The sequence below is a fragment of the Koromonas humicola genome, assembly GCF_059726255.1.
Window position 1 is genome coordinate 2,075,205 of the sequence record NZ_AP040873.1, and the last position, 230,686, is coordinate 2,305,890.

The 230,686-nt window shown below is 54.7% G+C and carries 193 protein-coding genes, 3 tRNA genes, 1 other RNA gene, 3 pseudogenes and 1 riboswitch (1 of these 201 running past the window's edge); of the genes and pseudogenes, 84 read left to right on the top strand and 116 right to left on the bottom strand.

The window, feature by feature from the left end:
* Together lnt and AC6IZD_RS08985 are read right to left on the bottom strand one after the other, a co-directional pair.
* Window positions 1–114 carry the 5' portion of an apolipoprotein N-acyltransferase gene (gene lnt, locus AC6IZD_RS08980; protein ID WP_497787353.1) on the bottom strand. Its footprint begins 1,515 nt before the window's first position, so only the first 114 of its 1,629 coding nucleotides appear in the window; the start codon lies at window positions 112–114; the stop codon falls past the left edge of the window.
* Window positions 111–1,043 carry a RibD family protein gene (locus tag AC6IZD_RS08985; RefSeq protein ID WP_497787354.1) on the bottom strand — a complete coding sequence of 311 codons (933 nt, stop codon included), beginning with the start codon at window positions 1,041–1,043 and terminating at the stop codon, window positions 111–113. The genes lnt and AC6IZD_RS08985 overlap by 4 nt, the downstream gene beginning before the upstream one ends.
* A gap of 72 nt (window positions 1,044–1,115) precedes the next feature.
* Here AC6IZD_RS08985 and AC6IZD_RS08990 point away from each other — a divergent pair, with 72 nt between their 5' ends.
* Entirely contained in the window at window positions 1,116–2,024 is a 909-nt protein-coding gene (locus AC6IZD_RS08990; RefSeq protein ID WP_497787355.1) for a halocarboxylic acid dehydrogenase DehI family protein, read from the top strand.
* 45 nt (window positions 2,025–2,069) lie between these two features.
* Here the strand turns inward: AC6IZD_RS08990 and lpxD are convergent, their stop codons facing one another.
* The gene (gene lpxD, locus AC6IZD_RS08995; protein ID WP_497787356.1) at window positions 2,070–3,062 is read right to left on the bottom strand and encodes a UDP-3-O-(3-hydroxymyristoyl)glucosamine N-acyltransferase; all 993 of its coding nucleotides are present in this window, start codon (window positions 3,060–3,062) and stop codon (window positions 2,070–2,072) included.
* Between the two features lie 77 nt (window positions 3,063–3,139).
* On the opposite strand from lpxD, the gene ligD reads away from it, so the two are divergent.
* Both ligD and AC6IZD_RS09005 read left to right on the top strand, forming a co-directional pair.
* Window positions 3,140–4,162, top strand: a complete 1,023-nt coding sequence (gene ligD, locus AC6IZD_RS09000) for a non-homologous end-joining DNA ligase (RefSeq protein WP_497787357.1) — start codon at window positions 3,140–3,142, stop codon at window positions 4,160–4,162.
* Between the two features lie 135 nt (window positions 4,163–4,297).
* Window positions 4,298–4,588, top strand: coding sequence for a hypothetical protein (locus AC6IZD_RS09005; protein WP_497787358.1), 291 nt, complete (start codon window positions 4,298–4,300; stop codon window positions 4,586–4,588).
* 58 nt (window positions 4,589–4,646) lie between these two features.
* Here AC6IZD_RS09005 and AC6IZD_RS09010 read toward each other — a convergent pair whose 3' ends face one another.
* Both AC6IZD_RS09010 and AC6IZD_RS09015 read right to left on the bottom strand, forming a co-directional pair.
* Window positions 4,647–5,303, bottom strand: a complete 657-nt coding sequence (locus AC6IZD_RS09010) for a hypothetical protein (RefSeq protein ID WP_497787359.1) — start codon at window positions 5,301–5,303, stop codon at window positions 4,647–4,649.
* Window positions 5,300–7,471: a DUF3857 domain-containing protein gene (locus AC6IZD_RS09015; protein ID WP_497787360.1), complete on the bottom strand. Its 2,172-nt coding sequence runs from the start codon at window positions 7,469–7,471 to the stop codon at window positions 5,300–5,302. The genes AC6IZD_RS09010 and AC6IZD_RS09015 overlap by 4 nt, the downstream gene beginning before the upstream one ends.
* Window positions 7,472–8,050: 579 nt before the next feature.
* On the opposite strand from AC6IZD_RS09015, the gene AC6IZD_RS09020 reads away from it, so the two are divergent.
* The 8 genes from AC6IZD_RS09020 to AC6IZD_RS09055 all read left to right on the top strand — a co-directional run bounded on the left by AC6IZD_RS09020 (window position 8,051) and on the right by AC6IZD_RS09055 (window position 17,490).
* Window positions 8,051–8,722, top strand: a complete 672-nt coding sequence (locus tag AC6IZD_RS09020; RefSeq protein WP_497787361.1) for a LuxR C-terminal-related transcriptional regulator — start codon at window positions 8,051–8,053, stop codon at window positions 8,720–8,722.
* A 194-nt stretch (window positions 8,723–8,916) separates the two neighbouring features.
* Complete coding sequence (locus AC6IZD_RS09025; RefSeq protein ID WP_497787362.1) at window positions 8,917–9,606, top strand: lipid-binding SYLF domain-containing protein; 690 nt, start codon at window positions 8,917–8,919, stop codon at window positions 9,604–9,606.
* 128 nt (window positions 9,607–9,734) lie between these two features.
* Window positions 9,735–10,634 carry a lysophospholipid acyltransferase family protein gene (locus AC6IZD_RS09030; RefSeq protein ID WP_497787363.1) on the top strand — a complete coding sequence of 300 codons (900 nt, stop codon included), beginning with the start codon at window positions 9,735–9,737 and terminating at the stop codon, window positions 10,632–10,634.
* Window positions 10,635–10,820: 186 nt separating this feature from the next.
* Complete coding sequence (locus tag AC6IZD_RS09035) at window positions 10,821–11,612, top strand: nucleotidyltransferase (protein WP_497787364.1); 792 nt, start codon at window positions 10,821–10,823, stop codon at window positions 11,610–11,612.
* A 19-nt stretch (window positions 11,613–11,631) separates the two neighbouring features.
* Window positions 11,632–12,339, top strand: coding sequence for a metallophosphoesterase family protein (locus AC6IZD_RS09040; RefSeq protein WP_497787365.1), 708 nt, complete (start codon window positions 11,632–11,634; stop codon window positions 12,337–12,339).
* A gap of 90 nt (window positions 12,340–12,429) precedes the next feature.
* Window positions 12,430–13,947: a M16 family metallopeptidase gene (locus AC6IZD_RS09045; RefSeq protein ID WP_497787366.1), complete on the top strand. Its 1,518-nt coding sequence runs from the start codon at window positions 12,430–12,432 to the stop codon at window positions 13,945–13,947.
* A complete protein-coding gene (locus tag AC6IZD_RS09050) occupies window positions 13,944–16,130 on the top strand; it encodes an insulinase family protein (protein WP_497787367.1) in 2,187 nt (728 codons plus the stop codon). Before AC6IZD_RS09045 ends, AC6IZD_RS09050 begins: the two co-directional genes overlap by 4 nt.
* A gap of 178 nt (window positions 16,131–16,308) precedes the next feature.
* Window positions 16,309–17,490 carry an alpha/beta fold hydrolase gene (locus AC6IZD_RS09055; protein WP_497787368.1) on the top strand — a complete coding sequence of 394 codons (1,182 nt, stop codon included), beginning with the start codon at window positions 16,309–16,311 and terminating at the stop codon, window positions 17,488–17,490.
* A 67-nt stretch (window positions 17,491–17,557) separates the two neighbouring features.
* Here AC6IZD_RS09055 and AC6IZD_RS09060 read toward each other — a convergent pair whose 3' ends face one another.
* The 7 genes from AC6IZD_RS09060 to AC6IZD_RS09090 form a co-directional block, all read right to left on the bottom strand.
* Entirely contained in the window at window positions 17,558–18,802 is a 1,245-nt protein-coding gene (locus AC6IZD_RS09060) for a radical SAM protein (protein WP_497787369.1), read from the bottom strand.
* Window positions 18,803–18,969: 167 nt separating this feature from the next.
* The gene (locus AC6IZD_RS09065; RefSeq protein ID WP_497787370.1) at window positions 18,970–20,502 is read right to left on the bottom strand and encodes a NapC/NirT family cytochrome c; all 1,533 of its coding nucleotides are present in this window, start codon (window positions 20,500–20,502) and stop codon (window positions 18,970–18,972) included.
* Window positions 20,503–20,606: 104 nt separating this feature from the next.
* On the bottom strand, window positions 20,607–22,565 hold the full coding sequence (locus tag AC6IZD_RS09070; protein WP_497787371.1) for a cytochrome b/b6 domain-containing protein: 1,959 nt from the start codon (window positions 22,563–22,565) through the stop codon (window positions 20,607–20,609).
* Window positions 22,566–22,664: 99 nt separating this feature from the next.
* A complete protein-coding gene (locus tag AC6IZD_RS09075) occupies window positions 22,665–22,952 on the bottom strand; it encodes a c-type cytochrome (protein WP_497787372.1) in 288 nt (95 codons plus the stop codon).
* Window positions 22,953–23,363: 411 nt separating this feature from the next.
* Window positions 23,364–23,858 carry a Crp/Fnr family transcriptional regulator gene (locus AC6IZD_RS09080; RefSeq protein ID WP_497787373.1) on the bottom strand — a complete coding sequence of 165 codons (495 nt, stop codon included), beginning with the start codon at window positions 23,856–23,858 and terminating at the stop codon, window positions 23,364–23,366.
* A gap of 202 nt (window positions 23,859–24,060) precedes the next feature.
* Window positions 24,061–24,780: a Crp/Fnr family transcriptional regulator gene (locus AC6IZD_RS09085; RefSeq protein WP_497787374.1), complete on the bottom strand. Its 720-nt coding sequence runs from the start codon at window positions 24,778–24,780 to the stop codon at window positions 24,061–24,063.
* Between the two features lie 317 nt (window positions 24,781–25,097).
* On the bottom strand, window positions 25,098–25,859 hold the full coding sequence (locus AC6IZD_RS09090; protein WP_497787375.1) for a hypothetical protein: 762 nt from the start codon (window positions 25,857–25,859) through the stop codon (window positions 25,098–25,100).
* 85 nt (window positions 25,860–25,944) lie between these two features.
* Between AC6IZD_RS09090 and AC6IZD_RS09095 the strand changes: the two genes are divergently transcribed.
* Entirely contained in the window at window positions 25,945–27,228 is a 1,284-nt protein-coding gene (locus tag AC6IZD_RS09095) for an MFS transporter (RefSeq protein WP_497787376.1), read from the top strand.
* 63 nt (window positions 27,229–27,291) lie between these two features.
* On the opposite strand, the gene AC6IZD_RS09100 is transcribed toward AC6IZD_RS09095, so the two are convergent.
* Genes AC6IZD_RS09100 through AC6IZD_RS09120 form a run of 5 tightly spaced genes read right to left on the bottom strand, consistent with a single transcriptional unit; the run spans window position 27,292 to window position 32,932 of the window.
* Window positions 27,292–27,831, bottom strand: coding sequence for a hydrogenase maturation protease (locus tag AC6IZD_RS09100; protein WP_497787377.1), 540 nt, complete (start codon window positions 27,829–27,831; stop codon window positions 27,292–27,294).
* 4 nt (window positions 27,832–27,835) lie between these two features.
* Complete coding sequence (locus AC6IZD_RS09105) at window positions 27,836–29,536, bottom strand: nickel-dependent hydrogenase large subunit (protein WP_497787378.1); 1,701 nt, start codon at window positions 29,534–29,536, stop codon at window positions 27,836–27,838.
* Window positions 29,537–29,565: 29 nt separating this feature from the next.
* Window positions 29,566–30,831, bottom strand: a complete 1,266-nt coding sequence (gene nrfD / locus AC6IZD_RS09110) for an NrfD/PsrC family molybdoenzyme membrane anchor subunit (RefSeq protein WP_497787379.1) — start codon at window positions 30,829–30,831, stop codon at window positions 29,566–29,568.
* Window positions 30,828–31,760, bottom strand: a complete 933-nt coding sequence (gene hybA / locus AC6IZD_RS09115) for a hydrogenase 2 operon protein HybA (RefSeq protein ID WP_497787380.1) — start codon at window positions 31,758–31,760, stop codon at window positions 30,828–30,830. Before hybA ends, nrfD begins: the two co-directional genes overlap by 4 nt.
* A 2-nt stretch (window positions 31,761–31,762) precedes the next feature.
* A complete protein-coding gene (locus AC6IZD_RS09120; protein ID WP_497787381.1) occupies window positions 31,763–32,932 on the bottom strand; it encodes a hydrogenase small subunit in 1,170 nt (389 codons plus the stop codon).
* A 468-nt stretch (window positions 32,933–33,400) separates the two neighbouring features.
* Between AC6IZD_RS09120 and AC6IZD_RS09125 the strand changes: the two genes are divergently transcribed.
* The 3 genes from AC6IZD_RS09125 (at window position 33,401) to AC6IZD_RS09135 (ending at window position 34,785) form a co-directional block, all read left to right on the top strand.
* On the top strand, window positions 33,401–33,964 hold the full coding sequence (locus AC6IZD_RS09125) for a L,D-transpeptidase (protein WP_497787382.1): 564 nt from the start codon (window positions 33,401–33,403) through the stop codon (window positions 33,962–33,964).
* Between the two features lie 13 nt (window positions 33,965–33,977).
* On the top strand, window positions 33,978–34,163 hold the full coding sequence (locus tag AC6IZD_RS09130; RefSeq protein ID WP_497787383.1) for a hypothetical protein: 186 nt from the start codon (window positions 33,978–33,980) through the stop codon (window positions 34,161–34,163).
* A 130-nt stretch (window positions 34,164–34,293) separates the two neighbouring features.
* Window positions 34,294–34,785 carry an SET domain-containing protein gene (locus AC6IZD_RS09135; RefSeq protein ID WP_497787384.1) on the top strand — a complete coding sequence of 164 codons (492 nt, stop codon included), beginning with the start codon at window positions 34,294–34,296 and terminating at the stop codon, window positions 34,783–34,785.
* A 62-nt stretch (window positions 34,786–34,847) separates the two neighbouring features.
* Here AC6IZD_RS09135 and AC6IZD_RS09140 read toward each other — a convergent pair whose 3' ends face one another.
* Window positions 34,848–35,117 (bottom strand): hypothetical protein, encoded by a 270-nt coding sequence (locus AC6IZD_RS09140; protein WP_497787385.1) that lies wholly within the window; start codon window positions 35,115–35,117, stop codon window positions 34,848–34,850.
* A 97-nt stretch (window positions 35,118–35,214) separates the two neighbouring features.
* A complete protein-coding gene (locus AC6IZD_RS09145) occupies window positions 35,215–35,754 on the bottom strand; it encodes an NUDIX domain-containing protein (protein WP_497787386.1) in 540 nt (179 codons plus the stop codon).
* Between the two features lie 74 nt (window positions 35,755–35,828).
* Here AC6IZD_RS09145 and dnaX point away from each other — a divergent pair, with 74 nt between their 5' ends.
* From dnaX to recR, 3 genes are all read left to right on the top strand, one after another.
* Complete coding sequence (gene dnaX / locus AC6IZD_RS09150; RefSeq protein WP_497787387.1) at window positions 35,829–37,832, top strand: DNA polymerase III subunit gamma/tau; 2,004 nt, start codon at window positions 35,829–35,831, stop codon at window positions 37,830–37,832.
* Window positions 37,833–37,836: 4 nt separating this feature from the next.
* Window positions 37,837–38,142, top strand: a complete 306-nt coding sequence (locus AC6IZD_RS09155; RefSeq protein WP_497787388.1) for a YbaB/EbfC family nucleoid-associated protein — start codon at window positions 37,837–37,839, stop codon at window positions 38,140–38,142.
* 108 nt (window positions 38,143–38,250) lie between these two features.
* The gene (gene recR / locus AC6IZD_RS09160) at window positions 38,251–38,850 is read left to right on the top strand and encodes a recombination mediator RecR (protein WP_497787389.1); all 600 of its coding nucleotides are present in this window, start codon (window positions 38,251–38,253) and stop codon (window positions 38,848–38,850) included.
* A gap of 57 nt (window positions 38,851–38,907) precedes the next feature.
* Here recR and AC6IZD_RS09165 read toward each other — a convergent pair whose 3' ends face one another.
* On the bottom strand, window positions 38,908–39,279 hold the full coding sequence (locus AC6IZD_RS09165) for a response regulator (protein ID WP_497787390.1): 372 nt from the start codon (window positions 39,277–39,279) through the stop codon (window positions 38,908–38,910).
* Window positions 39,280–39,485: 206 nt separating this feature from the next.
* Between AC6IZD_RS09165 and AC6IZD_RS09170 the strand changes: the two genes are divergently transcribed.
* Complete coding sequence (locus tag AC6IZD_RS09170) at window positions 39,486–40,469, top strand: glycoside hydrolase family 71/99 protein (protein ID WP_497787391.1); 984 nt, start codon at window positions 39,486–39,488, stop codon at window positions 40,467–40,469.
* Window positions 40,470–40,501: 32 nt separating this feature from the next.
* On the top strand, window positions 40,502–40,831 hold the full coding sequence (cyaY, locus tag AC6IZD_RS09175) for an iron donor protein CyaY (protein WP_497787392.1): 330 nt from the start codon (window positions 40,502–40,504) through the stop codon (window positions 40,829–40,831).
* 9 nt (window positions 40,832–40,840) lie between these two features.
* On the opposite strand, the gene AC6IZD_RS09180 is transcribed toward cyaY, so the two are convergent.
* The 3 genes from AC6IZD_RS09180 to AC6IZD_RS09190 form a co-directional block, all read right to left on the bottom strand.
* Complete coding sequence (locus tag AC6IZD_RS09180; protein WP_497787393.1) at window positions 40,841–41,911, bottom strand: YpdA family putative bacillithiol disulfide reductase; 1,071 nt, start codon at window positions 41,909–41,911, stop codon at window positions 40,841–40,843.
* A gap of 118 nt (window positions 41,912–42,029) precedes the next feature.
* Window positions 42,030–44,219 (bottom strand): hybrid sensor histidine kinase/response regulator, encoded by a 2,190-nt coding sequence (locus AC6IZD_RS09185; RefSeq protein WP_497787394.1) that lies wholly within the window; start codon window positions 44,217–44,219, stop codon window positions 42,030–42,032.
* The gene (locus tag AC6IZD_RS09190; RefSeq protein ID WP_497787395.1) at window positions 44,212–45,393 is read right to left on the bottom strand and encodes an FIST N-terminal domain-containing protein; all 1,182 of its coding nucleotides are present in this window, start codon (window positions 45,391–45,393) and stop codon (window positions 44,212–44,214) included. Before AC6IZD_RS09190 ends, AC6IZD_RS09185 begins: the two co-directional genes overlap by 8 nt.
* Before the next feature lie 207 nt (window positions 45,394–45,600).
* Here AC6IZD_RS09190 and AC6IZD_RS09195 point away from each other — a divergent pair, with 207 nt between their 5' ends.
* From AC6IZD_RS09195 to AC6IZD_RS09220, 6 genes are all read left to right on the top strand, one after another.
* Window positions 45,601–46,002 (top strand): GntR family transcriptional regulator, encoded by a 402-nt coding sequence (locus AC6IZD_RS09195; RefSeq protein ID WP_497787396.1) that lies wholly within the window; start codon window positions 45,601–45,603, stop codon window positions 46,000–46,002.
* The gene (locus tag AC6IZD_RS09200) at window positions 45,983–46,888 is read left to right on the top strand and encodes an ABC transporter ATP-binding protein (protein ID WP_497787397.1); all 906 of its coding nucleotides are present in this window, start codon (window positions 45,983–45,985) and stop codon (window positions 46,886–46,888) included. Before AC6IZD_RS09195 ends, AC6IZD_RS09200 begins: the two co-directional genes overlap by 20 nt.
* The gene (locus tag AC6IZD_RS09205) at window positions 46,863–47,612 is read left to right on the top strand and encodes a hypothetical protein (RefSeq protein WP_497787398.1); all 750 of its coding nucleotides are present in this window, start codon (window positions 46,863–46,865) and stop codon (window positions 47,610–47,612) included. The genes AC6IZD_RS09200 and AC6IZD_RS09205 overlap by 26 nt, the downstream gene beginning before the upstream one ends.
* A 57-nt stretch (window positions 47,613–47,669) precedes the next feature.
* Window positions 47,670–48,347, top strand: coding sequence for an HAD hydrolase-like protein (locus AC6IZD_RS09210; RefSeq protein WP_497787399.1), 678 nt, complete (start codon window positions 47,670–47,672; stop codon window positions 48,345–48,347).
* Window positions 48,348–48,567: 220 nt separating this feature from the next.
* Window positions 48,568–48,798 (top strand): hypothetical protein, encoded by a 231-nt coding sequence (locus AC6IZD_RS09215; RefSeq protein WP_497787400.1) that lies wholly within the window; start codon window positions 48,568–48,570, stop codon window positions 48,796–48,798.
* A 133-nt stretch (window positions 48,799–48,931) separates the two neighbouring features.
* A complete protein-coding gene (locus AC6IZD_RS09220) occupies window positions 48,932–49,372 on the top strand; it encodes a zinc ribbon domain-containing protein (protein WP_497787401.1) in 441 nt (146 codons plus the stop codon).
* 67 nt (window positions 49,373–49,439) lie between these two features.
* Here the strand turns inward: AC6IZD_RS09220 and AC6IZD_RS09225 are convergent, their stop codons facing one another.
* Window positions 49,440–49,793: a PAS domain-containing protein gene (locus AC6IZD_RS09225; RefSeq protein ID WP_497787402.1), complete on the bottom strand. Its 354-nt coding sequence runs from the start codon at window positions 49,791–49,793 to the stop codon at window positions 49,440–49,442.
* 203 nt (window positions 49,794–49,996) lie between these two features.
* Between AC6IZD_RS09225 and AC6IZD_RS09230 the strand changes: the two genes are divergently transcribed.
* Window positions 49,997–50,072, top strand: a tRNA-Lys gene (locus tag AC6IZD_RS09230).
* A 160-nt stretch (window positions 50,073–50,232) separates the two neighbouring features.
* A complete protein-coding gene (locus AC6IZD_RS09235; RefSeq protein WP_497787403.1) occupies window positions 50,233–50,703 on the top strand; it encodes a tetratricopeptide repeat protein in 471 nt (156 codons plus the stop codon).
* Between the two features lie 15 nt (window positions 50,704–50,718).
* Here the strand turns inward: AC6IZD_RS09235 and AC6IZD_RS09240 are convergent, their stop codons facing one another.
* Complete coding sequence (locus AC6IZD_RS09240; RefSeq protein WP_497787404.1) at window positions 50,719–51,714, bottom strand: glycosyltransferase family protein; 996 nt, start codon at window positions 51,712–51,714, stop codon at window positions 50,719–50,721.
* 116 nt (window positions 51,715–51,830) lie between these two features.
* Here AC6IZD_RS09240 and AC6IZD_RS09245 point away from each other — a divergent pair, with 116 nt between their 5' ends.
* Window positions 51,831–52,694 (top strand): hypothetical protein, encoded by an 864-nt coding sequence (locus AC6IZD_RS09245; RefSeq protein ID WP_497787405.1) that lies wholly within the window; start codon window positions 51,831–51,833, stop codon window positions 52,692–52,694.
* Here the strand turns inward: AC6IZD_RS09245 and AC6IZD_RS09250 are convergent.
* The 7 genes and pseudogenes from AC6IZD_RS09250 to AC6IZD_RS09280 form a co-directional block, all read right to left on the bottom strand.
* On the bottom strand, window positions 52,673–53,641 hold the full coding sequence (locus AC6IZD_RS09250; protein WP_497787406.1) for a phosphotransferase: 969 nt from the start codon (window positions 53,639–53,641) through the stop codon (window positions 52,673–52,675). The two genes, AC6IZD_RS09245 and AC6IZD_RS09250, sit on opposite strands and share 22 nt — an antisense overlap.
* 193 nt (window positions 53,642–53,834) lie before the next feature.
* Window positions 53,835–54,152 carry a hypothetical protein gene (locus AC6IZD_RS09255; protein ID WP_497787407.1) on the bottom strand — a complete coding sequence of 106 codons (318 nt, stop codon included), beginning with the start codon at window positions 54,150–54,152 and terminating at the stop codon, window positions 53,835–53,837.
* Entirely contained in the window at window positions 54,149–54,688 is a 540-nt protein-coding gene (locus AC6IZD_RS09260; RefSeq protein ID WP_497787408.1) for a QcrA and Rieske domain-containing protein, read from the bottom strand. Before AC6IZD_RS09260 ends, AC6IZD_RS09255 begins: the two co-directional genes overlap by 4 nt.
* Window positions 54,676–55,194, bottom strand: coding sequence for a 4Fe-4S dicluster domain-containing protein (locus AC6IZD_RS09265; protein WP_497787570.1), 519 nt, complete (start codon window positions 55,192–55,194; stop codon window positions 54,676–54,678). Before AC6IZD_RS09265 ends, AC6IZD_RS09260 begins: the two co-directional genes overlap by 13 nt.
* A gap of 30 nt (window positions 55,195–55,224) precedes the next feature.
* Window positions 55,225–55,293: pseudogene (locus AC6IZD_RS09270) on the bottom strand (4Fe-4S binding protein); the annotation flags it as partial.
* Window positions 55,294–55,311: 18 nt separating this feature from the next.
* Window positions 55,312–57,609 carry a molybdopterin oxidoreductase family protein gene (locus tag AC6IZD_RS09275; protein WP_497787409.1) on the bottom strand — a complete coding sequence of 766 codons (2,298 nt, stop codon included), beginning with the start codon at window positions 57,607–57,609 and terminating at the stop codon, window positions 55,312–55,314.
* A 3-nt stretch (window positions 57,610–57,612) separates the two neighbouring features.
* Window positions 57,613–58,761, bottom strand: coding sequence for a hypothetical protein (locus tag AC6IZD_RS09280; protein ID WP_497787410.1), 1,149 nt, complete (start codon window positions 58,759–58,761; stop codon window positions 57,613–57,615).
* Between the two features lie 13 nt (window positions 58,762–58,774).
* Here AC6IZD_RS09280 and AC6IZD_RS09285 point away from each other — a divergent pair, with 13 nt between their 5' ends.
* From AC6IZD_RS09285 to AC6IZD_RS09295, 3 genes are all read left to right on the top strand, one after another.
* Complete coding sequence (locus AC6IZD_RS09285) at window positions 58,775–59,947, top strand: MFS transporter (protein WP_497787411.1); 1,173 nt, start codon at window positions 58,775–58,777, stop codon at window positions 59,945–59,947.
* 62 nt (window positions 59,948–60,009) lie between these two features.
* Window positions 60,010–63,387, top strand: a complete 3,378-nt coding sequence (locus AC6IZD_RS09290) for a PAS domain S-box protein (protein ID WP_497787412.1) — start codon at window positions 60,010–60,012, stop codon at window positions 63,385–63,387.
* 402 nt (window positions 63,388–63,789) lie between these two features.
* The gene (locus tag AC6IZD_RS09295; RefSeq protein WP_497787413.1) at window positions 63,790–65,244 is read left to right on the top strand and encodes an NAD-dependent malic enzyme; all 1,455 of its coding nucleotides are present in this window, start codon (window positions 63,790–63,792) and stop codon (window positions 65,242–65,244) included.
* Between the two features lie 67 nt (window positions 65,245–65,311).
* Here the strand turns inward: AC6IZD_RS09295 and AC6IZD_RS09300 are convergent, their stop codons facing one another.
* The 7 genes from AC6IZD_RS09300 to AC6IZD_RS09330 form a co-directional block, all read right to left on the bottom strand.
* The gene (locus AC6IZD_RS09300) at window positions 65,312–66,295 is read right to left on the bottom strand and encodes a quinone oxidoreductase family protein (protein WP_497787414.1); all 984 of its coding nucleotides are present in this window, start codon (window positions 66,293–66,295) and stop codon (window positions 65,312–65,314) included.
* 199 nt (window positions 66,296–66,494) lie between these two features.
* Window positions 66,495–67,928, bottom strand: coding sequence for a short-chain fatty acid transporter (locus AC6IZD_RS09305; RefSeq protein ID WP_497787415.1), 1,434 nt, complete (start codon window positions 67,926–67,928; stop codon window positions 66,495–66,497).
* A gap of 137 nt (window positions 67,929–68,065) precedes the next feature.
* Entirely contained in the window at window positions 68,066–69,247 is a 1,182-nt protein-coding gene (locus AC6IZD_RS09310) for an acetyl-CoA C-acetyltransferase (RefSeq protein ID WP_497787416.1), read from the bottom strand.
* Window positions 69,248–69,305: 58 nt separating this feature from the next.
* Window positions 69,306–69,986 carry a 3-oxoacid CoA-transferase subunit B gene (locus AC6IZD_RS09315; protein WP_497787417.1) on the bottom strand — a complete coding sequence of 227 codons (681 nt, stop codon included), beginning with the start codon at window positions 69,984–69,986 and terminating at the stop codon, window positions 69,306–69,308.
* Window position 69,987: 1 nt separating this feature from the next.
* The gene (locus AC6IZD_RS09320) at window positions 69,988–70,641 is read right to left on the bottom strand and encodes a CoA transferase subunit A (RefSeq protein WP_497787418.1); all 654 of its coding nucleotides are present in this window, start codon (window positions 70,639–70,641) and stop codon (window positions 69,988–69,990) included.
* Between the two features lie 412 nt (window positions 70,642–71,053).
* Entirely contained in the window at window positions 71,054–71,827 is a 774-nt protein-coding gene (locus AC6IZD_RS09325) for a lipase family alpha/beta hydrolase (RefSeq protein WP_497787419.1), read from the bottom strand.
* 226 nt (window positions 71,828–72,053) lie between these two features.
* Window positions 72,054–73,004, bottom strand: coding sequence for a hypothetical protein (locus AC6IZD_RS09330; RefSeq protein WP_497787420.1), 951 nt, complete (start codon window positions 73,002–73,004; stop codon window positions 72,054–72,056).
* Between the two features lie 107 nt (window positions 73,005–73,111).
* Between AC6IZD_RS09330 and AC6IZD_RS09335 the strand changes: the two genes are divergently transcribed.
* Complete coding sequence (locus AC6IZD_RS09335) at window positions 73,112–73,642, top strand: polyhydroxyalkanoate synthesis regulator DNA-binding domain-containing protein (protein ID WP_497787421.1); 531 nt, start codon at window positions 73,112–73,114, stop codon at window positions 73,640–73,642.
* On the opposite strand, the gene AC6IZD_RS09340 is transcribed toward AC6IZD_RS09335, so the two are convergent.
* From AC6IZD_RS09340 to AC6IZD_RS09350, 3 genes are read right to left on the bottom strand one after another with little or no spacing between them, the layout of a single operon-like run.
* On the bottom strand, window positions 73,639–74,406 hold the full coding sequence (locus AC6IZD_RS09340; protein WP_497787422.1) for an esterase/lipase family protein: 768 nt from the start codon (window positions 74,404–74,406) through the stop codon (window positions 73,639–73,641). The genes AC6IZD_RS09335 and AC6IZD_RS09340 overlap by 4 nt on opposite strands.
* A 20-nt stretch (window positions 74,407–74,426) precedes the next feature.
* Window positions 74,427–76,166, bottom strand: coding sequence for a wax ester/triacylglycerol synthase domain-containing protein (locus AC6IZD_RS09345; protein ID WP_497787423.1), 1,740 nt, complete (start codon window positions 76,164–76,166; stop codon window positions 74,427–74,429).
* 17 nt (window positions 76,167–76,183) lie between these two features.
* On the bottom strand, window positions 76,184–77,374 hold the full coding sequence (locus AC6IZD_RS09350; RefSeq protein ID WP_497787424.1) for a hydroxymethylglutaryl-CoA reductase: 1,191 nt from the start codon (window positions 77,372–77,374) through the stop codon (window positions 76,184–76,186).
* 410 nt (window positions 77,375–77,784) lie between these two features.
* Here AC6IZD_RS09350 and AC6IZD_RS09355 point away from each other — a divergent pair, with 410 nt between their 5' ends.
* Window positions 77,785–78,240, top strand: a complete 456-nt coding sequence (locus AC6IZD_RS09355; RefSeq protein WP_497787425.1) for a hypothetical protein — start codon at window positions 77,785–77,787, stop codon at window positions 78,238–78,240.
* A 1-nt stretch (window position 78,241) separates the two neighbouring features.
* On the opposite strand, the gene AC6IZD_RS09360 is transcribed toward AC6IZD_RS09355, so the two are convergent.
* The 6 genes from AC6IZD_RS09360 to AC6IZD_RS09385 form a co-directional block, all read right to left on the bottom strand.
* Complete coding sequence (locus AC6IZD_RS09360) at window positions 78,242–79,276, bottom strand: alpha/beta hydrolase (RefSeq protein ID WP_497787426.1); 1,035 nt, start codon at window positions 79,274–79,276, stop codon at window positions 78,242–78,244.
* Between the two features lie 4 nt (window positions 79,277–79,280).
* The gene (locus AC6IZD_RS09365; protein WP_497787427.1) at window positions 79,281–80,873 is read right to left on the bottom strand and encodes a class I adenylate-forming enzyme family protein; all 1,593 of its coding nucleotides are present in this window, start codon (window positions 80,871–80,873) and stop codon (window positions 79,281–79,283) included.
* A gap of 189 nt (window positions 80,874–81,062) precedes the next feature.
* Complete coding sequence (locus AC6IZD_RS09370) at window positions 81,063–82,730, bottom strand: energy transducer TonB (RefSeq protein WP_497787428.1); 1,668 nt, start codon at window positions 82,728–82,730, stop codon at window positions 81,063–81,065.
* Between the two features lie 106 nt (window positions 82,731–82,836).
* Entirely contained in the window at window positions 82,837–84,570 is a 1,734-nt protein-coding gene (locus AC6IZD_RS09375; RefSeq protein WP_497787429.1) for a pilus assembly protein TadG-related protein, read from the bottom strand.
* A 14-nt stretch (window positions 84,571–84,584) separates the two neighbouring features.
* On the bottom strand, window positions 84,585–85,046 hold the full coding sequence (locus AC6IZD_RS09380; protein WP_497787430.1) for a TadE/TadG family type IV pilus assembly protein: 462 nt from the start codon (window positions 85,044–85,046) through the stop codon (window positions 84,585–84,587).
* 9 nt (window positions 85,047–85,055) lie between these two features.
* Window positions 85,056–85,718 carry a TadE/TadG family type IV pilus assembly protein gene (locus tag AC6IZD_RS09385; protein WP_497787431.1) on the bottom strand — a complete coding sequence of 221 codons (663 nt, stop codon included), beginning with the start codon at window positions 85,716–85,718 and terminating at the stop codon, window positions 85,056–85,058.
* A 767-nt stretch (window positions 85,719–86,485) separates the two neighbouring features.
* On the opposite strand from AC6IZD_RS09385, the gene AC6IZD_RS09390 reads away from it, so the two are divergent.
* The gene (locus tag AC6IZD_RS09390) at window positions 86,486–87,802 is read left to right on the top strand and encodes a zinc ribbon domain-containing protein (protein WP_497787432.1); all 1,317 of its coding nucleotides are present in this window, start codon (window positions 86,486–86,488) and stop codon (window positions 87,800–87,802) included.
* A 15-nt stretch (window positions 87,803–87,817) separates the two neighbouring features.
* Here AC6IZD_RS09390 and AC6IZD_RS09395 read toward each other — a convergent pair whose 3' ends face one another.
* From AC6IZD_RS09395 to AC6IZD_RS09450, 12 genes are all read right to left on the bottom strand, one after another.
* Entirely contained in the window at window positions 87,818–88,240 is a 423-nt protein-coding gene (locus AC6IZD_RS09395; RefSeq protein ID WP_497787433.1) for a DUF192 domain-containing protein, read from the bottom strand.
* Between the two features lie 122 nt (window positions 88,241–88,362).
* Window positions 88,363–89,271: a type II secretion system F family protein gene (locus AC6IZD_RS09400; protein ID WP_497787434.1), complete on the bottom strand. Its 909-nt coding sequence runs from the start codon at window positions 89,269–89,271 to the stop codon at window positions 88,363–88,365.
* A 3-nt stretch (window positions 89,272–89,274) separates the two neighbouring features.
* Window positions 89,275–90,234: a type II secretion system F family protein gene (locus tag AC6IZD_RS09405; protein ID WP_497787435.1), complete on the bottom strand. Its 960-nt coding sequence runs from the start codon at window positions 90,232–90,234 to the stop codon at window positions 89,275–89,277.
* 22 nt (window positions 90,235–90,256) lie between these two features.
* Window positions 90,257–91,600 carry a TadA family conjugal transfer-associated ATPase gene (locus AC6IZD_RS09410; protein WP_497787436.1) on the bottom strand — a complete coding sequence of 448 codons (1,344 nt, stop codon included), beginning with the start codon at window positions 91,598–91,600 and terminating at the stop codon, window positions 90,257–90,259.
* Between the two features lie 27 nt (window positions 91,601–91,627).
* Window positions 91,628–92,845, bottom strand: a complete 1,218-nt coding sequence (locus AC6IZD_RS09415; RefSeq protein ID WP_497787437.1) for a CpaE/TadZ family protein — start codon at window positions 92,843–92,845, stop codon at window positions 91,628–91,630.
* Window positions 92,846–92,862: 17 nt separating this feature from the next.
* Entirely contained in the window at window positions 92,863–94,341 is a 1,479-nt protein-coding gene (locus AC6IZD_RS09420; protein WP_497787438.1) for a type II and III secretion system protein family protein, read from the bottom strand.
* 29 nt (window positions 94,342–94,370) lie between these two features.
* Window positions 94,371–95,204 (bottom strand): Flp pilus assembly protein CpaB, encoded by an 834-nt coding sequence (cpaB, locus tag AC6IZD_RS09425; RefSeq protein WP_497787439.1) that lies wholly within the window; start codon window positions 95,202–95,204, stop codon window positions 94,371–94,373.
* Entirely contained in the window at window positions 95,201–95,740 is a 540-nt protein-coding gene (locus tag AC6IZD_RS09430) for an A24 family peptidase (RefSeq protein ID WP_497787440.1), read from the bottom strand. The genes cpaB and AC6IZD_RS09430 overlap by 4 nt, the downstream gene beginning before the upstream one ends.
* A 191-nt stretch (window positions 95,741–95,931) precedes the next feature.
* Entirely contained in the window at window positions 95,932–96,120 is a 189-nt protein-coding gene (locus AC6IZD_RS09435; RefSeq protein ID WP_497787441.1) for a Flp family type IVb pilin, read from the bottom strand.
* A 94-nt stretch (window positions 96,121–96,214) separates the two neighbouring features.
* On the bottom strand, window positions 96,215–96,403 hold the full coding sequence (locus AC6IZD_RS09440) for a Flp family type IVb pilin (RefSeq protein WP_497787442.1): 189 nt from the start codon (window positions 96,401–96,403) through the stop codon (window positions 96,215–96,217).
* 480 nt (window positions 96,404–96,883) lie between these two features.
* Window positions 96,884–98,419, bottom strand: coding sequence for a hypothetical protein (locus AC6IZD_RS09445; RefSeq protein ID WP_497787443.1), 1,536 nt, complete (start codon window positions 98,417–98,419; stop codon window positions 96,884–96,886).
* A gap of 161 nt (window positions 98,420–98,580) precedes the next feature.
* Window positions 98,581–99,795 carry a glycosyltransferase family 87 protein gene (locus AC6IZD_RS09450; protein ID WP_497787444.1) on the bottom strand — a complete coding sequence of 405 codons (1,215 nt, stop codon included), beginning with the start codon at window positions 99,793–99,795 and terminating at the stop codon, window positions 98,581–98,583.
* A 64-nt stretch (window positions 99,796–99,859) separates the two neighbouring features.
* Between AC6IZD_RS09450 and AC6IZD_RS09455 the strand changes: the two genes are divergently transcribed.
* Window positions 99,860–101,551, top strand: coding sequence for a hypothetical protein (locus AC6IZD_RS09455; RefSeq protein WP_497787445.1), 1,692 nt, complete (start codon window positions 99,860–99,862; stop codon window positions 101,549–101,551).
* On the opposite strand, the gene AC6IZD_RS09460 is transcribed toward AC6IZD_RS09455, so the two are convergent.
* The 3 genes from AC6IZD_RS09460 to AC6IZD_RS09470 all read right to left on the bottom strand — a co-directional run bounded on the left by AC6IZD_RS09460 (window position 101,548) and on the right by AC6IZD_RS09470 (window position 104,943).
* Window positions 101,548–102,540 carry a glycosyltransferase family 2 protein gene (locus AC6IZD_RS09460; protein ID WP_497787446.1) on the bottom strand — a complete coding sequence of 331 codons (993 nt, stop codon included), beginning with the start codon at window positions 102,538–102,540 and terminating at the stop codon, window positions 101,548–101,550. The two genes, AC6IZD_RS09455 and AC6IZD_RS09460, sit on opposite strands and share 4 nt — an antisense overlap.
* A gap of 139 nt (window positions 102,541–102,679) precedes the next feature.
* Window positions 102,680–104,209, bottom strand: a complete 1,530-nt coding sequence (locus AC6IZD_RS09465; protein WP_497787447.1) for a hypothetical protein — start codon at window positions 104,207–104,209, stop codon at window positions 102,680–102,682.
* A 41-nt stretch (window positions 104,210–104,250) separates the two neighbouring features.
* The gene (locus AC6IZD_RS09470; RefSeq protein WP_497787448.1) at window positions 104,251–104,943 is read right to left on the bottom strand and encodes a FadR/GntR family transcriptional regulator; all 693 of its coding nucleotides are present in this window, start codon (window positions 104,941–104,943) and stop codon (window positions 104,251–104,253) included.
* 218 nt (window positions 104,944–105,161) lie between these two features.
* On the opposite strand from AC6IZD_RS09470, the gene AC6IZD_RS09475 reads away from it, so the two are divergent.
* The 5 genes from AC6IZD_RS09475 (at window position 105,162) to AC6IZD_RS09495 (ending at window position 112,661) form a co-directional block, all read left to right on the top strand.
* Window positions 105,162–107,012, top strand: coding sequence for an L-lactate permease (locus AC6IZD_RS09475; RefSeq protein ID WP_497787449.1), 1,851 nt, complete (start codon window positions 105,162–105,164; stop codon window positions 107,010–107,012).
* Window positions 107,013–107,113: 101 nt separating this feature from the next.
* Window positions 107,114–107,692, top strand: coding sequence for a LutC/YkgG family protein (locus AC6IZD_RS09480; RefSeq protein WP_497787450.1), 579 nt, complete (start codon window positions 107,114–107,116; stop codon window positions 107,690–107,692).
* Entirely contained in the window at window positions 107,689–109,821 is a 2,133-nt protein-coding gene (gene ldhH / locus AC6IZD_RS09485) for an L-lactate dehydrogenase (quinone) large subunit LdhH (protein WP_497787451.1), read from the top strand. Before AC6IZD_RS09480 ends, ldhH begins: the two co-directional genes overlap by 4 nt.
* Window positions 109,822–109,924: 103 nt before the next feature.
* A complete protein-coding gene (locus AC6IZD_RS09490; RefSeq protein ID WP_497787452.1) occupies window positions 109,925–111,340 on the top strand; it encodes an FAD-binding oxidoreductase in 1,416 nt (471 codons plus the stop codon).
* Window positions 111,327–112,661: a (Fe-S)-binding protein gene (locus AC6IZD_RS09495; RefSeq protein WP_497787453.1), complete on the top strand. Its 1,335-nt coding sequence runs from the start codon at window positions 111,327–111,329 to the stop codon at window positions 112,659–112,661. The genes AC6IZD_RS09490 and AC6IZD_RS09495 overlap by 14 nt, the downstream gene beginning before the upstream one ends.
* Before the next feature lie 44 nt (window positions 112,662–112,705).
* Here AC6IZD_RS09495 and AC6IZD_RS09500 read toward each other — a convergent pair whose 3' ends face one another.
* On the bottom strand, window positions 112,706–113,524 hold the full coding sequence (locus tag AC6IZD_RS09500) for a chitinase (protein ID WP_497787454.1): 819 nt from the start codon (window positions 113,522–113,524) through the stop codon (window positions 112,706–112,708).
* A gap of 179 nt (window positions 113,525–113,703) precedes the next feature.
* Entirely contained in the window at window positions 113,704–114,519 is an 816-nt protein-coding gene (gene fdhD, locus AC6IZD_RS09505; RefSeq protein ID WP_497787455.1) for a formate dehydrogenase accessory sulfurtransferase FdhD, read from the bottom strand.
* A gap of 185 nt (window positions 114,520–114,704) precedes the next feature.
* On the opposite strand from fdhD, the gene AC6IZD_RS09510 reads away from it, so the two are divergent.
* Window positions 114,705–115,355, top strand: a complete 651-nt coding sequence (locus AC6IZD_RS09510; protein ID WP_497787456.1) for a phosphoribosyltransferase — start codon at window positions 114,705–114,707, stop codon at window positions 115,353–115,355.
* A 194-nt stretch (window positions 115,356–115,549) separates the two neighbouring features.
* On the opposite strand, the pseudogene AC6IZD_RS09515 reads toward AC6IZD_RS09510, so the two are convergent.
* Window positions 115,550–116,589 (bottom strand): annotated as a pseudogene (locus tag AC6IZD_RS09515) (aldo/keto reductase).
* Window positions 116,590–116,640: 51 nt separating this feature from the next.
* Here AC6IZD_RS09515 and AC6IZD_RS09520 point away from each other — a divergent pair.
* Complete coding sequence (locus AC6IZD_RS09520) at window positions 116,641–117,519, top strand: Mut7-C RNAse domain-containing protein (RefSeq protein ID WP_497787457.1); 879 nt, start codon at window positions 116,641–116,643, stop codon at window positions 117,517–117,519.
* Between the two features lie 36 nt (window positions 117,520–117,555).
* Here AC6IZD_RS09520 and AC6IZD_RS09525 read toward each other — a convergent pair.
* The 9 genes from AC6IZD_RS09525 to AC6IZD_RS09565 form a co-directional block, all read right to left on the bottom strand.
* Window positions 117,556–117,630, bottom strand: a tRNA-Asn gene (locus tag AC6IZD_RS09525).
* A 128-nt stretch (window positions 117,631–117,758) separates the two neighbouring features.
* Window positions 117,759–118,562 carry a 6-phosphogluconolactonase gene (pgl, locus tag AC6IZD_RS09530; RefSeq protein WP_497787458.1) on the bottom strand — a complete coding sequence of 268 codons (804 nt, stop codon included), beginning with the start codon at window positions 118,560–118,562 and terminating at the stop codon, window positions 117,759–117,761.
* A complete protein-coding gene (gene zwf / locus AC6IZD_RS09535; RefSeq protein WP_497787459.1) occupies window positions 118,552–120,123 on the bottom strand; it encodes a glucose-6-phosphate dehydrogenase in 1,572 nt (523 codons plus the stop codon). The genes pgl and zwf overlap by 11 nt, the downstream gene beginning before the upstream one ends.
* Entirely contained in the window at window positions 120,120–121,574 is a 1,455-nt protein-coding gene (gene gnd, locus AC6IZD_RS09540) for an NADP-dependent phosphogluconate dehydrogenase (RefSeq protein WP_497787460.1), read from the bottom strand. Before gnd ends, zwf begins: the two co-directional genes overlap by 4 nt.
* Window positions 121,575–121,713: 139 nt before the next feature.
* The gene (locus AC6IZD_RS09545) at window positions 121,714–126,381 is read right to left on the bottom strand and encodes a DNA glycosylase AlkZ-like family protein (protein ID WP_497787461.1); all 4,668 of its coding nucleotides are present in this window, start codon (window positions 126,379–126,381) and stop codon (window positions 121,714–121,716) included.
* Between the two features lie 57 nt (window positions 126,382–126,438).
* Entirely contained in the window at window positions 126,439–129,018 is a 2,580-nt protein-coding gene (gene glnD / locus AC6IZD_RS09550) for a [protein-PII] uridylyltransferase (protein ID WP_497787462.1), read from the bottom strand.
* 342 nt (window positions 129,019–129,360) lie between these two features.
* Window positions 129,361–130,644 carry a glucose/galactose MFS transporter gene (gene gluP / locus AC6IZD_RS09555; protein ID WP_497787463.1) on the bottom strand — a complete coding sequence of 428 codons (1,284 nt, stop codon included), beginning with the start codon at window positions 130,642–130,644 and terminating at the stop codon, window positions 129,361–129,363.
* Between the two features lie 290 nt (window positions 130,645–130,934).
* Window positions 130,935–133,688, bottom strand: coding sequence for a hybrid sensor histidine kinase/response regulator (locus tag AC6IZD_RS09560; protein WP_497787464.1), 2,754 nt, complete (start codon window positions 133,686–133,688; stop codon window positions 130,935–130,937).
* A 286-nt stretch (window positions 133,689–133,974) separates the two neighbouring features.
* Window positions 133,975–134,052 (bottom strand) — tRNA-Glu (locus tag AC6IZD_RS09565).
* A gap of 245 nt (window positions 134,053–134,297) precedes the next feature.
* On the opposite strand from AC6IZD_RS09565, the gene AC6IZD_RS09570 reads away from it, so the two are divergent.
* Window positions 134,298–134,891 carry a hypothetical protein gene (locus AC6IZD_RS09570; protein ID WP_497787465.1) on the top strand — a complete coding sequence of 198 codons (594 nt, stop codon included), beginning with the start codon at window positions 134,298–134,300 and terminating at the stop codon, window positions 134,889–134,891.
* A 203-nt stretch (window positions 134,892–135,094) separates the two neighbouring features.
* On the opposite strand, the gene AC6IZD_RS09575 is transcribed toward AC6IZD_RS09570, so the two are convergent.
* On the bottom strand, window positions 135,095–135,808 hold the full coding sequence (locus tag AC6IZD_RS09575) for an MBL fold metallo-hydrolase (protein WP_497787466.1): 714 nt from the start codon (window positions 135,806–135,808) through the stop codon (window positions 135,095–135,097).
* 111 nt (window positions 135,809–135,919) lie between these two features.
* On the opposite strand from AC6IZD_RS09575, the gene AC6IZD_RS09580 reads away from it, so the two are divergent.
* Window positions 135,920–136,135 (top strand): hypothetical protein, encoded by a 216-nt coding sequence (locus AC6IZD_RS09580; protein ID WP_497787467.1) that lies wholly within the window; start codon window positions 135,920–135,922, stop codon window positions 136,133–136,135.
* 36 nt (window positions 136,136–136,171) lie between these two features.
* Here the strand turns inward: AC6IZD_RS09580 and AC6IZD_RS09585 are convergent, their stop codons facing one another.
* Window positions 136,172–137,341 (bottom strand): acyltransferase family protein, encoded by a 1,170-nt coding sequence (locus tag AC6IZD_RS09585; RefSeq protein ID WP_497787468.1) that lies wholly within the window; start codon window positions 137,339–137,341, stop codon window positions 136,172–136,174.
* A 315-nt stretch (window positions 137,342–137,656) separates the two neighbouring features.
* Window positions 137,657–138,181, bottom strand: a complete 525-nt coding sequence (locus tag AC6IZD_RS09590; RefSeq protein ID WP_497787469.1) for a hypothetical protein — start codon at window positions 138,179–138,181, stop codon at window positions 137,657–137,659.
* 7 nt (window positions 138,182–138,188) lie between these two features.
* Here AC6IZD_RS09590 and AC6IZD_RS09595 point away from each other — a divergent pair, with 7 nt between their 5' ends.
* Window positions 138,189–138,734 carry a hypothetical protein gene (locus AC6IZD_RS09595; protein ID WP_497787470.1) on the top strand — a complete coding sequence of 182 codons (546 nt, stop codon included), beginning with the start codon at window positions 138,189–138,191 and terminating at the stop codon, window positions 138,732–138,734.
* 278 nt (window positions 138,735–139,012) lie between these two features.
* Entirely contained in the window at window positions 139,013–139,306 is a 294-nt protein-coding gene (locus AC6IZD_RS09600) for a hypothetical protein (RefSeq protein ID WP_497787471.1), read from the top strand.
* Between the two features lie 107 nt (window positions 139,307–139,413).
* Here AC6IZD_RS09600 and ppdK read toward each other — a convergent pair whose 3' ends face one another.
* From ppdK to AC6IZD_RS09615, 3 genes are all read right to left on the bottom strand, one after another.
* Window positions 139,414–142,113 (bottom strand): pyruvate, phosphate dikinase, encoded by a 2,700-nt coding sequence (gene ppdK / locus AC6IZD_RS09605; RefSeq protein WP_497787472.1) that lies wholly within the window; start codon window positions 142,111–142,113, stop codon window positions 139,414–139,416.
* A 121-nt stretch (window positions 142,114–142,234) separates the two neighbouring features.
* Complete coding sequence (gene glyS, locus AC6IZD_RS09610; protein WP_497787473.1) at window positions 142,235–144,418, bottom strand: glycine--tRNA ligase subunit beta; 2,184 nt, start codon at window positions 144,416–144,418, stop codon at window positions 142,235–142,237.
* Between the two features lie 162 nt (window positions 144,419–144,580).
* Window positions 144,581–145,591 carry a glycine--tRNA ligase subunit alpha gene (locus AC6IZD_RS09615; protein ID WP_497787474.1) on the bottom strand — a complete coding sequence of 337 codons (1,011 nt, stop codon included), beginning with the start codon at window positions 145,589–145,591 and terminating at the stop codon, window positions 144,581–144,583.
* A 171-nt stretch (window positions 145,592–145,762) separates the two neighbouring features.
* On the opposite strand from AC6IZD_RS09615, the gene ypfJ reads away from it, so the two are divergent.
* The 5 genes from ypfJ to AC6IZD_RS09640 are packed head-to-tail and all read left to right on the top strand — an operon-like array spanning window position 145,763 to window position 148,260.
* A complete protein-coding gene (gene ypfJ, locus AC6IZD_RS09620) occupies window positions 145,763–146,638 on the top strand; it encodes a KPN_02809 family neutral zinc metallopeptidase (RefSeq protein WP_497787475.1) in 876 nt (291 codons plus the stop codon).
* A 19-nt stretch (window positions 146,639–146,657) separates the two neighbouring features.
* Window positions 146,658–147,068 (top strand): hypothetical protein, encoded by a 411-nt coding sequence (locus AC6IZD_RS09625; protein WP_497787476.1) that lies wholly within the window; start codon window positions 146,658–146,660, stop codon window positions 147,066–147,068.
* Between the two features lie 45 nt (window positions 147,069–147,113).
* Window positions 147,114–147,551, top strand: coding sequence for a hypothetical protein (locus tag AC6IZD_RS09630; protein ID WP_497787477.1), 438 nt, complete (start codon window positions 147,114–147,116; stop codon window positions 147,549–147,551).
* A gap of 10 nt (window positions 147,552–147,561) precedes the next feature.
* Window positions 147,562–147,942 carry a DUF1622 domain-containing protein gene (locus AC6IZD_RS09635; protein ID WP_497787478.1) on the top strand — a complete coding sequence of 127 codons (381 nt, stop codon included), beginning with the start codon at window positions 147,562–147,564 and terminating at the stop codon, window positions 147,940–147,942.
* 12 nt (window positions 147,943–147,954) lie between these two features.
* Window positions 147,955–148,260: a hypothetical protein gene (locus tag AC6IZD_RS09640; RefSeq protein WP_497787479.1), complete on the top strand. Its 306-nt coding sequence runs from the start codon at window positions 147,955–147,957 to the stop codon at window positions 148,258–148,260.
* A gap of 9 nt (window positions 148,261–148,269) precedes the next feature.
* On the opposite strand, the gene recO is transcribed toward AC6IZD_RS09640, so the two are convergent.
* The 3 genes from recO to dprA all read right to left on the bottom strand — a co-directional run bounded on the left by recO (window position 148,270) and on the right by dprA (window position 153,235).
* Window positions 148,270–149,010, bottom strand: a complete 741-nt coding sequence (gene recO, locus AC6IZD_RS09645; protein WP_497787480.1) for a DNA repair protein RecO — start codon at window positions 149,008–149,010, stop codon at window positions 148,270–148,272.
* Between the two features lie 315 nt (window positions 149,011–149,325).
* Window positions 149,326–151,896: a type I DNA topoisomerase gene (gene topA, locus AC6IZD_RS09650; RefSeq protein ID WP_497787481.1), complete on the bottom strand. Its 2,571-nt coding sequence runs from the start codon at window positions 151,894–151,896 to the stop codon at window positions 149,326–149,328.
* A gap of 169 nt (window positions 151,897–152,065) precedes the next feature.
* Window positions 152,066–153,235, bottom strand: coding sequence for a DNA-processing protein DprA (gene dprA / locus AC6IZD_RS09655; protein ID WP_497787482.1), 1,170 nt, complete (start codon window positions 153,233–153,235; stop codon window positions 152,066–152,068).
* A 149-nt stretch (window positions 153,236–153,384) separates the two neighbouring features.
* Between dprA and AC6IZD_RS09660 the strand changes: the two genes are divergently transcribed.
* From AC6IZD_RS09660 to AC6IZD_RS09670, 3 genes are all read left to right on the top strand, one after another.
* On the top strand, window positions 153,385–154,239 hold the full coding sequence (locus AC6IZD_RS09660; RefSeq protein ID WP_497787483.1) for a menaquinone biosynthetic enzyme MqnA/MqnD family protein: 855 nt from the start codon (window positions 153,385–153,387) through the stop codon (window positions 154,237–154,239).
* Window positions 154,240–154,527: 288 nt separating this feature from the next.
* Window positions 154,528–154,895, top strand: a transfer-messenger RNA (tmRNA) gene (ssrA, locus tag AC6IZD_RS09665).
* 104 nt (window positions 154,896–154,999) lie between these two features.
* The gene (locus tag AC6IZD_RS09670; protein ID WP_497787484.1) at window positions 155,000–155,533 is read left to right on the top strand and encodes a lipocalin family protein; all 534 of its coding nucleotides are present in this window, start codon (window positions 155,000–155,002) and stop codon (window positions 155,531–155,533) included.
* Between the two features lie 82 nt (window positions 155,534–155,615).
* Here AC6IZD_RS09670 and AC6IZD_RS09675 read toward each other — a convergent pair whose 3' ends face one another.
* On the bottom strand, window positions 155,616–156,200 hold the full coding sequence (locus AC6IZD_RS09675) for a hypothetical protein (protein ID WP_497787485.1): 585 nt from the start codon (window positions 156,198–156,200) through the stop codon (window positions 155,616–155,618).
* A gap of 462 nt (window positions 156,201–156,662) precedes the next feature.
* On the opposite strand from AC6IZD_RS09675, the gene AC6IZD_RS09680 reads away from it, so the two are divergent.
* Together AC6IZD_RS09680 and AC6IZD_RS09685 are read left to right on the top strand one after the other, a co-directional pair.
* On the top strand, window positions 156,663–157,196 hold the full coding sequence (locus AC6IZD_RS09680) for a hypothetical protein (protein ID WP_497787486.1): 534 nt from the start codon (window positions 156,663–156,665) through the stop codon (window positions 157,194–157,196).
* 79 nt (window positions 157,197–157,275) lie between these two features.
* A complete protein-coding gene (locus AC6IZD_RS09685) occupies window positions 157,276–157,509 on the top strand; it encodes a hypothetical protein (RefSeq protein WP_497787488.1) in 234 nt (77 codons plus the stop codon).
* A gap of 86 nt (window positions 157,510–157,595) precedes the next feature.
* On the opposite strand, the gene AC6IZD_RS09690 is transcribed toward AC6IZD_RS09685, so the two are convergent.
* Complete coding sequence (locus AC6IZD_RS09690; RefSeq protein ID WP_497787489.1) at window positions 157,596–157,892, bottom strand: hypothetical protein; 297 nt, start codon at window positions 157,890–157,892, stop codon at window positions 157,596–157,598.
* Window positions 157,893–158,010: 118 nt separating this feature from the next.
* Window positions 158,011–160,236: a CHASE domain-containing protein gene (locus AC6IZD_RS09695; RefSeq protein ID WP_497787490.1), complete on the bottom strand. Its 2,226-nt coding sequence runs from the start codon at window positions 160,234–160,236 to the stop codon at window positions 158,011–158,013.
* Window positions 160,237–160,498: 262 nt separating this feature from the next.
* Between AC6IZD_RS09695 and AC6IZD_RS09700 the strand changes: the two genes are divergently transcribed.
* Window positions 160,499–161,863, top strand: a complete 1,365-nt coding sequence (locus AC6IZD_RS09700; RefSeq protein ID WP_497787491.1) for a bifunctional DedA family/phosphatase PAP2 family protein — start codon at window positions 160,499–160,501, stop codon at window positions 161,861–161,863.
* 63 nt (window positions 161,864–161,926) lie between these two features.
* On the opposite strand, the gene AC6IZD_RS09705 is transcribed toward AC6IZD_RS09700, so the two are convergent.
* Window positions 161,927–162,346, bottom strand: a complete 420-nt coding sequence (locus tag AC6IZD_RS09705; RefSeq protein WP_497787492.1) for a GlcG/HbpS family heme-binding protein — start codon at window positions 162,344–162,346, stop codon at window positions 161,927–161,929.
* A gap of 544 nt (window positions 162,347–162,890) precedes the next feature.
* Between AC6IZD_RS09705 and dhaL the strand changes: the two genes are divergently transcribed.
* The 5 genes from dhaL to AC6IZD_RS09730 all read left to right on the top strand — a co-directional run bounded on the left by dhaL (window position 162,891) and on the right by AC6IZD_RS09730 (window position 167,206).
* A complete protein-coding gene (gene dhaL, locus AC6IZD_RS09710; RefSeq protein WP_497787493.1) occupies window positions 162,891–163,562 on the top strand; it encodes a dihydroxyacetone kinase subunit DhaL in 672 nt (223 codons plus the stop codon).
* A 51-nt stretch (window positions 163,563–163,613) separates the two neighbouring features.
* Window positions 163,614–164,654 carry a dihydroxyacetone kinase subunit DhaK gene (locus AC6IZD_RS09715; protein ID WP_497787494.1) on the top strand — a complete coding sequence of 347 codons (1,041 nt, stop codon included), beginning with the start codon at window positions 163,614–163,616 and terminating at the stop codon, window positions 164,652–164,654.
* 80 nt (window positions 164,655–164,734) lie between these two features.
* A complete protein-coding gene (locus tag AC6IZD_RS09720; protein WP_497787495.1) occupies window positions 164,735–165,604 on the top strand; it encodes a class II fructose-bisphosphate aldolase in 870 nt (289 codons plus the stop codon).
* A gap of 14 nt (window positions 165,605–165,618) precedes the next feature.
* On the top strand, window positions 165,619–166,413 hold the full coding sequence (locus tag AC6IZD_RS09725) for an HAD-IA family hydrolase (RefSeq protein WP_497787496.1): 795 nt from the start codon (window positions 165,619–165,621) through the stop codon (window positions 166,411–166,413).
* A gap of 196 nt (window positions 166,414–166,609) precedes the next feature.
* On the top strand, window positions 166,610–167,206 hold the full coding sequence (locus AC6IZD_RS09730) for a glycerol-3-phosphate responsive antiterminator (RefSeq protein ID WP_497787497.1): 597 nt from the start codon (window positions 166,610–166,612) through the stop codon (window positions 167,204–167,206).
* Window positions 167,207–167,215: 9 nt separating this feature from the next.
* On the opposite strand, the gene AC6IZD_RS09735 is transcribed toward AC6IZD_RS09730, so the two are convergent.
* The 3 genes from AC6IZD_RS09735 to AC6IZD_RS09745 form a co-directional block, all read right to left on the bottom strand.
* Window positions 167,216–168,676 (bottom strand): transaldolase family protein, encoded by a 1,461-nt coding sequence (locus AC6IZD_RS09735; RefSeq protein WP_497787498.1) that lies wholly within the window; start codon window positions 168,674–168,676, stop codon window positions 167,216–167,218.
* A 474-nt stretch (window positions 168,677–169,150) separates the two neighbouring features.
* Complete coding sequence (locus AC6IZD_RS09740; protein WP_497787499.1) at window positions 169,151–169,561, bottom strand: response regulator; 411 nt, start codon at window positions 169,559–169,561, stop codon at window positions 169,151–169,153.
* A 58-nt stretch (window positions 169,562–169,619) separates the two neighbouring features.
* Entirely contained in the window at window positions 169,620–170,198 is a 579-nt protein-coding gene (locus AC6IZD_RS09745) for an RNA methyltransferase (protein ID WP_497787500.1), read from the bottom strand.
* Between the two features lie 92 nt (window positions 170,199–170,290).
* Between AC6IZD_RS09745 and AC6IZD_RS09750 the strand changes: the two genes are divergently transcribed.
* Window positions 170,291–170,740, top strand: coding sequence for a thioredoxin family protein (locus tag AC6IZD_RS09750; protein WP_497787501.1), 450 nt, complete (start codon window positions 170,291–170,293; stop codon window positions 170,738–170,740).
* A 12-nt stretch (window positions 170,741–170,752) separates the two neighbouring features.
* Here AC6IZD_RS09750 and AC6IZD_RS09755 read toward each other — a convergent pair whose 3' ends face one another.
* From AC6IZD_RS09755 to AC6IZD_RS09780, 6 genes are all read right to left on the bottom strand, one after another.
* A complete protein-coding gene (locus AC6IZD_RS09755) occupies window positions 170,753–172,576 on the bottom strand; it encodes a methyl-accepting chemotaxis protein (protein ID WP_497787502.1) in 1,824 nt (607 codons plus the stop codon).
* 128 nt (window positions 172,577–172,704) lie between these two features.
* Window positions 172,705–173,805 (bottom strand): protein-glutamate methylesterase/protein-glutamine glutaminase, encoded by a 1,101-nt coding sequence (locus AC6IZD_RS09760; RefSeq protein WP_497787503.1) that lies wholly within the window; start codon window positions 173,803–173,805, stop codon window positions 172,705–172,707.
* A gap of 4 nt (window positions 173,806–173,809) precedes the next feature.
* The gene (locus tag AC6IZD_RS09765; protein WP_497787504.1) at window positions 173,810–174,700 is read right to left on the bottom strand and encodes a CheR family methyltransferase; all 891 of its coding nucleotides are present in this window, start codon (window positions 174,698–174,700) and stop codon (window positions 173,810–173,812) included.
* Window positions 174,675–175,166 (bottom strand): chemotaxis protein CheW, encoded by a 492-nt coding sequence (locus AC6IZD_RS09770; RefSeq protein WP_497787505.1) that lies wholly within the window; start codon window positions 175,164–175,166, stop codon window positions 174,675–174,677. Before AC6IZD_RS09770 ends, AC6IZD_RS09765 begins: the two co-directional genes overlap by 26 nt.
* A 17-nt stretch (window positions 175,167–175,183) precedes the next feature.
* Complete coding sequence (locus AC6IZD_RS09775) at window positions 175,184–178,171, bottom strand: methyl-accepting chemotaxis protein (protein WP_497787506.1); 2,988 nt, start codon at window positions 178,169–178,171, stop codon at window positions 175,184–175,186.
* 65 nt (window positions 178,172–178,236) lie between these two features.
* Window positions 178,237–180,276 carry a chemotaxis protein CheA gene (locus tag AC6IZD_RS09780; protein WP_497787507.1) on the bottom strand — a complete coding sequence of 680 codons (2,040 nt, stop codon included), beginning with the start codon at window positions 180,274–180,276 and terminating at the stop codon, window positions 178,237–178,239.
* A 359-nt stretch (window positions 180,277–180,635) separates the two neighbouring features.
* On the opposite strand from AC6IZD_RS09780, the gene AC6IZD_RS09785 reads away from it, so the two are divergent.
* The 3 genes from AC6IZD_RS09785 to glf all read left to right on the top strand — a co-directional run bounded on the left by AC6IZD_RS09785 (window position 180,636) and on the right by glf (window position 184,436).
* Window positions 180,636–181,562 carry a hypothetical protein gene (locus AC6IZD_RS09785; RefSeq protein ID WP_497787508.1) on the top strand — a complete coding sequence of 309 codons (927 nt, stop codon included), beginning with the start codon at window positions 180,636–180,638 and terminating at the stop codon, window positions 181,560–181,562.
* A 609-nt stretch (window positions 181,563–182,171) separates the two neighbouring features.
* Complete coding sequence (locus AC6IZD_RS09790) at window positions 182,172–183,176, top strand: glycosyltransferase (RefSeq protein ID WP_497787509.1); 1,005 nt, start codon at window positions 182,172–182,174, stop codon at window positions 183,174–183,176.
* Window positions 183,177–183,212: 36 nt separating this feature from the next.
* A complete protein-coding gene (gene glf / locus AC6IZD_RS09795; protein ID WP_497787510.1) occupies window positions 183,213–184,436 on the top strand; it encodes a UDP-galactopyranose mutase in 1,224 nt (407 codons plus the stop codon).
* A 37-nt stretch (window positions 184,437–184,473) separates the two neighbouring features.
* Here the strand turns inward: glf and AC6IZD_RS09800 are convergent, their stop codons facing one another.
* The 4 genes from AC6IZD_RS09800 to AC6IZD_RS09815 form a co-directional block, all read right to left on the bottom strand.
* Window positions 184,474–186,687, bottom strand: a complete 2,214-nt coding sequence (locus AC6IZD_RS09800) for a family 1 glycosylhydrolase (RefSeq protein WP_497787511.1) — start codon at window positions 186,685–186,687, stop codon at window positions 184,474–184,476.
* Complete coding sequence (locus AC6IZD_RS09805) at window positions 186,684–187,724, bottom strand: UDP-glucose--hexose-1-phosphate uridylyltransferase (protein ID WP_497787512.1); 1,041 nt, start codon at window positions 187,722–187,724, stop codon at window positions 186,684–186,686. The genes AC6IZD_RS09800 and AC6IZD_RS09805 overlap by 4 nt, the downstream gene beginning before the upstream one ends.
* Before the next feature lie 67 nt (window positions 187,725–187,791).
* Complete coding sequence (locus tag AC6IZD_RS09810) at window positions 187,792–188,958, bottom strand: galactokinase (protein ID WP_497787513.1); 1,167 nt, start codon at window positions 188,956–188,958, stop codon at window positions 187,792–187,794.
* Window positions 188,959–188,961: 3 nt separating this feature from the next.
* On the bottom strand, window positions 188,962–191,781 hold the full coding sequence (locus AC6IZD_RS09815) for a glycoside hydrolase family 2 protein (protein WP_497787514.1): 2,820 nt from the start codon (window positions 191,779–191,781) through the stop codon (window positions 188,962–188,964).
* 171 nt (window positions 191,782–191,952) lie between these two features.
* Here AC6IZD_RS09815 and AC6IZD_RS09820 point away from each other — a divergent pair, with 171 nt between their 5' ends.
* The 8 genes and pseudogenes from AC6IZD_RS09820 (at window position 191,953) to AC6IZD_RS09855 (ending at window position 200,869) form a co-directional block, all read left to right on the top strand.
* On the top strand, window positions 191,953–192,987 hold the full coding sequence (locus tag AC6IZD_RS09820) for an SDR family oxidoreductase (protein WP_497787515.1): 1,035 nt from the start codon (window positions 191,953–191,955) through the stop codon (window positions 192,985–192,987).
* A 268-nt stretch (window positions 192,988–193,255) separates the two neighbouring features.
* Window positions 193,256–195,541, top strand: coding sequence for a chemotaxis protein CheA (locus tag AC6IZD_RS09825; protein WP_497787516.1), 2,286 nt, complete (start codon window positions 193,256–193,258; stop codon window positions 195,539–195,541).
* Window positions 195,538–195,987 (top strand): chemotaxis protein CheW, encoded by a 450-nt coding sequence (locus AC6IZD_RS09830; RefSeq protein WP_497787517.1) that lies wholly within the window; start codon window positions 195,538–195,540, stop codon window positions 195,985–195,987. Before AC6IZD_RS09825 ends, AC6IZD_RS09830 begins: the two co-directional genes overlap by 4 nt.
* An 18-nt stretch (window positions 195,988–196,005) precedes the next feature.
* A complete protein-coding gene (locus AC6IZD_RS09835; protein ID WP_497787518.1) occupies window positions 196,006–198,525 on the top strand; it encodes a methyl-accepting chemotaxis protein in 2,520 nt (839 codons plus the stop codon).
* 54 nt (window positions 198,526–198,579) lie between these two features.
* Window positions 198,580–198,942, top strand: coding sequence for a response regulator (locus tag AC6IZD_RS09840; protein ID WP_497787519.1), 363 nt, complete (start codon window positions 198,580–198,582; stop codon window positions 198,940–198,942).
* A complete protein-coding gene (locus AC6IZD_RS09845; protein ID WP_497787520.1) occupies window positions 198,943–200,037 on the top strand; it encodes a protein-glutamate methylesterase/protein-glutamine glutaminase in 1,095 nt (364 codons plus the stop codon). It abuts the gene before it with no gap.
* A pseudogene (locus AC6IZD_RS09850) lies at window positions 199,925–200,248 on the top strand (hypothetical protein); the annotation flags it as partial. The gene AC6IZD_RS09845 and the pseudogene AC6IZD_RS09850, both read left to right, overlap by 113 nt.
* Before the next feature lie 6 nt (window positions 200,249–200,254).
* On the top strand, window positions 200,255–200,869 hold the full coding sequence (locus AC6IZD_RS09855) for a CheR family methyltransferase (protein ID WP_497787571.1): 615 nt from the start codon (window positions 200,255–200,257) through the stop codon (window positions 200,867–200,869).
* Between the two features lie 25 nt (window positions 200,870–200,894).
* Here AC6IZD_RS09855 and AC6IZD_RS09860 read toward each other — a convergent pair whose 3' ends face one another.
* From AC6IZD_RS09860 to AC6IZD_RS09890, 7 genes are all read right to left on the bottom strand, one after another.
* The gene (locus AC6IZD_RS09860; RefSeq protein ID WP_497787521.1) at window positions 200,895–201,629 is read right to left on the bottom strand and encodes an HAD family hydrolase; all 735 of its coding nucleotides are present in this window, start codon (window positions 201,627–201,629) and stop codon (window positions 200,895–200,897) included.
* 64 nt (window positions 201,630–201,693) lie between these two features.
* The gene (locus AC6IZD_RS09865; RefSeq protein ID WP_497787522.1) at window positions 201,694–202,470 is read right to left on the bottom strand and encodes an ABC transporter ATP-binding protein; all 777 of its coding nucleotides are present in this window, start codon (window positions 202,468–202,470) and stop codon (window positions 201,694–201,696) included.
* A gap of 26 nt (window positions 202,471–202,496) precedes the next feature.
* A complete protein-coding gene (locus AC6IZD_RS09870; RefSeq protein ID WP_497787523.1) occupies window positions 202,497–203,930 on the bottom strand; it encodes an ABC transporter substrate-binding protein in 1,434 nt (477 codons plus the stop codon).
* A 176-nt stretch (window positions 203,931–204,106) separates the two neighbouring features.
* A complete protein-coding gene (locus AC6IZD_RS09875) occupies window positions 204,107–204,913 on the bottom strand; it encodes an ABC transporter permease (protein WP_497787524.1) in 807 nt (268 codons plus the stop codon).
* A complete protein-coding gene (locus tag AC6IZD_RS09880) occupies window positions 204,910–205,734 on the bottom strand; it encodes an ABC transporter permease (protein WP_497787525.1) in 825 nt (274 codons plus the stop codon). Before AC6IZD_RS09880 ends, AC6IZD_RS09875 begins: the two co-directional genes overlap by 4 nt.
* Window positions 205,735–205,781: 47 nt before the next feature.
* Window positions 205,782–208,217 (bottom strand): HD domain-containing phosphohydrolase, encoded by a 2,436-nt coding sequence (locus AC6IZD_RS09885; RefSeq protein ID WP_497787526.1) that lies wholly within the window; start codon window positions 208,215–208,217, stop codon window positions 205,782–205,784.
* A gap of 213 nt (window positions 208,218–208,430) precedes the next feature.
* Window positions 208,431–210,248 carry a S8 family peptidase gene (locus AC6IZD_RS09890; protein WP_497787527.1) on the bottom strand — a complete coding sequence of 606 codons (1,818 nt, stop codon included), beginning with the start codon at window positions 210,246–210,248 and terminating at the stop codon, window positions 208,431–208,433.
* Between the two features lie 298 nt (window positions 210,249–210,546).
* Window positions 210,547–210,712: riboswitch (cobalamin riboswitch) on the top strand.
* Between the two features lie 155 nt (window positions 210,713–210,867).
* Between AC6IZD_RS09890 and AC6IZD_RS09895 the strand changes: the two genes are divergently transcribed.
* The 4 genes from AC6IZD_RS09895 to AC6IZD_RS09910 all read left to right on the top strand — a co-directional run bounded on the left by AC6IZD_RS09895 (window position 210,868) and on the right by AC6IZD_RS09910 (window position 214,552).
* Window positions 210,868–211,749 carry an ABC transporter substrate-binding protein gene (locus AC6IZD_RS09895; RefSeq protein ID WP_497787528.1) on the top strand — a complete coding sequence of 294 codons (882 nt, stop codon included), beginning with the start codon at window positions 210,868–210,870 and terminating at the stop codon, window positions 211,747–211,749.
* A gap of 92 nt (window positions 211,750–211,841) precedes the next feature.
* A complete protein-coding gene (locus AC6IZD_RS09900) occupies window positions 211,842–212,837 on the top strand; it encodes a FecCD family ABC transporter permease (RefSeq protein ID WP_497787572.1) in 996 nt (331 codons plus the stop codon).
* Entirely contained in the window at window positions 212,834–213,745 is a 912-nt protein-coding gene (locus tag AC6IZD_RS09905; protein ID WP_497787529.1) for an ABC transporter ATP-binding protein, read from the top strand. The genes AC6IZD_RS09900 and AC6IZD_RS09905 overlap by 4 nt, the downstream gene beginning before the upstream one ends.
* A gap of 141 nt (window positions 213,746–213,886) precedes the next feature.
* Complete coding sequence (locus AC6IZD_RS09910) at window positions 213,887–214,552, top strand: dienelactone hydrolase family protein (protein WP_497787530.1); 666 nt, start codon at window positions 213,887–213,889, stop codon at window positions 214,550–214,552.
* Between the two features lie 50 nt (window positions 214,553–214,602).
* On the opposite strand, the gene AC6IZD_RS09915 is transcribed toward AC6IZD_RS09910, so the two are convergent.
* The 4 genes from AC6IZD_RS09915 to AC6IZD_RS09930 form a co-directional block, all read right to left on the bottom strand.
* Complete coding sequence (locus tag AC6IZD_RS09915) at window positions 214,603–215,442, bottom strand: alpha/beta fold hydrolase (RefSeq protein ID WP_497787531.1); 840 nt, start codon at window positions 215,440–215,442, stop codon at window positions 214,603–214,605.
* 397 nt (window positions 215,443–215,839) lie between these two features.
* A complete protein-coding gene (locus AC6IZD_RS09920; protein ID WP_497787532.1) occupies window positions 215,840–216,508 on the bottom strand; it encodes a nucleotidyltransferase family protein in 669 nt (222 codons plus the stop codon).
* Between the two features lie 129 nt (window positions 216,509–216,637).
* Window positions 216,638–217,498 (bottom strand): hypothetical protein, encoded by an 861-nt coding sequence (locus AC6IZD_RS09925; protein WP_497787533.1) that lies wholly within the window; start codon window positions 217,496–217,498, stop codon window positions 216,638–216,640.
* Window positions 217,499–217,727: 229 nt separating this feature from the next.
* Window positions 217,728–217,946 carry a hypothetical protein gene (locus AC6IZD_RS09930; protein ID WP_497787534.1) on the bottom strand — a complete coding sequence of 73 codons (219 nt, stop codon included), beginning with the start codon at window positions 217,944–217,946 and terminating at the stop codon, window positions 217,728–217,730.
* Between the two features lie 77 nt (window positions 217,947–218,023).
* Here AC6IZD_RS09930 and uraA point away from each other — a divergent pair, with 77 nt between their 5' ends.
* Window positions 218,024–219,421: a uracil permease gene (gene uraA / locus AC6IZD_RS09935; protein WP_497787535.1), complete on the top strand. Its 1,398-nt coding sequence runs from the start codon at window positions 218,024–218,026 to the stop codon at window positions 219,419–219,421.
* Between the two features lie 71 nt (window positions 219,422–219,492).
* Window positions 219,493–220,854: an L-serine ammonia-lyase gene (locus AC6IZD_RS09940; protein WP_497787536.1), complete on the top strand. Its 1,362-nt coding sequence runs from the start codon at window positions 219,493–219,495 to the stop codon at window positions 220,852–220,854.
* 3 nt (window positions 220,855–220,857) lie between these two features.
* On the opposite strand, the gene AC6IZD_RS09945 is transcribed toward AC6IZD_RS09940, so the two are convergent.
* Window positions 220,858–222,699, bottom strand: a complete 1,842-nt coding sequence (locus AC6IZD_RS09945) for a glycoside hydrolase family 3 protein (RefSeq protein ID WP_497787537.1) — start codon at window positions 222,697–222,699, stop codon at window positions 220,858–220,860.
* Between the two features lie 153 nt (window positions 222,700–222,852).
* On the opposite strand from AC6IZD_RS09945, the gene AC6IZD_RS09950 reads away from it, so the two are divergent.
* Both AC6IZD_RS09950 and AC6IZD_RS09955 read left to right on the top strand, forming a co-directional pair.
* The gene (locus tag AC6IZD_RS09950) at window positions 222,853–225,252 is read left to right on the top strand and encodes an exo-beta-N-acetylmuramidase NamZ domain-containing protein (protein ID WP_497787538.1); all 2,400 of its coding nucleotides are present in this window, start codon (window positions 222,853–222,855) and stop codon (window positions 225,250–225,252) included.
* Window positions 225,253–225,329: 77 nt separating this feature from the next.
* A complete protein-coding gene (locus tag AC6IZD_RS09955; protein WP_497787539.1) occupies window positions 225,330–226,565 on the top strand; it encodes an MFS transporter in 1,236 nt (411 codons plus the stop codon).
* 1 nt (window position 226,566) lies between these two features.
* Here AC6IZD_RS09955 and AC6IZD_RS09960 read toward each other — a convergent pair whose 3' ends face one another.
* The 3 genes from AC6IZD_RS09960 to rlmN all read right to left on the bottom strand — a co-directional run bounded on the left by AC6IZD_RS09960 (window position 226,567) and on the right by rlmN (window position 228,995).
* Window positions 226,567–227,094 carry a GNAT family N-acetyltransferase gene (locus tag AC6IZD_RS09960; protein ID WP_497787540.1) on the bottom strand — a complete coding sequence of 176 codons (528 nt, stop codon included), beginning with the start codon at window positions 227,092–227,094 and terminating at the stop codon, window positions 226,567–226,569.
* 101 nt (window positions 227,095–227,195) lie between these two features.
* Complete coding sequence (locus AC6IZD_RS09965) at window positions 227,196–227,765, bottom strand: type 1 glutamine amidotransferase domain-containing protein (protein WP_497787541.1); 570 nt, start codon at window positions 227,763–227,765, stop codon at window positions 227,196–227,198.
* A 102-nt stretch (window positions 227,766–227,867) separates the two neighbouring features.
* A complete protein-coding gene (gene rlmN, locus AC6IZD_RS09970) occupies window positions 227,868–228,995 on the bottom strand; it encodes a dual-specificity RNA methyltransferase RlmN (protein ID WP_497787542.1) in 1,128 nt (375 codons plus the stop codon).
* A 156-nt stretch (window positions 228,996–229,151) separates the two neighbouring features.
* Between rlmN and AC6IZD_RS09975 the strand changes: the two genes are divergently transcribed.
* On the top strand, window positions 229,152–230,447 hold the full coding sequence (locus AC6IZD_RS09975; protein WP_497787543.1) for a M16 family metallopeptidase: 1,296 nt from the start codon (window positions 229,152–229,154) through the stop codon (window positions 230,445–230,447).
* Window positions 230,448–230,686 lie beyond the last annotated feature (239 nt).

Sequence of the window (230,686 nt, forward strand, 5' to 3'; positions counted from 1 at the left end):
CGGTGCTAGTGCGATCCAGCACAACCAATACAAATTCGGTCGAGGAAAGATGAGGATTTGTAGCACCCCGGAACCGACTGCCAGCCCCCAGGCGCTTTTATGTATGCCCTTCACAGTTCAGAGTCTAACAAATGCTTTCTGCGAAACCTGTGGAACTGGTAATCGCCCACTCTCCTGCAACTCAGCCATTCCCATCTCACCGCATCTCGCTTCGTGAATCCGATATTCGGTAGCACTGTCGGCCTGGTCCCGTACTCGCAAGCCTGCCCCACTTCGATGGGTGAAACCGTGACGAACTTCTCATCAATCAGTCCTGCTTCCAGCATTCCTGAGTAGAGCGCTGGCCCGCCTTCGCAAAGCAGATATCTGATCCCATAGCGTTCCTTCAGCGCCGTTACTGCTTTGCGCAAATTCACTCCAGTCCCCGCTGGTCCTTCCGCGCTATCTACGGCCAGCACGTCCACCTTCGGATGCTCTTTCAACTGTGGCTCAAGTATTCGAGCTCCCTCGTGAGTGGTAAGCAAGGTCACATCCAGCAACTCGCCATCGAAGATTGCATAATCACTCATCCGAAAATCAGCCCTTGCGGTTACCAGAACGTTCCTTTCTCGACCTCTCTGCAAGTTAGCCCTGAATTGCTTCAAACCGGGATTCATAATTCGGAATACTGGGCCGCGTGGCCTCGGTCTTCCCAGCCTTTGCTCTTCCCTTAACGTTCCCATTCCCACCATCACGGCGTCCGCATGTGCCCGCAGCAGATCCATAAGCCAGCGGTCCTCTGCCGACTCCGAGATATCTGATCCGCCCGCCTCATCTCCTAAAAGCGAAACGATGCCGTCCATGGTTTGAACAAAGTTTGCATAGATCCACGGCTTCTTTCCGGGATGAGGGAAGCCCAGCTTGCCATATACGGCCATTTCCGGATCCAGTAGTTCCGAGCGTTCGCCGTGATCAAAGAGAACTTGGAAGTCGTGCATAAGTTCGTAATAATGCCATGACTCACACTTCGGGCCCAACTCATTCGGCTCGCCAAGTCTTTCCACTTCAGGACGTCGGGCACTCTGTGTTGCTAATTTGTGAATCTGAGCAGCTGGGATTTATCATCTGAATGACCTATGAGCTGGAAAAAAGGACAGGCAGTTCGTTTACTTCCGCTCTCCCAGGCGACGGGCCGCGTTCTGGAAATCTACCGCGACGTTCAAAGCGTCTTCGGCGTTCCCCACATCAGCAGCTTCTTCCAATTCCTGGGCACCCAGCCGCGTTTTCTGGAGAGCTTTTGGACAATCGTTCGCCCCATCGCACAGTCGCAAGCATTCTTTGACTGCGCCCACCGCCTCCGCGCCCAGAGTTATTCGCGCGTGCATTCAACTTTTGAAGTCCCAGACCTCAAAACCGAGATTACCCATCAGGAGTTCAGCCTCGGCGCTCGCGAGGAATTGAAAAACTGCATCAATTTCTTCTGCTACTCCGTTCCGGTCAGCCTTTTGCTTTCGTCCCTGCTTAGCGAGTCTTTTGCCGGAACAGTCGGAAGCACCGATATACCCCTTACCCCTGCAGCGCACCCCAAGACTCATGGACGCATTGTTCTAGTTGATGAGGACTCCGCCGGACCTGCTGTGAAGAGCATCTTCGCTGACATCCGCACCGCGACCAATGCCGATGTTGTACACACCGTTTACAGAGCTTTCGCCCGCTGGCCTGATTTTCTGCAACTCTATTGGGCTGCCGTGAAGCCGCTTACCGTCTCTGACCAGTTCCAACAAAGTGAGAGCGCAGTCCTTCAAGACGCGAGGCAAGTCGTAAAAGAGCTCCCCGGCCCGGTTCAGTTCACCTCCGCCGACCTGGAAAATCTTGGATACAACGAGTCCGAAGCAACGTCGTTAATTCGCATCGCGGACATGTTCTTCCATAGCCTCTCGGCGGCCCTGCTCAATGTGAGCGTTGCCCGTATCGCCATGGAAGGTGGCAGCATCCGCATGAAGAGCACGGCGGAAGCTCCAGTTACTTCCACACAGCCTTCATAACCAGTTCAGGGGCACGCATCAGTTCCGCGGGCCCCTTCTGACCTCTTATTTCTTCTTCCTGGTTAGCTTTGAGAGTGTAGCTAGTTCCTTCAAGTACTCCGTGATCGGTCGCGCCGGAGTTCCCCAGAACACTACGCCCTTTCCTCTGACGACCTTCTTGCTGGGAATCCCGCTCTGCGCTCCGAGGATCACTCCTTGCTCGATGCGAACGTGATCCGCAATACCTACTTGGCCGCCGACAATCACGCCATCCTCAATTACCGAACTTCCACTGATGCCCGTCTGTGAAGCAACGACAACGTTCTTTCCAATGCGGACGTTGTGCCCCACCTGGACGAGGTTGTCGAGCTTCACTCCATCCGCGATCACCGTGGCATCCAGCGCGCCGCGATCAATCGTCGTGTTGCATCCGATCTCCACGTCGTTCCCAATTTCCAAACGCCCAATCTGCGGAAATTTGTGATACTTCGCCGTCGAAGGATCTGGCACAAACCCAAATCCATCACCGCCCAGCACGGCCCCGGCCTGCACAATAACCCGGTCGCCCATCGTCGTGCCGGAATACACAGTCACTCGTGCAACCAGGTCGCAGTCTTGGCCGATCACCACTCCTCCACCGATTACCGAACCTGCACCGATATGGCTTCCGGCTCCGATCATCGCTCCGGCACCCACGACCACCAGTTCGTCAACGCATGCTGTCGGATGTATCTGCGCGGAAGGATCTACCACGGCTGACGCGTCAACGCCTCCCTCGCACCTGCCTGACCGCCTCAGTTCCTCGGCAGCCAGCGCAAATGCCAGTCGCGGATGCTTCGCTCGAAGCACTGCCTTCCCGTGCTCGTCTGCAATCTCTGCATCCGCCGCCACAATAACGGCTCCGGCTGCCGACGCCAGAGCTGGCTCCAGGAAACGCGATTGCTCCACGAAAACCACGCTCTGCGCCGTAGCCGCCCCAAAGCTTGCAACCTGAATCAGTTCAATGTCGGCGCCTTCGCACTCCGCGCCTATCCGTTTTGCCAACTCGATTGATTTCATGCGTCCGTTGTACCACTTCCTAACATTCTCTACCGAGACTTTCTTGCATCACGCTTTCTGCTGCATCTAACCCGACCATGCCGCGCCGTGAATCCATTGTCGCCATCGAGGGTCGACGCCTTTCTCTCAGTAACTTGGACAAGGTCCTGTACCCCGAGGCTGGTTTCACGAAGGGGCAGGTCATCGACTATTACGTCCGGGTTGCGCCCTTCATGCTTCCCCATCTGGCAGGACGTCCACTTACGCTAAAACGTTATCCAAACGGCGTGCCTGGAATGTTTTTCTATGAGAAGAACTGCCCTCGCCACCGTCCCGAGTGGGTTCCAACTGCCCCCATCTGGAGCGAAGGCAACCACCGCTGGATGGATTATTGCGTTGCCGAGAACCTGCCAACCCTCGTCTGGGCAGCGAATCTTGCGTCCCTCGAGTTGCATACCTCGCTCTCCCTTGCATCGGCCATGCCCCACCCATCGTTTATTGTCTTCGACCTCGACCCCGGCGAGCCCGCCACCATCGTGCAGTGCTGCCAAGTTGGGCTCTGGGTACGCGATGCCTTTTCACGGCTCGGCCTTCGTAGCTTTGCCAAGACCTCCGGTTCAAAGGGCCTGCAGATCTACGTTCCCCTCAACTCCGGCGCAACCTACAATGAAACCAAGCCCTTCGCCCACGAACTCGCGCGCAAACTTGAGCGTAAGCACCCTGACCTCGTCGTCAGCGACATGAAGAAGTCGCTTCGTCCTGGCAAAGTCCTCGTCGATTGGAGCCAGAACGATGAGCACAAAACCACGGTTTGCGTATATTCACTCCGTGCGCGCTCGCACCCGACCGCCTCCACCCCGGTGACTTGGGCCGAGGTCAGTCGTTGCTTGGAATCCGAAAACCCCGATAGTCTGCGGTTCACCTCTGATCAGGTTCTGGAGCGCGTGGATCGGCATGGCGATCTCTTTGACCGCGTACTGACGATGCACCAGCAATTGCCTGAACTGGAAGCCTTGGAGCGTGGCGCCGCTGCGACCGTCTCGGAGTCGACAGCTTCGGTCCGAAAACCCGTTGCGACCAGCGCCAAGCGTGCAACCGCCCGTTCCCGCCGAAGTGCTTGAAGTGCATAATGTTTTCGGAACGATTTTGCTGCCCATCCCGCAGGCAGCGCGGCAAGCAACAGCCGTCAGGCTTTAGCAGTCTAAGTTCGGGAATCTTGTTCTGATGAGCCGGCTTTTTCCCCGGCGGAGGAGATTATGCAGAATTGGAAGAAAGTCGTGGTTTGCAGTGCCGTTGGTGCCGGAGCCCTGCTCGCCTTAACAGGACGTCGAAATGTCGGCATTGCATCCATCGCCGGGGGGCTCGCCCTGCTCGCCAGTGAGTACCCAGAGCATTTCGAATCCATATGGGAGAACGCTCCCGATTACGTGAATCGGGCCACCCAGATTTTCTCGACTCTCAGCCGCCTCAGCGAACGCTTCGCCGAAGACGCCGAGCGCCGGAGCGTTGCTGCTTACCAGCAGTTCCGCCACGAATACAGCGACTAATTTTGGGACCCACCTCTGCTCCCTCGCAGAGGTGGGTCTCTGCCAAGCGCCGGGAATCCTACTCTCCCGCTGTGCTCTGTCCCACAGCGGCCATCATATCTTCCATCGTCGGCGCTGCCTGCAAGTATGGAGTGTTGTTCTTCCTCTTTGAGCCTGAGTTCGGCGGAAGAATCGCGACACGGAATGGCGCGGCTTGTGCCGTGAATTTCACCATCACCATGTGGTATCCGCTCTCGACGTGAATCTTTCCCCTGACGGCTCCATTTGCGCTCCGCCCGCGCGCCACCACGCGTCGGCCATCCACAAACACAACCGAGTCAGCATTGCTTTCGAGATACACGTTCCACTCGCCACCGCTCGTCAGGTACGTGCTTGAAACCGCATAGAACACGCCACCCTGCGCTGACACTTCGATCGGCAGCGTGAACGTACCCTCCGGAAAGACTAGCTCGTATCGTTGGCGCTCAAATGTTCTGCGTGCGCCTTTCTGAGCCTGCTTTGCGGCTTCCTTCTCAGGAGCAAATTGCCTTGAAAACTCCGTCCCCTTATGTCCAAAATGCCCGCACACGTGCCAGTCCGTCAGAAGCCCCGCTTCGCGCGACTTCTCCAGCTGCACGCCTTCATTCATGCGGTCGTCAGCCGTCTGCGCGCTTGCGCCAATAACGGAACTCACGGCGAGCAGCGCCACTGCGAAGATCCACAATTTCATCTTCATGGCAGCTTGATCCTTACTTCCCGCTGCAACGCCTCATCCGCCGCTCTGCAGAACTCCCGGAAATCCGCGTAATCCTTTGTCTTCACCGTCAGCGGAACCAGTTCTGTGTAGGTTTCAATCCGAAGCTTGCTTCCGTCGAGGAAATAGCTCACTTCGACCTTGCCGAATGGTGTATGCAGTTTCGTATTCGTCGGCAGCACGGCGTCGGCGCCTTCCGGCAGATCGTAGTCAAACACTTCGTGCTCACTCGGTGTCACCGGTACCAGCACGGGATTTAGCCTGATCCGTTCCGGCGCATACTTCTTCATCAGTCCGGCGGTGTTGAGCGAACTGCGCAGGGTCACCTCGCGCTCGCCCTGAGCTGCATCGATTGAACCTTCAATTTTCAGATCCACCGCATGCGAGGCTCGCGCCGTACCCTCTGCTACTGCGTGAGCAATCTTTACCGTGGGATAGAACTGAGCGAGTGTCGCGCGATAACTGCCTGCAAGGTCGTTCGACTCGGAATTGCGCCTCTGTTCGGCGGCAAAGTATCCCTCGAATTTCGTCTGAGACTCGAACTCGACGTGTCCTGCCTTATCCAGTCGTGCCCGAACCTCGCGGCTGATGCGGTTTGACTCCGCGGGCGAGAAAGGCACCACCCTGCGTGTGGCCTTTCCCTGCTCATCAACCGTAATTGCCAGCGCCCCCTGGTCATCCCCGGGAAGTTCGCCCAGTGCGGCCCATTCAGCCGTTCCATCCAAAAAGAGCCCCAACGAAGGCACATAAGCTACAGCGTGATTGAACAATTGCACCGAGTACGCATTCGGCGCCACGTCGCCCGCCGAGCGCGTGCGCACCATGGCAAACTCCGCCGAGACGCCCACAGCACGCAGCAACGCGACAATCATCGCGGCCTTGTCCTTACAGTCGCCAAAGCCACGCCGCTCTACAGTCGAAACCGGATAAGGCTGGTAACTATGCACTCCAAACTCAAATGCGATGTACTTCGTGCTCCGCTGCACCGTCTCATATACGGCCTGAACCTTGCCTTGCAGGCTCAGATCGCGGTCTCGAATGTCTTCCGCGGCCGCCAGCATTTTTCCATCCAGCTTTAGACTGGGCTCGAGCAATGCGCTGTACCAAACTCCGAAGTCATTCATCGAGCCAATCGTGGACAGATGTAAGTACGGTGCCGATGCAGTACCGCCGGGCGAGAGAACCTCAAAAGGCTGCGCAGGAATTTCCGTCATCTCCCACACTCGAGTGGTTTCTTCCCCACTCTGCCTAACGGCTGGCGCGTGCACCCCACGCTCAACGGCATACAGCTTCATACTGCTCGGAGCGACTACCACCCTCCGACGCAACCGCGCGGGGAACGAGTCTCTAAAAATATCGAGCCGCGCATAATATCCCGCCCACGGATTCACGTCTGTCGCCGGTTGGAGGCGATACTCAAGTTCCACCACATCGCCCGGCTCTAGTTGGGAGAAGTGCAGATCGCGCGAGCGTGAATCGAAATACATCGATGTTCCGCGCTCGACTACCGGCTGATCGGCCGAGATGGATGCAGCGATTTCCCGCCCATCACGCTTCAGCACGCGTGCCCGCACCACATCCAGAATCTCGCTCATCGACGCATACATGATCGAACGCGGCGAGAAGCTCCGTGCGCCTTGGGCTGTGTTAATTCGCCAAACCTGCTGTACGTGAGCTGAGGTCAGACCGTCGCGTCCCAAGGTGTCTTTGCGAAGACGATCGACGCGAATATCAGCCAGTGTCTCAACGTCCCCATTTGCGTGCTTCGCCTTCGTGGCGACCTGTCGCGCATTCACCATGAATGCCGCGTCGTCCTGCGAATTGATTCCGGCCTGCTGTGCCTTTGCTGGATTCAACGAACCTATGCGCAACAGCGCGTCAGCTTCGTCGGCCGTGTTGGCCGCGGGCAGCATGGCCGAGATGGCAGTGTTTAGTGCCTTAGCGTCTTCGCCGCCGAAGCACTTCCCTTCTGCCGAAAGCTGCTTCAGTTCGTTGATCAGAGCTTTGCGTTGTGCTGGGTCTTTTGTAGATAGGAATTGCAGCTCGATGGCCTGGACTTCTCGCGAATGCCCTTGCGCCTGCGCAGTCATTTGCGCTGTGGGCAAGACTGCTAGTGACAGAATTCCAGCGAGTAAGTGGCGGACCCTCATGCTCCCCTGCAGAACCGAATGAATGCTGAACGTCCGCAGTGAACAACAGAGTCTGGCAGACTACTGCCTCCCGCTTTGGGTTCCGAACCCCCCACCCTCCCCGAGGCTTTCACTTCCTGTACGGTTCAGAGCTTCAGTTCGAATGCTTTCGTTCAGGTATGCATCGATTCTGCCCCATGAAGGACAGAGCGGGAATGCACAGGAGCACTTAGTAACCTAGTAGGAATTTCCTTAGGTCCGAAAGTACGAATTTGGTGCAGTTTTCACCTTTTGCTTTTGTTTTGTGAGAGATGGACAGAATGTCGCTTTTACACGACGCTCTGCAACCGCTACACACCTTAATTTCCATGCCTAGGGTGCGCCGATGCCGCTTCCCCACAAAGCGGTCCTTAGGTCCTACATCCTTGTCCGCCAAATACCTACCTGCGACTCTCTTTTGGGACGTGTCCCTGCGTACAATGTCGAAGGTTCATTTTGTGTGTTTTTTTCTGAAAAGCTGAGTATGCTTACTCCATGGTGCATGCTTCGGGAACAAAGAATGCCTCGGCCACAGCTCCGGCAAAGAAGAGAGGTGCGGAAATGACCGAATCTGACAAGTCCAGCGCATCGACCCCGACCAATAAAATTAAGATCGCGGTAGTCGAGAGCGATCCGCTGCGTTTCATCGGATTCCGAGCTCTCTTTGATACCGAACCGGACATGGAACTCGTCTCTGCCTCGGCCACTGACATTGCTAACAACACTGACGCCGATCTCATTCTGCTCGGCAGCCGCGGTAATCAGAACTTGTTCGATGTAATGGCAGGGCTAAAAGCACAGCGTCCCGATCTGCGCATCATTGTGACCGGTGCGGGCGCAGACGACGAAATGATCCTGAAAGCTCTTGCTGCCGGTGCCAAGGGCTACGTCGATGAAGCTGCGAGCCCCAATGAATTCGCAATGGCCATTCGCATCGTCCACCAAGGATCTGTATGGGCTCCGCGTCGTGTCCTCTCAACCTTTATCGAACGCGTGACGTCATCTCCCGGACGCATCTTCCCTGCTGGCCGCGTGACTTTCACCGACCGTGAAAAGGAAGTTCTCGAGCTTCTCGTTGCTGGTCGCTCCAACAAGGAAATCGGCGCTGCCCTTGGCATCGAAGAGCGCACGGTCAAGGCTCACGTTGCCAAACTGATGCGCAAAGTAGGCGTACAAAACCGCATCGCGCTTTCCGTGCACGCCATCACCCATTCCCTTGTATCGAACAGATAGACATATATCAATTTTCTCGCGCTAACCCACATCGTTGATGTGGGTTTTCCTTTTTTGAACTCCGAAACTTGGAGACGCAAGACTTCGCCGAACTGACATCAGCCATTGTCTGTTCGATTTCCACCGAAACTTTTGCCCTCCTACTCGCGTTATGATCTTTCAGGGACTCACTTCATGAGCGGAAGGAAACTGCATTGAACAAGATTCTGATTGCAATCGTTGTGCTTCTCTCAACCACTGCGGCAGTGGCAGGAGATCGCGCCGACGATGTTGAGCGCCTGCAGAGCGGTGCCAATGTCATCAAGGAAATCATGGCGGCTCCCGACAAAGGTGTGCCAGAGGAAGTCTTCTCCAGCGCAAAGTGCGTCGCCGTGATTCCCAGCATGTTGAAAGCCGCCTTTGGTGTTGGCGGAGCGTACGGCAAGGGAGTTGCAAGTTGCCGAACTGAGAAGGGCTGGAGTGCTCCCGCATTCTTCTCCGTACGCGGCGGAAGCTTCGGATTCCAGATTGGCGGTCAGGCTGCAGACATCATCATGCTCATCATGAATGATCAGGGCATGAACAACCTGTTGCAAAGTAAGTTCAAACTCGGTGCTGACGCCAGCGTTGCCGCCGGGCCCGTAGGTCGCCACGCCGATGCATCCACCGACTGGAAAATGCGCGCCGAGGTTCTTACCTACTCACGCACTCGCGGTGTCTTTGCAGGAATTTCGCTGAATGGTGCCGTCATCACCCAGCACCGAGATGATACGCGGGACTTCTATGGTCGCATGGTTCCGTTCAAAACCATCCTTACCGGCAACATCGAATCGCCAAAGGAATCTGCCCCGTGGAAGGACATACTCGTGAAGTACGCTGGTCCTGGAACTGAAGCGAAGAAGTAATCGCAACAATCCTCACGAGCCCCATTCGAGTTTCTTGCACGCGAATGGGGCTTTTGCTTTGTGCTCCGCAGACCACGCGCTTACCATTGACCTTGCAACTCGCAATTTGATACGTTCAGCTTCTACTCATGCGAATTTGGCTGGAGTTCCTTCCTGTATGGCTCATCGCACAAACCTTGCGATGGTCGCCGCGCCCCATGGCGCGTGCTCTCGCTCATGCGATTGCCATGCTGGTGTATTGGGCTCATCCTCGCCTGCGGCGGGTAGGAATGCGGAACCTCGAACTCGCCTTACCTGAGAAATCAGTCCCCGAGCGCGAGCAGATTCTGCGTGGAGTCTATCGCTCATTGGGTCGCCTCTTATCTGAGGTCCCGAAGTTTCCCGACTACAAACTAGGCACAGTGGACCAAATCGCCATCTACGATGGCCTTGAGAACTACATCGCTGCGCGTGATCGCGGCAAGGGCGTGCTCTTTATGACCGCGCACATCGGAGGCTGGGAAATCGGCTCCTTTGTCCATTCCATGCACGGGCATTGGCTGAACATCGTCGTCCGCAATCTCGACAATCCATTGCTCGACCGTTGGGTTCGTCGCCTGCGCACTCTGCATGGCAACAAGACTCACGATAAAGATGAGTACGCCCGCGGACTTCTTGTCGCAATGAAGAAAGGCGAAACCGTTGGTGCCTTGATGGACACCAACATGACCCCACCACAGGGAGTCTTCGTAAACTACTTTGGCGTGCCTGCCTGCACCGCGGGAGGCATCGCCCGAGTTGCCATGCGTACAGGCGCGGCCGTTCTCCCCGCATTTACCATCTGGGATGAGTCAATCCGAAAGTACCGCATTCACTTTGAACCAGCTATTCCCACTGTCTGCACCGGCGATGACGAAGCCGACGCCATTGCGAACACTCAGAACTACACCGCCGCGATTGAGAAGATCGTACGAGCATATCCTGACCAGTGGCTCTGGGTGCATCGACGTTGGAAGACGCGTCCTTCCGGTCAACCTTCCCTGTATTAACTAGCTCTCTAATATCCTTGGTCGGCAACACTCAAGCTTCTTCTGTTGCTTGTTTGAGCAATTCGGTTCCCCGCCGCCGAAACCATATACTATAAAGGAACCCTGCGGCTTGAAATGTATTGTCTCCTGAGTTAATCGTCTCCTCTATTTTCCGAACCGCAACATTGTCAGCGAGTTCGACATCCAATGGCTATGGCTGAGGGCGAAAAGGCACTCCCGGTGAGCAGCTCTACACCTCCAGAGTTCGCGCCAGAGCAGCGTGAGATGTTTGTTGAGGTGCTCACCCTCTTCACACAACGTAAGATCCCTTTTGCAGTGAGTGGCGCATTTGCCCTTCATGAGCACACCGGTATATGGCGCGACACCAAAGACCTTGATCTCTTTATCGCACACGAGGACGTTCCTCGTGCTCTCGACATCCTCGCTGCCGAGGGGCTTGAAACGGAGATATGTGATCCGGTTTGGCTCTGTAAGGCGCGTCGTGGTGACTATTTCGTTGACCTGATTACCGGCATGAGCAATGCCGTGATCGTAGTGAAGCACGATTGGATCGAGCGTGCGACGATAGCCGACGTGCTCGGTCTCCCAGTAAAAGTCCTTGCTGCCGAGGAACTGATCGCCTCCAAACTCTTTGTCACCAGGCGCGAGAGATTTGACGGAGCTGATATCGTGCACGTCATTCACGGCACTGCGGGAAACCTCGACTGGGGTCGTATTCTGCACTTAGCTGGCGAACACTGGATGGTGCTGCTCTGGGCTTTGGTTCTCTATGAGTACATCTACCCGGCACATTCCACCTACGTTCCGCGAGCACTCTGGAACGATCTCCTCACGCGTCTGAGGAAAGAATTGGATCACCCAAACGCGAGCGCTCCCTTCCGAGGCAGCCTGATTGACGACAAGATGTTCGCGATCGACGTGAAGGAATGGGGCATGGTGAATCTGAACGATCGCTTGCGCGAGGAGCGCGACCAATAACGCACATCGAGGGAAATGAATGAGGATTGCGGCAGTTGCTGATCTTCACTACAGTCCACAAAACTACGACAAGATTCGCGAGCAGATGTTGCGCGTGCGCGATGACGCGGACGTGCTAGTTATAGCGGGCGACCTCACAAATTATGGCAAGCCAGCAGAGATGGATTCGCTGCTCACAATGCTGGTCCGCCTTCGCCTTCCCATCGTTGCTGTCCTGGGTAATCACGATTACGAGAGTGGTCAGCACGAAGAGCTGATGAAAATGATGTCCGCCGAAGGAATCAAGATTCTTGACGGGAGCGGCTATGAGCGCGATGGAGTAGGGTTCGCTGGAACAAAGGGATTTCTCGGCGGATTTGGGCGCGGCATCCTCACTGCCTTTGGTGAACCAGAAGTGAAAGCGTTCGTGCAATCCTCCATCGACGAAGCACTAAAGCTCGAACGCGCAATGTCACAGTTACGGACAGAGAGGCGCGTTGTCGTTCTTCATTACGCTCCGATCGGCGATACCGTAAAAGGAGAGCCGCTTGAGATCTATCCTTACCTCGGAAACTCGCGCCTGTCGGAAGTCGTCGATCGCCATGGCGCAAACTTGGTCGTACATGGACATGCGCATCATGGGGCCCCTGATGGCAAGACCACAGGCGGCACGCCGGTGCACAACGTTGCCCTTCCCATCCTGCAATCGACCGGACTCACTACGCCGTACCGTGTCTTCAATGTCTAGAAAAGCCGCTGTGGCAGCGTACGTTCGACAGGCTCTATAACCCGGCTGTAAACTCGTGCTTCGGAAGCACAACGCTTCCACGGAGGCACGATGATACGGCTGAAGGCCTACCTTCCCTTGCTCGTCCTGTTCTGCGCCTTGCAGACAGCTCTCGCACAGGATCTCTCGTCGTTTGAGAAAAGAGTTCAGGTCAGGACTCTTCCCAATGGTTTGACAGTGCTGCTGTTGCAGCGGCCCGAAGCGCCTGTATTTTCCTTTTTCACCATCGTTGATGCTGGCGATGCGCAGGACCCGATGGGCAAGACCGGGTTGGCGCACATGATGGAGCACATGGCCTTCAAGGGCACCAACAATATCGGCACAACGAACTTCGCTTCGGAATCAGCGGCTCTGGAGAAGGTTGAGAAAGCCTACGCCGATTATGATCGCGAACGAAACCGTGTCGTAAACCACGACGAAAAGAAAGTAGCCGAACTGAAGGCCGCATGGGAAAAGGCACGCCAGGAAGCGGACCAGTACGTGGTCAAGAACGAATTCGGCGAGATCATTGAGCGCAATGGTGGTGTCGGGCTGAATGCTTCAACGGGTCTCGACAGCACGCAGTATTTTTATTCGCTCCCCGCAAATCGCCTCGAACTGTGGGCGTATCTTGAATCAGAGCGCTTCCTGCATCCTGTGATGCGCGAGTTCTACAAAGAACGTGACGTCGTGATGGAAGAACGCAGGATGCGCACCGATTCTTCTCCGACGGGAAGGCTTGTGGAGCAGTTTCTCTCTGCGGCGTACGACGGCAGCCCATACCACCGCCCCGGTATTGGATACATGAGTGACCTCTTGCACTTCTCTGCCACAGATGCGTCCAATTTCTTCAAAACGTACTACGTTCCAAGCAATATGATCGTCGCGGTTGTCGGCGACCTCGATGCAGAAAAGACCTTCGCCATCGTGGAACGCTACTTCGGCCGTATTCCTTCTGGCCCGAAGCCTGAAGAATACGTAACCGCGCAGACAAAGCAGAACTCGGAACGCACAGTACTGCTGCACGATCCTTCGCAACCCTTCTACGTCGAGGGTTATCAGCGCCCGAACTTCCGCGACAAGGATGATCCCGTGTATTCGGTCATCAGCAGTGTCATGAGCGAAGGTCGCACATCGCGGCTCTATCGCTCACTTGTACGCGACAAGAAACTCGCTGTCGCAGCCGCGGGATTTAGCGGATTCCCTGGAGACAAATACCGCAACCTGTACGCGTTCTATGCAGTGCCGTCGCAGGACCACACCGCCACAGAGATGGCCAGCGCGATTCACGAAGAAATCGATAAGCTCAAGCGCGAGGGTGTCACGCCAGATGAACTGAAGATGGTGAAGACACGATCGAAGGCAGCCCTGCTCCGCAGTCTCGCAAATAATCAGGGGCTAGCAATAAACCTTGCTGAGAATCAATTGAAGTACGGTGATTGGCGTGAGTTGTTCCGGCGCATCGACAAGATTGACGCAGTGACAAACGAAGACGTGAAACGCATAGCTAATGAGGTTTTCGTGGACACGAATCGCACGGTTGGAATTCTTGAGACCCAGAAGAGCGCAGCAAAGGGAGGCATGCAATGAACACAAAATCCCTAATCGTAATGCTGAGCGCTGCACTGCTAGTCGGTTCTATGTACGGCCAAGAACCGACGAAGAATGACGCCACCAAACAGGAAACCGCGCCGAAACCAGCCCCAACGTCAACTCCAGGGGTGGCGACAAACTGGAAGCAGATTGCGATTCCAGCACTCCCTCCGTTTAAACCTAAGGAGCCGCGCCGAGTCGCCCTACCAAACGGAATGGTCATCTTCTTGACCGAGAACCATGAGCTACCCCTAATTTCCGGCTCCGCACTGGTTCGCGGCGGGAGCGCTTCTGAACCTGCGGAAAAGACTGGGCTAGTTGAGATTTACGGTTCGACTTGGAGAACCGGTGGCACCACCAAGCTTTCCGGAGACCAACTCGATGACTTCCTCGAAGCGCGTGCGGCCAAGGTTGAAACCGGTGGGGCGGAAGAAAACACCTCAATCAGCTTCAACTGCCTGAAAGCTGATTTCAACGACGTGCTCGGACTGTTTATCGACCTGCTGCGCAATCCTGCTTTCCGCGAAGACAAGCTTGCGCTGGCAAAGAAGCAGATGAACAGCGCGATTTCGCGCCGCAATGATGAGACTGAAGATATTGCCTCAATGCAGCAGGATCTTCTTGGCTACGGCAAGCAGAGTGCCTACGCGCGCATCCCCGAATACGTAACTGTCGCGGCAATCACTCGCGAAGACCTATTGCAGTGGCACAAGCGACACACGACTCCCAGCAATATCATCTTTGGCGTGGTTGGCGACTTCGATTCAAAGGAAATGGAAGCTACCCTGCGCAAGGCTTTTAGCGATTGGCCCAAAGGCGAACGAGTACCTGATCCGAAGGTCACGATTGCCCCCGCGAAGCCCGGTATCTACGTCGTCGACAAGAGCGATGTGAACCAAACCGAAATTCGAATGATCAGCCTGGGAATCGAGCGTAAGAACCCTGACTACTACGCTGTTCAGGTAATGAACGAAATCTTTGGAGGCGGCTTCTCCTCACGCTTGTTCAGCAATCTCCGTACTAAGGCCGGCTTGGCATACTCGGTCAGCGGAGGAGTGGGCAGTTCGTGGGATCATCCTGGCTTGACGGTCCTGGAGATCGGAACAAAAACGGAGACCACCACCGAGGCGATCAAAGGATTGTGGGAGCAGGTCGATCAACTCAAAAAGGAACCTCCGAGTGACCTGGAACTGAAGCGTGCGAAGGACGCGATTCTGAATTCCTTCATCTTCAACTTCGATACCCCGGCCAAGGTACTGCGCGAGCAGGAAACGTATGAGTTCTACGGCTATCCTCGCGACTTTCTGGAACAGTACCGAATTGGAGTCGAGAAGGTTACGGATTCTGACGTGCTCCGCGTTGCGAATAAGTACGTTCACAAGGAAGATTTGAAGGTGCTTGTCGTTGGGAACAGCGGCGAGTTTGATAAGCAACTTGCAGCACTCGGTCCCGTGACACCGGTGGACATTACCATTCCCTCGCCGGAAGTGAAGACCGGAACAACCAAGGCTCCGGGCAACACTGCAGAAGGAAAAGCGGCTGTTTCAAAGCTTGTCGAGGCCTTGGGTGGCGCAAACAGGGTAAATGCCATCAAGACTCTGCATCAGGCAATGTCGCTGACGCAGCAAGGCATGGAAGTGAAGGTCGATCAGAGTATTGTGTATCCCGACAAGCAGGCGCAGAAAATGACCCTGCCACAGGGTGAACTGCTGCGAATCGTCACTCCCGAGGCGGCTTTTATGGCCATGGGAGCACAGGTTCGGGACCTGCCACCCAGCCAACGCAGCTCGGAAAGTGCCGCTCTGAAACGCGACTTTCTGAACGTGCTCCAGCACGCAAACGACCCTAAATATAGCTTCAGCGTCACTGGCAAAGAGAAGCTCGGCGATGCGGAAGCGACCGTGGTCGATGTGAATGCGGACGGCACTAGGTCGCAGTGGTGGATCGGCCCGGATGGGAAACTCCTACAGGAGCAGTTCTCCGAAGTAGGACAGTCCGGACCGACAACGCTTACCATGAAGTACTCAGACTGGAAGAACTTCGATGGCCTGCAGTATCCGACTCGCTATGAGGTCGATAACGGTGGTCAGCCGGTGGCGAAAATGAGCTTGAACTCGATGGAAATCAATCCTTCGATCGATCCAAAGCTGTTCCAAAAACCATCACAACCGGCGCAGTAGAGCTGAACCAGGCGGGTGCGCTCTCAAAGGGCACACCCGCTTCCCTCTTTGAATAACTATCCTGCTCATCAGCCATCCTTTCCGCAGAGACTCTCTTCCTACATCTTGGCGCAGTGTCTCGACTCTGACAGCTGCCCTTCGTCAGCTCTAGAGTGAGAAGCGCCACATGGAGGCTCGAATGAACCATCGTTTAGGAATTCGTGTGCCTGTTCTGATCTGCCTGCTATTCGTTGCCGTCGCAAGCACAAGTGCGCAGCAGGTACTGAATGGAACCGCCGAAGATGGGTCGCTCTATCAGTTTGTGAAACCTGCAAACTGGAATCATCAACTTGTGTTGTATGCACATGGCATTGTCGATCCCCAGGAACCGATCGCGTTACCGAGTGACAAGGGGTTCACCGAGTTGCGCGATGGCCTCGTGGCGCAAGGCTTCGCAGTTGGCTACTCCAGCTACGCCGCGAACGGATTTGCGATCAAGGAAGGCGTGCTCGACACCGATCATCTGCTAGGCACCTTCACGAATTTGTATGGCAAGCCTGCGAAGACGTTCCTTGTCGGCGCATCGTTGGGCGGTGCGGTGGTTCTGGACCTTGCTGAGCGCTTCCCAAAGAAATACGCCGGTGCGCTGCCAATGTGCGGACTACTGGGCGGTAGCCCTCTGGAAGTTGAGTATGTCGGAAACGCTCGTGTCCTGTTCGACTACTTCTTCCCCGGAGTCATACCCGGAACCTTGCTACACACTGCCACCCAGACTTATGATCCGTTCACGCCGGGAAACGTCGGATTCAACGTTGCTGTCGCACTGCTGAATGGGTTCACCCCAACAGCCGCAAATCCGATTCCTCCGACTGTGCAACTAGCAACCACGGTGGGGCTGGAGGCTGCCTCCCCTCAAGAAGTTCTGACGGGACTTATCGAGGTCCTTGGATTCGACGTCCGCTATGTGAACGATGTGCTGTATCGAACCCATCTTGCCAGCCCATACGACAATCGATTCATCTGGTACGCTGGGTCGCTCAATGACAAGGCTTTGAATGCCGGAGTGGAGCGAGTGGCTGGGACGGTCGAAGGATTTGAGTACCTGTTCCGCTACTACCAACCTACCGGCAAGGTCAGCATTCCTACAGTTACCCTGCATACCCAGCGCGATCCTCTGGTGCCTTTCTGGCATGAGCAGGTTTACCATCTGCTGGCGGAGCACCAGCATCACGATGCCCTTCTAGTGCAGCAGTCGGTCAACCGCTTTGGGCATTGCGAATTCGAGGCGGCAGAAGTGGCAAACGCATTTACCGGACTCGTCAAATGGGTGAACTACGGACAGAAGCCAGCAGGCGGGGACGTGACGGTCAGCCCGAATTAAGTTCGCGCTTCCAAAGGAAATGGCGCGGATTCGTCCGCGCCATTCTTTCTGCAATGTTTGAATGCAGTTACTTGGTGGCCATAGCCTTCGGCTGATACACACAGAAGGGTTCGGACGCCATATAGTTTCCGGTCGCGGCATAGGCCCGCGCGCGGCATCCCATGCAGACGTTGCGGAATTCACAGCAGCCGCACTTCCCTTCCAGTTTATCTGTATCGCGAAGATCCGCGAATACAGCCGAGTTGTTCCAGACCTCCGCAAAAGGCTGCTTGCGCAAATCGCCAGCGACTGCGGGCAGGTAGCCGCACGGGAAAACTTCGCCCTCGAATGAAATGAAGCAGACTCCAGTTCCAGCGAGGCAGCCTTTGGTCATCGCATTCATAGCATTCGGGTCGCCGCCTGGGTGTCCATGTGGGTGAGGCATTCCGTCGTGACGGATTCCGCTCTTGCCGAACTTCTCATAGTCCGTTTTGAACGCGATCCCAGTGGATCCCGGCATCGTCATCTCAGTTGCGCCGATCGCAGGAGCGGTCGTTGCGGCCGGAGCAGCACCGTAGCCTTCCTGCTTACGCTCAGCCGTGCGGCGCTGACGTACCACGCGGAAGTAGTGCGGGGCGCAGGTTGCCTTCAGTTCGATATCGCCCACGGCGGCCTGATCATAGAACCAGTTCAGGATTTTCTCGTATTCTTCCGGGGAGACCATCTGCGAGTCAGCAATATCAACACCGCAGCCTACCGGAACCAGCAAGAACGTGTGAAGGGCATCGGCACCGAGTCCGCGCACCATGTTCAACACGGCAGGAAGTTCAACGGCATTATGTTTGGCGATCGTCATGTTGATCTGCACCGGCATGCCCAGCGATTTCAGGTTCTTGAAGCCGTAGACCGCAGCATCAAAAGCTCCCGGAATCTTGCGGAAACTGTCATGTGTCTCGGCGTTGGCACCGTCGAGCGAAATGGATACACGCTTCACGCCAGCATCAACGATCTTCTGCGCTATTTCCTTGGTGACCAGCGTTCCATTGGTAGCCAAGGCGACGCGTAGCCCCTTGTCCGTTGCGTACTTTGCGAGTTGGAAGATGTCGGGGCGATAGAGCGGCTCACCACCCGAGAGCACCAGAATCGGATTCGCGAATTCTGCGATTTGATCGATGATGTTCAGTGCTTTGTCGGTGGGAAGGTCGGATGGAGACGCAAGCTCTGTGGCGGTAGCGCGGCAGTGCACGCAACGAAGGTTACAGCCTTTTGTGACTTCCCAAAAAATAAGGCGCGGCAGATGTTTTCCGGCGCCGACATGAGGGCTCGCGTTCATGAAATCTCCTGACAGCAATCTTCTTCTGATCGCAACTTAACGATACGAGGCCGGATAACCAAGGAGCCATGACTCTAGTCACAGAACGATTGTGATGCACGTCACTCGCAAGGTCGCCCACAAAAAACCGGCAGCCTTGGCTGCCGGGAGTGAGTTGCTCTTTTTAACTACGGTCCGACGCCTCCGTTGTGGCAGTCAGAACAATTCACAGCACTTAGATCACCGAGATCCACTGGATGCTTAAAAGTCATCGCAGTGTTAGCGACAGAAGCTGGAAGAATTCCCTCCTCCTGATTTAACACCGTGTGGCAAGAGTTGCAGTCCTTCGTAATTACCTTGCCATCCTTGCTGGTGTGATTGCCGTCATGGCAACGGAAACACCCGTTGAAATAGTAGTGGCCCACGTTATCCGGGTGCGTACGCCAATCAACCTTCATCTCGGGGAAGATATTGTTCCGGAAGATGCGCTGGAGTTCCAGAACCATGTTCTGGATGTCCCCTGAATGGGCACTGGCGATCTGCGGATACTTCTCCTTGTAAAACGCTGGAATCTGCTGTGCGATCGCGGTCATTGCTTCCGACGTGCTCTTGTACTGCGCCGTTAGCACTTGGACGGCCTGCTGCTTGGCAAATGGAAGGGTAGCATTGATTCGCTGCGAAGCAAGTGACTGATCAACCGCTCTATCCGGGGGATTGTACACATGAGTCGGACGATTGTGGCAGTCAACGCAATCCATGCGGCGTTGCTCCAGTTTGCTGACGGCCGCTGGATCTGCTCCAGACGCGGTGTACTCGGTAACTCTGCCACTGGCATCCGTGAGACGAACCCAAGAGATTGTCTGGCGCTTCGGATCACTGCGGTAGTCAATCTTATTCGCGATATTCATGTGCCAGTGGATACCAGCAGCTTCGCCTGCGCTTGGCTCTCCGCCGCCGGTCTTGATCAGCAACCGGAGCTGGCGAGGTGTGTTCGTTTCGTCCGAACTGAAGTGATTGAACACCTTCAATTGCGCACCCCAGAAACGGCGAGGCCAATGGCACTGCTCACAGGTTTGGGATGCGGGGCGCAGATTTGCAACAGGCGTCTCGATCGGCCGTGGATAGGTATTGAGAGCAGTCTTAAACACCTGTCGCAACCCAGACATTTTCGACTTCACGTACCAGCTCGCGCCGGACCCGACGTGACACTCCACGCATGTCACACGCGCGTGCGCAGAATGAGAGTGCGCAGTGTGCTCCGGATGCATGACCGTGTGGCAAAGCTCCCCACAAAATGTCGTTGAGTCAGTGAATTCGTACGCCCGATAACTACCGACTGCACTGAGCATGACGAACACAACCACGAAGGCGACGAACGTGATCAGACGACTACGCTCTCCTGGTTGGTTGAGGTCAATGCTTGGAAGGGGGGCTGTACCGTGAACGGCCTGCAAACGGCGCTTGCGTTCGCGCCAAATGCCGAGAGCGACAATGAGAAGGCCCAGAATCAGAAAGCCCGGAAGCACCATGTAAGCCAGGATTCCGATGTAAGGCGCAGCCTGTGAAGAAGTGATGTCAATGAGAAACAGAACGATGATGTTGGCTAAAGCAATCCCAGACAGGGCGATTCCGGAAAGGCTTATGTAGTTTCGCGCCAAGGACCTGTAAGAGAAACCCTCGCGCGGGGGCTCGTTGGGCGTGGACGGCCCAGGGTCGGTCATTCGAATCTCCTGCAACGGTAGTGCGGCATTACGCTGTCCTATCTTGCAGACTCGGCGCTAACGATGCGGCAGCAGGGGTTAACCTGCTGCCGCACACTGCCGTACTACTTGGTGACTACGTGATGGGTTTTGGCCTTGTCTCCAGCTTCACCCGCATACTGCGCGAGAGTTGCGGAATCAAGTCCATGTTCTTCCTGATAATGCTCGACTGACATCTTCCCATCGAGGAACGCGTAGTTCACCGGGTAGGTGTCAGGATCGAGTATGACCTGGTAGAAGTGCCATACGATGATAGCCAAGGTAGCGAGAATTGCTTCATAGAAGTGGACAGTGATGGCCACGTCAATCCACCAGCGCGGTACGAAGCTGGCGAACATCACCTTGAACCAGGCAGCTAAGCCGGTAAGAGCCATCACGAACGTGCCCCAAACAAGCGCCCAGTACTCCATCTTCTCCGCATAGTTAAAGCGCTTGAACTGCGGCTTCTTGTCAGAGAATCCAAGGTAGTAAGCAAACACATCCACCATATCCGTTGCATCCTTCAGTTCCGGCAACATGTCGATAAACATGCGACGGCCGTCTTTGGTGCAGGCCAGATAGAACACGTGATAGATGCTGACAACGATCATCAGGACGCCCGCAAAGCGGTGAACGTAGCTGCGTCCGATTTCATTAACAAAGATGAAACGGTTCGCCGCATCCGGCCACTTCAATGCGAAGCCCGAAAGCACCAGAGTGAAGAACGATACGAACAGCAGGAAGTGCTGAATCCGCTGATTCTTCGTCATACGGACAACGACACGAGGACCATTCGCATGGTGTGCAGCATGCTTCTTGCGGTCTGCCAGCTTCCGAACGAAGATCATCAGGTTGTGCGCGAGCATGAAGCCAATAACGGCGATGATCAGCAGGATGTAGGCATTGCGTACCCAAGTGTTGACCTTGACGCCGAAGTCAGCTTTTGCGGCGGCCGCGGGATCAAGGTGAACCTGACCTTTGGCAAAGTTGGCATTCGCACCGGGGTGGCACTGTCCGCAAGTCTTAACCAGGTTAGCCGAGTTGGTGGCTGACGCAGGATCACTCGAGGGAAGAATGTTGTGAGCTCCATGGCAAGAAGAGCAGCTCGCCGTGCTTTTGGAACCCATTGCGTTCGCCATACCATGGTAGCTGGCGTTGTAGCTGTCCGTACGGCCACCCGGAATGCCGAACTCTTGCGTCATGCGCACGTTGTTGTGGCACTGCGCACAAGCGAGATCACCCTGGTTCCTTGCCGATACAGACGACAGCTTGTCGTTAGCAGCCTTGATCGTATGAACGCCATGGCAATCAATGCAGACCGGAGCATGTACGTTGCCGGAGGCAAGAGACTTGCCGTGAATGCTGTTTGCAAACTGCGCCTGCTCGTTGCTATGGCACTTTGCGCAAGTTTTGGGAACGTTGGCACGGAAGATCGGCGAGGTGAAGTCACCAGCGCGGCGAATGTCGTGCGCATCGTGACAATCAGAACAGACCGCAGCCTTTTCGTTTCCGGAGGCTACCAGCTTACCGTGAACGGACTCCTGATAAGCGACGGCAGGCTTGCCGGGCATTCCAGGCATCGCCTGACCGTGGCACTGGCCGCACATCTTCGGGACGTTGACCTTGGCGGTACGGGACTTGGGATCGCTGGCCGGTAGGATCTCATGAATATTGCCGTGGCAGCTTTCGCAATTTGGCGACTTAGCATTGCCGGCAGCCAACGCCTTTCCGTGCACACCATTGTCGAACATCTTCTGCTGATCGGCATGGCAGGTGGTGCAGGTCGGTTTCGCAAGACCCGCGTCGTGCGGAAGGGCCTTGATATCGGTGTGACAATCAACGCAGGAGAACATGGAACCGTGAATGGAACCTTTGAAAGCATCCCCGTGCACAGCCTTGCCGTTCACCATCGATGCATCGCTATGACAAGCTAGACAATCATCGTTGGTCGGCTTCGGCTGGGCCGCAGCTTTGGTTCCTGCGTATGCAAACCCGGCGCAGACAAACACCAGGCACATAATCCAGACAAGTCTAAGTTTATTCACAAGCCCTTCACCTTCAAGGTACGGCGATAAAGCAACTCAAGTAGCTGCCCGGACCCAATGGCCCGGGCGGCCCAGTACGACAATCCTTCAAGTACTTCTCTACTTCAGAGACTTCACATAAGCTGCAACCGCCTTTGCTTCGTCCGGAGTCACGTTCTGGGCCTTCATCTTTCCCTTCCCTTTCGTGACAACTTCGGCTAGCTGCGCTTCAGACTTCCCCTTCACTTCAGGGGTGTTCAGCGGTTTAACACCCATTGCAGGAATCGACTTTGAACCATCGGCGCCATGACAACCTGAGCACCTTGCCTTGTAGACGGCGGCACCATCGGCGGCAAAGAGAGGCATAGCCATCGTGGCAACGATCGCAATCGCAAAGAATCTTTTCATTGATTCTCCCCATGTATTGCTAGGCACATCCTGAAAACGTCAAGACGGTTCGGGTACACTGCTATCCGCTTTTTCAGGACTCTATTGGTTTTCGCATCTGCACCGCACCGGGGGCAGTGAGTGTACTCACGACATTCCGTGACTTCTGTCACACGGATACCTCGGGTGGCGGCAGGCTTCGGGCAGCGTTCATCGGGGGAGGACGGGCGGGTCGCGCCGACAGCAACCGCGGCAATGACATTCAGAGATACCTCTGAAGCTTTTGAAAGTATTACCCCAAAAACTTTGCCTAGCATGATGGTTCCTGCTCCGGAGAATTGCAAGTGCTCAGAACATCAGACAGATAAATCGTCTAGCAATAGGAAAGGCCGCGGTGAAGCGGCCCGTTATGGAATAAGAATGCGATTTGATTTACGAAGCTATTGGCCTTGGCCGTTGAACACGACTTCTGCGCGCACGCGTAAGTCCTATGGAACGAACCCGCTCGTACGCGCCATGAAGATCGTCGCTGAGGCGGCGAACCACCTCCATGCAGACGGTTGGATTTTCGCGAAGAAACTTCATGAGGTCCTTGCGCTTGATAAATGACACCTTGGCAGAATCCAGCAGCTCGGCCGAGACCTCGTAAGAATCGCCACTAAGCGTGGCGCCAAGTCCGAGGACTTCACCTGGCCCGGCGACGCGAAGCATCAGGCGCTTGCCGCTCTCCGAACAAATGGAGAGTTTGGCGCGGCCGTCACAAAGAACATATACACCACGTGAGGGACGACCTTCCGAAAACAGTAATGCGCCCTTTCCGAGTTGCGACTGTTCTTTGATTCCATCGAAGCTGCTGATTGCATCCGCCGACATGTCGCAGAAGGGGCGATCGGTGCGGAATGCGCATTGTGTGCAGCTGGACTGCATATCACTCTCCATGACAGGGTTGTATCTTTTGTGCAAATTGGACGCTGTGATTCGAGTCACCCCCCATCGTGAGTCCCGCCACAGGACGCTCAAGCACACGACCCCGATTCAGCAATCACGAAAACACACCCGAATACACCTGCACAGAAAAGAACGGTCCGGCGCGGGGCCGGACCGACGTATTTACAAATTAGAGCCGAACTTATGCGGTAGATAATGCCTTGAGGGCAGTTTTGTTTCGAATTACCAAAGTGGAACCCTTGGACTGCACAATTTGTCGCTTCTTCATTTCCGCGAACAGTCTAGTGACTGTTTCGCGCGAGGTGCCGATCATTTGTGCGATCTCTTCGTGGGTCAACGCCAACTTAATGCGAGGTTCCTGTTTCGCACCCTCTCCGTTCTTGGCGGCCCAATCTAGAAGAAGCTTGGCCAGCTTTTCTGCGGCAGAGTGGGAAAGACCGAGTGAGCGAATTTCGCGGCAGGCGGCGTTGTACTTCTCACTGAGTTGCTCGGCAACCCGCAGGCAAGCATCTGCGTGCTCCTTGAGCAAGCGCAGGAAATCTTCACGCTTAACAAAATTGATTTGGCAAGGGTCGATGGTTTCAGCCGTCAATTCGTATGGCTTACCACTGACGGATGCGCTGAGGCCGAGCACTTCACCGGCTTCCGCGATTTTGAGAATGAGGGTCTTGCCATCCGTTGAGCAGATGGAAAGCTTCACTCGCCCTTTGCAGAGTACGAAAATGCCTCGTGGCGCCTGGCCTTCGACAAATAGAATCGCACCCTTCGGATATGCGGTCGCGTATTTGATCTGTTCGAAGGATTGGAGGGCGGCGTCGGGCAAATCGCAGAAAATCTGATCTGCCCTCATCTTGCAGGTGAGGCAGCTCTCGATTATGTCCAGACCGTACGGTGTAAGCACTGGTTCCCCCTCGGTAACTTTTCGAGCTCGACACGGGCCCGAATGGGGCGGCTTTGATTGGCCGCACTTTTACATCTGCACGATGAACCCGTTTTACGTTGCAAGCACCATGGCAACCCAACCCGGACACACACATGCCTCGCATAAGCTTGTACGGTTTACATAGCACCTAAAGGAAGTGCGTCCATCACATACAATTGTGACGCCATCACATTTCAGTGACCTATCGCACACATTAAAGTTCGGACGATTGGAGCTTATTAAGTACTTTTAGACTTCCCCGTATCGAGCTACAAACGAAGCACTTGCTTCGCCGTTCAGTCGCGAACGCCCTCGGCCAGCTCGGCAAGATATAGCTGGTACTGGGTACCGTCGTAGAATCGCCGGAACTCGGGGAAGCGCTCAAACTCCTGCTGTTCAAACGGAGCGTTATAGAGGACCAGAATCTCCCGTGGCGCACGTCGGGCCGAATCAATCAAGTTCTCCAGGACCCGTCTCAACACGTAATCCGGGAAAGGATTGAACAGGTACAGAACGATATTGGTCAAAGGAAATTCGTATTCGCGAGCGTCAGTACACACGCACTGAAGGTTGTGGCACTGCTGGCCGGAATCATGAAATCGTACAATGTTCTCACGAGCGATGGCGTCCAACTCCGGCTGTACTTCGACTCCGACAATACGCGAAAAGGGATACATGGAGGCCATCAAGAGCACTCTTCCCTTGCCCGACCCTAGATCTATGAACGTATACGACTGCAAGTCGACCCGTGCCAAATGAAGCATGATGGCCTCGAACTCCTGCTCAACGGTCGGCTGATAGAGTCGCTCGCTAAATACCTCCCGCAGCCTGACCGAGAGAGGCAGGCGGGCCCACGTCGTATCCACCGCGTGATCGCAGTCGTAATCGATGTCGCCGAACCGACTGCGGCGACGTTCCGGTAGCGAGTCTCTGAAGCATTCGACAAACTGCGTCGCGAGATACTTCATCGAGCCAACGAAGCCACGCGCTCGGATGGAATCGCGCTGCCAGCGCAGAACCGCAGATGCTAACGAGGGCGGCTTAGGGGACTGAGGCATAAGTTCATTATGGCATTGCAGCCATAGTTTGGGACGGTGCCAGATTCGCCGACCTCGGGTTCACTGTGGCAAAGTAGAGAAAGTCATGACAGCAGTGGACGTCGAACATCGAGCGGCAGGTGCCGCCTTTCGCTATCCCAATTTCAGATACTTTCAGGCAGCGCGCTTCCTCGTGGTTGCCGGACTTGAGATGCAATCCGTAGCCGTAGGCTGGCAGGTTTACGAGATTACTCGCCGACCGCTGGACCTCGGCTTCGTTGGATTGGCGCAGTTTCTCCCCGGATTGCTGCTCTTCCTCGCAGGCGGGCATGTAGCAGACCGCTTCGATCGGCGGAAGGTGCTTCTCGCATGCTATGCGAGCTTTGCTCTGTGCTCGTTGGCCCTGCTTACGCTCACGGTGCAAGGCATTCACCGCGTCACTTCCGTATACCTGGTGCTGGTCGCAATGGGTTTCGTAAGGGTGTTCAACGGCCCGGCAGGACAGGCATTCTCGCCCCTGCTCGTCCCACCCGAGGTCTTTCCTAACGCAGCGGCCTGGGGCTCCTCCATTTTTAATGCCGCAACCATTCTGGGGCCAGTCATCGGCGGAGTTCTCTATGCACTTCGTGGGAGCCCTGTCGCGGTCTATGCATCCGCAGCGCTCGCACTCACAGGCGCAGTCCTGTTGATGCTGGCCATCGAGATCAGAGGTGTGCAACAGATAAGCCAGTCACGCGACTGGAAGGCGGTGCTTGCTGGGTTCGAATACGTACTGCGCAACAAACTTATTCTGGGCGCCACGACGCTAGATTTATTCGCGGTGCTTCTCGGTGGAGCTGTCGCGCTGTTGCCAATTTTTGCGCGCGAGATCCTGAATGCCGGCCCGCGTGGACTTGGGCTTCTGCGCGCATCACCCGGAATTGGCGCAGCCATTATGGCGATCACGCTCGCTTATCGCCCTATGCGCCGCAGGGCTGGCGCGAAAATGTTGTGCTGCGTCGCCGCTTTCGGAGCTGCCACCGTGCTATTCGGGCTTTCGCACAACATCTACCTATCGATGTTCGCCCTTTTTATGGTGGGATCGGCAGACATGGTATCTGTGATCGTTCGCTCGACTGTCGTACAACTTGCCACTCCTGACGAGATGCGCGGTCGAGTCAGCGCAGTCAACATGCTGTTCATCGGGGCATCGAACGAATTCGGACAGTTTGAAAGCGGCATTACCGCACAGTGGATGGGCGCCGTGCCCGCGGTAGTTGCCGGAGGGATTGGGACTTTGGTCGTTGTGAGTCTGTGGAGTCGGTTCTTCCCTGCACTGCGCCAAGTCGATCGCTTGACTCCCGAGTCGCTAGCCGTCATCGCGGAGCAGAATCTCACAGACACTCGATAGTAAAAAAGTGGCCGAACCATTTAGGTATCGGCCACTCAGGAACATACAAGTTCCAGCAGAACTTTACGCTGTTGCGCTCACTCTCGAATCTTCCCACCAAATCTGCATATCGGTGGCGGTTTCACGCTTCTTGAAGGTGCCGCCGTGGAGCGTTACGCGCTCCAGCGCCTTCTCCACAACCTTGGGAATGGCGTTGCTTACCGATTCGCTAAGAGACGCTCCGACCTCAAGCTGCTCGCCAGTCACCCCGATGAGATACACATCTTCGGGAGCGTCGCCAGCGAGTTCGGCAACGAAGATCGATTCGGTAATAGCAGGTGAATGAGGGTCGAGCCGAATTGCAGGCCGCTGGCTAGTAATTGTCTCCTTGTCGTAGACAGTCACGGTGCCAGCCGGAGCGCTGTTATCCACTGAGTCGATCAGGATCAGCACATCGATTCCAGTCATGTACGCGATCAAGTCGAGGCCGGGGGTGCCGAGGTCTTCGACCTCGACACCTTTACCGAATTCGTAATTGGCCGCGATCCAACGAGCCGTATAGGGTCCCACCGCATCATCGCCAAGCAGGACACTGCCGACGCCGCAGATCTTGATCTTCTTCATGTAGTTACAGCACCTTTACTGTTGTGATTGCCTTGCCTTCGGGATCGAAGGTGTGGCAAGCGCAAGCCATGCAAGGATCGAACGAGTGAATGGTACGGATTGCTTCCAGCGGACGAACCGGATCAGCGATCGGGTTCTTGAGCAGCGAGGCCTCATACGGACCATGCTGTCCTTTTGCGTCGCGAGGAGAGCTATTCCAAGTCGAGGGCACGACAGCCTGATAGTTGGTCAGCTTGCCACCCTTGATTACCGACCAGTGCGAGAGCAAGCCGCGCGGAGCTTCATGAACGCCAACGCCTTCGATCTCGCCCGAGGGGAAGTCCGGGTTGTTGTGGATGGCAACGTCGCCCTTCGCAATGTTGTCGACCAACAACTGCCAGTGCTTCTCGCCGAGTTCGGCCAGCATGGAGGCGCGGATGGCGCGGGCAACATGGCGGCCCATCGTCGACTGCAACTGAGCTACGCCGATGCGGCGGCCAGCAACGGTCGAAATGAGATCCAGAGCCTTGTCCGTGTGCTTGCGGGTGAGCGGGTCGCCTGCAGCATAGCCAACAAGAATTTGCGCCAGTGGACCAACCTGCATCGGACGTCCATTGAAACGAGGCGCCTTGACCCAAGAGTACTTGCCGTCTGCCTGCCAATCCGTGTACTCGGGATCGGTCTCGCCCTTCCACGGATGGAGAGGCTCTTCGCCCTTGTACCATGCGTGCTTCGTCTCTTCCGTAACTCCGTCAACAAATGCCTTGTCGTTGAAGCCGTTGAAACGGTGAACGCTGGAAAGGTTGCCGTCCATGATGTAACCGCCGACGAGGTCGAACTTCGTGCTCTTTCCATCGAGCGGCAGATCTGGAGCAGCCAAGTAATTCGTTACACCCGCGCCGTAGTTGAACCAGTCGGCATACATGCCGGCGATAGCACAGACGTCAGGCAGGTAAACCTGCTCGACGAACGGCTTCACTTCGTCCATCAACTTCTTGATCATTACCAGACGATCCATGTTCAGGGTCGCGAGGCTATCAAGGTTGATGGCGTTGGACACGCCGCCCACCGTGAGGTTCTGGATATGCGGGCTCTTGGAGCCAAGGATTGCGACAGCCTGAACGGCCTTGCGCTGATATTCGAGGGCCTGCACGTAGTGTGCGAACGCGAGCAGGTTGACCTCGGGGCTCAGCTTCATGGCCGGGTGTCCCCAATAGCCGTTGGTGAAGATACCAAGCTGACCGCTGGCCGCAACAGCCTTGACCTTGTCCTGCGCAGCTGCCATCGCCTTCTTGGAGTTTCCACCCCAAGCGGTGAGGCTCTCGGCCAAAGCACTGGTCTTCGCCGGGTCGGCCGCAGGGATCTTCAGGATGTCAACGAAGTCCAGAGCGGATAGGTGATAGAAGTGCACGATGTGATCGTGCAACGCATGGTTAATGAGAATCAGGTTGCGGATGTACTGAGCGTTCAGAGGAATCTCGAGGTTCAGTGCGTTTTCAACTGAACGAACGCTAGCCATTGCATGCACGGTGGTGCACACGCCGCAGAAGCGCTGGGTAAACAGCCAGGCTTCACGAGGATCGCGGCCCTTGAGGATGTTCTCAATGCCGCGCCACATTGTGCAGGAGGACCAGGAATTAGAAACCGATCCATTCTCCACTTCCACGTCGACGCGGAGGTGTCCTTCAATCCTGCTGATGGGGTCAATCGTTATACGTTTCGCCATTTTTGAAACCTTCTAGTCGGTGTCGTGGATTAGTGTTCCACTGGTGCGTAGCCAGTCAACTGGATTCCGGGTTTAACCTGCTCCTCGTATTCAGCCATCTTAAGCCAATCGGCATTGGAGCCGGGCAGAATCGCCAGCTTCTTTACCGCGACCAAATAGGCTAGTGCGGCGATGGCAATGAAGCCAACGCAGACGAGGAACTCGATGGCAGACGGGAAATAGAACGCGCCGCTCTTGGCCGAGAAGGCCAGGGTCGTCGGGCTGAAGCGGTAAATCATGCCCCCCAGAGCGCAAACCGCGTGCGCCAGGAACATGGTCCGCAGATCCTTCCCCTTTTCCGAGTTCAGGACGTAAGCGGAACCGAGAATCAGCGCCGTTTCAACCCAGAACAGGACAGAGAAGATGCCGTCGATGAATAGATACTTGAATGCGCCGCGAACCAGGATGTCGAGGAAGCGGAAAGCAGTCCAAGCATAGACGATCCAGACGGTCAGCTTGTTCAGCTCGGCCATCACCTCCATGTCGAGAGCACGTTTCCACGTGATCTTGGCAAGAAGGAGGCAGAGGACAACGCAGTTATATCCCAAATACGCCGCTGCCCAAACGTAGATCAGGGGCAGGAAAGGCGTCTGCCAGAGCGGGTGAACGCGATCGCCACCCAGCAGCATCAGAGCGCCCAGTGAAGACTGGTGCATGATCGGCAGGATGTAGGCGAGGCCGATGATGAAGGGATAAACCTTCGACATGGCTTTTTCGCAGAACTCCGCGATGCTGCGCCACTTCGGGAATTCATAAATGATGTACTCGAAGAGCGGCGGCAGGTTTTCCAGGAACAAGGGCACGGATGCATAGAGAGACATGCAAACCGCGATTTCCAGCAGAGGAGACTTCAGGTTCCAGTGCCAGGGCATCACTACCCAGTAGAAGTTCCAGGGACGGCCCACGTCAACGCCAAGCATGCACAGACCGGTGGAGTAGGCGAGGAAGCTCGTAAGGAGCGCCACGCGCATCACGGAGTGCAACTTGGTCCGGTTGAAGATCCAGGCGGCGATGCCCACAGCGAAACCGCCGGAGCCAAGACCGGTGAGGACCATTACGTTAAACGTTTTCCAGAGACCCCACGCATAGGGGTCTGACATGCCCGACATCGTCAGGCCGGATCCGGTACCAATGCCGACGACTTCACGGATTGCAGTGAAAACCAATCCGATCGCAACGACGACCAGCAGGCCCCAGAATCCGCGGTTGAGCACGGGCACACCGTAAACAGGAACACTTCTCTCCCAGCGTGTCATAGTTGTGGCCTCAATCCGGTCTTTTTCTGCTCTTCGGCCAAGTGATGGGCGTGATGCTTAAAGTTCTTACCGGCAAACGCGACCATACCGGCATAAAGAGCTACAGGCAGAGCCAGCCACTTGTAGATTTTGTGCTGGAACTTCAACCGCTCCGGCACAGATTCTTCGCCAAGCTCAGGCAATCCCAGCTTGTCAAAGCCCACTCGCGAGAGGTACAGAACCTGCGTGCCACCACCCTCGGTCTCGCCATACACTTTGTTTTCAAAGTAGCGGCCGGGATTGGCTGCGATACGGCGCTTGGCTTCCTTCAGCAGGTCTTCACGCTTTCCGTAAATGACCGCCTGAGTCGGACAAACACTAGTACATCCAGGTTCTTTGCCTTCAGCAATGCGGTGACGGCAAAGTTCGCACTTAACGATTTTCGGATTGAACCCATCCCACTGGAACGTCGGGATGTGGAAGGGGCAAGCGACTTCGCAGTATCGGCAACCAACGCACTTGGAGCCTAACCACCAGACGATGCCATTATTCTCATCCTTGCGGAGGCCACCGAACATGCAAGCCGTAATGCAGGCCGGATCGGCGCAGTGCATGCACTGCTGCTTGAAATACGAGTGATCCGAACCGTCGGCAGTACGGTACAGCTTGATGATGTTCTTGGTGAAGTAGTTGAGCTCGGGAGGAGCCTGATGGATTCCATCGATTCGAGTGTCGGGCTTCAGATCATTCGCCTGAGAACACGCCACCATACACGATTTACATCCAACACACCGGGTCGCATCGTAAAGCAGACCTAGTGCTCCTTTCGGCATCGGTGCTTCTTCAGCGTGGGCAACCTCTGGAAGGGCGGTGGACACGCAACCTGCCGCAAGAATCGGCAGACTGCCCTTGGCGAGATTTTTTACAGCCTCGCGGCGTGTCATTGCCATGGCTACTTCCCTCCGACAGTCGTCGTCTTCCGGTCCTGTTCGGCGATCGCCTCTTCGCTGCTCTGAAGCTTCTGCGAAGCAGCCCAGGTCGCGCCACCTAGAGCGCCTGCAGCCAGACCGACAAGTCCGGCAGCGGCGGCACCAACTTTGCCGATCGTACCGGAAATGGGAGCGTAAGTGTCAGGTGGGGTAGCGAGGTGAACATCGACGGTGGAGAACGCAGGAATGCGGAAGCCTACCGACTTTTCAGTGCAACCAAAGCAGGGAGCGCCGATACCAATCGGCCACGCATCAACTACTTCGTTAAAGTGGCGGGTAGAGCAGCCAGCGTGAGTGACTGGGCCTTTGCATCCCAACTTGAAGAGGCAATAACCTTCGCGGTGACCCTTGTCGCCAAACTGTCCAGCGAAACGGCCTGCATCGAAGTGTCCGCGGCGCGGGCAATGATCGTGGATCAAACGATCATAGGCAAACTTTGGACGTTTCAAGTCGTCGAGATCGGGCAACTTGGCCATGACAGCGTATTCGAGCACCACGCCAAGAAGAGTGTACGGATTCGGCGGGCAGCCAGGAATATTGACAACCGGCTTGTTGGTGATGATCGAATCTACACCCGTCGCGCCGGTCGGGTTCGGATCGGCCGAAGGCACGCCGCCCCAAGACGAGCAGGACCCCATCGAAATGATTGCCGCCGCCTTGGAACCCACGTCCTTCAGAACTTCCAGCGCGGGGCGTCCCCCGAGCTTCATGTAGATGCCCTGCTCTTTTGTCGGGATCGAGCCTTCAACTACCAGAACGAATTTTCCGGCGTTTTCGGCGACAGCCGCATTCAGGGCTTCCTCAGCCTGCTGACCGCAGGCGACCATGAGGGTCTCATGATAGTCCAGAGAAATTACGTTGAGAATGAGGTCTGCAACATCGGGCTTCGAAGTCCGGAGTAGCGTCTCGGAGCAGCCAGTGCAGTCTTGGAAGTGAAGCCATACGACCGAGGGTTTCTTGGCTTTTCCGACAGCCTTGGCGACTTCCGCCGGGGTTGACTTCTCTGTGAGAGCCAATCCCATTGGAGCAGTGGCCACAAGCGTGGTACAAAGCTGCAAGAAATCTCGACGTGAGTAGCCCGCGTTTTTCAAGCTTTGGGCTATTGTTTCTTTTTCGATAGCGTCTTTTGCCATGTCAATTCCTGTGCGGTGACATTTGCCTGCATCAGTACTTCCGGCCGAACGAGCTTGGACCGGTACAGTCTGGTTCAAGTCGTCGGGAAGGCCCGGCGGGATACACGTATGGGGTGTATTCAGCGCTCTGTTTATCTTTCATTACGCCTCACCAGGCAGTGATTCCTCTCACCGCAAATTGTGATACTCGCTTCAGAGCTGTGTGAGCACTGATTTTGATCACTTTCACAAGTGACGTTCGTCACAACGCCTAGGTTCCAAATCTGGAACGCCACGACTCGATATCTAGCCGTTCTAACCCGTCGCCTCCCCGCCCCATCACGCGAAGATGTGGTCTCCGTGACACGTAACGTGTCTACGAGAACACGAAGATTCTTCCTCCTGGGAATCTAGCTACTTTGTTTTCAGCGGGTTGAATCATGGCACGGTGGCTGCTTCTATCGTGGGCGTAGGACGAAAGGCACGAAGATGAAAGCTCTCGATCTTCACAACTTCCTGAACCAAGCGACAGCGCAGACGTTAATGTTGGTCGCTTTAATGGCCCCCTCGGCTGCACAGACCCGGCAGATTGTAATAAGTGTCCCTGATCACAAACTTGCACTCATGGAACAAGGCCAAGTTAAGAAGGTATACGTGGTCGCCACCGGGCGAAGTGAAACGCCGAGTCCCATCGGAAGCTTCAAGGTCGTGACCAGGGTAACGAATCCGACGTACTACCACAAAGGCAAAAAGGTTGAACCCGGACCGCAAAACCCTGTCGGAACCCGCTGGATCGGGTTGAACGAAAAAGGATATGGCATACACGGAACCAACGCCCCGAAGTCGATTGGCAGGAGCGCTTCGCATGGATGCATTCGCATGAACAAAAATGACCTGGAAGAGCTATTTGAGTTGGTGCGCCCAGGAGACGTAGTCGAGATTCGGGGCGAGCGCGATGAGTTGACGGCGGAGTTGTTTGGAACCCCGGGACCAGAGAACAAGCCAGTTGTAATGGCTGCGGCTACTGAGCTGGCGGCACACGTAGGTCAGTAATTGGAGGGTTGACATGGAACGGGCAATGACGATTGTGATGGCGCTAGCCGCGCTGATGCTCTCGATAGGATTGGCGATTGTGATAGAAGAGCTTATTTTCGGGTGGCTCTTCAAAGTATTTGCGGGAATTCGATCTCTTGCGAAGAACTCGAAAAGCAATGGAACCAGCAGAATGATCAATGTTATCGAACGTAGCTAGAGCTATCGGACACGATTAGTAATAGCCGAACTCGTGGCCATTGGCGCGAAAGGGCCTGAGCTAAGGTGAATCGCGCAAAGACGGGCGCTCACATACTCTCGTTCTACGAGACCATTTACAATTAGAAATCATGCGTCTAATCGTCCGCTCTTCAGCCATCCACGCCGCTGGCGTTTTCACTCTCGATCGCATCCCCAAAGGAACCCTAGTCGTCGAGTACACGGGCACGCGCATGAAGCACGACGACGCCGACCGACTCTATGATGACCGTCCCTACACTTACCTGTTCGGAGTCGGCGATGGCACGTATGTAGTAGATGGGTATGGCATGGCTATGTACTTGAATCATTCGTGCGCGCCAAACTGCGAAACAGAAGAGGACGAGGACGAGCGCGTCTGGATTCGAGCAACGCGTGACATCGAACCCGGCGAGGAATTGGTTTACGACTACTACCTCTACGATGGAGAGGGAGAAGCGCCCTGCACGTGTGGGGCGAAGAATTGTCGCGGAACGATGTATTCGCCAAGAGAGTTGGCCAAAAGGAAGCGTGCAGAAAAAGCTGACAGGAAACCGCGCAGCAGTCGCAATACTAACAGGCGCGCGGCAGTTCAGGAGCACTAGAGCAACAGCCCCAGTCCCTGAAGCTCAGAGAACCACGCGCCAATCACTTTCGCGGCGATTAGTTACTTCTCCGACGGCTTTTCTTTCCTGCGAGCGGCCCAGCGAGCACGGGCAGCCTCAGACATCTTCTTGCGAGCGGCGGCTGAGATCTTGCGCTTAGGTGCCTTCACCGCAGCAGAGGGTTTTCTGCCTGGTTTCGCGGGAGTGGCTTCCACCCCGTCCATGTTACCCAGGACGGACAATGCTTCGTCGACCCTCGCCAATTCTTTACAAAGCCGGATATGCTCCTGCTTCAGCTGATTAATTGCAGCAGTAATTGCCTGATTCGCCATGTTGTTAGTGTAGCAAGAAATAACTTAGTCGAAAGCATTAGGCCGACTCTCAGACATTCGCCATAACATTCTGGAGGGTTAGAACTGGAATTCCGAGCTAGCCTACCAACTCGGGATGCCTCAGCCGTAAGAGGGAGAGTGCCGCCAACGTTTGTGCATCAGCGATATGACCGTCGCGGACCATGTGGTGAAACTCCTCCCAACTGAAAGAGCCTCGGATGATGTCTTGTTCCTCGTGCTCGGGACGAGCATCCAGTTGAGTTAGTTCCCTAGCAACAAAGACGTGCATGGGCTGAGACAGGAATCCATAAGCCACGTAGATTCGCCCAAGAGACTCCAGATGCCCCGCCTTGAGGCCGGTCTCTTCCCGAAGCTCTCCTCGTGCGAGGTCTTCGATGGTGTATTTAGTCGCCTGCTCCCAGGTACCTTGCGGAAATTCCCAAAAACGACCACCCGCCGGATATTTGAACTGCTGCACCATGTGGACCCGACCGTTCTCGACAGGAATGATGATGGCGCAGTCGGGCTTGTCGACGACACCGTAGATGCCATCAGAGCCGTCAGCACGGCGAATTTCGTCCTCCCGAACTGTCATCCACCGGTTCTGGTACACAATGCGTGAACTGAGAGTTTGCATTCGGAGAATCCTCCTATGGGCAGCGATCAGTTGAAGCTTAACAGGGTGAAGCTTCGCTATAATTGGAGTCTCCCATGAGCTATACAGTCCTGGCGCGCAAATATCGTCCCCAGAAGTTTGCTGATGTGATCGGACAGGATCATGTGGTCCGCACTCTAAAGAATGCGTTGGAGCAACAGCGCATTGCCCACGGCTACATTTTCAGCGGACATCGCGGCATTGGAAAGACTACGATCGCTCGTATTCTGGCCATGGCCCTGAATTGCCAATCCAGCGACCATCCTGTGGCTGAACCCTGTGGCGTGTGTGCGTCCTGCCGGGAGATTCGCGAAGGGTCGGTTGGCGCCATGGACGTTATCGAGATTGACGCTGCGACCAATCGCGGCATTGAAGAGGTACGTGGGTTGATTGCCACGGCCACAGCCGAGCCAGCGCGTGACCGCTACAGGATCTTCATCCTGGACGAAGCTCACCAAGTCACCGATGCGGCGTTCAATGCCCTGCTGAAGACACTGGAAGAACCGCCATCGTGGGTGGTCTTCATGATGGCAACGACACAGCCGGAGGACATTCCGCAGACAATCCGATCGCGCTGCCAGCATTTCAGCTTTCATGCGGTTAAGTTTGACGAGATTGTCGATCATCTGCGGGAAATCAGTAAGACCGAAAACCTGAAGGTCGATGACGAAGCATTGGCATTGCTGGCTGAAGCGGGCGATGGCTCGATGCGAGATGCGCTCAGCATCATGGACCAGGCGATCTCATGCTGCGGCGACGTGCTCACCGCTGACTTGGTTCGCGGTCTCATCGGAAATGTCTCGACTGAGGTCCTGGAACGCGTGATGAACGCCGTACACGAGGACTCAAGCGAAGAAGTACTCCGGATTGTCGATAAGCTGATGGTCGAAGGCCAAAGCGCAACCCACTTTGCTCGGCAGACGGTTCGCTTTCTACGCAATTCGCTCGTGGCAAAAGTTGCAGGGACAGAAAGCCCTATTCTGCAGATCAGCTCTGACGAAAAGAATCGAGTATCTAAGGTAGCCTCGATGTTCGCCGAGGAAGAGCTCACGCGCTTCCTGCAGATCATGCTGCGGACTCACGGCGACGTCAGCTACAAGCAGGAACAAAGGTTCCACCTAGAACTTGGGCTCCTCAAAATGGTGCATGCTCAGCGTCTGCTTCCATTGGAACAGTTGCTGAGTTCGGTGAATCTGACAGAACCGGCTGTGACGAGCAACGCGCCAGCGACACGGACGAGTTCTCCGGCTATTACTCCGGCTGCTCGGCATAATCCCGCACCTACATCAGCTCCTATAGCACGACCCTCGGTACCACCTCCGACTTTTGCACCTCGACCTCCAGTGGGCGGAGGCGGATCGCCCTTTGGGCAACCGCCGTCTAAGCCATCGCCATTTGAGGCGGACAAGGCACGGAAAGCCCGCGAAGACATGTCAGCCACTCCGGTCCCGACATCAAGTGCACCATCCTTTGCAGGCCAGACATCCAACCAGACAGTGGAATTCCAGCGACCGCCAATAACGTTCGGCGGGAGGCCTCCCGTTCTAGGACCACAAGCAGTGCCGTTTGCCGCTCCGTCCGCGGCCCCTTTCGAAAATGGTGCTCTGGCAGTAGCTCCGCGAATGGAAGCGCCAGCTCCAGCTAAGGCCTCCGCTGCAGCACTGGATGCAGACGCGATCCGGGAAGCAGTTTTGCAAGCCATGGAGAAGGGCGGCTCGCAGATGCTGAATGCAGCTCTGGAGGAAGGTGCGTGGAGCGCCGAAGGCAATATAGTCACGGTCTCGGTTGAGATGTCGGCAGGCATGATCGAGCTGAGTTATGGAAAAGAGCAGGAGCGCCTTGCGAATCAAGCTGCCAGTAGAGTGGCAGGGCTTCCAGTTAAGGTGAGGCTGGTTACAGGAGCCACAAACACTGGCGAAAGCAAGCCACAACGAAGCACGCCGAGAGTAGGTAACACGGAGAGCTTCAAAACTCGGGCTATGGAAGAACCCGTTGTGAAGCGGATGATGGAAAAGTTCGGCGCGGAAGTGCGCATTGTGATGGACCGTTCAGAAAGGTGAGTTCATGGACCCGAAACAGATTCAAGAGATGATGTCGCGCGCGCAGGAAATGCAGCAGCAGATGCAGCAGAAGATGCGCGAAACCCAAGTCGAAGCTTCGGCAGGCGGCGGCGCCGTTCTGGTGAAAATGAATGGCGAGAAACAGCTACTCTCGGTCAAGATTGACAAAGAGGCTGCGAGCGACATCGAGATGTTGCAGGATCTCGTGATGGCCGCGGTGAACGAAGCTGGGCGAAAGGTGGATTCGTCGGTGCAATCACAGCTCGGAGGATTGCTCGGCGGAATGGGCCTGCCCCCGGGACTGTTCTAAACAAGTGCGAGCGGAACGTCTTGCATTAGGCCCGAAACGTGAGTTTCAGGTGAGCATCCAATTACAGTAGGTGCTTTGAAGAACGATCCGCGGAGATCGATGTAAGTCATGGCCAAGTTTGCCGAGCCTATGGCTCGACTGATTGATGAACTTAAGAAATTGCCCGGAGTGGGAAGCAAGAGCGCACAACGCTACGCATTCCACATCCTTCGCAGCTCAGATGAGGATGCGGAGTTGCTGGCAAACGCCATTCGTGAAATCAAAGCCTCCCTGCGCCTTTGCTCAATCTGCAACAACATCACAGATATCGACCCGTGTGTGTACTGCTCGAATCCGACGCGTAATTTAAGAACCGTGTGCGTTGTAGAAGAACCAACAAACATTGCCGCCGTTGAAAAGGGCCACAGCTACAACGGTTCATATCACGTTCTGCACGGGACCCTTTCACCGATTCATGGCATAGGGCCAGAGCACTTGAGGATCACGAACCTGATGCGTCGGGCTACAAGCGGCGAATTGGACGAAGTGATCTTAGCGACGAACCCGACAGTGGAGGGCGAGGCTACGGCCGTCTATCTGGCTAAGCAACTAAAGCCAACGGGCGTGAGAGTCACGCGCATCGCGACTGGGATTCCGGCGGGTAGTGATATTGAGTATGCAGACGAGGTGACACTGCAAAGAGCGCTCGAAGGCCGTCGAGAGATGTAGAGGAGAATTGAAGCAAAACACAAGCCCCGCCTCGTGCGGGGCTTATTGTTTACAGGTTTAGCCGCGGAGTTTGGCCAACAGATCCTGAGGATGGACAGGCTTGGCGAGAATCTCAAACTCATGGCCACGAGCGCGAGCATTTTCCAGTAGGTCGGCAGTGGCGGCCTGTCCTGAGAAAAGGAGGATCTTACATGACGGCAGGAATCCTCGAATGAGGATTGCCGCTTCAATGCCGTTCATGTCAGGCATAATCACATCGCTGATAATGAGATCAGGCTTGTTGTTGCGGGCGTAATCGACCGCATCGTTTCCGGTGTAGACCGCGGAAGCATTAAATCCGGCTTGATTCAAAATGATTGCCAGCGTATCGGCGATGACATGCTCATCGTCCACGACCAGCACACGAGGCTTTGCCTTGGTTTCCGTCATGTACCCTCTTCGATGCAGGAACTTAGAGTCACGCTGCAAGCGTACCGATTATAGAAGGAGAGATGATTGTCTGGGGTGCTCAAGGCGGATTTTACAAAACTAAACTTATCCGGAAAAGCTAGCCTGCCGTAACCAGAGCCCCAGAAACCAACACAGATGTGCGTTCACTCATCTAAATCTACTTGCGCCGCACTCTCAGAACGCCGATGAACATGCTACAGCAAAGTACCAAAATCTGCCTACTTGCCGCCGGGCTGGCCATAACGATGGCATTTTGCCAGGCATGCAGCCGCACTGATTATAGACACTCCCTTCGAGCCCAGACCCCGGGAGCCACCGCCCGCCAACCACTGATGCTGGCGGCTTACCAGCCATGGTTCGGTGCCTCGGGCCATATCAACGTCGGCTACTCATCTCAGGATCGGACGGTGCTGCAGAGGCAAATCAACGACGCCAAGCAGCTTGGAATCTCCGCGTTCGTGGTGAACTGGTACGGCAAGAATCACCGATTTGAAGACAGCTCCTACGCCTTGCTCCAGCAGCTGGCAGACTCGGATCCGGAGGGATTCAAGGTTGCGCTTATGTACGACGAAAACGATAGTGATCCGGCGAACGCGACGGAAGCGGTCCTCGAAGACCTAAGCTATGCCTATCACCGCTATATCGCTCGTTCTTCGCAGGTACCGAGCGGAGCTTATCTGCGATACAACGGGCAGCCCGTTGTGTTCATTTTCCCGAAAGGCGCCAACGTTGACTGGAACCGCGTACGGCAGGTCGTGGATACATGGGAAGAGCGACCGCTCCTGATCTACAAAGATCCTGTGGCAAAGTGGGCAAGGGCCTTCGATGGCTTCTACGCCTGGGTGCAACCGGGGAAATCCGGTTGGCAGCGTGATGGTAGCAATTGGGGGCAGGAGTACCTGGAATACTTCTACTCGACTATGACCCGAAACTATCCGGACAAGTTGGCGGTGGGTGGGGCGTGGCCCGGGTTCAATGACTCAAGGGCTTCCTGGAGCCGAAACCGGCGCATGGATTCGCGATGCGGAAGAACCCTCGAAGAGTCACTGCAGATGTTCAGACACTACTACGACGCAAGCAGACCCCTTCCCTTCATGATGATCGAAACCTGGAATGATTACGAAGAAGGGACGAACGTAGAAGGCGGCACGCATAACTGCAAGGGCTAAGCGGCACAGTTGTGACGTATCATCATTCGCGTATGGACGATAAGACTTTTCAAACGCATGCTGAGCAGACCATGGATCGGCTGACTCGTGCCCTGTACGACGTGGAAGAAGCCAGCGGCTTCGAGGTAGAGGAGCGCGGCGGGGCGTTGAACTTACATTTCGAAGAACCGCCGGGAACATTCGTGATCTCGCCAAACTCAGCCGCACGCCAGATATGGATTTCTGCACTTTCGACGAGCTTCAAACTTGATTGGAGCGAGTCGTATGCAGACTTTGTGTTGGCCGATTCGGGGGAACCGCTGATGACACTGATGTCCCGCCTGCTATCAAAGCAGACGGGAGATGCGGTGAATCTGAGCTAAGGCGCGTGTCTACTCGGCGTTGCGCAAGTGTGTAGGCGGGGTTACGGTCGAAGCATCGCGCCCAGCATTCTCATGAATGAATGGCTCCGAAGTTGGTTCACCCAACTTACGGCGGAGATCGTTCGCGATCTGAAGTCCATGAAAGCGCCCGTTCTCGATGAATATTTCGTTGGTGTTCATCCCGGCGATGATCACTCCTGCCAGATAGATTCCACGTACATTGCTCTCGAGGGTATGCGTGTCAACGACCGGCTTGCAGGAAGGCTGATCAGCAATATGAATTCCGAGGGCGCGAAGGAAGCTGAAATCAGGATGATAGCCAGTCATGGCCAACACGAAATCATTCTTTAACCGGACTTCCCCGTTGGGACTCTGGAGCACGATCGCGTCAGGTGTAATCTCGCGAATGGACGTGTTGAAGTAAGCGGCGATCTCGTGATTCTTGATGCGGTTCTCGATGTCTGGCTTGATCCAGTACTTGACGTTGCTGGAAATCGCCGATCCGCGATGAACAAGTGTCACGCGAGCTCCGTGCCTCCATAGTTCCAGCGCGGCAATAGCTGCAGAGTTCTTCGCGCCAACGACCACCACGTCCGAATCATAGTAGGGATGAGGCTCGCGATAGTAATGCGTGACTTTGGGAAGATCTTCTCCGGAGACACCCATGCGGTTAGGAAGATCGTAATAGCCCGTGGCAATAACAAGCTTGCGAGCGAGGAACTCAACCGGACTCGAGAGCATGTCTGTGCAATGCACCAGGAACGCTCCATCCGCGCCTTCTACTGAGGTGACGGTATGAAACTGCCGCACCTGCAATCGATAGAACTCGGCCACCTTGCGGTAATATTCGAGCGCCTCAAGGCGTGAAGGCTTTTGCTGAGCACTAACAAATGGGATATCCCCGATTTCAAGAAGTTCCGGCGTAGTGAAAAAAGTCATGTTCGTCGGATAGTTATAAAGCGAGTTGCAGAGGCATCCCTTGTCTACTGCTACAGCCGTGTACCCGGCACGCCGTGCCTCAATCGCGCAGGCGAGTCCCGTGGGACCAGCGCCAATTATGAGTACGTCGAATTGCTCCATCGTCGCTCCCTTGTCTGATAGATGTTACATCCAAGGAAGGCGCTCGAGCGATACTTTGCGCCGAAACGCTATGGTGACAGGAAGGATGAGGAACGGAGGTTGTCGAACAAGGAAGAGTCTATGCGCAGGCGGTGACGTCTTCATCAAGGACTTGCCGCACAACCCTAAAAAGCGTCTCAGGAGTAAAGGGCTTGGAGAGAACATGTGTTCGCGTATCACTCGGTTGTAATACGGCGCGCTCTGCATAGCCTGTGACGTAGATTACCTTCAGCGTAGCCCTGTCCTTCAGCAGTTGCTTAACCACCTCTGGGCCTGACATGTTAGGCATCACTACGTCACAAAGAACAAGGTCGATTGTTGATGCGTGTTCGCGGTTCAAAGCGATCGCAGCGTCTCCATCGGACGCTTGCAGGACATGGTAGCCAGAGCTCTCTAAAATGTGTGCGGTCAATTCACGCAATGCTTCCTGATCTTCAACAATGAGGATTGTCTCCGTACCAGTTGTGGGCACTGTCGCCGAAGGTTGCTCCTGTTCGACGGTCGCCTCAGTAGCGCGTGGAAAGTAGAGATCAAAGCAGGAACCACGGCCCTCTTCGCTCTTCACTTCGAGGTAGCCCTCGCTCTGCTTTACGAAGCCATAAACGATCGCAAGTCCCAACCCGGTACCTACTCCAACGGGCTTAGTTGTAAAGAATGGCTCGAATATGCGTGCCAATGTGTGCTCGTCCATTCCCACTCCGGTGTCGCGGACGCTCAAGCGGACGTGTTCACCTTCGTTGGATCCCATGTGGTGCAGAATGTAATCGGAATCCAAAAACGCATTCCGAGCCTCAATGGTCAGCTTTCCTCCCTTGGGCATCGCATCGCGCGCATTGATTGTGAGATTGATGATGGCCTGCTCCAACTGATTTCGATCTGCTTTGACCCGCCAAAGGTCTGGTGCGATTTTGAGTTCTACTCGGATGTCTTCTCCAATCATTCGGCCCAGAGGATCACGTATATGCGTGAGCACATCGGCAAGATCAAGCACTTCGGAATGGAGCACTTGTTTGCGTCCGAATGCAAGAAGCTGACTTGTCAATTGCGCCGACCTCTCTGCTGCCCTCAATATTTCCTGCAGTTCCCGCGAGCAGTTCACGGTCGCGTCGCGGAACCTATCCATCAACAGTTTCGTATAGCCCTGCACGATGGTTAACTGGTTGTTGAAGTCGTGAGCGATGCCTCCAGCCAGTCGTCCGATAGCTTCCATCTTTGCAGCCTGGCGAAGTTGTTCCTGCATCAGTTGCAGTTCCGACTCCGCTCGCTTGCGCTCTGTGACGTCACGAAGTGACTCAATCGCTCCGACCTTCCTTCCTTCTCTGTCGAGCAACGAAGACGCCATAAGGTCGAGAAATGCGCCCCTGCCACCAAAGGCCAAGGGCACGAACACTTCGGCGTAGACCGAGTTTCCCCTGCGCCTGACGTTCTCATACCTGCGCATCAGATCGGGATCCTCAGCGCCGATGAGATTCATCAACGTCGGGCGTCGTTCGCCGTATACGGCAACCGCATAGGCAAAATCACCTCTACCGATCATCTCTTCCTTTGAAACCCCGGTCATCTTCTCCATCGCGCGATTCCAAGCGATTACCACCTTGTTTTCATCTACTGCGAAAGTACAGTCTGGCAGGAAGTCAATGATGTCAAGCAGTTGCTGGCGAGCGGCTTCGGTCGCCTGCAATTTTGAGAGCTCTGTTATGTCTGCATAAAGTCCGACGGTGGAACCATCCGACGTCTTGCGCTCGCGAATCTGAAGAGTTCTACCTCCAGCCACGCGGAACTCCGATGTTCCGGTACCGGACTGATGATCTCGAACATAACGAGCGAGCCAATTAGAATCTGCGGGCTTGTAGCGCTGAGTCACTTCAGAGGCCAAGTCGGTGTACGTGCGACCAATTACCTCTGGGCCAAAGCCCCATAATGTGCGGTACGCCTCATTGCAGAGAATAAGCTCATCTTGTGGGTTGAAAAGCGCGAACCCTTCTGAGATCGCTCCAATTGCATCCGAAAGTCTCTGCCGTGCCGCTTCAACTTCCCGTTTCGCTTCAGTCAGAGCGCCCAGTGCACTCTCAAGTTCCGTTGTGCGACGACCAACTTCCTCCTCAAGCATGAAGGTGGTCTGCAATAAGCTGAATTCATGTTGAGGACTGTCGAGGCTGCGTTGCACCCGATTCACGAGAGCGTTGATGATCTTGTCGCGTCGCTTGATCTCCTGCAGGAGTCCAGCAACATCGTCTGGAGCGCAACGCAGATCCAGGTCTTCAGCCATGTCGAATGTCTCTCGCACCAATCGCTATCCCAGTGAAGGTCTGGTTCACATGCATGCCGCGAAACTGTTCGCCGTAAGAGCTAAATCCGACAACATTGTGCTGCCTCATAATCGCAGCAATGTCGGGCATGGACTTACTATTCATCAACTCAATGCGGCGCAGGATGCAATCGCACCCAATGACCGCACGAGGTGAGCCGATCGACTCCTCAATCTGCTGGAATAAGAGCGTCAGATTCTCAGCCATGTCGATGTTGTTCGCAACGCTGAACACCATGCCTTCGTCGATGGCGCAAAAGAATCGGATGCTGCGATCAGGATTTATCTTCTGGATGGAGCGAACAAAATCTGTTCCTCCTACCTTGACCACCAACGGATGGGCGGAAAACACTGCTGGCGATACTCTCTCGACATCTACGCCGACAGCACGAGCGTATTCTTCGGCTGCCGGCAATCCATTGATCTCGGTAGCCAAGCGCTTGTCCGGAATCGCCCCGGTGAGGATCAGCTTGCGCGTGCCGGAAACAAAATGCTGAGTCTTGAAGGTTGTAAAAGGATGGTTCGTGTAAACCACAAGCAGCACTGCTGAGTTCGTATAACTCTGGCCGTTGTACAAGACTAAGGTCTGTTCGAAATCCAGGCCATCCCCAGCCGACCCCCCAACCAGTGGGATCCGGCCGAGCCCATCTTGCACAGCTCGCGCAACTACCTCTTCATGGAAACAAAGGCCGTCTATGAGTAGAAGCGCAAAACACTGGCGAGGCTCAAAGGTCTGCACACGTTGCGCCAGTTTCTGACGAAGACGATAAGCGAACGCTTGCCCTTCCTTGATGTCCAACTCAGAAACATTTTCGATGAGCCCGCATTCAAACTGGAAATCCTCAGCTCCAAGGCTTATTGCCGACACTCCGCCATCTGTGTAACCTTCGGGCCCGATCTCACCGCCAGTGGTGCAGCCAATCATTGGCAGAGGGCCAAACCGCTCTTTCAACTCTCTTGCGAGTTCAGGGACATCGTACTGCCTCGACAAGAAGACAAGCAGCAAGCCTGCGCGCTCGTCTCCAACGCGAGAGTACAACTCTAAAGCCGCAGTAGATGGATCAGGAGACGAGGAATAGCCTACCTTAATTCTTGGGCCGGGGCTGGTGCTTGCAGAATTCGAATGCGACAACATATTGTCCTGCCGGGGCGGAATCGTAACACATATCAGAAACTCTGAGCGCATCGGTGCTCTTCTCCGATTTTCGATTCGGGAAAAATGTCTATCGGCCCCTGAAGAGATCGCCTGTGGTCCCTAAGAACGTGGGTGGTGGGCGCCGAACCGCCATGACATAAAGATTTATGTTGGCGGGCATTACCGTACTATGGTACTAGTACAGTCATGCTGCTACACGTCAATGCATCATCAGGGATTCCCATTTACCAGCAGATCGTTGGGCAGGTGAAGAACGCTGTTGCTTCCGGTGCAGCGCGTCAAGGCGATCCCCTGCCCTCGGTGCGCAAACTGGCGGCCGCCTTGCGGATTAATCCCAACACCATCGCCCGTGCGTATCAGGAACTGGAGCGCGAGGGCATCACTCGCAGCATTCCCGGAGGAGGGACCTACATATCAGATGTGAAGCCGGGGCTGTTGAAGAGCGAGAAGATCAAACGGCTGCGGCCATTGGCAAGGCACCTTGCAGTGGAGTGCGTGCAATTGCGTTTTTCGGAGCGCGAGTGTTTGGAACTGCTGAAGGAAGAATTCGCAGAACTGAGGAAGAATCATGAACGAGTGGGCGATTAAAGCTGATGGGCTCATAAAGCGCTATGGCGATGTAAGCGCGCTCGATGGGCTGAACGTGAATGCGCCAGTAGGTTCTGTATATGGATTTCTCGGGCGCAATGGCGCAGGAAAAACAACTGCAATCAAGATTCTGCTTGGCCTTGGACGAGCAACTGCAGGAACCGCGACAGTGCTGGGTCAAGCAGTGCATCCAGACAACATTGCGATACTAGAACGTACCGCATACGTCGGCGAAAACAAACCTCTGTATGACTGGATGACCCCAGCACAAATGGTTAAGTTCACTCGCGGATTCTACAAGACGTGGTCGGATGAGGCGGCACGCCGCTACGCAGAAATGCTGGAAGTTCCAATGGAGCGACCAATCAAGAAGCTTTCGAAGGGGAACCGAACGAAAGTTTCGCTTCTCTTGGCGCTGGCACAAGGGGCTGAGTTGATGATCCTGGATGAACCCACATCGGGGCTGGATCCGGTGTATCTCGATGACGTGTTACGCACACTGGTACAGGATCACGTCGGCGAAGGGCGCTCAATATTCTTCTCTTCCCACGATCTCACAGAGGTGGAGCAAGTGGCTGACTGGGTTGGGATCATCCATGAAGGCAAGATGCTGCTTGAAGCGCGGCTCGATGATATTCGCGAGAACTATCGATTGGTGATAGCGAGCGGGAGTGGGCTGCCGGACAAAGGAGGCCAGGTTGTATCCGCGCTGCGCGAAGGAGAATTCAGCAAATATGTGTTGGCACGTGAAGGAGAGGTCTTTGCGGAAGGATTGAAGCATCAGGGTGCGGCGGTGCTGGAAGTGAAACCAATGAGCCTGCGCGAGGTATTTCTGGCTCTGGTTAGAAAGGAGACCGGAAATGTACCAATGGAAGTGCTGGCTTGAGTATGGGAAATTTGCGCTCGGAATGATCTTGTTATTCACCGTTTTTGTTTGCTGGATGGACGAGCTAGCAATCACTCACAAGTACTACTCACTCGGAGCTGGGCAGAGCACCTCAAATTTCGCATTGCAGGTCCAGCGTGGTCTGCAGGACATTAACGTGGGATTGATACTGCTGAGTGGCTGGATTGCCGCGCTGTTCAGCGGCAGCACAGCCGGTATCGCAATGGAGTACGACACCAAAACCACTGAATTCCTGTTTACACGTCCACAGAGAAGGGGCTGGCTACTCTGGGTTAACTGGCTTAGCGGCGTTATAGCCATTCAGTGTGTAATGCTGATCCCATTGCTGATCTCGGCCTTTTTCTGCTACGCACGTGCGCATTTGATACTGGATCCACGAATGTTTGCCGTGGCTATTGCAGCAGCACCTGTAAACCTGATCCTGTTTGGAATTGCACAGTTTGGAGGAGTGGTGCTGAAGGGCGCATCTCGAGGGAGCGTCTTCGCCTTGATTGCGTCTGGGCTCTACACTACGGGTTGCATGCTGTTGCGCAGTCACCTTGGGTTGCAAACTCCCCACTGGTGGTTTGACAAGCTGTTTGACATTCTCAGACTGTCAGGCGTGAAGCCTTTCTTCTGCGAGGTTGTCGCACTTTGGCTTCTGGTCGCGGTGGCGATTCCTTTTGCGACTCAGAAGCTGCTGGAGCATCGTGACATGGCTTAGCACTTTTGCGGTAAGCTGGGGAGGTGCGTGACCCAGTCGGGCGCACCTCCCTTTCTTATGCACGAACTCAAACTTGCAATCTTTGACGTGGCCGGCACCGTGATCGAGGATCACGGTGAAGTGGTTTCGTCGCTGGTCGATGCGCTGGCAGCGCACGGCATTGGCGTAGGTAGCGAAGAACTGACGGAGTTTAAGGGCGCATCGAAACGTGAGGTCATTCGCTTCTTCGGATGGCGCAAGCGGCAGCAACCTCTAGAGGAGCCAGCCGTCGAAGCTGTGTATGCAGATTTCGTCCGCATGGTGAATCGCCGATACGAAGAACAGCTTGCACCCATTCCCGGAACGGAGGATGTATTCGACTCCCTCCGCAAGCGCGGCATGCAATTGGCGCTGACAACCGGATTCGGCAAAGAAACGCTTGAGATGGTGGTGCGCAGACTCGGGTGGCAAGAATGGTTCGGTGCGATGGTTTCGAGCGATGAAGTGGCCGCAGGAAGACCTGCGCCGTATCTGATCTTTCGCGCTATGGAACGATGTCGCTGTCGCTCGGTTCACGAGGTCCTCAACGTCGGGGACACCCCACTTGATCTACAGTCGGCCCAGAATGCGGGCGTGGCACTGAACGTGGGTGTGCTGACAGGCCGATATCGCCGCGAACGGCTGATGGGGGAACCGCAAGACGCTCTGCTCTCTTCTGTAGCGGACCTGCCAACATTGCTGGTGCAAAGAGCATAAAACTCTAAACTTGCGCGCGGGATGTAGCTACTTTCCTGGATCTAGGGTGTTGACTGTTGGAGTAAACCGGCAAGCTGAACCGAAAACTGACGTTTACTTGGGTACTAGAGTTACGTTCGTAAGTAGCTGGAGTGCGAACGTTTGAGGAATTTACCTAATATGAGTGGGTGGCGTGGCAAGGTACAAAGAATTGTCCGAAGAAGCGCAAGGACGCCACTCAATGCTGACATTAAAAAAACCGATCAAGCAGTACTACAGCGAAGCTGAGGCCGCGCACACACTGTGCATCTCTTTAGAGGCCCTACACGAAATTCTAGACAATCACGTCTTTAACGAAGAGCATCCTCGTCCGGCAGTTCTGGAGTTTACTCACGCCGAGCTGTTGCTATTGTCTGTTTGGGCCGACCCCGTGCAATTTGGGAACGTTGTCTCTATGCCCTCGCGCAACTGACGGACAGCACTTGTTCATGGGGCAGGTAATTTATTCACATCCGGCATGGCAGCGAACCTGCTCCATGCCCGGAAATAGCCGTGCATCGGTTTGGCGAGCTGTTTGCAAGCTCCCTGGTACAAGGGAGATGGGCATGGCCGATTTATCGAAGGAACTGTCACAGGAGTACTGGCGTCCTGCGCCAACTCCGGGAAAACAGTTCCAGACACATAGTTTTCAGATGCAGGCAACAGAGGCATTCTGCTCAACGTGCGGCACCAAATATGCAGCAGGGGCAAGATTCTGCCACGTTTGCGGGCAGGGGCGTGAGGACGATTTAAGCGCGCAGAAGCACAACCCGCTCTTGGACTGGTTAGACATCGAGCGGATTAGGAAAGAGTCAGGCTTGCCGACCTTGTCTCTGCTCCTTGTAGCGATCGCGGGTGTTTTCCTGCTGGCCGCTGTAATGACCGGCTTGGTCTATAGCACATCGACCATCGCGGAATGGCAGGCTGTCCAGACATGGAGGATTGAGTGGTTGCTGGCGACCGTGGCGGCATTGATAGCCGCAATGCTGTTCAAATCCAAGCCGTGAGATGAAAATGGAGTCATGAAGAGCAAAGGCGCCCTGCAAGAGCGCCTTTTGCGTGTTTGTTCAAACACTATGTAGGCGGACTACATTCGAAGCTATCTTCCCGATCAGAACTGGCGTGATTCCCGTGACTGACGATGAGGACACAATCGCAGAGCGTGCCCAGGTATTCACCTTGGTGCCAGCGAAGATCAGCTTCGAAGGAGACGCCAGCTTTGCGAACCAATGTAAAAGTTCCCATCGGTCCCCATTTTTGCTGCTTACGAATGGCGCTCATCCTTGAGACGTCGCACTTTGAAATCAACTGCAACGAGTGCATGCCGATAAACTCATCAGGCGTATAACCGAACAACCTCATAGCCTCGGCATTTGCCCCCTTGATAATCAATGTCTTGGCGTCGCAATACCAACACGGTATAGACATAACCCTCACTCGTAAAAATCGGCGAAGAACGATCAACCCGACGCGAATCTCGGGGCAGTTTTGTTGCATGCAATCTCGAAAGTACAGACAGCATTACGATTGCAAACGTCCTTCCATATACAGGGGGAGCGAGCCGATTCAGAGCAAAACCAGAGTGGCAGATTGCAGAATCCACTGTGGTTTGTGGTAGGCTAGATTTGTGTGGGCGCGTAGCTCAGTTGGTAGAGCAACGCCCTTTTAAGGCGTGGGTCCTGGGTTCGAGTCCCAGCGCGCTCACCATTGATTTGAAAGACTTACGCCGAACCTGCAAAGCATACTTCCCCCTCGAATCGACTCCAGCTATAGCATTGGCAGTGACGCTTCCCTGCTCTCGAAGCAGCACTCGTGCCTACACACGCGTGACGGCATCTAAATGACCTCGGATCTGCGGGAGGTCACTTTGGACGATGGTATAGGCGAGAGCAACGGGGCAGCACCTGAGCAAAGCCGGCAAATATCGGACGCTGGGTGCCTGGAACCGATCTTTACGCGGTTGCTGGAGCTTGGCCATCCGGGCGAAGCAGTGAAATTACTGGAGGTCGCAATGGTTGCTGGCGAAACTTCGGAGCTTCGCAACAATTGGGCGACCGCAAAATTAGCTTGCGGAGATTTCGTTCACGCAGAGCAAGGTTACCGTCGAGCCCTTGAATTGGACGAATCGCATCGGCAAGCCGCGATCAACTTGGTCACACTGCTGCTAAGGCAAGGCCGCCTCGACGACGCAATACCGATCCTCACCCCCTTGCGGGACAGCCTATCGGAAGAAGAAAAGGCCGCAATGCGGGAGTTGGTGCAACGATCAGAGCATGAAGGCCAAAACCGAACGCCAGAAGGAGCGATCATTGCTTACGGTCCCTCTGGCGATCACTAGTGGGCGCTTATCTGATTACTTCGGCAGATCTTTAGTCAGCTCTGGAAGGCTGGGCGTGTTTCGCGGAATATTGATAGCAACAGCAGAAGGATACGGATTGCTTTCCGCATAATCGTTTATCAGCACACGTGGAGAGTGAAGGCAGTCCATCACTATAGCGTGTACTGCGAGTCCCAGCGTTTGGAGTGCTTCCAACGTGGCAGACCTGTACTGCTCGGGCCGCGACGTAATGAAAACAAGTTGGGCGCCAGAACTCTGGAGTTGGAGCAATCGGTCAACATTTTCTTTGATCGGCACGACGGGATCGCCCCAATATGGCGGGAAGTACTTGCTTTGGTTTCTGAACACAACGCCGTCGATATCAATCAAGAGCAGCCGTCGTTTTCCGACGAAAGAACGCCACTCTGCCAGAGTGCCCACGTCGATCATGCCTGAAACCACGTGAGGATGGAATGGCTCGCCTCTCCTCAGCGCCTCTCCTATTACGTGCGAGATGAACACCTCTCCCCCACTGGTCTCCTGCACGATCGCCCGATAACATGCCAAGAAATTCCCGGAATCGGAGAAGGCGTACAGTCCGGCCGAAACGAAGTTCGAAGAAACGTTCTTTTCAATGATGTTGGAAACGAGCCCGTGGTCGTTAATCTGCACAAAACTCTTTGCGCCAATCTGAGAAAGGTGAAGTTCCTGACGCAGATCACAGATTGCAACAAAGGATCCGTCAGGCAGGGGCTTCGGCTCGAAAAAGCTATCTGCGTCTTTCACCAGAACTGGGCCCCGGACTCCCGCCCGCTCAATCATCAGGGCCACTGTTTCCGCAGGCCCATTTGTATCTTGATCCAGGATGACGATATCGATGTCTTCGCCTAGAGCGCGACGGATAACCGACGTAGCACCATACTTCCCTTCGTGTTCTGCGCGAATACCAATGACCCGCCTTAAGACCTGTTCGGACGCCACACTGCTGGCAGCTCGTTCAATAGCCAACGAGCCCTCTGGAGTTGTCATCATCCACTTAGGACGCACTCCCTGATATCGGGAGCTGCGCCCGGCGCAAGGAAGTAGCAATGTGCTTCTTGCCATGTAAAATGCCCTTTTAAAGAGTCAGTTGTTGTTGAGCAGAGTCAATGCCCAATCGAGTTCTGTTTTCGCTTCCGGTGCACGAACGACCAGATATTGTAGCTGCCCAGATAGAAAACATCCGGCAGTTTTGTCCGAACGCTGCGGTCTGCTTGCACGTGTCTACCGTGTTTTCTGGGGACATGGAAGAGTTTGCCGCATTGGCACGCCAACCCGGAATTATGTTGAATCCTCAACGATTCCCGACCCAGCACGGGAAGGGGTTGTTCCATGTTCACGCTTCCAACTTCGGCTTTGCTCGACAATGCAGAACTGATTTCGACACAGTCGCATTGATTTCTTCCAACGAACTCTTTGTGCGATCCGGATTTGAAGAACACGCGGCCCAGATTCAGGCCGGCGTTCAGATCGAAGTCTTCGATCCCCGGGCAGATTGGCATCTCTTCCATCGCCGGGTCGAAGATGATGCACGAATGAAAAGTCTGCTCAGTCATCTTGGACTCAAGAGCATTTTCGGTGGTCAGGCAGAAGGACAGTTCTATACAGTGCAGGTCTTCTCCGAAATGGTGGACCTACTCTATAGATTCTTTCCGCTCGAGTCATGCTGGTTTGAGACAGAAGAAATCCTTCCGCAGACAATGGCAGTGGCTCTGCTCCGCCTCACAGCTCCGGTTGCGCCGCCATTTACGTTCCAAAACTATACGAACTATGTCCCGGTAGACCAGCCGCTGGTTGATCTTGTCAGAAGCGGCCGTGGAATGATCTTGTCCCCTAAGCAGCCGGGCTGTCTGCGTTCACCACATATCGCGAACAACGATCTGAGCAGCATCTTCTCCGTGAAACGAATACCTCGCGAAATATGTGCGGTCCGAAGCTACATTGAAAGTCTCTATCCTGCGACTAACGCTTGATGTGGCAACCGCCGAAGAGCTTCGACGCGGTTCAGGATGAAATGGGTTACAGATTCCGTGGTGCAATATGGAAGTGCCCGCAGCAGATTTAGGCAGACCAGCAGGTGCAACTTGGGTAGCAGCGTCGGCGCCGCACTCGCGATCACAGGGTCCATCTCGGTACGCAATCTGCGTAGCGCTAACTGTGCGTTTCGGAATCTAAGCGCCTCCGACTTGTGAGCTGCGAGTTTTCGAAGGCACCATAAGCCCATGAGGTCTTGATACAGCTTGGCAATGTCCAGGAAGTACGAGGAGAGATCTGGGTCATCGAAGTCGATCAGAAACAATTGTCCATCACTATCAACGAGGATATTTTCCGTCGTAAAGTCGCCGTGGCATGAAGATCGGGGGATGGCGGGCCAGGATTCGGCGCACAGCGAGGAGTGAATCCGCTGCAGTCGACCATGCATTGAGGACAAGAGAGGATTGCGATGACTGGAGCCGACTACCGAGTCCAGCTTTCGGAGCAGATCGGCCTCACTGAGGTAGCCATCCGTGCTTGCCTTCATCTTCGTTACCCAATCACGAACAAACTCAACTAGCTTTCCGGTGCTCTTGATCTGTCCGTCGCAGATCTCGGCTGAGACGCTGGTGCATGGGACGAATTCCATGTCGAAGAAAAAGAGTCCATGCTCCATTCCCGCCCGATAGGTGGACGCGGTTCGGACACCCTCGAAATAGAATCGCTCTTGCTTTTCATGTTGCCTTCGTAGTCGTTCGTTTTGGGACGAAGTTGCAGCCATTTTCCTGACGAAGCTCTGATTGCGAACTCGATGCAGCGTTACCTTCGCACCGGAATGCCCGACCAGTTGAACTGTCGCATCAACCTGTTGCGGGAGCGCGTGTACATTAGAATCGATATATCGACAGCTCTGGTCATATTCGGCAATCGTCGCTAGTGGGTTCATCTGCGTTCTACCGAGCTTCGCCTACGAGCGCAACTCTTCTCGGGCACATTCGGCGGCAGCTATCTATCGGCGTTTTTGGGAAACATCATCAGAGGAGAGTTGGGAGGAGTTGTGGGTGAGGATGGAGCGGGGCGCGGGGCCGAGCTTCTGGACGCGCCTCGGTGCAGGAGGAAGCAGAGGTTGGACTAGCTCGTCACGCTTGGGGCTTCATGTCAGATGACGAGCTAGGGACGGAGGTTCGACGGACGAACGGTGCTCTTCTAAGAAGTCGAAGCATAACGATGCCCCCAGCGAATATTGCCGCCGATAGCGCAGCCAGAGCATAGATTTGGCGGAAGTCATGGCGTTCGAATTGCTCGAGCGCAACGGTCAATATCCATAACTGAATGCCCATCAGAAGAATGCCGATGGCCAACGCTGCCCCAAGCAATGCACCCTCGCCGGGAGGTGGTGCAGCCTGCATGCGCCGTTCCTGACCGGTGGTAAACCTTTCACGAAGCGGCGTAGTCATGCTTCTACCCCGACGGCGTACAGCTGCGTTCCATCTGAATGGAGCGCGATTTTGGGAAGTGGACGAACAGGAGGCCCAGCTACTGGATCACCGGTTGCAGGATCGAACACTCCCTCATGGCAGGGGCAGAATAAGCGCTTCTTATCCTTCTGGTAGTAGACAGAACAGGAGAGGTGTGTGCAGGTTTGGCTGTACGCCACAAACCGTCCGTCATTAAGATGCAACAGAACGGCTTGGTCCTGAGGTCCAGGATAGTGAAAATACAGGGCGTCACCTTGTGCCACGTCCGCCACCGAGGCGATGGGTTCTTGCAGAGGCGTGGCAGGGCGATGAAGTCGGCCAAGCAGTGCCAACAGCGCTGTGCCAAGAAAAAGGGTCCCCGAGGTGTAGACAGCAAACTTCAGTAACTCTCTGCGCGAAACCAGTTCGTCAGCGTCCCAGTGATAGGGAAACTGAGATCGCCATTGTTTGACTTGCGTGCTGTCGCCCTCTGGTTCGGTCTGCTCAACCGGTCTTGTATTTTCTAGACTATCCACGGCTCTTCCTCCTCAGCAACGACACCGGAACTTCGGGCACCTTCTGCACCTGTCGTGACCTTCAGGCTTGCAGTTGGAGCAGGCACGACGTGATAGACGCGAGTGCGAACCTCCTGCGTGCCAAACTCCGTGTGGCGCACAGGTGTGCCATTCCTCTCTTTAGCAAACTGCTCAAACGTGCCGTACCATAAAGCATCTGTGGGGCATGTCTGCGCGCACCAAGGCTGAAGTCCTTGCGATGTGCGGTCATAGCATAGATTGCACTTCTTCATGAGGCGTGCCGACAGGTCGATCTTAGGCACACCAAATGGGCAGGCGTACACGCAATTGCGACAAGCAATGCAACGCGAAGCATCGGCCTGCTGCACTACGCCTTCGGGAGTGATTAGGATAGCCATCACTGGACAGACCTGAGCGCACGGAGCAACAGGGTCTTCGCAATGCATGCAAACAGTGGGCTGTGTCGCGACACTAAAAGCGCGATCGATGAAATCAACCATGATCATGCTTTCGCCTTTGTGAGAATCGCATTCGCGACAGGCCGCCTCACATGCCCGACATCCAATGCATCGCGAGGGATCAACAAACAGAGTATTGATTGGCATCTTCGAGAAGAACTCCAACTAGAATTGCTTTCCCTGCTTCTCCGGCGGAGCTTTGGTCTCACCGACTGTGTATGGGAACATCCGTGGGGTGTTATCCGCGGTGAAGTTTTCGGTAGCCTGTTGAGCCGATTGCGGAATTGCCGAGCCGATAGGTTCAATGGTGGCTGCGCATGCTTTGTACTCTGGGATCTTCACCGTAGGATCCACGGCAGGATTAGTCAATTGATTCACCGCTTGCTTGTGCCCGTAATGGAATGGGATGAATAACGTGTCAGGGCGAATCGTTGGTGCAACAACCGCCTTGAGTTCCATTGAACCCCTCGGAGTCCGGACACGGACACGCGACTCATGCTCGATTCCGAATCTAGCCGCTGCTTTCGGGTGGATCTCTACCCATGGTTCCGGCGCCTGCTCATTCAGGAACCCGAGACGTCGAGTCTGGTTTCCACTGAGGTAGTGATAAACGACACGTCCGGTTGTAAGCCGGAAGGGGAACTCTTCACTTGGCTCTTCTGCTGCGGGGCGATAATCGATTGGATAGAATCTCGCCAGTCCATCTTTGTGGCCAAAACGTTCGGCAAATAGCCTCGGAGTTCCCGAATCACCTTCTTTACAGGGCCAGAACACTCCGCTTTGACGCTCAATCTTCTCCCACGTAATGCCAGAGTAGTCTGCGACGCCGCCCTTAGACGCGCGTCGCATCTCGTCGAAAATTTCGCCGCTCGATCTGTATTCGAAGTACTTGCCGCGCCCCATGCGCCGAGCGAGCTCAGACACGATCTCCCAATCACGCAAAGCTTCGCCTGGAGGGTTTGCTGCACGGTTGATCTTGATCACACGTCCCTCGAGGTTTGTCGTTGTCCCTTCATCCTCGCACCACACTGAACCGGGCAGAACGACATCAGCGCGCTCAGCTGTTTCGGACATGAAGAAGTCAATTACGACAAGCGGGTCGAGGCTATCGAGCGCACGCGCTACGATAGCGTTATCAGGAAGACTGACCATGAGGTTGGAGCAGATAATCAGGCAACTCTTAATTTCGCCTGAGGCCATTAACTTCACCATCTCTGTTGCCGCTGCACCCTCGCCGGGAATCTCCGACTCAGAAATACCCCAAACCTTTGCAACCTCTTCGCGGTCTTCAAGCACGTCAATGTGGCGATACCCGGGAAGTTGGTTTGCCTTTTGACCATGTTCCCTCCCGCCTTGCCCATTGCCCTGGCCAGTGATCATCATCGCACCGCCGCCGACTCGTCCAACTTGCCCGCGCGCGAGTGCAAGATTAATGCATGCCAGACAGTTATCCACTCCGTGAGTGCTGTGCTCTATTCCGCGGGCATGCATCACGATGGACCGCGGTGCTCGGCCAAAAACCTCTGCAGCGGCCAAAATTCGTCGAGCAGGGACACCGGCAATGCGCTCCGCGTACTCCGGAGTAAACGGTTCTATCGCTTGCTTTACTTTGTCCCAATCCCGGGTACGTGTCGCGATGTACTCTTCGTCAATCAATCCTTCAGAGACGATGTATCGCAACATTGCGTTTAGGATTGCTACGTCAGTGCCCGGCCTCAAAGGGAGCCAGATATCTGCAGTGCGCGCCGTGGGCGTTTCCCGAGGATCCATGACGATGAGTCGCGCACCATTGTCTCTAGCACGCCAAATCCACTGCATCATTACCGGAAAGCATTCCGACACGTTTGAACCTGCAACAAGGATGCAATTCGTCAGCGCGATATCCGGCATTGGTATAGGAGAGCGGTCCAGCCCAAAAGCCTTCGCGTACGCAACTCCGGCGGCTGACATACAGAGCCGACCGTTGTAATCGATGTGCCGGGTTCCGAGACCCACACGAGCGAACTTGCCCATGAGATAGCATTTCTCGTTCGTCATCGACGAGCCACTGTATACGGCAACAGAATCCTTTCCATACTGCTGCTGCAGTTGCGTCCAGCGTTGAACGATGTAGGAGTATGCCTCATCCCAAGTTGCCCGCTCTAAGCTTCCCTGCTTCCCTCCCCGGCGGATCATCGGATAGCGCAACCGGTCCGGATGATTCACTTGTTGATAGGCCACAATTCCTTTTGGGCACAACGCTCCACGATTGTGTGGATAGTCTCTTGGTTCCACACCTGTGACCTGTCCGTTTGCGACGCGAAGATACATTCCGCATTGCACACCGCAGAAGCAGCAATGCGTGGGCACAAGGGTTTCTGGAAGCTCGTCTGATTTTGCCCAACCGCTTGCAGGCTTCCCGGCAGATTGGAAATCGTAGTTTGCTTCCCGCCCGGGTTCGAAGATGTCCTTATTGACCGACATTGGCTACACGAACTTTCTTCCCACTACATCGTAGTAAGACTGTCCACGCACAACCCGTTTGCAGGTAGGACAAAGGTCCTGCAGGATGTTGTTAGCTCCGACCTGATAGTGCTGGCCAAGATCGTTGAGCGTGGCCTTGATGTCCTCGATGAATTGTCGCGACGGAAGCTCTCTCCCACAACGAGCGCAGCTGGCTGAATTTGCGTCTGCTTCTTCGCTCTGCGCCAGTCCCTGATTGACTGTCTGGTACAACGTGACCCCCATACTGGCCGGCCTTTGAACGATGTGAAAGAACTTGCCGAACGGAATAGAGAGCAACCATGCAACGACAATCACCTGATGCGTGAGCGAGATGAACCAGTAGTAGCGCCCCTGCCACCATGTTGAGGATGCAGTGAGAGCCAAACCGGTAACGGAAATCGCGAAGAGTAGAACGAGCGGAACCAGATCAAAGCCGAGCCTTTGCGTAGTTCGCAAGCCAACGTCCTCAAGACGGCGCTTCAGCGCAATAGCCAAGCCGACCATCAGGATCACAGCAGTGAAGTCAAGACCATGGAACAGCACGAACCCGACAATGCCCTCGATGTTGAACCGAAAAGCTGGGAATCCGCACATCCAGAGCTGATAACGATCGGCGCCGACCAACGTGAATCTCATCCAGCCAAACGTGAGCGGAAATGTTATGAAGCAGGAGAGGATCACGCCCCACGATATACACATGTGCATCAACCAACGCTCAAAGCTGCGATGGAGAAGAAAGGTCTGCCCAAAGATGTCGTGCCATGACATCGACGGTACTAGCAGCGTGTACTTCCGAAAGTTCTGCCAGGAGAAAAAGTTGATCCAGCCTGCACGGAAGTACCGCCACGTTGGGGGGCGAGTGATCCACAAGCAATATCGATAGACGACCGCAGCGACGGCGAATATCGACGCGACCGCATACCCGATCAGTGCGGGATCGAAATCTCTGAACCCACGAGAGCCCAAGTAGATCAGCGCGAGGAGCATGCCGGCTGATAAGACTGCGAACACTGCTGGCCACTTACTGTGCACACGTTCACCTGTGCCTTTCGATGTTTGGGGCTGCTGGAGAGTGGGCTCAAACACGCGAAAATCAACAGAACGATTCAGCGGAGCGCGAGAGGATGGCATCTAAACGTCCGGCATGCCTCCAAGAACATCCTCCTCTGTTCAACTTGTTTTGGGCACGGGCGCATTCGCATTGTGCTTTGCCGTTTTTGGCACGATGTCGGCTATGATGCCGATCATCAGTAAGCAGATGCAGCTTACATCTGTGCAGAAGAGCCTTGCAGTGGCCCTCCCTGTGCTCCTCGGCAGTGTTGGTCGCATTCCGCTTGGGATGCTCACAGACCGATACGGCGGACGAACTGTGTTCACACTGGTCATGCTGGCTTCAGCAATTCCCGCGTTCCTTATGGGGAACGTAACCGATTACGGGCATCTACTCGCATATGGGTTCCTGATTGGAATTGGGCTTGCGAGTTTCTCCGTTGGCGTAGCATTTGTGAGCGCCTGGTTTCCAGCCAACAAGCAGGGGTCCGCGCTTGGTTTTTACGGTGCGGGCAACATCGGACAGTCACTTGCTGCTTTCGGCGCTCCGTTCATTGCCAAAGCACACGGAGTGAAATGGGGCTTCTGGCTGTTTGGAATTCTGCTCTGCGTGTGGATGGTGATCTTTGCTGTGATGGCCAGGAATGCGCCACAGCGCGCTACCGCCAAGTCAGCTTCTGAGATGTTGCGCCCTCTGGGCGAGTCGCGCAGTTGGATCCTGAGTCTGTACTACTTTCTGACCTTCGGTGGATTTGTTGCTATGTCCATCTATCTCCCCATTTTTCTGACGGAAATGTACAAGCTGACGCCACAGGACGCAGGTCTCCGAACAGCAGGATTCGTTGTATTGGCGACCGGCATGCGACCGATCGGCGGCATTGTTTCAGATCGGATCGGCGGCGTGGCCGTTCTGCGCTTCGTCTTCCCACTAACCGCTCTTGCCGCACTCTCACTGGCCGTTCACAGCATTGTATGGTTCACCGTGGGCGCATTGAGCATGGCCACAGCTATCGGACTCGGAAATGGAGCGGTATTCAAGCTGGTTCCGGAATACTTTCCGAAATCAGTAGGGAGCGTTACAGGGTTGGTTGGCGCGGCTGGCGGCTTAGGAGGGTTCTTTCCTCCACTTGTGTTGGGCGCCATTCAACAACGTACCGGCAACTTCACACTAGGTTTTGTCTTGCTTGCAGGCTTCTGCGTGTTTTGTCTGCTAGTCCTGATGTCAAATGCCAAGGCAAGGCGATTAACGGTTGTTGAACGAGGCTGAACCTGCCGCCTCCATCGAGGCCCTGAAAACACGGGTTTGCCTAACTGAGCCAGTGCGAGCTTATGAACGACATCAGAATCCGACGTAGGCACTTCGAGCTCGTTGCAGAGATCGCGGGCGTATTTTGCACCGCAGTGGGGCTGCTGGCGATGTTCGGGGCTTGGTTCAGGATACATGCTCTCACGAACTGGAGAATCGCACCTACCAACATTGCGCCTAACGCCGCCTTCTGTTTCATTCTGCTGGGGATTTCGCTGTTTCTACAACGCCGTCCGATAGACCGCAATCTAGCAAGTAAGCGGTCCCTACCTTTACTCGTAGCGAGAATCCTGGCAGGTGCTGTGTGTGTGATCGCCTCACTCAGCCTCATCGAATATTTCGCTTCGCTGAATCTGCGAATCGACGAACTGCTAGCCAGTGTCCCTGCCGATGCCCACGATCTTGAACGGCCGAGCCTCATGTCACCGGTCTCCGCACTGACTTTTCTGCTACTCGGCCGCGCCCTTCTCGCGGTGGACTGGCGAACTCCGCGCGGAGGTTGGCATGCCCAGTACTTCTGTTTCGGAGCGTTTCTCGGCGCCATCTTTGGGGCGCTATCCATGCTTCTCGAGCCCCACCAGTCCGGCATCACCATGGCCCTCCCAACAGCGACCAGTTTTCTAGTGATGTCTTGCGGAATCCTGTCGTCACGTGCTCGCTGGGCATTAGGAGGATTACTAACTAACCCGAGCGCTGGAGCAAAACTCTTCCGCCGTGCGCTTCCAATAGCTCTCATCTTCCTAATACTTGTCATTTGGTCGATTGCCCAGGCTCTGTCGGTTGAAGCTGAGCTTAGCTGGGCTCTAGCGAGCGTACTCGCGATTCTGTGCGGAACGGTAATGGTTGTGTTCTTCATATGGCTCACTTCGCTGGTAGACCGTAGCGCTATACAGAATCTGCAACTGGAAGAACTCGTAGCGGAACGGACAGCCGAATTATTGGCGAGCGAGCGTCGCCTCGCGGCCATCATTCAATCCGCGAATGACGTCGTTATTTCCGTTAACGGCCGCGAGGAGATTGTGCTGTTTAATCTGGCGGCGGAAAAGACCCTCCGATGTTCAGCAGCAGCAGCTATAGGAACCCCCTTGTGGCGTTTTCTCCCGGATACGCAGCAACTATTCACCGGGGCGCCTCACAGCCATGGCGAGGTCGATCAGTCCCCTGTTGCGGATTTGCGCGCCGTAAACGTGATTCGGTCAGATGGCGAACCATTCCTTGCGGAGCTTGCCATTTCTGAAGCCATGGCAGGAGGAGAGAAGATCTTCACCTTGGTGTTGCGCAATATAACAGAGCGGCAGCGTGCCGAAGATGCGTTGCGCGAGAGCGAAGAAACGAATCGTGCCACATTTGAGCAGGCGGCTCTGGGCATTGCACATTTGTCACCGGAGGGCGTTTGGCTGCGCGTAAACGAGAAGCTGGCCGCGGCTCTGCAGTATACGCGAGGCGAACTGTGCGGAATGCGACTTACAGACGTTGCCGATGAACAGGACGTTCCGCTTCTGCGTGACCTGATGCAGAGGCTTATATCCGGGGACAGCGAGCTAGCACCCGTGCAGGCACGATGCATCCGCAAAGATCGTGCCGTCATATGGATCAACCTGACACTTTCACTGGCGAGAAATGCAACCGGAGATGCATCGCATTTCATTGTCATCCTGGAAGACATAACCGCACACAAGCTGGCGGAAGAGGAGATCGGGCGTTTGAATCGCGCACTGCGCGTGCTCAGCTCAGTGAACCAAGCGTTAACTACCACAAAGACACAAGAAGATCTTTTGCAACGCGCTGTCGACATCTTCGCAAATGTCGGAGGGTATCCACTCGCTCTAATTGCCGTGCCTGAGCACACCCCCGGTCACCCCATCCAGATCGTTGCGTCAGCTGGCACAGCAAGACAGTACTTGTCTGAAGCAACAATCTCGTGGAATGAGGAAGAGGCCTCGGGAAGAGGTCCTATCGGACGCGCCATTCGAGAAGGATTGAGCACAGTCATGCAGGATTATTCATCGCCCATGGTCGCGCTCTGGAGGGAAACGGCAGCAAAGTACCGCCTGAACTCCACCCTGACCGTGCCAATCATGCTGCATGGGCGCGTTTTCGCGGCCTTCTGTGTTTATGCATCTTTAAACGACGCCTTTGCCGGCCAAGAGATCGCTCTCATCAAAGAGGCCACTGAGAACATCAGCACCGGGCTGGCAGCGCTCGACGCTCTGCGGGAGGCTGAAGCTGAGCGTGACCGAAGGAAGCAGGTTGAGGCACAACTCCAACAATCACAGAAGCTCGAGGCTATCGGCAAACTTGCCGGTGGAATAGCGCACGACTTTAATAACCTGCTGATGGTCATAATGGCAGAGACAGAACTCCTGAGCATGAGCCTTAATGGGGGACCTGCAGAACGGGTCGAGAGCATTATGAGATCTGCACAACGTGCTGCCGACCTCACGAAGCAACTCCTCGCATTCAGTCGAAAACAGCCGACATTACCAAAAGAGACCTCCATCAGCGAACTTGTACGGGGAATGTCGAGCATGCTTCCACGCTTGCTTGGAGAAAACATAGATGTGCAGATGCTGCTCGAGCCTCATCCATGGTCCGTAAAGATTGACCACTCGCAATTCGAACAGGTGATCATGAACCTGGTCATCAATGCTCGCGATGCCATGCCCAACGGTGGACGACTGAAGATAGTCACCTCAAACGTAGAGTTAGTTTCGGGGGACGCTGCGTTGCCTCAGATACCTCCTGGTGAATACGCTCTGCTCACGATCACAGACTCCGGTATTGGCATGAGTGACGAGGTTTTGTCGCATGTATTTGAGCCATTCTTCACGACGAAGGAACACGGAAAAGGCACAGGCCTCGGTCTTTCGATGGTTTACGGGATTGTGAAGCAGGCAGCAGGATACATCACTGTGGACAGCCAACTCGGAGTCGGATCCACTTTCAGCATCTATCTCCCAACAGCACCGCCCCGCGATTCTGGGGAACATGAAACACGAACGGAGCCGGCCCGAGTGACCTCTCAACATGATGCGACGATCCTCCTGGTGGAGGACGAAGAAGGATTGAGGAATGTGATTGGTCCGTTTTTAACGAATCGAGGATACAAGGTAGTTTCGGCCGAGACATTGGACGAAGCATTTCGTACGGCACTCGAGCGGTCGCCGGAAATCGATCTGCTAGTAACGGACGTGATTCTGAAGGATGGGAATGGGAAAGAGTTGGTTGAGCGCTTACGTCAGCAGGGTTGCAATTTGAGAGTTATCTACATGTCCGGATATACAGCGGACGCTATCGTAAAGCATGGCGTACTTGATCCCGGGATTTACTTTTTGCAGAAGCCGTTCCGAATGGCTTCCCTGCTGAACAAAGTACAACAAGCCTTGGCACAATCGAATTGAAGCGGCGACACTCCATTTTTTCAGCCATACCCAAGAGGTAGCCACACGCACATGCGCACAGCTGTTACTCATGGGGAGTGTCTGAATTACTTCATCGTGAAGTCGAGCACGCCATCAAGATCTTTGCACCCCGCCGGGATAGATGAGCTTATGAGATTAAGTGGAACAGCCGATATGAGCTACATCACTTTCAGACGTGACACTCTGAAACTAGCTGAGGCTATTAGACAGACGCGCTTCGATTTGAAACACGATATGAGACAAATACGCGAAGGGCGTAACACAGAGTTCGACTGAGGACTATGATTGTGCTAAGCGCCCGGATTAATCTCGAGCACTTTTCTTACTTTCTTTCTTAACGTAACGCAGTGCACATTCTATTCGCATTCATAAGGAGTATCTGTGAACACACCTAAACCCAGCGCAAGCTACAGCCTGACGATTCGGCTCAGGATCAGCAATAAGCCTGGAAGTCTTGGTCGCGTCACTGCACTCATCAGCGATCTCGGTGGTGACATCGGGGCTATCGATATCAAAGGCGTCACAAAGACCCACAAAATTCGCGAGATTACGTTGGCGGCTCGCGACGAAAAGCACGGAGAACTGATTGTCGATCGGCTGAAATCTCTGGAGATCGTAGAGATCCTGAGCGTTTCAGACCGCACACTGATGATGCACATGGGAGGCAAGATTCGCATCATCAGCAAGGTGCCGCTGTCTACGCGCGAGGACCTCTCAATGGCCTACACACCTGGCGTGGCTCGCGTTTGCATGGCGATCCACGATAATCCCGAGAAGGCGTTCCAACTCACAATCAAGACGAACACAATTGCCGTGGTCAGTGATGGAACCGCAGTCCTGGGATTGGGCGACATCGGCCCAGAAGCAGCCATGCCAGTAATGGAGGGCAAGGCCCTGCTGTTCAAGGAATTTGGCGAGGTTGACGCATTCCCTCTTTGCCTGAATACCAAGGACACGGAAGAGATCATCCGCACAGTGAAGGCCGTCGCTCCCGGATTTGGGGGCATCAATCTCGAGGACATATCCGCACCACGTTGCTTCGAAATCGAAGAGCGTCTAAAGAAGGAACTCAACATACCGGTGTTTCATGACGACCAACATGGAACGGCGGTGGTGGTTCTCGCAGCGTTGACCAATGCTCTCAAGATCGTGAAGAAGAACATCAGCGATCTAAAGATCATTGTGACTGGCGTGGGTGCAGCCGGCGTTGCATGCTCGAAGATGATCATGAACGCAGGGGCGAAGAACGTCATCGGGTTCGACCGCACGGGTGCAATCCACAAAGGCCGCACAGGCCTCAATACTATGAAGCAGTGGTTCGCCGAGCATACAAACCCGACGAACTTTACTGGTTCGGTGAAGGAAGCTCTTGAAGGCGCTGACCTGTTCCTTGGATTGTCCGGCCCGGGTGCGGTGGAACCGGAAGATCTGGCCAAGATGAACAGGGATGCAATTGTCTTCGCAATGGCGAACCCGACGCCGGAAGTGATGCCAGAAGATGCGGCGCCGTATGTGCGCATCATGGCCACTGGCCGGTCCGACTACCCCAACCAGATCAACAATGTATTGTGCTTCCCGGGAATTTTCCGCGGAGCCTTGGACTGCGGTGCAACAGACATCAATGAGCAGATGAAACTGGCAGCAGCAAGGGCTATTGCCGACATCATTAAGCCTGAAGAACTGACGGAAGACTATATTATTCCGGGCGTTTTCGATCGGCGCGTGGCAAAGGCCGTAGCGGCGGCGGTAGTAAAAGCTGCAATCGAAACCGGTGTGGCTCGCAGAACGTCAGGCAAAGAAGACCATCCGTACGAAGCTGCGGTAGCGACAAAGTAACTAGCCTCGACGAACAAGACTAAGGGGAGAAGCGGCGGCTTCTCCCCTTTTGCTTTCAATGCTGCGGCTAGGCACCAATTCTGATCAGAACCTTTCCCATTGGGCCTTCGCCCAGTCTCGCAAACGCTTGCTTTACGTCTTCAAACGGGAATATGGAATCGACTACAGGTCGTTTGCCCATCTTGGCCAGTCGCTCAACAATCTGGGAGAACGCACCTTTTGCCTCGTCGGGCGCGTAATCGGAAACTGTCACACCGCCGATGCGGTTGCGACGGAAGAACAGGGTCGCTGTATTGAACTCTGGGACGACGCCGCCACTGCGGCCAACGACGCTGATGCGTCCGCGATAACCAAGCATCGCAATAACTTCGTTGAAGAAGGTGCCACCAACGCTGTCCACAACTAAGTCGACTCGATTCGGTTTGATGGCTTCAAGAATCTGTTTGCGTATGCCCTTCTCTGAGGGATCGAAGACAAAATCCGCGCCTAATTCTTTGAGTTTCTCGCCTTTCTCCTTACTGCGCGAGAGTCCGATCACGGTCAAGTCCATGGATTTGCCAAGCAACACGGCAGCAGAACCAACGCCCCCGGACGCTCCCGTTACGAGCAGGACTGAACCGGGCGCGGGAGGCGCAGGAGGCTCGCTCCATTGAGTGAGGGCCTGCCATGCTGTAAGGAACACAAGAGGCGCACCGGCAGTCTCTTCGAGAGTCCAGCCCTGCGGAACGCTGTTGATGTGAGAGGCGGGGACAAGCGTTTTCTCTGCGAGAGTGCCCCACTGCTCGACGCCTGTTTCTCCGCGCAGGATGCTGACCACCTCACCTGCGCGAACACCAGAAACGTCCGGCCCTACGGCAATCACCTCCCCAACTCCATCGCGTCCAAGGACATGAGGCATCTTGGGCTTCGCCGGATACTGATTCACCGCAAGGAATGCATCGGCGGGGTTGAGCGCCGCGTACTTGATTTTCAAAAGTACCTGTCCGGGGCCGGGCTGCGGGTCGGAAACCTCGGCGAGGCGGAGCTTTTCATAACCTTCATAAGAATCCATCAACCATGCGCGCATCTGCGGTCTTTCCTTTCCTGATTGCTGCTAGGTATCTAGTGTAAAGATGCCGGGAGCATCTCGCGGCTTCGGAATGATTGTAGATGAACCTCCGACCATCAACAGGCGTCAGAAAACAAAGCGTGATGGACGGAATCCATCACGCTGATGTTTCACGAACTTTGTGCCGTTCCCGCTTCCCTGTTCACTTTGCCGGCGGGATGTAGGGAATGGTATGGGCAAAGTACCAGCACAGAAAGAAGACTACAGGGACGTGGACGATCATCTGGAGCACACCGTAGCCGACAAGGTCGCGCGCTTTGAGGCGCAGGATGCCAAGCAACGGCAACATCCAGAAGGGGTTCACAAGGTTCGGCAAGGCTTCCGAAGCATTGTAGATCTGAACTACCCATCCAAGATGTACATGCAGATTGTTGGCTGCCTGTAGGACATACGGAGCTTCGATGACCCACTTGCTTCCACCGGACGGAACAAATACACCGATGAGCGCTGAGTAGAGAGCTACCAGCAGAGGATATGTTCCGTGCGTAGTAACGCGCGAAAACAAATTGGCCATCCAATCCGAAATTCCGCTCCCGACAATCATGCCGAAGATGACAGCGTAGAACGGAAATTGAATGAGCACGCCACCGGTTGCAGGAATGCATTCAGCGACAGCCTTCACGAAACTCTTGGGCCGCCAATGCAGAATTAATCCCGCGGTGATAAAGATGAGGTTGTAATTGTTCAGATCCAGGGCCGCCAGTGCACCAGTGGGCGACTGTTTGAAGAAAGAGATGAGATACCACGACAGCAGGCCGGCTACCAGGATGCTGAGCAACGGGCTGTATTCAAGCCACTCTCCAGGACGTGTCCGAGGCTCGAGAACACGCTCCGCGGACTCGTAGCTTATGCCGTAATCTTCAGCCGTGCGGGCCCGCTCTGCTGGAGGCGCAGACGCATACGCAATGATCGTAGAGAGGACAATGAGGATGACCGCTGTAGCGATACTCTGCCACAAGAAGAGTGTCTGCTTCAGCGGAATCACCCCGGCAATCTGCAGAAGCCCAGCCGGGATTGCAGACTTGGTCGCCATCATCATAGCTGCAGATGATGACAGCCCAAGCGCCCAGACAGCGCCCAATCCGAGATACCCAGCCGCCCCGGCGGCGCGGATGTCCATTCCCTTGATGCGTTTCGCCAACTCACGAACGAGGAGTCCACTAAAGATCAGGCTCAATCCCCAAGAGATGATCGAAGTGAGCATCGAGAGCATTGCCACAACGGCAATCGCAACTCGGGGATTCTTGGGGAACTTTGCGATCCAAGCAATGAACCGATTGATGATGGGAGCTGTCGCGACGACGTAGCCACCAATGATGATCATCACCATCTGCATGGTGAACGGGACAAGGCTCCAGAACGCCTTTCCGCCTTGGTATGCGAGGTTGCTGGGCTTCTGCCCGATGCAGAGTCCGAAGATGAAAACGAGGACGACTCCGGCAAGGGCAAATACTAAGGGATCGGGGAACCAGCGCTCGCTCCAGGTTGAGAGCGCCAGTCCAAAACGCACGAGCGCTCCGTCGGCAACAGTATTTGAGGGAGCAGCCTTCTTCGCAGTACTTCCGGGGTTTGCCATAAACTTGCGCTCCGATCTTGCGTGATGATTGATTTCGCCTTAGTCGATAGTGCACCCGTGAGAACTTTGAATCGCTGAAGCAAAATGGGCCGCAGTCATCAGTGACCGTGGCCCATTCATAAGAGATGCAAACTCTTCTAGTCGCGTTCTACTGCCATGGCCACGCCCATTCCCCCGCCAATGCAGAGCGAAGCAAGACCTTTCTTGGCATTGCGGCGCTTCATTTCATAAAGCAGTGTAACGAGGATGCGAGCCCCAGACGCTCCGATTGGATGGCCGATCGCAATAGCTCCGCCATTCACATTAACCTTCGAGAGATCCCAGCCCATCTCCTTGTGAACTGCACAAGACTGAGCTGCAAATGCCTCATTGATTTCCATAAGGTCGAGGTCTTGGATGTTCCAGCCTGCGCGCTCGAGAGCACGGCGTGATGCCGGAACAGGCCCCATGCCCATGATCTTGGGATCGATGGCAGAAGCAGCGTAGGAAGCAATTCTCGCCAGGGGCTTGAGGTTGAGTTCGGCCGCACGCTTGGCAGACATGACGACCAGAGCAGCAGCGCCATCGTTGATGCCGCTGGCGTTACCAGCGGTAACCGTGCCAGCCTTGTCGAATGCAGGCTTCAGTGCTGCCATGCCTTCAACCGTCGCTCCATAGCGGATGAATTCATCCGCGTCGAAATTCACCGGGGGCCCCTTGCGCTGCGGAACCGGAACTGCGGCAATCTCTTCCTTGAACTTCCCTGCCTTCTGAGCAGCCTCAGCCTTGTTTTGCGATGCCACGGCAAATTCATCCTGCTGCTGGCGGGAGATGCCGTACTCCTTCGCTACATTCTCGGCCGTGATGCCCATGTGGTACTGGTTGTAAACATCCCAGAGACCATCGACGATCATACTGTCCACTAGTTTTGCATCGCCCATGCGGAAACCGTCACGTGATCCATTGAGCAGGTGCGGAGTGGCACTCATATTCTCCTGTCCACCAGCAACAACGATCTCGGAGTCTCCGGCGATGATGCCGTTCGCAGCGGTCATCACAGCCTGAAGGCCGGAGCCACAGACGCGATTAATGGTCATCGCCGGAGTGGATACGGGCAGACCAGCTTTGAGCGTCGCCTGGCGAGCTGGATTCTGGCCGAGACCAGCAGCTAAGACATTGCCCATGATCACTTCGCTGACCGCCTCAGGTTCAACACCTGCACGCTGAAGTGCACAGCCTATTGCGACAGCGCCGAGTTGCGGAGCAGGTACGCTAGCGAGAGATCCAGCAAACTTTCCAACAGCGGTGCGAGCCGCAGAAACGATAACTACATCTGTCATTTCTTTCTTCCCCTTGTGAGTGCTGCATGCAAGCAGCCGTTCGCATGAACGCTATTCTTTATGCCTTGGCCGCAGTCGCGCTGGGCTCATCAATCGGCATTACGCCGACCTTATCAGGAATTATCAATGTGGCTTCTGTCGCAGCAATCACCTGCTCCACCGTAACTCCAGGAGCGACTTCTTTCAGCACCAGTCCTGCCTCCGTGGGCTCAATCACCGCCAGCTCAGTTACGATCAGACTGACGCGGCGAACCGACGTAAGTGGAAGCGTGCAGCGCTTCAAGATCTTCGGCTTTCCCTTCGCGGTGTGAGTCATCGCCACGATCACGCGCTTTGCGCCGCTGACGAGGTCCATCGCTCCGCCCATACCCGGGACCATCTTTCCAGGCACCGTCCAGTTGGCCAGATGTCCGAGTTCATCGACTTCGAGACCACCTAACACAGTGACGTCGAGATGCCCGCCACGAATGAGCCCAAACGAGAGAGCGCTATCAATGCTGGCCGCACCAGGAATTGCGCCTACATAGCCTCCACCCGCATCGGTGAGATCAGGATCGATCATGCCCATCTCAGGAGCAGGTGCCATGCCGACAATTCCGTTTTCAGATTGGAAATACACCTCGAGCCCAGGAGCGAGGTAGTTGGCAACCGTGGTCGGCAAACCAATGCCGAGGTTCACGAGTGAGCCGCTCTGCATTTCAAGAGCAACGCGCTTTGCAATAAGTACTTTCTCGTCCATGTTAGTTGCACCTCTCGATGATGTAATCCACACAGCAGAAGGGCGTAGCGACAGCGTCAGGCGGAATCACTCCGACTGGGACGATGTGATCAGGTTCCACGATCACGTGGCCAGCAGCCATGGCCATAACTGAGTTGAAATTTCGCGCTGTCAATGAGTACTCGAGATTGCCGCGGTAGTCGGAACGATGGGCGGCGAGCAGAGCAAAATCGGCTCGCAACGGTTGCTCAATTAGGTACTGCTTCCCGTTGACTTCAACCGTTTGCTTGCCATCGGCAACCGTGGTTCCGATTCCAGTCGCAGTAAGGACTCCGCCAAGTCCAAAGCCGCCTGCCCGGATCTGTTCAGCGAGCGTGCCCTGAGGCGTGAGGACCACGTCTAGCTCGCCAGCGATCATCTGGCGCTGGGTCTCAGGATTCGTGCCAATATGGCTGACAATAGCTCTCTTCACTAGCTTGGCAACAATCAACTTGCCAATGCCGAGCGCCGGGCGCCCGGTGTCGTTCGCGATGACGGTCAGGTCCTTCTTCCCCTGCCGAATGAGTTCTTCAATTGCACGATGGGGAGTTCCGACCCCGAGGAAGCCGCCGATCATCAGCGTTGCGCCGTCAGGAATCATCTCGACAGCTTTAGTGCAGTTGGTGGCTTTTTGCATAGATGCCTCGTTCTAATGGGAATGGATCGATCGAAAATGCCTTGGATTTTTCTATGGACGTGCGAAGAAAAAATAGGCGGTTTGAGTGTTCAGCATTGTGGACTACGGAAGGAATACAGCCGAGCATCAGGAGCACGTGCGCTTGCGACACGGAATGCGTGAGTTGTCTCGGGACATGTTCGCCCCCGGGGCATCTCAGTACTCTCTCCATAGTAGCCAACCAGCTTGTTTTATACGTCAGTTGCTGCAGGAGAGTAGCCAGAGGTTAACAACAAGTCAACAGCAAAAGAGCCTTAGTCCTTTGCGCCACAGTACTATCCAGAGCCACTGCAACACGCAATGACTCTGAATGAATCGATAGAATCGTGGACTCACGACAACCTCTAGAACTGGGCGAACTAGGCGGCCTTTGTCACTCTTCGCGGGATGAGGCGAGCGCCAGGCGCTCCGCGATGATCTTGTAGACTGACGCGTTGAACGCCAAGCCTATATGCGTCCCCGGTACTTGGAAATCGCAGTCACAATCTCCTGTCCGGCAGTAACGCGAGTCTACGACTCCATCGTCAAGCGTGTAGATAGCGGTTTCCATAACAGACTGCGGGACGTTCCGACGCAGCGAGTCCAGGAAATTGCAAGTGCAGCGCGCGGTATAGCAATGAGGCAAAACATTGCTTCCGTGCTGCTTGATAATGTGATCTCGGACGACCTGAGCAGCCCGCAGAATTGTGCGATGGGCGATTGTGCCGCGGAACGGAGATGCCAGCGTGATAACGGAAGCGATGTCATCTGGACGTTGGCTTGCGATGGAGCGAGCGATGATTCCACCGAGGCTATGACCTATAAGGTGGATCTTACGCCCGGTAGCTTTGACCGCTTTGCTCACAGTCTCGTTTAGACGGTATTGGATGAGTAGGTTCGGGCATTCGGCATTGAGCGCTATGCCGGAGAAGTATGGCTCGTACCCGATATTCGAGATCCAGAAACGTAGCTCAGCAAGATAGTGGTCGCTACCCAGGAACCCTGGGAGAATCACGACACCGGAACCATCACCGTGTGGTATGCCAAGTCCGTAGTAGACGGGAGATGCATGGAGAAGGAATAGTTCAACAGCAAATAGAGCTTCCTTCCAAATTGAGAGGTCGGCCTCGGCTTCTTCCTCGAGCACTTTTACAAGCGGAGTATGCATAGTTAAATGGCCACCGCCCGGAAGCTTCGCTAGGACTTCATCGAAGCTGTTGCAGATCGGGGACTCGTTGACCAAAAACTTTGATGCGTGGAGGTGGCAACGCGGGAGGAAAATTCGCTGGGATTTGCACCTCCAGACTAACTAGGCGCAAAACTCCGGTACACCGGTAAGGAACCCCGGTATACCGGAGCGGGAGGAGCTACTCGGCGTGCGCCTAGAACGGAAGCTACGCCTTGGCGGCTTTGGCGCGAGTTTTCACTCGAGGACGGCGCGCAACGGCACGACGCTTGGGCGCTACTGCCTCGCGTGTTTCCTTGACTGTTTCCGCAGCATGAGCGCGGGTCTTCATCATCGAATCAACCAGAGCCTTCTCCGCATCCACGAAACTTTTGACGCTCTCTCCAGCGATGTCGGCAACCGGCATCAATCGGATCGGCATCCGGAGATCGAGGGCACGGGTAGCGGCCTGCAGGTTGACGTTCACCTGCTGGCCAGCAAGGTCGAGCAGCTTCTTCTGAGCGTCGATGAAGGAATCAGCGGCTTCCCTCGCTAGCTTCGTTAGATCTTCACGCTCAGACTTCTTGATGTATTCCTTCTTTTCGTTATCGATCGTCTCCTCGGAAATAACGTCGAGGAATTCTTTCTGCGCAGCGATGAACTGATCCATCGCGTCGCTCGCAAGTCCGATCAGACCATTGGTATCTTTCCCTTTGGAATCCTCGGGCCGCAACATAGCCTGAGTGCGTTTGCTGGCAAGCACCAGGAAGTTCTGCTGCATTTCGATGAAGGTTCCGATGCTACGGCGAACCACATTGGTGACCTTGATCGCACCACTGTAGTCGCCTACGCGCTCGCCGACACCGTTCATGACGATTTCATTCTCCTGCTGCGCCATGTCGAGCAGGATGCGTTGCGCTTCGATGTAGTTGGCGGTTCCTTCCACTGCCAACTCGGTAAGGATCTTGGTGGGAGTATCTTTGCCGTTCGCCTCAGACTGAGAAATCCCCTGCCGAATGGATTTCATAGCATGTGTGTTCTGGCGCATTGCAAGATCAACCAAGATCCGCTGCGTGGCGAAGAAGCTCTCAATTCCCTGCTGCACCCACCCAGACAGCAGAGACACAAAGGAAGAGGGCCGCTCATGTACCGCCGAGGGGCCATTCGCATCCTTACGCATACCAACCTCCTTTTGCTGCACTGCAGCATCGGCATGATGGTAGTATTTGTCTGTTTAGGTGTCAATACGTACCGCAACTTTATTGCAGCGCAACAAGGAGTAAATTCTTGGAACCAGGTAAGGTCGTAATCAAGAAATACGGAAACCGAAGACTCTACGACACTTCTACGAGCCGCTACATCAATCTCGACGAGATTGCAGCGCTGGTTCGAAATGGAACAGACGTAAAAGTTGTGGATGTGAAAACGGGCGAGGACCTTACACGGGTTACTTTGACGCAGATTATCACCGAAACAGCTAAGGACCATCCAACAGGGCTTCCGCTGGAACTACTGAAGCAATTGATTATTGCCTCGGATCATGTGGGCCAGGAATTCATCATGTGGTACCTGAAATCAGCGTTTGACACTTACCACAGGCTACAATCGGCAATTCAGGGTGGACTTACAGACATGCAAACAGCCGCTATGTCTCCGCTGTCAATGATGCGGAAGTTTGTACAGAGCAGGGCTCAGCAAGCTCCTGAAATTCCGAAGGAAGCGGAAATTGAGCAGCTGAGAACCCGTGTAGCAGAACTTGAAGAGAGTCTTAAGAAGAGAGATATTTCCGCAAAGCGAACAAGGCTGGATCCTGATTAGCGCCGGCCGGAGTGGCTGGCCTTGTACAACCTCTCGGCGATCACCTTGTAGACGCTCTGGTTGAAGGCCAATCCCGCATGTGTGCCACCCACTTCTACATCGACATCGCTGTCGCCTGTCCGACAGCGCCGCCAGTCGAGCACTCCATCATTGCGAGTGAATATTGCCGTCATGTCGACCGCAGGTGGAACTCCGCGCCGAATTGATCTCATAAACTCACACTTGCAACGCTCGGTGTAGCACTCGGATGGAACCTTATCTCCATGCTGGCTCTGAATGAAGCGGCGGACCACTTCCGTCTCACGCAGTATGCTTGGATGAACTACTGCCCCTGAATATGGCGAGCCCAATGTTATGAGTGAAGCAACTGAGTCAGATTTCTGCGCTGCAAGGGAACGCGCGATCACGCCTCCGAGACTGTGTCCAATGACGTGAACCCTCTTCCCTGTTTCAGCGCGCGCTTGGTCGACTAGTGGAATCAGTTGGTGATTTATAAGCAGGTTGGGACATTCCGCGTTGAGATCGATACCGGAGTAGTACGGGCTGTATTCGATTCGCTTCAACCACGCATACATCAGAACTAGATATGCATCGCTGTGCATGAATCCTGGGATCATGATTACTGCGGATCCGTCACCATGAGGCACACCTACGCCCCAGTAGACCGGAGTGGCATGAAGCATCAGGAGATCTACTCCGAACAGCGACTCATGCCACTTCGTTATCCACTCGCTCGGATCATCGTGAAGTTTCGTGGCGATCATCCCATACCCCGAGAAGCTAGTCAGTCACCTGCGGCCCTTACCATCGCGATAGGTTCAGAAGCAAATTGCTCGTCGGCAGCAGGTGTTGAGGTAACGAGTTCTATGGCATGCATCGGCATCTCGACCGCAGCAGGCTCGCCAGCACTCTCTTTGGCCGGAACGATTTCAACTGGAGATTTCTCCGCCTGCACAAGCGACTTCTTCTTGCCGCGCACTCGTCGTGCAGGTGTAGCCTTCGGACTCGCGGCGACAACCTTCTTCCGAGTCACTGCTTTTCTGGGCTTGGTGATATGCACTCCGACGGCATCGCGCAGTTCATTGAAGCACTCCTGGAATAGTTTTGCGAGCACTCCAATGTCGGGAATACACTGCGAATCTCCTGTGAACCCAACAAAGAGAGATCCGTCGTAGCTCAGCACTGCACAGTTCATGCCCATCTCGCCGCCTCGAGGCACACACGGGTAGCTTGCAACCATCTTATGCCCCAAGAGATACAGCGGAACCCTCGGCCCAGGGACATTAGTGCATATGGCATTGCAGACACTTATCGGCAGTTGGCTGAGGATGTTTCCTGTGATCGACTGCAGCGCTGTAGGAAGTGCACTCAGCAGCATCGCAATAAGGCCCACAAGTTCGGCCCCATGCGCCGTCTTTGCAAAGTTCACTCTTTTCTGAATGACGGATACAAACTCACGCGCATTCCGATAGCTCCAAGGAATATCGACCGGAAGGAAAGTGATTTGGTTCCCGACCATTTCATTATCATTCTCATCGCGGACGTTGACAGGGATTACGAGCCGCAGGTTGCGTCCCTTCACCTTGATGTCATGGAACTCAGCATATCGGCGAAGCGCCATGCTCAAGGTCGTGAGGACAACATCGTTGACCGTAGCTTCGCAAGCTTGCTTCACCGCTACGATCTCATCCATCGAGAGCTTCGCCCAATCAAAGTTTTGTGGGCCGTGACTAAGCTTGTTAAAGGGTAGCTTCTGTGTCGGCTCTGCCAATTCCGAGAGAAGCCTCGCCACATCTCCTAGTGGGGCAATTCGTGCAAGCGGGCTGACGGATTCCTGCGCGGAGGCTTCTTTCGGACTAGTACTCTTCGCAGTCGAACTGGGAAGAGCCGCCTTTTCCGCCATGCGCAACAATTCGGAGTGAACAGTGAGAAATGCCTGCGCGGTGGAAAAGCAGGAGTTGATTAGCGTGTCGAGAATTGCAAGCGGCTCATGCTGCGTGGTCGCAGCCGGAACCTCGAGCTTCGTCCGATGTACTGTAGGCGGCACTGGGCTCGGATCGAGCAGCACTTTCAGCATGGCAACTCCGGCGACGCCGTCCACTAGAGCATGATGTACCTTCAGCACCACGCCAGTGTGTTCCGACTTCAGACCATGAACCAACGTGAGTTCCCATAGAGGGTGATTGCGGTCGAGGTGCTTGCTTAATATGTCCGAGACTAGTGCCTTCCATTCAGTCTCGGTGCCATGGTTCAGAGTGACTTCATGAACATGCCTGCGCAGGTCGAAGCTCTGATCGTACTGCCAGGTTGGCGTCCCCACGATGAGCGATGGCATGGCAACACGCATCAGAAATCGTGGAATGAGCGGGAGCTTCGACTCAATGAATCTCGTGCACAGATCGAAAGAGATATCGCCTTCGAACTCCGCAATCGATGCGACATTGAGAGGCGCCCCAGGCTGCTCCAAATACAAGAAGAACGCATCCATGAAGGAGAGGGGCTGATTTGGATGTGTATCTAACATGTTTCTTCGTTCCTCCATTAGGGACGATTGCGCCCGTACCTTTCATGAGAGGTGACCCAATCACCATGGAGAATGGCTGAGACGAGAGACGTCTCACCAGCAAGGACCACGGCGGCGCAGATTTCCGCGAACTTGTGTACCTTTCCCTTACCGTAGCAGCCAAGCATCTCAAGGCATTCCCTCTGGGTGGCAAGTCCCGTGCCACCGCCGTAAGTGGCGACGATGAGAGATGGCAGAGTGATGGACCAGTAGAAATCACCGTTCTCCAGCACTCTCGTGTAGGTCATCGCAGAGTGAGATTCTGCCACGTTGGCAGCATCCTGGCCTGTAGCAATGAACAACGCAGCTAGCGCATTCGCAGAGTGGGCACCATTGTTCGACGAACCTGCAAGCACCGCTCCGGCCATTTGAATGTCACGAGCGCCTGCCAAGTCCGCGGCGGTGATGTGCATGGTTTGCTCCAAGAACTCTCCCCGCAGAATTGCCTCCGCGACCACACGCTTGCCTCGGCCCAGAATAAAGTTCATGAAAGAGTGCTTTTTATCTGTATCGATGTTTCCTGTCAGGAAGTACTTAGGATGAAGCGCATAGTTAGCCTTGATCCACTCGCAGGCGGCATAGGTGGCCTTGCTCGCCATGTTCTGGCCTGCCGCATCCCCACAACTGTAGTTGAACCTCATATAGCGCAGCGGACCAACCGCAAACTGATCGATGCTGCGAAGCTTCCCAACATGCGTTGTGGATTCTGCAACCTGCTTGATCGCCGGGAAGTTCTCGTCAACCCACTGGCCGAACTCGCGTGCGCGCAGAGCATCAGCGAATGCAAACACAGGCGCGCGCTGCATAGAATCCTCAACTACGGTGGTCTTAACCCCGCCGCACTCTGTGAGTAAACGCATGCCGCGGTTATAACTTGAGATCAGAGTACCTTCTGTGGTTGCGAGAGGAACGTAAAACTCTCCCTGCGCATGCTCGCCATTTATGAGCAGTGGACCGGCGATGCCAATAGGAACTTGCGCGACCCCGGTGAAATTTTCGACGTTCCCAGGAAGGATTGACGGTTCGAATGAGTACTTGGAGACGTGTGAAAGGTGCGCCCCGGTATGTTCCTCGATGAACTGTCTTCGAGTACTTGCGATTTCGTGAGTGTAGTCGTTCTCGGCGTCCCGAGGGATGCGTATGCGTTCAGCTTTGATTGCGCTCTTCATTAACGATCTCCCGCGCTCAGAATTCTTTGCAGGCATGAATCACTTACCACGTGCTTGTAAAAGTCGACTACGTAGTTCAAACATCTCAGTGCTTGATACCGCAGGGCGTGTCGGAGAGGCGGCAAACGAAAGGTACGAGCCCGGGCATCGCGTTATGTGAACAGGCGCATTCATCCGCACAGTTCCGACCTGAGCCGGACAGACGTTGCCAATCACCTGAAGTATGTAACTGCTAGCCCCATTTTCGCCCGCCTGAATAGAGAGCTCCGCACAGGCCTACACATGCGCTGGGAATGTTACACCCTTTCAGCTCTCGGTAAAGTAGATTTTTGCTGCTGACCGAAAACAAAGCCTAGACGATCAGTAACCTCCTGAGTTATCGTCCCCTGATCAAGGAGGCCCTTCGTTTTATGCTGAACTTGCGAGAGGTTGAAGAAGCCAAGGCTTTGATGACCGAGGCAGCGCGCTGGTCCGTAATGAGATGGTTAGGAGAGAAGAAACGCGTGCGCAAAGCCGCCGATGATGCAAACCATGCGCTGGACTTGCTCGATCAGAAAGTAAAAGCAAGTTGGAACAGTGAGTTGAAGGCTGCTTACGATGAGTTAGCGCCGGCAGAAAAGTCCAAGGCAAAAGCGAATGGGAAAGCAACTTCCGAGCTTAGATCACTGGCTGCAAAGATCAAACAGGCCGATGACGAAGCGTACAAAGCTCACATGGATGCGGAGGATACTTTTGACGTAGCGGAGCGACGCCTAAGTACCAGTATGGCGCGCGAAGGAACCCACAAAGCCATCCTCTCCTGGGACTTGCGCGAAAAGGCGATTATGCTCTCGCAGTCAGCAGTGGAAGGTAAGGTGGGCAAGTAGGTTAAGGGGCAGTGGGTTGACTCCTGACTCTCGATACAGAGGAGGCAATCACGGCGCCAATCCGATTGATTGCCTCTGCGCTCTGTGGCACATCATACCCGAATGCCTGAAAGTCATGATTCATGTCCTGCCACGTTTCCAGTTCTACATCCGCGCCCTGCTCTTTAGCTCTGGTAACAAATAATTGAATGCTGGGGAACAAAATCTCTGCGCCGCCGGCCTGTATATAGATCGGAGGTAATCCCCGCAGGTCAGCATTCAACGGCGACACCATCGGATTGCACCGTTGCTCGGGCGTGCAGAACCATTCTGCCCAATGAATCGCCATTTCCTGAGTAATCCAGTCATAGGGAGAGCTCGCAGGAGCACCGATTCCCTTACCTTCGAAGTCGGTGGCCGGAGACAGACATACGGCCAAACTTGGCAGAGGCAACTTGGAGTCACGCAGCGATAGCAGAAGAGCCAGCGTGAGGTTTCCCCCGGCTGAATCACCAACCACCACTAGATCTCGTGAATCGTTCCCATTCTTTAGAAGCCAGTGATAACCGCTCCCCGCATCAATGAGCTGTGCTGGGAAGCGGTGCTCGGGCGTCAGTCGATAATCCAACGCGAACACTCTGGCCCCGGCCGAAACTGCGATCATCGCACTCAGGTTGCGATAGAAGCTCTTTGGATTGAACGCATAGCCGCCACCATGCAGGAACAAAATAGTCTTTGTCGATCTCAGGATCCTCGGCGTAATCCATGTCCCACTTGCCTGCGGGTCTGAAACACTCTCAAAGGTGACCTTGTCGAGAGCTCGAGAATTTACGGAAACCGAATCAAGATATATTCGAGCCTGAGCGATATCGGGCATTCTGAAGGCAATGACAAGTTGCCGCCGCATAATTTCGGTGCCGAGTTCGGCAGCAAAATTCCACCCCGGGGACAATGGGCCATGGAGCATGCGTCGCAGCGTCACCTCTGCACTGGCCCTGCCCAGGGTTGCGGCAGTCAATGCGCGATAATGTGCAGGGCCACTGAAATGTAACCTCATTCCTCTATCCAATCTGTGCTTTAGGAGCTACAGCATTTGATGCTATTCCGGTAAGTTGTTGCCTTATGGCCCTTTTGTTGACCTTACCAGTGGAGGTCCTAGGCAATGATTCCTTGAATACTACATGAACGGGTACTTTGAACTTTCCAAGGTAACGCGCGGCGTGCTCCTTGATCTCGTCTGACGTAACTTCGGCGCCCGCGCGCAATTGCACCACAGCACAGATCTCTTCTCCAAACTCCGTATCGGGCACGCCCACGACAGCGGTTTCAGAAACCGAGGGGTGCAGATACAGAGCCTCTTCGATTTCGCGTGGCGAAATATTCTCTCCGCCTTTGATGATCAGGTCCTTCTTGCGATCGGTGATGTAAAGATATCCGTCACGATCCAAGTAGCCAACATCCCCAGTATGGAACCAATCGTCGTGGAAGGCTTCGTTGCTAGCAAGTGCATCATCCCAGTACCCGGGAGTAATGCTGTCGCCCTTTACGCAGATCTCACCGATGGTCGGGGGCGGCAATGGGCGGCCCTTGTCATCGACAATCCGGACATCGAAACCGGGGCAAGGCCAACCAGAAGATCCGGTGCGATACGTTTCATGGTCGCCATAGCAAGATATAAATCCTGTCTCCGAAAGCCCATATCCCTGATCGACACGGCATCGGAATGCCTGTTGGAAGCTGAGTCTCAACGGCTCGGGCAGCGGCGCACCGCCAGTAATTATGCGATATAAGCTTGAGAAATCGTACTTCGGTCGCTCGGGGTGGTGCAGCATGTAGACCAGCATGGTAGGAACCATAAGGACGTATCCGACCCGCAACTCCTGGACGGCCTTGAAGACTGCAACAGGGTCGAACTGTCGCATCAACACCGAAGGCATTCCCCATCGGTTCGCAAGCTGCACCAGGAGCACACCGAAAATGTGATTCAAAGGAAGAACGTGCAGAATGGGATGACGCGGCAGGGACGGGTTCACTCGATGAACGGCCTCCATGGCAGCAGGGATATTTGCGTGCGTAATCACCACTCCCTTAGGAAGTGCCGTTGTACCGGAGGTATAGAGAATCATCGCGGCATCCGTCGCTTCTCTATCCACTGGAGTACAGAACGCCGGAGCAGAAGCCACGTCTCTCGAGATGTTCTCGAGTTCAGCAACGTTGGCGTCGCCGAAGCAAAGCAACTGCGGAGAAAGTTGGCATAGCTCGCAAGCATCGCGAACGCGCGCGGCGAGCTGCGGGATAGTAAGCACAGTGCCAGCTTTTGAATTCTTCAACGTGTACGCCAATTCAGCAACGGACCAGAGCGGATTCACTGGAACAATGATGGCTCCAACTGTCCAAACGGCCTGAAAGGAGGCCGTCAGTTCTGGCATATTCGGCATGAAGGTGAGAACACGATCTCCTGGCTTTACGTTTCTGTCGAGGAGAATGCTCGCGATCTGGCCCGCGTATTGCACCTCATTCGTATTTGTAAATGTTTGACGTTCGAAGTGGAGACGCGTGTAGTCACCATAGCGCTCCAAGTTTTGATACTCGAGGAGAGCGACATTCGCGTGTCCTATGACAGCACGAGGTTTCAACTGAGTCCCGGATTTCATCGTGTGCCTCCGAAAATGTAAGCAAGACGTCTGAGTCGGGGAGAATCAGCGGGGACAGGAGGGAGGAGAGCCCCACGCTCTTAGCATGGAATCTGTATCACCATTTCAGCATGTGCGGTTGGACAAATGGAGCAAAAACACTGTACGCGCACCAATCTGGAACAAGGTCTGCAAGCTGAAGTTAAACTTTCAAGCGTGAGGTACCGAATTCACGGGAACGCCAAGCAAGAACTTCACCGGAACGTGCGCGCCATCCATTTGCGCCGGCTGGAACGTCCATTTTGCTAGAGAGTCTAGCAATGGCTTATTTAGATTCGGATCGGGCGTCTGCATAATTTGCAGATCCTCAACTTTACCCTCTAGATTGACAATGCCAAACACCACGATGGTCGAGCCTGCTGCACGCCTCGCCAGTTCCGCTGAAAAGTGCGGTACAGATTTTGCAACCGCATAAGGGGGTGTGAGCAGCCCATGCTGAACATGCGCCATGTGTGCCGAACCTGGCAAACGCCGAGTGTAGAGCGCATATTGCAGCGTCCAACTGGATGTGGTTGCGCCCGTCCCTCTCATGTCGAGATAGACGGTGTACGATGCTTCGTCCCGAAACACTCCAAAGTCTTTGAATCCGCCACCTGTCGCGCCATTTGCAACGATTGTGATGCCGTAGGACGCAGGCGACTTCGGCTCCGAAGGGGACGATGATCGTCCATTCCTTCGCGACGAGCCGCCTTGAATCGTAATGCCCTGAAACGGACTGTTGCCGTTACCCGAGCCAGCGCCGCCACTGTTGATGGTAATCTGCAGTCCACCGCCTCCGTTGCCATTTCCAGATTTGCCGGAGCCGTCGCCGTGACCAGGCCCATTGCCGGATCCCGTACCAGCGCGAGTTCCCTTCCCATCTCCACTGGTTGCACCTGCACCTAAACCTCCAGTCCCATTACCGCCGTGTGATGATGTCGACACACCTCCGCTGCCAGTGCCGTAGCCATTGGCAATCCCGGGAGCGCCACCGATCTCGACGCCTCCGCCGGCCAACTTGCCGGCCCCAGGACGCGATGCTACGGGAGAAGGAGAGACAGTGAACGCACCGGATAGTTCCCCAGGTGGAAGTGCCACCGGCGGAGGTGCGTTGACGGGCACTGCATTCACAACGAGTGCGTTGTGTGCATCCGTCCCGGTCCTAGCAACCAGCGCAGGAGGACCGAGTTTCGGCAATTGTGTCGGACTGTTGTTGGCCAACGCATGCAGCGCATCCGCAGAGCTCGCGCTTGGTAATGGAAGCTTCGGAGCATCGACTCGCTGCGTTTCCTGTGCGACCATGATCGGCTGAGGTGCAACCTCCTCAACCGCACGAGTTGCTGCACTGTTGGCTGAAGGCTGAACGTCAGGGGTAGTTTTGACCTCCGGCTGCGGAGCAAGCACTGGCTTCGTCGGCGCGATCGCTACAAGCGAAGGCACAGGCAATGGGGCCGGAAGTTTCAACTTTCGTGCAAGATCAGGTTGCTGAATTGTCTGGATAATGTTGTCGGGGTGTGGAGGTGCCGAGATAATGACTTGAGGACCCTGATACACAATTCCAGCCGCCGCTTTGCGCGACCCAGCACCCGCAGATTTCGACGAGCTCTCTCCCGCGCCCCCAGAAGCGGGCGCCGCGGCAGCAGCGATCGGCTCGACTTCTGGAAGCAGCAACACTTCGTGCTGCTTCATGCGCTCCATAGAGGCAAAATGCACCTCCGAAGGCATCCAGTAATCCCAAGGAACCGTCAACGTGATTGCAGCAAACAGGCAGTGAAACAAAACGGAATAAAATAGTCCGCGAGCGGGCAACGGCGTTCGGCCAAGGTCAGTGCTAAACATCCTGGGAACCCGCATCCCGCCTCCACGATTTGACGTTCTGTTCGTGAGTTACAGATCACCACCCCATCGCTGCCTGGTAACGTGTGTAGTTCATCAAGCAAACTGATCAATGAAGCAGAGCCGCCTTCAGAATGCTGTATGACGCATCGGGATTGAGCACCATCTTGATACAAGGAGTACCCCCGAAATCGAGCCTGTCCGTTACGATCTCCCCAAGGATGTAGCTGCTGGAGCAAGCATTCCCTTGAAGCGTGAAGTCTGCGTCATTGTTGTTGTTATGAAAGTACACATTACCTGCCAACAGAGACATACCGCCGCCGCTCCAGTTCCCTTGGGCGGCAGTTCCGGTGATGGAGTGATCCAAGTAGAACAGCATGCCACGAGACTTTCCCGCTCCTGATGGATCGCCGTAGTCATAGGTGCTACCTTTTGTGCACGGGGCCAAGAGCAAGTTACCCGTTAGGCCTGTATAAGTGGCGCCCATATTGTCGAGTGCGTTTTTCAGCTTGCTGTTCAGGCTGGTGACACCTGGACAAAGCGCCGCAGTAACGTCGAACTTATCGACATTATGACTTCCTGGGACCTGACCACTATTGGAATCAATACAGATCAACCCTTTACACGATCCACCTGCCGGAGTGCCGGTGATGTAGAACATAGTCCCACCGCTTCCGTCCCCCGGCGCCGCGCTGGGTCGTATGACTGAATTAGCGTCGAAGATCAGGCTACTCTGAAGGTAATACACTCCAGGCGTAAACACCGCCGTGCCACTTTTCACGTGAAGTCCTCCGGGATAGAGTCCGGGGGTGAAGACTTTGCATCCTTTGTCATCGGGACAGTAATGCGTGCTATCGTGAAATAGCACGCCGCAGTTTCCTTGCTGAATCAGCAACGACGAGCAAACACCGTCTGGGTCCGTTGGAGCACCTGGAATCGGAGTCGGAGCGAGTATCTTTACAAAGGGATCCGACACGGGTGCTGCTTTCATCCACTGCCCTCCACCACGAGTTTGGAAGCCGCTCGGCTTCGACAGCGGCCCCCCTGCCACGCCGAAACTACTACCGTTGTAATTTGGTCCACCATAGATGAGGTCGATGGTGCCGCTGTAGTCGTTAGGTTTTCCAAACTGATTAGACACAGCATTCATAAGCGTTGAGTTTACTTCAACGCTCTGGGATGGACCTCCCACGATTTGAAGGCTGGAAGAACCGTTGCTGCTCATGGTCCCGTTATGATTAGGATCGAGAATAACAAGCGGGATGGGGGCTTTTGCTAGTTGGAGGCCACATCCGCTGACAGCGGGAACATCAATGGTACTGGGACCAACTAACGACAGGAAGTACACAGGGACACGCTCGACAATCTTTACTTGCAGGAAAGGCGCCGTCCCGGCGAGATCAAATCCGGCGTCGCCAGGCTCAGTAGCAGCACCCCAAGTCGAACCGCTGGACAGTAACGTGAGCGTCACGTTATTAGAGCCTCCGGCGCTTAGCCCCGGGCTCGAATAGCCATTTTTACTTGCATACCAGCAAGGCGATGGAACGTTGGTGCCCGTATTCGGCGAAGAGTCATTGCAGTTTATGACCGTGCCGCCTGTCGCTGTGGCGGACCACCAACTGCTCGTGAGCCCACCGTTTGCAACAGTGAGCATATCCATCGCTCCAGCCGTACAGGCCGCATCGGCAGCACTCTGAACATTCTGCCTGTGAAACCAGACATTTGCGAGGTCAACACAGATTCCGAGGGTGGCGAGAAGGAACAGTCCCAGTGCAAGCGCCACTATGATCAATGTCTGGCCACGCTCGGATCGCCGCGTCTTGATTCTGCCGATACGGCCCATTGTCTTGTACCTCCCTAATTGACTATGTATCCCTGCGCCGCGGCATGAACGGTGGGGGTTGACCAGGGTAAAGAGATATGTGGAATCAGTGGATAAGATATGCTTACAGAGACCCTTCCTGTGATTTGGTTCGATCCATCAAGATAACAGACCTGCACCGTCATGCCCGTTAGATCGTGCATTGACATACTCGCAAACTGCTGAACCCGCGCATAGACGTCGCCGCTATTTGTGTAACACGTGGAAGCCGAACCGAGCCCTGTGGTCGGACCAGAAGGCGAGCTATTCGAGGCGCCATGCACGATAGCGTAACGCACACCTTCTTTTGCAGAGTCGGCCATGATGTTGTAGGCGTACATCGTCAGGCAGAACTGAACGATGATGAACATCAGAAGTATTACGATCGTCACGCAGATAGCGAACTCAATGAGCGCTATTCCCTTGCTGAATCGCCTTCCTGCAAGCCGTTTTCGCATATGCCCCCTCTAATTCATTGAACGCATGACGACCTGACGATGGAAGTTGCATGTGCCCGGGCACGGGGTGACTAGATTGAACGCACTTCCGGGAATAAGCGGGGTGAAGCTATACCAGACATCGACCTGCTGCAGCAGGAACGACGGGGCTTCCTGATCCGCAATCGCATTTCCGCTGGAGCTGAAACTACCACCCGAACCTTTTACGCAAGGCGACACAGGATTTCCGCTCGCGTCAAGTACCGGTCCACTCGCCGAAGCATACGAAGGACTGCATACCTGTACGGTGCTAGAGGCCGAGGACGGAAGTTTGAAATCGGCAATTGCTGCATTGCTCACGTAGCAACTTGGGTTCCAAGTCGGACACGGATTCGCAACACCGCTGAGCGGCGCTACAGGCGGCAATGGGATCGTACCAGGCGTCGCCTCGCCGGTGATCGCATACTCCGTTGCACTTCTCGAGGCGGAGGAAAGGTTCAGCCCAACAAGAAAGTAATATCCGAAGTTGATCGCGTTGAGCAAGACGACGACCAAGAACGGGAGCACTAACACCGTTTCGATCAGGCTGTAACCCGTGCATGTCTTTCGACCGCGAATCTTCGGTACGGCATTCTCGGGCGCGGCGCCACTGCAATCACGCACGCACTGTTTGCAAAGCTGACGTAGCCTCATGCTCAAACCCTCAACTTGCCACCGGTGCCGCTGGGTGAACCGAATTCTATGAACTCTGCCCAGCAGAGTCAACGCAAAAAACCTGCAGATAGATACATATTCAGTTCACAAAAAGTAACCGGATGTGATACTGTTTGCATCCAATCCAGAGCTGGTCTGCTTCTTAGGATGCGCAATTCATTGCAGCCGATGCTTCGAAGAAGGAAATAACTGGGCGGCTGAGCTTTTCCGGGATAAGCAGGGGGTTGGTAATGCGACCGAGTGATGGAAGGTTTAGCCTTTGGCCCTTGGGGGTAATTCTTTTCGTATTACTTATAGCCGTAGTTTCCACCCAGCCAAGGGTACTCCTAAACAGTAAGGCACCAGATGACTTCGTTAGTTTTCATGCCCCAAAAGAACCCACGCCAGTACTAGCACGAGCATATTGGAACGTCGCGTCATCCGTTATTCAGTGGAAGTACAGCCGAACATCGGAATTGCCTCAGCAAGCTCCAGCCGAATTCAGGATTACAGCGGATGCGGGCACGCCCGAAAGCAGCGATGAGCGAATTACCCGCGCGGCTTACTGGTCGAAGCTTCGTGAAGAATGGGTAAAGCCAGAAAACTGGCACACTACGTATAAGTTTAGTATGACATGGGTGGTTCGTGACTTGGATGCGTTAGTTCGCGGCATGAAAGCTCTGGTTAACCAAACATAGGATTGCAGCAAGATTCTTTGCAATTGAGTTACAGTACGACGATTTGGGGTAGTTCAGAATCTAACAGCTATGAAGACCGAGACGAACGTGGACGAATGGAAAAGCGGTACTGACACACTTGCGATGTGCATGATCTGCGGAGGCGAGTACGCTGCCGATGCGGAGACCTGCCCCGATTGCAATGTGACCCTCTCGAAGGTCCGGCGCTGTCCATCCTGCAACCGTATTGTGTCTTTTCAGCATAAGAAATGCGTGTTCTGTCACACTCCGTTCGTCCGCGAGTCTCCGGAGAGATTGTCTTCATCGGAAATCATTCCTCAGATGCCCCAGCGCCGGAACGAGGCAGCGCGCAAGCTGCGCGCCGGGGGAGTAAGCCTGATTACCTTTGTCCTTGTCTTCGCATTAGGCACTCTATTTTTTGGCAAGATGAATCAGTCCCCCGCTTTGCCCCGGGTAGTTGGAAAATCGTACTCTCTGCGTCCTATTACGTTGCGTCATACTCCATCAGCAAACTCGTCTACAGTCGACACGATTGCCGAGGGAACTACACTGGACGTTTTGGGCTATCCCGATGGTGATAGCTCACACCGCTGGATGACGATCCAATGGAAGAATGCACAAGCATTCGCGCCCACCAATGAGGTTGCACCTCCGAAGGTCGTGGTTGCGGATGGTTCGGCCGTGTTGAAAGCCTATCTGCTAACTATGGAAAACACGGCGGTGCTCGACGAGGCCGAAAGGGCGGTCGAATACTACACTCGAACCTATCCCGGCGACATACATGGTGACGAACTCAGATGGGTGCTCGCTGAGCGGCTGCGCTACTTCGCACAACATGGCGGCTCTGAGTCTGCGACCCTGCGTCGTAGAGCCAGTCAGCAATACCAACTTTTGATGTCCTCAAACAGCGGCTTCGCAGACAAAGCGCGCGAGGCCATGAGCGAGACAAACAGCGGAACCTCCGTAGGCTTGGATCAGCCTGAGCGTCCCCGTACAAGAAAAGCTCAGTCCCTTGAAGTTGTCGGCTCGTCTGGCACGCAGACCTTAACTGGAAACTCGACGCCGAGAGAGGTGCTCGTCCTGAGCCAAGCTGATGTGATCGTAAAAGCTGGCAAACTAGGACAGCTTCGGACTGGGGCGATGATTGCAGGCCGCGTCGCACATCCCGTAAAGACGAACGGCATCACGGCAATTCCGGCAGGGGCACTGTGCCAGTTGAAAGTAATAGCAGCAGAAAACAACCTCGGACTAGATCTTACTGCGATTGCGATCGAGCACAAGAGCTATGCGGTGAAATCACATCCGGTTGAAGTCTCTAGCGGGGAGCGCTTGGCAGACCGATCCCTAACCTTCCATCTCGATGCTCCGCTCGTGATTGAACGGTAATCCGTACGACATCTACTACTTCGTGCTGCTTGCCGCAGCAGATGGGATCTCGTCTGGAGCAACCTTCTCAATTCTGAGATGATCGCCGAGCTGGGTTTGAGACGCGGCGATCGTTCCTGGAGGAAGCTCAATAACCCCGAGAGCTTTCCAGTAGATGCGCGACAGCCGGCGTGGAGGCATAGCCTCGCGCAGTCCTACGACTGTGTACTTCTTATCAACGAAGACCACATCGATCGAAAAAGCCATCCCAACAGTATGGATGGCCTGTGAAGGCACTATAAACAACCCGCATTCAGTATCTAATGATGAACGGCCTAGCAGACCGACCATTCGCCGCAAGCTTGTATCGGCGATCCCGATCTGCTGGCCAAGACAAGTTCCTCTACTCGTGTTATGAACACGAATCAACTGTTCAGGCTGCCCAAAGCGATCTCCCAAGGTGCTTACGATACCCGGTTCTTGCGACGCTGGATCAGGATGAAAAGCACGACGACGAAAAGTACACCAGAAACCACTCGAATAAGTGTGACATTATCCATGGATCTTTTCTCCCTTTTAAGTTAGTGCCCAAAGTTGTCGACGAAGCTTTTGCTGATCGCAAGAATTGCAGGAACCAGCAATACGATAAACATACTCGGAAAAATGAAAAACACCAGAGGAAACACGAGCTTCACCGTGGTCTTTGCCGCCATTTCCTCTGCCTGCTGCCGACGGCGGGTGCGGATGGCATCTGCAAAGTAACCAAGAGATTTCGAAAGTGGTGTGCCAAAGCGCTCGGTCTGAACAAGCATGTTGACGAACGAGCGGAACACCTCCAGTCCCGTTCGGTTCGCCATGTTTCGCCAGGCTTCAATGCGTGGTTTGCCGGCACGTTGCTCAAGGCGAATCAGCAGTAGTTCATCACTAAGATCTTTGTGGCTTAGCTTCAGTTCTTCGCCAATTCGGATCAACGCTTGATCCATGCCGAGGCCGGCTTCCATACAGATAACCAGCAGGTCCAGCGCGTCTGGCAATGCCAAGCGAATTCGTTCGCGCCGACGACTAACTGCGCCGGTAAGCCAGAAGTCAGGCCCAAAATATCCAATGGCGCCCAAGATGAGGAAATACAGGAAGGCGTTCTCGCCGCGCAACAAGAAGCCTGCGATAAGACCGCCCAGTACTGGTCCAAGTAACTTCACCGTGAAGTACAAATCGACATAGCCACGCTCACGATAGCCAGCCGCAGAAAGGCGGGTTGCAATCTCATCGTCGTTCGCCAACCCAATCATCTTACGTAGTGGCTTGATGAATTCAGTGAAACGAGAGACAACCGCAACACCCGACTTCGACGGTGCGGGAGTGGCCTCGACTTGCTGCGCTGCGATCGCGGTTAATCTCGCCGCGACCGGCGACTTATCGTTCAACAGCAGCAGCAAAAGGGCTAGGCTCAGAACGAAGGTCAAAACAACGGCAATAATCATTCCGATCATGATCTACACCTTGATATCGACGATCTTGCGAATGAGATAAACACCGATAGACATGAGCCCAAGTCCAAGCCAGATCGCCTTGCGGCCAACTGGATCTTCAAGAAGGATGTGGGCGTAGCCGGGATTCATGAGGTTCATTAGTAAAAAGACGATGAATGGCAACAGCCCTAAGATCCAGCCTGTTAACCTTCCCTGAGCAGTGTAGATTCGTAGTTGACCCAGAAGACGAGCGCGCTCGCGGATCACTGCACCGGCCTTGTCGAGGACCTCGGCTAGATTGCCGCCAGTTTCCTTCTGCACCAACATCGCGGTGACAAGGAACTGCAGATCCGGGACTGGAACTCGCTCTGCAAGATGCAGCAGCGCTTCGCGGATTGGCAACCCGAAGTTCTGCTCTTCATACACTCGGCGAAACTCCATGCCGACCGGGTCGGGAATCTCGCGAGCGACCATCTCAATCGCCGCGGTGACGGCATGCCCAGCTCGAAGAGCACGAGCCATGAGATCAATTGCGTCGGGCAAGATGGAGGCGAACTTGTTCAATCTTGCCGACCGCTTTACTCGCAAAGAAATGTACGGAGCATTTGCCGCGACCAGACCCAGAACAATGCCAATCGCGGTACTGTGAAACCATGTACCCGCGATTACTCCGCCCAGAACTAGGCAGACAAGAGCCCCAAACACTACACGGCCAACCGTCCAGCTTGAGTTCGCCTGCTTGATGAGGACATCAATATCAGCCGCGATCTTGATTCGCTGCAGTATGGTATTAACGATCGGGAGGTCACTGTAAACCTCCCGCTTCAAGATGTCAGGCCCCAGGCCCTGATCGGCGGTCAGTCCCTCGCTATCGAGTCCGGCGAGACGTTTCCCTAGCTCGTTCTCTTTCTTGCTCGGGCTCGTAATAATGAAAACGACGGCAAAGGTCAGCACCAAGAGCAATACAAACAGTAGGATCAGCATCGTGAACCCTTTCCAGGCAGCGCTACACTTCGACTGACATGTCGAAGAGACTCGGCGATATGGGAATTCCGGATGCCACAATCTTTTCCGCAAACCTTGGTGTGACGCCCGTCGAATAAAACCTTCCTAATACACGACCGTTGATTCCCACCCCACGCTTCTCATAGCGGTAGATGTCCTGCATGCTGACCACATCCTGATCCATTCCCGTGATCTCAGTAAGATGAGTCACTCTCCTTGTGCCGTCGCTCATACGTGACACCTGCACGATAACGTCAACCGCTGAGGCAATCTGTTGACGAACGGCCTTCTCAGGCAGATTCAGGTTAGCCATCAACGCCATGGTCTCCATACGAGCAATGGCGTCGCGCGGACTGTTTGCGTGGATTGTCGTTAGTGATCCGTCATGGCCAGTATTCATGGCCTGCAACATATCTAAAGCTTCCTCGCCGCGGACTTCGCCGACGATGATGCGGTCTGGGCGCATACGGAGAGAGTTAATGACAAGTTCGCGCTGGTGCACGGCACCCCTGCCTTCAACGTTCGGCGGGCGGCACTCAAGCCGGACCACGTGCTCCTGCTTCACCTGGAGTTCGGCGGAATCTTCAATCGTGACAATCCGCTCCTTCTCCGATATGAAGCGCGAAAGCACGTTAAGCAGAGTAGTTTTGCCAGAACCTGTTCCGCCCGAGATAACGACGTTCAGCCTCGATGCGACCGCACCTTGAAGGACATCTCGCATCTGCGGTGTCAAAGTGTGGTTTGCCAGCAGGTCCTCAATCTCCAGAGGAATGGTGCCAAAACGGCGTATCGACAGAATCGGACCATCTACGGCCAGCGGCGGAATGATGACGTTGACGCGCGAGCCGTCTGGCAGGCGGGCATCGACCATCGGTTGCGACTCGTCGACGCGTCGTCCAACTCCAGAAACGATCTTGTCGATAATGTGCATCAAGTGCAGATTATCTTTGAATGCAACGTTCGTCGGTTCCAGCAATCCACCGCGTTCCACGTATACGCTTGCGTATGTGTTTACCAGGATGTCGCTGATGGTCGGATCCTGTAGCAACGGTTCCAAAGGACCAAGACCAAACACCTCGTCCAGAACCTCGCGTGACAGTCGCTCGCGCTCCGATGCACTCAGCGGCGTATTTGAGTGCGCCACCAGGTCTTGAATAACCGCAAGTATCTGGCTGCGCGCGTGGTTGTCGTCGAGGTAATTCAGCTTCTCGAGATCGACACGGCTGAGGAGGTCGCGATGGATCGCGGACTTCATTTCTTGATACGCTTTGGGCTTCAGGTCCCTTCGGGTTCCCTGGTCATACTCCAGAACACTGTTTCTAGTGGTGTCGCCGAAAGTTGCCATTTTGCCTTCTCAATGCCCCCAAAATATCTACAGGCCCAGTATTCCCAGCAGGCGTTTAGATTCTTGTTTTGTGGCTCCCGGCGTGGTTCTCTCGACCAGCGTATCGACCCACCTCCGGATAGTCGCAGCCAGATCCGACTTTGAATTCTGAGATATTGGCGTACCGCTGTTGATCGCGTTTACAACTTCCGCATAACTGTTCGGAACGACGAAAGCTATTGGCATGCGTATCGTCTTCTCAATCTGATCCTCGCGAATCGCCGATCGCTTGTCATACCTATTAATTACTACGCGTGTCTTTTCTTGCGGGCAGTTGAAGCGCTTCAGGTGCTCAAGGTACCGAACGAGGTTTCGTATAGACGGAAGTTCCGGAGAAGCCACGAGAAACACCGCATCCGCGCGGTCAATAGCGCCGACGTTATAGGCGTTCAGTCCGGGTGCGCAGTCAATGAGAACCAGTTCATACTCTTCCCGAAGAAATTCCAACGTGCTCTCTAACGCAGTCTCTGAAGCCTTCGTCGCAGCCCCGAACGAATCCGGTGCGGCAAGGACATGAAGGCCCGATGAGTGCTTTGTAACAAAGCCCTGTAACAGCTCCGAGTCGAGTCGATGAACGTTATGCACTAACTCAAAGAAGTGGTACTGGTGCTTACCTAAGCTGAGATATACCGACACATCGCCTAGATCGGGATGCTGATCGATGAGCAGCGTTTTGATCCCGCTTTGCGCCGCGAAAGTGCCGATATGAGTAGCTACAGTTGTTACGCCGGTTCCTCCCTTTACGCCAACAAATGTGTAGACCTTCCCCTTGTTACCTTGAGGAGCACGTTCCCGCTTCTTCTGCTCGTGCTTCACTAGCGCCTCAACAACCCGCTCTCTCGCTAGTGGCTTAAGCAGGTACTCCGAACACCCTGAGCGCATGGCATCGATGATGCGTTCAGGGTGCGAATCGGCCGAAAAAGCGAATACAGCCGTCATAGGCATTGCATTCTTAATCTGCTCGGCCCGGCGTGCCGCACTCTCGCGATTGTTGTCGAAATCTAGGACACACACATCGGGCTGTCTCTGCACAAGGTCCTGCATAAGCGCAACATCACTGCCTGCGTAGTGGTCCAGTTCGCCTGTAATTTCAAATCCAGGAAGCGAGTCAATAATCTCACGCAAACCTGCAGCGGCCCGTTTGTCGACCGAGACAGTCACGATGCCCAACGTGCGACGAGAGGCTTGAGGAATTAGGGTGCTCACGTTTTGCTACCTCGTGATTACTTGTTATTAGTCGTGCTCTGAGCCGAACTCGACTTCTTCTGTATCGTGCGATCAAACTCACCTGTGCCCAAATTGTTCACGGGCATTTCGGGCGGTTGTGGTGATGTAGCATGAGCGGCTTCATTTACCGGATCTATGACGACGGGCGTCACCATCACCAAGAGTTCCGTATTGGAGCGGCTTATAGACTTAGATTTGAATAATGTTCCGATCACGGGAATGTCCGCAAAGCCTGGCAGTTTGCTCATCTGCAAGGTTGTACGCTTGTCCAGCAACCCTGCAATACCAAAGCTCTGACCGCTAAGCAGATCGACCTCTGTCTCAGCGCGCCTTGTCGAAAGGGCCGGGACTTGGAACCCGGAGATAGTCACAGCGTTGGTGAAATCGAGTGTGCTGACTTCCGGAGCTACCTTCAGCTTCACCGTGTTTCCGTCAATTGTGCCAGTAAAGTCCAGGCGGACGCCGAATGGCTTGAATTGTATTGTTACGCTGGCCGCGCTTCCAGCCGCCCCACCCTGAACCACTGGAAAAGGAAATTCTCCACCCGCAAGGAACCGTGCTGGCTGCCCGCTGCGGGCCATGATGTTTGGTTCGGCGAGTATTTGCAGCACGTTCTTCGATTGCAGATCCTGTATCGTCGCGCCCAAATTCAAGTCTGGACGGAACAGGAACACATTAAGCAGGTTGGAAGGGGTAAGACTCGTGGAGGAACCTTTGAGCGATCCTCCGATCACGCCTGTGATCGATCCGCTAAGGGTTGCAGCACCGAACTGGCCGGTGGTGATCGTTCCAGGGGTGTTCGCAGCGCCCGTGCTCAGAAGATTGAAAGCGTACTGATCGAGCTTAACCCGATCGACTTCGGCGAACTGTACCTTCAACATGATCTGCTTTTCATGCGGAAGGTCGACTGTCATCGAGTCAACAACATCCTTCGAGTAAATTGCAGCCATCCTCTGAATGTCGTCAGCGACAGACTTACTATTGACGCTTCCACTGACCAGTATGCGACCTTGCTCTGCTTCGACCTTTATGTTCTGGTTGGGATATGCAGCCTTGATGCTGTCACGTAAACCTGAAACATCTACATCAGCATACACATCCAATATTCGCGCGTTTGAGCCTTCATCCCACATTACAAGGCTGCTGCTACCTGGATTCTTTGCAGTTACAACCACCTGAGTAGTGCTGACCGTTACTGTATCGAGCACATTGGGGTTACTTACGACAATACGGCGCAACCGTGACTGAGTATTCAGAACGATAGATCGGCCAACCTGAATATGTACCGACTGAGTCTCCGGCGCAAATGTCGCTTGGCCGATTTGCTGCTCCTGATCCGGTGTCTCGACCTTTGGCGCGGCCGCCGGAGGATTTGCTGTCTGTCCTGCAGGCGTTTGCGCCTGTGCGGCTTGCAAAGCCGTAGCTAGCAGAAAGAGGGCAACTGCCGAATTAACCACAGGGTGAAGTGCTCGCATTTCGAGTTTCCTCTTTGTGGAATCAAAACTTACTCAAACTTATCGACCGACCTCTTACTACCAGCGATGGTCTCAACCTCATAAAACACGGCTGGCTTAACAACGCGAGGAGGAGCCTTCACCACCACGGGTTTCCTCTCCGCCACCTGAACGGGCTTGTTAGTGCCAGTCATCACGTCCGCCATATTCACCGGCTTCGTGTCCGTTTGCTTCTGGTCTGCACCGTTGCGCAATACAAACTGTACAGAGCCTTGAGTTGAAGCCAATACAAGTTTCTCGCCATCTTGGGGCTTCAGAAGCAGCGTAACAACATTGACCGTCTCCGGTTTTCCCTGCGGATCGGGTTCGATCCTTTGACCTGCCACGAGCACTTCGACATTAGAGAGAATTGTCTGCGTGATGGGATTCGGAGAATTGTCGACCCTCGAGGTCACTAGCACGTCGACGTGTGATCCTGGATATAGAAATCCGGCCACTCCGACCACATCGTTGGATCGGACCGAAACTGCGCGCATGCCTTCCGGGATCTTCACAGTGAGGCCAATGCCGGAGCCCGCCAACGCGACATCATGCTCGAGGATGGGCTGATGCTGATCGATAGGATAGATAACCGATCGCCCGACTATGTCCTCTATCTTTGAGTAGGCGCCGGTAAGAGGCATGCTGGAAGGCCAATCGATAAGAGCCACGCTGTCAGCACCGATCGGAGATCCGGCACTCAACGGCTTTGTCGCCGCGACAACCTTCACGGTCGAACAAGTAACGGCCTGTTGCGAACGCATACGTGAGTAGAAGGCGTAGCTCACAACTCCCGCGATGGCCACAGCCAACACAAGCGCCAATGCAATTCGTTTCGAGTTCATAAGCCACCTCGGCAGTAGAATCCAACTGCTGAATACAGAACCCCAGCCGCAATAGCCACGCCATACGGAAGGCGGACGGCATCGGGATTAGAAAGGTTCAAGGTCGGATGAACCTCTGCGCCGACTGTTGCATGGAACTTGATCAGCGCTCCAACGTTGACGAAAGTTGCGCGAAGCCTACGTCGCCACACGGCATAGATCACCGCCAGGACACCACCGGCGATAGCCGAAGCGAGCAATATTTGAAGCGCTAGGCTGGAACCAGCGAGACCACCAACAGCAGTAATCAATTTGACGTCGCCGGCGCCCATTGCATGGATCAAGAAGAACAAGAGGAATATGCCGCCGCCGATTAGCGCACCGAATACAGCGCTCGTGAGGCCATGCCAGCCCTGTAGCACGCCCCGTCCAATGATGGCTACCAGAAAAGCAGCATAAGTGAGCAAATTCGGAATTTTATGGCTGGCCACGTCCGTGACGCCACCTACCAGAGCAACTGCTAAAGCACACCCGACAAACAAATGCTCAGTCGTCATTGAAAATTCCCCAGGCCCACCTTCAAAAACGAACCACACATTTCATTCAATCGCCGAAACACTTTTGGAGATGGCCAGGAGCGCCTTGTGAGCAATGCGCCCCTGGAAAACCTCCGAACCATCTTGCAACGCCTCGTGTTCCGGCGTGTCAATGGACCGGGATGTATTCACCCCGGTAGGATCAGCACGGGCTAGCTTACGCTCGAGGTCAGCTTTGAGCCGATAATCGAGAAAGCGGAATTGATCTTTCCAGACAATGCTCCCATAGCGGTGACAGCGCCGAAAGCGATCAAAGCCGCCACCAGAGCATATTCAATCAAGTCCTGACCGGACTCGTCATTGTGCAGAGCGCGAAGGGTGCGTAAGAGACTAGCTTTCATTCGGAGATCTCCTTACCAAGTGATATGGGTTAAACATTAGCCCGGAAGTCCGGACCAAAGAATGAGCAAAAACCGCCAGCCGGCACTAAACCGACTAGCTCACAGCTGCGGTCAACTTCGACCCAATAACAGAGAAAGCAGAGTTGATGTTTCCGGCCAGAGTGGTCATTGCCGCTACAGCGCCGAAAGCAATGAGCGCCGCTACGAGCGCGTATTCGATCAAATCCTGACCTGATTCGTCGCGATGTAAAGTCCGGAGTAGGTTGAGAATTCGTGGGTTCACTTCAACTCCTCCTCAGCGCACAGCGTTGATAGGTTAGAGAAAACTACTTAACTCAGATGAGAGTTGCTGCTTCCGAGTTGTAAGGAAAAAACGTAGACGGTGTGCACTTTGGGGGAGAACAACCGAACACCGTCGTAGGCCTCACAGGGCGAATTTCCACCCCTGCTTTGAGGGCAAGCGAGAATCTGGTTACTTGCCGCCGAATCCCGCGCCTTTCTGCGCAAGGCGAACTATCGGCCAGAAGCTCTGGAAAGTCAACCATGAACTTAGGCGGGTGCTGGCGCACTTGTACCTTTGGTTTACCTGCCACATTCCAGAGTAACCTTCGGTAACTACACTTCAAGATTGATCAGAAACGATGTCGTAACTAGAGGTAATCAGGTGCACTTCTTCTCGGTTCCAGTTTGATAACCTGCGCTAAATGCGTACGCGAGTGGAATTACCGCTTTGTGCGAGCGGAAACATCGGTTTCTACATTTTTCACTTTTGGGAATGCGACACTCGCGAAAAAATCACTGCCAATCCATCCTCATATATCACCGTCCACTCACTGCTCTGTCTGAGGACGCTGGAAAGTGGAGACGAGACAGCCGACAACACCCAGCGTACTTCGTTCTTCTCTAGTGGCTCACGCCACTCGCGACTGACATTGTTCACCTTGACGTACTGCCTTGCGAATTGTTCTCCATAGAAGTCATGCCGATCATCGAAGTAGACCTTAAACCCAGGGTAAAGTCGGTAAATAAGGTAACCGCTCCAAGCGTCGGTGTTGAACATGTGATCGTGAATCCCTCGTCGGGCGATGAATTCGGCGGCATTAACTGGAAACCGCTTCTCACTGAAGTGTGCGGACATGAGCTGAGTTGAGAATGCGCGCCCCCCGTGAAGCGCAACTGCTATCGACGCAATCACAGTGATTACCGCGATGGTGTGCCCACGGAACTGGCGCTCCATCGTTCCCATGCTACGAGATATGTCGCCCATGGCCCTCAAAGTGGGATTCAACATGCCCGGACATGAAATTTGGATAACTTGCGACGATGGTGTCGAAAACAACTGAGCCACCGCGACGCTGATCATGATCGCCGAGATTGGAATATTGCGCTGCGCATATAGTCCGGCGTGAATCGCAAAGAGCACCAGCACCAGCTCTGTTGAAGTGATTCGATCTCTCTTAACCAGAAGCGCCACTATGGCTAGAGCGATGACTACCTCAAAGTATCCGAATCCGGGCACATGAAAGTTTGGTGACAGAAACTCGTCGATCGAGTCCATTAAAAAGCCATTCGAGAGGTACTCGTATACATGAATGTGCAGCTTGTATCCATAAGGTGTGCACAGGGTGACGCCGGCGCACGCTACAAATACCGTCGTCAAATCCAACAATCTCTGGCGCACCTCTTTGCCCCCAGCGACCAAGTATCGCCACACGTCGGCGACGCCAAATAGTGCGAGTATCGCAAGCCCCATGATGAAACCACCATGAGTGTTCACCCAAAGCAGCATCAACGGAGGCAGAAAGAACAGTACAACACGCTTCCCTTCTAGAAATCGATACAGCGCGTCTACCCACAGCAGGGTAAACAGCCAGCTTAGGACATGCGGACGCGCGAGCATGTGGATTTGCGAAGCTGCGGCGGCCAGCAATGTCGAGGCAAGCGCCACAGCAAAGTTTCGACTCTGTTGCAAGACAAGCCGGAATAAGAGCGAAAAGGTGCTTGCGATCACCAACGCCGTAAATAGGACGACGCCGTTCAGACCCGCGGCTTTGTGAACTGCTGCAATCACCGCATCATAGAGCCACTCCCATGCGTACCAGGACTCCCCAACTTTGGTGTAGGAGAACAAGTCAATGCGAGGTACAGAGTGGGAGGCAAGAATGAACTCTCCAGTCCGAATGTGCCAACCCGTGTCGGCGTCACCCAATAGTCCGCTACTCATCGCAGTGAATACGAGCAGTACGAACAACACCAAGAAGAAGACGTCGGCGATGGATGGCAGTATCCATCGTGACACGGAATTTCGTTTCCTTGGTGTTGAATTGGATTGGCGAATGGAAGCTTGGAATCGAACTGGCGTCGAGAGTTCTTCGGGCATGTGTCCCACCTATAAACGGACTTTCTTTCGCTGGCTGCTGTACTCACGCGATGATCTCCGGAGGCTAGATTCGCACACATTCACCCTGAATCGTATCTCCTGTCTGCTCCTGCTTTGCAAATGGCCTGCTTGCCCGCACTTTCCCAAACAGGCTCTTTGGTCGGCAGGTTCCACACACTCCACAATAGCCCGACGCAGGAAAAGAAGAACATGGGCATACTCAGGCGTAAACCTCCTACAAACGGAACTCCATACAAAACCGCGCAAGCAATGGCAAAGAGTGAAAATCTCTTACGATCATCGACAGCAAGATTCGCAATCAGCAGAATCGGCAATACAAGTACACTGGCATCATGCACAAACAAGTGATAACTGACGAGCACGGCCGTGATGATCTGCATCGAGAAGAGAAGATCAAAGTCATGGCCATATTGCTTCAGCCTTGTCCACTTCATCCCTACCCCAATCAGAATGGCGACAGAGATGGCGACTACCAGCATGTTGGTTGCAGATCGTGTAAGTATGCCGTTTGCGACGAGATGAATAACTCCTCGCAAGTTCGGCATTAGCAATTCCTGCAAGGAGGTTTCAACCGTCACAGAGTTTGAGGACGCCTCTCGCGCGACAAACCCACAATATCTCAGCATGCCGGTTGTACCGAACTCCAGTACTGTGCTGGCAACGAGTGCAAGCAGACCTATGGCAACCCCCGCCAACAGGCGCCAATTCCTGACCGCCACAAATGCTATAGCGATCGGAATTACCAACGTGAACTTGATCATGCCAATGGCCAAAAGCAAGCCGGCGACAAATGGTCGCCCGGACTTGACTTGGCAATATGAAATAGTGAGAACAAACAGAAGCAGTATCGAGTCCTGCCCCTGCACAACAGTCAGAAGCACCGGGAAAAACGTTCCCACCAAGACGGCAATGTATGCAGTCCACGGCCGCATCTTCTCTATGTGCTTAAGCAGCAGGAACGGCACACTGAGCACCATCAGAAGGTTGCACGCGTACCATACGAGGAAGGCAGTCGCATACTGAAGATTAGACAACGGTGCGAAGATCAATAACTCGATAGGAGGGTGAAGGGAATCTGCTGGAACTGCGGTCCCACCAATTCGAACGACACCTGGCACGCTTTCATGCGCCAACTTTCCAGACGCGTATAACGCCGCAAAATCAGGACGAGCCGCCTGGATATTCGTCCACTGCATCATGAGCAAAAGCAAGTGGACAAGAACCACCATCACGATACAGAATGCGGTGAACCTTTTCTCGGCGGCCGTCAGCATCGTGAATGGATCGTACCACGCAACTATCCGACGTCAAACAACAACTCAGCAGACAGGATGATTCATGACGCACTTGAGTGGCACGGTCCCGGCACAACCGGAAAAGACATTCTCCCGATCGCTACAGCCCCCCGCTGGGACTGATGTGCGCGATCATTGCATTGCAGCAGGGCTCTTCACGATTACGGTTCTCTGCTTTTGGCCTTTGCGCGATTACATTTGGTTCAATGCTGACGAGGGTTTTTCACTCCTAGGTGCCGAGCGGATTCTACATGGACAGCTTCCCTATCGAGATTTCTTCGCGTTTTACACATTGGGTTCGTTTTACCTCACAGCCGCTGCATTCAAACTTTTCGGCGACTCGCTCGTAGTTGCCCGAACGGTGCTCCTGGCGTTTGGCGGACTCTTCGCTTCCTTAACGTATCTGCTGTCCCGAAGGATGTGTGGCAGAAGCGCGTCTCTTATTGCTGCGTGTCTCGTCGTTAGTTCTATGCCGGGTCGCTTCGTGGTGCTGCACAATTGGGACAGCACGGTGCTGGCGCTGGTCGCCGTGTATTGCGCACATCGATTGCTCGAGTCCTCCAATGCGATCTGGTCGGTCCCGGTGGGCTTCTTTACTGCTCTGACTTTCTTAACTGAAGAATCAAAAGGTGCCGGCCTCGGACTTGGTTTATGTATCGCGGCAGCGTCCCTCGCCTTATTGGGAACAAGAACGCTAGTTTCCTTTCGCGCCATTGCGGGGGGCGCTCTTGGGTTCTTCGTCCCCATGCTGGTCACACTCGCATATTTTGCCTCACACAATGTTGTGGGCGCGATGGTAGAAACTTGGCTATGGCCGCTGCGGCACTACAGTGTGGTGAATAGAGTCTCCTATGGTTTCGTAGGGGCAGACTCGGCCAATTTGATTGACCTATACACAAGCGGATCATGGGTGGTCAGAAGCCTGGTCCTTATCTTTACCTCCCCGATCTTTCTGATTTCTGTCTTCCCTCTACTTGTGATGGCGAGCACCATCTGGACGATGTTTCTTCTGCGCCGTGACGGGCGGAACAGGTTCCTTGAGGCGTATGTCCTCGGAGGTTGCGTGTTCGTTGGGGTGTTCGCCGCGATACTGAACACCAAGCGAGCCGATATGACGCACCTGATCTACGTGGCCCCTCTCTTCATGTACCTTGTACCCGCCACGCTCGACATCAAGCCGTCAACTTTGCCGCATATGCATTCGTTACGATCCTTCATTGCCTTGGCATTACTGTTCTCGTTTGGAGGTTTCGGCGCGGCACCTATTATGAAAGCACGCGCCTCACACACGACGATCGACACTCGTGTGGGTCGTGGGCGAGCCGCAGTCCAGGATGAAGTGGAGCTATATATTAGAAACACCGTCGCGCGAGGCCGAGAGATCTATGTGCACCCATACCAGCCTTTTTACTACTACATCACTGGGACTCTCAATGCGACTCGCTTCGATTTCCTTCAGCCAGGAATGGCATCGCCCGACCAATATGCGCTGGCCATTCACGATTTGGAATCAAAGCAAACTCCAGTAATCCTGCTCGACACGGACTTTCCAAGGAAGGCGGTTGGTATCTGGCCATCAACGCCGCTCTCCGCACTGGCGTCAGATCCACTTGTTGAATACATAACTCGGCACTACCGAAGTTGCCGAACTTTGAACATGAAGACTAGATCTGAGTGGGCGTTTTTCTATATGGTCAGGAACGAGGTAGCTTGTCCGAGTTTTGAGGATCGCTAATTCCTTCCCATTGCCGCCACTTTCCTGGCCGATGAGGCCTGGGTAGAAAATCCCAATCGCTCTTGGACAAAGTACAAAGGTCGATGCTTCGACTCGCCGTAGATGCGCCCCACATACTCTCCGACGATTCCGAAACACGTAAGCTGCACGCCTCCCATAAAGAGCACCGCGAGGAAGAGACTGGTCCACCCTACTACCCAGTGGTTGGTCCATACCCGATTGGCAACAGCCAGCACGCCACCGATCAACGCCAGCAATGAGGATGTGAGACCCAGCAGGGTCGCGAGTTTCAAGGGGACGACTGAAAATGAAAACACGCCATCAAGAGCGAATCGCAGCATTCTGCTCAAAGGGTACTTAGTGCTGCCCGCATATCGCGGAGCTCGGCGGTAGTACAAAGGCGTTTGCCGAAAGCCGACCCACGTGATCATGCCGCGAAGAAACCGATCTCTCTCGGGCATGGACAACAGAGCATCCACTACCTTTCGATCAATAAGGCGGAAGTCGCCCGTATCGAGCGGAATCTCTGTGCTGGAAAGGGCGTTCATCAAGCGATAGAAGCACTTGGCCGTTTGCGTCTTGAATAGCGATTCGCCATCCCTGTCAGTTCGAACTCCGTAGATAACATCCCAGCCTTCTATCCAACGCTCGACCATCTGAGTGATTAGCTCTGGGGGATCTTGAAGGTCCGCATCAATGAGCACCACCGCGTCACCGGAAGCATGCTCGAGTCCCGCCGTAATCGCAACCTGGTGTCCGAAGTTGCGTGAGAGCTGCACAACGCGGATACGGCTATCTTTCGACTGCATTTCACCCATTATCGCCACTGAATGGTCAACACTGCCATCATCCACATAGATGATTTCAAACGAGCAACCGATATTTTCAACGGCCTCTACGAGTCGGCGGTTGGTTTCCTGAATTACTTCCTCTTCGTTGAAACACGGGACGACAATGGAAAGTTGAATGACTCCATTCAGTTGGCGCATCCTGCCCCCTCAAGCCTGGAACGGAAAGCACGATCTATGTAACACAACACAGAGGGCCACGCAATGGAATACAAAGACGTGATGCGCGCCCTGAATTGTTAGATGCAGGCCAGAGACACACGATTGAAGTGTCCCCGAATCAATGATCTTGTTGTGCGTGAAATTCACGATGAAAGAGAACACTCACAGAGTCCTGATACGCTACCCCCCAATTCGGACTTGATTGTAAAGATTTCGCCAGCGTGCTCTCACTCGATATAAGTACGTACTCAATCTCGTACTTGTCCAACAAGGCCTGAGCGTCGTTGTTTGTGACCACTGCCCAGTAGTCCGCGAAGACGCCATTATCTCCACCGTATGGATCAGCGCGACCGTCGATGAATACCTTCTGCTCAGGCATCGTCCAGATCAGGTATCCACCCCAGACCCAATCGTTGAATACGCGTCCCCTTAAATTGTTGGACTTCTTATATGCGACTGCGCCATCTGGATATTTCACGTAGTTCTGAAACCCGGAGCTAGATGGCAAGCTTACGACGAAAAGCCCAAGCAATATCACAAGCGCTATGGCGTTTGGGAGCGGCTTGTCAGATCCCGGCTTGTAGGGCTCCATCAACTTGAATCGTCTTGCGAACACAGGTGCGAGCAATATGCCGGCAAGGAACAGGAACCGAATGTATGTAAGGGAGTAGTAAAACGCGATAACTGTGAGACCGGCCTCGTCGACTCGCCATTTGCGTGAAGAAAAGACGGCGATCAAGAGCGTGCCGATGATCAGTGACATCGCCACGTTTCCCCAAGCGGTGTGAAAGTCGACGGAAGCGAATTCAGACGTCATGTACACGCCCGAATGCTTGTCGAACATTGCCTGGAACGGATAGAGAACCAGGTGATACCCAAGAGGGTTCACAAACAGCGCCCCAGCCGACGCACAGGCCGTAATCAAAAGTTGACGGACCTGGCGACGCGACCAGCGTTTTGCCACAACTCGGCCCCACTCACCTTCCACGAGCCCCGAGGCGATGAAGAGCGCAAGGACCAGCATCCCCATTGGCCAGGATGCATGGCAATTAATCCAAATGCAAAACAACGGCGGCACTAACCACAACGCGCCCGCCCTGCCACTGCGGAAGCGTTCCAGCACCAACATCAAGCAGATCAGAATCAACCATCCGAACAGGAGAGTCCTGGCGCCCATTGAAACTGATGCAAGTACAGCGGCTCCCACCGTCACGAGAAAGGAGTTCTTAACGTCTCCGCTCGCGACATGGCTAAGTCTGAAAATTCCCAGAACGATCAATCCGGTCAAGACGAACACGAGCAGGAACACAGCGAGGAACCCGCCCCGTGTGTACGCAAAATAGTAAGGAAGCTCTGAAAGCCATTCCGATGGAACTACTGCTGCACCCGAGACTGTGTACGAGTAGGTGTCCCTTACTGGAAGATGACCAGTTGTGATCAAGCGCTCAGCATTGCGCAGATGCCACCAAAGGTCGGGGTCTGCGATGTTCCGCCGCGACAGGATGAAGACAAGATAAACAAGGGAGCAAGTTAGAACTGTTGGAAAAGAAAGTAAGGCCCAACCTGTTGGCGATGAGCACTCGAAACCGCTTTCGTCGTTGTCTCCTAATTTCGACGCATCGGGCTTGTCGACCTCGGCTTTGATCAAGCTTCGTACTCTCCTCTTGATGACTCGATACCTTCGCTAACTTAAGCAGTCCTCTTCGTTCCCGCATCATCAAACAGAACTCGGTAGCCACGCTGGAATGATTGCAGATGTTCCCGCATGGCATCGCGCGCTCTAGCACGACTATGCTGCCGCAATGCTTGCAAGATCCTCGCATGACCACGTACTGCATTCTCCATAGCCTCTTGTACTAGCAGAATCTTGCTGATCAGCTCCATAGTCTGTTCTCGCACTTCGGACAGAATCGAATTCAACACGTTGTTCTTAGCTGCTTGGCCGACAGCGAGGTGAAACGCCAGGTCCAGTCTGGCGAATTCTTTCGAGTCAGGAACAACGCTGTTCATTCTTCTCAACAGAAGCTCGATCTCTTCCATTTCCTGAATTGTGATACGCTCAGCACAAAGAGCAGCGAGCTCGCTTTCGAGAATAAGACGAGCCTCCGCGAACTCGAAGAAGGCTTTCTCCGTGGTAAGTAGTCCTTCGTTCAACCAAGCAGTAGTTAAGTAAGCCGAGGGTTTATCAGCTACAAAGGTTCCGCCACCTGCACGTACCCGAATGAGACCGATAAAGGCTAAAGAGGTAAGTGCCTCTCTAAGGGTCGAACGACCTACGTTGAAAGCTTTGCAGAGGTCTGATTCGGAAGGTAAGCGTTGACCGGGTTTCCAATCTCCCGCGGTGATTCGGGCTGCCAAATGTTTGGCTACCTGTTCGCTCAAGGTAGCACGCGGAACCGGACCTAACGCAGTCAATGGGTTAGAAACCATAGGTCGAATCACGGAGCAGGATAGGTATAAAAAATATTTTGGTCAATCATAAAATCATCTTGTCTGACAAGCAGACCTGTAGTAATGTCTCGGCAATTGCAACGCCGCCTGAATGCTGGAAAGGGGTTTGATGACCCATTGTTGCTCAGGCTCTGCAATGGAGGTCCCACTTGAGCTCTACGACCCTCTCGCCGAACTCAGCTCGACCAAGCCCAACGCCTTCTCATCCCAAACCTAATTATCTTGCTGCAGCACTTGTTGTTGTGCTGGGCGTTATAGCTTCCGTCCTCATACTTCGGGCACCCGCGCTCAGCGGTGCCTGGCAACAGAATTACAACCCAACCGGACACTGGTTCCTGTCGACAATCATCGCAGCCATACCCATCGTGGTACTGCTCGGAACCTTGGCTTTCGGCCATGTCAAGGCTCACTACGCAGCACTCGCTGGACTGACCGCAGCATTACTGACAGCCATAATTGGTTTTCATATGCCTGCCCGACTGGCAGCAGCCACCGCCGTTTATGGTGCGGGTTATGGACTGTTCCCTATCGGCTGGATCGTTCTCAACGTCATATTCATGTATCAACTGACGGTCGAGTCCGGACGCTTCACCGTGTTGCAACATAGCCTTACTGGTATCACCAAGGACCGCCGACTGCAGTTGCTGCTGATCGCTTTTTGCTTTGGTGCATTCTTTGAAGGTGCCGCTGGATTCGGCACCCCGGTCGCTGTCACGGCCGCTTTGCTCATCGGTTTGGGCTTCAAGCCGTTGCAAGCTTCAGGACTGTCGCTGATCGCGAACACCGCGCCCGTCGCATTCGGCGCTCTGGGTACTCCGATCATCGCTCTTGCCAAGGTCACCGGCTTCAGCGAAGTTGTGCTCTCGGCTATGGCCGGACGCATCCTCACGCCCTTCTGTATCCTGGTTCCCTTCTGGCTTGTCTGGGCATTTGCCGGGTTCAAAGGAATGATTGAAGTTTGGCCCGCAATTTTGGTTGCAGGTGTAACCTTCGCAATTCCTCAGCTTCTGGTTTCCAATATGCACGGCCCGTGGGTTGTTAATGTCACCGCGGCTGTAGTTTCCATGATCTGCCTTACCGGATTCCTTCTGATTTGGAAACCCAAGAAGATATGGAAGTTCGAGGGCCAGGAAGAAGAAGAGCAGGCTGCTGCGGCAAACGGTCACGTCCAACCTGTATTTTCCCGCAAGGAAATCACTCAGGCTTGGATCCCTTGGGTCATCTTGAGCGTTATCGTGTTCATCTGGGGAACCCAGACGGGAAAGCTGTGGATGAATACCCCGGAAAAAGTCTTCACGTCCACGGCCAATTGGAAAACTAAGCCGAGCGAGATTACAAATCCGCAATTCAAAGTTACCGTGCTGCATAATGCGGTTGAACGCGTTCAACCAGTCGTCCCCAAGCCCACAAAGGAACCGGCGATCTTTGGCCTGAACTGGGCCAGTGCAACGGGCACCGGAATTCTGCTCGCAGCAATCATCTCCGGATTGCTAATGGGACAAAGCCTCGGCAAGATCTTCTCTGTTTTCGGACACACGCTCGTCAAGGTCCGCTTCTCATTGCTGACGATTGCCGCGATGCTCGGAATCGGCATGCTCACGCGCTATTCGGGCCTCGACGCCTGCCTCGGTCTCGCTTTCGCGCGGACGGGGCACCTGTATCCGTTCTTCGGCACAATGCTGGGATGGATGGGTGTGGCCGTTACAGGTTCCGACACCTCGTCCAACGTGCTGTTTGGCAGCCTCCAGAAGATCACTGCTCAGCAGATCGGTGTATCTCCTGAACTTATGGCTGCGGCAAATACCACGGGCGGCGTAATGGGCAAGATGATCGACGCGCAGAGTATTGTGGTAGCATCCACGGCGACTCAGTGGTACGGACATGAGGGCAGCATTCTGCGCTACGTATTCCTACACTCCATAGCGCTGGCAGCATTAGTTGGTGCATTGATCTTCATGATGGCGTACGTTTATCCGTTCACACATTTGGTCGTGCGCTAAATAGACGTAGCAATCGCTCGTCCCCCGGAGCAGATTGCGGAGCGCGTGATCGGCGGATGAACTCCAGTTCTCCGCCGATTTGCGCCGATTAGAGGAATTTCATGAGCGCAATTGCAGAGTCTCCCGCAATGTTCGACTTATTCAAGATGCGTGCTGAGGCAGTCAGTGCGCAGGTACAGAGGGTCCCAAACAAAATGGCCGCCATTGAGTTGATTGCACGCCTTCTACGTGAAGAAGGCGTTAGCAACGAACCACGTTGCCATGCCGTATGGGCTTCTGGACCTCTGCTCAACGAATCAGAAAGAGAAGAGTTGGAAGCGTCCATTCCTGGACTGAAATTTGCGGTCACACGCGAACTCGCAGCAGATGCCAAAGTTGGCGTTAGCGAGATGGAGTGGGCGCTGGCAAACACCGGAACACTCGTACAAGCCGCCGATGCCCTTGACGCCCGCCTCGTTTCAACACTACCGCTGCTTCATATCGCTATCGTTCCTATTGCTTCTCTCCTGCCGGACATGCCGACGGTACTCACTCGCATTGATCCACACAAGTCCGCTTATCTTTCATTCATCACCGGCCCCAGCCGCACCGCTGATATTGAGCGTGTACTCACAATCGGGGTACATGGTCCCGAGCGGCTCATCATCGTCATGATCGACGACATGGAGGTGGCGGCATGAATCAGCAATTCAAGCAAAAGATTCTCGATGCGTTGTCGAATCCGAGTCTGACTGGAGCGTTGGGAAATTTCTCCGTCGCCTATCGAGCAGGTCGTGCAAAGGCATACGAAGGCATTGACTTCGAGGCTCTCCGTACTCAGATTGCCAGCGTAAAGTCCGAAGCGGCGCAACACTTGGACGAACTGGCTGATAAGTTCGCTCGCGCTGCAGAGTCACGCGGCACCAAAGTATTCCGAACCAGCAGCCCAAAGGACGTCAAAGACTACATTCTCCGCCTCGCGCAAGAGCGAGGCGTAAAGAGCATCGTCAAGTCGAAGTCGATGGCCACCGAAGAGATCCACCTCAATCAGCATCTGGAGAAAGCTGGCATTGAGGTGCAGGAGAGCGATCTTGGCGAGTGGATCATCCAACTCGCGGGACAGACTCCGTCGCACATGGTCATGCCCGCCATCCACATGACCAAGGAAGAAGTCGCCGAGGTCTTCAGCGATAAGGTGGAAGAAGGCCAGAAGCCAGACATCCCGAAGCTGGTGAAGTTCGCGCGTGGCAAGCTGCGTTCGAAGTTTCTCGCCGCCGACATGGGTATCAGCGGTGCGAATATCGCCGTCGCCGACACGGGCAGCATCGTGATCGTCACGAACGAAGGCAACGCGCGGCTCACAACGACTCTGCCGCGAATTCATGTTGCTGTCGTGGGCCTCGAAAAATTGGTCGAGCACTTCGAGGACATCGCCCCAATCCTGACCGCGTTACCGAAAAGCGCTACCGCCCAGTTGCTGACGAGCTATGTGTCGATCATCAGTGGTCCCGTGCCAAACACAGATGGAACGCCGAAAGAGCTGCACATCATTTTGATGGACAATCGGCGCACTGAAATGGCCGCCGATCCGCACTTCAATCAGGCGCTGCAATGTATTCGCTGTGCATCTTGCCTGAATGTTTGTCCGGTGTTCCGTCTGGTCGGCGGGCATGTCTTCGGAAAGGTTTATACCGGTGGAATTGGAACCATTCTCACCGCGTGGTTCGGAGCACTCAAGGAATCAGATGAGATTCAGAGCCTGTGCATTCAATGCGGGAATTGTAGAGATGTCTGCCCAGGCAAAATTGATATCCCAGATCTGATTCTCGAACTCCGTCGCCGCTTAGCAGTGGAGCAAGGTCAGCCAATGGTGCAGAAGGCGATCTTCTCCGTCGTGAACAATCGGCGAATGTTCCACACCATGTTGCGTGCGGCGTCCATTGCACAAAAGCCCTTCGCAAAGCAGGGATTCATCCGCCACCTGCCGATGTTCCTCAGCAACATGACTGAGTTCCGATCCCTACCGACCATAGCCGAAGAGCCCTTCCGCGATCGCATTCGTAAGATTCAACAGCCGAAGTGTGCGGAGAAAGCTGCATTCTTCGGCGGATGTCTGATCGACTTCGCGTATCCCGAGATGGGCGAGGCCGTTGTAAAGGTGCTCAACAAGGCGGGAATCGAAGTGACGTTCCCTGAAGGTCAAACGTGTTGCGGAGCTCCCGCCCGCTACAGTGGTGCGTACGAGGTCGCGGCGCAGAATTCGGCCGATAATATTCGCGCTCTGCTCCAGGACGATGTGAAGTATGTAGTGTCGGCATGCCCCACCTGTACGGTCGCACTGAAGCAGGATTTCATAGCGAATCTCGAAGCTACCGGGCGTACAGAGGAACTGGAGGCAGCTCGCAAGCTTGCGGCGAAGACGAAGGACTTCTCTACCCTCGCTAATGAACTCTTGGAGCAAGGGCGCCTTAAGCTGAAAGCTGACGTCGAGAAAACAAAGTTCACGTACCACGACTCGTGCCACCTTAAGCGAACGCTCCGGGCCGAACAGGCTCCCCGCAACTTGATGCAAAAAGCCGGGAATGAACTGGTGGAGATGCAGGAAAGTGATATGTGCTGTGGCATGGGCGGTTCTTACACGCTCAAGCTTCCCGAAATCTCCGCGCCGATCCTGAACCGTAAGCTCGACAACATTCAGCAGACTGGCGCCCCGTTAGTACTGATTGACTGCCCCGGCTGCGTGATGCAGATTAGGGGTGGCCTCGATAAACGTGGTGCGAACGTACAGGTGCAACACACGGTACAACGCCTGGCCGAGAGCTTGGAATAGTTTCTTACCGAGGAGCTTCGAGTTTTCGATGCTCCTCACCTATACCTATACATAGAAAGCTGCAAGTTGTAAGACCGACTTGGACAACTGAAAGGCATATTTTATGTTGGATCAGGCACTCATACAGCAATTCCGTTCTGTCCTAGGCAAAGACAACGTACTAACAAGCAAGGTCAATCTCGCGACATATAGTTACGACGCTACTGCTGACGTTCCGAAAGGCACCCCCGATGTGATCGTATTGCCGACCACAGTGGAGCAGGTGCAGGCCGTTGTCAACCTTGCGCGCGAAAACGGCGTAGCTATTTATCCACGCGGCGCCGGAACAAACCTCAGCGGTGGCACCATTCCTGTTGAAAGAGGAATCGTTCTTTCACTGCAAAAGATGGATAAGATCCTCGAAGTGGACGCCGAGAACCTGACCGCTACCGTTCAGCCTGGCCTCATCATTCAAGACCTCAACAACGCTGCTGCACCTCACGGCCTAATGTATCCTCCGGACCCCGGCACCGTGACCACGGCCACAATGGGTGGATCGGTGGCCGAGAACTCTGGCGGCCTTCGTGGCCTGAAGTACGGCGTCACCAAGCACTACGTCATGGGGATGGAAGTCGTTCTGGCCAATGGCGATCGCGTTCGCTTCGGCGGCAAGACCGTGAAGAACGTAACTGCCTATGACTTCTCTAACCTGTTTGTCGGTTCTGAGGGAACACTCGGCATCATCGTTGAAATCACTTGCAAGTTGCTCCCTTCGCCTAAGTATCGTCGTGCGATGCTTGCGACCTTCAAGACAGTAAAAGATGCAGGCGACACAGTGGCTGGCATCATCAAGGCTCAGGTCATTCCTGCAACCTTGGAGATCATGGACAACATGACGATCCGTACTGTCGAGGACTTTGCTCACGTCGGTCTTCCTACCGATGCCGAAGCAGTGCTACTTATCGAAGTTGATGGAATGGCCGAGGAAGTGGTGGTTCGCGAAGCCGAAGCCGTGGTGAAAGTTGTGAACGAGAATAACGGCGCGCTCCGCGTTGCCAACTCGGAAGCCGAACGCGACCAAGTTTGGGCGGCGCGCCGCGCAGCACTTCCTGCGCTGGCATCCTTGAACAACACCGTAGTTCTGGAGGATGCAACGGTTCCCCGCAGCCACATTACAGACATGCTGCTTGCACTCAACGATATTGGCCGCAAATACAACCTGGTGCTCGGCACGTTTGGACATGCTGGAGATGGGAACCTGCATCCGACTATCCTCGCCGACAAGAACAATGCCGACGAAATGTCGCGCGTTCACAAGGCCGTGGATGAGATTTTCGCTACAGCTCTGAAGTTTGGTGGAACGCTTTCAGGCGAACACGGAATTGGCATGGCGAAGCTCAAGTATCTTGGAAATGAAATTGGTGACACCGGCCTGAATCTGATGCGGTCCATAAAGAACGCTCTCGATCCTACCCACATGCTGAATCCCGGCAAGCTGGTTCCGGTACAAGCTAAAGAGGTGGCCCATGGAATCCGCTGAGCAGGCCCCTGAACTTCGGTCCATCTACGATGACCTAAAGGCCATCCAGAAGGAACTCGACAAGTGCATGCACTGCGGCTTCTGCATGGCGGTTTGTCCCGTATATGCCACCGAGAAGACCGAAGCAGGAGTAGCGCGAGGCAAAATCGGCGTCGCTGAAGCGGTACTTGAAGGCAAGCTGGCGATCGATGACCCCGAAGTCATCGATATGTTATTCAACTGCCTTGTCTGCAAGTCCTGCATGCAGAATTGTCCAACCAAGGTGAACTTCGACCGCATCATGCTTTCGTTGCGTGCGGCTATCGTGCGGAAGAATGGATTGCCGTGGCTCAAGAGAGCTATCTTCACGACGTTGAAACATCCGTCTATATTCGACGCCGGAATGAAGGCAGGCGCGATCTTCAGCGGTCTCGTGTTCCGCGATGCTGGACAGCAAACCATCGCGCCACGTTCACCGTTTGCGATCATCGGGCAGAGAGTTGGCTTCGACAACAATCGTTTGCTCCCAGCACTTGCCAAGGAACCATTGCGGGATCGTTTGCCAGACGTGATCGGCGTGGCTATTCCGAAAACTAAGGTGGCGTTCTTCACTGGATGCTCAATGAACTACTTCTACCCCGACACTGGGATGGATCTAGTCTCGGTGCTTCAAGAAAACAACGTCGAAGTCACCGTGCCGAAGGATCAATGCTGCTGTGGCATTCCGGTGTTTGTTCACGGAGACGTCAAGTCGATCCGCGAACTCGCAAAGCAGAACATTGATGCAATGGATCGTAGCGGAGCTGAATACCTGATTACTGGCTGCGGTTCGTGTGGCGGCGCGTGGCAGCACGAATACAAGGAAGTATTTCGTGATGATGCAGTGTACGGGCCCAAAGCCGAGTACTGGAGCAAGCGCACCTACGACATATCCACGTTCCTGGTTGATGTCCTCAAGTATCGTCAACCGCGCGGAGTGGTCGAAGCTGTGGTCACCTACCACGACTCGTGTCACTTGAAAAAGTCGATGAAAGTAGCGCGCGAGCCCCGCGAAATTCTCAAGCAGATTCCCGGAGTGACGCTGAAGGAAATGTCGAAGCCCGATGCGTGCTGTGGAAGCGGCGGCTCTTATGTACTCACTCACTTTGATACATCTACAGCAATCGCAAAGAGAAAAGTGGAAGATGCCAACCGCACCGGGGCTGAAACTGTCACCACAGGCTGCCCTGCTTGCATGATGCAGTTAACAGATAATGTGAATCGATTCGGAAAAGGCCAGCACATAAAGCACTACGTCTCACTATTGGCTGAATCCTACCGCAAGGAAAAGAAAGCCCAATAGTTGATCGCGCTGCCGACAAACAAAGGCAGCGCGGTTCGCCACCATCAATGAAACGAGGAAAATAGCCTCGCAAATTGCCAGGTGCTCTGCGCAACGCCGCTGCAGTTCGGTGCCACTTTTCCCTCGCACGAACCGTTGTCGCGCGCTACGGACCAGAATGCAAGCAGCCCTATGTCAGAGTGCTGCTGTGCGTACGAAACTACGGTTGAGGCATTCGCAAGTGTGAATGTCTCTCCTTTCACATCGTTCATCCCGATCATCGGAGTGATACCAAGCTTCACATTCAATCCCACGCTTTTCAATTGCATCCGCGCTGCATTCATTGCAGCAATGGCGTTCGCTCCCATATCCTTCGACGTTGCAGCCAACCCATAGTTCATTACCATCACATTGACCAGTTTGACCGGAGTGCCCTGCGCGCTCGCAGACTTCAATACGTTGAGAGCTTTGTCAGTGAGCCCCGCAGGGGTTGCCGGCAGTGTGAAATTGATTTGAAGTCCAAGGTTAGCATTCACCAAGTTCTTAATGGCAAAGTTGCGCCGGTCGATCGCCGCCTGATCGTCCAATGCCAGGCGCTCAATATCGAAGTCAAGGGTGGAAGCTTTGTATTTATCTATGACCTGCTGATAGGCGGCCTGAAGCGAGGGAACGTCGTTACAGGCCTGCGCCAATTCAGTTCCGTTGTATCCACCAAACGCAATGATTACATCACCACCGGACTGCCGAAGCGCGTTTATATTGCCTGAAATCGTGGAATCGTCGGCCACGTGTTGCGCGGAAGGCCATGAAGGAACGCATCCGTTATCTGCATCGACAAATGCCAATGTGAAGAAACGAACACCTGATTCTTTGCTGATCAACAATAGATTGGTAGGCTGTTGGGTTACGTCTACGTAAGGCGCAGGGATTCTTTCGTCTCTCGGTGAGTGCTTGGAATTCGAGCGATGAGTCCGCGCCGATACTCCAAAGACAGCTAACAACGCACAGCACAAAATCAATACGGCGCCGCCACTCAATCGCTTACCTCGCATCCCATCCCTTCCTATTTCTTGATTCGATCTGTACCTGAATAAACTACGAACCTGCGACCGCGCAGAAAGCCAACAAGCGTCATACCGAACTCGCGCGCGAGATTCACTGCGAGATCCGAAGGAGCAGAAACAGACGCAAGCACCGGAATACCCGCCACTAGAGCTTTCTGTACGATCTCAAAACCGCCACGTCCACTAACCATCAACACCGAGCCAGATAGTGGTACGCGATCCTCAGCCAGAGCCCACCCCACAATCTTGTCGACCGCATTGTGCCTGCCCACGTCTTCTCGCATGACAAGTAGTTCTCCATCGCGAGTGAATAAGCCTGCGGCATGCAATCCACCGGTACGGTCGAACACCTGTTGAGCGGCTCGCAATTTCTCTGGCAGAACATACAGCACTTCGCAACTGACTTCGTGCGCATCCTCGAGGCGCTTGATTCGCCTTACACGAACTGCATCGATAGAGGCTTTCCCGCACACACCACAACTCGAGGCCGCGAAGAAGTTTCTGCGAGTAGTTTCTGGATCGAGTTCCACTCCATCCACCAAATCTACACAAACGCGGTTCGCTCCGTTCTGTTGCGAGTCAACTTCATGTCGCACCGAGGCTATCTGCGCGCGGTTCACAATCACTCCCTCCGTTAGCAGAAATCCTACCGCGAGTTCTAGATCGTGACCCGGCGTACGCATCGTCACGCTGATTGGCGTACCGCCAACGCGAATCTCAAGTGGCTCCTCTGCCACCACATAATCATTTGCCTGACGTCGTTCTCCGTTTGTCCATTCCTGCACGCCAGTGACAGACAGCATTCGCGAAATCACATTCACCTCTTCAGAAGCTAGTAGCGCGACTCGTAAACATTTTGAGCATACTCCTTCCCCGAGGCGTCGCTCTGCGGACAGCATTGAAGGCTTAGAAGCGCATCACAGGCTTACAGTCGAGCAAACTACAAGAGGAAAATCCGCAGCCTCGTTGCATTCGCTCGATTCCGGATCGAGAGTTACACATGGATCGCCCACTGTTCGAAGATCGTCATGATGCTGGACGCCAGTTAGCAGCCCGCCTGGAACATTTCCGAGCAGATCGCGATGCGTTAATCCTCGCCCTTCCCCGAGGCGGAATTCCGGTCGCATATGAGATCGCGTACACTCTGACTATTCCTATGGATGTGCTTTTCGTTCGCAAGCTTGGAGTGCCGGGAGAGGAAGAACTCGCCATGGGTGCTATCGCAAGTGGTGGAATCACGGTTCTCAATGATTCTGTCGTTCGTCAACTGCACATATCACCTCAACAGATTGACCTTGCGATTGAGGCTCAGAAAGCCGAGATCCTGCGTTCCGAACAAGAGATTCGGCGCGGGCGCCCTGCACTTGAGCTTAATCACCGAAAGCTCATCCTGGTAGACGACGGACTTGCAACGGGATCCACCATGAGGGCGGCAGTTGGAGCAGTTCGGTCCCGAAACCCGAGCAGCGTGACAGTCGCTATTCCAGTGGGAGCACCTGACAGCTGCGCTGCGCTTGGGCCTGAGGTTGACGAACTCGTCTGCCTTGCCACCCCCAGAAACTTCGGTGCAGTCGGAAGCTTCTACCGCAACTTCAACCAGATCACGGACGCCGAGGTCAGAGCATTTCTTGACCAAGCAAAGGCTGCCTGAAACACGACAGGTCCGAGAGCTTGAACGAAACAGCCCGGGCGCTGTGTTTTGGAAGGAATCTCAACAGGAAAACTCAAGGAAGGAAGTTAGCGGCGGTCCAAAACTCCAGAAGGCTAATGCAAGAAGCGTCCGGGCCTTTTCGTACTTCTAAACTGAAGATGCCTCGGCACCCAAGAAGGTTGCCGAGGTGTGCCTTACGGCCGATATGCTGGCGGCAGAGGGTTCCTGTCTTGGAACTGTCTCTGATGCCAATACGGGTACGCTACCTGAGGAGCGCTCGCCTCATCCAGCTTGGCAACCTGCTCAGGTGTGAGCGTGAAGCTCGCAGCCGCTAGATTGTTCTGGAGTTGCTGTTTGTTCCTTGCCCCAATAATGACGCTCGATATTGTCGGTTTGCGTAGCAGCCAGTCAGCGCTACTTGGGGAACGCTCTTCCCCACCTCCGCAGCGATCTCATCCAAGGCATCCACGACTTTGTACAAATACTCGTCTGCAACAACGGGACCACCTTCTGCCGCCTTGTGTAGTCGGCTCACCTCTGGCATTGGCTGCCCTCTGCGGAGCTTGCCTGTGAGTCTTCCCCATCCAAGAGGACTCCAGACCAGCGCGCCCAATCCCTCGGAATAAGCCTGTGGCATCAGCTCCCATTCGTAATCTCGGCCCACGAGCGAATAGTAGACTTGATGAGCTACATAGCGGCTCCAACCATGTTGGTCGCTGACGTCAAGTGACCTTTGCAGGTGCCATCCCGAAAAGTTCGACGCTGCGATATACCGCACCTTCCCCGACTTCACAATGGTATCCAGGGCACTGAGCGTTTCTTCAATAGGGGTCAAGGCGTCAAACGCGTGCATGTGGTAAATGTCAATGTAGTCTGTTTTCAATCGCTTGAGACTACCGTCGACTTGCTGAAGCAGGTGATAGCGAGAAGACCCAACACTGTTCGGACCTTTTCCGAAGCCGAATGTTGCTTTTGTCGAAATCAGAATGCTTTCTCGCGGGAGGTGCTTGATAGCCTCGCCCAGAATCTCCTCCGACAAACCCTGCGAGTAAACGTCCGCCGTGTCGAAGAAGTTCACTCCTGCATCCATGCAAAGGTCAATCAACCGGGTGGCCTCAGCAATATCTGTCTCGCCCCAAGCGCGGAAGAACTCTGTACCGCCGCCAAAAGTTGCGGTTCCAAAACACAGAACCGGCACTTTCAAACCACTTCTGCCTAGCTGTCTGAATTCCATGTTGATTTGACAACATTCGTGCCAGCTTGGTCGCAGTGAATTGCCTCGACAGTGCGACCCCAACGTGCGCACATCCGAGTTGCATTGATTGATCACGGCACGATAGCTTTATCGGCCGAAGCAGCACCAACAGCTATAGCGCGAATCTGGATCAATAGAATCGAGGTATTTACCACGTTCTCGTCTGAGCGGAAGAACGCCACATTTCGCTTTTATGGTGGATTGAACGACTTCTTGCCCGTAGCGCGTCGTCATCAGTCATTCGCCCACAGTTTTGAACTCTCCTCGTCGATCAAGGATGTGATCGAATCCTTCGGAGTACCTCACACCGAGATCGAACTCATATTGGTAAACGGAGTTCCCAGTGCTTTTACGCATGCACTTGTGCATGCAGACCGCGTCGCTGTGTACCCGCCATTCGTGGCTCTCGACATTAGCCCGTTGCTGACGCTGCGCCCACCAGTTCAGCGCTACGATTTCGTTCTGGACACACATCTTGGCCGCCTTGCCCGATACCTTCGACTGCTCGGATTCGACTCCGTCTATTGGCCTTTCGCCGACGACAAGGATTTGGCGCGAGTGTCACATGAACAACAGCGAATCCTTCTCACTCGAGACCAAGGGCTTCTAAAAAGGTCTGAGGTGGTATACGGCTACTACGTTCGATCCAGCGAAGTGGGACAACAGGTACTTGAGATCGTCCACCGCTTTCACCTGAAGCCTCAAATTGTGCCATTCAGCCGCTGTCTGGAATGCAACACTCCATTGCAATCAGTTCCGAAGGACCGCATTCTCGAACAATTGCAGCCACGAACACGACTGCACTTTGACGAGTTCCGGCAATGCCCAAATTGCAACCGCATCTTTTGGGCCGGATCGCACCACAAACGTATGAGTGAAATTGTCGCTTCGATTTTGTCTGCTGAATAAAACGCGGAGAGCGCGAGGCCCTTTCGGGCAAAAGAATGGCTCCTCAGGTAGGACTCGAACCTACAACCCTTCGGTTAACAGCCGAATGCTCTGCCATTGAGCTACTGAGGAGTATGGCGACGCTTGAGCGTCTTTCATTGGTTAACAAGAAGATTGTAACCAGCCGTGAAGCCGCACGTCAAACTTCGAAACAGAGAAAGTTGTGGAATTCTCAGTTTGCGGTCGGCTCGACGCGCAAATCAGCTATTCCGCTGTCCCGCCGGTTGCAACGTCGGATCAGGCCGTGTCAGTTGCCCTGCAGCAGCGGAATCAAGTACCCAAGTGATATGTCCGTTGCTGGGAATTATGAGTTGAGCGGGCGTCCTCTCAGGGTCGCGCTCCCCTTCAATCACCCGTTTCACTACATCAGCCTTGTCTTCTCCAATTACGAGGAACGTAACCTGCGCGGCGTTGTTGATCACCCGAGATGTAAGCGTAACTCGCCAGGAGTTCACTTCCTCAACGTGGTCCGCTACCACCAGCCGCGTTGATTCGTGGAGTATGGGGCTCCCCGGAAACAGCGAAGCCGTATGCCCGTTTGTCCCTAACCCTAGCAGGATGTAATCGAATTGGGGTAGCCCATTCACCACAGGCACCTGCTCGCGCACAATCCGTTCATAGATGTCGGCAGCTTCGACTGCGGTTCCATCTCCAGTAGGGATTCGGTGAACATTCGCAGCTGCTACCGGAACCTTCGAAAGTAGCAATTCTCGAACCATCGAGAAGTTGCTGTCCTTGTGCCCCGGAGGTACATTCCGCTCGTCGCCCCAGAAGAACTGGATTGAATCCCATGGCACCAACCCGACGAAAGGTGGAGCGGCCAATGCCTGAAACAAACGACGAGGCGTACTGCCCCCCGGAAGAGCGATGCATGCCTTCCTCTTTTCGCCAGCTATTTTCCGCATGAGAGCGGAAAATTGACCGGCTGCGATGCGAATGGTTTCATCGACATCTTCACCGACCAATATTTCCGCACCAGCGATGTGAAAACGATTAGGCAGCATCTGCAAGTTCCCTGCGGTTTTCCGCGATCGACATCCATTGATGACGCGAGGCTTCCAGCAGCCGTCGCGCTTCCGCTGGTCCCTCCGAACCAGCAGCGTAGTTCGGGAACGACGGCGCTGGGAGTTGTGCCCAAGCTTCTTCGATAGGAGTGATGATCTTCCACTCCGACTCGACTTCATCCCCACGCGTAAAGAGCGTTGCATCTCCCCGCATCGCATCAAGAATCAAAGTCTCATACGCGACCGGAGTGTTCCCGCCAAATGCATCTGCGTACGAGAACCGCGCCATCACCGAAACTGTGCTCATGTGCGTTCCAGGACTTTTCGCGCCAAAGGAGACCGAAATTCCTTCGTCCGGTTGGATCCGAAGGCTCACTGTATTTGTCCCCAGATTCTCTTTGTCCGCGTCGGCGAAGAGCGTCTGCGGCGTCGGCTTAAAGTGTACCTTGATTTCTGTGACGTTGTCCGCGAGCCGCTTGCCGGTTCGCAAATAAAACGGAACCCCAGCCCACCGCCAGTTCTCCACGTACAGCCGAAGTGCTGCATAGGTTTCGGTTGTCGAATTTGGATTCACCCCGCGCTCTTGTCTATATCCCGGCACGGCCTCGCCCCCAATTTTTCCCGGACCATACTGGCCTCGAACTGTGTTCGCGGCAACCTCATCAATTGACATGGGCCTTATGCTGCGAAACACCTGCACTTTCTGTTCGCGAACCGAATCGGCGTCAAACGCCACAGGTGGCTCCATCGCAGTGAGCGCTACCAACTGTAAAATGTGATTGGCCACCATGTCGCGGAGCGCCCCGGTCTCTTCATAGAAGGAGGCGCGCCCTTCGACTCCAAGCCGTTCTGAAGCGGTGATTTCCACGTACTCGACATAGTTGCGATTCCAGACGGGCTCGAAGATCGAGTTCGCGAATCGAAATACCAAGATGTTCTGAACTGTCTCTTTTCCCAGGTAATGGTCGATTCGGTAGATGTTCTTTTCATCAAACACTTTCAATACAGATTCGTTGAGCGCTTTCGCCGAATCCAGATCGCGGCCAAAAGGCTTCTCCAGAATGATGCGCGACCATCCCTTCTCCCCGTGGTTTAGTCCTGCGGATTGCAGACCGGAAACAATTTCACCGGCCAGTGATGCAGGAGTCGAGACATAGAACAGAGTGTTTGCGCTCGAACCGTTCTCCTGCATCTTCTCAAGGTAAGAGCGAAGCTCCGTATAGAAATCCTTGTTGCCGGGATCGCCGACTACGTAACGCAACCGCTTCGCAAACTTCTGCCATTTCTCTTCACTGAAGTTGCGCACATCTTTTGACGATTTAGCAGCTTGCTTCATTGACTCACGAAATTGGTCGTCCGTCATGTGGGTTCTTCCCGTACCCACGACTTCGAAGCGCGTATGCATGCACCCTACACCACACAGATCGTAGAGAGCTGGAATGAGCTTTCGACGCGTGAGGTCGCCGCTTGCCCCAAAAATGACAAGCGTACATGGATCAGCTCCGGGCAGTGCGGGGCGTTGCAGCTTCTTTGAAACTTCGGCTTCAATTACAGGTGTCATCGACTGCTCCTGTGGATCAAGGCGTTCCAATCGGTGTGCACAAAGCCGGCCTCCGGGCGGTCCGCTCGCTGATACGTATGTGCGCCAAAAAAGTCGCGCTGTGCCTGAGTTAAGTTCTGGGGAAGACTTGCCGCAGTGTATGCGTCAAAGTAGGCTAGCGATGCAGAAAACGCCGGAGTCGGAATGCCAAGTGATGACGCGACTCCAATCACGGCTCTCCACGCTGGCAGCGACTCAGTGATGCGGGATTGGAACTGCGCATCGAGCAGCAAGTTTGGTAACGAAGAATTGCGTTCAAAGGCCTGCATGATCGGCTCGAGCAACAATGCGCGGATGATGCATCCACCTGTCCAGATACGCGCGATTTCGGTTAGATTGATTTTCCAGTTCCATTCACGTGCACCTGCCGCGATCAGGCTCATGCCTTGCGCATAAGAGCAGACTTTGCTCGCATACAGCGCGTGACTAATAGAGTCGATAAGTGCCTTCGCGTTTCCGGTATAGCGTACCGGAGTTCGCCCGTACTGACGGCTTGCAACTACTCGCTCGTCCTTCATGCTCGAGAGCGCGCGGCCATCGAGCGCGGCAGAAATCGTAGGTATTGGGATTCCAAGATCAAGCGCAATCTGCGCCGTCCACTTGCCTGTTCCCTTCTGCCCTGCCTTATCGAGAATCATGTCGACGAGTGGTTTGTGGGTTTCAGGATCAATTGCCGTCAAGATCTCCGAGCTGATCTCGATCAGATATGACGCAAGCGGCCCGCGATTCCACTCCGCAAATATCTCCGCAATTTCGGGCGCCGACAATCCGAGTGCATGGCGCAATAAATCGTACGCCTCGGCAATCAATTGCATATCGCCATACTCGATGCCGTTGTGGACCATCTTCACGAAGTGACCCGCGCCGTCGGCACCGACGTATGTTACACATGGTCCCCAGGATGTCTTGGCCGCAATCGCCTCAAGCGTTTTCTGCACGTGCTCGTATGCAGCTTCATCTCCGCCCGGCATTAGCGAAGGCCCATTCCGCGCACCTTCTTCTCCGCCCGAAACACCCATCCCAAAGAAGTTCAAGCCACGAGCGCGCATTGCAGCTTCACGCCTTTGCGTATCTTTGAAGAATGAGTTTCCGCCATCGATCAGGATGTCTCCTGCTTCCAGGAGAGGTGCGATCTTTTCAAGCATTTGATCAACCGGCTCGCCTGCCTTGATCATCATCAGCATTCGTCGCGGTCTCTCGAGCGAGCGCACAAACTGCGCCAGATCCGTATTTCCGACGAACTGCTTGCCTTCATTCGCGTCAACGAAACGCTTCACCCACTCGGGTTCCAGATTCCACACCGCGACGTTTTGTCCGTGACCTTCAATATTCAATGCAAGATTCTGGCCCATGACACCCAGGCCAATCACTCCGAACTGAGCCAGCTTTGTTGCGGAGATTGTCGAAGACATTCTTTCTCCAGTCTTGATGGCGACGCCGAAAACACAATGGTGCTCTCAGCAGCAACCGCGTGCTACTGATATGAAAGATTCCAAAAACATGTGGCGGGATTCAAGCGTGACTCTCTACAAGCAGAAATGTCATCCACGATCAGACATTTTCATCCGCTTCTTCTGGATGAAGGGATCCCCCTGCATCAAGTTCAATGCGTTTCAAGCGACGCATATGATAACCAAGCGCGGAAGTGGCGAATCCAGCTTCCTCCAGAAATGCACCGAGGAAGTGCTCAACGGCAGGTCTGCCATTGATCTCTGAAATGAGCAACCCGGAGCGCGACGTTTGCCACGAGATGGCGACCCGAGCGAGTTCCTGCGCAGCGGCTCTCGCATATTCAGCCTTTTCGGGGTTCGCATCTGGGAGCCACAAGCGAATCGAGGGATTGTTGCGACGCAAGTAAACCACCAGGGCACCATCCACGAGTAGAACACTCGCTCCACTACTGCGAGACATCCCATGTGCTCCACCGTTCTGCTGATCCGCTTCCTGATCGTCACCATCTTTGACACGCGGCCACGGCAACAACGTGCCGTAAGGATTTGCAGGATCGACGGCGGCCAGCACGATCGCCCTTTTCTTGGACGATGAACGCCGCGATCGCAGCGACTCCACAGCCGCATTCGTCGCGAATTGAGCCCCGCCTAACCCCGAGATGAACATTCCACGACGAATCCAACCCCGCTCTTCCATCTGCCTCAGCGCTGGATACAACGCGCTGAACCCGCCGGGCAAATCCTCTGCCGACGCCATCTCCCGCACCACCAACCCATATCGCAACAGCAGCTGCTGCGACACGCTGGCACTCCACTCTGTCACGCTGGGTTCATGCTGCACCCGCGAACGCACCAGCGACCAGCGGCCTTGCGCCATCGCACCGCCCTTCGTTCGTGCCCGGAACTGCTTCAGAAATTCAACCGAACCCGGGCGGACGGACTCACTGGTTCGGCGAGCCCTCCCCTCTCGCTCTTGCCGCATGCAATTTCGGAGTGAGTGGAACGTGTCATTCGTAACCAATCCTTGCCACGCAAGCTCCCACAGAGCTTCACTCGTTTCACCCGGAAAACCACTGCCGGTTGCGTCGTGGATCGCCGAAAAGAACGACGCACCGTGCGCCGCCAGAAATTCAGCGATCTTTTTTGTTCGGCCTTCTAGTGGAGAGACGACCTGCAGACCAACAGGCGGCAGAAGTGAGGCCAAGTGTTCTGCAAGATAAAGAGCTACCCTGCCGTCGTGCTCCCCAATTCGGCCGCGTCCAACCCAGACAACCTCGCCAGCGGCCATCAATGTGTCGAGATCCGCGGGCTCGTAGTCTTTAATGCGCGACGGCAATATCTCGCGCTCCCAGTCGGAAAGCGGGAGCGCCGCGCCCTGCAGAGTTTCAATGGCATCGAGCAACGCATCGACGCCACGTCGCTTGCTCCCCACGCCTTGCCACTGGGGGAGGAATGATCCCAGCACCTGCGGGTCAAGAGGCTCAATCTGCTTGCGCAACTTCGCGAGCGTCTTACGCCGAAGCTGCTGCAACACCTCCGGATGCACCCACTCCCGATGTGCTTCCCCGGGCCGGAACTCGCCTTCCAGAAGTCTCCCTCTTCGTACAAGTTCTGCGAGTGCTTGTTCGGCGACTTCCTTCTTCAACTCGTACCTGCGCCACAGGTCATGCAGTGTGAACGGACCATGCGTGCGGGAGTATCGGCTCAGCATTTCCAACAGCGCATTCGCTTGTGGTTTGAGCCATGTCTCTGCTACTCCTTTGGGCAGTGCAATTCCAAGCGCATCGCGGAATTGCGAAGCGTGCTCCACGGCTATAAATCGCTGCTCGCCTGCGATCACTACCTGCAACGCTCGTTGTGCACGCGTGAGGTCCGAGATTCGTTCATACACCTCGACACTCTCACATCGAACATGCAATTCATCAGCACTCAGATCGCCCAGCCTCAACAACAAGTCGTGGATGCCATCTGCATTCCGAGCCGCATACTCGCCACCTAGCAACTGAAGCCGCGTCTCAAGTTCCTGGAGCACGCCCAAATCCAGCAGCTCGCGGTAGTCAGCATCGCCTAGCAAATCTTGCAACTGCGACTGATTGATCGCAAGCGCCTGAGCTCTACGCTCTGCAAGCGGTGCATCCCCGTCGTAGATGTAATTCGCCACGTACCCGAAAAGCAGAGAGGCCGCGAACGGAGAAGGCTTTTCGGAATCCACTGTTGTAACGCGAATAGCCCCGCTTTCGATTTTTCGCAACAGGCTGGTCAGTTCAGGAAGATCAAAGACGTCGCGAATGCATTCGCGATATGTTTCCAGCAGCATGGGAAACGAAGAGTAGCGCGAAGCAACATTCAGCAGATCTGCTGCTCGCTTCCGCTGCTGCCACAGTGCGGTGCGAGCACCGGGCCTACGTCTTGGCAATAGCAGCGCTCGTGCGGCGTTCTCGCGAAATCGAGCAGCAAACAGCGCAGTAGCCGATAGTTGCTGCATAACAGCGTCGTAGATCGATCCAGAAGGAGGAAGCAACTCGCTCTGCGCCAATGCGCGATCGCTCTGCGGCAATCGGATCACGAATCCATCATCGGCCCACATCGTCTCCGGTTCCATGCCGAATTCTTCACGCAACGACGAAGCGACGGCCATGCACCACGGACCGTGAACCCTACTGCCATATGGAGACAGCACGCAGATGCGCCAGTCTCCGAGCTCATCGCGGCATCGCTCTACCAGTATTTCCTCATCACTCGGCACGCGAGTAGTCGCCTGTTCCTGGTCCTTAAGGAAACGCAACAGGTTCTCCGCTGCGGTCGGCTCAAGAGCGTGCTCCTCCGTCAAACGTGTGAATGCAGCAGGGGCAGGCATCGCCAGCAGCTCGCGTGTCAGTGCCCCGATCCGGCGGCCGAACTCTGCCGGGCGACCGATGCTATCGCCATGCCAGAATGGCATTTTGCCCGGCTCTCCAGGAGCAGGTGCAACGAGTACGCGATCATGTGTGATCTCGGCAATGCGCCACGTCGAAGCACCTAAAACAATTGCCTCTCCCGGCTTGCTCTCGAACACCATCTCCTCATCGAGTTCCCCGAGACGAGTTGGTTTTGTCGCGCCCTCTAGATAGACACCATAAAGTCCTCTGTCTGGAATCGTGCCACCGTTCACAATTGCGATACGCTGCGCGCCCTCACGCGGAGTGAGCCGGTTGCTGACACGATCCCACGTGATACGCGGACGCAGTTCGGCGAATTCGTCTGATGGATACCTCCCCGAGAGCAAGTCGAGCACACTTTCGAGCGAGTCACGCGAGAGCCCGGCAAAAGGCGCCGCACGACGGATAGTCTCAAACAGTTCCGTCGTGGACATCGGCTCCATTGCGACCATTGCGACGATCTGTTGAGCAAGCACATCGAGGGGATTGCGCGGGTACCTTACGGCTTCGACCAAGCCTTCCTGCATCGCGCGAGTAGCAGCCGCGCATGCAAGAAGATCGGCGCGAAACTTTGGAAAGATCACGCCACTACTGGTACCACCCACATGGTGTCCAGCTCTGCCAATCCTCTGCATGCCGCTAGCAACCGACGGGGGCGCCTCGATCTGCACGACTAGATCTATCGCGCCCATGTCGATTCCAAGCTCGAGCGAAGAGGTCGCAACCAGACCCTTTACCTTGCCCTCTTTCAGACGATCCTCGATTTGCTTTCGCTGCTCCGGTGCGACACTGCCATGATGCGCCAATACCAGCGTCTCTCCAGCAAGATCGTTCAGCGCATACGAAATTCGCTCCGCTAGCCTTCTGTTGTTCACGAAGATCAAGGTCGACGAGTGCCCACGCACCAGTTCGAGCAGCTCGGGAAAGATCGAACTCCAAATCGACTGCGCGCCCGGAACCGTCCCTTGCTGGTCACCACGAACAGACTGGCCCAGCTTCGACATGTCCTCAACTGGCACCTGAACGCTAAGCTCAAGCGCCTTCGGAGCACTCGCATCAAGCACCGTAATAGGACGGTATCGAGTCGGCGGCTCCACTTCGGCGATCTCGCCGAGGCCGCCCCTGCCTTGGACCGCAAATTGATTGACCTGCGATACTCCAGCGAGAAAATGCGCTACTTCTTCCAGAGGCCGCTGCGTAGCCGAGAGTCCGATGCGCAGCAATGGCCTTCCACAGAGCTTTTCGAGCCTCTCCAGCGAAAGCGCCAAATGCGCGCCCCTCTTCGTAGGCACAAGGGCATGAATCTCGTCGACGATCACTGTCTCGACCGAACGCAGAGCTTCACGTGCATTCGAAGTGAGCATAAGATACAGCGATTCCGGGGTGGTAATGAGGATGTCCGCAGGCATCCGCTGAAATCGGCTGCGCTCTGACGTTGGGGTGTCGCCTGTACGAACGAAAACCGTGGGTAGATGCAGTTCGTCCCCCCTGCGCGCCGCCACCTCGGCTATGCCCTGAAGAGGGACGCGCAAGTTCCGTTGGACATCCACGGCCAGCGCCTTCAATGGTGAAACGTAAACCGCGCGGCAGCGTTCCGCTCTCGACGGCGCAGGCGAGAACATAGTCCTGTTGAGGCACCACAAGAATGCAGCGAGCGTTTTGCCGCTGCCGGTGGGAGCAAGCAGCAGAGTGGAGTCTCCCCCCGCTATCGCAGGCCAACTCAATCTTTGCGCAGGAGTGGGAGATCCGAACGTCGATGCAAACCACTCCCGCACCGCAGGATGAAACAGTTCTAATCCCGCATAGTCATTTTGAGAGGGGGCTTCGTGATTGGAATTCGGGGTGCGCATCAGTTCTGAGATAGTCTAAGCTCAAAACCTCAGATGCACGAGTGCGGGCAAAGAGAGCTAGGAGTCGAGTTCCATCTCCAGCGCCGCTTTCACCAGAGAGCATTCCTCTGGGGCGAGTTTCCTTCCGGCAATCCTCAAGTAGAAGGTATCAATCGCCATCTCGCCTTCCGTGTCCACCAGAGCTACTTCGATATTGCAGCCATACTCAGCAAAAACCGCCGCAATCCGATGCAGAAGGCCGGAACGGTCCTGTGCGACGACTTCGCAAACCGTGCTGTGGCTCGATGAGTTCTGATCGAAGTTGATACTCGTCTCGACTTTTACTTTCGGCGGTTTGTTCTTACTTCCCAGGCGCTTACTCGCCAATTTCTCCAACGGGACAGCGCCGCTCAAAACATCAGCGAAGCTTTTTTGGAAGCGGTCCCACTCTTGGACATTCATTTCGAGCGTATGGAATCGATCGCTGAAAATGAAACGGTCCACCACGAGGCCGGAATCGTTCGAGAACGCATCGGCCTTCAAGATGTTCATGCCCCAACCAGCTAACACTCCTGCCAGAGTCACAAATAGCCCAGGGCGGTCAAGCGTAATCACCGTTAGCGAGAAGTCCCCTCGCAACCGCTTCAAATGCGTCTGAACAGGCTTTTGTTTCAGCAGCGATGCCATCTCGACATCTCGGATTATCTCGTCGGCTGCGTGTAGACGCAGATATCGCTGTGGTAGTCCTTCGAGAAAGTCTCGTAACCTGCGCCCGAGTTGCGGCGCTAGAAGACGAACGCGCGCGACCTGCTCGTCATGCGCAACCGATCGGAAGCGCTCATTATCAACGCTGCGGTTCATATGATTCGCCGTGACGAAATAGACTCGCCACAGGTTCTCAGCTTTCCATGGAGAAAGCGAGGTAGGATTAACAGCGCCGATGTCCGCGTACGTCAGCAACGTCAACATCTTCAGACGTTCCGGACTGCCGACGCGCTTTGCTAGAGCTTGGATCGTTTCCGGATCAAATATGTCCCGACGCATCACCGCCGATATATCCAGGTGATACGCAACGAGGAAGCACACCATGTCCTCTTCATCTGCTGAAAGCCCAAAATTCCGGCAGACCTTCATCGCGATTTCGAGGCTAGCGCTCACATGATCGTCGTCTGGTCGCGCCTTCCCGAGATCGTGTAACAGCAACGCAAGCAGCAGCAGATCGAGACGTTCAACCTCGTCCGCTAAACTTGCCAACGTGTGCTTTCCATTCTTCTTTTCGTTTCGAAGTGCGTGAATTGACTCGATCGCGCGGAATGTGTGCTCATCAACAGTGTAGCGATGGTAATAGTCTCGGATGACGAGCGACTCTACAATCCTGAACTCTGGCACTAGCACACTGAGTGCGCCGAGTTCCTGCATCGTCCGAAGAGCTTTCGCCGCATACGGTCTTATCAGGATCTCGCGCAGTTCTGCCCAGCGTTCTGGACCGCTGAGTTGCCTTGACGCAACCGCTGGCAATGCCTGCTCGATGCGCATATCCGTGCTCGCAGCAAAGCGAAGTCCATGTTGCGCGATGAATTCGAACGTATCGAAAAAGTTCTCCGGAGAAGTCAACGCCGACGGCTGCTGAAGCAGTATGCGACCATTCACACAGGAGAATTCGTTGGTGGAGAGCCGTGAACGCCAGCTCTGAAATTGTTGGAACAGAGTGGAGCGCGCCGGGACTACCTCGTCTGTCATCGTAGTGAACAGGCGATTTATGACTCTTGCCTGGCGATAGTAATAACGCATCCATTCAGCTGCGTCCGAGCTGCCATCGAAGCCCACATGTGCCTCAGCCGCCGCCTGCTGCGCCTCCCAGTTCAGTTGATTGTCGTCACGCCCTGCCCGGTAATGCAGGAAACATCGCACGGAGATCAGAAAGTCTCTTGCCTCTTGAACACGGTCGCGCAACGACGCTGGGAAGTAGTCAAACGGATTCTTCCATTCCCGCGCTCGCGAAAAGCCATTCAGCAGCGCCAACCAACAGGAGACGTTATAATCCCGCAGTCCTCCTGGCGCTTCTTTGATATTGGGCTCCAGGTGAAAGATCGTGTCGCCCGCCAAGTGATGTCTGGCCTCATTGACTTCCGACAGCAGTAGCACAAGCTCTTGCCAATCACGCAGAACCGCACGCGGAATTACCTGATCGCGAAGTCGGCGAAACAGCCCATAGTCACCGGCAAGCAACCGGCAATCAAGGAGTGAGATATTGAACTCCGGGTTATCTCTGTGAAGCCGGTCGCAGTCCTCCAGAGTCCTCGTGGTGGGACTCAATTTCAGGCGCATGTCCCAAAGATCCTGGCACATCGCCCTGATCGCGTCTTTGTGCTCGTCCGCTGGTCCTTCGCCGTCAGTTAAGAAGAGCAAATCTACGTCGGAGTATGGTGCCAGAACGCCGCGTCCATACCCACCAACCGCGACTAGAGCAAATCCGGCAGGCCCGTTAAGGTCAGGGTGAATATGATGTCGCCACAACTGAAGAGTCAGGGAATCTACCAACTCAGTGCGTCCCTGAAGCACTGAACGCCCGGAACGAGTGCGCTCAAACTGAAGTTGCAGGCGCTCGCAGCCCGCGACGTACTCCGCTTTCAGATTCTGCGCTATCCCCGGTGTCATCAATAACCCTCAGAGTTATACGAAACGATACGTTTGGAAGTCCGGCCAGGAGCGCCAGTTCCGGCTTTCAAGGTGCGAACGCACGAGCCCTCTTATTGCAACTTTCGCTATCGTCTTACTTATTTTCCGGAATGAACGGCTTCCTTCGACAAACGATCCCAATCATAGATAGATGTTTGCGGGCTTTGATGGAAATCGATAATTCTTATGAGTGCTATGCGGAAGGATTATGCATTGCAAGCTGCTGTATATACGAGGGATTTAGTCGCGTCACAGTTGAAAATGGAAGAACTTCCGGTGAACAATTCACGGGCCCTTCTCACAGGAGAAGGGCCCGTGAAACTATGCAAGCCGCTTGTTTGGCTTGTGTCCGACGAAGCCGTAAAACGCGATGAAGAGGTAGCAGAATACCGGAAGAAGCGCGGCTGAGCGGAATCCAAACTTATCCGTCAAGCCACCAAGAATAACCGGAACCACTGCTCCGCCCACAACTGCGGTCATGATCAGGCCCGAGCCCTTGCTTGTCATCGGTCCCAGACCAACGATGCCCAACGCGAAGATGCTGGGGAACATAACCGAGTTAAAGAAGCCGCAAAGCAACAGACTCCATACGGCGATGTGGCCAGTCGTGGAAACCGAAAACACTACGCTGCCCGCGGCCAGAAGTCCGAACAAACCAAGCAGCAAGCCCGCATTCACTCTGGTCAACACGGCCGAACCGAGCAGACGCCCTACGAGTGCGCCACCCCAGTAATAAGCAGTCAGTCCAGCGGCGGTTGCGGCGGCCAATCCGCCCAATTCCTTCAAGCCGAAGTAGCCGATCATGAACTGCGCCAGTCCCACTTCCACGCCGACATAAAGGAAAATCGCGATCGTGGCGAGAACTGTGTGCCGGAAACTCCAGATGCTTTCATTCGCTTTGTCTGAGCTTGCCTTTTCAGTCGAAGCGATCGTTGGCAGGTTCGCAAACGACACGGCCACCGCTAACAAGATGAGCGCGCCCGCGATCACTAGATAAGGCGTGCGAACGGTGCTCGCAATGCTCACCTTGTACGCGAGCTGTTCTTCGGTAGTCTTCTGGGCCAGAGTCACAGCATCGATTACGACCTTGTGCTTCAGAATCAACGCTCCTGCCACAATCGGGGCCAGCGTGGCACCAATCGAGTTGAACGCCTGTGCCAGGTTCTGGCGAACTGGCGCGCTCGATTCAGGTCCGAGAGCAGAAACATAGGGGTTCGCCGAGGTCTGAAGTGCGGCAACACCCGCGCCCACAATAAAGACTGCCGCTAGGAATAGCCAGAAGTTGGGCAGACTAGCAGCGGGCAGGAACAGCAATGCGCCCACGACTTGCACAAGCAGCGAGACCACCATCGTCTTCTTGTAGCCGATAGCATCAATCAGTTTTGAGGTAGGAGCAGAACAGACAAAATACGCAGCGAAGAACGCGAAATTTGCAAGGGCTGCCTGCAACCACGGGAGATTGAACACCGATTTCAGGTGCGGTACCAACTGCATGTTAAGAGTTGTGATGAATCCGAAAATGAAGTAAAGACCGGTAACGGTGATAAAAGGGCCAACGTAACTTGGTGTACGTGAATTGGTCGGTGCTTCTATCTGTGTTGCCATAGCTTGTTCCCCGCTTCCTTGAATAGTGTCTCTATACCCCTAAATCAAACAGCGTCAAAAAGAAGCGAATGAACTGTCCAGCATGCACCGATCCCTGCTCCAGGTGCAGCGACCATCTGCGACTGAATCGAAGAAGTTGCCAATTTGCTGTGTCTCCGCTTCTAGCTCCAGACCTCTTCGGGCCTGTGAAATGTCTTTTGTCGCCTGAGTAGACACTCACATTGTAGGACAGCAATCGGATTCAGCACATAGCTAAGTGAGAGAATTAAGGAGGGTTTTCGAAGATACAGTCAGGCTTTGGCCGCAGCCCGCGAGCGCCGGTCGTCAAGGGTTCGACGGATGGCTTTCAACAGCACGTCTGCCGTATAAGGCTTTTCTACGAGTGAGAAGCGTGTCACGTTGTCTGCCTGTGCAATCACTTCTTCGGTATACCCCGATAGGAAAACAACTGCGATGCCCTGACGCCTCGCCATAATCTCGCGCGCCAAATGTGGTCCTCGCATACGCGGCATCACAACATCGCTCAGCAGCAGGTGTATGGGCCCATTGAAGTTGGACGATAATTCCATCGCGGCGACCCCGTCCTCCGCCTCAAGCACGTTGTAGCCATCGCGCAGCAGGATTACTTTTGTAAGTTCGCGCAGCGCTGCGGAATCCTCAACCAAAAGGATAGTTTCACCGCCGGTGCCGCGGGTGCGCTCCTGGCTCGCAGGCACGAGTTTCTCAATCGCTTCGGTCGACATCGGGAGATAAATCTTGAATGTGGTGCCCAACCCAGGTTCGCTATACACCCAGATATCCCCGCCGTTGCGCTTCACGATCCCGTACACAGTCGCGAGTCCGAGTCCAGTGCCCTTGCCGGATTCCTTGGTGGTAAAGAACGGCTCGAAGATATGCGCCACTGTATCGGGATCCATTCCAACGCCTGTGTCGCTGATCGCAAGCATGACGTAACGCCCCACCGTCAGCATGGGATGGCGCTGAACGTATTCTTCCCCGACCTCGACAGCTTTCACTTCAATACTGACTTGGCCGCCGTTCGGCATTGCATCTCCGGCATTTGCGACCAAGTTCATGATGAGTTGCTGAACCTGCCCCGGATCGACCTTTACCGTGCATGACTCATCGGAGCACTTCACATTCAACTCGACATCATCTCGAAGCAGACGTCCGAGCAGTGGCGTCAGTTTCTCGGCAACCTCACGTAAATCCATCACTTCGGGGGCAATTGCCTGCTTGCGGCTGAACGCCAACAGTTGCCGCGTGAGCATAGCCCCGGTCGTACCGGAATTCTTAATCTGAAGCACGCGTTCACGTCGCATATCGCCCGGAGGAAGTTCAGCCAGAAGGATCTCCGAGTATCCCAAAATGACGTTCAGCAACGTGTTGAAATCATGCGCCATACCACCGGCCAGCCTACCTATGGCCTCCATCTTCTGCGCCTGTTTCAATTGCTCTTCTGCCCGCTTCCGCTCTGTTACGTTCTGAATGACCGAGATGCGAAAGGCCGGTACCCCCTTTTCATCACTTATGAGCGAACAGGTCACATTGACCCAGACGATAGAACCGTCGCGATGTAGATATCGCTTCTCGATCTCGTAAGACTTGCCGCCTTTACGCACAGTCTCTTTGAACAGCGAAAGCTCGCGTTCGTGGTCGTCCGGATGAGTGATCTCCTGGGTCTCTTTGCCGAGCAGTTCTCGTTCGTCATAGCCCAGCATGCGGCACAGCGCAGCGTTCACCATTAGAAGATGCCCGTCAGACGAAACCTGCTCGATGCCAACCGCCGCTTGCTCGTAGATAGAACGGAAGCGCACCTCGCTTTCCTTGATTTTCTCTTCCGCACGCTTCCGCTCCGTGACGTCTCTCAGAATCACCGTGAACAGCTTTTGTCCGGCGACTTGCACGTGAGAAATAGTCGCCTCCATCGGGAACTGCTCGCCGTTTGCGCGCACCGCCGTCAACAACCCCGGAGAGGTCATTGAGCGGGCTGTGCTGCCGGACTCTCCGAACGCAATAATCTCCTTAGCGTGCAGTTCTCGGACTGTTTCGGGGAGAAAACGATCAAGCGTTTTGCCAAGCACTTCGCTTGCCGGGCATCCAAAGACCTTCTCGGCAGCTTTGTTAAAGACAATTATCTGAAGCTTGTGATCCAGCGTAATGATGGCGTCCATCGCTGAACTGACAACGCTCGACAGCCTCTCGGTGCTGATCCTCAGTTCGCTCTCGCTCTGCTGCCGTTCGCGCTCCATTCGGTTCAACAAAGACGCGCTGATCAATACCAGCGGCACAAACACCACAACAGGAGCAACAACAAAGAGGAAGACCATTACGGCCGTGCCAAAGTCACCCGCCTGATTCAGCTTCAGAATGGCTAAGCTAACCGAAAATGGAATGAAGATAGCCGCTGGCAACAGCCGCCGCGCCGTTTTTCCGCCCAACTCAGTACTCAACAGAATCGCAGCGACCCCACGTTTCGGCCGCTTGAACATGATAGCCAGACATAGCAGCAGGAAGGCAAACGCAGTCGAGATCGATACGTGCGAGAACATTCCAAGGCTGTAGAGACTGCCGCGGTCGTAGGCATACCAGGTGAAACTGGCAAATGAGAGGCACGCAGTGGCCCAAGTGAGAACAAGCGATGGAGCAAAACGCCTAATATACGTATCGAGCAGCAGGATGGAAAATCCCAGGAACACTAAGTTGAGCGCCGTGACGGGAGACATGCGCTCGGGCTGCAGATGGATCGATGAGAAATAGAACAGCTGGTCGATGTTTAGATTCAATCCGGTGACATGCTCGGCCATCGTAAGTAGGCCGAGCAGCATTGCGCACCCGGCACATACACGTGATGCGAGGCTGCCTTCCCGCACTGAGTCATCAGCAAGCAACAACGAAGTCGCAAGGCACAGCAGCCCTAATGCGGTGTTTGGCTTTGTGTACCCTAATCCCGAAAAGATCCTTACAAAAGCGTCCGGGAAAAAGATCCAGCCCATCATCGCGCCTACCGAGATCGCGAACACGGCATATACGGGAACTAGCACTCCATAGCGGTACCAGCTTCCGTGTTCAGATTGATCAGTTCGGCAAAGTGTAGGCAAGTAGTGCGACCCCGGCCAAAACCAGGCACTTCTTCCATCCCGGCGGTACGTCGAATTATAGTCTGAGCGCGTCTGCTCTGCACCCGTTTGTGCCTGATTTTATGCGCCTCAAACGCATTCTCTTGGAGACACGATTGCAGACAAAACACTCCTGAAACACATCAACGGCATGACATGGCAGAGCCGCGAGTTCGTGCGAACTGAATTAGAGTGTGTTGTTTGGAATGTTTGGCGTCCCCGGCGGGATTCGAACCCGCGTTATCGCCGTGAAAGGGCGGTGTCCTAGGCCGGGCTAGACGACGGGGACGCTTCTAGGCAGGTGTATGACCTGATTCATAGTAGCAATCACAGCGGGGTGTGTCAAAGCGGAGCAGGCCCGATAATACAATCTTCTGTGGAAATGCGAAATTCATTTGGCTCCGGTCCCCCTCGGACGGGAGTTGATCAACTCGCCGCAGTCGAAGCAATACGTTAGCATGGAAATGTGATGACGGCAGCAATTCACGGGCAATCAATGCTGGCGCGGGTGCGCCTGATCGGGAGGACTGCTGAATGGCAGATTCGTTGAACCTTAGCCTCTGGTTCCCAGGTTTCGAACCGGAGATGATGTTGTCTCGATTGGTGGAGGTGCTGAAGTACTTCCCTTTCTCAGAGACGCGCTCCGGTGTGCAGTACGCATCGGTGCAACCGGTGGATTGGTCGGAAGCCACCCTACTCGAAGAAGGCTACTCTCCAGGGGTGAGCCCCGAAGAAGCCGCTGAAGAGCTGAAGGAATACGCGCAGCCGGACTACGCCATCAGCCTCGAAGCGTACTGGGATCTCTGGGTACTGGATGCTGAGACAAAGCAGTGGGTGCTGCGTCCGGAGAAAGTGGTTTTCACCGCGCAGGGACTGGGGTTTGATGATGGCGCTTTTGCCGAGCGCGGCCACATCCTTATCGACTTCGGCCTAGACTATCCATTCCTGCATGAAGGGCTGGAGCTAAACTCCGACGACGCGCTGCGAGTAAAGGCGAACGTTGCGGCGCTAATTGAGTTCACGCATCGAGTCGAGAAGAACACTAACGCAACCGGACGCGTGCTGTGGTCGGAGAGCGATGAGAACCTAGCGCAGAAACTCATTGCGAGACTGCAAGAAGTGCAATGAAGGAAGTTGAAAATGGTCGTCAGGAGCGGGACTCGACCGGCTCCTTCTGCGTCTGAACGATTGCCTGTTTGCACAATGACTAAAGCGTCAAATATTCACCTCGAAGTTAATGTTAGAACCTGGCGATGCAGGTCATTAACTGTTTTGGTATCAGTTCCCTTCTTCTATTAACTTTGCGGTGAATGGCTCAGCTTCTTCCGCATCTACTTTGGATACCAGTCGAGGACGCGAACTTCGATCCCCGTTCCGGCGAGTCGCTGCTGAAAGACTTTCAGGTCCGAGTTCCGGTAGTGGTAAGGGATCACGACCTTGGGATGAAATGCCTTGACCGCGTCGGCCGCTTCCTCCGGAGGCATGGTGTAGGGCAGATTCATACAGACAAATGCTACATCGATATTCTTCAATGCTCGCATTTCCGAAATGCCTTCGGTGTCGCCGGAAAAGTAGAAACGCTTGCCCCCATAAGTCAGGACGTAGCCGTTGTCGCGTCCTTTTGGATGGTAGAGCTGTCCCGGCGCGGGACCACGCTTGAGGTTGTAGGCAGGCACGGCTTCAATCGTCCACTGTTGCCACTGGTGAGTCTGATCGTTGGTGATCGGCTTCGCCGCCGGAAGCTTCTCGACTACAGAAGGTGGGGCGATTATCTGCGTGCTGGGCTGGCTGATAGAGGAGATCTCTTCGGGATCGAAGTGGTCGGGATGAATGTGAGTGATGAGTATCAGGTCCGCCTTGGGGAGGCCAGTCACTTTGGCGGGCTTGGCGGGATCGACGTAGATCGTCTTCCCTCCCGCTTGAATAAGAGTGCTGGCGTGGTAGATGGGCGTGATCTTTACGTCTCCAGCAGAGGTGGAAAACGTTTGCGTCTGGCCAAAGGCAGCCAGAGAAGCCCCGAGCGTGAGTGCGAGCAAGGTTTTCATGCAGAGAATAGTAAGAAGGCAGGCGGAAGGTGTCAAAGCTGCGCGTCAGCAATGCCGAGAGTGGTTCGTGTAAAACGCGATGGCGCACGGGTTGGGTAACCTAGGGCAGCAATGGCAGCAATGAAGATGCTGGTGTTGGCAGGGGGTCTTCGCTTCGCTCGGAATGACAATCAAAAACAAAGACAAAGAACAAAGGCAACAGCAACCCCAACAGCAAGGACAACAACATCCCACGGCAACAACAACGCCAAGGCAAGAGCAACAGCAACAAAAAAAGAGCACCCCAAGAGCGAAGGCAACTACCCCACCCTAAACTCAGAGGCGTGAGTTTAGGGTGGGGCACCCTGAAGTGTGTTCTGGACGCTAGCGCGAGAGGACGTGGGTGAAGCGCTGCTTGAGAGTGAGAAATGGAGTCTCTAGGAAGCGATAACTAAGAGCGGCCAGGGCGATGGTGACTGTTAAAGCTATGGTCTGCCGCTCGAGATATCGTCCAAGGCTTGCTCCGTAGTTATGGACGACGTATTCGCTGATGAGAAGACCAAGGATGTGGAAGACGTAAAGGCCGAAGGAAATCCGTCCGAGGTACGTGAACAGTTTCACGATGGATGTGCGCCAGTTTGCAGACGAATCAGGCGATGAAGAACGTGGATGCAGCGTGCCGATGAACAGCGCGACGGCTCCGATCACAGCGACAGGATAGCCGAGCATCAAGCGTGCAATGGTAAGCGGGTCGTCCTTGATGCGGAAATAGTTGCCGGCGAGCACAAGGCAGGTGAACCCTCCGATGAACAGCGCGGCGCGAGTGAGGCGCGGCAGCTTTGGAGCGCGTCCAGCGAGGAGGACAGCGATGATGATGCCGAGCGCAATCGAGTCGAACTGAACAAAGGTGTTGCACCATACCTTCGACTCCCAAGTATGTGACATTCCCAGGTACCAGCGTGTTGCATTGGCGATGACAAGCATCACTGCGGCGGCGCCGATCATTGCACGTGCTGTGAGCCTTCGCATGATGGAAGGCCAGAAGATATAGAACTGCTCTTCCACCGAAACGGCCCACAGAGGAAAGATCACCGAGGACGGGAAACCGACGAAGACGATCCACCAGTTCCCGCCAAGGAAAACAAAGGCGAGTAGTGCGCGCCATCCGATGTGCTGTCCGGGAACGAACCACTGCATGGCCCAAGCGAGGGCGAGAAAGGAGATGTAGAGAGGCCACATGCGGAGGATGCGCCGAATGTAGAACGATCGAAGATCAACGCGCCCGATAGTCGCTCGCTCGCGGATCAGAAGTTCGGTTACGAGGTATGAACTGAGCAGGAAGAAGATGCTGACCCCGTATGCCCCACTTGCCCCGAAGGCGGCAAGGACGGCGGCGAGCGCGGGGCCGACTCCCATGCTCAGGTAGAAACCGGGATCGTGCGGCATCGAGTGATGCACAAAGATCAGGAAGAAAGCGAAGAAGCGAAGAACGTCGAGTTCAGGGTGATAAAAGCGCTCAGAAAGCGAGCGCACTTCGAGCGCATTCGAGGACACCGGTTCAACTTCCAAAAAGGGCGATGCAGATATCGTAACAGAGTTGATGTATGTGTTAGCTCGAACAGCTTGAGCGTGCGATCAAGGTAACCGCAGGGTAACCCCTAACTGGATGTACGGAGCTGCTCGCTGCATAGAAATCCTGACAAGCTCGGATCGTTTGAAAGACAGACTTCGGGCTAATTTGCGCTCTGTTACTGCGGTCCATGGCCGGTTTCGAATGTGCAGAGACTTCAGTGAGTGATGTAGGTGGTCTTACGTATTCCCGGTGTGGTTACCGGAACCTAGTGTTAAGGGAACTACATAACGCCAGGTTCAATGCATGGAAAAGCAGAATGCTGTTTTGCCCGTTCTTTTCGCTGCACTCACATTAGGGTTCAGCGTTGCCTGCGCAACAGGACCGCAGACGCAAATATCCTCGACGCAAGCCGGATCTACGTCAACGAGTTCAAGCTCTACATCAACAACCTCCAACTCAAGCTCGGGGAGCTCAGGTTCCACTTCAGGATCAACAACAACTGGGACGAGTTCTGGATCAACCTCTAGCTCCGGCTCGGGATCCACTTCCACTTCAGGATCGGATTCTGGAACGGGCGGAACAAGCTCTGGGTCAGGCACGACTTCGACTTCAGTATCCGGCTCTGACTCGGGCACGACATCAGGCTCCGGCACTGGCACAACCTCCGGCACTGGCTCGGGCAGCACAAGTTCTACGCCCACACCTACAAGTCCGCTGCCTACACCGCCATCAACCGCAAAGGTATTTACGAACATCGACCAGATGAGCGGCTGGGGGTGGTGCGATTCCTCAGACTGCGCGGGTGGTTCTGGTGTTGGCACGTACTGGATGTCGCTGAATCAAGCCGCGCCGTCCATGGACGGAAACAGCATGGAGGTTTACAACTCCGGCATATGGGCGAACGCGTTGTGGTGGAACAAGCTTGGAGCACAGAACAGCGCGACGAACTTCCTGTGGGACTTCTACGTTCAAGTGGATTCGACGGCATCCGCACAGGCACTGGAGTATGACGCATTTCAGTTCCTTGATGGTTACAACTACATGATGGGAAGCCAGTGCAATCTGGCTGCTGGAAAGTGGGACGTGTGGGACGAGGCCAATGGCGCGTGGTTGCACACCAGCATTCCGTGTAAGACATTCGCTCCCGGAGTGTGGCACCACATTCAGTGGTACATGCAGCGCGTGCCGAACACGCACAACTACATATTCGTCACGCTGGTGGTGGATGGGACAGCGTACACGCTCAACCAGACCTATTCGGCAAAATATGTGGGTTGGTCGAACCAGGTTGGAGTGCAATACCAGTTGGACGTGAATGCAAGTGGCATTGGATACCATGAGTGGATCGACAAGTCGACTTACACGGTCTGGTAAAGGTCTTGCTGACAATTTGGCCCCACTCTGCGGAGTGGGGCTCTTGCTTTGGGCCGGTTGATAGGTGACCTTGTGCCGAGGAGGACATGACAGATTGGGGCTGGGATCCTTCGCTTTGCTCAGGATGACACCCGTTTGGAGTTATGCAGATCGCGTCGTTATAACGGCGATAGAAAGAATGAATTTCACATCGCGGCGGCAGTGGCTCATGCTCTTAAGAGATATACGCTTGTGATTCCGAAGCAAGTGGGGCGGATCAGGAGCGCGTAGTTAGGAGAATGATGAATACGAACAAGATTGCTTCTTTAGCCGCTTCCATTCTGTTGGCGGGCGGAATGATATTTGCTCAGACGGGCGATCTGCCTGCATCGCGCGGAGTCAATGAGAGCGGAGTTGCTTCCACAGTTTCAGCGGCAGCAAAGTTGCCGGGTGCGGTAGGCACGCTTGAAACGCCAACGACGGGAACCGTTGCGAATGGCCAGCGGCCTGGTACTGGCGTACAAAACGGCGAGAGAGGACTGGTGTTAGCAAATTCAAACACCCTTCCGGGTGCTGTTTCAGTAGCGCTCTAACACGCTCTAACCTGTTTCAGAACACTACATCACGGAACACGACAAAGGGGATGCTTTCGCATCCCCTTGCTTCTTCCTGAATACATCGACTTACATCGATATAACTGTTACTTGGTGGCTCCACCGCTGCCGCCCTTTTCCTCGAGTGCGGCCTGTGCGGCAGCGAGACGAGCGGTTAGGACGCGGAAAGGAGAGCAGGAAACATAGCTGAGTCCCACGCGGTGGCAGAACTTGACCGACTCGGGGTCGCCGCCGTGCTCGCCGCAGATGCCGACCTTGAGATCTGCACGGGTCTTGCGGCCGCGTTCGGTGGCAAGCTGAACCAACTGGCCAACGCCTTCCTGATCGAGAGTGGCGAAGGGATCCTGCTTAAAGATTCCCTGCTTGGTGTACTCGGGCAGGAACTTGTTGATGTCGTCACGCGAGAACCCGAAAGTGGTCTGGGTGAGGTCGTTCGTTCCGAAGCTGAAGAACTCAGCTTCCTGAGCGATCTGATCGGCAACCAAAGCAGCGCGAGGCAGCTCGATCATGGTTCCAACCTTGTACTCAACCTTGTCCTTCTTTTCAGCGAAAACTTCTTCGGCGACGCGACGGACGATGTCGGCCTGGTTCTTCATTTCCTTGATGCCGGTCGTGAGAGGAATCATGATTTCGGGTACGACCGTGATTCCCTTCTTCTTCAGCACAAGGGCAGCCTCGATGATGGCACGCGCCTGCATCTCGGTGATCTCCGGATAGGTGATACCAAGACGGCAGCCACGATGGCCGAGCATCGGGTTCTGCTCATGAAGCTCTTCAACACGAGCGAGCGTGATGCGCAGATCCTTGAGCTTCGGCGAGCGGGGCTTGGTGAGTTCAAGCTCCTTGATCTCGACAAGCAGGTCTTCGCGCTTCGGCAGGAACTCATGCAGAGGCGGATCCAAGGTACGGATAGTAACCGGGAAGCCCTTCATAGCCGTGAACAGACCCTCGAAGTCCTTGCGCTGCATGGGAAGCAACTTCTTGAGCGCGACGCGGCGGTCCTTCTCGTTATTGGCCATGATCATGGCGCGCATGAACGGCAGACGATCTTCGGCGAAGAACATGTGCTCGGTGCGGCAGAGGCCGATGCCTTCGGCTCCGAACGAGATGGCGGTTTTCGCATCGCGCGGAATGTCGGCATTCGCACGGACCTTGAGCTTGCGCTCGGGGTCAGCCCAGGACATGAACTTTACGAGGTCCTTGTCGCCAGCGGAAGCTTCGAGGGTGTTGAGCTTGCCCTTGATGACGCGTCCGGTGGTGCCGTCGAGAGAGAGCCAATCGCCTTCGCGGAAAGTCTGGCCCTTGACGCGCATTTCCTTCTTCTTCTCGTCAACGACGATGTCGCCGGCTCCGGCCACGCAGCACTTGCCCATGCCGCGGGTAACGACTGCAGCGTGCGAGGTCATGCCGCCACGCGAAGTGAGAATGCCGGATGCGATTTCCATGCCGTGAATGTCTTCAGGCGTGGTTTCGCCACGGACGAGGATGATGGACTTGAACTTGCCCTTCTGCTTGATCGCTACAGCATCGTCAGCGCTGAAAACGATCTGTCCCACAGCGGCGCCGGGGGAGGCAGGAAGACCAGTGGCGAGAACCTCGACCTTGGTTCCCTTCTCATCAAGGCGAGGAACGAGGAAGTCATAGAGCTGGTTGGGTTCGACGCGGAAGATAGCCTCTTCCTTGGTGATCAGGCCTTCTTCAACCATGTCGATCGCGACGCGAACAGCAGCCAAGCCGGTGCGCTTGCCGTTGCGCGTCTGCAGCATGTAGAGCTTGTTGTCCTGAATGGTGAACTCGAAGTCCTGCATGTCGCGATAGTGCTTTTCCATGCGCGAGGTGATGTCGCGGAGCTGGTTGTACACATCGGGCATGATCTTCTGGAGTTCGGTGATGTGCTTCGGAGTGCGAACGCCGGAAACGACGTCTTCACCCTGAGCATTGAGCAGAAACTCGCCATAGAATTCCTTGGCGCCGGTGGCTGGGTTGCGGGTGAAGCCCACGCCCGTGCCGGAAGTCTCGCCCATGTTGCCGAACACCATGGCCTGAACGTTGACGGCCGTGCCGAGCATGTCGTCGATGTTGTTCATGCGGCGATAGTGCTTGGCGCGATCGTTCTGCCAGGAGCGGAACACGGCGTCGCGAGCCATAACGAGCTGGTCATGCGGATTCTGCGGGAACTCGATCTTTGCGTGCTTCTTGACGACCTTTTTGTAGTCGGCGATGACTTCCTGAAGAGCCTTCGCGTCGAGGTCGGTGTCGAGCTTCGCCTTCTTCTGCTTCTTCTTGCCGTCGAATACTTCTTCGAAGTACGCCTTCTCGATGTCGAGAACCACGTTCCCGAACATCTGGATGAGGCGGCGATAGGAATCGTAAGCAAAACGCGGATTCTGCGTGCGGTTCGCAACAGCCTTGACGCTCTCGTCATTGAGTCCGAGGTTCAGAATCGTGTCCATCATGCCGGGCATGGAGAACTTTGCGCCGGAGCGAACGGAGACGAGCAGCGGATTTTCGCCAGCGCCTAGCTTCTGTCCCTGAAGGGCTTCGAGCTGCGCAAGGGCGGCATCCATTTCCTTGTCAATGTTGTTGCTGACCTTACCGCGCATGTATTCGCGGCATGCCTCGGTCTGGATGGTGAATCCCGGGGGTACGGGGAGCCCGGCGTTGGTCATCTCAGCAAGACCCGCGCCTTTGCCGCCGAGGGTATCCTTCATCTTGCCATTGCCCTCAGCCTTGCCGCCGCCGAAGGAGTAAACATACTTCACTGCACTTACTGTGGGAGTAGCCATAGCCTCACTCTCTTGGGGTTTAAGAGATTACGTTCTCATTTTCCACTTCGCAGCTCAAAACTAAGCTGCATATCATTACGGTTAAAAAGAACAACTCTGTAACAAAAGAAAAGGCCCCCGATTAGGAAGCCTTTCGTTCGGTAACAACTTCACTGAAATCGGCAATGGCCTGGAACATGGATGCCACCTTCTGGAGGAGACAAAGACGAGCGCTTCGGACCGCCTCGTCGTCCACCATCACCATTACCTTGTCAAAAAATTCGTCAAGCGGCCGCCGGATAGTGGCCAGCTCGGCGAGAGCCTCATCGTACTTCTTATCTTTGCAAAGGGCCGCAGTGCTCGAAGCAAGGTTGGCCGTGCGCTTGGCGAGGACACCCTGAGGATCGTCACCCCGGAAAGCTTCCTCGGCAGCATCGAACGTTGCATACGCACCAGCAGGAGACTTCCCTGCCTCTTCAGCCTGACGCAGTATGTTCTTGATGCGCTTCACGGAGGCGGCAATTGCGTCGAAGTCTTCGGTGCCGCGAACCTTGGCAACAGCTTCGGCGCGGAGAAGCGCGTCAACAACGTTATCCGAACCGGCAGCGAGTACGGCATTTGTGACGTCGTAGGCGAAGCCACGAGCTTCACGCAGATAGAACTCAATTCGTTCACGGAAAAATGCCGAAACGTTGTGATCGAATTGCTCAACAGCTTTGAAGCGCGACTCGGCGTCGGTTCCCTTGTACTGGAGCAGCGCATCAGTCATGAGATGGCTCAAGCTGATCGGCATATTGTGCTCGACGAGAGTGCGAACGATTCCGTTGGCGGCGCGACGGAGTGCGAAGGGATCCTTGGAGCCGGAAGGAATCATGCCGAGAGCAAACATGCCGGCAATCGTATCGGCCTTGTCGGCGATCGCGAGGACGGCACCTTCCAACGTGCGCGGCACTTCGTCTTCCATCGAGGTCGGCTTGTACTGATCGTAGATCGCCTGACCGATGGCGCGCGCAGAGGCTTCGGGCAGTTCCATGCGCTCGGCCTGATGAACCAAATACAGCCCACCAATAATTCCCTGCAGTTCGGTGAATTCCTTCACCAACTCGGTGGTGAGATCGCACTTGGCCATGAGCGCGGCCTTGTAGACGACACCTTGACGCAGGTTGGGATGGAATTCAGAGATAACTGAAGAAAGCAGGCTGCCAAGATGCTGTGTGCGGGTCGCCTTATCGCAGTAGGAGCCTAGCTCTTTCTGGAAGGTGACTGACTTGAGCAACGGCACGCGATCTTTCAACGTGAGCTTCTGATCGGTATTCCAGAAGAAGCGCGCATCGTTGAAACGAGCGCGCAGAACGCGTTCGTTTCCGTGGCGCACGATGGCTTCCCCTTCAGCGTCGGTAACGGTGTTGAGTACGGCGAGGAAATGGGGCAAGAGCTTGCCGTTGCCGTCTTCGACCGCAAAGTACTTCTGGTGGTCGCGCATCACCGTAACGAGGACTTCTTCGGGAAGCGCCAGGAATTCGGGGTCGAAGTTGCCGAGGATCACCGAGGGCGCTTCCGTGAGATTCACCACCGTATCAAGCAAACCCTTATCTTCACGCCAACGCGCGCCGGGAATCTGGCGAGTGGCAGCGTCCAGGGCTTTGCGAATCTTGTGTTCGCGCTCGGCGTAGCTAGGCAGAACGCTGGCGGCACGAAGTTTCTCGGCATACTCGGCTGGCGAACTAAGTTCGACCGGAGCAGAGGACAGAATGCGATGTCCGCGTGAGGTGCGACCCGCGGTAATGCCACCGAATTCTAAAGGCACGACCTTGGAGCCAAGAAGTGCGACAACCCATCGAACAGGGCGGACAAAACGCTCGGGCTTACCCGGGCGCCAGTACATGTTCTTCGCCCAATAGAGAGCAGATATTTCCTTGGGGACGAGCTCCGTAAGAATCTCAACTGCGGGCTTGCCCTTCTTTACGACGTTGGCGGCGAGGTATTCGCCTTTGGGCGTTGTAACCCGAGATAGTTGTTCGAGCGAGACTCCGACCTTGCGCGCGAATGCAATGGCAGCCTGCGTGGGCTGACCATCTTTGTAGGCAGCAGTCACAGGCGGACCAAGGAGTTCCTCGGCAAGATCGGGTTGGGAATCCTGAATGCCGCGCACGAGCACGGCGATGCGACGAGGCGAGGCGAAACCTTCGGACGCCGAATCAGAACTGGCAGAGAGGCGCTCGCGGCTAACAAGGTCGCCAATGCGACGCTGCAACTCCTCCGCGGCAGAGGCGATCATGCGCGCGGGGATTTCTTCGGTACCGATTTCTAACAGGAAATCTGACATGAGGTCGATTGCTTCCTTATATTGTGAGGCCAAACGCTTGCTGCCTGCGGTGAAATCGCAAATTTATGTGCGACATACCGGCTCGCGTATTGGCGAATCCCACATTCGCCTAAACGGTTATCGGGTACATGACTCCGACTTCCCCGGACGAATGTGCGCCACCTAAACTCTTGCCGCTGTCGCAGTAACTTCACACGCGGATTGCTGATCAACCCAGGCGCGTGCAACTCCGACGGCGAGATTACGAACCCGCTGAATGACTCCGACGCGCTCGGTCACACTAATAGCGCCACGAGCATCGAGCAGGTTAAACAAATGCGAGCACTTCAAACAGAGATCGTATGCGGGAAGCAGCGGGAAACGGCGGCGCTGCTCGGCTGTGAACTTCGGCCCTTCGACTGCGACTGTGCTGCCGGAAGAAGCTGCACTCTTCGGCTTCCTTGAGTCCGGCTTGCGGGTTCCGGCAACATACTCATCAATGAGCGCCTGACACTCGGCTTCGTAGGCATTGAGGTGTAGCCAAAGCTTGTCCACGTCGGCCTTTTCGAAGTTGTAAACCGAGAATTGCTCTTCATCGGGGAGTCGGATGTCTCCGTAGGTGACATCCCCCTGCGGACCGCGAACCCACACGATGTCGTAGATCGAATCTACATCCTGCAGGAATCCGGCGATGCGCTCGAGGCCATAGGTAAGCTCGGCGCACATGGGATCGAGATCGATGCCGCCACACTGCTGGAAATATGTGAACTGCGTGATTTCGAGACCGTCGAGCATGACCTGCCAGCCCACACCCCAGGCAGCAAGCGTCGGAGCTTCCCAGTTGTCCTCTTCGAACTTGATGTCGTGACGAGCGAGATCAATACCGATCGCCTTGAGCGATTCGAGGTAGAGTTCCTGCACGTTCTCGGGCGGTGCTTTCAGGATGACCTGAAACTGCGTGTGCTTGTAGAGGCGGTTGGGATTCTCTCCATAGCGACCATCCGCAGGACGGCGCGAAGGCTGCACATAAGCGACACGGTACGGCTTGGGGCCGAGCACGCGGAGGAAGGTCTCAGGCGACATAGTGCCAGCGCCAACTTCGACATCAAGTGGCTGCTGTAACACACAGCCCTGCCGAGCCCAGAAATCCTGCAGCTTTAGGATGAGTTCCTGAAAGGTCAGTGGTTCAGTCATGAATGCAATCCGATCTGGAGAGCATTGTAAATGCTTGAGGCAGCAAGAAGAAAGTCGGAGGGCGTTTGCGACAGAAAGTATTTGAAAAGCCCACCGAACGGCAGGCCATAAGTGTGAGGGCATGGTCAGGCGCTGGACATAAAGGAGCGGGATCCGCGCATCTGAGAGAAGATGCAGTGGGAAGATCGTGGCAGAAGCAGTGATCTAGAAGACGATCGTGGCGGTGGCGGCGGAGGATTCTCAGGCGCGGGATTTGGGCTGCCTCTGATGATGCTGCTCTCGGGACGCATGGGAATAGGCGGATTTCTGCTGGTTCTAGTGCTGGCGTTTGTCTTTCGTGGGAACTTTCTTTCGCTAATTGGGGGCGGGACGGCGAACACCCCGAGCAGGACGTCGCGCCCAGTGAACGATCCGGCAGAAGAGCCCAAGGTGAGGTTTGTGTCGTTTGTGCTGGACGACACGCAGCAGACTTGGGATCGGATTTTTCAGGAACACGGCAGGCAGTATTCACACGCAAAGCTGGTGCTATTTCGCGACGCGATCCGCTCTGGGTGCGGGGTGGCGCAGTCGGAGACTGGCCCGTTCTACTGTCCCGAGGACAAGAAGGCTTATATCGATTTGGGGTTTTACGATGATTTACGCAGCAGGTTCGGGGCGGATGGCGACTTTGCGCAAGCTTACGTGTTAGCACATGAGATTGGACATCATGTGCAGGATCTCTTAGGGACAGAGCGCAAGGTGAGGCAGGCGATGGAGCAGAATCCGGGTGCGCAAAACGCGCTCTCGGTGAGGCTGGAATTGCAAGCCGACTGCTATGCAGGCGTGTGGGGGCATTCGACAGAACAGCGAAAGCTGGTAGATGAAGCCGACATTGCCCAGGCACTCAACGCGGCAGCGGCGATTGGCGATGACCGTATCCAGCGCATGTCAGGACGAAGGGCGAGTCCTGAGTCGTTCACACATGGATCCTCGGAGCAGAGGCAGGCGTGGTTCAAGCGCGGGCTGGAGACGGGCCGTCTTGAGGCGTGCAACACCTTTGCACAATGAAAAAGACGAGAGGCGAACCATGTTGAGAGCACGTATTGCGATGCTATTGGTTGCATTGATGATGGCAACCGGATTGAACCTTCAAGCACAGGACCGGGGAAGATTTTATGACGGCGTTCGCGACGGAAGCCGCGGTGAACGCTATGACCGGGGCCATGATCATTCCTATCGCTATGGACGGCATCACGGCGATCGCTACGACGACCGCTACTACCACGATGGCTACTACGAAGATCGGCGCGAAGGCGGCATTGGGCCAGGTACGGGTGCAGTAATCGGCGGAGCAGGTGGAGCAGTGCTGGGAACGCTGATCGGTGGTGGGCTGAAAGGCACTCTTATTGCTGGAGCAGCAGGAGCAGGAATTGGCGCGATCGTTGGACAGGCACACCAGAACAACGAACGCGATGATTACTACTACCACCGGCGGTAATCCGCGAGATTGTGTATCGACATAACAGCCAAGGAGGATGGAGACATGAAGGCATCTTGCCGAACTACTTGCCAGTTGCTGATCGGATGGGTGTTGCTGAGTGGCACGGCAGCGATTGCACAAAGCAACAGCCAGTCTGAGCAGCAAACTGCCGAGCAGGAAGGCAAGCCCTCATGGACGACCGACCAGTTGATCACCAGCACGGTGCACGATGCGTGGGTGCTAAGCGGGAGAGACGAATCGAAGTTCTTTGAAATGGTGAAGACGCTGGCTGAACTTTCGGCGCGGAATCGTGGTATTTCGTTACCCGATACGAAAGAAGCTGGAGAACGAATGGGAAACTACATTAAGCAGACAGCGAAGGCCGATACGGACCAGTTGCTCTATGCGGTGGTGGACCAGGCAGTACGAGTCACTTCGGGCAAGGGACCGGTACCTGCGGGTACGAGGTCGCACGCAGAGGGTTCTACGCAATCGAAGTGAATTGCCAGCGATGGAAGAACTCTTCAAGCGATTGACGTATCTGCTGGCTTCGGGGATTGAAGGCGCTGCAGCGGTAATCATCGGCCTTGCGGCAGTCGAAGGCGTGTACCGGGCATTGACGCTTTTTGTGCTGCGGCATGTTGCCGAGCAGGACGCGAAGGAACAGATTCGATTACGTCTGGGGCGCTGGCTGGCAGTTGCGCTGGAATTTGAGCTTGCTGCCGACATACTGCGAACTGCAATTTCGCCAACGTGGAACGAGATCGGTCAACTCGCAGCGATTGTCGTCTTGCGAACGGTTCTGAATTTCTTCCTGCAAAAAGAAATAGACAAAGCTACGGCAAGGCGAAGCCCGGAGCGCCTAAGGACTGAAGAGCCAAAGGCAGCATAGAAGAGCGCTCAGATGGATACGTATGTGCGATTGCTATCGACTCTGCTCTGGGCGGCGGTGATTGCAGTCATCGTGAGCGGAGTTTTGCGTGCGCTATGGATTCTGATTCGTACTGGCGTGGCAGGTGCGACTGAAGCACGGGAACGCGTGGGATCGGCAATCGTCAGTGGACTGGGCCTGAGTACGGCTACTGCGCTGCTTGCGACATCACAACTGCGTTCATGGAATGCAATCGCGATGTTTGCGGCGCTCGCAGGACTGAGATTCTTCGTGAAACAGGTCGAACTGCATATTGCCGATGCTCGACCGAAGAACTGAAGTAGTCGCCTAATCGAGACGTTCAAGTTGCGACGAGGTTTGCAACTTGCGATCGAGGTGGCGATTGATGATCTGCATGAGGAACTTGCGGAGATCGGCGAGGCGGGATGTAGGAACAGGCGTCTCGGAAAAGTGATCGACCGGGTTGCGAAACATGAGGGCAGCGATCTCGCGAGAATCAATCGACATTTCAGAACTGGCGATGCGGCGATCACGCGCGCAGGTAAGACCGTCGCGAAGAGCATGGAAGAACGCAGGCTGGCTCGTAAGGGCATCGCCGCACTCTATGCATTCGTCGAGGGGTGGAAGGAAGCCCATGAGGCGCACCATCCAGAGGTCAAAATAGGTGACAGGAATCCAGATGCTATCGGTCTCAAGAGTTTGCAGGACTCCCCAGGCAAGGCGGAAGATGCCGTCATTGGCCTCGCGGTCGGGGAGGAGTTCGTCGAGCATTTCGGCGATGTGGGAGAGCGCGACGCAGCGTGGGTAGTCGATGGTAGCCGACAGAGGCGAGAGCAGAACGTCGCAGGATTCCAGGCGGGCGAGTTCCGCGCCTTCACGGTCCTGCCAGTAGGCGCGTACGCAAGTGAGAGGTTCGAGCGCGCCTCCGAAGCGCTTTTGCGACCGCTTCGCAGATTTAGCGACTCCCTTGACCTTGCCTTCGGCGCGAGTGAACAGCGTGACGAGCAAGTCAGCCTCGCGGAGGGGATAGGTACGGAGAATGATCGCTTCGGATTGCTTAGCGGGCATGGGGGGATTGTAGCAAGGTGGAGGTCGCGGACGTGCTGGGAGGTTCGGCGGTAGGTGACCTTGATCAGCAGAGGAGACTCGGACGGCAGCTGGGGTCCTTCGCTGCGCTCAGGATGACACCTGAAAGAAAAAGCAACCGATAACGGCAAAAGCAAGGTCAACGGCGAAAGCAAGAGCAAGGGCAAAACAAGAGCAAGAGCAAAAGCAAGGACAAATGCAAAAGCAGAGCGAGAAAGGCAAAGAAAAACAAGTCAACTACCCCATCCTAAAACTCGCGAATACACGAGTTTTAGGATGGGGCACCCTGAATTGTTTCTAAGCCACGGTGGGCTCTGATTCCGGTTGGGGTTCGGCGATCTTCTTGGAGAAATCGCAGGTGATTTCCGGAGTTTCCTCGACCTTCTTAGCCGCTTTGCCTTTGGCTTTGGTGGTCTTCTTCTTCGCGGAACTTTTGCTATTGGGGCAGACGAGGAAGGTGCCTTCCTTCGTTACCTTCTCAAGCAGGTAGGGGCTGCCGCACTCGGGGCAAGCTTCGGCTACTGGCTTTGTGGCCGCAGTGAAGTCGCACTTCGGGTAGTTATTGCAACCATAGAAGAAGTTGCCGCGGCGCGCTTTCTTCTCGACGATTTCGCCGGTCTTGCACTGCGGGCACTTTACTCCGATGAAGTTCTGCTTGATGTATTTGCAGTCGGGGTAGCCGGAGCAGGAGACAAACTCGCCGAAGCGACCATTGCGTAGGACGAGGTTGCGTCCGCAGTCGGGGCACTTCTCTTCCAAAGGCTGGTCAGGTTTCTTCTGCGCGGCATCTAGACGGCGCGTGGTCTTGCACTCGGGATACCCAGTGCAGGCCATGAACGTGCCGAAGCGTCCGCGCTTGAGAACCATTGGGCGTCCGCAGTTTTCGCAGAACTCTTCTTCGTTGTTAGAGGAGATCTCAGCATCACCGAGATCAGTGAGGTTGATGGGATTCTCCTTGGTGAACGTGCAGGAGTTCGGGTCCTTCTTGTCGAACGTCGAGCAAGCGAAGAACGAGCCGTGCTTGCCCCACTTGAGGACGAGCGGCGCACCGCAGCGTTCGCACTTCTGGTCGGTGGCCTTCTCCATGCGCTTGATGTTTTCCATGTGCTCGCCGGCGTATTCGAGATCATTCTCGAACTTGTCGTAGAACTCACGGAGCGCAGCCGTCCACTTGATTTTGCCGTCCTCGATCTCATCGAGGTCTTCTTCCATGCGGGCGGTGAATCTGTAGTCGAAGATGTCTTTCAGGTTTTCGACTAATAGCTCGGTGACAACGAAGCCAATCTCGGTGGGGAAAAATTTCCCGCCACGCCCAGGGGTCTTCTGCACATAGCCGCGATCAACAATGGTCGAAAGAATGGCGGCGTACGTCGAAGGACGTCCGATGCCGCGCTCTTCGAGTTCCTTGACGAGCGAGGCTTCGTTGTAGCGCGGAGGCGGCTCGGTGAAGTGCTGCTCGGGCTTGAGAGCTTCGAGGCGCAGTGACTGGCCCTCTTCGAGCGGCGGAAGCTTGTGCTTGAGCGACTCGTCTTCGTCGTCCTTGGTGTCCTTGGACTCTTCGTAAACCTTGAGGAAGCCGTCAAACTTCAGGACCGATCCGGTGACGCGGAAATTGTATCGATCGGAGCTGGAAGCCGGGGTCGCGTTGATGTCCACAGTCGTCTGGTCGAAGATGGCGACTGTCATCTGGCTGGCAACAAATCGCTGCCAGATGAGCTTGTAAACCTTCAGTTCGTCATCCTGCAGGTACGGTGCGACATCGTCCGGCGTGCGAAGGACGGAACTGGGGCGGATGGCTTCGTGCGCTTCCTGCGCGTTCTGTGCCTTCGTCTTATAGACGTTAGGCGAATCGGGCATGAAGGGCTTGCCGTAGTCGCGCTCGATCAGCGTGCGAACGTCAGCCAGGGCATCGTTGGAGACGCGGACTGAGTCGGTACGCATGTACGTGATGAGGCCAACTGTGCCTTCGGGACCGAGTTCGACGCCTTCATATAGGCGCTGGGCGATCATCATGGCACGCTTAACAGTCATGCCAAGCTTGCGCGAAGCGTCCTGCTGAAACTTAGAGGTCGTGAAGGGCGGCACGGGATTGCGACGGCGCTCGGCCTTCTTGACGGTGTTGACGGCCCAGGAGGCAGCCTGAAGAGCGTCAACTATGCGCTTTGACTCTTCCTCATTGTTGACTTCCAGCTTCTCGCCATTGATGCCCAGGAAACGAGCATCGAAAGCGGGAGGCTTGGAGGCATGCAGGCGAGCATCAAGGGTCCAGTATTCCTTCTTTTCAAACTTCTGGATTTCGCGCTCGCGCTCGACGATGAGACGAAGAGCGACGGTCTGGACTCGTCCGGCGGAGAGGCCACGGCGAACCTTATCCCAAAGCAGGGGCGAAACCTGGAAGCCGACGATGCGATCGAGGATGCGACGCGTCTGCTGGGCGTCAACAAGGTTCCAATCGATCTCACGCGGCTTATTGAAAGCGTCCTGCACGGCCTTCTTGGTGATTTCGTTGAAAGTGACGCGATAGACGGGCTTCGCCTCTTTCTTGCGGCTGCGACCACCATCGGTGTTGCTGCCGAGTTCTTCGGCAAGATGGGCGGCAATGGCTTCGCCTTCGCGGTCCGGGTCAGGCGCGAGATAGATGGCGTCGGCGGAACGGGCGAGCTTCTTGAGGTGAGAAACGACCTTCTCTTTGCCAGGAATTACTTCGTACTCGGTGGAGAAATCATTCTCAATGTCGACACCGAGGCCCTTCTTGGGAAGATCTTTAATATGACCGAGAGAAGCCTCAACTTCGTACCCGGCGCCAAGATACTTTTGAATCGTCTTGGCCTTGGCGGGAGACTCGACGATCACTAAACCTTTGGGCAATGGAACCTCTTCTGAATCTTTGGAAACTGGAACGTAAGCTAGCACGAAGACGCCCGCATGGCAAAACTTGACGGCTGCGGAAAACCATTCTTAGTACCGCAAATTAGGCTGTAAGTCATTGATCCGCAAAGGACGTCCAGAAATCTTTACCGATCAGGCGAAATACCGATCAAAATACCCGAACGTAGTTCTTCCCCGGAAGGCAGCGGATCTTGTTGCTCATCTCAAGCTCGAACAGCGCCGAAAAGATCTCCGAGCTGGAAAGTTGCGAGTCAAATCTCTCGATCAATTCATCAATGTGAGTCGATTCATCAGCCTTGATCGCGGCCATAACCTTCTGCTGCGCGTCGGAGAGTTCGGGAGGCGCAGGCGGATCAAATAAGGATGCGACACGGGGCTCGGGCGACTCTGACTTGCGATCCTGTAATTGGATGCGAATGTCGCTCGGAAGTTCCTCGAACACGTCTTCCCAAGTAGCCACAAGCTTTGCGCCCTGCTTGATGAGCGTGTTGGGCGTCCATGCCTGCTTGTTAGTGACATTCCCAGGAACGGCGAACACTTCCCTGCACTGCTCAAGAGCGCAACGGGATGTAATGCGTGTGCCGCTGTACTCTCCAGCTTCGACCACGAGAACTCCGCGCGATAGGCCGCTGATGATGCGATTGCGGAGCGGGAAATTATGCGGATTGGGCCCGGTGCCTAGAGGAAATTCACTGACGAGTGCACCGCCAAGCTCAAGGATTTTGTCGGCCAGCTTGCGATTCTCGCGCGGATAGATGACGTCAACACCAGTCCCGAAAACAGCGACCGTGCGGCCGCTAGCCTCGACAGCTCCCTTGTGGGCAATGGAGTCGATGCCTCGGGCCATTCCGCTGATGATCACCAAACCGGTGTTGGCTAGATCAATAGAGAGTCGTTCGGCCATGCCGAGACCGTAAGGCGTGGGATGACGCGTTCCGATGATGGCGATGCCGGGTTCCGACAGAACCTGCGCGTTGCCGCGTACATAAAGGATAAGAGGAGGATCGTAGATCTCCGCCAGGTGCTCCGGGTAGCGCGGCGAGCCCATGGTAATGAGGGAAACACCTTGGAGTGCAGCGAGCTTCTTCAGCTCTTCGTCGGCGAAGCGAAGTGAGTTACCGAGAGCGATGGACTGAGCACTAACGGCAGGTAGTCCCATAGCCTCGAGTTCAGTGAGGGACGTGCGAAAGATGTCCTGAGTGCGCGGGATGCGCTCGAACAAACGGCGGACGCGCGTGGGCCCGAGCTGTGGAGTGAGCGCAAGAGCCAGCATCTCGCGGTCATGCGAGGAGATCGATAGAGCAGCGGCTTCAGACATAAATGTTTGGTGATGGCGAGTGTAAAAGACAGAGATGGGGTGAGTCACGGACTTTGTAAGTTCATCACCTTAGACGAGTGATCAGCCAATGGTTGGACTTGCGCGGGGAGAGTACCATCTGTAATGGTATGGGTTCGGGGTAAGGACTTATGCGGCCACTGAAGATTTCGGCAATATCATTTTTGAACACAGTTCCGCTGATGTGGGACTTTGAGCACGCTCCCTCGCAGGAAATCCGCGAGAACTTCGAGATTGAGTACACGGTGCCTTCTCTCTGCGCTCAGGCGTTGCGCGAAGGAAAGGCGGATCTGGGGATCATTCCCGTAATCACGACGGCGCAGATTCCGGGGTTAGTGGTGCTGCCAGATGTGGCGATCGCGTCGTTGAACAAAGTTTGGTCGATCCAACTGGTGAGCAAGAAGCCGATCGAGGAGATTCGGACAGTCGCGGTGGATACTTCGTCGCGAACTTCTGTAGGGCTGACGCAGGTGTTGCTGACGAAGTTCTTTGGCGGGCACCGCGAACTGACGCCAATGCCTCCGGTGCTGGGGCCGATGCTGGAACGCTGCGACGCAGGGTTGTTGATAGGAGATCCGGCGCTGATGGTGAAAACTGAAGGCCTCTATGCGTACGATTTGGCCGAGGTCTGGAAGGCGAAGACCGGACTACCCTTTGTGTTTGCGGTGTGGACAGTCCGCAAGGCTGCGCTGGCAGAGATGCGTCCGGGGTTGGATTTGGCTGGAATATTCTCACGCTCGCGAGATCGCGGGCTGCGGGATGAGAGTCTCGACGAGATTGCAAAGAAGTGGGCTCCGAAAATGGGCCTCAGCGAAGAAGGCATCAAGAACTATTTCCGGGAGAACATCCACTACACTCTCGATGAGCCGTGCAAGAAGGGGCTCGAGCTGTTCTTCAAGCTCGCAGCCGAATGCGGAGTTATTGAGCGAGCGCCGCAACTCGAGTTTCTGCAACAACCGGCAGCGAGCGAGATCGGGGCACGTTGAATCCTTTCGAAGCGCCGTAGCATCTATGTATTAAGCAAGCGGTTGTACGTTAGCTTCCATCTGAACACCGAACCTGATGTAGGATGGTAGAAGCTCTTTGAGAAATGGTCATAGACCTTTCGGGCTTGCAGCGAAAAGCAGCAAGCCAGCCGGCAATGGTACCGAACAATTCGGTTGGCCCATTGCGACGACGCAAAAGTTTGCCGCGAACCGCAGACCAAAACTGGCGCGGCGAGTGGAGCCCGACCGAGACTCAAAACCTGGGGTCTCGGCTGGGTGTAGTTTTATGGGGGCGTCACGGCTTCGACGGAAACGGTTGCGGCCAGGAGGCATGCAGGGGCGCAGGCACCCTAAATCGACTGCAAACAAAACAGTTGCCAACACTGAACTGGCTTACGCAGCTTAATTAATTAAGTTGCCGTTCTCCGCGGCTTCGCCTACGGGCTGCGGTCAGAACGTCGCACAGTAGGCTGGCTCCACGCCCTACGTCTGGGGGCCGGAGCGAGATCAACAGGCTAGCCAGTGGCGTTTCTTGCCGATTCTTAGCGCTACTGGCGAACGTTGTGGCTGATGACCACGGCAGGAATCGAATAAGCATGTAGTCTCCTAGCTTTCAGCGTTTTCGGACAGGGGTTCAACTCCCCTCGCCTCCACCAAATATCGCTCTTATAGTCAATTGCCCTGAATTGAAGCTCATTTACTCGTAGCAATTGCGGCTACCAGTCTCCCCGCCTGTCCACAAACGATAAAATGTCTTTGTATGAACAAGCGGAACTGGATCCTTTTCGCCGCCATCCTCGTTTCCGGCGCCATCTACACATCTGCTTCGACCGACGCGCGGCTTGACACCGTCGCGCATGTGGACCTCTCCCGCTACCTGGGCCGGTGGTATGAAATTGCGCGCTATCCCAATCGCTTTGAGAAGCAGTGCGACCGCGACGTGACCGCCACCTATTCTCTACGCGACGATCGGAAGATCGCTGTAGTCAATGCGTGCGTGAAGCCGAACGGCGTTCGCTACGAAGCAAACGGATGGGCCAGAATCGCCGACGAAAAGACTAATGCCAAGCTGAAGGTAACCTTCTTCTGGCCATTCTTCGGCGATTACTGGATTCTTGAGCTTGGTCCCAACTACGAGTACGCCGTTGTGGGCGAACCCAGCCGCAAATACCTGTGGATACTTAGCCGCACGCCGCATCTCGGAGATGAACAATATCGCGCCATCACTTCCCGCTTGGCCTCCAGAGGCTACTACCCACAGAAGCTTATGCGCGTCTCGCAAACAGCGCGCTAAGGGCTGGTAGTTGTTTATCACCCATGCAGACATCGCTAGATTAGCTGCTACCGGGTGCCCACCTTCGTCGCCGTTAGTGAATTCATTCCATGCGAAACGGAGAGTCGTCCTCCGAGATGTTGATAGCAAGGAACTGTTGCCGACCAAAGGTCAGGGCTTCCTCGGTCTTTTCGAAAAATATGCCCACGACTGGGCGCAACTCATCGTGGGCGGTCGTGTCCACGAAGCGTGCGAGGCGTGGTTTCTGAGTGCCGTTATCAAGCAAAAGTATGTAGTCGTTGATGCGCGCATGGAGTTTCTGCTGCGCGGTTGGGGAGAGCGCGATGCTCAATGTCTTATCTTCCGGAAGAACGTGCGTCGGGACGGCATACGCGCGGTCAGTCTTCGAGCCGTTCGCGAATACGCCGTGCCCTGTGAAAGCAGTTGCCTGCACCGTTGTCTTGTGGTGATTCAAGAAGCCTAGTTTTGTTTCGGCGCTTGCGAGAAGATGAGCGGTCTGCTGCAATTTGTATTCGGTCTCTTGCATCTCTCTGCGTTGCTCAGCCAACGCGTGCAAGAACCGATGCTTGTCCTTCCTGAACCGAATGGTGTTCGTCAATACAACGCTTAGAAGAATTGCTACGAGCACGATGACGATTTTGGAGGCTTGCCAAACTCTGGATTTCAACTGCGTCGTCTCCGATGAGAAGTAACGTGCTCAGGCAAGCCGATTCGCTTGGTGTGAAGTACGTACAGCATTCACCTGAGCGATATCTCAGAACACGATCTCTCTATTAGTTTTGGGTCTGGCTTTGATTGAGAGATGAGCATGTACTCGGCCATTTATGAGGCCGGGATTAGACGCAATGTATGACGCTCATTCAGAAACGATTACGCTTCCACTGCATGCTAGCGGCAATTGTTATTTCAACAGGTATGGCGCGCCTTTTCCCCCAGCCATGTAACTTCTTCTCGCATCGCGGGCAGCCTCAGCGTTGAAACATTCAATTGCCAATATCATGCAGGACGGAATGGCCGGATTGGCCGAAGTGCGAGACACTAGTCCGGTGCAGTCGACGCCTAGATTCAGATTCGGATGGGCTCGAATGAATGCATCTATCGATTCGCACATATTGGACGAGGGGTGTTTGTGTCTGCAAAAGTTCGACTGGTTCTCGCCTTTATCTTCGTGGGGTGCTGCTTGTGCTTCGGGCAAAGCGATGCCGCGTCGCCTTCTGCCCAGCCACAACTGAAGGGCATACAAGATAACAGCTTCCTGATCGAAGAAGCCTACAACCAGGAAGACGGCGTAATTCAGCACATTTCGATGTTGCAGCGGAACAGCAACCACGACTGGATTTACACTCTGACGGATGAATGGCCATTGCGCACCATCAAGCATCAATTCAGCGTCACACTGGCGTTGTCGCATGCTGGTGCGTATCCAAGATCTGGAGCAGGCTGGGGAGATACGGCAATCAACTATCGTTATCAGTTGCTCGGAGACGGGGAGGCGAAGGTTGCGATTGCCCCGCGCGTAAGTGTGCTGCTCGCTTCAGGTGATCCCACGCAAGGGCGTTCCTCGGGCGGCACTGGACTGCAGACGAACATTCCTGTGAGCATACGCGCATTTCGTTACGCACTGGAACGCCGGCTCGACATGGGTTCCGCAGGCTCGAAATGACGGAGGAGAACACGCAGGAACAATTGGTGTAAATCTGGGACAATCCACGATCTGGCTCGCCCGCAACGATTTCAATGTGATGGTTGAGACCATATGGACGGCTTCGCAGAACGTAGTCGCCTCGGGAGCTACGCGCCAGTCGCACGACCTCTACATCAGCCCAGGAATCCGGTGGGCTTACAACGCAAAGAGTGGATTACAAGTCGTTCCTGGAGTGGGCGTTCCTATGGGCTTGGGGCCGAGTTCGGGCGATACCGGAATCATTGTGTACCTCAGTTTCGAGCACCCGCTTGCCTGGGCTCACTCAAGGTAGAGAGATCAACGCGACCGTCCCCTTCCCTGCTTCATGACGAGTAATGCGCAGATTCTTGTGCAGACGTCGTTCTGAAATGATGGAACTCAAGCAGCCTGACGCACTAACAGACGAGAAAGCAAGTTCAACTTCTCACGAGGGTCGATAGTCTTCGGCAGCACCAAATCTGCGTCGGGCGGAGCAGATACTTTGTCGAAAGATGCTCTTTGCAGAACGATGCGAGATGCTGGCGCGAGCTGCCGTAAATGAGCGCAGACGGCGTGATCGTCTGAGGTTATGTCATCGGAAACAAGTACAAGATCAACAGACTGCTGCCGCAGAAACGTGCCTGCTTCGTCGACCGTTGCCGCAGCTAAGACGTCGTATCCGGCGCGATCGAGCATGTACCCTTCTGCCTTGAGGTTAGCTGCTCGGCTGTCTATGCACAGAACTACTGGGCGCATATCGCTTTGATAACTTGAGCAGTGAGTTTGGTTGTGTGAGGACAAAGTAAGTTGCGTCTCAGCTTACCTGTTCAAACGTTTGCTCTTGCTTTTTGCGAAGCTCGACCGGTAGTGAAATGACAAACTGTGTACCGTGATTCTCCGGATCGGTTGAGCTCGCAAAGCGGATCGTTCCGCCAATTCTGTTCAGTATCTCTTTTACAACCCATAGACCTACGCCGGTGCCATGCTCGCCCTTCGTGGTAAAGAATGGCTTAAATAGCTTGCCAATGTCCTCCTGCGCGATGCCGCTCCCGGTGTCCGCGACAGAAATCTCCACTATCCCCTCGAAGCTCGTGACACCCACGTTTAAGTTTCCGCCATCTGGCATTGCGTCTATGGCGTTCGTAACGACATTCGTAAACACCTGTCGCAATTCGCTGGCGTAGATTTTGATTTCGACTAGGGCGGGATATTGGCGTATCACATGGATTCGTGAGCTGAGAAGCTTGGGGCGTAACATAGCCAACACGTCATCGAGAATTTCGGAAACGTTCGTCACGGATGGGAATTCGGCTATGCGATAAGGTGTGAGCGTTTGTCGGCTGATGTTTGTGAGCATGGTTACTTGCTCTTGCGCCATACGCACAAACTCCTGCGCTGCAGGTGTGAGGTTTTCGGATTCGAGCACGAAGAGAAGGTTCGTCAAAGCAGCCAAAGGGTTGTTGATCTCGTGGGCGATGGTCGCCATGAGCCTGCCGGTTACGGCAAGCTTGTCGGATCGGAATAGCGCATCGGTGAGCTCTTCGTTGAGCTTCATTATGTTCGTCTCTGCGGCTTTACGATCACTGATATCGCGCATGATGCCCGTGAAGTAGTGGACGTCCCCAACACGCCATGTGGAGAGTGAGACACCAAGGGGGAATTCCCGGCCGTCAGAGCGACGGCCTGTAGTCTCAATCGTCCGGCCGCTCATGCCGCCGAGGCCAGCATGCAGGAAATCGTCGAAGGACTGAACCTTGGCCGATTCAAATATCGTCGGCATGAGGCTCTCGATAGGCTTTCCAGCGGCTTCAGCTACGCTGTAGCCAAAGATTCTCTCCGCGGCAGGATTGAAGTACACGATGCGCCCTTCGCGGTCGCCTGAAATGATGGCGTCCGTGGCAGTCTCGGTGACGGCTCGAATGCGCTCCTCACTCTCGCGCAATTTCTCCGTGATTCTGTCCGCCAGTCGAACCGCTCGATTTTCCGTCTGCGCAGCAGAGAGAATGATTCCGAACAGAAGCAGGCTGATTGCGATTCCGGCAGGCAGAAGCAGGCGGCTTTGATCCTCGCGAACGAGTGCATCAAAACTGGGAGTTGAGTAGAACCGTACTGTCCAGACTTGCCCTCCGAAGTCGATGTCTGACAACTGAACAACTTCAAAGCGGTATCCCTTGCTGCGACGATCCAAATCCGGATCGCGATACATGAGAGATTCTGAATTTGCCTGTCGTCCGGAATAGACCTCGAAATCGGAGAGAGCGTTAGTTTCCTGCGGGATCTCGCTCATGAGATCGCCCATGCGAAAAGGACTATAGATATAGCCTTCGAGTGCCGCTCGGCGCTCCTCGACGTTGTTTTGCGGGAGATCGGGACGGTAGCGGGGCAAATACATCAGGAAACCAGGCTGGACATTCTGGGATGTTTCCTGCACCAGCGTAACCTTGTCGGTGATCGCGATCGCGCCGTTGTCACGTGCAGTGGTCATCGCAGCGCGGCGCTTCGGATCCGAGAACATGTCGTATCCGAATGCGCGCTGATTGCGCCAATTGAACGGCTCAATGTAGATGATGGACGTGTACTCGGGACGATCACCCTCTGGCCGCACTTTGTAATCTGCATAGCCTTGCTGACGAATGCGAGCAATGTGCTCTGAAAGCTGAGCACGAGGAATGAACGCCGCGTAACCTATGCCCTGAATGCCCGGATAGCGTTGTTCAAGATGCAGGCTTGCGATGTAGTCATGGAACATCTCGCGCGTAACATCCCGATTAGCTTGAAACAAGCTACGGGTGCCATACAGCGCGTCTTCATAGATCACAAGTCGCATTCGAATGTTCGCACGAGTGCGGTCAATCTCCTGCTGGAAGCGTATGTGCGCACGGTCTTTTGCGAGGGCCTGATTGGAACGCCAGATCCAAAAGGTCAGACCGAGCGTAATCGCCAGCACGACAAAAGCCAGTATCGTGAGCCGCCGAGAGCGGCTCACCACGTTCCCGCGCAAATCCTCACGCTTCTCAGAAACCCCGCTTGAAGAACTCAACCAGATCTCCAGAACCCAGCAATACGAACCAGTACTAGCAGGGCTATGCTACCGCTAGATTAGAAGCCTTAATTGCACTTCGCGTTATGCTACAGCATGGCCCGGATTTTCCAAGCTGCTGCATCGGAGATGTCAGTATTTTGAGATTGCCTGAATCTATGCCGGAACAGCTAAACGTCTTAAAACACGAGCATTTTGTCGGATTGCGTGGTATATACGGTTTCAAACACAGGGCGCTTAGTGAGCGTCTGCTTGGAGCATTGTGGACGGAGTAATCACAGATCTGATCCGCTCTTATGGGTATCTGATCCTCTTTCTCCTGGTCGGATTGGAAAGTCTTGGAATACCGGTCCCAGGAGAAACTGCCCTGATCATTGCGGCGGCGTATGCGGCTGCGGGACACCTTTCGATCTATGCCGTTGTCGCGGTCGCTGCCTCGGCTGCCATTCTGGGAGACAATGGCGGGTACTGGATTGGCCGAAAGGGCGTGATTGCGCTCGTCCACCGATACGGCCCGTATGTTCATCTGGACCAAGCCAAAATTGAGCGCACACACAAGTTCTTTCAAAAGCACGGCGCCAAGACGGTATTCATCGGACGGTTTATCGCGATACTGCGTACATGGGCTGCGGTCCTGGCCGGTGTGGCCGAGATGGACTACAGAGTATTCACGCTATTCAACGTAAGCGGCGGAATTACCTGGGCAATTGTATTTGGAACTCTCGGTTACGTCTTTGGCCGCAACTTGTCTAAGCTAGAGCACTACCTTGGGCAGGTAAGTTTCGCAGTGACTCTCGTTGGCATCCTCGTTGTCGCCTTTGTTGTTGGTGCACGCTGGTTTCGAACACATGCCTCTGAACTGGCGGGACGAGTTTCGAGCTTCTCTGACTCTGTCGCGAACTCCCGAGCATTTGCAAAGCTCCGAACGAAGTATCCGCACGTGTACGGGTTCATTGTTCGGCGCTTCGAGCCAGCAGGATATTTGGGACTGCATTTGACCCTTGGGCTGACGATCAGTGTTGCGGCGCTCTGGATGCTGGGTGGCGTAATAGAAGACATAATCCACAACGATCCGCTCACGCAATTTGATCTCTCGCTGCTTGAATGGCTTCACGTGCATGTCACGCCTGTAACGCAGAACATTTTCGCAGTGATTAGTTGGCTCGGGGCACCAAGGTTGATTCTAGTGATTGGCGTCATCGTCGCCGCGGTGCTCGCCGTTCGCCGCAACTGGTTGCCACTCGCAGGGTGGGCAGCAGCACTCGCGGGAACGGGAGTATTAGATGCGGCGCTAAAGCAGGTAGTTCAGAGACCTCGACCAATTTACGCGGCAGAGATCCTTCACGAACTCACCTACAGCTTTCCCAGCGGTCATGCAATGGGGTCTCTTGTGTGTTATGGAATGTTGGCGTATTTACTTGTGGTGTTTTGGAGACGCGGTAGACGACTCCATGTTGCGATCGAGATCGTCGCCGTTCTGCTGATAATCGCGATTGGCTTCAGTCGATTGTGTCTGGGCGTTCACTATTTCAGCGACATACTTGGGGGCTATGCCGGCGGTCTGTTTTGGTTATCCACCTGTGTTACGGCTGTTGAGATCACACGTCGCCAAACGAACACAGCATGATAGTTCAATAACGACGCGGCACCCGCTCAGAGTGCCGCGTACGATGATGATGTCCGGAACTGATCAGGCAGCTTTGGATTGCTTTGCTTCGAACGCTGCGACACCAGCTTCAGCAACCGCCACATCTTCGGCTTCAGACCCAGAACTCACCCCGATGGCACCAACGATCTTCCCTTCACGACGCAGGGGAATGCCGCCCGCAAAGATCATGATCTTGCCAATGTTGGAAACATGGATGCCATAGAATTGACGACCCGGCTGAGAGTTCTCGCCAAGTTCCTTTGTTGTGCAATTGAAGGCGCGAGCGGTGTACGCCTTGTGAAGTGAGATGTCGACGGAGCCAAGGCAGCCTCCATCCATGCGTACGTGCTGGACAAGGTTTCCGCCTTCGTCAACTACGGCAATGCACATGGGAACCTTGATCTCTTCGGCTTTCTTGATGGCGGCTGCGATCACACGATTTGCATCCTCAAGCGTTACCATATCGAATCCTCTTTTCCGTTTGAAACTGGGGTGGTGCTAGGTCAAAAACCGCTGCGGTTCGAGTTCCTGATTGAGCTGAACGCGAAACGGAACAAATCCGCGCATGCAAAAAGCCGCCTCCTCGTCGCAAAATGCGATCCAGAAGGCGGCTTTCTATAAGAACTCTGTGCCGCGACCGACGACTATATACACAATTCCGTGCAGCAGCAAGACCGCAGTCATATTTCGAGAACACATGTTCGGGCAGGAATTTGTTTCGGTTTCTGGATGTCATAAACATCGAGAAGATTGCGATGGGCTGTGGGCCAGAGTCTTTCGATTCCCTATTGATGAATACAAAAGTTATGTGTAGAGTACGTGTCGCGGCATAGATCACTTTAGAAAAAGCCGCCTTCCGGGGAGAGCACTGCGCTTCCGGAGGGCGGCTTTTTCTATGCGCGAAGGACGATCTAGCACCCGTCACGAGCTTCTTGAACTAATTGGCAAGAGGCACCCAGTAACAAGCGATTGAAAGCGTAGCGAATTCACGAGCGAGGCAAAGGGTATGCCGAAAACGGTGATCAGTCAGGCGGAAGTTGAAAAAGCCGTACGAACGATGGCGCAGGTGGCTTTTGAAAATGAGAAGTACTTTGGCGACCTCGATGGAGAAATGGGCGATGCCGATTTCGGAAAATCGCTCGCAACAGGATTCCGTGCGATTGAGGCCGAATTCGACAACATAGACCATAGTGACATCGGCACATTTCTACTGAAGTGCGGCATGATCTTCGCCGCGAACGTGGGCGGATGCTCAGGACCGATTTGGGGAACGGCCTTCATGCGCGCTGGGATGGTGGCGAAGGGGAAGACTTCCCTAACGCTGGCAGATGTTGTGGCGATGGGCAGGAGTGCAGTGCAAGGCATGATGGCACGCGGCTCGGCAAGCCAAGGCGATAAGACATTGCTCGATGCCATTATTCCGGCGATCGACAAGATAGAAGAGATTGCAAAGAGCGATCCGAACGATGTTGTCGAAGCGATACATGGAGCTTCCGAGGTTGCTACCGCAGCAATCGAAGGGACCAGAAACTGGGTAGCAAAACGCGGCAGAGCCTCCTATGCCGGCGAGCGCACGATTGGAACTCTAGATCCAGGAATCGTGGCCGTGGCACTCATGGGCCAAGCAATCGTAAAAGCGATGGATTCAAGTAACAAACTCGAGCCTGCACGGACGTAAAGAGTTTCGAACACAGGTCAATAACAGAGCTGAATGCACGAAGGAGCGAATATGGCGGTCCAAGAAAACGCGCAGCAACCAGCAGCTGTTCACGTAGTCAACAAGTTCATGAACGATCCTGCCAAGTTTGTGCCTGAAATGCTGGAAGGCATTTATCTGGCGAACCAGGGAAAGCTCAAATACGAACCGAAGTACAACTGCATCTATCGTGCAGACCGTCCGAATGATGACTTCGTCTCCATCATCCAGGGATCGGGCAGTGGGCACGAGCCAGCCCACGTGATGGCAGTAGGTCCGGGCATGCTCGACGCAGCGTGTCCTGGCAACGTATTTGCCGCGCCACCTGCTGAGTATCCCTTCGAAGTAACTAAGATGATGAACTCGAAGAAGGGTGTATTGCACATCGTCAACAACTACTCCGGTGACCGCATGGTATGGGACATGGCACGTGAAATGGCGGAAGCCGAAGGGATGAAGATCGGTGTGGTATTGATGGACGACGATGTGGCGGTGGTCAACAGCGCGTATACGGTGGGTCGCCGCGGTGTTGCCGGAAACTTCTTCTCGATAAAGTGCTGCGGTGCTGCCAATGCTGAAGGCGCCTCGCTGGAGAAACTGGTCGAGATCGGGAAAAAGGTGAACAGCCGAGTGCGGACCATGGGCGTTGCGATCTCTGGCTGCACGCCTCCGGGCAAAGATGCTCCGATTTTCAGCTGCGCTCACGGAGAGATGGAACTTGGTGTCGGTATTCACGGTGAGAAGGGCCGTCGTCGCGCACCGCTTCCGAACGCCGATGCGGTAGTCGATGAACTCTTTGAAGCTGTTGCCACTGACCTGCCGTTCGAGAAGGGCGACGAGGTCGGCCTGATGATCAACGGACTTGGCGGAACACCTCCGAGCGAACTGTTCCTGCTGTATCGTCGCGCCGCCATCCGCTGCAACGATCGCGGTCTGAAGGTGGTTCACAACTATGTGGGCAACTACTGCACCTCGCTCGAAATGGCCGGATTCTCACTGACGCTGATCAAACTCGATCAGGAATTGAAGCATTTGATTGAAGCACCCGCTGAGATTCCGTGGCGAGTGTTCTAGCGCTTCCCTTCCAACAAGTCATCAACGGGGCCTTGCGCTTTGGTACAAGGCCCCCTGCCTAGAATCAAGGAGTTATCGTTATGCCTGTAGTACCGATGACAGAAATTCTTGAGCCTGCCTTTGCGAATCGATACGGAGTGGGAGCGTTCAATATCGTGAATGACCTCTCGTTGTCTGCAGTGCTCCAGGCTGCGGCACAGACTGAATCTCCCGTGATCATTCAAGTCTCGGTAAAGACCGTGAAGATGTTCGGCGCAAAGCTGATCCAGAAAATGTTCGAGGAGATGGCATCAAAGGTACCGATTCCTGCCACGCTCCACCTCGATCACTGTCCAGATGTCGCGATGATCAAAGTGTGTCTAGATGCTGGGTGGAATTCCGTGCTGTTCGATGCGTCAAATCTGAGCTACGAAGACAATCTGCGCCAGACGAAGGAAGTTGTCGCGATGGCGCGTAAATGCGGAGCCGCAGTCGAGGGCGAATTGGAAGCTGTACACGGCGTCGAAGATGGCGTCGGCAGCGAAGAGCAGGGGGAACTGGTACCTCTCGACAAGTGCGTGGAGTTCCTTGAACAGACAGGGATCGATGCATTTGCTCCTGCGATTGGCACGGCGCATGGCGTGTACAAGTCAACACCAAAGATAGATTTTGATCGTGTGAACCAGATCGTTAAAGCGCATCCAACTCCGATCGTTCTACATGGCGGAACAGGACTGACGAATGACGTGTTCAAACGGCTGATCGCCGAAGGGTGTGCGAAGGTAAATATCTCAACTATGTTGAAGATCACCTATTGTGACGGGTATCGGAATTATCTGAACGCGAAGCCGAATGAGCATGATCCTCTGAAAGTAATGAAAGCCGTCCACGACGAAATGATCACCATGGCCAAGGGCTTCATGGAAACCTTTGGTAGCGTTGGTAAAGCAAAAGCAGCCCAGCCTGCGTAATCGGACACACAACGATGGACAGAGCATTGATTTTCGATTGTGACGGTGTGTTGGGCGACACGGAATTGTATGGTCACCTTCCGGCGTTCAACCAGATGTGGCAGAAGCTCGGCGTGCCATGGCAATGGTCGCGGGAACAGTACGCTGTGAAGCTGAAAATCGGCGGAGGCAAAGAGCGCATGGCGAGCCTCTTTGATGACGACGACTTTCGTTCGCTCGCTCCGATTCCCCTAGACGCGGAAGAGCGCAAGGCGCTTATAGCTCGCTGGCACAAAGAAAAGACGGCCATCTACGAAGGCATCATCAACTCAGGGAAGGTTCCGGCTCGACCGGGTGTGAAAAGGCTTTCGGAGGAGGCCCGGAACGCGGGGTGGAAGTTGGCGGTTGCATCTACATCGGCTCCGACCGCGGTGCAGGCAGTGCTGAAGTACACCATGGGCGAGGGACTTGCCCGCGAGTTCCTGGTATTGTCGGGCGATGTGGTTCCGAAGAAAAAGCCTGCACCCGATATCTATAATCTTGCGCTGGAGAGGCTGGGACTGCCGCCTACAAGATGCGTGGCAGTAGAGGACTCACGCAATGGGATGTTGGCTGCTTATGCGGCACAAATCCCGGTCTTGGTAACGCTCAGCGCCTTCACGCAGAACGAGGACTTCCACGAGGCAGCGCTGGTGGTCGATTCTCTTGGCGACCCTGATGGCCCGCGCTGCAAGGTGCTCGCCAGTCGCGCACCAAACCATATTGGCGATTACGTGACGCTTGCAGACGTCGCCAAACTGGCTCAACCGGAGTACATCTCTGCGAGCTAGTTACTGAATCGTCTCAGATTCGATCCATTCACCTCCGATGTGAGGGAAGAAGATTAATCTACCCTCACATCGAACTGTGAGCTGTGCCCTGTGCATCTTCTCTAGATGGGCGCTACATTGGCGAGCGCCGTCACGGCGACACAGAAGACAGAGGTGAACCTTGCCAGCCAAGTCCACAGAACGGGAAAAGCTCTCATTGTCACGCCAGAACGAACTGCAGTCGTCCCGTGAGCGACTCGGCGGATTGCTCGAACTTTCCCGAGTGATCCCATCTGTGCGCACGCCTGAGAACCTGGCTGCGGCATGCGCCTCTCCTTCGAAGATTGTGTTCCTACTATTTGGTTCACCGCTGACGGTTGGTGGCCTTGCGCAGAGGATAAGCGACGCAGGCAAGGTACCCATTGCCAACCTCGATCTGCTCTCAGGATTTGCCCGGGACACAGCCGCAATCGAGTTCCTGGCGCGGTCAGGGATGACAGGCGTTATCTCAACACATCAAGATGCCCTGCGAGCCGCACGAGCCTCTGGCATGCTTGCGTTTCAGCGAACCTTCGCGCTGGATTCAGTTGCGATGGCCAACAGCCTACGCACGCTTGAGCACTTTGATCCGGATGTCATTGAACTTCTTCCTGCAATAGCCGCTCCCCTGACGCTTCCGTTGCTGCGTGCGGTTCGACCAAGACTACCGGTCATCGGCTGCGGGCTGATCCGATCGCTTATGCAGATAGAGGAAATCGTGAGCAAGGGAGTCACATCGATTTCGGTAAGTGATCCCTCGCTCTGGGTGATTTGATCGTTATCGCTACACCTGGCCTTTGGCCGCATTCAGGAAGCGTCTGTGATAGGAGACAACCTGATTGGCCGATGTGAACTGTGCTAAGTAATTTGGCTCCGCCGTGATCACCACACGATCCATCACATCCTGATACTCAGGATCAGCCAACAATTCCGCGATATCCGGGAAATTGCTCTCACCTTCCATGCTGCAGATGATCAGTCTCGTGTCTTTCAGATGAACATTTCGTAGCAGCCGCAGGTTGTGGCGTGCGGCGTCGAGACCATCGCTGCCCTCGGGAGTTTGGAACTTGCGATAACTCAGAATATGCTCGGCAATTCGCTTTACTTCCAGCAGGTCTAGCGTGCTGCTGGATGGAGGCAGATAGTCTTTCTCGATCAGAAGAGTACGAACTTCTTCCAGGAACTTCGGCTCGCCCGATGCGGCATAAAGGTCGAGTCCTCGTTGCATGAGACGCGACTGGGTCGCGCGATGACGGATGAAACTGTTAATAAAGTACGGCTTCGCCTGCAGGGCAAGGATGGCTTGATAAGGCTCAAACATGAGGGTAAAGTTCACGCGGAACCCATTCTCGTGAAGCATGAGAGCTAGGTTGTGAGCACGGAATGCATCCTTGGTCTCTACCTCGTCGTACCGTTTGCTGAACTTCTTGTCTCCTGTTAAGAGTTGCCCCATGTTCTCCGCATTCACCGGCCCAGTGTGCGGCACCTTGATGACAACCCTGTATTCGGAAAGAATCTCGCGGAAGTGACAAGCCTCATCCAGCAACTCATGTTCGGACTTCGCAAAAGGATTATTCAGCTCCACGCTAATGTCGCAGCCCGGGCCAAGAATGGTCCCCAACTCACGCATGACTTCATCGCGAGTGGCGAAGCGGTGTCCTACATTTGCCTTGGGATTGTTGATGAACAGGTCGTAGATGATCCCGGGATTGCAGGTCAGATTTGAAATAATCTTTCTTACTGGCTCGACTTCGTAAGGGTTTGCCGTGTCGGCTGAAAAGAGAACACTCGTCGGACGTTTTACGCCGTTAGCTCCGTAGGAAATATCGCGAACCAGATCCAACCTGAGGACACCGTCTGCCTCCAGGTGCATCTCTACCCTGAAGCCAGCAGGGATCTCTTCCGGGCCGGCATGGAAGTAATCAATCACACGGCGAAAGTCAGAAGTGACTCCCAGGTATTGGACCTGCAGTAGCAGCGCTTGGAAGGCAGCAAATGTGAGCGGCAGGTGCTGTGCACGACGGAAGTATTCCTCGTCACCATGAATAAGGGAAATCGTTCCAGCAGTATTCTTGCCGCCCACCAGACTGGCAAGACTGCATTGGATAGCTGGAAAGACTCCTGCAGGCCTCGAGTTTGCCACGGCTTCGCAGCTGTTAGTTGAATCGTGACTCGAGCGTTGCTCCCCAGAAATGGCCGAGGCGGGCGTAGATGGTTCGACTGGGGCAATCAAAGATTGAGACATCGTCGGACTCCTTCGCTGCTGAATTTCGGTGTGCCCGCGAGCAAAGGTCGAAAGTTACTTTGCGCATAAAAAACCGCCCTGCTCCTGTGCGACGTGCAAAGGAACAGGGCGGTTTTGTATGAGGGCTCTACCGCTCGCAGTAAAGGTGCCACTGATGTCCGCTGCTGTCAAGACTAAGAGCGGCTTTTAGGTGTGATAAAACTTGATGTGAAGGAACCCTGATACTAACTCAGGGGCAGCATTCGACGTTGAGCAGAGATGGCGAGTTGTAAGTCCTTCTCTGAGTTTTCTGCGGCGCATGCCCAATGGTGCGCGTTCTTCTTGTCCGCCTTCACCAAGTGACAATGCAGCAAATAGGTATGGATCGCTTGTTGGATTCTATGCGTATCGGCTCCGGTGGCGAACCGAGTTGCCTGAAATACGAGATCATGACGGACGGCAAATCTCTTTTTAGAAGATTGCTGCATGTGAGTCTCAGTCGCCGCTCGCAGCCAGAGCTAGCGTGGGTTCGCGAAGCGAAACCAACGAAAGTAGCTGGGTGAATGAAAATGGCTTCTGAATGAATGTGAAGGCGGTGTGCACATGGCCACGCGCGTTCGAGTTCGAGTTCGAAAGCGGCTTACCAGACATCAGAATGACTTCGCACTCAGGATTGCGTTCATAAAAGGCGTGTGCAAGAGTGATTCCATCCAAACCCGGCATATCGATGTCGGTTATTAGAATGTCGGGCGTACGCTCCCCGGCACGGTCCAGCGCCGATTGGCCATCATAGAAATTCTCTATTTCGAATTGCGATTTTCCGAGCGCAATCGCGAGCGCGTCAGAAATCTCCTTCACGTCGTCTACAACAAACAGTAATCCTGCCATACAAGCAATAGACGGCATGGCTCGCAGATTGATTACATCCAGCTACAAACTTTCTTGAGCTCGCACTGCCTCTGGGTTAGTCGCTTGAGTCCGTGCTAAGAATGCGGTACTTGCGCAGCAATTCATAGAGCACGATGCCACCTGCTGTCGCCACATTGAGCGAAGTCTTTTGGCCGAGCATTGGAATCCGGACGTGCACGTCTGCCATTTTCAGCAACTCCGGCTGAAGGCCTTCGACCTCATTCCCGAATGCCACGCAGACCGGAAATCTAGGCTGCCATTCAAAGAGGTCGATGGAGTCCACGCTGGTCTCAACTGCGGCGATCTGGAACCCACGCGCTCTCAGGCTCTCTGCCATATTCACGGCATCCCAGTCGTGCTCCCACGGGACTGTCTCTTCCGCTCCCAAAGCTGTCTTCGAGATAGCGGACTTCGGTGGATGTGCTGTGATGCCGCAAAGGCAGAGTTTCTCTAAGCCAACTCCATCAGCGGCGCGAAAGAACGCACCAACGTTGTACATGCTGCGCACGTTGTCGAGCAGCACGGCGGCGGGAAGGTGCAGGCCTTCGTATCCCGCTGAGAGGTCCGGGCGGAGGACACCGTCTGGAGCGGGCGCGGGCTCAACACTCGTGAAGGAACAGTCTTGGTTGCTCATTGGTGGTCAGGAACCAACATATCACTGTCGTTGAGCACTTTTCAGATAACGTTGATAGCGTTTTCGCATTCTGATATGCGTAGGTGGTGTCGATGGATTTGATTCGTACGTGCAATCATTGTGGACAACGCAATCGAGTAGCGATAGCGCGACTGAATAGTGGACGCTGTGGTGCTTGCAAAGCAGAGCTTGCGCCGATCAGCGAACCGATTGACGTGGACTCTGCGCTGTTCGATCGCATCATTCAGGAGTCGCCGCTCCCGGTTTTGGTTGACTTTTGGGCTGCTTGGTGTGGACCTTGCCGAATGGCAGCTCCCGAAGTTGCACGCACAGCCACTGAAATGGCTGGTAGGGCGATAGTCGTCAAAGTAGATACAGAACGCTATCCAGAGCTGACCGCGAAATTCAATGTACAGGGCATACCCAATTTTGCCGTCTTTGCGGGAGGGAGACTGCAATTCCAGCAAGCAGGACTGGTGAATCATGAGCAGATGAAGCAATGGCTCTCAACGGCTGCCATTGCAGGCAAGAGGGCATCGTAGCTTGCGCAGAGACTAGAACAATTCAACTCCGTCATCGTCCACGGTTTCCGGATGAACATCTTCTGCTGCGCTTGCGCCTGCTCCCGTCACTACCGCAGGAAAGAACTGCGAGTGAATCTCCCGCTCAGACTCCATTGAATAGAGTGACGCCAAGTGTTGGTCGTCCTCATCCGATTGATCCTGCTGTGCAGATACGTCGAGAGTGGCAAGGACGCCATCGCAGCCATGAACGGCCGAGTCAAAGGCAGCTTCAATTGCATCTCGTGCGCCTTCCAGAACCTGGGCATCGTGAAGTTCGTCGCTGAACTCCTTCACGGCCTCTGAGAGCAAGTTTAATTTCGCGCAGAGCTCCTGCTGCCCAGTGCCGATTGATGCTGAGAGAGCCCTCAATTCAGAGTCAACTTTGTCGGAGTCGCACCATACCTCCGAAACGTTAGTTGACGAGCCTCGTTCGTGCGTCCGAGACGTCACCATTTCGCCGATGGATGAAAGAACATTAACGAGAGCTTCAGCATCAGCACCGCTTCGTTGGGTGATGCTGTGCACCTCTGCCCCGAGCGTCTCAAGCGCTGCACCGTCCTTGCCCCAACGCTCTACCTCGACCATTGCATTGAGCGCAGTCAGGTGCATTCCAAACTGAATCTCCTGAACGCTTCGAACCTGCTTGGTCATTTCGCCCACGGATCGCAGGACTGAGTCGAACGCAGAAAGCACTTTTTCACAGTGCACAGAGTACTCGCGATACGACGGATAGATTTCCTGCAAGGCGCTGCCGATGCTTGAAGCGAATGAATTTCCATCGCTAGAGACGACTGAAGTCAGATTGACGATGTCAGCAGCCAAGGCGTCGATGTCACGTGAGACTGCGTTCATGCTGTCGATCATGGATGCAACGGACTGCAACACCAGATCACTTGTCGACTTAAGCTGTGAACGGCAGAGTGCCACGGTTCGCCCGTAGTTGGCGGTTGATCCTGACGCCTCGACATGCGCGATGGCCTCTCTGACGTGATCAATTCGCTGCTTCGCAATATCCTGAACCTGCAGCGAAATCACCATCTTCTCTATCGCCTTGCGAATAGAGGCGAACCTCCCGTCCAAGTTCTTTGCCATAGAGCTAGCAGCTTCGATGCGCTCTGACAACGAGTTCAGAATCCGATCGGCGCGTACAACCAGACTCTGCTGCTGACTGTGCAACTCGTGTTCGGATTGGCCGGTTTCGCGCAGGATGCCTGTGATGAGTCCATTGGTGCTAGCTGTGATAGTTGAAATCTCATCCATGCAGGCACGGATCCGCACCGTCAAGCTACCCAACGCATCAGCCAAAGAGAAGCCGCCGTTGCCGCCGAGTTTCGCGCGGCTTGCTTCGATTCTCGTGAGCACGTTTATGCAATTGAGCAAGGCCGGGAGTTGCTGTATTCGCAGTACAGGGTTGCGAACCTTCGACAACTCTTGCGACACACGACTGAGCTGGTCGCGTCCTTCCGTCAAGACGTCCTGTACCTGCTGAGTCTTCGCCACCAAATCCTGAAGAACAACTACGGCATGTTTGCAATCGTCCCCGGCTGCAAGTTCGGACGCATCGTGTGAAAGCGAGTTTACTTCCCTGCTCTTCGATGAGAGTGGCTGCAGCTTCCCAGCAGTTCTAAGAAGGTTCTCCGCTACACAGTTATCGAGGCTATCCAGTTGTCTCTTGATTACCGTGAACGGCATCGCCGAAGCAACGAGGAGTGATTCCTGCTCAGGGTGGTTCGCACGTTCTGGAGCAGACGCTATCGCGTTCTGAAGTGACCTTAAGATGTCTGTAACCTTGGTTCCGTACGTGCGAATATTCATGCCATCACTCTTAAATACTTACAAAAGTAACTTGCGGTCGAGCCGCTTTCTGGACTTTCAATTCGTCAGGTAGAAACATCTGGTGCGTCTATTGACCTACGATGGGCCGCGTTGAATCGACTAAGGCATCAGCGACTACGTTGAACGACTTCTCGGGCGATCTGATGCAAAGGCAAAACCTTGTTCACAGCACCGGCCTTTATCGCTTCGGCAGGCATGCCAAAGACAACACACGATGCCTCATCTTGAGCAATATTGAATCCACCAGCGTCCTTCATTTCCGCCATGCCCCTTGCGCCGTCATCGCCCATTCCGGTCATGATGACTCCGATTGCGTTCTTACCTGCACTCTGCGCGGCCGACCGAAAAAGTACATCGACGGACGGACGATGACGACTCACCAACGGACCTTCGCGCACCTCCACGAAGTAGCGCGCGCCGGAACGCTTCAGCAGCAGGTGCTTGTTCCCAGGTGCGATGAGCGCCTGGCCTCGTATGACAGATTCGTTGTTCTCCGCTTCCTTCACCGTGATGCGACACTGTTTGTCCAACCGTGATGCGAAGTTGCGGGTGAAATTCTCGGGCATATGCTGGACAATAACGATCCCTGGCGCATCGGTAGGCATTGCCTCAAGTAGTTCGCGGAGAGCCTCAGTTCCGCCAGTTGAAGCACCAATAACGACGATCTTTTCTGTCATCTCGATACTGGTTCTTGGCTGTGCTTTTTCAATTACTGCATCGGCGGTGAGCTTGGGATCTACCTTGAGCGCTGGAACTGGAGGCGAAGATCGGCGCGGCCGAAGTCGAGCCAAGGCCGCCGATTTTACGATATCGCAGATGCGAACACGGGCTTCCTCGAAGAACTCCCGCGCTCCGAGCTTCGGCTTAGTGATGATTTCGACAGCACCTCTCTCGATTGCCGTCAGTGCTGCCTCGGAGCCGGCATTACTCAGCGTTGAACAAATCACCACCGGGATTGGATGTTGACTCATCAGCTTCTCAAGGAACGTCAGCCCATCCATCCGTGGCATTTCGATATCGAGCGTGATCACATCTGGGACGTCCTTCTTTATGCGCTGCACTGCAGCGTAAGGATCAGGCGCAGTTGCAATTACTTCGATTTCCGGATCACTCTCGAGTATCTCCCTCAGCACCTGGCGGACGAGCGCCGAGTCGTCAACGATCAATACGCGGGTCTTCTGTCTTACAGCAGGCGTGTTGGTGGACATATTCTCAGAAAGGCTTCCTGAAGATCGCGGTCTGTACACACTGCAGAGGTATATCGGCAGCGGCCATAGATTCTGAATGCCCAAGAAACAAATATCCGCCAGGAGCGAGATGCCGACATACTTTTCTGATTACGGATTGCTGGCGAGGCTTATCAAAGTAGATCAGTACATTTCGAAGAAATACGACATCGTAGGTTTCGGATATGCCGTAATCGTGACTCATCAGGTTCAGTTGGTGAAAGCTGACCTTCTTACGCAGCTCCGGAACAATTCGAACCAGACCTTCGGCACGATCCCGGCTGCGCAACAGATACTTACTCCGAAGCTCAACCGGCACAGGCGCAACCTGGGATTCGACGAAGATTCCCTTTTGAGCGTGGGCCAATACTCGAGTCGAGATGTCGGTGCCCAACACGGCGAAGTCACAGTTCCGTTCGCGAGCTAGGCATTGGCTGAGCACCATGCAGAGGGTGTAGGGCTCTTCACCCGTAGAGCAAGCAGCACTCCACGCATTGATTGGTCCACGTGACCGCGACCTGGAGTGCAGGAGACGTGGTAACGCCTCCTGCGCCAGGTATTGAAAATGCTCGGGTTCACGGAAGAAGTCCGTCTTGTTCGTCGTGATTACGTTGATGAACTGCTCGCGTTCCTCCCCGTTGGGCGATGAAAAGAAGTACTTCTCATACGCGTCCATTGACCCAAGTCGCAACTCACGAACGCGCCGAAGTAGACGACTCTGCACGAGTGGGAGCTTTGCCTCGGGCATGTTGATCCCTAGCTCATCGGTGATGTACCGAGCAAATACGGCAAAGCTCTTCGTGGACAGCGAGTATCCACCAGATGAGCTAACATCCTCGATCGGACAGGGGCTAGTCACTGATTGATTGCTCAGCATGACCACCCTCTGATGCGACCGCGGCAAGTTCGTCTGACGAGAATACAGCGTTCACATCGAGGATAATGAGGAACTCATCTCCTCGTCTTCCCATGCCTTGGATTAGCTCAGTCCGCCATCGCATCGCAATACGAGGTGGCGGACTGATGCTGGCTGCGTCCAATTCGATTACTTCATCGACGCTGTCGGCGATCCCCCCGAGTACTGTGGTCTCGCCGTCCAGCTCTAATTCCATCACGATGATCCTCGTGTTCACTGTGTCCTGGCCCGGAGGCAGACCAAAACGACGTCGCAGATCAACGACGGGAATCGCCTGACCACGCACGTTCACCACACCACGCATGTAATCGGGGGCGGTTGGAACGCGCATGATCTGAGAGACTTCGAGCACTTCTCGCACTTGAGCGACATTGATTGCAAAGAGTTCGTCGCCGAGCCTAAATGTGATGTATTCAGTATTCGTCAAAGTCATCTCGCCCCCAGTTACGCGTGGTATGCGCTGAAATCCGCATCGCGGGAATCGGCAGTCCCTGTATTGGTTCCTAGCTCAATGCTCACGCCATCATTCTTGAGCGAACGCATAGGATCGAGTCCCTTCGTCGTGCGCACCTGCCCCGAAGAACGGCGTTGAACGGCGTCCCTCAACTTGCGCCTCACGGCGACCTGCGCGTCCCCTATTTTGAAGAAGCTGACAGCAGACTGTAACGCTTCAGCTTCTTCTGAGAGCTTCTCCGCAGTGGATGCTAACTCCTCGGAGGCGGAGGCATTTTGCTGGATCACAGCATCGAGCTGCTGTATCGCCTTGCTCACCTGGGTTACCCCAGTGCTTTGCTCTACGCTGGCAGCCGCAATCTCTCGCACGAGTTCGGCAGTCTTCTGAATGTCTGGTACGAGCTTTGCGAGGAGTTGACCGGCGCCCTCGGCGGTATGCACTCCGTCTCCGGTAAGGCGACTGATCTCGGCTGCTGCCGTCTGGCTGCGTTCGGCTAGTTTGCGAACCTCGGAAGCAACAACGGCAAAGCCCTTCCCATGCTCACCAGCTCGCGCAGCTTCGACTGCCGCATTCAGCGCCAGCAGATCTGTCTTGCGTGCGATCTCTTCAATGATGCTGATCTTCTCAGCTACTTCTTTCATCGCGACGACGGTCTCGGTGACCGCGGCTCCACTTGCTTTCGCGTCTTCGGCAGCCTTCGAGGCAATCTTGTCAGTTTGTCGAGCGCTGTCTGCATTCTGCTGAACGCTCGATGCCATCTCCTCCATCGAAGAGCTACTCTCTTCAGCCGATGCAGCTTGTTCGTTCGAGCCCTGCGAAATCTGCTCAGCAGTCGCACTCATTTCATCGCTTCCACCAGCAACGTGATTCGCGGACTCTGTCACTGCCTTTACAGTGCTTCGCAGATTCTCAAGCATGCGAACCAGAGCTAAGCCAAGTTTGTCGCTTTCGGAGAGAACCTTTGCCTGAACAGTAAGGTCACCATTCGAAATCTGCTCGGCGACATGCACTGCGCCGTTCAGCGCGTCAATGCAAGCGTTGATTGCATTCTTGATCTGGTTGAAGTCACCTTGATATGCCCGCGTGATCTTCTCAGGGATATCGCCTCGGCCGATCTGGTCAAGGCATTCAGTAGCTACGGTCAGCGGTCCGGTAACGGCGTCCATCGTGGCATTCATACCTTCGATAACGCGACGATACTCACCGAGGTGTTTCGATACATCAACACGCGTTGCGAGCTTCCCTTCGACCGCAGACTGCGACAGGTATTGCGAATCCTTCACAAGCGAGTCGATAGCCTCCATCATCTGAATGAATCCGGGGCAGAAGGTGTCGTTTTCAGAGCGCTTGCCGATCTTCTTGAAATCCGCAAGTTTGCGGTGATAATCACCGTTTGCCACAGCTACGCACGCTTCGTTCGCCGACCTGACGCGCATCTCTGCGGTGTTCGTTGCCGTAGCGACTTCGGCGAAGAGGCCCTGATATTTGCCTTTCACTTCGGTGGTGAAGTCATTCAGCGCCATGCGCTGCAAAACCTGGTTCGTTTCGACCAACCCACTCAATCCATCTATGGAAGCATTGATGCTGTTCTTGATCTGGTTGTAGTCACCACGGTATGCCTGAGTGATCTTCTCGGGAATGACACCAGCGCCAACGCTGTTCAGAGACGCTACCGCGACCTTCAGCGGCTCTGTGATAGCGTCCAGCGTGGCATTCATGCCTTCGATCACGCGCCGATACTCGCCTTGATGTTTGAGGACGTCGGCACGACTGGAGAGATTTCCTTCAACGGCGGCACGCGACAAGAGTTGAGAATCGTTCACGAGTCCGTCGATGGACTCCATCATCTGGATGAATCCCGGGATGAAGGTGTCCTGCTCGGAACGCTTGCCGATCTTCTTGAAATCGGCAAGAGTGCCTCGATAATCGCCGTTGGCAACATTGACGCATGCTGTGTTGGCGGATTTCATTCGGCCTAGAGCGATGTTCGTTGCGGTGGCGACTTCAGCAAAGATGCCCTTGTAAGTACCGGTGACCAGAGTGGTCAGGTCGTTCACAGCCATTCGCTGCAAGACCTGATTTGTCTCGACGAGACCTCCTAAGCCGTCTATCGACGCATTGATGCTGTCCTTCAGCTGATTGAAGTCTCCACGATATGCGTCAGTGACCTTCGACGGAATCTCGCCGTTGGCGATCTTGTTCAGCGATCCCGCAGCGACATTCAGAGGCATGGTCACGGCATCTACAGTAGCGTTCATGCCTTCAATCACGCGGCGATATTCACCTTGATGCTTTGCAGCATCGGCACGCATTGACAGATTTCCGTCCACGGCCGCCTTCGATAGTGCTTGCGAATCTCGCACGAGAGCATCGATCGATTCCATCATCCGAACGAATCCAGGAATGAACGTGTCGTTCTCGGAGCGCTTCCCTACTCGTTTGAAATCCTCGAGCTTGGCTCGATAGTCGCCGTTTGCGATTGCGATGCAAGCTTCATTCGCTGACTTCACTCGCGTCTGTGCTGTATTGGTAGCTGCTGCGACGTCGGCGAATATTCCCTGATATGTTCCCTTAACTTGCGTTGTCAGATCATTGACAGCCATCCGTTGGAGGACCTGCGTGGTTTCCTGCAGTCCGGCCATGCCATCAATGCACTTGTTCAGGTTCGCCTTCAGAAGCTCCAGCTCGCCGACATAAGAGTCGCTGAGCTTAGTAGGAATCTCTCCCTTAGAAAGAGTTCCTGTGATGCCGAGCATCGTGCGGATCGGGGACGCGACGTTGCGGTCAAAGAAGAACACAACACTGACTAGGGAGCCGACGACACCAAGCCACAACAGAGTTCCGACGACCAACAGTGTTGCGTTTACGCTGACTCCTGGTTCGTGCAGTGCAAGGTAGCCAGTGACGCCGAGGCCTGCCATCAAGAGAAGACCGACCACGGTTATTGAGCGAAGTTTTGCTTCAAGTGAGTTGCCCATTAGAACGAGATTTCTCCTGTACAGCAACATTTCTCTGTTAGCGGCGCTGAGACCGCTGTTCACACCTAAGACCGATTGGAAGCCGGAGCACAGGTTGGCAATCGTTCAGCCAACTGCACGGCGGCTGGAATATCCAATATGAGAGCTACTCGTCCGTCGCCCATGATCGTTGCGCCGGAGACGACTTGTACGGCTCTGAAGAATTTGCCCAACGACTGCAGGACTGTTTGGTGGCTTCCAATTACGCGATCGACCAGCAAACCTACACGTTCACCTTCATGGCCGACAATCACGACCTTCCCAAGGTCCGGCGGCGTGCCGCCCATTGCGAACATCTCTCGCAAGTCGATATATGGGACGAGATCTCCACGGACCGGAATCGCATTGCGACCGTTGTTGCGATTTCTCTGGCTACGTTCGAGATCGACGTTCTCCATGACGCTTGACATAGGAATAATGAACTGGTCTCCTGCAACCTCGACCAGCAAACCCTCGATGATTGCAAGCGTTAGTGGAAGAGAAACTGAAATGCATGTGCCGCGCCCTTCTTCGCTGGCTATGGAGAGGGTTCCTCTCATAGCTTCGACTTGGCGCTTCACGGCATCCATACCTACGCCGCGACCGGAAACGTTGGTGACTTGTGCAGCTGTGCTGAACCCGGGTAGAAGAATCAGATTTACGATGTCTTTGTCGCTGAGAACGGCGTCGGGCGAAATCAGTTGCTTCTCGATCGCCTTCGTCCTTACCGCTGCACGGTTCACTCCCCGGCCATCGTCCTGAATACTCACTACAACGTTGGACCCGGTGTGCACTGCTGACAGGGTGATCGTGCCTCTCCGCGGCTTCCCTGCAGCAATCCGGTCCTCAGGCTTTTCCATTGCGTGATCAACGCAGTTTCGCAACAGATGGACGAGAGGTTCTCCGAGTTGGTCGAGTATGCTGTTGTCGAGTTCAGTCTCCGCGCCTTGCGTAATGAGATCGACCTCTTTGTGCAGCTCCGAAGACAGATCATGAATCATGCGCCGGAAGCGCCCGAAGATGGTTCCGATCGGCAGCATTCGGATGCCGAGGACGTTGTCGCGCAACTCGCCAATGAGCCGCTCAATTTCCTCAACCGGACTCGCCAACTCCGGTGCGCCAATTTGATTAGCAACTTGCGCCAGTCGTGATTGGTTTATCACCAACTCACCGACAAGATTGACGAGGCGGTCTAAGCGGTCGGAGGGCACACGGATGGAAGAATCTTTTACCGGTGACTTCGCTCCAGTTCGCGCTTGCTTCTTCAGTGAGGAGTTCTCAGGTGCAGAGGCCGATTGCTGATGAGTTGCGCCATCCTGTCCATCGCAGTTGCTTGCAGTCTGCGTGCGTGGCGATGACTGCCCGATTGAGGCTTTCGCATCGGGTTGAATCTGCAGATTCGTTCCGTCATCGACGAACATGAACACGTCACGAATGGCATCCTCGCCAGCTTCGGTCTCAAGGCGAATGGTCCACCAAAGATAGCAACGATCGGAAACCAACTCCGCCAGGAGCGGAACCTGGTCGGTATGCGCAACGATGGTGCACGAGCCCAGAGCCCGAAGTTCGCGAAACAGCAAATCCGGATTGCCGCCGCAGATGAATAGATCGGGCCCAGGTCGGAAGGTGATACTCCAGCAATTTGGATCGCAGCTTCGAGAAGATTGTGCAGGAGCGGCGATATGTGCGTTGCTTGATGCCTCGGGTTGCTGAGCGTTCAGGGCCTGCAGTTTCGCAATCACCTCGTGGGTTCGCTCTGCCGGTACTGGCTCGCCTCCGGTCTGCGCGACGATCAATTCGGCGATGTGATCCTTGGCATTGAGAACGGCGCTTACCAGATTGGAAGAGACTTGGACATTTCCTGCGCGTACAGCATCGAGGAGGGTTTCAACATGATGAGTGAACAAGGAAACTGTCTCGAACCCGCACATTCCACTCGAGCCCTTGATCGTGTGGAAGTCGCGAAACATCCGATGCACGACTTCTTCATCAGGCTCGCCTTCGTCCAATGTCAGCGCTAACTGTTCGACGTCTGCAAGCAGTTCATTACTCTCTTGAACAAAGACTTCAATCCAATTGGGAGACAACTTGCCTTCCTCCCTCTTGAGCAGCATGTTCAACGGATGCTTTCAACAAGATTCCGATGCCTGATTCCGAAACATCTCTATGACAGAGTTGCATGACTGCTTACGGACCTTTCAGCACTAACGACTCGGGTCTATCGGCACGAAAGCGGCGGTTCATCAGAGGAATGTTCGGAGTACATAACGAGCGTAGGCAAAGCGGGGAGTGAATTAGATTTCGATTAAATCTGGTGATGCTATCCCTGAAGCAACAACCCTTGAGAGACGCCCAGCCGGGTAGAGTAAAGTGCTGCCGGAGCAGCAGCGATGAAGGGTGAGACCGGAGTGAGATAGACTGTCGCGGTATTGACCGAGGTCGAAACGTGAAGATCGCAGCGAAGCGAACCAGGTATCACGGCTGGGATAATGTCTGGCACATATCCAACGGCGTGGTCGAACTGCTGGTGACAGCCGACGTGGGGCCGAGAGTCTTGCATTTTGGATTCTGCGGAGACGAGAACGAATTCTACGAAGTGGATTCGCAACTTGGGCAGGTTGGCGGACGTGAATTCCGCATGTATGGTGGACATCGCTTGTGGGTAGCACCCGAAACTTCTCGAACCACCTTCGCTGATAACGTAGCCGTTGAAGTTGCTGAGTGCGGCGGGTCGTACTGCTTCAAAGCACAAGTCGAGAGCACAGGACTGCAAAAGACTCTGGAGATCAGGATGAGTTCGGAAGCCGCAAAGGTCAGCATCGCGCACCGAATCTCAAATGAGAGTGCGGCAGATACTACTCTGGCAACATGGGCGCTGACAGTGCTCCGCCCCGGAGGGCAAGCCATAGTCCCATTACCTGCGCGAGCACCGTGGGGACCGGAGCATCTGCTTCCTACGAGTTCGCTTACCTTGTGGTCCTACACAGATCTTTCGCTATCTTGCTGGCGCCCGGGTCCGGAGTACATTCAGCTAAGGCAGCCACTCGTGGCAGCACAGGGCTTTGGCATGCAAAAGCTCGGATTGAGAAATGCGGCAGGCTGGGGCGCGTATTTCAGAGACGGTCATCTCTTCGTGAAACACAGTCGACCAGAGCAGGGGCAATTCCCTGATCTCGGCGCGAACTTCGAGGTTTTCGCGGAGGAGAAGTTCATTGAGCTTGAGACACTCGGACCGGAGGTCGTTCTACACCCGGGAGAGCAAGTTGAGCATAACGAGCAATGGATGCTGTTTGACAACGTGCCGGCTGGAGACGATGACATGTGGGTACGTGAACATTTAGTTCCGTTGTTCGCTGGAAGCATAGAGCCTTGAACTCGCAATTGCGAGCGAGCGTCTGTTTACGCCGAATTGCTGTTATGGTCTTGAGCTTCCAACGACTAGCGCGCGGCACCTCTTCCACCGCGGAAGAGATCAAGAGCAAGAAGAGTTGGCAAAGATGTCGGTGGTTTCCTGCTTTAATCCGAAATGTGGGTCGCAGTTCGGGGCGGCCGCCCGAGGCAAACTGTACAAGTATGATCTTCCATGTGGCCGCTCCCAAACTGGAGTGCGGCGTGCTGTGTTGTGGCTGTGCGCATCGTGCATGCCAGCACCTCACGGTTGAATGGCACAAAGACAAGCCATTCATCGCTACAGTAAGGCGAACAATGCACATACAGTGACTTGTTCTGAGCTGGACCGGGCGACGTACAATCCTCATCTACGCACGCCAAAATATGCCACAGATGATTGATACCTGAAGCACCCGCTCTCGGGGGTCTTAGTTCGCATCTCACAGAAAAGACTATGGACTTTCTCGTTTTGTCACATTTGAGATGGAACTTTGTGTTTCAGAGACCTCAGCATCTCCTAAGTAGGTGCGCTCGTCACCACCGAGTGTTCTTCTGGGAGGAACCTCTCTATAAAGAGAATGCTGAACCGAGAGTGCACGCCAGCATTAGTCGCGAGGGAGTTTATGTACTCGTGCCGGAGTTGCCGACGCTCCTCGCCACGACGTTGTCTGAGTGGAATGCTCACGACCTCGTGGCGTGGTACTACACTCCAATGGCATGGAACTTCACTCGGAACCTGCGTCCCGCCGCAGTAATTTACGACTGCATGGACGAGCTTTCGGCTTTTCGAGGCGCGCCCCCTGGTTTGCGTCACGCGGAAGCTGAGCTCTTCAAAGCTGCCGACCTTGTCTTTACGGGCGGCGCCACCCTTTACGAATCCAAACGCAACGCCCACGGTTCAGTTCACCTTTTCCCCAGCAGCATAGATCGATCGCACTTCATGCGAGCACGGATACCTGCAAAGCAGCCGCATGTAGACCAATACAGGATTCCCCGTCCTCGGATTGGCTACTGCGGCGTAATTGATGAGCGAATGGATCTCGACCTGATTCGACATGTGGCTCAGGAGCAACCGGAATGGCAGATAGTGCTCATCGGTCCGGTGGTAAAGGTGTCTGCTGACGACCTTCCGCGAGCGAACAACATTCACTACCTCGGTGCAAAGTCTTACGACGAGCTTCCCGGATACATGTCTGGGTGGGATGTTGCGATTCTTCCATTCGCACGGAACGAGTCGACGCGATTCATCAGTCCGACCAAGACGCCGGAGTATCTGGCCGCTGGCTGTCCCGTCGTATCGACACCAATCACCGATGTTGTCCGTCCGTATGGAGACTTGGGATTGGTGTCCATCGCTGAGTCCGGTCCTGAGTTTGTGTCCGCCATTGAGGCGCAGCTTTCCCGACCTTTAGGGGCGCACGAAACGGCTCGACTCAGAGAGGCCGATGCGTTTATTTCTCGCTCGTCATGGGACGATACGTGGGCAGCGATGCATCGGCTCGCATTGCAGGCTGCAGCTAAATCTGTCCCGATGCGTGCGCCGGTTCCTGCTCGCTCTCACCCCACTTCAGCAGAAACAGGCGTAGTAGGCGATTAGCAGCCGTCCGCGCACATTCCACAATTAAGGAGTCCTATGTTCGATTATTTGATCGTCGGCGCTGGTTTTGCAGGCAGCGTTCTTGCCGAGCGTCTGGCAAAGGTAAACAAGCGCGTACTCATCTGCGACCGCCGTAATCACATAGCGGGAAATGCTTTTGATCAATACAACGACGCTGGCATTCTGGTACATAAGTATGGACCGCATATATTTCATACGAATTCGCGCGATGTCTTCGAATACTTGTCGCACTTTACCGAGTGGCGTCAGTACGAACATCACGTTCTGGCCAGCGTCGATGGAATGCTTGTTCCGCTCCCCATCAATTTGGAGACGATCAATCGGTTGTACAACCTGAACCTAAGTTCGACCACAATGCAGGACTTCTTAAATACATTAGCGGAGCCTCGGGAAAAGATCGTGACGTCGGAGGACGTGGTCGTCAGTAAGATCGGCCGGGAACTCTACGAAAAGCTGTTTCGTAATTACACGCGCAAACAATGGAATCTCGATCCATCAGAGCTGGAAGCTTCGGTAATTGCGCGGCTGCCGGTACGGACGAATCGCGACACCCGCTATTTTACGGATTCCTATCAGGCAATGCCGCTACATGGATTCACTCGCATGTTCGAGAACATGCTTGATCATCCCAACATCAGCGTTGTACTTAATACGGACTATCGCGAGATTGCAAGTGAGATTAAGTTTCGCGAAATGATCTACACGGGTCCGATCGACGAGTTCTTCGAATATCGTTATGGAAAGCTTCCGTATCGTTCTTTGAACTTCAAGCACGAAACCCACGATAAAGAATGGTTCCAAACCAACGCTGTGGTCAACTACCCCAACGAGCACCTCTATACCCGCATCACTGAATTCAAATACCTCACGGGTCAGGCGCATGCGAAGACGAGCATCGTGTACGAGTATCCGGTCGCCGAGGGTGACCCATACTACCCCGTTCCGCAGCCTAGGAATCAGGAACTCTATCAACGATACAAGGAGTTAGCTGATCAATCAGTGGGAGTGTATTTCGTAGGACGACTGGCGACCTACAAGTACTACAACATGGATCAGGTGACAGCCCAAGCACTCACTACGTTCAAGAAGATCACACGCGATCAGCCCGTCGCTGTCGTGGGGCGCGGCAAGAGCATTCTTTATCCGAGCAACGCTGCAGTAACCTCAATTGCTCGCGACAAGGCCGCTGGCAAGTGGTTATCCAGTGATGTCGAGTCGTCTCCAGAGAAGGCTGCGTAAAGAAGGATTTCTGATCGACAAAGAGGCCATTCCAGCATCACACAAGGGACTGGCCTTCATTTTGCCACTCCAAGGGCCGGTGCAGCGCGAAGCGGTCGATTGCACTTTCGAGCGATGGCATGATGTTCGCTCGCTCACTCGCCAGTGCAGAATAGCAAGGAAGGTCCGCAACAAGCTGCAGTTCTCTCGAGGCCTTTGAGTTAATCAGACTGCGGCTTAGCCCGAGGCGCTCTGCAACCAACATTGCAAACTCGGCCCAGCTCACTTGTGCTTGATTTGCCACATGCCATACGCCCTTCTCTCCATCAATAAACAGGTCGAGCGTGCAATCCACCAGATCGGGGATGTAGGTGGGCGAAAGCACAAGATCTGAAGCTGCATTAAACGCGATGCCACGAACCATGCTGCTTAAAGCACGTACAAGGAACCCCCTCTCCTGACGCGGGCCGAACAATGCACTCGTACGAATCACCAGCGCATTGGGCAGCTTGTCGAGCACGCTTCGTTCTGCCATAGCTTTTGCACAAGCAAATCGGCTCAATGGTGCAACACCGTCAGACTCAAGATATGGTCGCCCTTTCATTCCATCGAATACAAGGTCCGTCGAAAACGTCAGAAACCGTATTCCCTGCTTCGCACATTGTTCAGCCAGAATCGCGGGACCGTGTGCATTGTCGCGATCAGAGCGATCTCTGTTCGCTTCTGCTGCATTGATTTGTACATAGCCAGCCGCGTTGATGACTGCCCACGGCTGCAACCGTCTGAGGATGTTCTCCACAGAGTCGTGATTAGCGATGTCCATTTCGCTGCGGCTGAGGCTCACGTAAGCGATTCCGCGACTGCGGCACGCGTGGGCCAAGGCTTGACCTAGCTTGCCATTGCCTCCCGCGATCAGTACCGGGGCCACTCCCTCTAACGGAGCAACTCGCGTTGCTTCCACCCGCAGCTCTCGTGAGCCTGAGATACAGTGGCCATACTCAAACCGCTCCGGCCTCTTCCACCATCCTGGAACTTGCAACAAGGGATCAATTGGCTCTTCGCCACGCCCGAGTTTGCTGGCAAGATGCGCGATGGCGGTTGCTCTCGGACGCGGGGCACGAATATCGAACACTCCGGGTTCGTAATGACCTGCATTGCGAGTGACGAGCGAGTCCCAATCGAAAGCGCCTAGTAGGGACCAGAGAGTCAGTGCGACAACATCTACGCCGTTCGCTCGCGCTTCCATGCACCCATTCCAAAGCTCATGCAACCACCGCAACTGCTCTTCGCGCGTACAGCCGTTGTGAACCTCTGTGAGCGCTACCGGAAGGTGATATCGTTCCCAGACTTCCCGAAGTAAAGTGTGGACTTCTGCCGGGCCGTCGACGCGAACGCGGGCTGCCAGGACGTCCACGTAGGTATCGACTCCGTTGCCGCCCTTGGGCTCCAACGGATACCTATCGGTCTGCTCATCGAGAAACCTGTCACTGGACAGGTAGTGGTTGATGCCAATAATGTCAGGTGGACATGGATTCTGCAGAAGCCACTCTAATGTAGCGGGCTCTGCGCCACATTGAATCAAATACGAGTACAGCGCGTGCTCACGATCGACTCTGCCGCACAAGAGGTCATATCCAAGCCAGCGGCGTTCGTTCTCGAAATCAGCCTGGTATTGCAATCGCGGCGTGCTGAAGGTCTGGCATAAATCATCAGTCTGAATGAGCTTTGCTGAGGGATTTATTGCTCGAATCTCCCGCATTGCCAGCGCTGTCGCCCGGCATTCGTTCATCAGAGCAGAAACGAAGGATTGAGCATCTCGCTTGTGTGGATACCAATGTCCGTATAGAGCACTGAACCGCGCAGTCGTAAGAGGCTCGTTGACCGGAGTATAGGCACCCACCCACGGGTAGCGCTCGGCAACTGCACGAGCATAAATTGAAAGCTTCTCGGGGAAGGCGGGGTCCAGCAGATTAGTGGAACGCGGGCCGCTGCCGTGATGAACTAAGCCGACGATCGGAGAAATGTGAAGCTCACGCATGCGGTTGAGCCACTCGTCCGACCATCGCCAATCTGCGGTGTCGAGCCCGTTGGGCGCGACTCGCTCCCACAGCACAGGTTGCCTCAGAGTCGAAATTCCAAGCTCCGCGAACAGGTCGAGGTCGGAGATTCGAGAGCTATGGCCGAGTCTGTCGAGTTGCTCTATGTAACTATCTCCGACGCGGTTAACTGTGCACTCCACACCACCCCACAATTGCAATGCTGACTTTCTCACTTGCTCTTTTCCCCTGAGCCGATCACCTCACGTATGCGTTCGGCAGCTGATTCTGGTGTTATGTCGCGCTGCGGAGTACCAAGCATCTCGTAGCCGACCATGAACTTTCGTATTGTTGCCGATCGTAATAGCGGAGGATAGAAGTGCGCGTGTAAATGCCACTCGGAGTGCGGCTGTCCATCGCTTGGACGCTGATGAAATCCCATGGTGTATGGGAACGGAGCCTCGAACACGCGGTCATATGCAGCGGTAAGACGCCTGAGAACCTCACTGAGCCAATTGCGCTCTGCATCATTTAAGGACGGAAGATCGGGCGCATGACGCTTCCCTACTACTAAGGTTTCAAATGGCCAGACGGCCCAGAACGGCACAACAACTATGAACGATTCGTTTTCAAACACAATGCGTTCTGATAGCTTCTCTTCCATTGCAATGTAGCTACACAACATGCAACCTGCGTGAACTGCGGAGTATTCCCGCTGTCTAGCTTCTTCTCTTGCGACCTCGTTAGGAAGCGAAGCAGTGGCCCACACCTGGCAATGCGGATGAGGATTACTCGCTCCCATCATGGCGCCGCGATTCTCGAATACCTGCACATAGGAAATCGAAGACGTGCCACCCAGATCCAGCGTCTGCTCAGCCCAGAGATCTACTACCTCCCGCGTTTCTTGTTGAGACATTCTTGCCAGAGTCAAATCGTGACGAGGAGAAAAGCAGATGACACGGCAGATCCCCGGCTCGCCTTGCGCGATGATCAATTCGCCGCGCCTGATTTCTTCTGTGCCCGTGTCGGGCAACAAAGCAGCATAGTCGTTGTTGAAGACGAACGTGGATGTGTAGTGTGGGTTCTTTGCGCCGCCTGCCCGTGAATTTCCGGGACATAGATAGCAATTTGGATCGTATGGCGGTTGCACTTCCGGGGCGACCTTCTCAGTTTGACCGAGCCAAGGCCGTTTCGTGCGATGTGGTGATACCAGCACCCATTCCCCGGTCAGCGGATTATAGCGGCGGTGTGGATGCTCCGTCAGACTGAACATTCAGTAAGTTGGATGTGTATTTGTATTCGCGTTCTGCGTCAACATGGCCGAAGGCGTGATATGACGCCTAAGTCGCCTCTGCAGCTCCGTCTTCAGCACTGGACACGTAGATCTCAGGCTGTACTCCTAACTTTTGTTTGTACGCTTCAGAGACTGCGCGCCGAAAACCTTCAACGGACTGATGCTGTACGAGGTTAACCGTGCATCCACCAAATCCCCCGCCAGTCATCCTTGATCCAATCACTCCTGGTTGCAGGGCTGCGAGCTCGACCATTAGATCAAGCTCAGAGCAACTCACCTCATAGTCATCCCGGAGACTGCGATGCGATTCCGCCATCTCACGCCCGACGTCCGGCAAATCGCCTCGACGCAGGGCTTTGGCGGTTGCAAGAACCCGTGCATTCTCCGTAACGACATGCCGACAACGGCGATACAAAACTTCGCCTAGACTCTCGCGCTGCGAGTCTAGTTCGGAAAGAGCTACATCACGTAAAGCCTTCACCTGAGGAAACGCTTTCTGCAGGATACGGGTGCCTTCCTCACATTCTCTTCGTCGCGCATTGTACTCACCTCCCGCAATTGAATGCTTGATCATCGTGTTGCAGATCACGATGGACGCATTCTCCGGGAGAGGAATCGATTCAAACTGAAGCGAACGACAATCAAGGAGTAGGGCGTGACCTGCACGGCCATTCGCAGATACAAATTGGTCCATGATGCCGCAACGAGCTCCGACGAAGTCGTTTTCTGCTCGTTGGCATATGTACGCAAGGTCGGAACGCGAGATCTGCTGAGACGCGGTGGAACTCAACGCCAAGGCAGTAGCGACCTCCACCGATGCTGAAGAACTCAGCCCGGCGCCTATCGGGACCTCGCCTTCAAGCATCAGATTCGCACCCTGAAGGTGATCGCCATGACTGATCAATTGCCGCGCTACTCCAACGACGTAATCGCTCCAGCGCCGAGCAGGTGATGCCGGCAAATGATCAAGATCAAATTCGCCTGTCTCATGGAAATTACGCGAGACGACTTTCAGCTTGCGATCCGTACGAGGACTGACAGCCGCCGTCGTACGGAACCGAATGGCTGCCGGCATGACATAGCCTTCGTTGTAGTCTGTATGCTCGCCGATCAAGTTCACGCGGCCAGGCGCATCAAATATGCGGGGCACGTCTCCAAAGGTCTCGGTGAAACTCTCGGCAAGAGTTAACCGTTTCGAACCGAAATTAGCCATCGCTCAACTCCTCGCGGTTACATCTGACCGGAGAAGAGTTAACGTAGGCCGCCAGTCGTCGCCAGCCGCGTAGCGCACGAGTTCATAAAGTAGAGCGGAAGCATATGCGTCATTTGCATAGTTGTGGAAGCGGAACGTTGTAGCAAGCAGGCGTCCACCATTCAGCGCGCATTGCACGACCAGCCCTGAGTTCTTCTGCAACCAACCAAATGTTGCTCCGCACAAGACATCATCGAATCGCTCCGGAACGATTCCTTCAATGACGAAATCAGGAATCACTTCTGCAGACTCGAAACCGAGGATTCTTCCGAAAGCTATATCGCGAAATGGAGCTGCGTCGGGCCGGATCCAATTGAAGTTCGAGAACCATCTGCCGTCCAATTCGCAACCAGCTCGCACAGACGACTTCAGTCCAGAATCTGGGGGGAACGCGTCTGCTGAATCAATCAGCAGCAAGGCCGTCCCGCCTTGTCCCAAATGGCGCAATAGCACATCGTCCACCTTTGTGGACACGCACAGCGCACGTGGGTCCGACGTTGGGTTCAACACGCCAGATCTCTGCATTTCCGATTGCAAGTCGGAATAAATTCCTTCCGGATCGTGAAGCCACATTTTCGGTAGTTCCGCCAACGATCGTCGTGGGAGAAGAAAGAGCTCGCACGTGTTTTCCGCAACTCGCGATCCGTTCTTCAGGCGAAGCTCCAGATACACACGTTCCACCTGCGCGGAGTTTCCTTTGAAGGGAGTCCAGCGGATTATGTCCAGAGGATGTAGTGTTCCCGAAGCAATGTCAGAGTCGAGAAGAAGCTGCCCCGAGGCGCCCGAGTCTGTTGACCATCGCACGCGGGCTCCGCTCAAATCACGGGTCGAGTAATGGGAGAGGAACAACGGAAGTTCCAGTTCATCGCCGGCGAAAGCAGTCCATCTCTGCGGTCGCGTAAACACAACGTCGGGCTGCTGTAAACGCGCCAAATCGTCGGCAAAGGCTTTGGGGTTTCGCCACATATCGAGGAGGCCGTTGACCTCCCAATGCACATCCGTCATTGCTGTGACGACATACCCTTGGATCGACGGAAAAGAGCGCATCGACTCGATTTCATACTTCAGGGAGATGTATTGATGCCACTGCGACTCCTCAGCAAATCCGTTGTAAGAGCCGAACACCTTGTCTAATCCAAAGGCACGAAAGCGTTCGAAAACACCCGCTGGATTTGTGACTTCTCGCCCGCCGAAGCTGTAGTGGAACCACCATGGGAGATGCTCGTCTGGTGGAAGTTTGGGCAGTCCCCAGTTTCCGAACTCTGACACGACCAAAGGTTCCTTGCCTGTGCGTTGGGCATCTCCATAAGGGCTGAATGTCCATCCCGGACGCGAGGCGAATTCACCCAGCCACTTGTCCCACAGCTTTACTTGATCGGGCATGGAATAGTACTGGTGGAAGTCCTCGATGTCTGTCTTTATGTGGAAGTTCCCTTCACAGGCACTGTTGTCGATGACTAACCGCCCGAGGGGTTCCAGCGTTCGCTTCACACGCTCGTAGATCGCCAGAAGCCATTTCCGCTGGTCTTCTTGCTTCAGATTGATGCCCCAGGACTCGTTCATCACCGTGCGAATCACGATGCTGGGATGGTTCCAGTCACGCACCATGATCTCCGAAAACATTTGCTCGCCGCGAGTCGCTGCCCGCATCGAGAAGTGATCACATGGGAACCAGCAATCGCTCCAAGAAGGCATCTCCGCCCAAACCATCATTCCAATCTCGTCGGCTACATCGAGATACACCGGATGCGCCACCTTGAGATGACAACGAAGCACATTAATGCCGAGCTTCTTTGCCTTCAGCATCATGTCTCGCACGAAGCCTTCTGAGGCCGGGGTGTGAATGGTCTCAGGATAGAAATCCTGATCGAGCGCAGCTAGGAGGTACAACGGTTTATCGTTTAAGAAGAACTTTCCGTCTCGCGCTTGGAAGCTGCGGAAGCCAAATCGCACCCTTCGGCGGTACTCCACTGCCCCGACCAGCATGGCTTCCATCATGTACAACGCAGGATCATCGAGCGACCACTGGCGCGCATTGGGCACGACTCCAGAGAACCTTACTTCGTTTGTTCCTTCAAACGCCGTAGCGGTTTCAAATACGGTGCGACCGCTGCTGTCGAATATGCTGAGGCGCAACTCCGTGTTCGTGGCGTGTGTCTCGTCGCCCAACAACCCCATCCCGGCGAGCCTAACAACAGCTTCGAACTGTCCGTCGGACTTCGGCGTTACGTCGACGCGGTCTACGTATACTCTTGGGCAGAACTCCAGTCGGACGCCTTGCCAAATGCCCGAATTCTGCACATACCAGTTCTGCTTTCCATGAGGGATTTCGTTGTACATCATCTCAGGAAAGAGTTCCCGATTCTCGGCCTCATTCATCGGTGGATCAATAACACGTAACGCCAACTCGTTTCGTCCTGCATGGACCGCACTCGTGATATCGAAGCTGAATGGGGTGTACCCACCCTCGTGAGAGCCAACGAGCTTTCCATTGACATAGGTTTCGCAGAAATAGTCGACGGCACCGAACCGGAGCAGCACATGCCTCGCGTCTGTAAACCGCGGAATGTCGAGCAGGATGCGATACCAGCCCGCCCCCATGTAGTCGCGCAGATCCTCAAACTGGACATTCCAGGAGAGGCCCGCACGCGCATGCCGCCATTCGTTGACTTTTGCTAGATCCTCGTACCTCATTCGACCAGTTCGGTCGGGGTAGAAGTCCCAGCCATGTTCCAGCTCAAAGCGCTGCGCAGTTTCTGATTGGTAAGGGAGGACTGTACTCATTGTGAACAGTAGTTTGATGATGCTTTTGAAGGCCCGAACCTACGTAGCTGAAATATTTGAGATAGCCAGAAATTCTCGACAGTGACAAGCTGAGTGAGCGCGGTCGTATGGCATGCTGCACCGACCAACGTCAGACAGCGTTCAAACATCCATACGGCCGAGGAATTGACAGTGAGCAAAGAAGTAGTGGTAATCACAGGTGCATCGGCGGGAGTGGGCAGGGCAACCGCTCAGGAGTTTGCTCGCCATGGTGCAAGCATTGGTCTACTAGCGCGTGGCAAAGCAGGTCTGGAGGGAGCGCGACGCGATGTTGAACGACTCGGCGGGAAGGCCTTGGTTCTACCTACCGATGTTGCGGACCCTGATCAGGTGCGAAATGCAGCTCTGGCAGTCGAGAAGAAACTCGGTCCCATCGGTATCTGGATCAACACAGCCATGCTTTCCGTGTTCTCACCTGTGAAGCAGATGCAGGCAGACGAGTACAAGCGAGTCACTGAAGTGACCTATCTTGGATACGTGCACGGAACGCTCACTGCACTGAAGAGCATGCTACCGAGAAACAAAGGTTGTATTGTGCAAGTAGGCTCGGCCTTGTCCTACCGCAGCATTCCGCTGCAATCGGCGTACTGTGCAGCCAAGCATGCAATCATCGGATTCACTGACTCGCTACGGTGCGAACTGATTCACGACCAGAGCCGAGTGCACGTTACGGTGGTGCAAATGCCTGCTCTCAATACTCCACAGTTCTCGTGGGTGAAGAGCCGCCTTAAGAACAAGGCGCAGCCCGTGCCTCCGATTTTTGAGCCCGAAGTAGCCGCTCGTGCTATCTACTGGGCAGCCCATCATCGCAGGCGTGAGGTCTGGGTTGGTATGCCTACGGTGAAAGCTATCGCAGCTCAGAAGGTTATTCCCGGGATCCTTGATCGATATCTCGGAAAAACCGGCTATGACTCACAGCAAACGAGTGAGCCCGAGAATCCTAGTCGTCCCGATAACCTTTGGAAGCCGGTGGACCAATTACGTGACTTTGGAGCTCACGGAACGTTCAATCGCCGGTCCAGCAGCTCAAGCGGGGAACTCTGGTTTAGTCTGCATCGGAATGAATTGCTGACTGGAGGTCTAGCGGCTGCCCTTGCCCTGTTCTCTGTTATTCGCATGCGGCAGAAATCAGATGACCGCGATGACGAGCGGAACCTCGCTGCCTAGTTCCATCTGGCCTTGAACATGAACTCGAGTGCGAGTCTTGATGCTTCAAGACTCGCAGCATTATGCAGCAGTGGCACCTTCCTGTTTGCCCTGATCCCGACCGTCCGGTCTAGCTTCACAGGTTCCACAGCTTTCAAATTATGAACTGATGTGCACCAGCCAATGTGCCGATATAGCGCTGCCACCGAGTCGCAGCGTTTACTAACCTAAACATATGCAGCCTTCTCGGTCGCGGTACTAAGTCATATCAGTCCGGTGAGGGTGAAATATGGACGAGATGAAGGAAATCCTTCGGGAGTTCCTTGAAGAGAGTAATGAAGGATTGGACCAGTTGGACCAATCGCTCTTGGACCTTGAGAAAGATCCCGCGTCCGAAGAATTGATCGCGGGAATTTTCCGGATTGTCCACACATTCAAGGGCACAAGTGGACTACTGGGGTTCCCAAAGCTCGAGTCGATCTCTCACATTGGTGAGAACCTCCTTTCCAAAGCTCGTGAGAAAACCATAGTCATCACTCCGGAAGTATCCGCCGCCCTACTCGCAATGGTGGATGCTTTTCGAGAAATTCTGGGCAACATCGGGCAGTCCGGCACCGAAGGCGAGCGAGACTACTCGGACGTAATTGACACCCTTTCAGCGGTACTCCATTCGAATACGCCTAAAGAGCCACCCGCCCCAGAAGTGAGCGCAGAACCGGAAGTTCCGCGTATTGGCGAGGTTCTAATCCAAGAACACTTGGCCACACCTGAAGACGTTAGCAAGGGACTAAAGCAGCAGTTGGAGGGTGACCCCCGCAAACTCGGCGAAGTTCTCGTTGAAAACGGTGTTGTCTCTCAGAGCGAAATAATCGAGGCACTCACAGTTCAATCTGAGAAACGCTCCGCCAAGGTGTCCTCTGGAAACATCCGGGTGGACGTCAGCTTATTGGACAAGTTGATGAATCTGGTCGGCGAGCTTGTCCTGGCGCGGAACCAGATCCTCCAATTCACTGGATCGGTGAACGACTCTGTCTTCCTCGGAACCGCACAACGACTGAACCTTATTACTACCGAACTGCAGGAAGGGGTCATGAAGACCCGCATGCAGCCGATCGGAAACATCTGGAACAAGTTTCCGCGCATGGTTCGTGATTTGGCTGTTGGGTGCGGCAAAAAGGTGGAACTCGAGCTAGAGGGCGCTGACACCGAGTTGGACAAGACTATTCTTGAGGCCATCAAGGATCCACTCGTACACATCATGCGCAACGCAATCGATCACGCGATCGAACCTGCGCAGAAGAGACTCGTGCTGGGCAAGCCGGAGAGTGGACGAATCCATCTTCGGGCGTTCCACGAGGGCGGCCAAGTAAATATCGAAATCTCGGATGACGGCAGCGGCATAGACATAGCCAAGGTAAAGCAGAAGGCAGTTGAGCGCGGAATGATAAGCGCCGATCAAATCGCGAAGATGTCGGAGCGCGAACTGGTCAACCTGATCTTCCTCCCCGGATTCTCGACCGCTAAGGAAGTAACAAATATCTCCGGTCGCGGCGTAGGCATGGATGTCGTGAAAACGAACATCGAGAAAATTGGTGGAACGGTTGACCTTCAAAACAGTCCCGGTCGTGGAGCGACGGTAAAAATCAAAATACCCTTAACGTTGGCAATCATCCCTGCGCTAATCGTCACGACCAAAGGCGAGCACTTCGCAATCCCTCAGGTCAGCCTTGTTGAGCTCGTTCGACTCGAAGGTGATCAGGTAAAGCGCGAGATTGAATTGATCAAAGGAGCCCCTGTCCACCGTCTGCGTGGACGGCTCTTACCGCTGATCTACTTGAACAAAGAGTTGCGGCTCGAGTCCTGCACATCCCTGTTTCCAGATCCTACGAACATTGTTGTCCTGCAGTCAGACGGTCGGCAGTTTGGCCTCGTAGTGGACGACATCAATGACACTGAAGAGATCGTCGTCAAGCCTCTCTCAAAGCAGTTGAAGGGAATCACCGCATTCTCGGGGGCCACCATAATGGGCGACGGCAGCGTGGCGCTCATCCTTGACGTGATCGGGTTGGCTCAGAATGCAAACCTTGTTAGCGACGCCAACAACCATGTCACCGGTTCCATGGGCACAAAGGATGATCCTCAAGCGTGCCTGACGGATACCTGGCTTGTGTTCCGAGCTGGGCACACAGGCCGATACGCAATTCGCCTCTCTCAGGTTTCACGTCTTGAAGAATTCCCGTCATCGCTTATCGAACATTCGGGGGCTGAAGAAGTGGTTCAGTATCGCGGCTGCATCATGCCTCTCGTCCGAGTATCCGATGCGCTTGGTCATGACGCTGCCAGCAGCGATGACTCCGTTCTACAGGTGATTGTTTACACCGCAGAAGACAAGAATGTGGGATTGGTCGTCGACGAAATCCTAGACATCGTCGAGCAACACGTTTCAATCGAGCACGAAGGAGTTCGACCTGAGCTTCTCGGTGCCGCAGTGATACAGCAGAAGGTCACAGACCTGCTGAACGTGCCAGCGATGCTTCAGAAGAAGATTCCCGCTGGCCAGGAGGTACTCGCATGAAGAACGAGCACCAATTCTGCACGTTCTACCTGGATGCTCTCTGCTTCGGCATCGAGGTCGAGCAAGTTCAAGAAGTGATCCGATACCAAGTGATGACGCCTGTACCGCTCGCGCCGACCACAATCGGTGGACTGATCAATCTTCGAGGACAGATCGTAACAGCCATCGATTTGCGCAGGCGCCTTGAGTTGCCCGAGCGAGACAAAGATCAGTTGCCAATGAATGTGGTTGTCAGGGACGGCGATGGAGCTGTCAGTCTGTTAGTGGATGAGATCGGGGATGTAGTTGAAGTTAATGAAGAAGATTTTGAGCATGCGCCAGATACCCTCGACGGTTCAGCTCAAGATCTCATACGCGGCGTTTACAAGATGAAAGATGGCCTGTTGCTTTTGCTTAACACGGAACAGGCAATCAACACGACCGCCCATGCAGTGCTTAATTCGTAGCTTAGGAGCAGGATTGCCATGTCTGATCGTTCGAAGCCAAAAGGAACCCGTGGACGTAGTTCGATGAACAAGGTCAGTGTGAACGCCGCGGGGCGACAGAAGCCCAAACCCGCAACAGTCGCGCAGTACACAGTCACAGGCGAATTGAAGCGCCTGCTGATTGAATACAAGACCGGAAAGTATGACGGTCGTGTTCGCACAGAACTTCTCCCCGCCCGTGATCAGGAACTTGTGGGCGCGATGAACGGAATCATCGAAACGCTTGAGGAGAAACTGAACTGGTTCCAAGCGATTGTGGACGCGGTTCCCTTCCCAGTACATGTCATTGACAAGGATATGCACTGGACGTTCTTGAACAAGGCTTTTGAGAAGTTGATGGTCGAGCAAGGATACGTCAAGGACCGCGATCAGGCAGTCGGAATGCCTTGCTCCACCGCAAACGCGAACATCTGCAACACGACGGAATGCGGTATTCGGAGGTTGCAGCGCGGAATTGGCGACAGCTTCTTCGATTGGTGTGGCATGCACTGTAAGCAGGACACCTCGCATGTCCTGAACGTCAAAGGGGAGCAAGTTGGCTATGTTGAGGTTGTCCAAGACCTCACATCCACTCTGCGCAATAAAGATTACGTCAGCCATGAAGTGGACCGTCTGGCAGATAATCTGACGAAACTAGCGGGCGGCGACCTAAACTTCAATCTCGAAATTGCCAAGTCCGACAAATACACCGTCGATGCTGAGCAACAGTTCTCGAAGATCAATGAGAGCTTGGTTCAGGTCAAGAGTGCGGTCGGGGGCCTGATAGGCGACGCCGAAGAATTGACCCGCGCTGCACAAAGCGGGAAATTCGATGAGCGGGCAGATGCACTTCACCATCATGGTGAGTTCAAGAAGGTAATTGAAGGTGTCAATGCAACGCTTGACGTAGTGGTTGATAGGCTGAACTGGTTCCAGGCTGTTGTGGACGCGGTTCCCTTCCCAGTTCACGTGATCGATAACGACATGCGCTGGACGTTCTTGAACAAAGCTTTTGAGAAATTGATGGTCGAACAAGGATCGATCAAGGGCCGTGAGCAAGCAGTCGGTATGCCGTGCTCCACCGCCAATGCGAACATCTGCAACACCACCGAGTGCGGCATCAGAAGGCTCCAGCGCGGGATCGGCGATTCCTTCTTCGACTTCTGCGGAATGAGCTGTAAGCAGGACACGTCCTTTGTCATGAACGTGAAGGGCGAACAGGTGGGCTTTGTCGAAGTAGTCCAAGATCTTACTTCGACACTGCGAAACAAGGACTACACGAGCAATGAAGTTAATCGCCTGGCAGACAATCTAACCAAACTCGCTGCGGGCAATATGGACTTCAAACTCGAACTAGCGAAGTCGGATAAGTACACGGTCGAAGCCGAAAAGCAGTTTGCCACAATCAACGAGAGCTTGGGTCAGTTAAAGAGCGCTATCGGCGCGATGACTGCCGACGCGAACATGCTTGCGCAGGCAGCAATTGACGGCAAACTCACGACTCGAGCCGACAGCAGCAAACACGGGGGAGAGTTCAGGCGAGTGGTAGAAGGCGTCAATCAGACGCTCGACACGATCATTGGCCCCCTTCAGGATTTCACGGCAGTTCTCGAGAAGCTCGCAACTGGAGACCTAACCGCACAGGTCGCAAAAGAATACAAAGGCGATCTCGACAAAGTGGGTCGAGCCATCAACACGCTTTCACAGCAGGTTCGAAATGCAATCCAGCAGATCGGACGCAACGTTGCCCTGCTTGTGTCATCTGCCGAGGAACTCAACAAGGTTAGCCAGCAGATGAGTGCGAGTGCCGACCAGACATCTGCGCAGGCAAACGTCGTCTCCAGCGTTTCGGAGCAGGTTGCCCAAAGTGTGCAGACGGTAGCAGCAGGTGCTGACGAGATGGGCGCCAGCATTAAGGAAATAGCAAAGAATACATCTGAAGCGACGAAGGTTGCGAATGGAGCGGTTAAATCTGCTGACGCTACGAACCAGACAATCGCGAAATTGGGTCAGAGCAGCGCTGAAATCGGCCAGGTAATCAAGGTCATCACTTCAATCGCCCAGCAGACGAACCTCCTTGCTCTCAACGCCACGATCGAAGCTGCTCGTGCAGGTGAAGCGGGTAAAGGATTCGCGGTTGTAGCCAACGAAGTGAAGGAACTGGCCAAGGAGACTGCAAAAGCTACGGAGGACATCAGTCGAAAGATTGAAGCCATCCAGGCAGATACGAAAGGCGCAGTTTCGGCAATCGGGCAGATCGGGACGGTCATCGGTCAAATTAGCGATATTCAAACGACCATCGCTAGCGCGATCGAGGAGCAGAGCGCGACTACCAATGAAATTAGTCGCAACCTCTCGGAGGCCGCACGCGGAAGCACAGACATCACGAAGAACATCGCGGGTGTGGCGGAAGCTGCAAAGAGCACAACTTCCGGAGCCTCTGACACGCAAAGGTCAGCACAAGCTCTGGAGCGAATGGCCGCAGATCTCCACGGCTTGGTTTCGCAATTCAAATATTAGATCGTCAACGCTGGGGGCTCAGGCCCCCAGCAGCTATACCTCAGGAGGTAATACATGCGGGCGCTCATAGTTGACGATTCATCAACAATGAGATCGATCCTAAAGATGTACGTCAAAGGGTTGGGATTTGAGACCAGCGAAGCGAAGAACGGCGTTCACGCACTCTCGGTTCTTGCCGAATCATCTCCGTTTGACTTAGCGATGCTCGATTGGAACATGCCAGAGATGGACGGGATGGAGCTACTAACGAAGATTCGTTCCGATGCAAAATATAACTCGATGCAAGTTGTGATGGTAACAACTGAAATCGGTCTCACGTCCATGACACAGGCGCTTGAATCTGGAGCGGCCGAGTACATCATGAAGCCGTTTACCAAAGAAGTGGTCGTAGAAAAACTTCAAATGATGGGTTTCTAAGTGGCTAATCGAATCAAAGCGCTCGTGGTTGATGACTCCGTGGTGGTTCGCCGCATTCTGGTGGACGTTCTGTCCAGTGATGCCGACATCGTTGTCTGCGGGTACGCAAGCAACGGCCGACTCGCACTGTCGCAGATCGAGCGCCTATCGCCGGACGTTGTAACTCTGGATGTCGAGATGCCAGAGATGGACGGGTTGCAGGCGCTAAAGGTGATCCGAGACAAGTATCCGCGGATGCCTGTGATCATGTTCAGCACGACGACGGAACGCGGAGCAGTCAACACGATTGAAGCGCTGTCGCTCGGAGCAAGCGATTACGTTACCAAGCCCGCAAACGTAGGTAGCGTAGTAGAGGCCAAAGCACGTATCTCGGAACAACTGATTCCGAAGATAAAGGCCCTTTGCTCCAAGCAAATCACTACCGTAGTGTTGCCCGCACCTGCACCTGTGCTCAACCCTAATCGACGGGTGCGTACATCCCAAATCGATGCGGTTGTGATCGGAAGTTCCACCGGCGGTCCGAACGCACTTGCGGAGGTTCTTCCTAATTTTCCGCAGGACTTTCCTGTACCAGTGTTTATCGTCCAGCACATGCCCCCAACGTTTACTCAGTTCCTTGCCAAGCGTCTGGATGCGGGCTCGCCTTTGGATATTCGTGAGGCTGTCGAGGGCGAACGTATTTCTGCCGGTCAGGTCCGGATCGCTCCCGGAGATTATCACATGAAGGTCTACAAATCATTTCAAGGATCGATTCTACGAATGGATCAGGGCCCACATGAAAACTCGTGCCGACCTTCTGTGGATGTACTGTTTCGTTCCGCAGTCGAGACCTACGGCGGGAACCTACTGGGCGTGATCCTCACAGGCATGGGACAGGACGGATATAAGGGATGCCAGGAACTCTACGCCGCGGGAGCGCAGATATTGGCACAGGACGAAGCAACGTCGGTCGTCTGGGGTATGCCATCCTTTGTCGCAAAAGATGGACTCGCCGAGCAAGTGCTGCCAATCGGCGAAATTGGTCCGGCCATTGTGGACCGCGTTTTTAAAGCATCGAGAAGCTCGTCTTCGTTCGGAGCGATCTCAGCATACTAGGACAATCGACGTGAGCATAGCGCCTCAAGAGTTTGACTACCTCCGAAGATTCATTCGCGATTACTCCGCGATCGTAATCGATGCAGACAAAGATTACCTCGCTGAGACGCGACTCTCTCGACTGCTGGACAAAGAACAATGTGGAAGCATCGGAGACTTGGTTCGTCGACTCAGGACTGAGTCACATAACCAACTTCACAAGCGGGTTCTCGATGCGATGACCAACAACGAGACCTGGTTCTTCCGCGATCATGTTCCCTTTGAGATACTGCGGACCAACGTTATACCAGACATGCTGCAGAAGCGTGCGGCAACCAAGGCCTTGACCATCTGGAGTGCTGCGTGCTCCTCAGGGCAAGAGCCATACAGCATAGCAATGCTCGTGCGGGAACACTTCAATCTACCCGGGTGGCAATTCAGAATTAGAGCTACCGACTTCTCTAACGACATTCTGGAGAGAGCGCAACAAGGCAGGTACTCTCAGATGGAAGTGAACAGAGGAGTTCCTGCTCGACTGCTGACCAAATACTTCGAATCCGAAGGTAGAGAGTGGAGACTGAAATCCGAGATCAGGAACATGGTCGATTTCAGTTCAATCAATTTGGCGCAACCTTGGCCAAGTGCTGAACGTGTCGATATTCTCTTCTTGAGAAATGTACTGATCTACTTCGATGTCGATACCAGGAAGGATATCTTCGGGAGAGTTAAAAGAGTCCTTCACAATGACGGGTACATGTTCTTGGGGTCGGCAGAGACTACTCTAAACCTCGATGCAGGGTTCGAACGCCTACCTTTTGAAAAGACCTCCTGTTACCGCATCAGACCGAACTAACTCGCTTGCATCGGGACACGCACGCCTATTCGCGGGACATTGTGCGTGTCCGAACACCCAACTCATCAAGATGGTGCATAAGGTCAAGTGGATCGTCATAGGTCCTGTAAGCGCCTGCTCGCTCAAGTTCATCCTGTCCATAACCACCGGATGCAAGGCCAACACCTAGAGCTCGGGCACGACGGGCCGCAAGCAAGTCCCAGACGCTATCCCCAACCACTACAGAATCGTGAATTGATACGCCTAGTCGCTCCGCAGCAGCAAGAAACAGATCAGGATCAGGCTTTGCATGTCGTACCTGATCACGAGTAATGATTGGCGTCTCCGGTCGAAGGGAAAGCAGATCCAACACAGGACGGGCACTTGCGATCAATCCGCTCGTTGCAATGGCAAATGGAACATTCTGCTCTGAAAGGCAAGCCAAAAGCTCGACCGCACCGGGCAACGGTCGAATCTGCGAAACAAAATTCGCGTATGCTTCGGCGTGCCACTGTTGCAGGTTTCGCTCGTCCTCTGGAGTAATAGAGCGGCCGGTCTCACGCAATAATGCATTCACTAGAAGTCCGCCGCTCATCCCAATGCGACGATGGATTCGCCAGACAGAAAGTTCTGTTCCCATTCGCTCGAGTGCTTCGCGCCAAGCAAGCACATGCTGGTAAACGCTGTCGACTAGAGTACCGTCAAGGTCAAATAAAAACGCGGGTACCCGTTCCTGTCTTGGTGATTCACTCATCTTGCGAGCCTTTCCGTAACTGTCCATTACGATGCTCTGCGTGACGTTCGAGAATCCAGTGACTTGCGCCCACACTTTGAGCGCGGAGAACTCACCTGCCAACCAGTTGAGATGGCATCTTCGGGAGAGCTGACACGAGTTGCTGTGTATAGGGGTGCTGGGGTCGCGAGAAAATCGACTCAGTGCTGCCGCATTCAACTATGACTCCGTCGTGCAGCAGTGCTATCCGGTCGCAGAGATTTGCGACTGAGACAAGGTCATGAGAAATGTACAGAATTGCCATTTCCTGCCGAACATTCAGATCCTTGAAGTTCTGCAAGACCTCAGACTGCGTGATGATATCCAGAGCACTCGTGGGTTCATCTGCAATAAGCAATGACGGACGATGAAGGACAGACATGGCAATCAGCACTCGTTGTGCCTGGCCAACGCTCAACTGCCGAGGATAGCGACTCAGAAATAGCTTGTCTGCCGGAAGCTTTACGCATGCCAGAGCCTCTGCGATTGCTTGTGAGCAGTGATCCCCATCGGCATCAGAATGCGCAAGCCAAGCTTCTTTGAGTTGAGCGCCGATTCTCATTGCGGGGTTCAGCGCCGCAATAGGGCTTTGTTGGACTAGCGCGATTTGACTTCCGCGCAGGCGCCTCATCTCCGATTCCTTCATGTGCAGCAGGTCCAAGCCCCTGAACCGGATTTCCCCAGCTGCGATCCCACCCTTATGACTCAGCAGACGCATAATGCTGAGCGCCACAGTACTCTTGCCCGATCCGCTCTCGCCAACCAAGCCCAAAACTTCTCGCTCCCGGATCTCGAGGTCGAGTTGGCGCAGTGTACCGGGCTTCCCTGGATAGTCAACGGACAATCTCATGGACAGCAATGGTGCTGGACTGTTGCTCATTTCGCGGGCGGCCCTATGTAGAGTTGATCGATGTTCCAAAACGTTTGAGGACGTAAAGCGACAGGATGCACGTTATGAAGCGTCGGCGATACTGCCGAGAGCGCATTCTTGTTGACCAGATATATGAATGGCAGTTGTTCGGCGACGATTTCCTGCACGCGATACCAGTTTGCTCTACGTTTCTGCAACGAACTGCCGACAGCTTGAGCACGCATCAGACGATCGATCTCGGCCTCCCAAGGAGTTGCAGGTGAGGCTTGACGCGGATTCCATTGATGATTGTCGCCAGAACTGAGCCAAACATTCATCTGCGCCATCGGGTCTGGCTCGACATTTTGCATGCCCAGAATCGCCGCCTCATAGTTGAACTTTTGAGTGATGCGGTCAATCAGAGACGGAAAGTCGAGCGTGACTACGTGGACCTTGATGCCAATTCGCGCGAGATCCTGTTGAATCATCACAGCCGTTCGCTCGCGATACTTGTTTCCGGCGTTGGTGATGATCGAGAACTCGACAGCGTGGTTCTCTCGATCGAACAATGTGCCATTCTGTAGGTGAAATCCATCAGCATGCAAAAGACTGAGCGATTCGTTCGTGTCATACCGAGTCGGCTTCAGCTTCGGATTGAACCACACTTTGTCAGCGGGGGAAACGGGACCAAAGGCAGGACGCGCACGGTTACCGAACACTACTCGCGCAATGTCCGCTCGATTCACGGCTTCAGATATCGCGCGCCGGAAATTGATGCATCGGAACCATGCGATCTTATACGCAGGCAGTGGAGCATTTGGAACCTGATTGAACCACATTTGCTCAGTGTCGAACGACGGCCCGGCATCGTGCACGGCAGCAGGAATCGAAGACAAGAGTCGGTCGTAGTACTCGGAGTCCAGAGAATTAATCAGCTGTATTTCGCCACGCTGGAAACGCAGTAGTTCGATATCGCGATTGCTCTGAACATCCAACCACACAGTATCGATGTAAGGCAGTGGGTGCCCGCTTGAGTCGTGCTTCCAGTAGTTCGGGTTACGTTTCAGCAAGATATAGGAGCCGGACTTGTGGTCGGCAACGTAGTAAGGACCAAGGACAGCCATCTCTTTTCGAGGTGAGCGAGCTGACATGATTGCGACCTGGTCGAAAAGGCGATCCAACCCCGCGACAGGCGCTGGAAATGTAATCTCGATTCGATTGCGACCTAAAATCCTCGTGACAGTCTTTCCGTTTGCGGAGCGAAAGGAATCGCCTGTCGGAGAGTGCAGCGCAGGATCCATCAGGTGTTCGACGGTGCTCGCAACGTCCTCGGCCGTAAAAGGTGACCCGTCCGAGAAGTATAGGTTCTCGCGCAAGGTGAACGTAATCGACCGTGAGTTCGGACCAATCTTCCACGAGGTCGCAAGTTCAGGCTCGAGTGCCTGTGTGCTCCGGTTCATGCGCACCAGCACACCTCCCGTGAGATACCGAATCGTTTCCGAGGAATCATCCTCGACTAGGAGCGGGTTGAATGTTTTAGGTTCACTGCGCAGACAAAATCGAAGTTCTGACGCCAACAAGTTCGTTGAACAGAGACAAAATACAAGCGCAACCGTCCATACTTTCCACGTAAACTTCACACTCTCACCTCGGTTCTCGACAAAAGTAATTCAAAGCTTCCTACCACCACAATAAGTGCAACGAGTGGTGCTAGTTTCCACGGCTGCGCTGAAAACGCGGTCAGGTCCTGCAATTCGCTAAGAAGGCCGCCCCAGGACGGCAATGGCTCCGCGACGCCAAGTCCTAATATGCCCAGATTGGCTTCCGCGAGGATGAATACGGGAATGCTGATCCAAAACTGCGCGATCATGATCGGCTTCAAGTTTGGCAGGACGTGAACTAATGCAATACGCCATTGCGACTCTCCGCTTGCATGCGCCTGCAACACAAATTCACTCTGACGCAACGATGCGGCGCCCGCGCATAACACGCGTGCAGATGTAGCCCACCCAATCAGGCCTAGCAACAGAAATGTCACCGTTACGGACATGAATGGCGATGTATTGAGCGGCATAAGTGCTCGCACGGTTAACAACAGGAACATCCACGGCAAGCACAGGAACAGGTCAATGATTGTAGTTGCCACACTCTCGGCAATTCCACCGAGATATCCCGCCACTCCGCCGATCAGTGCAGAAAGCAATACCGACAATAGTGCTGCAGCAGGAGCAAGCGTCAGAGACACACGTGAGCCGAACGCAACTCTCGCGAATCTATCTCGCCCAAGCTCATCTGTGCCGAGCCAATGAGCATGGGACGGCGGCGCGTCCGGCAGGTCACGAAATTGATGCGCATAACCACCGGGAGTAACATGCCCCGCTCCGACTGCGAGGATCGCGACAGCCAACAGCAGCCCTAGCGCCAACCAACGAAAGTATCTCATCGTGCGCTCTCCGGTTCCTTGGCGTTGAGTAGATCCGACGCGGCATTGGCGATCAGCGTCACAAGCGCAACGAACATTGTGAGTGTCACGAGAAGAGATAGATCGCGTCCGAGCGCAGCTTGCCACGCAAGTTGCCCAATGCCGGGAATTCCGCAAATTGCTTCAATGGGAATCGCCGCGCTTAGTCCCATGTTTATGGATACTCCAGCAAGCGATATCAACGGCGTTGCGCTCACCGGAAGGACGTGAAAGAAGAAAATGCGACTAGGAGAGAGCCCCTTAGCGCGCGCTGTCACCACGTGAGGCATATCGTAGCTATGTTCCAGCACGTTGCGCGCGTAACGAAAGATTCTCGGGAACACGGCCAACGCCACCGCAGCGCATGCTGGGGCATGCCAAACGATGAAGCAGAATGCCAATACGGCGGACGGTATACAAAGAAACGCGCTGGCGAACGTTCCGGTGACGGCGTCATACAGCGAGTTCCTCGAGAGCACGGTGCTGAACGCCAGTGCACATGCGAGCATCCATCCGGCCAATAATCCGAAGCCAACCAAGCGCACGCTCGCGGGTATCCGCTCCGAAACCAATTCGCTCACAGGACGGTTGAATGTTAGCGATCTTCCGAAGTCACCATGAACCGCATTGGCCAGGAAGCGAAAGTAGAATTTTGCGATGTTCGAATCAGCCATTCGCTCTGCGCGCAACACTTCGATGCTTTCGTGGCTGTACCGGGAATCCAGTTGCTGAGGATCCACATCGAAACCGGGCGCGACGCGAATCATGGTTACCGCGGCAAGAGCACCGAGCAAGGTGAGCAAGCATATTCTTACAAGTTGCCGTGCAAGTTTCTTTCCCACGACGTGCCCTAATTGACCTGCTCAGAAGATCCGCGGTGCTCGGATTTGGGTGCCGCCACCGGACTCGAATTGCCATGATTCAGGTTCTTAATCAGGTACATTCGCCGATCTGCTTCGGCGAGAAGATGATCTGCAGTCGTCCCATCCTTCCCAAGGAACGTAGTACCAACACTGGCCGAGAGAATCCTCTCGTTGCATTCCTCCACGCCGATAGATGTCGCGAGTTGATTAATCATGTGCGCTTTTTGCATTGCGGCGTCGGGTACAAGGCCCGGAGCAATGATGACAAACTCGTCCCCGCCCATGCGAGCAACGCAGTCGTATTCGCGAAAGCTGTGTTTGAGCGCTGAAGCAAATGCACGCAAAACCCGGTTTCCCTGCAAGTGTCCGAAGCGGTCATTGATCTCTTTGAACCGGTCGAGATCGCAGACCAGAACGGCGAGCGAATCACCTGTGCGGTTGCAACGGGCAATCTCCTGCTCCAGTTGTAGGAACAGCGACCGAGCATTCGGAAGCCCCGTGAGGTAATCGATAGTCGCGGAGGTCTGGGCTTCCTGATACGTCAGTGCATTCTCGATGCACAGACCCAGCTTGGGACTAACCGCGAGCAGTACCCGCATGTGATCCTTGTTGAAGGAATCTGTCTCATTGCGATAAAGAGTGAGTGCGCCCACGGTGCCGCGCAGCCCCTCTAACGGAACAGACAAGGCAGACCTCAGAGCAGCATATTTAACATTTCCACCGATGTAATTGGATTCGAGAATGGGATTTCCATTCATGAGCGGCTGTGAGTTTGCGGTGACCCAACCCGAGATGCCTTCCCCAAGAGGAATACGCAATGAGGACAGGACGCGGAAGTCCTCTCCATTCACGTATCTCGGAATGACGCATTCCTCTTCACGTATCCAAATTGCGATTCCGTCATAAGGCACTAACTTGCGCAGTCGTCCGGATACTACGGAGAGCGTGTCTTCCAGACTCAGAGAGTTGCCCAGCTCGTGGGTCAACTCGAAGAGCATCTGAGCTTCCTGTCTCGCCGAAGCGATCGATATGAGGAAGTCTTGATCGCTTGAAGTAGAAGACGAGTGCGCCTCGCGCTCAAACCCCGCCGCTGGTTCAGCGACGTTGTGGACGAGCACGTCGGCAGTCACCTGAAGCAGGTGAGCAGACTCCTCTTTGGCCTGGTGTTCAAGATCGATGTAGTGCTTCTGGAGTAGCTCAACGACCTTCGGATCGAATTCCTTCCCGGCCAGCGCGACGATGTAGTTCATCGCCTCACTTAAAGGCAGAGCACGACGATATTGCCGTTCTGACGCCAAAGCGTCCAGACAATCCACCGCGGCGAGGATGCGCGCGCCGACCGGGATGGCCTCTCCGACAAGACCGTCTGGATATCCCGTACCGTCCCACTTTTCATGGTGACCACGCACAATGGGAACTACATCATAGGGAAACTTAACGCATTCGAGGATCTTCGCACCCACGACTGGATGAACCTTCATTTTCTCGAACTCTTCCGGAGTGAGACGGCCCGGCTTGCTGATGATGTGCTCTGGAACAGCTAGCTTCCCAATGTCGTGCAGAATCGAGGCTGTCTTCAAAGCCTCCAACTCAGCGCTGGAGAGGCCCATCGCTTTCCCGATCCCTGTCGCATAGACCCTCACCCTCTGTAGATGAGCATGCGTCGTGTGATCTTTTGCGTCAATCGCGAGAGCGAGCGCTTCAATCGTACGCAGGTGCAGCAACTCCATACCTTCAGCGTGTCGCCGCTCGTCTTCGAAGCGCCCGAGGTAAACGCGGTATGAACGGTAAACACCGTACATCACAGGCGCAACCATGAACCACATTTCCCATCCAAAAATCTGGCTCATGTAGTGCACAAGCAGAACGAGGGCCGCTCCGGCCAAGTGATACGGAAACGACCAGAAGAACGTGTTGCGCCATGTATTGAAGAATGGCTTGCCCTCGGCGCACCTGATCACTCCTGCAACAGCGCACGTGTTCGCAAGGAAGTAGGCTGCAGCGGCGAACAGAGCCATCAATGGCTCGTGATGATGCAACAGCTTAGCCGAGTTATGAAAAACCCATTCGCATATCCAGATTGCTGGCGCGACCGCGCTGAAGACATTAAAGAGCACGCGCACGGGTAGCGCGGGATTCTTCATTTTGAATGCCGCCTGGACAAAGACGGCGGCACAGCCCACCAGGAATGTCTCCGGAACGGAAAACTCCAGCACGCCGATCAGGATCAAGAGCGATCCTACGGACATGGTTCCGTTCATTCCGGGCACAACCACCTTCATCCCGGAAGTGCACAATGCAATGACGAGGAAAACCGCGAGACGAAATGGGCTAGCTGAATGCCAGGGGTGGACCGACGTGACAGTCAGAAATATGCCGAGTAGGGATGTGAATGCGATGTAAACCCTTGCACTTGCCGGCATTGTTCCTACTAACTACCAGTTCTGACGCACTACATGCAGGTTGAATGCAGGCGGCTCAGATTTGCTTGGTGGTTCCTTTGTACCCGAAAATGGACAAAATCTCCAGAGATTCACATTGACCGAGCACGCTTAGGGGAAGAAACGAGTTCCATCAAGGGTAAGTACCTAAAGGGGCAAGCGGGACAATCCAATCATCGCCCCGCTTGCATGTGATTAGTCTCCCGCTACCATCGTACTTGTCCCCCAGAGGGCGTTCGTATTCGTCCCCCAGAGCGCATTGGTGTTGGTGCCCCACAATGCGTTCGTGTTCGTGCCCCACAATGCATTCGTTCCCCATAGGGCGTTGGTGCCCCACAGTGCGTTGGTTCCCCAAAGCGCATTGGCATTAGTGCCCCAAAGTGCGTTCGCATTGGTGCCCCACAGTGCATTGGCGTTGGTACCCCAGAGCGCATTTGCGTTGGTACCCCAGAGAGCGTTGGCATTGGTACCCCACAGTGCATTTGTACCCCAGAGAGCGTTGGTACCCCACAAAGCATTGGTACCCCAAAGCGCATTCTCCCCGCTGACAAACTCGCTGCTTCCCCAAATGGCGTTCGTACCCCACAGAGCATTCGTGCCCCAAAGAGCGTTATCAGCCTTGGTCAGATAAACATTTCCTGTGCTGGCGTCGTAGGTGGCTGCGGGCGAAATCGCAGGAAGCGTTGCGAGATCAGTATTCTCCAGCGCGGCTGCAAGATCCAGATAGCCTGCCCCAACCGTGAAGATGTCATCCTGGATTTGGTAGGTCACTCCAGCATCGGTCAAGGTCGTGTAGGCCGGGAGGGCCTTGTAGGCGGTCTTCATCAGGCGAGCCTTCACCTGATCCGGCGTAAGCGATGGATCCTTTTGCAGAATATCTGCCACGCCGCCGCTAACCACTGCCGCTGCCATGCTGGTGCCACTCAGGGTCAGATAGTTGGGCGAGACGACGTTCTGAGGATACTCTTGCGCCAAGGTGCTGTTCGGAGCTAGCAGAGAGACTATGCGATTGCCTGGGGCGACCAGGTCAGGCTTCACGATAGCGTCGCCATAGCTGGGTCCCTTCGAACTGTACGTGGTCATCGTATCGTCGGAACGATCCGGTGTACCGACCGTATTCATGGCACCCACGGTCAACACGTATGGGTCATTTCCGGGAGCGTTGATGGTTCCATAACCGTCGCTAGGAATGTTGCGACCATCGTTGCCGGCTGCCACGATAACGACGATCCCAGCCTTCCATGCCTGTTCTACAGCCTGGCAAAGCGGATCATTTTGGTAGCTTTCGAACACCGGACGACCAAGCGAAAGGTTCAGAACACGGATATTGTAGGTGTCTTTTAGAGCGATAGCGGCCTGAATCGCAGCAATAACGGAGCTGTCAGTTCCCTGCCCATTCTGATCCAGCACGCGCAGGCTGATGAGATTGGCATTCGGGGCGATTCCCTTGACCATAGGTCCGCAACCATCGCAGGATGAAGTCGCTCCATTCCCGCCAATGATTCCGGCAACGTGCGTGCCATGGCCAAAGCCATCGTTGGCGCCGGTACCGGTGAAATCAGCCTGGTACACGACGCGCGAATTTCCTTGCGCATCACTCAAATCCCGTACCGAGGAGATTCCGCTGTCGATGACGGCAACACCGATTCCAGTCCCATCCAACCCCAAATCCCATGCCAATTGGGCATTCACGGCGGGAGCTGCGTTTGCCAGGTGGGCGACAACCCGACGATTTGGGGTGACATATTTAACTTCGTCATCATTGGCGAAATCAGCCAGACGGCGCGCAGGGACCTTTGCGACTAGACCCTTGACGAGACGAGCCTCTCCGGTGATTCGTCCGCCACGGTTGGCGATCTTCCGCCGATGATGATTCTGGGGGACTTGTTTGTACTGAATGATTACGTCTACAAGGTCCCCACTGTTGTTGTTAAGGTCAGCTGCGATCTTCCCGTTCCCAGCAAAACCCAACACAGGCATGAACAGCAATATGAAGGCAAGGAACTTCCTCATTGTTTTCCCCCAAATTGAAGCAGAGAAACCAGTGTAGCTGTCCATCTCAGGAGAAAAAACAGAAAAGAATGAGGCGATCACCCCTAAGTGCAAGTTCCTAACGGCATTTCAGCGAGTACGTCCATGACCGTTCAGGACCATCCGCCAATATTACTCAGGCAACCATTCTCATCGGAGCGAGCTTATTAGGAGGCAGTTTGGAGTGGAAGATATAACGGCTGTTCACCCGTTCTGGACTGATTCTCTGGCCTGAGGGGGTTGCGTTAAGCAAATTCATTGACTAGGCTTCAAATAGGGTATATATCGTTCCCGTCTGGCTAAGGGAAGGCGGTGTGAATCCGCCACTGTCCCGCAACTGTAAGCGCCGAGGATCGAACGACATGCCACTGGACGAAAATCCGGGAAGGCTGTTCGAAATCCAAAGACGCGTAAGTCAGGAGACCTGCCCAGACGCTTATCTTGGCTAGTTTGGCTTCGATGGGAGAGCCGACGTGCGTCCTAATCTGACTTGTGTATCTGCAGTAGGAAGCTGCCTTCAAATCCCGCCGACGCGTAGAACGCGTTTGGTCGAGGTATGGTTATTGTTCGCAATAAGACCCGCACATTGAGCCGGGTCAAAATGCGTCTGTTTGTATCCCGCGCCGTTTTATTTGCCGGGATCATTTCGCTGCTAAGCCTACCAGCGGCGGCTATGCGCATAATCAATGATGAAACTGGTCGCGCAGTAAGATTGCCTGATCGCGTCCACCGCATTATTTGTCTCACTCCCAGTGTGGCTGACACAGTGTATGCAATTGGAGCGGGATCGGACGTGGCAGGCGTGACTGACTACACGATCTATCCTCCCGAAGCACGCCAGAAGCCCAGCATTGGCGACATCTTGCGACCATCATTGGAGCGGATCGCCGCACTGCATCCGGACCTCGTGATCGGTGTTGCCCCCCTCAACAGCACAGAGACGATTCGTGGGGTGGAGCGCCTGGGAATTCCAGTCTTCCTTGTAAATGAAACAGGAATTGACGGGCTGTACCGCTCGATCGACAGCATTGGCAAAGCCATAGGGCGCGAGCGCGATGCGGCATCGCTGGTGTCTCGGTTGCGTGCGCGTGAGGCTCGAGTACGCATGGAAGCGGCCAAAGCGAAGCATCCATCCGTATTCTTCGTGATCTCTATCGATCCTTGCATTACGGCCGGAAAGCGGGCGTTTATCACCGAATTGCTCGCCGCTGCGGGGGCGCGGTCAGTCACTGGCGATCTATCGCAGGAGTGGGTCCACCTGAACATTGAAGCGATTATCCCGAAGCAGCCGGACTATGTGCTGCTGCTCAGGGACTCTCCCTTTGACCTGAACCAAATGAGGCAGCACGCAGGATGGAACGCCCTACAGGCGGTTCGGGCTGGACGAGTGCTGCGCATTGACGATCGGATGCAGTACCCGAGTCCTGTGGCTTTCGATTCTCTCGAGGATTTTGCACGTCAATTGCACTCGGTGGCGCGATGAGTAGCGTGAACACACAATCATCCGAGACCGTCTCGCACGAGGCCCCGGTGAAAATCCCCGTTGCGGCGCGATGGCGAAGAAGAACACCCGTGATGTTACTCGTGCTGCTGGTGGGACTACTTCTAACAATAACGGTCGCTTCGGGCATCGGTCCGGTCCGGATTCCCTTCATGGAAGTGTTGCGGGCCTTTGCGCATCCTTCCCTTGAGGGCGACACCGGAATCATTCTCTTCACTCTTCGCTTGCCACGAGTGCTTGCAGCAGGGCTGGCCGGAGGTGCGCTCGCCGCAACGGGCGTGCTCTTCCAAGGACTATTTCGCAATCCGTTGGCAGACCCGTTTGTTCTGGGTGCTTCCGGAGGTGCCGCTCTCGGCGGGGCCGTCGCGATATTCTTTGTCCCTTCCCTGTCAGTCGGGGGAGTGGGGGCGATAGAGTCGTTGGCCTTTGTAGGCTCCTTGCTGGCGATGGCGCTCGTTTGGGCACTCGCCAAGTCAGGCGGACGTTTCGCAGTAGAGGATATGCTGCTCGCCGGATTTGCAATCGGAACCATCCTTAATGCGGCTACTGGCGCACTTGAGTTACGGCAAGAGGTCAGTAATCCAGCAGTAAGAGTCCTGACAGCATGGCTGCACGGAGAGGTGACAGTGCCCTCGTGGGCGCAGGTCACCGTCGTGGCGGTCATTGAAATTGTGGTGGTCGCACTTGCGTTGCCTCTCTCGCGTCAACTGAATGCGCTGGCGCTTTCCGAGGAGTACGCCGCGCAACTTGGTGTGCATGTTGAGCGACTGCAGATCCTGGTCGTGCTTGCTGGCTCATTACTGACAGCGCTGGCCGTATCCATGGCGGGCCTGATTGGATTTGTGGGCTTACTCGTACCGCATGTGCTTCGATTGATCATCGGCCCTGATAATTTCCGCTTACTTCCAGCGGCAACGCTCAGCGGCGCGGTGTTCCTCATCATCGCCGACACGATGGCAAGAACTATGTTCGCGCCGTCCGAGATTCCGGTGGGGATGCTGACCGCCTTCCTCGGCGGGCCCGCTTTTCTCTACCTGCTGAATCGCAGGCAAAGGAGAGAGTGCCGATGATGTCCAACATCTTGGAATTCCGCAACGTTGGCTTTGCTCATGGGGCACGAACGATATTTGATGACCTGAGCTTCGCAGTAAAACAGAACGAGATGACCGCGATTATGGGTCCGAACGGCGCAGGCAAGACCACTTTGCTGCGGCTCGCTTCTGCCCTGCTGCGTCCAAGTCACGGCGAAATCGTCCTCCATGGTCGCGAGCTAGATTCATGGAAAAGGAAGCAGCTTTCGCAGCGCATTGCGTTGGTGCCGCAAGAACTGGATGTTCCATTTGCGTTCACGGTTGAGGAGATCGTCTCGCAAGGCAGGGTTCCACATTTAGGGTTTTTCGGCGGACTTTGCGCAGAAGACGTAGAGGCTATTGAGAGTGCGATGGATGCGGCTGACGTTCGCAAGATGCGCGGTCGTGTGTTTGCCGAACTCTCGGGCGGCGAGCGTCAGCGGGTAAAGGTCGCAATTGGATTGGCACAGCAACCCGAACTGATGCTGCTGGACGAACCGACACAACATTTGGACTTGGGGCGTCAGATCGAGCTAATGTCACTGCTGGAAAAGCTGGTGAAGCTTGGGATCACGGTGGTTGCCGCCGTGCACGATCTGGGGCTCGCACGCGAACACTTCTCCTCGGGACTACTGCTCACACCCAATGAAACCGCGATTACGGGCGACGTTGCCGAGTTGTTGAGGCCCGACCGACTTGAGCATGCATTTGGCGTAAAGCATTCGGATCTCAATCGCTATCTGATGCCTGTGGTCGGAAGACGCGATTTGGCATTAACCGAGGACGGTGAGGGCTCCGAGCTTCAGAAGAGGTGGAGACCAGCTCAGGAGGTGGAAGAGACTCCGCGGCGGACAAGTGTTCATCGATTGAGGCGGAAGCATGGGGTGCGTCATCGAGATGGTGATTAGCACGTAAACGCTTTTTGTTTAGAGGGCTCGCAACCGATGCGAGCCCTTCATGCAATCCTTGAACTCGTGCCATACAAGCGCGCCTGAATACTGCGAAAGTCGAACACCGCTCCTTTTGCCCCTACTTTGCATCTATGAAGGGTGGATTTTCTCGGCACCAATACTCAAACATCAAAAACGATTTTTCAGAGTGAAGGTCACTCCATCACTGTTGAACAGTTCCTGCCCCTTGGCGGGCAAAAGCATCCTGCGATTCTGGCGTTGCATGGCTCTGGCGGAATCCGTGAAGGCTGGTCGGAGCAACCCTCGCGCTTGATGGCCGCGCAGGGGTTTTCTGTATTTGTCGTGCACTACTTTGAGCGAACAGGTACCATCTGGGCCGATCACAGCACCACCCGAGCTAACTTCCCGATCTGGATGCGAACCATCGGAGACGCGATTACGTTTGCATCGCAGCAGCAAAGCGTTGATCCCAACCGAATCGGACTCCTCGGCTTTTCTCTGGGTGGATACTTGGCGCTGTCCGTTGCCTCGTTAGAACCTCGCGTGAAGGCAGTGGTTGAATTCTTCGGAGGCCTTCCACAGGAACTGCACGGATTCAATCGCATGCCTCCAGTGCTGATCCTGCATGGAGATCTGGACCCGGTGGTTCCTGTCAGCGAAGCAACACAATTACAAAAGCTGCTTGAAGCCAAAGAGACTCCATACGAAATCAAACTTTATCCAGGCGCAGGTCATGGCTTTGGAGGCTTTCAATTGCTCGATGCCGGACAACGGACAGTTCAGTTCCTACAAAAGCACTTGTAGCTGAGCACTCGAAGGCCAGCTAGGGCTGGCCTTCGGAGCTGCATAGAACGTCAGGCAGCCACTTGCTGTGAGCGCTTGAGGAACGACAACAGGTCGTTGTTGATCTGGTCCTTGTAAGTGGAGCACATGCCATGCGGTTGTCCGGGATAAACCTTCAGCGTGGCCCCCTTCACAAGTTTGGCAGAAAGCAGCGCCGAGTCACTGATTGGAACTATCTGGTCATCGTCGCCGTGCATGATGAGCGTGGGTACGTCGATTCGCTTCAAGTCCTCAGTGAAGTCGGTTTCAGAAAATGCCTTGATGCAGTCATAAACGGCTTTGAAGCCAGCCTGCATACCCTGCAGCCAGAACGAATCTCGCAATCCCTGAGATACTTTGCTGCCCGGACGATTTGCGCCGTAGAACGGACCACTCAGGTCCTTGAAGAATTGCGAGCGGTCGTTCAGCACCGCAGAGCGGATCTGATCGAATGCCTCTTTCGGCGCGCCTCCGGGGTTGGCACTTGATTTCATCATCACCGGAGGCACCGCACCGATGAGGACCGCCATTGCAACACGACTGCTCCCATGTCGTCCAATGTAGCGCGCGACTTCCCCACCTCCGGTGGAATGGCCAACGTGGATTGCGTCTTTCAGGTCGAGATGTTGCGTCAGACCGGCGAGATCATCCGCATAGGTGTCCATATCGTTGCCGTTCCAAGGCTGGCTTGATCGGCCATGTCCTCGACGATCATGTGCAATGCAGCGGTATCCATTCTCAGCCAGGAAAAGCATCTGGTCCTCGAAAGCATCTGAGGTCAATGGCCATCCATGGCTGAACACTACGGGCTGACCGGAGCCCCAATCCTTGTAATAGATCTGTGTGCCATCCTGAGTGGTGAACGTAGGCATAGAAATTCTCCTGAAGATCGTTGCGTTTGACGATGGGAGGGAACGATTGAAAGCTGCACGCGTGCGTCTCTCAATCGCGGCTGTCGAGGTAATTATGAAAGCGTTTCGGACGAAGAAAAGTCAACTCACGTTCTCAGCCCAATGCGGCATTGTGAGTTTCAGAACCAATGCCTTTTGACACCCTCTAGTGTTCACACCGATCTCAGCAGCGCTTGAAGTTTGGACTGCAGGTGTCTATCACATCGAGAGTTACGGGCCTGCGTGCAAATATGTTCGCTCCAGCCGACGTCTGCAGCAGAGCACCTGCCTTCTCTGATTTTTTCATTGATTATTCATGGAGAAGCGATTGCGACAGACCACCGAAACACTGCATTCGAGAACAAATGCGAGGAGCGTTCTAGTGGTGAGAGGTTCGAAATCCCTTGGGAGGACTGAGTTTCTCGGCAGCTAATTTGCAGATGTTCGCATAGTCTTCTGGCGTGTCCATATCCATGTGGATTGCCTGATCGATCACCACCACATCTTCTGATAACGATTCATTTGCCGCCAGTAACGCGGAGAGCCGTGAATCAGGAGGCGCATTGAGTATCTCGGGAAACAGATCGCGGGATATCAGGGTAGGGTGTCCCCGACGTTCATCGCATACTGGATAGAGAACGTGCTTCCCACTCTGCATAAACTGCGATCCCAACATGCGAACTGTATTGGGTTCTACCAGTGGAATGTCTGCAGGAAGGATGAAACAAGCTCGTGTCGCGGAGGACACTGCGGCAACGCCGGCCTTGATTGAGGTAAACATCCCGCGATCGAAGTTCTGATTGAGAACGCAGCGCGCACCTGCCATTTCTGCTACGGGCCGAAGTTCTTCAGCACGGTGACCTATTACGACAGAGACGTCGCGTACATTAGCCGAGTGAAACAACTTGATCACCGCTTCTAGTGCCGTACACGGTCCTATGGAAAGAAGCGGCTTGAGTTGCCCCATGCGAGACGAATAGCCAGCAGCCAGGATGATGGCTGACAACTCACCTTCGTGCGAACCCGCGCATGGGACGGTCTGTGTCATGTTGGTGAAATACGCTTCGCCTCTGGAAGCATGATCGAGGATTGTAGCATTGTGCGATTCTGCGGCGACCCTACAAAGAGAATTGGCGGCTCGACTGAGCCGCCAAACATCTTCATTCACCACGCTAAACTACAGGTGAATCGCCACCTCGACGAAAGGAGCGTTCGCAAGCGAGCCATCGTTGTATGGATGGAGATGAAGATCGTTGCCAAACTTGTTTCGCCAGTACTCATACCCCACGCCGATGGAGTAGTTGTGACGTTCACTGAAAAGCGAACCCACGTTATACATCATTTTTGGGTGAAGTAGCGTTTCAGGTTTCGTTCCATTCCCGAATCCATCCTTGCCCTTGGCACTGTTCAACTCTGCGAAACCTTCGAACGAGAATGGAGCCTTGCCAACGTTGAATGGAATGCCCCACGACGTTGCGACCATCGCAGCGCTATTGAAGGTCACGCCCTTAGAAACGATTCCGTTGTTGTTCCACTCCTTGTCCCAGAGCAAAGAAATATTCCAGAAGCCCTTCGGGACTTTTAGCGCGAATGTGGGACCCAGAACCAACATGCGCTTGGCGGATGCAAATTGGTTGTTCTTTGTATTGAGATCGGTGCCAGCGGTAACCAGAACGTCCTTCACCGGACCAAACGCGAATTTCTCCGTTTTCATTGCACTGTTCAAGCTCACATCGTGGCGATACACGACGTAGACCTCAACCGCACCTTCCTTTGTGTCGGTGCTCGAAATCGGGTCAGTGTGGTTGGACTTGAGCATGTCAACGTTGAGGAAGTTGTTCCCCAGTTTGTTTCCCGCGTCAGCGTGGGTGAAGGAGAAGATGTTCTTCGAAATATTCTCCCCATTATTGGTCCCAGGTTCGCGGAAGGAATTGCTATACCACCAACGGATCTGATTGTCCTGAAACTGCGCATGAGCGAGTTGAGTGCTGAATGTAGCGCAAAGTAAGACAGCAGCCGCCAATAATTGCTTAAACATTGAGACCTCAAACAAACCCGGGAGACCGGGGCAAAGGCATCGGACCGTATAACCCGATGACAGTGGGCCATAGTTGTCCACGCACCTATCTGAACAACTGACAGTACTCTGCAGTCAGTTTTCTGACCGCCATGCAATTCTTAACTTGACTTGAGTTATGACCGGAGAGTAGCAGAATCAGAGTATCATCACCTATAAGAATTTTCCCAACAGAATCTGCTAATTGCTCCTAAGCACAACTCAGGGGACTAAGGTACACAGCGAGGTAGCCGTGCACAGGGCTAGAGTCCTGCTTGAAACAGATGATGACGATGGCAACATCTCGGGTAGATGCTAGAATTTGGCAACACTTGAAGATGTCTGCGAGCAGGTATTTACCTGCGTTGCGGGATAATTGCCCTGCACCTACATCCTTGCCCAGATCAGCCGCGATTGTGAGTAGTTCCATCCTTTTCTTCTGAGGCATATCTCGGCACCATGCGGCCGCCCATGTCTTCACACAAAGGTGGTGAAATGAAGGAGTCTATGTTGGACACTGAAACGGAACCTACTATGCGGCAATCGGCGGAGACTCCCAAGCTCGATCCCGCAGACACGCGAGAGACCATTCAGGTCGACCAAAAAGTGCCTCTGCTCAAGGGGATTCCCTTGAGCCTGCAACATCTATTTGCGATGTTCGGGGCTTCTATTCTGGTACCCATTCTGTTCAATCAGGCAGCAGGAACAACGGTGATCGATCCGGCGCTTGTGCTGATGATGAACGGGATTGGAACTCTCATCTACACGTTCGTATGCCGCGGAAAAGCACCCGCATTTCTCGGTTCAAGCTTCGCGTTCATCGCACCAACCATCACGTGCATCACCATGGCAAAAGCGCCAGGTATCGGCTTCCAGCACGCAACCGGTGGATATATCGCTGCCGGCCTCATCTTTGCCCTGGTGTCGCTGATTATCCGCTTCGCGGGTCGCAAGTGGCTTGAAGTCGTCCTTCCTCCAGCGGCGATGGGGCCAATCGTGGCGCTTATAGGCCTCGAACTGGCTCCGGTAGCTACAGACATGGCCTTCCACAAAGGCTCGGCGGTTAGCGGGACGGCAACGCTGATTTCGCTATTCACGCTCTCCGTCGTGGTCATCGGATCGCTAGTGTTCCGCGGATTCTTTGCTGCGATTCCCGTGCTGATTGGCGTGATTGCCGGTTATGCGATGGCTGCGGTCGTCAACATCTTCGTCCCCGGCACGGTCGATTTCTCGCCTCTCCACGGCGCATCGTTGTTCGCAATTCCTCATCTCGTAAGGCCGCTGTTTGACTGGCCCTCCATTCTCGTCATTATGCCAGCGGCACTAGTGGTGATCTCGGAGCATATTGGACACCTATTTGTGACCAGCAACATCGTCGGACGCGACCTGCTGAAGGTTCCTGGCCTACACAATTCCCTGCTCGGAGATGGGCTCTCGACAATGCTTTCGGGTTTCACCGGATCGTGCCCAACGACAACCTATGGCGAGAACATGGGTGTAATGGCGCTGACCCGCGTGTACTCAGTTTGGGTCATCGGCGGCGCCGGCGTCATCTCGATCATGATCGCCTTCTTCGGCAAAGTAAGCGGAGCTATCCGTACGATTCCCACACCGGTGATTGGTGGCGTGAGCATGATGCTCTTCGGCGTGATCGCTGCATCGGGCCTGCGAATGCTGATCGAGGCAAACGTGGATTACTCGCGTAGCAAGAACCTGCTGCTTTCGGCAATCATCCTTGTAGTCGGCATCTCCGGAGTGTCCTTCAAGATCGGGCAGACGCAACTGCGAGGTATGGTGTTGGCCACGATCGTTGGCATGCTTCTTAGCCTATTCTTCTTCATTCTTGAGAAAACCGGGCTCACCGCTGAACCGGACGACACCAGCGTATTTGGTCAACAAGAGTAGCCTTTTCTGTTCCCTCCGCGCCCACGTGCTTACCCCGGCAACTGCGGCGCGGAGTATCATTGAGCCTATCCGTGAGAACAAGCATTTTCGAAATCTTCAAGATAGGAATTGGCCCTTCCAGTTCGCACACAGTCGGCCCCATGCGTGCCGCCCGATCCTTCATCTCTGAGCTTCGAACAGACAATAAGCTAGATGCGGTATGTCGTGTTTGTATTGAGCTATTCGGATCGCTCGCACTTACCGGCAAAGGACACGCGACTGATCGGGCCGTGTTGTTGGGCCTACTTGGTGAATCACCTGAGACTGTCGATCCGGACACCATAGAATCAAGAATCCTCCAGCTATGCGATACCAGAGCATTGGCGCTGGATAAGTCTCATACGATCACGTTCAACGTGGAGCGAGATTTAGTCTTTCACAAGCAGGATTCGCTCCCCGAACACCCCAACGGTATGCGTTTCTCGGCCTTGGACACCAAAGGACATCTTCTCTGTCAGCGGATTTACTACTCGATTGGCGGAGGCTTCATCCGTACCGAGCGCGACACCGCGACGGAGCGGCGGCACACGGTGGTTCGCTACCAGTACTCAAGTGCCGCTGAACTGTTGAGCATTGCCCAGAGCCACTCCATGGCTTTGTGGGAGGTAGCTCTCTCGAACGAGCAGGCTTGGCGCTCTGAGCAGGACGTTCGAACTGGAGTGGCCCATATTTGGAGTGTGATGGATAGTTGCATCCAGCGCGGCCTCCGTACTGAAGGCATCCTTCCGGGCGGCCTAAAGGTAAGAAGGCGCGCACCGATCCTGCACAAGAAATTGGAAAGCTCTGCAAGCCCCGATCCGCTGGTTGCGCTGGATCGCGTAACCGCCTACGCCATGGCGGTAAACGAAGAGAACGCCGCCGGAGGTCGGGTGGTAACCGCTCCGACGAACGGTGCGGCCGGGATCATTCCTGCCGTCGGAAAGTACTATTTGGAGTCTGTGCCCGACGCTTCATCGGAGGGCATCCTTCGATACCTGCTGACCGCCGGAACAATCGGAATCTTGTACAAAGAGAATGCTTCAATTTCTGGAGCTGAAGTCGGCTGCCAGGGCGAGGTCGGAGTGGCGTGCTCGATGGCAGCGGGCGGACTTGTCGCTGCTCTGGGCGGCAACAATCGACAAATTGAGTACGCTGCCGAAATTGGAATGGAGCACAACCTCGGCATGACTTGCGATCCGATCGGCGGATTGGTGCAAATCCCCTGCATTGAGCGAAACGCAATGGGGGCCGTAAAGGCAATCAGCGCCTGCCGCATGGCGATGAACGAAGATGGCGCACACAAGGTATCGCTCGATCAGGTGATTGAGACCATGTATCGCACCGGGCTCGACATGCAAACTCGCTACAAGGAAACATCGCTCGGCGGCTTGGCGCTGAATACGATTGAGTGTTGACGATCAGTGCACAACGGCCGCCGCAGTTCCATTGATGACGCCCGGAATGTTGACAGGCAGATGCCCTCTCGCAGGCATTTCACCAAACAGGAACTTTGCAGCACTCACCTCGGATACCGGCACATTCGAATACGTGCAAACATAATTCTGGATTGCTGGATATTGCGCAATTAGGTACGGACTTCCCATCGCAACAACAACGGTCTTTTCCGACGCTGCCTTGATCACATTGGACAGGATCGAAGAGGAACTCTGTGCCAAAGCTGGTGAGCCACTGTCGCCTGCAGCAGTGCGGCCCGCAGATGGCGTGACGTACACAGCAGCTATGACGCGCTCTGCATTCACGGCTGCCTCCAGCACATGCGGTGCAAGAACCGGGGCGAGCACATCATCCACATAAATCACGCGCACGTCAGGCACTCGGGCGCGTACCTCGCGAACGAGCGTGCGCCCGTTTTCGCTGCGAGCATCGTCGGTGAGGATCATCAGCAGCAATCGATTCCCTGCCGCAACTCCGGGATGATATGCAAATTGCGAGTTCAGCGCGCCGATGGCCCGTGGGATGGGCAGCACATTGCGGGAGGGGTGCTGATTGTCATGCGAAGCTTGACGCACTACCGTAACAGCTTCGTCGGCAATCTTCTGAGCCACAGACAGGTTTTCGGGCCGGCTTACCTCTGTGCTCACGGCGTTCAAATCAACAAAGCGATTCTTGTGCAGCCCCAACGCAGCTTTAGCCAGAAGAATCTTGCGCACAGATTCATCGATACGGCTTTGGGGGATCTCGCCGCGCTTCACTGCCTGAAGAACTCCGTTATATGCGCCATCGAGGTCGCCGGGAATCAAGATGTAATCCGTCCCCGCCTTGATCGCCTGAACCGCGGCACGGCCTGCGCTCTCGGGGGTGTTGCCGCCGAACATGCGTGTAACGCCGTTCATGTCCATAGCGTCGGTAATCACGATCCCTTTGAACCCGAGTTCATTCTTCAGCAGTCGTGAACTGATGGCGTACGAGATCGTCCCAACTCGCGTCGGGTCTGGATCGAGTGCGGGCACTGCCAGGTGCCCCACCATGACAGAATCAACCCCGGCAGCGATCGCCGCACGAAACGGTGGCAGTTCGACCTGCTCGATTCTCTCGCGAGATGCATTTATGCGAGAGACGGACAAATGCGAGTCGGTATCCGTATCGCCGTGTCCCGGAAAGTGCTTCGCCGTCGCCATACCATGCGCGTCGTGGACTCCATTGATGAATGCGGCCACCATGGCACTTACTTGTTTTGGATCTTCTCCGAAGGCACGGGCATTGATGATCGGGTTATTAGGATTTGAGTTCACATCAGCATCGGGATAGAAATTCCAGTGCACCCCGATCGCTCTCGCCTCGGCGGCGGATATCCTTCCGAACTGGTAGGCATACTGTGTGTTGCCTGTGGCGCCGAACGCCATGGCATGCGGAAAGATGGTGCCTCCATGGAAACGCATCGGCAGTCCGCGTTCGAAATCAGCGGCGAACAACAGGGGAAGATCACTGTCGCGCTGAAGCTGATTTGTAAGCGCAGCCGCGTCATACGGACTTCCCTTCAGCAACAAACCGCCGTCCATCGGCGACGTGATTCCAAAAGCGCCAAGATGGTATGCCTTCATCTGATCTCGCAGCCTTGCATAGTCTGGCCCGCCGAAGTTCATGAAATCGACCTTGGCCCACACCATGAATAGCTGCCCGACCTTTTCCTCTAGCGACATCTTGCGAAGCGTTCTATCAGCCCAGCGCACGCCCGAGATATCGGCCTCTGCTGCCGCCGTGGCTACATCATCGTTTGCGCTTTCCGACGTCTTCGGCACTGCTCCAAGGGCAATTGATACTGAGGCGAGGAGAACGAGGCAAATCCATAATGTATTCCGCATACTGGAAACCATAGCACCTAAAATAGCTTTGGGCAGCATGCTTCTTCTTGGGCCAGAGTGCCGACTCTGGACCCCGGTCAGGAGAGTTGGGTGAAGCTTCGTCAGAGATTCCCTGGATCGTTCCTCATCGTCACGATTGTCGCCGCGTTCGCAACTGTGTCCATGGCACAATCCGCAACAGCTCAGACCAACTCAGGGTCCCAAGACTTCACAAGCATCGACCAGATCATGACATCAGCCGTAGCGCATGGCACGATTCCCGGTGGGGTCGTGCTGGTAGGACATAACGGCCAGGTGGTCTATCGCAAGGCGTTTGGCATGCGCTCGCTTGAACCCGTCCGCGAGCGTATGACCGTAGACACGATCTTCGACATCGCTTCTCTTACCAAGTGCGTTGCGACCGCCACCTCGGTCATGAAACTCGAACAGGAAGGACGCATTCGACTCAACGATCCAGTTGCGGTCTACCTGCCTGAGTTCGCTAAGAACGGAAAAGAGAACATCACCGTCCGACAACTACTTACGCACTTCTCCGGTTTGCGCGAAGACCTTGACCTGAAAGCCGCGTGGCAGGGGCGCGAAGCGGCTTATCAGATGGCCATGGATACACAGCCGATATTTTCGCCGGGCTCTCGTTTCCTGTATAGCGACATCAACTTTGAGAGCTTGGGGTTTCTCGTCGAAAAGGTCTCCGGCATGAGGCTTGATGAGTTCGCGGAGAAGAACATATTCGCACCCCTTGGGATGCGCGACACGAGATTTCTTCCACCCGACTCGTGGCGCTCACGCATAGCTCCTACTGAATACGATGATCACCACCAGATCATTCGCGGCCTCGTACACGATCCCACTGCCCGCCGGATGGGTGGGATTGCGGGACACGCCGGGGTTTTCTCGACAGCCGATGATCTATCGCTGTACGCCCAAGACATGCTGATGGGCTTTCACGTTCTCTCGCAACTCAGCGTAGAGAAGATGTCCACAGCCCAACAGCCACCAACGGCTTCTGTCCTGCGCGGACTTGGCTGGGACATCGACTCGCCGTACTCAAGCAGCCGAGGCGAATTCCTTCCAGTCGGATCGTTTGGTCACACCGGATTCACGGGGACGTCACTATGGATTGATCCAGCAACGAACAGTTATGTGATCATCTTGGCGAACGCCGTACACCCGCACGGAAACAATTCCGGAATGGTCTCGCTTCGTTCTCGCGTCGCATCTGCGGTAGCCCAGAGCCTGAACCTGACGCCTTCTGAAAACGAGAGGCTTCGAGTGTCAAAGATCACCGGCTACAACGAGGCATTGTCATCCGCCCGTCTTTTGCCGGCTCGCAACGGCTCTGTCCTGACGGGGATCGATGTGCTTGAGAAGCACAACTTCGCTGAACTTCGCGTCCCGGGACGCCCCAAAACACGCATTGCGCTAATCACGAACCATACAGGCTCGGATAATCACAGCAATCGAACCATCGACGTACTCAGTCATGCCGCTGGCATTCAACTCACGGCGATCTTCAGCCCCGAACACGGGATTGCTGGCGCGGTCGACACCACAGCGATTTCCGACACACGAGATGTTGCGACCGGAGTGCCTGTGTACAGCGTTTACGGAGACACTGATGCAAAGAGGCGGCCTTCGCTCAGAATTCTCAGTTCGGTAGATGCAGTGGTCTATGACATTCAGGACATCGGAGTCCGGTTCTACACCTACGAGACGACACTCGGGTACTTTCTGGAAGCTTCGGCGAAGGCGGGAAAACCGCTATTCGTCCTTGATCGCCCAAATCCGATAACGGGTGTGTACGTGCAAGGGCCGATCAGTGATCCCGGGCGGAAGAGCTTCACCAACTATGCGCAGATTCCGGTGCGTCACGGGATGACAACCGGAGAGTTAGCGCGCTATTACAACAACGAGAAGAACATTCACGCGCGACTCACTGTTGTTTCCATGGAAGGCTGGCAACGCGGCGACTGGCTCGATTCAACAGGAATACTGTGGATAAATCCCTCGCCTAACATGCGCAGCCTAACTGAGGCCGCACTATATCCCGGCGTCGGGATCGTCGAAGCTACTAACGTGTCAGTTGGACGCGGTACCGATGTGCCATTCGAGGTAGTCGGTGCGCCATGGATTCGTCCACAGGAGCTTGCCGCCTACCTCAACCGGAGAGACATCAGTGGAGTTCGGTTTGTTCCCATCACATTCACACCGACGGCGGATGCGTATGCGCAAAAGAAATGCGGCGGCGTGAGCATAGTTGTAACGGACAGGAATGCTCTCGATGCGCCTCAACTCGGGATCGAGATTGCGTCAGCATTGCATACCCTCTATCCGACGCAGTTTGAAACGACTAAGCTTGACCGATTGATGTTGAATGATTCCACAACAAAGTCAATCCTTGCCGGACAGGATCCCCGACGTGTGTGGATGAACTGGATCGATGTCATCGAGAAGTTCAAGACGATCCGTGCGAAATACTTGCTCTACTAAGGTTTCGAAACGCATTTGAGATTCTCTCCCAGAGATGCGTCCTGCGCTGGTTCGCTGAACACTTGATAAACTAGGGTGTGACGCAACTTTCTCAAAGCGATCCCGTACACTCACATCCGCACCGTGGCGTGCTTCCCTTCCTAGGCATGGCAAGTGGCGCGAGTGTAGCTACTATTTACTACAACCAACCGTTGCTCCACGAAATGAGCCACACGTTCCACGCTACCTCCGGCCAGGTCGGGGCAGTAGCGGTCGCCACTCAAATCGGCTATGCCGCGGGAATCCTTATCTTCGTCCCGATGGGCGATGTGATGGAACGCCGCGGGCTGATGGTAAAGCTATTTGCGGCTGTAACTCTCGCCATGTTTGGCGCGGCACTAGCGCCTTCTCTAGCAATGCTGGTTGTCGCCAGCGTGATTATCGGCATGACCGCCTCTGTGACGCACGTCCTCGTGCCGATTGCTCCTGAGTTAGCCGATCCCGGTGACAGTGGACGCGCTATCGGAACAGTGATGACAGGCCTGCTGCTTGGAATTCTGTTGAGCCGCGCTGCAAGCGGCATTGTGGCCGAGGTCCTGGGATGGCGCGCGGTGTTCCTCGTTGCTGCCGGAATCACAGCACTCTTTGTGCCTCTTCTGCGCTGGCGATTGCCACTGCTACCAGCATTGAAGCCTGTTGAGTATAGAGAAGCCGTAATTTCACTTTGGAAGCTGGTGAAGGAACAGCCGACCTTACGCGAAGCATCCATCGTCGGATTTCTGGCGTTCGCAGCTTTTTCGTCCTTCTGGACCAACTTGGCATTTCTACTGGCCACGCCACACTACAAGCTTGGCGCTGGCGTTGCGGGCAGCTTTGGGGTGCTCGGAGCTTCTGGGGCTTTGATTGCCTCTGTTGCCGGACGCATGTCCGATCGCAAAGGTCCACGGTGGGTGATTGCTTTTGCGCTTGCCGGTTTGGGCTTCGGATACTGCATCCTTTGGATTGCGGGCTATCACATGGCAGGCTTGATTCTGGGCGTCATCATTCTCGACCTCGGACAACAGGCTTTGCAGATTGCAAACCAAACGCGAATCTTCGGCCTGGTAGAGGGCGCTCGCAGCCGGATCAACACCATTTATATGATTGTCTTTTTCCTCGGAGGTGCTACCGGATCAGCACTCTCAACCGCAGCATGGTCCAGATGGCAATGGAATGGGGTATGTGCGCTGGGCCTGAGTTTCCTCGCCGTTGCTGGGCTGCGTCATGCATTTGGCTCCCAGCGTGACGTGCTAGGAGAGGCGGGTTCGCTACCCGGTGTTCAGGATGAGAGTTGAGTTACAAGCGCTTCGTCATGAAGATGGCATCGACTTCGCGGTTGTAGTAGCGCTCCAACACTTTGATCCGCTTAAAGCCATGCTTGTCATAAAAGGCCAATGCTGATTCGTTATTCACGGCAACTTCCAACACCACCATAAATGCGGTCATCTTGCGCAGCCGTTCAGAGGCCGCGTTGATGAGCATTGTGCCGAGTCCGTGGCGCCTCGCCTCAGGATGAACATCGATTGTGATGATGTGTCCGTATCCCTGCCTCTGGTAATGAAACGTTACGAATCCTGCAACAGGTCGGCGAGGGCTGGGGTTGTTGGCCTTCAATTTACCTTCGGACGCACCCTCGATATCCCCAGATTCATCTGTCCACTCTGCGACGATTGTGTAAGACCGGCGCTGTTCGATGAAGCTGGCTAGCTCGGGTCGACTGTACGCAATGCCAGGGTCGAAGCAGAGACGATCCAGTTTGAACAGCGGCTCAAAGTCGCGCTTATCGTAATCCCGCAAGGTGAATTTAGGAACGGTCGTCGGCATGGTACGGGTTTCATGTTAGCAGATGAGAGACGACGAAGGCGCAGCGGGTGCATACGGCGTGCGGGGGACGCAGGCGATCCTGCGCCCCAAATGAGCGAAGGTCAAGCCGCTACGCGGGCTCGAACTTGATGCTCTATGAACATCTTGATCATCTCGTCGTTGAAGCGCGGAATGTCTGAGGGCTGTCGGCTGGAAACCCAGTTCCCGTCCCGAACGACTTCCTTATCGGTCCAGAATGCTCCGGCATTCCGCAGGTCGTCCTGAATTGCCTTGTAGCTCGTCATGTGTCGCCCCTTAACCAGGCGAGCAGACGCCAGCAGCCATCCACCATGGCAGATCACAGCAATGGGACGACGAGTCTGGTCGATCCGGCGAACGAACTCCTGCGCAAGCGGGTCTCTACGAAGCGCGTCCGCATTCTTTGCACCGCCGGGCAGGAGCACCGCGTCAAATTGATCTGGATCGGCCTCAGAAAGAGTCTGATCCACTTTCACCTTCTGCATTTTCTTCTCGTGCTGTACAGCTTGAATCTCACCAGCGTGCGGCGCAATTACAACGGTCGTCGCTCCAGCTTCCTCCAGTGCCTTGCGAGGCTCGATGAGCTCGGCTTCTTCAAACAGATCGGTGGCCAGAATCGCCACACGGAAACCTGAGAGGCGCTGTTCAGGCATACTGTTCCTCCAATCCCTTCGTGCATTGGGATGCCCCGTGCATATTCGGAGGTTTCACATTTTAGCTTGAAAGCCAGTGATGAATGCCAATATGCAACAAGTCTAAGTAATGGAGACGAGATCCGTCGTGCGCTTCAGTTGACCACACGCCGCGTAAATGTCCAATCCACGAGGCCGACGGACGTATGCAGGGATGCCAGCAGCAATGAGCGTTTGCTGAAAAACCTGAACGGCTTCCGGTGATGGAGTTCGGAATGGAATCGCCGGTCCTGGATTCAACGCAATCAGATTCACTTTGGCACGGAGGCCACGCAAGAGTGCAACGACTTCACGGGCGTTCTCCGGAGCGTCATTCACACCGGAGAGCAACACGTATTCGAATGTGACACGCTCACGTGCACGCAACGGAAACTCGCGAGCTGCGTTCAACAGTTCCTGAAGGTTCCACTTGCGATTGATCGGCATCACCTGTTCACGTACTTCATCATTCGAACCGTTCAGCGAGATTGCAAGATGCGGCCGCACGGGTTCGCGACCGAAATCAGCGATGCGGGGCACAATCCCCGACGTAGATACGGTCATCCGTGTCTCGGAAATCCCGACTCCCTCGACCAGCAGTCGAACAGCGCGCATGAAGTTGTCGTAGTTTAGAAAGGGCTCACCTTGCCCCATAAACACCAGGTTGATTCGGTCTCGTCCGATGGCGATCTCATGATCATTCAGAATGAGCAGAATCTGTCCGACAATCTCGCCCGCGGTTAGATTGCGCTGCAGTCCAAGAAGGGCCGTCATACAGAATTTGCAGTTCACAGCGCATCCCGACTGTGACGACAGGCAGATGGTTCCCCGACGATGTCGTGAATCGCCCGAGGCCTGCGCCATGTCCATTGTCCCCGAGTCTTCGGTGTCTTCCACTCCATCGCCTTCCGGCATCCAGACCGCCTCGACAGTTTGGCCGTCCGAGAACCGTACTAAGTACCGCACCGTACCATCTTGGGAAACAAACCGTTGGTCGATTTGCGGGAAGCCGATGCTGTATCCTTCAGATACAAAGCGCGAGCGAAGAGACTTGGAAAGAGTGCTTATATGCTCCAAAGCAGTTATTCGCTGACGATAAAGCGCATCGAATAATTGCTTGGCCCTGAAACGGGGTTCACCAAGCGACTCGATCAACGACGTTAGCTCCTCGTACGTGAGCCCTAAAAGCGAGAGTTTTTGAATCTTTGTCATGCATCTAAACTGAAGCTCGTCTGCTACTCCGAGCATCATTATCTTTTTTAAGATTGTACAGTGACCTTTTCGCGGGCTGGCACCAGGCAATTCAATCTGTCGTGGCAGCATCACCAGCAGTGTGCAAATGTTTCAGGGCGTAGGGAAGGTGTCTCGATGAATAAAGAACCAATTATGAATGCAGCACTTAGGAATATTCGCAGGACCGTCCTAGCCAATGGGCTCACCGTCATCACTGAAGAAATGCCCCATATCCGATCCGTGTCCGCTGGCGTCTGGATCCGCACCGGCTCGCGTCACGAAGAACCAGAGGTGAATGGCATATCCCACTTCGCCGAGCACATGGTCTTTAAAGGCACGACGACCCGAACGGCTGAAATGATCGCACGTGAAGTTGATTCCTTCGGCGGCAATCTGGATGCATTTACTGCCAAGGAGTGTGTCTGCTTCAACGTACGAGTTCTCGACGAGCACCTGGGGAGCGCCATGGACGTCCTTTCAGATCTGGTCTTGAACCCCTCCTTCAACGATACGGACGTAAAGAAGGAACGCGGCGTCATTATGGAAGAAATCAAAATGGATGAGGACAACCCCGATTACCTCGTTCACGAGATTTTTGTCCAAAGTTTCTGGAAAGATCATCCGCTCGGTCGGCCCATTCTGGGCACCCGCGACACGGTGAAAACATTCGCGCCTCCGCTTTTGTTCGACTACTACAAGCAGCGCTTTCATGCTGGCAATATGGTGATTGCAGCGGCCGGGAACCTCAATCACGACAACTTCTTGGAACTCGTTTCAGCCAAGTTTTCGCATCTAGCCGCCATCGCCAGTGATGTGCGGGACAGCGCGCCCAAACCGACAGCCAAGATATCGATGCGCAACAAGAAGTCGCTGGAACAGGTGCAACTCTGTATCGGCGTCCCTTCTTACTCCATATCGCACGAGAATCGATACTCCTCCTTCGTCCTGAACACCCTCCTCGGAGGCGGTATGAGTTCCCGCCTTTTCCAGAATGTCCGCGAAAAGCAGGGGCTGGTTTACTCCATATTCAGCGAGCTTAATCCCTACCGGGATACCGGCTGTCTGGCCGTTTACGCAGGAACTTCGAAAGAGTCTGCGCCTAAAGTCGTGCAATCCGTTCTGAAGGAATTTCGAGATCTCAAGGAAGTTCCGGTGACCAGCGAAGAGTTGTTCCGCGCCAAAGCTCAACTCAAAGGCAGCCTCATGTTAAGCCTCGAGTCCTCGATGGCCCGTATGAGCAATCTCGCTCGGCAGGAGATGTACTACGACCGCTTCTACGGAATGAACGAGATCACCGACAAAATCGAGGCCGTCCGAGCAGAAGACGTCCAGCAGGTAGCTCAAGAATTCTTCATCCCAGACCAGATCGCCGTCACGGTCTTGGGAAACCTGACAGGACTGAAGATCTCCCGTGACCAGATTGACTGCTAGTGCGCTCTGTCACATTGAACGACCTATTTTGTGACATTGGGGCCCCCATGTCTGACACTTATTGTCATCTACCGATGCCGAATTCTGTCAAGAATGATGGTTTTAGATTACCTTTGGTCTACTCCCACAAGTAATCTAAACTGATCGATTAATAGCAACTCCATACCTGTCCAACACTTACGTCTCTCGTCATCTCACCAGTGCTTTGGTTAGAGCAGATGGCAGAAAAGTTGCGGCTC

Bases quoted from the DNA above. Each gene is read 5' to 3' on its own strand.
- hybA (WP_497787380.1), bottom strand. From the start codon at position 31,760: ATGGCAATGACACGCCGCGAGGCTGTAAAAAATCTCGCCAAGGGCAGT.
- uraA (WP_497787535.1), top strand. From the start codon at position 218,024: ATGTTGGACACTGAAACGGAACCTACTATGCGGCAATCGGCGGAGACT.
- ppdK (WP_497787472.1), bottom strand. From the start codon at position 142,113: ATGGCTACTCCCACAGTAAGTGCAGTGAAGTATGTTTACTCCTTCGGC.
- AC6IZD_RS09510 (WP_497787456.1), top strand. From the start codon at position 114,705: ATGGATCGCCCACTGTTCGAAGATCGTCATGATGCTGGACGCCAGTTA.
- AC6IZD_RS09455 (WP_497787445.1), top strand. From the start codon at position 99,860: ATGACGCACTTGAGTGGCACGGTCCCGGCACAACCGGAAAAGACATTC.
- AC6IZD_RS09685 (WP_497787488.1), top strand. From the start codon at position 157,276: ATGGTTGAGACCATATGGACGGCTTCGCAGAACGTAGTCGCCTCGGGA.
- AC6IZD_RS09925 (WP_497787533.1), bottom strand. From the start codon at position 217,498: ATGTTTAAGCAATTATTGGCGGCTGCTGTCTTACTTTGCGCTACATTC.
- AC6IZD_RS09360 (WP_497787426.1), bottom strand. From the start codon at position 79,276: ATGAGGTTACATTTCAGTGGCCCTGCACATTATCGCGCATTGACTGCC.
- AC6IZD_RS09615 (WP_497787474.1), bottom strand. From the start codon at position 145,591: ATGACTGAACCACTGACCTTTCAGGAACTCATCCTAAAGCTGCAGGAT.
- AC6IZD_RS09660 (WP_497787483.1), top strand. From the start codon at position 153,385: ATGCGGCCACTGAAGATTTCGGCAATATCATTTTTGAACACAGTTCCG.
- AC6IZD_RS09975 (WP_497787543.1), top strand. From the start codon at position 229,152: ATGAATAAAGAACCAATTATGAATGCAGCACTTAGGAATATTCGCAGG.
- AC6IZD_RS09105 (WP_497787378.1), bottom strand. From the start codon at position 29,536: ATGGCGAAACGTATAACGATTGACCCCATCAGCAGGATTGAAGGACAC.
- AC6IZD_RS09885 (WP_497787526.1), bottom strand. From the start codon at position 208,217: ATGCCGGCAAGTGCAAGGGTTTACATCGCATTCACATCCCTACTCGGC.
- AC6IZD_RS09380 (WP_497787430.1), bottom strand. From the start codon at position 85,046: ATGCGAAAACGGCTTGCAGGAAGGCGATTCAGCAAGGGAATAGCGCTC.
- AC6IZD_RS09905 (WP_497787529.1), top strand. From the start codon at position 212,834: ATGATGTCCAACATCTTGGAATTCCGCAACGTTGGCTTTGCTCATGGG.
- AC6IZD_RS09180 (WP_497787393.1), bottom strand. From the start codon at position 41,911: ATGGAGCAATTCGACGTACTCATAATTGGCGCTGGTCCCACGGGACTC.
- AC6IZD_RS09140 (WP_497787385.1), bottom strand. From the start codon at position 35,117: ATGGCGAATCAGGCAATTACTGCTGCAATTAATCAGCTGAAGCAGGAG.
- AC6IZD_RS09830 (WP_497787517.1), top strand. From the start codon at position 195,538: ATGAAGAACGAGCACCAATTCTGCACGTTCTACCTGGATGCTCTCTGC.
- AC6IZD_RS09205 (WP_497787398.1), top strand. From the start codon at position 46,863: ATGTACCAATGGAAGTGCTGGCTTGAGTATGGGAAATTTGCGCTCGGA.
- AC6IZD_RS09750 (WP_497787501.1), top strand. From the start codon at position 170,291: ATGGATTTGATTCGTACGTGCAATCATTGTGGACAACGCAATCGAGTA.
- AC6IZD_RS09765 (WP_497787504.1), bottom strand. From the start codon at position 174,700: ATGCTGAGCAATCAATCAGTGACTAGCCCCTGTCCGATCGAGGATGTT.
- AC6IZD_RS09920 (WP_497787532.1), bottom strand. From the start codon at position 216,508: ATGACACAGACCGTCCCATGCGCGGGTTCGCACGAAGGTGAGTTGTCA.
- AC6IZD_RS09400 (WP_497787434.1), bottom strand. From the start codon at position 89,271: ATGATCGGAATGATTATTGCCGTTGTTTTGACCTTCGTTCTGAGCCTA.
- AC6IZD_RS09635 (WP_497787478.1), top strand. From the start codon at position 147,562: ATGGAAGAACTCTTCAAGCGATTGACGTATCTGCTGGCTTCGGGGATT.
- AC6IZD_RS09265 (WP_497787570.1), bottom strand. From the start codon at position 55,194: ATGATCATGGTTGATTTCATCGATCGCGCTTTTAGTGTCGCGACACAG.
- glf (WP_497787510.1), top strand. From the start codon at position 183,213: ATGTTCGATTATTTGATCGTCGGCGCTGGTTTTGCAGGCAGCGTTCTT.
- AC6IZD_RS09340 (WP_497787422.1), bottom strand. From the start codon at position 74,406: ATGATCGCCACGAAACTTCACGATGATCCGAGCGAGTGGATAACGAAG.
- AC6IZD_RS09870 (WP_497787523.1), bottom strand. From the start codon at position 203,930: ATGAACCGGAGCACACAGGCACTCGAGCCTGAACTTGCGACCTCGTGG.
- AC6IZD_RS09895 (WP_497787528.1), top strand. From the start codon at position 210,868: ATGCGTCTGTTTGTATCCCGCGCCGTTTTATTTGCCGGGATCATTTCG.
- AC6IZD_RS09840 (WP_497787519.1), top strand. From the start codon at position 198,580: ATGCGGGCGCTCATAGTTGACGATTCATCAACAATGAGATCGATCCTA.
- AC6IZD_RS09170 (WP_497787391.1), top strand. From the start codon at position 39,486: ATGAACATGCTACAGCAAAGTACCAAAATCTGCCTACTTGCCGCCGGG.
- AC6IZD_RS09130 (WP_497787383.1), top strand. From the start codon at position 33,978: ATGGAACGGGCAATGACGATTGTGATGGCGCTAGCCGCGCTGATGCTC.
- AC6IZD_RS09410 (WP_497787436.1), bottom strand. From the start codon at position 91,600: ATGGCAACTTTCGGCGACACCACTAGAAACAGTGTTCTGGAGTATGAC.
- AC6IZD_RS09310 (WP_497787416.1), bottom strand. From the start codon at position 69,247: ATGACAGATGTAGTTATCGTTTCTGCGGCTCGCACCGCTGTTGGAAAG.
- AC6IZD_RS09860 (WP_497787521.1), bottom strand. From the start codon at position 201,629: ATGGACAGTTACGGAAAGGCTCGCAAGATGAGTGAATCACCAAGACAG.
- AC6IZD_RS09835 (WP_497787518.1), top strand. From the start codon at position 196,006: ATGTCTGATCGTTCGAAGCCAAAAGGAACCCGTGGACGTAGTTCGATG.
- rlmN (WP_497787542.1), bottom strand. From the start codon at position 228,995: ATGACAAAGATTCAAAAACTCTCGCTTTTAGGGCTCACGTACGAGGAG.
- AC6IZD_RS09875 (WP_497787524.1), bottom strand. From the start codon at position 204,913: ATGAGATACTTTCGTTGGTTGGCGCTAGGGCTGCTGTTGGCTGTCGCG.
- AC6IZD_RS09890 (WP_497787527.1), bottom strand. From the start codon at position 210,248: ATGAGGAAGTTCCTTGCCTTCATATTGCTGTTCATGCCTGTGTTGGGT.
- AC6IZD_RS09825 (WP_497787516.1), top strand. From the start codon at position 193,256: ATGGACGAGATGAAGGAAATCCTTCGGGAGTTCCTTGAAGAGAGTAAT.
- AC6IZD_RS09435 (WP_497787441.1), bottom strand. From the start codon at position 96,120: ATGAAAGCTAGTCTCTTACGCACCCTTCGCGCTCTGCACAATGACGAG.
- AC6IZD_RS09330 (WP_497787420.1), bottom strand. From the start codon at position 73,004: ATGCGTAAGGATGCGAATGGCCCCTCGGCGGTACATGAGCGGCCCTCT.
- AC6IZD_RS09240 (WP_497787404.1), bottom strand. From the start codon at position 51,714: ATGATGACAACTCCAGAGGGCTCGTTGGCTATTGAACGAGCTGCCAGC.
- AC6IZD_RS09155 (WP_497787388.1), top strand. From the start codon at position 37,837: ATGGACCCGAAACAGATTCAAGAGATGATGTCGCGCGCGCAGGAAATG.
- AC6IZD_RS09320 (WP_497787418.1), bottom strand. From the start codon at position 70,641: ATGCAAAAAGCCACCAACTGCACTAAAGCTGTCGAGATGATTCCTGAC.
- AC6IZD_RS09290 (WP_497787412.1), top strand. From the start codon at position 60,010: ATGAACGACATCAGAATCCGACGTAGGCACTTCGAGCTCGTTGCAGAG.
- AC6IZD_RS09375 (WP_497787429.1), bottom strand. From the start codon at position 84,570: ATGGGCCGTATCGGCAGAATCAAGACGCGGCGATCCGAGCGTGGCCAG.
- recR (WP_497787389.1), top strand. From the start codon at position 38,251: ATGGCCAAGTTTGCCGAGCCTATGGCTCGACTGATTGATGAACTTAAG.
- AC6IZD_RS09420 (WP_497787438.1), bottom strand. From the start codon at position 94,341: ATGCGAGCACTTCACCCTGTGGTTAATTCGGCAGTTGCCCTCTTTCTG.
- recO (WP_497787480.1), bottom strand. From the start codon at position 149,010: ATGCCCGCTAAGCAATCCGAAGCGATCATTCTCCGTACCTATCCCCTC.
- AC6IZD_RS09575 (WP_497787466.1), bottom strand. From the start codon at position 135,808: ATGAAAACCTTGCTCGCACTCACGCTCGGGGCTTCTCTGGCTGCCTTT.
- AC6IZD_RS09305 (WP_497787415.1), bottom strand. From the start codon at position 67,928: ATGGCAAACCCCGGAAGTACTGCGAAGAAGGCTGCTCCCTCAAATACT.
- AC6IZD_RS09020 (WP_497787361.1), top strand. From the start codon at position 8,051: ATGACCGAATCTGACAAGTCCAGCGCATCGACCCCGACCAATAAAATT.
- AC6IZD_RS09715 (WP_497787494.1), top strand. From the start codon at position 163,614: ATGGCGGTCCAAGAAAACGCGCAGCAACCAGCAGCTGTTCACGTAGTC.
- AC6IZD_RS09740 (WP_497787499.1), bottom strand. From the start codon at position 169,561: ATGCCGTCTATTGCTTGTATGGCAGGATTACTGTTTGTTGTAGACGAC.
- AC6IZD_RS09300 (WP_497787414.1), bottom strand. From the start codon at position 66,295: ATGGATTCTTATGAAGGTTATGAAAAGCTCCGCCTCGCCGAGGTTTCC.
- AC6IZD_RS09030 (WP_497787363.1), top strand. From the start codon at position 9,735: ATGCGAATTTGGCTGGAGTTCCTTCCTGTATGGCTCATCGCACAAACC.
- cpaB (WP_497787439.1), bottom strand. From the start codon at position 95,204: ATGAACTCGAAACGAATTGCATTGGCGCTTGTGTTGGCTGTGGCCATC.
- AC6IZD_RS09805 (WP_497787512.1), bottom strand. From the start codon at position 187,724: ATGTTCAGTCTGACGGAGCATCCACACCGCCGCTATAATCCGCTGACC.
- AC6IZD_RS09255 (WP_497787407.1), bottom strand. From the start codon at position 54,152: ATGACTACGCCGCTTCGTGAAAGGTTTACCACCGGTCAGGAACGGCGC.
- lpxD (WP_497787356.1), bottom strand. From the start codon at position 3,062: ATGAAATCAATCGAGTTGGCAAAACGGATAGGCGCGGAGTGCGAAGGC.
- AC6IZD_RS09450 (WP_497787444.1), bottom strand. From the start codon at position 99,795: ATGCTGACGGCCGCCGAGAAAAGGTTCACCGCATTCTGTATCGTGATG.
- AC6IZD_RS09055 (WP_497787368.1), top strand. From the start codon at position 16,309: ATGAACCATCGTTTAGGAATTCGTGTGCCTGTTCTGATCTGCCTGCTA.
- AC6IZD_RS08990 (WP_497787355.1), top strand. From the start codon at position 1,116: ATGAGCTGGAAAAAAGGACAGGCAGTTCGTTTACTTCCGCTCTCCCAG.
- cyaY (WP_497787392.1), top strand. From the start codon at position 40,502: ATGGACGATAAGACTTTTCAAACGCATGCTGAGCAGACCATGGATCGG.
- AC6IZD_RS09135 (WP_497787384.1), top strand. From the start codon at position 34,294: ATGCGTCTAATCGTCCGCTCTTCAGCCATCCACGCCGCTGGCGTTTTC.
- AC6IZD_RS09075 (WP_497787372.1), bottom strand. From the start codon at position 22,952: ATGAAAAGATTCTTTGCGATTGCGATCGTTGCCACGATGGCTATGCCT.
- AC6IZD_RS09720 (WP_497787495.1), top strand. From the start codon at position 164,735: ATGCCTGTAGTACCGATGACAGAAATTCTTGAGCCTGCCTTTGCGAAT.
- AC6IZD_RS09190 (WP_497787395.1), bottom strand. From the start codon at position 45,393: ATGTTGTCGCATTCGAATTCTGCAAGCACCAGCCCCGGCCCAAGAATT.
- AC6IZD_RS09165 (WP_497787390.1), bottom strand. From the start codon at position 39,279: ATGACGGAAACCAAGGCAAAGCCTCGTGTGCTGGTCGTGGACGATGAG.
- AC6IZD_RS09040 (WP_497787365.1), top strand. From the start codon at position 11,632: ATGAGGATTGCGGCAGTTGCTGATCTTCACTACAGTCCACAAAACTAC.
- AC6IZD_RS09545 (WP_497787461.1), bottom strand. From the start codon at position 126,381: ATGCGCACCCCGAATTCCAATCACGAAGCCCCCTCTCAAAATGACTAT.
- AC6IZD_RS09755 (WP_497787502.1), bottom strand. From the start codon at position 172,576: ATGAATATTCGCACGTACGGAACCAAGGTTACAGACATCTTAAGGTCA.
- AC6IZD_RS09245 (WP_497787405.1), top strand. From the start codon at position 51,831: ATGCCCAATCGAGTTCTGTTTTCGCTTCCGGTGCACGAACGACCAGAT.
- AC6IZD_RS09210 (WP_497787399.1), top strand. From the start codon at position 47,670: ATGCACGAACTCAAACTTGCAATCTTTGACGTGGCCGGCACCGTGATC.
- ligD (WP_497787357.1), top strand. From the start codon at position 3,140: ATGCCGCGCCGTGAATCCATTGTCGCCATCGAGGGTCGACGCCTTTCT.
- AC6IZD_RS09405 (WP_497787435.1), bottom strand. From the start codon at position 90,234: ATGCTGATCCTACTGTTTGTATTGCTCTTGGTGCTGACCTTTGCCGTC.
- AC6IZD_RS09640 (WP_497787479.1), top strand. From the start codon at position 147,955: ATGGATACGTATGTGCGATTGCTATCGACTCTGCTCTGGGCGGCGGTG.
- AC6IZD_RS09495 (WP_497787453.1), top strand. From the start codon at position 111,327: ATGGAATCCGCTGAGCAGGCCCCTGAACTTCGGTCCATCTACGATGAC.
- pgl (WP_497787458.1), bottom strand. From the start codon at position 118,562: ATGCTGCCTAATCGTTTTCACATCGCTGGTGCGGAAATATTGGTCGGT.
- AC6IZD_RS09010 (WP_497787359.1), bottom strand. From the start codon at position 5,303: ATGAAGATGAAATTGTGGATCTTCGCAGTGGCGCTGCTCGCCGTGAGT.
- AC6IZD_RS09390 (WP_497787432.1), top strand. From the start codon at position 86,486: ATGAAGACCGAGACGAACGTGGACGAATGGAAAAGCGGTACTGACACA.
- AC6IZD_RS09015 (WP_497787360.1), bottom strand. From the start codon at position 7,471: ATGAGGGTCCGCCACTTACTCGCTGGAATTCTGTCACTAGCAGTCTTG.
- dprA (WP_497787482.1), bottom strand. From the start codon at position 153,235: ATGTCTGAAGCCGCTGCTCTATCGATCTCCTCGCATGACCGCGAGATG.
- AC6IZD_RS09865 (WP_497787522.1), bottom strand. From the start codon at position 202,470: ATGAGATTGTCCGTTGACTATCCAGGGAAGCCCGGTACACTGCGCCAA.
- AC6IZD_RS09185 (WP_497787394.1), bottom strand. From the start codon at position 44,219: ATGGCTGAAGACCTGGATCTGCGTTGCGCTCCAGACGATGTTGCTGGA.
- AC6IZD_RS09915 (WP_497787531.1), bottom strand. From the start codon at position 215,442: ATGCCTACGTTCACCACTCAGGATGGCACACAGATCTATTACAAGGAT.
- AC6IZD_RS09345 (WP_497787423.1), bottom strand. From the start codon at position 76,166: ATGTTAGATACACATCCAAATCAGCCCCTCTCCTTCATGGATGCGTTC.
- AC6IZD_RS09090 (WP_497787375.1), bottom strand. From the start codon at position 25,859: ATGCCTCAGTCCCCTAAGCCGCCCTCGTTAGCATCTGCGGTTCTGCGC.
- dhaL (WP_497787493.1), top strand. From the start codon at position 162,891: ATGCCGAAAACGGTGATCAGTCAGGCGGAAGTTGAAAAAGCCGTACGA.
- AC6IZD_RS09275 (WP_497787409.1), bottom strand. From the start codon at position 57,609: ATGTCGGTCAATAAGGACATCTTCGAACCCGGGCGGGAAGCAAACTAC.
- AC6IZD_RS09005 (WP_497787358.1), top strand. From the start codon at position 4,298: ATGCAGAATTGGAAGAAAGTCGTGGTTTGCAGTGCCGTTGGTGCCGGA.
- AC6IZD_RS09080 (WP_497787373.1), bottom strand. From the start codon at position 23,858: ATGCAGTCCAGCTGCACACAATGCGCATTCCGCACCGATCGCCCCTTC.
- AC6IZD_RS09690 (WP_497787489.1), bottom strand. From the start codon at position 157,892: ATGCTCGATCGCGCCGGATACGACGTCTTAGCTGCGGCAACGGTCGAC.
- AC6IZD_RS09350 (WP_497787424.1), bottom strand. From the start codon at position 77,374: ATGAAGAGCGCAATCAAAGCTGAACGCATACGCATCCCTCGGGACGCC.
- AC6IZD_RS09215 (WP_497787400.1), top strand. From the start codon at position 48,568: ATGCTGACATTAAAAAAACCGATCAAGCAGTACTACAGCGAAGCTGAG.
- AC6IZD_RS09735 (WP_497787498.1), bottom strand. From the start codon at position 168,676: ATGTCTCAATCTTTGATTGCCCCAGTCGAACCATCTACGCCCGCCTCG.
- AC6IZD_RS09815 (WP_497787514.1), bottom strand. From the start codon at position 191,781: ATGAGTACAGTCCTCCCTTACCAATCAGAAACTGCGCAGCGCTTTGAG.
- AC6IZD_RS09625 (WP_497787476.1), top strand. From the start codon at position 146,658: ATGTTGAGAGCACGTATTGCGATGCTATTGGTTGCATTGATGATGGCA.
- AC6IZD_RS09200 (WP_497787397.1), top strand. From the start codon at position 45,983: ATGAACGAGTGGGCGATTAAAGCTGATGGGCTCATAAAGCGCTATGGC.
- AC6IZD_RS09745 (WP_497787500.1), bottom strand. From the start codon at position 170,198: ATGAGCAACCAAGACTGTTCCTTCACGAGTGTTGAGCCCGCGCCCGCT.
- AC6IZD_RS09045 (WP_497787366.1), top strand. From the start codon at position 12,430: ATGATACGGCTGAAGGCCTACCTTCCCTTGCTCGTCCTGTTCTGCGCC.
- AC6IZD_RS09670 (WP_497787484.1), top strand. From the start codon at position 155,000: ATGAACAAGCGGAACTGGATCCTTTTCGCCGCCATCCTCGTTTCCGGC.
- AC6IZD_RS09930 (WP_497787534.1), bottom strand. From the start codon at position 217,946: ATGGAACTACTCACAATCGCGGCTGATCTGGGCAAGGATGTAGGTGCA.
- ldhH (WP_497787451.1), top strand. From the start codon at position 107,689: ATGAATCAGCAATTCAAGCAAAAGATTCTCGATGCGTTGTCGAATCCG.
- zwf (WP_497787459.1), bottom strand. From the start codon at position 120,123: ATGACACCTGTAATTGAAGCCGAAGTTTCAAAGAAGCTGCAACGCCCC.
- AC6IZD_RS09810 (WP_497787513.1), bottom strand. From the start codon at position 188,958: ATGGCTAATTTCGGTTCGAAACGGTTAACTCTTGCCGAGAGTTTCACC.
- AC6IZD_RS09855 (WP_497787571.1), top strand. From the start codon at position 200,255: ATGACCAACAACGAGACCTGGTTCTTCCGCGATCATGTTCCCTTTGAG.
- gluP (WP_497787463.1), bottom strand. From the start codon at position 130,644: ATGGCAACACAGATAGAAGCACCGACCAATTCACGTACACCAAGTTAC.
- AC6IZD_RS09960 (WP_497787540.1), bottom strand. From the start codon at position 227,094: ATGCCGACGACCGTTCCTAAATTCACCTTGCGGGATTACGATAAGCGC.
- AC6IZD_RS09705 (WP_497787492.1), bottom strand. From the start codon at position 162,346: ATGGTAACGCTTGAGGATGCAAATCGTGTGATCGCAGCCGCCATCAAG.
- AC6IZD_RS09760 (WP_497787503.1), bottom strand. From the start codon at position 173,805: ATGTCCACCAACACGCCTGCTGTAAGACAGAAGACCCGCGTATTGATC.
- AC6IZD_RS09035 (WP_497787364.1), top strand. From the start codon at position 10,821: ATGGCTATGGCTGAGGGCGAAAAGGCACTCCCGGTGAGCAGCTCTACA.
- AC6IZD_RS09225 (WP_497787402.1), bottom strand. From the start codon at position 49,793: ATGTCTATACCGTGTTGGTATTGCGACGCCAAGACATTGATTATCAAG.
- AC6IZD_RS09250 (WP_497787406.1), bottom strand. From the start codon at position 53,641: ATGAACCCACTAGCGACGATTGCCGAATATGACCAGAGCTGTCGATAT.
- AC6IZD_RS09125 (WP_497787382.1), top strand. From the start codon at position 33,401: ATGAAAGCTCTCGATCTTCACAACTTCCTGAACCAAGCGACAGCGCAG.
- ypfJ (WP_497787475.1), top strand. From the start codon at position 145,763: ATGCAGTGGGAAGATCGTGGCAGAAGCAGTGATCTAGAAGACGATCGT.
- AC6IZD_RS09050 (WP_497787367.1), top strand. From the start codon at position 13,944: ATGAACACAAAATCCCTAATCGTAATGCTGAGCGCTGCACTGCTAGTC.
- AC6IZD_RS09570 (WP_497787465.1), top strand. From the start codon at position 134,298: ATGGCAGATTCGTTGAACCTTAGCCTCTGGTTCCCAGGTTTCGAACCG.
- AC6IZD_RS09385 (WP_497787431.1), bottom strand. From the start codon at position 85,718: ATGAGGCTACGTCAGCTTTGCAAACAGTGCGTGCGTGATTGCAGTGGC.
- AC6IZD_RS09480 (WP_497787450.1), top strand. From the start codon at position 107,114: ATGAGCGCAATTGCAGAGTCTCCCGCAATGTTCGACTTATTCAAGATG.
- AC6IZD_RS09965 (WP_497787541.1), bottom strand. From the start codon at position 227,765: ATGCCTGAACAGCGCCTCTCAGGTTTCCGTGTGGCGATTCTGGCCACC.
- AC6IZD_RS09285 (WP_497787411.1), top strand. From the start codon at position 58,775: ATGCCTCCAAGAACATCCTCCTCTGTTCAACTTGTTTTGGGCACGGGC.
- AC6IZD_RS09065 (WP_497787370.1), bottom strand. From the start codon at position 20,502: ATGACCGACCCTGGGCCGTCCACGCCCAACGAGCCCCCGCGCGAGGGT.
- AC6IZD_RS09490 (WP_497787452.1), top strand. From the start codon at position 109,925: ATGTTGGATCAGGCACTCATACAGCAATTCCGTTCTGTCCTAGGCAAA.
- glnD (WP_497787462.1), bottom strand. From the start codon at position 129,018: ATGACACCGGGGATAGCGCAGAATCTGAAAGCGGAGTACGTCGCGGGC.
- AC6IZD_RS09630 (WP_497787477.1), top strand. From the start codon at position 147,114: ATGAAGGCATCTTGCCGAACTACTTGCCAGTTGCTGATCGGATGGGTG.
- AC6IZD_RS09325 (WP_497787419.1), bottom strand. From the start codon at position 71,827: ATGCATACTCCGCTTGTAAAAGTGCTCGAGGAAGAAGCCGAGGCCGAC.
- AC6IZD_RS09430 (WP_497787440.1), bottom strand. From the start codon at position 95,740: ATGACGACTGAGCATTTGTTTGTCGGGTGTGCTTTAGCAGTTGCTCTG.
- AC6IZD_RS09725 (WP_497787496.1), top strand. From the start codon at position 165,619: ATGGACAGAGCATTGATTTTCGATTGTGACGGTGTGTTGGGCGACACG.
- nrfD (WP_497787379.1), bottom strand. From the start codon at position 30,831: ATGACACGCTGGGAGAGAAGTGTTCCTGTTTACGGTGTGCCCGTGCTC.
- AC6IZD_RS09600 (WP_497787471.1), top strand. From the start codon at position 139,013: ATGATGAATACGAACAAGATTGCTTCTTTAGCCGCTTCCATTCTGTTG.
- AC6IZD_RS09315 (WP_497787417.1), bottom strand. From the start codon at position 69,986: ATGGACGAGAAAGTACTTATTGCAAAGCGCGTTGCTCTTGAAATGCAG.
- dnaX (WP_497787387.1), top strand. From the start codon at position 35,829: ATGAGCTATACAGTCCTGGCGCGCAAATATCGTCCCCAGAAGTTTGCT.
- AC6IZD_RS09365 (WP_497787427.1), bottom strand. From the start codon at position 80,873: ATGAAATCCGGGACTCAGTTGAAACCTCGTGCTGTCATAGGACACGCG.
- AC6IZD_RS09095 (WP_497787376.1), top strand. From the start codon at position 25,945: ATGACAGCAGTGGACGTCGAACATCGAGCGGCAGGTGCCGCCTTTCGC.
- AC6IZD_RS09595 (WP_497787470.1), top strand. From the start codon at position 138,189: ATGTCGCTGAATCAAGCCGCGCCGTCCATGGACGGAAACAGCATGGAG.
- AC6IZD_RS09195 (WP_497787396.1), top strand. From the start codon at position 45,601: ATGCTGCTACACGTCAATGCATCATCAGGGATTCCCATTTACCAGCAG.
- AC6IZD_RS09580 (WP_497787467.1), top strand. From the start codon at position 135,920: ATGGCAGCAATGAAGATGCTGGTGTTGGCAGGGGGTCTTCGCTTCGCT.
- glyS (WP_497787473.1), bottom strand. From the start codon at position 144,418: ATGTCAGATTTCCTGTTAGAAATCGGTACCGAAGAAATCCCCGCGCGC.
- AC6IZD_RS09060 (WP_497787369.1), bottom strand. From the start codon at position 18,802: ATGAACGCGAGCCCTCATGTCGGCGCCGGAAAACATCTGCCGCGCCTT.
- AC6IZD_RS09220 (WP_497787401.1), top strand. From the start codon at position 48,932: ATGGCCGATTTATCGAAGGAACTGTCACAGGAGTACTGGCGTCCTGCG.
- AC6IZD_RS09120 (WP_497787381.1), bottom strand. From the start codon at position 32,932: ATGGCAAAAGACGCTATCGAAAAAGAAACAATAGCCCAAAGCTTGAAA.
- AC6IZD_RS09280 (WP_497787410.1), bottom strand. From the start codon at position 58,761: ATGCCATCCTCTCGCGCTCCGCTGAATCGTTCTGTTGATTTTCGCGTG.
- gnd (WP_497787460.1), bottom strand. From the start codon at position 121,574: ATGTCTTCGACAATCTCCGCAACAAAGCTGGCTCAGTTCGGAGTGATT.
- AC6IZD_RS09355 (WP_497787425.1), top strand. From the start codon at position 77,785: ATGCTGAACTTGCGAGAGGTTGAAGAAGCCAAGGCTTTGATGACCGAG.
- AC6IZD_RS09460 (WP_497787446.1), bottom strand. From the start codon at position 102,540: ATGCGCCAACTGAATGGAGTCATTCAACTTTCCATTGTCGTCCCGTGT.
- AC6IZD_RS09100 (WP_497787377.1), bottom strand. From the start codon at position 27,831: ATGAAGAAGATCAAGATCTGCGGCGTCGGCAGTGTCCTGCTTGGCGAT.
- AC6IZD_RS09145 (WP_497787386.1), bottom strand. From the start codon at position 35,754: ATGCAAACTCTCAGTTCACGCATTGTGTACCAGAACCGGTGGATGACA.
- AC6IZD_RS09900 (WP_497787572.1), top strand. From the start codon at position 211,842: ATGTTACTCGTGCTGCTGGTGGGACTACTTCTAACAATAACGGTCGCT.
- AC6IZD_RS09775 (WP_497787506.1), bottom strand. From the start codon at position 178,171: ATGGGCAACTCACTTGAAGCAAAACTTCGCTCAATAACCGTGGTCGGT.
- AC6IZD_RS09370 (WP_497787428.1), bottom strand. From the start codon at position 82,730: ATGTTTAGCACTGACCTTGGCCGAACGCCGTTGCCCGCTCGCGGACTA.